Genomic DNA, 230686 nt, shown 5'->3' on the forward strand with positions numbered 1-230686 from the left:
ATACAAAGTCATGTTTCAATGATTACTTTTGTCACTAATCAGCAAGTTACTATTTATTGATGCGAGCGATCGCTTTTTGCAATAAAATCTCCTCTCTGGGAATCCGATTTGATTACTGAATTTATTTGCATAGCAAGGGTTGGGGGCGAGATAGGAAGCAGGATAGCGCAGCGTAAAGCCTTCTCTTTCAGAGACGCTAACGCCAACGCCATAGCTTCGCTTAGAGCGAGTCTACGAGCATCGGTAGAAGGTAAAAGCTACTCATTCGGTTGATTCACTGGTTGCCATTTGACATTTAATTATGTCCATCTATTTAGTATCTTCAGTGAGCTTGCGAGCATAATTCTTACTACTCAGGCAAAACATTAACTGAATGGTTACTAAAATTGTCTTCAAGATAGCGTGGATCGCTTACTCCTACGTGCAAAAGTAGTGCTGTAAGTAACGCACCTATCGCTGCCACCAAGAAGCTAGTTCTATAGTCAATATTCTCCACTATCCATCCACCTAATAGGGGAGCAAGGATGGTGGCAGGAGCGACAAGGGTATTACCAAGACCTATATAGGTTGGTCGTTGGTGCTGGTTTCCAAACTCTAAGGTCATTACCGCAGCAATATTTTGCAGAGCTATCATACCTATTCCTGCTCCTATAAACACCAAGTAAAACGAGCTTGTATTTGGTGCTAGCCAAGCTAAAAGCGAACTGAAAGTACAAGCAATACAACCAATTTGCAAGATTAACTTGTGACCGATGCGATCGCCTAGCCAACCCAAAATCAATCCAGCAATTGTTTGTGTGACCATCAATACACTAGTAATTAACCCAACAGATGCTTCTCCCATCCCATATTGATGTACGGCATAGAGTGTATAGAAGGGAAGTGGCATCAGTGCTAACTGTGAGAGCATACGTGCGATCACAAAGCAACGAAAATTCTTATCGTATCGGAGAATCACACTCAGATTTTTCCAAAATTCATGTCTAGTTTGAGTGCCAGATGATGATGTGCTGATTGGCTCCCGCGTCCTAGACATAAAAAACCAAGATAGAGCCATTGCAAAACTTGCACACAAAAAACACAGAGCAAAGTTAAATGGTTGGGCAATTTCCTTCAGTAGTAAACCAGCAATCACAGCACCACAAATGTTCATCAGATTAGAAGATGCTGCTAAGGCACCGTAAAAAATCCCAAGCTTTCTGGAGGGAACAATTTTCGCAACCATGCTTTGCCAAGCAGTAGCGCTAAATCCGCTACCTAGTCCTTGCCAAATTAGTATGGCAAATGTCAACTGTAAGATAGTTTGTCTATTGAGTTCTAACTGTAACAAAGCCACCACTGCTAATCCCAAAAAAGGAAGCTTCTGATGAATTGTCAACAACATTACAGTTGGTTTATAAGCCTGTAGACGAGCTACTTTATCAGCTGTTAATAGCTGAGGTAGTTGCCAGCCTAACCGAGGAATAGCTGGGATTAGACCGATGAGCAATGCAGAATCGGTAAGAGTGCTAACAAATAGAGGAAGAATGGTGATAAATGAAGCAAAACCACTCCCCAAACCAAAAAATCCACTTTCAATAACATTGACAGTAAAGTTATGGCGCAGGTCTTTTTGAATTTCGGAATTGAGCATTTTTATAAAAATTGCAAGTTTGGTGATTTATTCTGTCTTGGGCAAACTCAGGCTGCATTTTAAACAGGTTTATCTTCTTTTTTTAGGTACTTAGTGAGTAGTAAGTACCTACAAAAATCTGAGTTCCATAAATTGTTCCCAAATGCACTAGTTAAATCACTGTCAAAAAATCTTTTTGTAAAATATGTCAATTTCTACGTCTGGAATGTTTTTGATCTGCTCCATCAACAAAGCTTAAATACTGTAGACTCTGATTGGATCTTGGTAGCCAATAGGTATACTATTGACACGGAGAATACCGATCGCAATCAGAGTACAGCAGTTATGGAATGAGTTAAAGCCCTTTCTGTGTCAATAAATAGGTATATAATCCGACTATTTTTCAGATTATTGAGGATTAAATCCTTTTTTTGACATCATTCTATAGGAGAGACTCTGCTAAGGCGATCGCAATTAAGCTGTTACGCATTTAATTTCTACATTTACCTGATGACTGATGACTGAAAACCTGTCAACAGTTAACCGTCAACGACCATCAAGAGTGTTTATATACTTTAGATTTAGACGCGGATCAGCTTATTCGTTATTATGTAGCAAGCTGATGTTGTCAAAATACTTGCATTAGCTGATGAGACTAAACTTAAGAAAGTTGCGAGGACGCGGTTGTGACTGACAAAAATCGTTCTCAATGGGACTTAGGCAGGTTTATCGAAACCCTGACTTACTTTGAAGTAATTCCTTTCCTTAACTGGGTACAGCAATTAATCCAAGGTCGTCCTCAGGATATTCAAAATATACCCAATGGAGGCAGAAATATGGGTGTCATACTAGTGGCAGGTGCAACAGGTGGCGTCGGAAAACGAGTGTTACGACGATTGCAGGAACAGGGTCATAAAGTACGGGCGATGGTGCGAGATATCGACAAAGCACGTTCAATTATTGGTAATGATTTTGACTTAGTAGTTGCAGATATCACAAAACCAGAAACCTTAACTTCCATAGTTATGGCTGATATCCAAGCTGTAATTTGTTGCACAGCAGTGCGCGTTCAACCAGTAGAGGGAGACACAGCAGATAGAGCTAAATATTATCAAGGTGTTAAATTTTACCAACCTGAAATTGTAGGTGACATCCCTAAAAATGTAGAATATCAAGGTATTAAAAACTTAGTACAAGCAGCAAAAAAATATCTATCTCAAGCAAATGAAAAATTGATATTTGACTTCAAAAATCCATCAACAGAATTAAAAAATATTTGGGGTGCAGTGGATGATGTTGTAATGGGTGGTGTCAGTGAAAGTAATATTCAATTAGTGGAAAACACAGCTTTATTTGCTGGTAATGTCTCCACTGCTAATTCTGGAGGATTTGCTTCAGTAAGAACTAAAAACTTTGATCCCCCCTTCAATTTATCTAATTACGAAGGTGTGAAATTGCGCGTTAAAGGCGATGGTCAGCGTTATAAAATATTTCTACGAACAGAAGCAAAATGGGATGGCATTGGTTATGGCTATTCTTTTGATACCGTAGCAAATACTTGGATAGATGTTCATGTGCCTTTTGCAGACTTGATCCCTGTATTTCGAGCTAAAACTATCAAAGATGCTCTGCCAATTGACTTTAACAAAATTTGCTCATTTCAACTTATGTTGAGCAAATTTGAATATGATAATGCATTAAATCCTAAATTCACACCTGGTAAGTTTTCTTTACAATTAGAATCCATAAAAGCTTATGGTGGGAAAACTTTACCACAGTTTGTCCTTGTCAGTTCAGCAGGTGTGACTCGTCCTGGTCGTCCCGGGATTAATTTGGATGAAGAACCGCCAGCAGTGAGATTAAATGACCAATTGGGAGGAATTTTAACATGGAAATTAAAAGGAGAAGATAGTTTAAGAGAAAGTGGAATTCCTTATACAATTATTAGACCTTGTGCATTAACAGAAGAGCCTGGAGGCAAAGAATTAATATTCGAACAAGGCGATAATATTAGGGGCAAAATCAGCCGTGAGGATGTTGCAGAAATTTGTGTGCAAGCACTAAAACAAGCATTTGCTTGTAACGTCACACTTGAAGTTAAAGCAGGAGAAAATACTAAAAACTCCAGCGATTGGCAGAGGTTATTTTCTAATTTGCAACGGGATAAATAAATCAAATTTCTTCAGATTATTCAGTCTGGAGAAGTTTCTTCAAAGCTTGATGACTGATGAGTGATGACTGTTAACAGTAAATGGCCATCAAGAGTGTTTATATACTTTAGACGCGCATCAGATTATCAAGGTCGGTGGCAATACTTCTCGGTTAAGGGGAAAAGGGGAAAGGGAAAAGGGAAAAGGGAAAGAAAAAACCTTTAACCCTTACCCTTTACCCTTTTCCCCAAACCCGATTCCGAGTTAAAAATGCAAAACCCGAGAAGTATTGAGGTCGGTGGGAATAAGCAAAGTCAATCGATCGCAAAAATGGGGGACGCGGCGAAAGAGAAATAGTAATATCTTACCGTTTCTTTAGGTTGCCGCATGTTCCTTTTAACCTTGTCCCCAATGGGAGCAACGCGAAAAAGGGAGATCCTTGTGAAATAGGCAGGGGAGCAAGGGGAGTAAAGAAACAAATGAGAGTACTTTTTACCAGCGTTAGAGATTGCTTATAAACTTATTTCTTCCTCTGCCTCAAGAGCCTCCCCTCCCCTCCCCTCCTCTGCCTCCCCTTTACCCATCTCACTGTTAGAGCATTGCTCCAGTCCCCAATCCCCAATCGTTTTTACTTGAAGGTGAGGGTATTATTCTTGGACATCAATCCAGATACTGCCTTCTTCCACACGAATGGGAAAAACTGGCAGTGGTTTTTCTTGTGAAACTAATGATAGTGCCTTACCTAGAACAGGTGGCCAGGGACACCAATCTTTTACCTCACCACTACGCAGGTCAAAACTACTGCGATGGAAAGAACAAACAATTCCCCCATCTTCAGTAATTTTCCCACTTTTTAAAGGCAATTTTAAGTGAGGACAGGTGTTATCTACGGCATAAAGCTGATTTTCGTGATTCAAAAGCAGAATTTTCCGGTTGCCAACTTTTACCACTTCTCGCGCACCTGGCGAAAGTGCTTCGACTGCAAGAACTTTAGTCCAACTCATTAGGTTCTCCTTTCATTCTAATTCGATAAAGATTAAATAAACTCCCCTCTTAAAAAGAGTGGCTATTTTTAGTTGTTAGTATTCAGTATTCAGTATTAAGTGTCATTTTTCATAAAAAATCAGGGACTGAATTGACATAATTACCACAGCTTCAGGTTGGTGATTATGTCAAGTACACTTAATGCTTTTCTAGCTCGCTTCCGGTTTGATATATCACTGGGGATTCAAGATAGCGACGCGGTGTGTAAACCCAAATACTACCATCACTGCGCTTGATGGTTCGGGTTTTTGTGGAACCAACGAGAATAATTGTCCGCATATCCGCGGTATCTGGTGCTAACTGCTCAAGTGCGATCGCTTTTACGGTCTGTCCTGGTCTGCCGAGATTCCGTGCTAAGACTACTGGTGTATCTGGCGTTCGATATCGCAGCAAAATATTTCTGGCTTCTGCCAGTTGCCAAGTACGCTCTTTGGAAACAGGATTGTAAAAAGCAATGACGAAATCAGCCTCCGCCGCAGCGGCAATTCGTTGGGCGATCGCTGACCAAGGCTTCAAAATATCAGAAAGGGAAATTGCACAGAAGTCATGCCCCAGGGGCGCACCAATGGCGGCGGCGGCGGCTTGCATGGCGGAGATGCCTGGTGCTACATGAATGTCAATACTGTCCCATTCGGGTAGGGAAAAGCGATCGCACACCTCAAAAACCGCTGTTGCCATTGCATAGATCCCAGGGTCACCAGATGAAACGACAGCAACATATCGTCCAGATGCAGCTAAATCAAGCGCCATCTTGGCTCGTGCTTCTTCTTCGCGGTTGTCAGACTCATGCCGTTGTTTACCATCAGCCAGAGAACCGATTAAATCCAAATAAGTTTTGTAACCCACGAGGTCAGTTGCCGACTTGAGTATCTCTTTCACTTCCGGAGACATCCACTGCGACCCACCAGGGCCAGTGCCAATAATCGCTAAGCGTCCTCGTGGCTGACCGATGGTGTTGGGGTCAATTGGTTGGGGGGAAATAGCGATCGCTATGTCAGGGGAAGAGAAAGACGGGGATGTGCCTGTGGCGGCGATCGCTGCGGCTTGGGCGGGGCTATAACCTTGTGAAAGTAGGTTTTCTAGCTGATTTGAGGTGAAAAAGCGAGCAGGGACTTTCAAGGCGCTAGCTAGGGCGTGGATGGCGGGATCGGCAGCAGTAGTGATGGGTGCAAATATGCCGGCAACTGATGCGGGTGCAAGTGTGGCATCAGCTAGTAGTTGCTGTATTAAAGGTATTGCATCATCAATGATGTCACTAATGGCGATCGCGATCGTTGCCGGGTGGTAAACAAGGCAGTTGGCTGTAGGAGTTACCAAACGTTCCGTAACTTGAATGGTCAAATCTCCATTTGGATCTATAGGCAGTTTACTATTGCTCAACCAAGGTGCTACGCCTTCTAGTTTGACTTGCGCCCCAGCTAGTAAATCTGAGATAAATTTTTTCGCATCATCTGGGTTTGCTAAATGGTATCCGGGGGGAGGAGACAATAACGTTGTACCCAAACGTAAATCGCCTGTGGTGGTAATTGCAGGTTTGATATCAAGGGCTTCGGCAATGCGGCGCGCCAAATCATTTACCCCACCAAGTCCGCCTAAAAGAGGAACAACAGCGCTACCATCCTCAGCCACGGCTAACACTGGTGGTTCCTGTTGTTTGTCACAGAGCATCGGTGCTAGAGTTCTAATCAAAATACCTGCGGCACAAATGCCAATCAGCGGCGTTCCCTGAGCAAATAAATCGCGCAGCGTCTCGCCAAAATTGGTGAAGGTGACATCAACCCCAGACGTGCGATTCTCTAGACCGTATAGCGTTGCTCCTGGTAGGATGCTCATTATTTTGCGTGCGACTGGGACGCTATTTTGACCTAATATTACAATGGCGGGGGCAACATTCATCATCACTTAATTACAACTTATCTCGTAACTTAATAGATTAATTATGAACAAAACTTGGAAAAAGGCATGGCATGAATTTCGCTATATGATTTCTGAGATAGACAATCGAGACAATCCAATCATCATATTTCAACGTATTCGAGGTTGGTATCAAAAAAATAAAATATTTCTGTCGCCACATCTAATTGAGGAATATGGGTTAGAAGAGTTAATAAACATCGATATAAAAGCCTATCCACTTGATAAATCAGAATCCACACCACAAAGTATTAGACGTTTTCTCAATTTAGAACCTTCAAGTGAAGAATCTATGATTATGTTTTTACGAGATGAATTATGGGAACTTGTTGTTTTAACAGTAGATATTAAATGTCAGAGATGTGGAAAATTAGAAATGTCTGCATTGTTCGACACAGAAGCGAAAAAAGTTGTTTTAGAATGTACACAGTGCGGTTGGTCGCAAACAACTGACGGATATCCAGAGAAATCTGTAAAAACTCTAAAATTTCCACAAAATGATGATTTAAAAATCGCTGGATTAGTTTAGATAAATTCTCATAACTATCGCATTTAGGAGAGAATTCAGAGTGCGATCGTACTAATTACTTTAGCTGCTTAAAATCTTCTTCTGTATTCTTTATATTCTTCCTGAATCATTTCAAAAACATAAACAAGTTCAGCACGGGCTTCATCTGGCGTTTGTCCCCAAGCGTGACAGCCGGAAATTGCTGGTGTATGTGCGACAAACGTACCATTGTTATCAGGACGGATAACAGTGATGTAGTCTTGTAAGGACTTCATGGGGATAGCCGCAAGTTTGAGTTACAGTTTCAGTTTACAGCGATATCTGACAAAAAGTTGCTGTGTATCTAGGCATTGGAAGAATTAGAGGTGCGATCGCATTTTCTCAAAAAACGCGATCGCTTGTTAAATAGGAGACTGCAAACTAAGAAGTAAAAAGAAAAGATTCTTTTGCCTTCTTACTTTTTCATGCCCCATGCCCAACTCAATTAACTTTACGCTCTTTCAACACTTGATCTAGCAAGTTTCTAGCAGGTTGTGCTTTAGTCAACGCTGCTTGATGGTCGCTATAAGCACGAACGAGGCGAGAAAGACTGTTCACACCTGCCTTTAGTTGGTCAAGTTCTTCACCAGCAACCAGTTCTCCATCAAGCATTCTCCCAATCAATGGTTTGATATCACCCACTTCTTGGCGGACTTTTTGGAGTTTTTCTAGGGAACTCAGTAAGGTTTTTAATGAGTTCAAGATATCATCAATATCTTGACCTTCCTCTACTGATTCAAGCTCTTCTTCAATTGTTACCGTATCTTTGTCTGAAACTGTAGGTAATTCCTGTGCAGACGTTTCACTTTTAACCCCGTTTGCCCGTACCATCAACGTTTCCTCAAGGAATTTTTCTTAGTGTATCGCTAATCTCAAGTTATCAAAGATAGTATTGTTATAATTCGTTAAACAAGTACTTGTACAAATTAAAATGTACCTAAACTAATAAAGTATCTACCCTTAATATATAGCGCTACTAAATCATTAAAAAAAACTCTCTTGATTCTCCCCTCTCCTTAGTAAGGAGAGGGGCTAGGGGTGAGGTTTTTCTTTGTACTGTACTCTTATTGGTAACTGCTATATACATTATTTACAGTGTTCTTGGAGAAGAGATATAGCCAGCTTAAAATTATTAGGTTGAGTTTGTACTGCATAAGCTTCTCTTTCTAAATCTTGCCTGTGGACATCGGTATAGCGCATAAAAAATGGTCGAGCATAATTAATCGGCTGAATATTTAAACCTAAAGTTTGGATTTTTCCTTTTCCCGCACATACTTGTGCTGCATGAACAGCTTCATGAATTAGGGTTTGAGTACCGATATTTAGCTCAAAAACTACCGGGTTAATCCAAATTTTTTTGGTATTTGGTTGTAATAAACCATAGGCTCCTCGCTTTGGTGGTAGCTGAATTATTACCTGAAATCCAAATTGTTGTAATTTATTTCTTAAATCGGTAAATTGTTGTTCAGGCTTTGGTACTTGAGAAAGTAATAAGAAAGAATTTAAGAGAAAAGTTTCTATCATTACAAATTTTGTATTGGATTCCGTCTTCTTATAGGTAATCGTATTGTACCAAAGTCTCACTCGTGCTTACATGCCCATCCCTTTATTGATGGACATATAAGTACCAGGAATAAAAAGCCAGTTTTAAGATTATTATTTGTTCGTAAGTAAGTGGACATAATTAAACGTAAAATACAAACGAGTGAAATCATCCGACTGAGCAACTTTTATCTTTTGCCTCCTAACTTACTCCTAATCATGGAAAATATAAAGAAATATTATAAATAATAAATAGTATGGAAAAAAGTGTTATTAATGCCAGCCTTTCCACTGAGAACCTAACCTTTCGTCCAGGTGATACCCCTGGCTCCTTTGAGGTAACTGTCAATAATGATAGCGATCGCTTTGTCAATTTTCAGATAGAAATTACCGCCGCCGGAGAAACCCGCAATATCGGATATCGGTGGTATAGACTCGAACCAGAAGTAGCCGCAGCTAAACCACCGGGCAGTAGTACAATATTTCAAGTCTTCATATTCAATACGCCCATAGTGGGATTTGTCGGTACAGTCAACCTTATGGTGAAGATTTTTTCGCCACAGCTAGCACAACAATGCAGACTTGTGCTACGCCTGAAAATTGAGCGAGACAATAGACCAACACATTTAAGTTTAGAATTACCTGTGCGAGAGTTCCAAGTTTATCCCCGTAATTCTGTAGATATACCAGTACGGGTGCGAAACTTGAGTCAACAACCAACAAATGTGACGCTACGTTTTACAGGCGTCGATCCGTCTTGGCTAATTAGCAGTGCAGAACGGCGATTAGCTGTAGATTCCGGTGGTATAGCAGAAGCGACATTCCAATGTCAACCTCCTTCTGTAGTCCAAGCACCCAGTCAAAATTATCCTTTTGCCATTGAAGCTGTTAGCAATAATGGTTACCCAACTAGTATCGATGGCAATGTTGAAGTTTTACCTGTGGGTTTTATCGAATTTACCACTCCACAAAAACAGCTAAAAATTCCTAGTAAATCCGCATGGTTACCTAACTGGAAGTCTGATACAGCCTCTTTTGAATTACTATTTAAAAATGCGAGTAATTTAAATCAGCAACTTGATGTCCAAGTGCAGGGTAGAGACTGGCGAAAATGTAGTTTTAAGAAGATTCCCGAAGCCGCCAATTTGAATTTAGGAGAGACAACTAAAGTTATTCTTGATGTTAAAACCAAACGCCATTGGATTGGAATCGCTAAAACTTTATTACTGGAGGCCAAATCAGAATTATCCGACCAACGTTTAGGTAGTACAGACCCCGCTACGCAGACCTTAGAAGTGCAGGTTTTGCCAATTATACCTCTGTGGTTACAGTTGGCAGCGATCGCCTTATTAGCAGCACTCCTAGCAATCCTCCTGCAACCGAGAGATGTGATGCATACACGTTCTGTCAACTCAGTGCGTTTTAGTGGCATTGGTTTGTCTGTTGTCAGTGGTTCAGATGATTGCACATTGAGACTTTGGAACATTGGCGCTAATGGCTTAGACCCTGACGATCGAGTAACATATTCTGGGCAGCCGATTGCTTGTGATAAGCCTCAACAGCCTAAGGGTTTGATGGCGATTACTGATGATGCTGTAGAAGTCTTACGCTTCATGCCCTTACAAAACGATCGCGTTGCAGTTGGTTTAGATAATGGTGTCATTGAACTTCGGGATGTACCCTCAGGTGCGAAGATTAGCCAGCTTCAAGATCTTAAAGATCCCAGGGCTAAAGGCGATCGCGTTTTTGATTTAGCTTTCACCTCCAACTCACTTAATTTATTCAGTGGTTACGGCAGTGGTAAAGTGAGATTATGGTCAAGACCAGCACCTAACAGCAATTTCTTGCCAGAACCGGAAGCGATCGACATCCAAAGTACATTGAAACTATCAGGCTTCCAAGTCCGCGCCTTAACTCTCAGTCCAGATGCAACAACTCTCGTAATTGCTGGAAACTTTAAGCGTTTTATCTTGTGGCAATGGAATCCGACTAAATTGAATAACAAATTGCCAAGCTTATCAGTGCAAACCCTAGAAAAACTAGACCCATTAGTTGGGCTGGAAGACTATATTTGGGGATTGGCTTTTGTTCCTGACTCAACAGGAAAAATCCTTGCAACTTCTGATTCTGCCGGCTTCATTACGATTTGGAATTTAAATCAGTGTCAAACTATCAAAAATCCGAATCCCCAAATACAAATAAATGAACTAAATTGTCCACCCATAGACCGCTGGTCAGCGTCAAAAACATCTGTACGGACTCTAGCATTTAGTGATGATGGTAATCTGCTAGTCAGTGGTGGCGATGATGGACGAGTGGTAGTTTGGTATTTAACTCCCGAACATAAACTCGACAAAACAAAGGCAGCAGAAGGTCAAACAATTTTTCAAAGCTCTAAAAAAATTAATAGTATCGACTTGAAAACCAATCAAGGAACCATGATTGTGAGTGGTGGTGAAGATTTTCAGGTCAAACTACACCGCATCAAATAAGGGAGTCGATGATATGCAAGCTAAATTAAATCCACTGCAAGTTTTTATCAACCCACCTGACATTCAATTTGGGATGCCGGGAGATGCCATTGTTATCTATGTAGTTGTCAGCAACCAGGGAGATCAAAGTGCTGTTATTGACTTATATTTTGTATTTGACGAAGTATTTCAAAATCTAACAGGCTGGTCTAGTTCTCCCAGAGAAAGTTTAGCATTAGCTCCAGGGCAAAATAGCGACGAAGTAAGATTTGAATTTCCAATTGCTCCTGATGCTTTTGCCGGAACCTATGACTATACCCTAGTCGTAGATTCTCCTCTCCATTATCCTCAAAATACTCCCATAACCTTCCCAAATCAAATTAAAGTTCTGCTCAAAGAACAGACTGCAATTCGGGTGAATGACCCGACATTTTCCATTAGACCTAACACTAATCCAAACAAGCCGCTGATTTTCAATTTTACTGAGCCTTTACAAGTTGAGGTAATAGTTGATAATCGCTCTTATTTAGTAGATCGTTTCCGCTTGAGTTGCCCAGATTTAGATGACAATTGGTTTACAATCAATTATCCTGCAACTGGATTTGAGGGACAAGGCTTGATATCTGATGTCACTGCATTAGAACTTAATCCGGCTTCTCAAAGTAAAATATTACTGAAATTTCACCCACCTGGAGATACCCTCGCCGGTAGCTATTCTCCAACAATTCGCTTATATTCGGAGAACTCTCCAGACTTAGTACTACTAGATTTGGTCTATATCCAAATTCCCACAAATTATCGCTTAGATTTAGAACTTAATACCATCTTAGGAAAAGTTAGCCGTAGTCTTGGTAAGTATGAATTATCGGTGACTAACCGAGGTAATATTGTCCGCGAACTGATATTGAGCTTAAAAAGTCGAGACGAAGAACAACTATATACTTACACCTTTGATCCTACTGAAGTTAGATTATTACCTAATAGAAGCGCTATAGGCAATTTGACAGTCAAACCCAAACCTTGGTGGCGACGACCGTGGTTTGGTACAGGGCTAAGTGTTAACTTTCAAGTTGATATCAAAGACCAACAAAGTTTACCTTTACCTAACACATTACCTCAAGGAACTTTGCTGTGGAAACCCCGTCCTTGGTGGCAATTTATCCTTTTGCTTTTAGGAATTTTAGGTTTATTAGGAGGAATCGGATTTATAGTTTGGCAAATTTTAAATCCAGAACCTTTGAGATTGGAAAATTTTAGTGCAAACGATCCTCAAATAACTGAAGGTGATGAAGTCGCATTGAAATGGGAAATTCAACACTATAAACAGTTGCAAAAACTGGTTCTTAAGGTCAAAGGTTCCCAACCCATTCAGCCTATTATCTATGATTTTAGCAATGGGATTCCTGAATCACTCGGTAAAGGCAGCGCTAATGAAATACCTCCTTGTCAGGTGCAAGACAAAGAAGAATTGATTTGTAATAATGTGAAAACTGGAGTCAAAACCAAAGGAAATTACACTTTTGATTTACAAGCTTTTTATCGCAATGGTATACAAATATTTTCTCCAAATAACCAGGTAGCAAGCCAAACAACCCAAGTCGAAATAGCTGAAAAACAAATTGCTGAGATCCTTGATTTTCAACCAGATAAACCGCAGTATACAAAAGGTCAAAATATTCTTTTAAGTTGGGCGATCGCCCGTCCATTATTGCTCTCACAACTTCAAATTAATGCCAGTGCAGATGATGGTACATCCTACGGTGAACCAATTACTTATAGATTTAATCAAGGTAATATTACAGACCCAAAACTTCAAAAACTATGTACGCAACAAAATCAACAGCTACGATGTAAAAATATTCCTCTAGCAGCAACTAAAGCTGGTAAATTTGCCTTTGAAATTAAAGCTTTTGCGAATAATGGAAGTCAAAAAACTAGTTCTAAAAAGACCGAATCAAAAATTGAAATATTACCAAAACCATTTAAGATTGTTTCCTTTACAATCAATGGTAGCGACCAACCAAATCTGGTTCTCAAGGAAGGAGCATCAGCTACTCTCAGTTGGAAAGTAGAGGGAGAAAATATTCAGGTGAAACTTCAACCATACGGCAATGATGTTTCACCAGTTGGTTCAATGAAGCTTCCAGTCAATCTTGCCTTCCCACCTCAAATTGCACTGCAAGTTAATGATATATCTGGTAAGCAACAACCACAGCAGAAAGGATTTTCAATTACAGTCCTCAAAAAAGTCGAGCCTACTCCTATACCTACTATTCCTATTCCAATTCCACCGACTCTCCCACCTAGCAATAACCCATTTAAGACTCCTTTACCTCAGAGATAAGTTGTTAAATGATAGTACAATTCACTTAAAACAACTTGTAGTTTCTTTCTTTTCTTCGCCTTCTTTCCGTCTTTGCGGTTCGTTACAAAAAAAGATAATTTTCACAACTCAAATAGGACTGCTATATGCTTTTTTAGCAATGTAAAAAGCAGAGATATACGAAAGTTCTAGACTACCTCCAAAATCATCTTCTATCCAATGCCTCAATTCTGAAAATAAAGACTCTTTACTGTGTGGATCTAATTTTAGATATGGCGAGTAAGTATTCAAAAGTGTTAAATATTCATTGTTTGTTTTAGGTCTTTAATAATCGATTCAATTCCTGCAAAAAGATGATTCTGACTTATTTTTACGAACAGTTCAACGTCTGCGCTCATTTGAAAACAGAGGTTTTCGCAAGGGGACTACCTCGGCTTCGCTACTTTCGCGTGCTACCCGAATCAGCAATGCAGCAGCTATCAAGCTGGCAATCATCGAATTACCACCGTAACTAAACATCGGCAACGGCAAGCCTGTAGTTGGTAGAGAACCAGTAGCAACACCAATGTGCAGCAATGATTGTCCTACCATTAAAATTGTTACGCCGATCGCTACCAGTCGATGCACTATATTTTTAGCCTTCAGCGCCACGACTAATCCCAAAGTAGCGAATATAGCTAAAAGTCCCAACAGCGCCATACTGCCAACAAAACCAAACTCTTCGGCAAACACGGCAAAAATAAAATCGGTGTCCTGAATTGGTAAATAAAACAGCTTTTGTTGGGAAAGCCCAAATCCTGCTCCCCAAGTTCTACCAGAACCCACAGCTAGTAGACTTTGCACCAACTGGTAGCCATCTCCTGTAGCATCCGCCCAAGGATTCATAAATGACATCACCCGCTTACGCTGATACTCTTTGATGCTAATACTCAGTACTGCTAACATCACTCCGCCGATTGCTGTTCCTCCTAAGTACTTGTAAGGTAACCCAGATGCCAGAGCAATCAGCCAAATAGTCATTCCACAAAGTGCTGTTGTACTTAAATTAGGCTGGGCAAGAATTCCTAAAAGTACCAAACCGAAAACAACCAGCCAGGCCAAACGAACCCGCCAACTGATTCGTTCCCATTGACCAAAAAGCCGCGCACTTTGCAGCACTAAAAAAGGTTTAATCAATTCTGAAGGTTGAATCGGAATTGGCCCGATCGCTATCCAACGCGCTGCATCAAAGGCCTTCTTTCCCAATCCCGGGATCAGTGTGACAAAAATTAACACTAAAAACACCATCAAAAACCAATGGGATTGTCCCAAAATTTTCTGTAATGGCAAATTAACAATAATATTGAATCCAACTAAGCCAACTAAGACCCAAAGCAGTTGCCGCTTAAAGTAATACAAGCCATCGTTTTGACGGGCATCAGCGACGGGATAGGATGCTGAGAATAGCATGATCAACCCAACGAACAGCCAAATCAACGTTAACCAGCGCAACAACCGCGCTTCTAAAGCCCAGTTGGAGACGGAATTATCAAAAATTGGAATCAGGTGGCGTAGATTCACGATCGGTATAGGTAAAAAGTTAAGAATTAAAAGTTAGGAATAAAACTCATAAATCATAACTTATAACTCAGTAATCTGATGCACTCTTTGCACAATAACGTTAGTGTAAGTTGGCACAGATGCTGAATATTTGGTAACCAGTAACCCTTACAAGCTCTTTTTGTGGGCGATGTGCATAAAAAATCCAAGGAATAAAAATTAAATAATATACAATTTATGTCCCTAGCTTACCTCACCCTCAATCCCTCTCCTTTATAAAGGAGAAGGAAGCTAGAGACAGAATGAAGTTTTGCATCTTATTTAATCTACGTTCCCAAGTGGCATAAACAAATTATCTTCGATTTGCCAACATAACCGATGCAAATCACAGAGTTGTTGCGGAGAAAGTTGTTTTGGGTCAAAAAAATTAGTCAAATTAATGATACCAAGTCTTGCCCTATAGTACTGACACTTGGTACATCGGGTAGCAACAAAGATCGGTGTGGTGAAGTCCCATTGGAATAATTTTGTCTTTACCAAAATATCGACAAAAGTCTAATTAACTTTAGAAGGCTGATAAAGATACCCTAGATTTATCTGGATTTCGCCACCAGTCAAACACCTTCATGCTTATCTTCGTTCTTCAAACTTTAGCTGAAATTCTAGCTGGAGGAACCTCACTGACCAGTACAGAGCAGATTGACTTCAGCCATCCGAGTAATCGCAGGGAAGAGGGAGCCGGACCGACTCTCAATTTATACATTTATGATATTCGTGAGAGTAAACAGTTTCAACAAGCCGGAAGGCAAGTTGAACGTAGTATTGGCCGCCATCTGCAAGCCGGCATTGTCAATTGGGCACCTGTTTGGTTTGATGTTTCGCTGCTATTAACAGCTTGGGATAGAACGACTTTAGGGGAGCATCACTTCCTCAGTGAAGCATTAACTATACTTATGCGCCATCGAGCTTTGAAGGAAGAATTTTTAGTTCCAGAATTGCGGGGTCATGGTAGTTTACCGATGATGGTTGGACTACATCCGTCTATTGAGCCTGGTACTTTGTGGAGCGGTCTAGGTGTACCTTTACGTTCAGCTTTATACTTAACACTAACCGTACCTCTTAGTGCTGAACCTACTACAACACCTTTGGTTTGGGAACGAATTTTTGACCTCCGAAATCAAATGTATGGCAATGGTACCAATGAGATTATGACTAGGCGAGTGGTAATTGGAGGTGTTGTCAAGAGTGCGACAACAAATCTGCCATTGTTAGCGACAAAAGTGACTCTCCTGAAAACTCAAAAATTCATGGAAAGCAACAAAGAGGGACTGTTCTTTTTTGAAAACCTTCAGATAGGTAACTATGTTTTAAATCTAAATTGTCCCGGCTATTTATCCCAGAATGTTAATGCATTGGTAGATGAGCAAAGTTATACCTTCAAAGAGATATTTCTAACTCCTGAATAATTAAGTTTTTACTAACTTGGAGAGACTTTCATGGCTAGACTTGATTACTTTGCCCCTGGTGTCTATATTGAAGAATTTGACCGAGGGAGCCGACCGATTGAAGGTGTTAGCACAGCTGTTGCTGGGTTTGTCGGTTTTACAGAAGACGTTCGAGATGATGCTGAGCTATTTAAGCCGATGTTGGTCACGAATTGGACGCAATATCTCAACTATTTTGCTCGTCCTAATTCTGATGGTTTCACCGATTTCAACGCTTATTTACCTTTTGCCGTCTACGGCTATTTCATGAATGGTGGTGGTCGCTGCTGGATCACAAGCATCGGCACTCAATTACCAGGGGCACCCAAACCCGCAAACCCCGAACCTGCGACCATCCGAATCAACTCTCGTGGCAATCGTCCAGCCCTACGCTTGACTTTACGCCCCGAACAAGCAGCTGGCGGATTAGTCAATATCTTTATTATTGATGGTTCCCCTCGTGCCTTACCCGAAGGTACTGAAGGAGAAGCTCCTCCCAACACCGGCGAATACTTCACTATCCAAATTCGTCGCGGAGATGAGCTACTAGAGCAATACGAAAACTTGACCATGAACCGCGACCCTGCTGCTCAGATAGCAACTTATGCGTTGGCAGCTTTGAGAAATTCTATGTATGTCACTGTAGAAGACATTACTCAAAGCGGACAACCTTTAACTCGCCGTCCGGTTAATGGTCAGTACGAACTGGCGCCCCCCATTGTGGCTACGCCACCAGATAGATTTTCCCGCGATTTGGAAGGGGTACGTGACGATCGCACCGGGGTACGCGGTATCTTTGAAATTGATGAAATCACAATGCTGGCCTGCCCTGATTTACTTCGGGCTTATCAAGAGCAAGTGCTGAATTTGGATCAAGTCCACGGCATCATGGAATTGATGATTAGCATGTGTGAGGGTTCCGCCAGTGGCGATATTCCTAATCCACCCAATCGGATGGTTGTACTTGATGCACCACCAGACGCCGTTAAACCCCAACATGTAGTGGATTGGTTGAATAGATTTAACCGTCGTTCGATGTTTGCGGCCCTTTATTATCCTTGGATTAAAGTTCCTAATCCACGCGATCGCGGTAATCCAATTTTAGTACCTCCTTGTGGTCATATGATGGGTGTTTGGGCGCGCACCGATGAAACCAGAGGGGTTTACAAAGCACCTGCAAATGAAGTACCCAGAGGCGTGATTGGTTTGGGTTATGACACCAATTTCCGCGAACAGGAACTATTGAACCCCCTTGGTATCAACTGCATTCGTAGTTTTCCCAACCGAGGTATCCGCATTTGGGGAGCGCGAACTTTAGTTGAGCCAGATAAAACAGAGTGGCGTTATATCAGCGTGCGTCGGTTAATTAGTTATCTAGAAAAATCAATTGAACTAGGCACTCAATGGGTAGTTTTTGAACCGAACGATCAAGATTTATGGGCGCGGGTTAGACGTACTGTCAGTAACTTTTTAGAGCGGATTTGGCGTGAGGGTGCTTTATTTGGAGATTCACCAGAAAAGGCATTTTATGTTAAATGTGATGCGGAATTAAACCCACCAGAAAGTATAGTTTTGGGCCGTCTGTATGTCGAAATAGGTGTTTGCCCGGTTAGACCCGCAGAGTTTGTGATCTTCCGCATCAGTCAATGGAATGCACTTGATGAGCAATAGCTGATTTAGTTATTAGTTCTTTGTCATTTGTGTTTACAAAGTACTAATTGCAACTTTTCCACACTATTAATTTATTAGGAGATAAAACATGGCTGGGGAATATCTTGTTGCTTCTGTCTTTTACTTTGAAGCAGATGGTATCACTGATAAATTTGTTATATCAGTCGCAGGATTGGGAGCAAAAAATAATGCCACTAAAGGCGTTAGAGGATCGGGTAAAAGTGGAAAGGTAGTGCGTCAAAATCTTCCTGGACAGGCGGAGTATAATAATGTCACAATTACCATGAATTATGATGGTGACGAGAGCCTACACAATTGGTATAAAGCTTGTAGCAAAGATGGAGAACCTCGTCAATGGGACGACAATCGTAAAGCAGTCTCAGTTGTTGGTTATACCCAAGATAAATCAACTGAAGTCATCCGTTATAATTTGAAAAACTGCTTTCCCGAATCATACACAGGACCAGAATTTGATGTGACGAAAAATGATCCGACAACAGAGAAGGTTGAAGTCTCTATTGAGGGCTATGAAATCATATCAAAGAAAAATGATGTAGCAGGATAAAATTCAACTGTTAGGTTTTATCAAGTTATCAATTAGGTGTCTGTTTTTGTACGAAAACTTGAAATTGCCCTATTTCCCATAAGGAATGTAATTAGTCATTTGTGAACACAAATGACTAATTACATAGAGAGAGTTTTCAGTGTTGTCTTCAGGCGTTGTCGTTGGAAAAGCCTCTCATAGAAAAGAGAAAATCTCAGAAGAGTTATCTGTATATTTTTGGTAGTAGGTTTCTATATCTATAAATAGTAACCTTGCTTGTTAACTTAAATTAGATTTACATAACAAGTAAAATTTTCAAATAAATATATATTGTATATCCTCAAATAAAATGGCTAAAATACCAGAATTTATCACAAATTTTTTCACTTCAGAAATTCTCACAAATTATCGTTTCTTTTTAAGATTAGACATCATTGAAAATGATAGCGAATTATACTTTTTAGAATGTCAAGGTTTCAAAAGAACCCAGGATGTAATTGAAATTTGTGAAGTCACTTCTCAAAAGTGGGGAAATGCATCAAAAGGTAAGACGGTTATAACTAAACTTCCTGGCAATGCTAAGAGTAGCAATATTACTCTACGTAAAGGTTTAACCAAGTCCAGAGATATGTGGAAGTGGTTTGAAAAAGTTGAAGAAGGTAAGTGGGCTAAAAAACGTGAATTTATTTCTTTATCTATTTACGATCAAACAGCCACAGAACAAGCTAGATTTGAATTAGCTGGTGCTTGGCCTACTAGTTACAAAATTGCTGATTTTAACGCTAACAGTCATGAAATAGAAATTGAGGAGTTGGAGATCGCTTTTGAGGAATTTCAACGCGTAGAAGCATCAGGTAGTTGGCTAGACTTAGCTATGCAAGCAGGTAGGAAGGTATTTGATTGATTTAGCAAGAAAAGTAGAGGGTAGTTATGCTGAAGGCAGAAGCAAGAAAAGGTATAAACCTACCCCCGAAGTTTGGATTGGAGGAAGCCTCTGCTCCAACTTATCTTTATTGTGGGCAAAAAAATAAGAATATTCTTTTGGAAATGCACAGCATGAGAAAAGAAACGTCTTTGTACAAACAAACCTCTTCCCTTCATAGGAAAGATTTCCCATTCTGCCTTGCCCCCTTTGGTGGCTTGATACATTTGGTTGAGATTTGGTGGCGATTTTTTATTAAGCTTATGGATGGATTGAGATAGATGCTTACAACAATTGGCAGATTTTTGTTGCATCTGTTGAAAAATTCTCAGAGAATTTGGAAAAAATTATGTAATTCATTTTGTCTGATTACTTAGAATAATCAGGAGAAATAGGAGAAATATGTTTCCCACAGAGTTTGAATTTACATTGCCTAAAGGCTATCTAGATTCTGAAGGTAACCTTCACCGCAAAGGTGTAATGCGGTTATCAACAGCGATAGACGAGATTGCACCCTTGCGTGACCCAAGGGTAAAAGCCAATCCAGTCTATGCAACAATTATTATCTTGTCGCGTGTGATTACCCATTTGGGTGCTTTATCTGATGTCAGTCCTGCAATAGTCGAAAACTTTTTTGCCCAGGATTTAAATTACCTCCAAGATTTTTATCGTCGAATTAATGGCTTGGAAGGCGAAACTTATTCATCAGAAGATACAGTAAATTCTCCTGAAGTAGTGCTTCAGAATTGAATTGGGGGCTGGGGATTAGTGAGGATTGGGGACACTTCTCTGCGAGAGGCTGCGCCAACGACAAGCTCAGTGCATCGCTGGGGACGGGGGAATTAGGATTGAAAATACTATTTATTTTCCAATATCCAATATTCAATATCTAACAACAACCAATCCTTAATCCCCAATACTTCCGCTCCCTTCTCTACGAGAGGCTGCGCCAACGGCTTCGCTACCTCGGCTACTTCGGCTTTGCGGTAGTTGAATCTCGACTCACTTCGACGCCGCTCAGTGCAAGTTGCTCGATTTGAGCGTAGTCGAAACTCAGTACAAGTCCGCTCAGTACAAGTCCCCAATCCTTAATCCCCAATTCCCAGTCCCTATGCCCCGTAAGAAAGATAATCTCTGCACTGAATTTGCTTTCACTCTTCCTAGAGGGTTAAGTGATGCTCAAAACCGAGTACATCGTCATGGGGTGATGCGTTTAGCCACCGCCAAAGATGAAATTTTGGTGCAACAAGAGCGCAAAGTTCAAGAAAATCCAGCTTATAGCGTTTTGGTAATGCTTGCACGCGTCATCACTCGCTTGGGTAGTTTCAACTCTGTTACCTCTGATTTACTTGAAGGACTACTCCTATATGACATTGCCTATCTACGAGAATTTTACAATCGAATCAATCAGCAAGGTAATGTACACATTCCGACACAATGTCCCCACTGCAATAATCAATTTTCAGTGGAGCTAGAACTAGCGGGGGAGTCATAAGCTACCCCTCTGATACTTTATATGAGGAGGTAGCTTTTATTGCTTATCATTTTCATTGGTCACAAAATGATATTTTAAATTTAGAACATACTACCCGTCAGCGGTGGGTAGGGGAAATCAATAAAATTAACCAAAAATTAATATGAAAGTAAAAGTTAGTTATTCACCAACTGTAAGTGAAATCAATGAAGTCGATCTGACCATAGAGAGTACAACTAGAGGAGAATGGTTAGTAGGTCGCTCTCCTGATTCTGATTTAGTTTTGGACAGCCCTGATGTTAGTCGGCTACATGCTAAGTTCTTTGTTAAAAGTGGAAGTTACTACTTTCTTGACCTTGGCAGTAGAAATGGCTCTATATTTAACGGAAAACAGGCTGAAAAAGATCGACCGTATATTTTGAATGATGGAGACGTGATCCGAATTGCAGATTACGTTTTGATTCTCGAAGCAGTGGTTTCTGAGCAATTACCAGAGACGGTCTTTAGAATTATAGATCCTTCGCTGTTTTCTCGATCGCGATCGCCTGAAAATATCAGCACTTCTAATGTTGCTAATCCAGCTCCAGAGGTAGTCAGCGAAGTTATAACGCCAATTAGTAAGGAAGTCGAAACACCGGAAATTAATGCTGTTTCCCCAGAAATTAGCGAAATTTCCGAAGTTGCTTCTAATCAACCTGATGATGCCATCCCGGTTGCTGAACTAACCACCTCTGAAAACATAATTCAACCATCAGAAGCAGTCAGCGAAGTTCCACGCGACGCCCGTGATGAAATTGTGGATTTGCGTACTTTAGTCGAACAAGAAGAAATTAGCCCAGAAGTTACTGATATAGAAGTTCCTGAAGTCAGTGAAACTGAACCTGATGAGGCAGTAACCACGCCTGAAAATATCATCCCAACTCCTGAGGAAGAAACTACACCTCCGGCAGCTACTGACGATGAAGTTGCAGATTTTGCTACAGCACTGGCAACAGAATCGACCTTTGTGCAACGGCGTGATATTGAAAGTGCCATTCCCCAAGCTACCTCCGATGAAGATGCAGAGTTGGAAGCAGCATTGGAGGCAGAAGTCACCTACGTACAGCCGCGTGATATTATGCATGATAGTGTTCCTCCAGCTACTTACGACAGCGATGCAGAGTTGCAGGAAGCATTGGAGGCAGAAGTCACCTTTGTACAACCGCGTGACATATTCAATCAAGTATCTCAAGAGAGCGATGCTCCCGCAGTTACTGATTATGAAGCCGTAAATTTGGATACGCCAGTTGTAGAACAAGGCAGCGGACATGTTGACGGAGTTGTTAGTGATGTTACCCCAGAAACTAGCAAAATTCATCAAGAGGTAGACATTCAACATCAGGATATATCAACCGAAGTTCCACACGAAGTTAGTGATGAATTAGTTAATTTAGATACGCTAGTTACAACAGAAGACACCGCAGATGTTCACGAAGTAGAACCTAATGAAACAATCAGCGAAGTTCCACACGAAGTTAGTGATGAATTAGTTAATTTAGATACGCTAGTTACAACAGAAGACACCGCAGATGTTCGCGAAGTAGAATCTGATGAAACAATCAGCGAAGTTTCTGAAGCGTTGACTTCACCTGATGATGATAACATTCCAGAAGTTTCCAGTAATCAATACATTGATTTGATGGAGACAAGTACAGAAGAAGTTAGTGCAGATGTTGATGGTGTTTCGGCACAAGTAAGTGAACTCTCTGATTTAGATGATATTCAATCTTTGCAGCCAACAGAAACAGAAACTCCTGAAATCACCAGTCAAACTGTTGAAGAAGTTTCTGAAGTAGAAGCAACTGAATCTGATGAAATTTCATCTGAATTAGAAACAACTGAATCTGATGAAATTTCCGAAGAAATAAATTTAAGTGAGCCTCCAGAAATGATCGTTGACAGAAACATAGTAATTATTGCTCACGAAAGCAAAAAATCAGAACTTGCTGAATTTGTTGGTCAACATCAGGAATTTTTCTCACAGAGCTTTACAATTACCTGGCCATCTGTTAGTGAAATCTTACATCAACAGGTAGGTATAACTGTTAGTCAACAAACCCCCGCACCAACTTCAGGAGGATATCAAACAATTGCTTCATTGGTTGGGTCGGGAGAGATTTTAGCAGTTATTTTCCTGAGAGATCTGCTGCAACCTCAACCAGGTCAAGCCAATGAAGAAGCATTGCTGAGGTTATGCAATATTAATCAAGTGCTATTGGCAACTAATGTACCAACTGCAGAGGCGATCGTACATTATTTGAAACACATAGTAGATTAGCACTAAATGGGGAGTGGGCATGGGGTATTGGGCATTGGACATTGGTTATTAATTATTCTCCCCTGTTTCTCATCTCCCTAAATTACCGATGCCCAATGCCCTATTTTAAAATAAAACTTAATATAAAGAAATGTTTGCAAACTTTAAAAGTTTATTTAGACAGCCCATTATTTTTTCAAGTGCGATCGCCACAATTTTACTAGTAGGCATTCAAAAACTTGGAGTTTTTGAACCTCTAGAAATGAAAGTCTATGACCAAATGATGCAATTACGTGCCGATCCAGGTCCAGACTCTCGTTTGTTGATTGTTGCTTTAACTGATAAGGATATCGAAAAATGGAATTGGCCGCTGTCTAGTGAACTTTTAGATCGGCTATTGGGCAAACTTGAGGAATATGAACCGCGAGCCATTGGTCTAGATATTTTTCGTGACATACCAGTACAGCCTGGTCATGACAAACTACTGCAACGCTTACAACAAAGCGATATCATTATTCCCATCTGCAAACATTCTGGTTCTAAAAATCCGGGAACAGCACCCCCAAAAGGGATTGAACCAGAGCGAGTAGGATTTAGTGATGTTGTAGAAGATACTGATTCGACAATTCGTCGCAATTTATTATTGGCAAGTGCAGATGAATCTGACCCTTGTCAAGGTACATATTCTTTTAGTTTGCAGCTAGCACTAAAATATTTAGAAGTTGGTGGTATCCAACCAGAATTTACTCCAAATAAAGAATTAAAGTTACGAAATATTATATTTAAACCTCTGCAAAGTAATGCAGGTGGTTATGAAAAAGCCGATACAAATGGTTACCAAATTTTGCTTAACTATCGTTCTGGTCATCAAATTGCCCAGCAGGTAACTATTACAGAAGTACTTGCAAATCAAGTCAAACCAGATTTTGTCAAAGGTCGTATCGTCTTAATTGGTTCAACAGCAAATACTTTAAATGACATTTTTAATACGCCATTTGCTAGTGGTAAATCAGATAATTCTGGCAAGATGGCAGGAATAGAAATTCATGCTCATAGCGTTAGTCAAATTCTCAGTGTTGTTCTTAATCAACAGCCTCTATTTTGGTTTATCCCTGAGTGGGGTAAAGTCCTTTGGATATGGGGATGGACTGTAATTGGTGGTTTATTGGTATGGCGAATTCAGTATCCATTAGCTTTAGGATTGGCAGGAGCAACAGCTCTAGCAGTGTTATTTGGGGCTAATTTTCTCATTTTTACTCAAGCTGGATGGTTACCAGTAATACCTCCGATGTTGGGGTTAGTATTTACCGCCGGTAGTGTCCTTGCTTACACCTCTTATCAAAGCAAGCAAGAGCAAAAAGAAATTACCCAACGGGTTCAAGAACACCAACAATTAATTATCGAATTGCAAGCCCTTTTACGCCAGCGTGGTGACGCCTCCAATGAAGCGCCAACAGTAATTGCTGATTCCATTGGGCAAGAAATTGCACTAGGTACGCTACTCAACAACCGTTATCAAATTACTGATCGCTTGGGTTCTGGAGGATTTAGTAATACTTATTTGGCTGAAGATATCAAGCGCCCTGGTAACCCTGAGTGCGTAGTTAAACAATTGCGACCTCCCCGCCAAGATCCAGAATATTTAAATGTTGTCAGACGGTTATTCGATGCTGAAGCAGAAATTTTAGAAACTTTAGGTAAGCACCCACAAATTCCCCAACTGTTAGCTTTTTTTGAAGAAAATCACCAATTTTCTCTAGTGCAAGAATTTGTTAGAGGTCACGCTATGGATAAAGAGCTAACCTCTGGTAAGCGATTAAAACAAACTGAAGTTGTGGAGATCCTCAAAGAAGTTTTAAATGTGCTTGTTTTTGTTCACAGCTATGGTGTAATTCATCGAGATATTAAACCTAGTAACTTGATTAGACGAGAATCAGATCGGCACATTGTTTTAATTGACTTTGGTGCTGTGAAACAAATTCATCCCCAACAACAAGAACATCAGACTATTTCAATTGGTACTCCTAGCTATGCACCTTCTGAGCAAATGAGTGGATTACCAAAGCTAAATAGCGATATTTATGCATTGGGAATTATGGGAATACAAGCTTTAACTGGAGTAGATCCAAGAGTATTTCGCAGAGATACAAATGCTGGTGAAGTAATTATCCCAACTGAACCTGATGGCAATCAACAGATTTGGCACAGTTGGCGCGAAGTAGCTGAGACTACAAACGATTTAGTTGTTATCTTAAATAAAATGGTACATTTTGACTTCACTCAACGATATCAGTCAGCAGCAGAAGTGCTAAAAATTATCGAAAGTCTCTAAGCTAATGTGCCTTTAAGTGCCCTTTGTCATTTGTTCTTCGTCTTTTGCAAATCAGAAACGATCGCTATCGTAAACTAGGCAATTTTCAGGCGATCGCCTAAGAGGAATTTTTAAACATCCTCTAACTACTTATTTTATTAGACCGAGAGAGTCTGTCTCTATTTACTTACTGTTGCTAGGACTAAATCTCTAGTTGTTGCAGCAGTCTCAAATATGGTACTTTTATTATACGGTAAATTGATCGGATTACAGTATAATCTTGTCAGATGCGATCGCTTTCTTTGATTACCCTTGACAGCAACCAAAGGAAGCGGACTTTGCGAAAACTACCCTATAGACCAAACTTTGGAGAATTTACATGAGCAACAAGCACATTGAAGTTAAACAGGTAGCTGGTTTCATCGGTGCCGAAATTAGCGGTGTGGATCTTTCGCGTCCTTTGCACGATGATGCAATCAAAGAAATTCGTCAAGCACTATTGAAGTGGAAAGTTGTCTTCTTTCGCGGTCAGAACATCGACCATGCCGCACAGATTGCGTTCACAGCTCGTTTCGGCGAAGTGACTTACGCACATCCGCACGAGGATGAGCCGATTGAAGGTTTCTCAGAAATCCTGCCGATTGACCGCAGTCGCTATGAGCGGCGCAATGGTCTGCGCCGTTCTAGCTATGAGAGCCGCTGGCACACTGATGTGACAGCCGTTGTCAACCCCCCTGCGGCGTCGATTTTGCGTGCGGTTAATGTCCCCAGCTTTGGTGGTGACACACAGTGGACTAATCTGGTCGCAGCTTATGAGGGTCTGTCAGCACCTCTGCGCGCACTGGCTGACACATTAAAAGCCGAACATCGCTTTAATGCGCGTTTGAATCTGCCCAGCAACAGCAAGATTGCCCAGCGCATCGCAGCCAATCCCTTAGTCTCAATCCACCCAGTAGTAAGGGTTCATCCTGAGACTGGTGAACGTGCTTTGTATGTGAACCCCGGCTTCACCTCGCACATTCTTGACGTATCACGACAAGAAAGCGACCTACTGCTTGAGTTGTTCTTCAACCAGATTACCAAGCCCGCCTACACTACACGCTTCCGTTGGAACAATGGTGACATCGCATTCTGGGACAACCGCGCCACCTCGCATTTAGCCCCTCAGGATCTAGATCATCTAGAAGTAGAGCGTGTGCTATATCGCACTACCATCACGGGCGATGTTCCTGTTGGGGTCGATGGTTTCCGCTCGCAAGTGGTTGAAGGTGAGGCGTTCAGTAAGGAATTACCAACAATCTTTAGGAACAAAGCCGAGAAATTGAAAGGAGAACCAGTGCTTTCATAAGCTACAAAGTCGGTAAACCGGATTGTAGAATATACAGTGGATTTTTTTATTTGAGCCAAGTCTCTAATTCTGTCAATGGTTTTCATTAAAAAGCGCCCTCCTTTCGGAGAGCGCTTTTTATCTTATTTTATTTGACCTTGAGTTGAGTTAGCTGGCTATTAACCGTTGATAGCAGGAGCAGTCAGAGCTACAGGAGCAGCTTGTGCAGACGCTAAATCTAGGGGGAAGTTGTGAGCATTACGCTCGTGCATTACTTCCATACCCAAGTTAGCCCGGTTGATGATATCAGCCCAAGTGTTGATGACGCGACCTTGAGAATCAATCACTGATTGGTTGAAGTTGAAACCGTTCAAGTTGAACGCCATTGTGCTTACACCCAAGGCGGTGAACCAGATGCCGATTACAGGCCATGCTGCGAGGAAGAAGTGCAGTGAACGGCTGTTGTTGAAGGAAGCGTATTGGAAAATTAAGCGACCGAAGTAGCCGTGTGCCGCAACGATGTTGTAGGTTTCTTCTTCTTGACCGAATTTGTATCCGTAGTTCTGTGATTCGTTTTCGGTGGTTTCACGAACCAAAGAAGATGTTACCAAAGAACCGTGCATTGCGGAGAACAAAGAACCGCCGAATACACCAGCCACACCCAACATGTGGAAGGGGTGCATCAAGATGTTGTGTTCTGCTTGGAACACAATCATGAAGTTGAAGGTTCCGGAGATACCCAAAGGCATACCGTCGCTAAATGATCCTTGTCCGATGGGGTAGATCAAGAAGACTGCGGTTGCGGCAGCTACTGGTGCTGAGAATGCTAGGCAGATCCAAGGACGCATACCCAAGCGGTAAGATAATTCCCATTCCCGACCTAAGTAGCAGAATACGCCGATTAGGAAGTGGAATATTACCAATTGGTAAGGACCACCGTTGTAAAGCCACTCATCTAAGGATGCTGCTTCCCAAATTGGGTAGAAGTGTAAACCAATGGCGTTAGAAGAAGGAACAACTGCACCGGAGATGATGTTGTTTCCGTACATCAAGGAACCTGCTACTGGTTCGCGGATACCATCGATGTCTACTGGTGGTGCGGCGATGAAGGCAATTACGAAGCAAGCTGTTGCGGCTAGCAGGGTTGGAATCATCAATACTCCGAACCAGCCGATGTATAAGCGGTTGTTGGTGCTGGTGATCCAGCTACAAAACCGCTCCCATACGTTGGCGCTTTCGCGGCGTTGAATGGTTGCTGTCATTGTTTTATAAATGCGGTAGTTAAATGAATCAGACATGTTTGTTTTGCCTGTAAAAATACTTTAACACTGATTTACATAATTTAATCAAGTTTTATTAATTTAGTAAAACTAATGTAAATCATTAGCTTTACTTATTTAAAGCGTAAGAAGGTGCGATCGCACTTTAGACTGGTGGTAAGCGATCGCTGACTTTTCACGGCATCTGGAAAGGGGGAATTGGTTCGGGAATATGATTCCCGAACCAAGTGCTATTACTTTTTTGTATTTAGACTACTGAAGCTATTGGTCGCAGCAAAGGCGGATTGAGTACCAAGATTCATACTGTGGTGGATGCTTTGGGCAACCCACTGACTTTTCACCTGACACTAGGGCAACCCTTCGGATAAGCAGGGGAGGCAGGGGATGCAGAGGAGGCAAGGGGGGGAATCAATAAATTAAGTGTATTTTCCCATATTTTAGTAGTAAAAATTACTCAATATTCTCTTTACTCCTCCTACCTCCCCTGCTCCCCCTGCTCATTGGACGATGATCTCACTTTTTCGCGTTGGCGGAGCCTCTCTAAGAGTTGCGTTCCTGCAGGATAGCCCTTAATACAAAGTAAAAGTTTGAATTTTTTGTGACACTTCATTCAAAGGGACTTCCAGAAAATAAATTATCCCATTTTCATAGTGGCAGATTGATTCTCCTCTGCCTCCTCTGCATACACAACGATGGAATATTTTTTTTACTTGGAAATCCCTAATTTGTAATCGGAATTAAAATTACAAATTCTGTTTGGTTGTGTGGTAGGGAATTAACAGTGATATTGCCACCATGTTTTTTAATAATAGAATAGCTGACGAATAATCCTAACCCTGTACCGCGCCCTACAGGTTTAGTAGTAAAAAATGGTTCAAATATCCGTTCTTGAATATGAACTGGAATAAAACTACCAGTATTAGCGATCGCAATACGTATTTGCTGATTATCGATCGCTTCAGTACGAATCCGTATTTGTGGCTGTTTGGTATTTCTACCATATTCTCGAATTGCATCAATGGCATTATTCAAAATATGTAAAAATACTTGATTAAGCTGGGCGGGATAGCAAGTGATAGTTGGGAGATTACCATATTCTTTAATTACTTGTATCTCCGGCTGATGTTCGCCAGATTGTAAGCAATTTTGCAAAATTAATAGTGTACTTTCAATCCCACTGTGTAAATCTACAGCTTTAATCGGTGCTTCATCTAACCGAGAAAAATTACGTAAACTCAAGACAATTTTGCTAATGCGATCGCTTCCTGTTTTGATTGATTCTAAAATATTAATTGCATCCTGACAGACAAAATCAACCTCTATTTCTTCACGTTTGGCTTGAATTTTAGAACTAGGTTGAGTATATTCCTCTTGATAAAGTGCCAGTAAACTCATCAAATCGACGATGTAATTTTCTAGATGATTGAGATTACCATTAATAAAACTAATGGGATTGTTAATTTCATGAGCAATTCCTGCCACCAGTTGACCAAGGGATGACATTTTTTCGGTATGAATTAATTGTGACTGGGTTTTTTGCAGATGTTGCAAGGCTTGTTCTAAATCTTGGGCTTTTTGGTTGAGTGCCTGAGTTTTTTGCTCTACTTCTGCTTCTAGGTTTTGAGAATAGTTGGCGACTTGCTGATACAATCTAGCATTTTCCAAAGAAATGGCGGCTTGGGTGCAAAGGAAGTCGAGAATGAGAATGCGATCGCTAGTAAACACCCCACTGGTAGAGCGATTCTGCAAATACAAAATTCCAATCAAATTTCCTTGATGGAGAATCGGTAAGCATAAAAGACTTTGAGGTAGCTGCTGGGTTAAATATTCATCGATCACCGGCAGATCCGTTTTGAGACGATCAATCATCACCATTTCTTGGGTGTTTTTGACATATTGAATTAGCTTCACTGGTATACTGAGATTCCCCTCCAGTGGTTCTGAGTAAAGTTGAGTTGTTTCTGATGTGGCAATGGCTTGCAGATACCACTTGCCATTGCTATTAGGGAGGATTAAAGCACAACGATCGCCACCAGAGTTTTGCAGAATAATTTGAGTTAGTTGGCGCAGCAGTTCGTCAAGATGAATCGTACTGGAAAGATTTTGGGAGGCTTTGAGGACGGCGGCAAAATCTAGAGTTGTATTCAGACTCTTACTAACAACATAGGTGGCTTTTGTAGACGCAGGAAGTGAGATATTAGAAGTGGTAAGAGTTGCCAATGTTTCTAGTGGACTCCAGTTTGGCGTGACTTGCTCTAAAATTGGGTGCAGTAAATCGGGGTAGCGGTGTTCTAAATCATCGGTTTTGGTTTTAGCGCCCCAACGAGCGTAACAATAATAAGCTGACTGCATATAACTGGCAGCAATTTTTTGTTTACCCCAATTCAGGTAGAATTTAGCGGTCAGCTCATTGCTGAGTGCTTCTTCTTGGAGGTAGCCATTATCTTTTGCTACGGCTATGGCGCGATCGTATAGGTCAATGGCAGTACAGAAGTCATATTGCAGACGGTAAATCTCAGCCTCGACCAGCAAAAATCGATGCAAAAAGTTGTCTGGACAATAGTTTGCCAAATTCTTCATTTTCTGCCGATTACTCTGCAATTTTTTGAGATATTCACTTTGCTCTGATGGAGAAGACTGAGAATATAAAGCTGTTAGAGATAGTGAATAATATAAATTATGCGCTGAGACAAAAAATTTGCCGGTGCTAGCTCCTAAATGTGGTTCTGTAGCCAAGGCATGAGAGAGAGAACATTCATAGTCACCCAACAAATAAGCCAGCATTGCCTGAGCTGTATGAGCATAGTTGATGGTGTTAAAGTTTTTGTCCTGATATAGTTGGGGCAACTTGACCGCAATATCAAAATATTCACCTTGGAGGAAAGCTGGATTTTCCGCAGATTCAGTCAGGTTATGAACCACCTGCATCCAAATATGCAATTGGTGAATCACTTGTTCTTGTTTCAATCCCATCACCGACTGAATGTATTTCTCATATTCGGTCTGAATATCTTTGAGATTCTGTCCCGATAAAATTGCACAAAAGTAGGCATTGATCAGGCAGTAAGCGCAATTTTCAGCATCTCCATTTTGAGCAAAGCTTTGATAACCTGAAATTAGAGGTTGGAGAGCATCGCGCACAGGTTTGTAAAAATGGCGTGATAAACCGTAGATGACATTATATGTCATGGCTCGGTATTCTAAGTCGGGCTGCTGCTGTTCTAGAGCGATCGCTAATTCCCCAAATTGTTTACCCTGCTCAATATCCCCGACAACTGCGTTAATTAATACACTAAAAATCCCAAAGGCAAAGGGAGTTAAAGGCGAATGACCATATTTCAATGTCACATCCACCAGTCGGCACACCAGCAACCCTAACATTTCTGGTACAGCAAAATAGGCAGGAAAGCAAGAGCAGCGGAGAATTTTCATCGCCGCTAGTTTCTCAGCATTTTGCATAGGCGGGAGTTCAGCCAAATTTTCAAAGCCCACCTGCTGAATCAACTCGGTAGTTGTCTGAAGTGCATCTAGAAAATCTTGAGTATTAGGATCGGCTGGAAATTTTTCACCTAGATGGTTTAAGGTTTGCACCGCTAACGTTACTGCTTCGTAAAACTGAGATTGATTGTGATAGTAAAAAATCAGGAGTTCGTAAATCTTCACTCGATCCTGAATATTGGTGACAACTGTCAGAATGTGGTCACACAAAGCTTTCATCCTCTCAAAATCAGTTTTCAGACAAGCCGACTCCGCCGCACCCACATATAAATCTAGGGCGAGGGTGTATTGACTCTGCCAACAATCTGAACTCAACAGATGAATTCCCCGATCGAAGTAAGTATATGCAGACTCATAAGCTGTAGCCAGTTTCGCTCGCTTACCTGCCACTAAATTTAACTCAGCCAGTTCTTGGCGTTTGCTGGGCTGGGTAATTAGTTCCACACCGTAATTCAATTGGTTGACAATATCAAAGATTTTTTCTTCTAGCTCTACTTTGGTAGTGTAGCCCAGTAGCAATTCGCCAATTGTGCGATGAATCTGGCGCTTCTGTTCTGCTGGAATTAAAAAGTAGGCAGCTTGTTGGACGCGATCGTGCAGAAAGCGATAAGTGACATTCTCGATGTTGTTACTATTTGTCTGTCCTTGCTCATGGCTCAGATAAAATTTATACATCTGACCTTGGGGCAGAATCAGTCCTGACTGCAAAGCTTGCCATAAAGCTGTTGCCGCCTCTGCTGGTGATTGTTCGGAAACAATAGCCAAAGTATCCAAATCAAAATGGTTGCCGATGCAAGCAGCTAACTTGAGGACATTTTGCGTTTCTCTAGGCAATTTCTGCAACTGTTGGGCGATAAACTCTACAACATCATCGCTAAGAGATTGGGTGTTGATTTGAGCAAGATCGCATTCCCAATAACCGCGATCGCGAAACGTAATTTGGCCATCTTCGTGTAATGCTTTGAGAAATTGAGTGATAAAAAAGGGATTGCCTTGTGTCTTACGAAAGATTAATTCTGTCAAAGACTGTGCTGACTCATTGCCACAATGTAATGTATCAGCAATCAACTGATTGGTATCATTCAAGGAAAGGGGAGCAAGGGTAATTGTATTGACAGTCTTGCCAACTTTTTTCAGTTCCTCCACCATCAATATAAAAGGGTGTACAGGCGACACTTCATTATCTCGATAAGCCCCCAACAACAGCAGATAGCTGTTATCCTCCATCAGCAGTTTAATCAACTGGAGGGAAGCCAAATCTGCCCACTGTAAGTCATCCAAAAATATTACCAGTGGATGTTCTGATTTAGTAAAGACGGCAATAAACTTTTGGAACAATAAGTTAAACCGATTTTGGGACGCGGTTGCTGACAGTTTTGGCGCAAGAGGTTGTTTGCCAATTAACCGTTCTAGTTCAGGAATGACTTCAATGAGAACTTGTCCATTATCCCCCACAACTTCAAGAATCCGGCTTCGCCACTGTGCCAATTGTGCGTCCGATTTTGACAACAATTGCCCCATTAAATTGCACAAAGCTTGCACAAAAGCTGAGAAGGGAACATTGCGATTGAACTGGTCAAACTTACCTTTGATAAAGTATCCTTGCTGACGGATAATCGGCTTGTGGAGTTGATTCACAACAGCTGTTTTGCCAATTCCCGAAAATCCTGCCACCAGCATCATTTCCGATGTACCATTGACGACGCGCTCAAAAGCTTGCAACAAGGTAGCAACTTCTGATTCTCGTCCATAGAGTTTTTCAGGAATTAAAAAGCGATCGCAAATATCTCGCTGACCAATTTCAAAATTTTCAACTCTACCAATTTCTTGGAACTGGGCAAGACATTTTTCTAAATCTGATTGTAATCCCAAGGCACTTTGATATCGATCTTCAGCGTTTTTCGCCATCAACTTGATGATAATATCTGCAACTACCTGCGGAATTTTTTTTCTGTTGTCTAATGCCATAGGCATCTTCGCCAGATGACAATGCACCAACTCCATCGGATCGCTACTGTCAAATGGTAATTCTCCTGTTAATAATTCATAAAATGTGACCCCAAGGGAATAAAAATCGCTGCGGTAGTCTATTCCTCGATTCATCCTGCCAGTTTGTTCTGGGGAGATATAAGCCAGAGTTCCTTCCAAAACATTTGGACTTTTAATTTCTTCGTTTTCTTTAGGCAGTAATGAAGCGATACTAAAATCAATCAGTTGAATTTGTTTTGTTTGTGGGTTAATCAGAATATTTGCAGGTTTGATATCTTTATGAATTACCCGATTTTGGTGCAAATCATGGAGAACCTTGGTTAATTGAATGGCGATTGATAAAAACTCAACTAGAGAAAGGGTATTACTTTGAATATATTCGTTTAAGGAAATTCCCCCAATATCTTCCATCACTAGAATATAACTATTACCATAGGCTTCTAATGATAAAGCATGAACAATCCCAGCAATCTTGAGATGTTTGCTAATAGTATATTGATTACGAAATTGTAGTAACTCGTGGAAACTGGGATACTCTGAAATCAGAAATTTGATGACCACAGGGAGTTTATCTTGCTTTCTTATAGCTCGATATACTTTGGTTCTGGAACCTGTATACAGTTGAGAATTAATTTGATATCCAGGAATGATTAAGTGAGAAGTTTGAGTAGCCATTTATATATGTATTATTGATGCAAATTGATTTATTATGTTTGCAAAGCTGTGCAGAATGGGTCTACACTTTGTAAGTCTTGTCATTAGCTAAATGTTAACTAATGTCGCAATATCTCAAAAGAGATAAGCTATCTAGCAGGACAAATGTTTGATAAACCCTTATATGTATATGGCCTAATAAACTGCCTTGTTTCCTAAATCAAGCCAGAATCGGTAAGGTAATGACAAATTCACTTCCCTTACCTGGGGTAGAATTCACATCTAAACTGCCGTGATGTTTTTCTACCACAATAGACTTAGCGATCGCTAATCCTAAACCAGTTCCTTTACCCACCTCTTTAGTAGTAAATAAATGATCGAAAATCTTTTGTTTGACTGCTTCACTAATTCCTTGACCATTATCAGCAATGCATATTTTTACGTATTTATCTGACTGTAATGTTGTAATTTTAATCCAGTTCGGATTAGCTTGAATTTCTGCATAACTCCGCCCAGCATTTGATTCTTCAAAGGCATCAATTGCATTAGCTATAAGATTCATAAATACCTGATTTAATTGTCCTGGAAAACAATTAATCAAGGGTAAATTACCATAGCTAGTAATTACTTCAATTACGGGATGTTCTTCATTGGCTTTTAAGCGATGTTTGAGGATTAACACTGTACTGTCAATTCCTTCGTGAATATTAAATGGTACTTTGCAATCTTTATCAGCACGGGAGAAAGTGCGGAGACTAGTACTGATATTTTTCAACCTATCGCAAGCCATCACCATTGCATCTATCATTTTTGGTAAGTCTTCTAAGGTATAAGCTAAGTCAATTTCTTCGGCGTGATTTTGGATTTTATCACTCTTGTTAGTCAGGGTTTCTTGATATAAATTCAAGTGTTCAACAATATCATTCAGCGTCGGTTTAGCTTGTTCGAGAGTCGCAGAAATAAAACCTAAAGGATTATTCATTTCATGGGCTACTCCAGCAACTAAATTACCCAGCGCAGACATTTTCTCACTTTGGATAATTTGCAGTTGTGCTTGTTGTAAATCTTGTAATGCTTGCCCAGCTTGTTGATATAGTCGAGCATTTTCTAGGGATATTGCTGCTTGACAAGATAATAAGTGAATGATGCTGATACGATCGTTAGTAAATACCCCTTGATTCAGTTGATTTTCTAGGTAGAGAATTCCCACTAAATGCCCTTGATTAATAATCGGAGTACAAAATACACTTTGGGGTTGATGTTGCAATATATATTCCCCAATTAAACCAGGTATATTTGTTTTACAATTATCAATCACAACTGTTTCTTGGGTATTTTTGACATAATAAATAATATTTACAGGAATGTTTTGACAATTGTCTAGTGATTGTTTTTCGAGGATAGTTTGTATTTCTTGATGTTCGATAAAGGTAATTGCTCGAACTTGCCAAATCTCTTCTTGAGGAAGCAGCAGTACAGCTTTTTTTGCACCAGAGTTTTCTAGGATAATGCGAGTCAGGTGGGCAATGAGTTGATCTAATTCTAGAGAGCTGGAAATAGCTTGAGCGGCTTTAAGGACAGAGGTTAAATCTAGAGGATCGGAAACACTGGTACCACCTGTGGTAGAAGTGCGAGTAGAAGAGGAAGTCGCACGAAAGCTAATACTTTCTAGAGGGTTGAGGGTGAGTAGTTGCTGTTCTAGAATGGGTTTGAGAAGTTGGGGATAGCATTTTTCTAAGTCCGAGATTTTGGCTTTTGCGCCCCAACGGCTATAGCAATAGTAAGCTTCATGTAGATAATCTGAGGCGACTTTTTCTTTCCCCCAATTAAGGAAAAATTTAGCTGCAAGTTCGTTGGACAGGGCTTGTTCGTAACCATAACCTTGATGTTTAGCTTGAGCGATGGCTTGTTCGTAAAAATCAAGTGCCTCTACTTTTTGTCCCTTTAGTCGTGCTTTTTCTGCTTGTATTAGCAGACACTTGTGGAGAATATTTTCTGGACAGGCTTTCGCCCAATTATTTAAGCGTTCTTCTAGGGGAATCAAGGCTTCGCAATGAAACTGATGCTCTTGTTCGTCGCTAGCAATTTCGGCTAGAGATAGGTGCATTAATGCTACATAAAACACGCTAGAAGGAACTTTAGCATGACTGGAAATTGTGTTTTCAATTATGCTCAGTTGGGGAATTAAATCTGGGTATGCGGCTTTGTGATCAAATAAATAAGCATGACGAATTTTGACCGAATATAACCAAGCCAGATGATAAGGAGTATTGGCATATTTTTGTAAATACTCAGCTTCACTGAAACTATCGTCATCAAAGCTAAAGAGAGTTTTTGTTAAACCAAGAAGATTGCGAATTGGTTGAATAACTCCGGCCATTAAAGCATCTAAGTTCTCTAAACTTTTGATGTGACGGAGAAAATCTGCATGAGCTTGGGCGATCGCATATAGTTCATCTAGATTTTTACCATAAGTGAGGCGATCGGAACCACTTTGCATGATCGCAAAGCCAACGGTCAGCCAGTTTCCTGCTTCCATGCCATACTTATAGGCGTTGTCATAATATTTATCTGCTTCTCTAATTGGATGACTCCAGCTATGGACATCCGCCGCAAAGAGAAAATTAGTCATTCCCCGAACATCTGCATTGTCAAACTGTTCGCAAAGCTGCACCGCCATTTCTCCGAACTGATAAGCTGTTCTCAAGTCCTTGAGAATGGCATTGGCAATTAAGGCATAGCCGGCATAGCTAAAGGGGGACATATCGCTGTTACCATACTGCAAAGATAACGTTGTCATCTTGGCGAGTACCAGCAACCCTAAAGTCGGTTGACCATCAAGCCATGCAGCATAGAAGAGAATTTGTAAAATTCGCAACATTTCTGCAATACTTGCATCTGACATTTTGGGAAGATTGAGAATCGATTCAACAGTCTGCTGTTCTAAAAATCTGTTAACTATGGCAATTTCTCTGTCCAGACTTTCTTGAATCAACTCTTGTTCTTTTGGTAGTTCCCAGTCAAGTAGTTGTAAACTTTGGCGTTGCATAGCGATCGCTTCTGCATTGCGTCCTTGAAGCTGATATTGAGTCATCTGCACGCGATAAATCACCGCTTTGTCCAGGGGAGTTTGAGCATAGCTCAGTCCTTCCCCATAAAGGACTTCGGCTCGATCAAAATCACCACACAGATAAGCTGCTTCTGAACCCTCGCGGTGCAAATTGTACATTAATTCATAGTCAGTCTGCCAAGCGGTTGCAGGTAATAAATCAATCCCAGTAGTACAATAACTCAGGGATGCTTGATAAGCTGCCGATAGTTTTGCCTTTTGTCCTGCTTGTAGGTTTAAGTGAGCTTGTTGTTTTTTCTGTTCATGGATGGTGATACTCGAAAGGGAAACATCTTCAGCGATCGCACCAAGTCCTAAATTCAATTGGTTTACTAGGTCAAAAATCCGTTCTTGTTGTTCTTGTTCGGATAACCCTTGCAACAACAATTGACCAATCATGAAATGTGTTTTTTGCTTTTGCTCTGAGGGAATCAAGGAATAAGCTGCTTGTTGGATGCGATCGTGGAGAAATTTATATCCAATAATTTCGGAATTTTCTGAAGTAACAGTTTGATTTTCTGACCCTACAAAAAACTTATAAACCTCACTTTGAGGTAAAATCAAACCTTCCTGTAAAGCATTCCACAAACAAACAGCCGTTTCTATTTTTGATTGTTTACAAACAATTGCTAATGTTTCTAAATCAAACTGATTTCCGATACACGCAGCTAATTTTAAAATTTCTTGAGTTGATTCTGGCAACTTTTGTAATTGCAATGCCATAAATTCAACGATATCATTTGTGAGCGATCGCTGATTTATGTGGGTGATATCACATTGCCAACACCCTGACTCGAAGTTAAATTCAATTAATCCATCTTGATGTAATGCTTTGAGGAACTGTGTAGCAAAAAATGGATTACCTTGAGTTTTCTGAAATACCAAGCGAGAAAGAGTCCATGCCAAATTTTCTGAGCATTTCAGTGTGTCAGCAACTAATTGATTTACCTGCTCTTCACTCAGTGGTGCTAAAGTAATCGTATTAATCGTGGCTGCTGTTTTTTGGATATCATTCAAAGTCAACATTAACGGGTGTGCCGGTTTGACTTCGTTATCACGATAAGCGCCAATTAATAAAAAATGCTTTGTATCAGCCATTAATAGCTGCATTAACATCAGTGATGCCGAATCAGCCCATTGCAAATCATCTAAAAACATCACTAATGGATGTTTGTCACTGGTAAAGACTTGGGTGAATTTCTGGAATAATAGATTAAATCGATTTTGTGCCGCAGTTCCTGATAATTCTGTAGCAGGTGTTTGTTGACCAATGATTTTTTCTAATTCAGGGATAACTTCAATAATTACCTGTCCATTGTCACCAACAGCTGATAATATCTTAGTTTTCCATTCCTGAATTTTAGGGTCACTTTCTGTTAACAATTGTGCCATTAAATCTCGGAAAGCTTGCACAAAAGCACTGAAGGGAATATTCCGATTAAATTGGTCATATTTGCCTTTAATAAAGTAACCGCGTTGACGAACAATCGGTTTATGAACTTCGTTAACAACCGCAGTTTTACCAATACCGGAAAACCCTGCTACCAGCATCATTTCAGTTGCACCTTGGCTAACCCTTTCAAATGCTTGGAGTAGGGTTTCTACTTCTGTCTCTCTTCCATAGAGTTTATCAGGAATAATGAAGCGATCGCACACATCTCGTTGAGCAATTGGAAAACTCTCAATTCTGCCAATTTCTTTTAGCTGAGCTAAACAAATTTCTAAATCAAATTTCAGCCCTAATGCACTCTGATAACGGTCTTCGGCATTTTTTGCCATTAATTTGGTCACAATGTCACAGAGAACTTGCGGAATCTGTTCCCTATTCCCTAAAAGTGGAGGTTGTTTAGCAATATGACAATGGACTAACTCCATCACATCATTTGATTGAAAGGGTAACTTTCCTGTAAGTAATTCATAAAAAGTAATACCTAAAGAATAAAAGTCAGTCCGGTAGTCAATCCCCCGATTCATTCTTCCTGTTTGTTCTGGGGAAATATAAGCCAGCGTCCCTTCTAATACATTAGGGCTAATGAGCGTTTGAGTTTCTCGTGGTAACAAAGAGGCAATACTAAAGTCAATTAGCTTTACTTCGTCGGTTTCAGGATTAATTAATATATTGGCGGGTTTTATATCTTTATGAATAATTTGATAACGGGAGAGTATATCTAAGGTGTCACACAGAGATATTGCAATTTTTAATAATTTATCTAGAGAAGCGACATTATTATTTTTGGCGAAATAATCCTTAAGAGAAACTCCTCCAAAATCTTCCATTACTAATATATAACCATTCTGATATGCTTCCAGGGTATAAGTTTGAATGATTCCGGGATAGTTGAGATTTTTGGTAATGGTGTACTGATTACGAAATTGTACGAGTTCGCTAAAGCTAGGATAAGGATTTTTCAGTAGTTTAATCACCACTGGTAAGGAGTCACTTTCCCGATATCCCCGATAAACTATAGTCCGAGAACCGTTGTAAAGTTCTTCGTTAACTTCATAACTGCGAATACTAATTTTGGTGCTAAACATACTATATTTCTCCTTTTACATTCTTCATATTTCTCTAATATCAATTATTTTAACTCCGATTGCATTGGTGGAATTAATGATACTTTTATCAAGAGATAATGAAGAGTTATGTGGACTTTTAACTAGCACTAAAAGGTCAAGTAGATGAACAAATACCAAGTTCAGCTATTTTATTAAATGAATTATTAAGCACATATCAAATAAGTCTATAATTATTTGATTTATAATTTTTATTCTGCTCTACTCCTGCGTACAAGCAACTACGCGTAGCCTCCCATAAATCAGGGCTTAGAAAAGATTTTTGAAAATAATTGAAGTTGTATAAGTTACATAATGAAACATTAATTTGTCAATATTTTATAAGATTAACCTTGAATACAAAAAAACCACATTAGGAAAATCCTTAATTTATTTAAGGATTTTCCTGATTGTCCTGACCTCTTAAAGTCTAAGCCTTACCAAAAAATGGATAAAGTCGATCTGAAATATTAATAAATCTCTTTGTGATTGATAAGCTTTATTTTCTGTTTGTCCTATTTCTCTATCGCTCCAACTTTCTGGGACTCGTAGCATATGGCCGAAAGAGCAAAAAATCACTTCGGGGAGTGAAGCGATCGCTCGATAATTCCACAGGAGCAACACAAACAGGGCAACCAGGACCATGAATCAGGCTAATTTCTGGCCCAACCATCAGCCGACTCAGCTATTGGTGAAGAAGGAGTAATGGGATAAATCGCAATGACTTCATTGAGTCGATAGACGACTTGGGCAACAGCCTCATTGCCGTCTATAGTTGCAAAGCTTCTCTTGTTCATTTTCTTGCACCTGTGTCTCTAAGGGCTAGCAATGACTAAGCTGGATCTACTTTTGACATTAGGTTAAGAAGTTGAGAAACTTGTGAAGACTTCAGAGGTTTCTTATTTAAAGGAGCTGAGGTCTGGGAAATTTTCACAAAATTTGGCAAGGGTCAGAGCAAATTTCAAAATAGACCTCTTACATAAATAAGTTTTTATCTCACGCAGAAACACATTCGGCGAAGCCGTTCCCGAAGGGTAGGCGTAAAGAACAAGGTAATAATAAGACTTTTGCAAGGAGTCTAATTTTTACGAGTGAAAACTCAGTCCCCAATCCCTAGTCCCCAGTCCCTTTTACCTCTTAACATTGATGTTCTTAATCCTAAAATGCTGTCGGCTGAAATTTGGCGTTCTTCGTCTGTAACCTGTAATCCTTGGGGAGAGAATACTCGCACAGGTCTTGTCTCTCCTTCAAGCCGGGCGATCTCATGACATTTAACGCGACTGGTCAAAATTAAGCAACTTTGATGGGTGGTTTCTCCCACTCTCCGAAACAACTCGCAGTATTCGCCGTTGGTTGTCTGGTGGAGCCAGATGCAGTCTCGACAATTGATCTCTAGAGCAGCACATTCTTGGAGAATTCTGTCAGCACCATCTAAAACCAGTAAGCAACGATGACGTTGCAAATAATGAATCAGCCGTGAGATTCTGTGATTTAATGATTCTGGCAGATCGGTTTCTTTACCATCGGATAGAACGGCGATCAAATCTGCCAGAAGATCTTTAACTGGAGGAGCAGGGAGGAGCGATCGCCAAATCACGAATTCAAACCGATCCTGAAGTTGTTGTGCAAGCTTCACGGATAACCAGGTTTTGCCCATACCACCCATACTCAATAAGGTAATCAGACGGCAGGGAATTGCCTGATTTTCACCAGATGTAGCTAAAATCCAGTGCTTGAGAATTGCCAGTTCTTCTGTGCGTCCGTAAAAAAGGGATACGTCTGGTGCTTCTCCCCAATCAATTCGATTGGGAATTTTTGTGTCGTTTTGCTGTGGATTTATATCGGGATTGGCCAACTGATAGTCATTAGGTTCTAGTTGTAGTTTAAATGCTTGGAAACAGTATTTCAAAGTTTGTCGATCTACCCCCATTTCACAGGCAAATACCTTTGCTACCGTATCTGGATCTAATGCCATACGAAAGCCTAAGGCTTCACGAGTATAACGTTTACCGAAATTTTCATAATTTTCCGATTCAGATTTTGCATCTTGGAGTTTCTGCAATCCTTGAGATGTTAGGATTACACCACGTCTACGGCTGTTTGGCTGGGATTTCATTGGGAATTTTGCAGATTTTAAATGTATTTTTGATAGATAAACATGGCTATCTGTGGTGCATCGTTAAAATGCACCAACAAACAGAAAATGACTCATACAAGACAGCATTAAATAACTTCAGCTGCCAAAACTATAAAGTTATTTACAACTCAATCAAGTCGGTTCTTCAGCACTTGTTATGCTAAATTGTTAGCCAAAAAGCTTAATAAATAAAAATAATCGTATCAGCTATTGAGAAAAAACTTTGACCTAATTGACTTATAAAGCATATTTGTTGTTAGCTGTAATTACAAGAGAAATATTTTTTTGTGTATTTACAGTCATGAATAGGAAACAAAATATTAAAATCCTAACAGCGCTTCTTGATTTAAAAGATGTGAAAGTTATATCTCATCGGATTCATGAGGGGATAGGAATGATTTTACAAACTGAATCAACAAAATCATACAGTAATTGTCCTCGCTGTGGTACAAAAAGCCATAGATTACATCAAAATCATCGATACGTTGTTAAAGACTTACCTTTTGGAGAAAAGCCAGTATTTTTAGAAATAAATAGGAGACAATTCAAATGTGAAAAATGTGAAAAACCGTTTAGTGAAAAGCTAGATTTTGTAAGTAAGAAAAGAACTTATACAAAACGGCTAGCAGACAAGATAATACAAGATGTTGTAGAAAATGATATCCATAGTGTAGCAAATAAAGGGATAGTGACAACAGAAGAAATAGAAAGAATGTTAAAAGATGCCTCAGAAAAATTATCTGATAACAAACCTGATTTTATAAAAAGGCTTGGAATTGATGAAATAGCTCTAGTTAAAGGCAAGGGTAATTACTGTGCAGTATTAATAGATTTAGATACATCTAAATTAATAACTTTGTTAAGTGGGCGCACACAAGAGGTAGTAAAGAAAACCCTTATAGAGTGGGGAACTGAGGTTTTAGCACGAATTGAGGAAGTGAGTATAGATTTGTGGGTAGGTTACAAAAATGTAGTAACAGAATTAATGCCCAATGCTCAAGTAGTAGCAGATAGATTTCATGTGATGACACAAATCAATAAAGAACTAGATACACAAAGAAAACAAGAGAAGCGGAATCTAGAAGAATTAGTTAAAAAAGCGCAATCATTATCAAAAAAATCTAAGTACGAAAAAGTATTGTCGGGACTAAAAAATAGTAAATACGTTTTATTGAAAAATGAGTCAGACTTAAATGAAGAGCAGATAAACAAACTTTATGAAGTGAAAAATTTATCTCCTATTCTCAAAGAAATGCATGAATTAAAAGAAAAAATTAGAAAGATTTTCAATAAGACAGATAACTGGTATCCGGGAGTTTTTAAACTCGGGATGTGGTTAGCAAAAGCTAAAAAATATTTTCCCAAGAGTAACAATACTATTATCCGTTGGTTTGATGAGATTATTGCTTACTTTGATAATGGGACAACTAGTGGTGTTGTGGAAGGCATTAATAACAAACTTAAGCTAATTAAACGTTCCGGCTATGGATTTAGAAACTTTGATAATTTCCGAGTTAGATGCTTGTTAAATTGGCATTTAACCTATTAGTTAAGCATATTATGTACTGAAGAACCATCAAGTCTTGTTAGTTATAACTACACCTCTTCAAAGGACTTTTTCAAAAATTATCTTAAGGAACACAAATTTAAAACATTTTTTCAGGCTGAATGAAGTGAACTAATTCAGCTAATTTTATGTTACTTGCTTTATTGTAGTATCAACGTTAAGTAATTTTACCGTTGAGCGTTAAGTCCGCGATCGCCAATTCCTGATTTTTCCGACGGTTACAGGGTTGAGACTGGTTGAAACAAGAGTGATATGAGGTAGTGTAAAATTTATCGCGGTGATCGCCTCTATCTGCCGTTGTATTTTCCGAATTTAACGTTAACTTCGGTAAAGACGATGGAATAGGTGGCGAGGGTCACAGGTTTGGATGTAGCGGCGATCGCACCATTGATCCTAAAGTCTGAGTTGTGAGAAAAAGGTCACGATTGTGGGTATCTTTGTTCAACCACCGACGATCGCCGAGATCGAAAGATTTACTGCGGCGATTGATTTTGAGGCGTTTCGACATAAGCCAGAGAAGGTTTTAGCCCAAATGCCGAAGTTAGGCTTATTTACCGATCTTCAAGAACAGAAACGGGGAATTGGGTTGAGTTTGGCAATGTCTGGAATAGTTGTGTTATCTGGTTTGGGACATTTATGACAGGCATTTTTGAAGTTTGTTCTTAAATTCATTAACTTCGGTTGATATTAAGTGAGCTAATTGACGATAGTTGATTCAGTTCTCCAAGTTAACTAAAAAATCAGACAAAGGACAAAAATCATGTCAAATTACACGCTTACAATCAATAGTAGTGCAGCGGCTAGAGAAGCCCTAGCTGATGCAGGATACAACCTTGTTTTTGCAAAAGGAGTATCATCAGGTGGCGATGTGGACTACAATGCGGCATGGATCACTCTAAAACCAAGTGAAATAACTCATTCTATAAAAATCTCTTGGGATGTTGACTACTATGCTAACTTCACAACATCACAAGTGAAGGACAAAGCAATAATCACAGGAATAGGCAAAGATATCAAAATGGATGCTGGGGGACAGTACGTTGTTAATGCAACAGGTTCTTTAATTGTCGATGAAAACCATGAAACTCAAGGGAGTTCTTTTCATTTTCGTAACGATCAGGGATATAAATTAAAATACGTTCCTATATTAGAATCGTTGGACAATAATGGAAATAGGGTGCCTATCTGGGCAGCATCAACAGGCGTTACAAAGAATGGTTTAATTGCCGCTACACCAATTGAGGTAGTAAGAGTATGGGCGGGGAAATACGAGCAAGGACAGGCATTTTTGGCAGAATATGCAACTCAAGTAATACAATTCGATCTCACTACGCTCCGCAAAGGAAACGCAACCATTAACGATGATCTCTCAGGATGGAATAACTTTTCCCAAAATGCACACACTGTTGATCCAAATCTAAATACCAATTTTGTGTTAGAAGTCACTGATACTAAACTCAGCGATGCTCTCAACAACTTGTCAGAAGAAATAGGTGTTACGTTGCTAGTAACATTTACTACAGCATTAACGATAGCAGCAGTGACCTACTTGACAAAACAATTAATGAATAAATTTTCTGATAAGCTACGACCTTCTGATATTACAGTGTCAGCCCCTGGAGGATACAAGTTAGAAGTGAAATTCCAGAACACAGCAAAGGTTCTGGCAATATTGGGGATGGATATTTATGAAACGGAAGTCAATCGCGTCTTAAAGTTGGTGGAATCAGATTCCGATTCAGGACTCGCTGGTGAAACTTGGACAATAGCAGAGAAACAGTTGGCAGTCCATCGATAAAGTCTCTTCTTTTTTTGGGGTAATAGAGAGGGCTCAGATAGAAAAAATACTTACTAGTACCCTCTCTATTACCCCATAATCTTTATTTCGCACTATTAGAAATAAATGGAACAAAGAATCTTGGCTTGTATTGTATCTAGGGGTCATGTTCAACGTGGACAAGAACATCGCTCTAGTGGTAATTTCAGTATGGAAAGCGCTATTAATGCGGTGTATTTGGAATGGGAGGTTTCACAAAGCCCAACGCCACACGCTGTTACCTTTGAAGTTTGGGTAGATATATCTTGGGGAATAGATCAACCACTTTTTCATGCTCAAAGACTAAAAAGTGGTGACAATACTCCAACAACAGATGAAAACATAGGCACACGAAGTCTTTACATTGCAAATCCACAAGGTACAGATAGCGACTTTTTAGTTACAGTTTATGGCTATTTTAATTAGTGTGATCGCCCCTCAACCCTTTCGTACAATCCAGAAGAGAAAACCCAAGGTAAATCTTCCAACACCACTTGTAAGCGAGAATTAGGTGTGATCGCCTCTATCGACAGTAAAAATCGTCCTGATCGCCCCTTCACACCCATATTTTGAATTAGGGCGATCGCTATCAACCGCATGATTTATCGTACTGCGCGATCGCTATATTCATTTGAAGCAAGGCGATCGCTAAAGACTTGTGTTCTGAACCAACGGGCTTGTGTTCTGAACCAACGGGCTTGTGTTCTGAACTAACGGGCTTGTGTTCTGAACCAACGGACTTGTTTTGGTAAAGCGTAGGGGGCGATAATTCTCAATCACAATGAGTTCGTAGGCGTAGCCCATCCTAGAAATTGCCTCTTCATGAACTATGCCCAAGACTTAGTAGCTGGAAGAGTCAGCAGTTGAGAGGGATTTTTTGACTTCAATTTCGGCTTTGACTACACTAGGATCATCTGTGCGTTCGATATCAAAACCCAGTTTCTCACAAACTTTTTGCATACCATAATTATTAACCAAGATACCAGTTTCTCACAAACTTTTTGCATACCATAATTATCAACCAAGATATCAGCAGTAATTTTATTTAGTTGCTCATCTCGACTAACTTGCAGTAACCTTTGTAGTAACTCGGTTCCTATACTTTGGCACTGATAGCGATCGCACACCACAATAGCAAATTCTGCCTCATTCGTACCATGTATTTTACTTAACCGCCCGACTGCTAAGATGTCCTGTGTCTGCGTTTCGGGGTTTTGATATTATACAACTAGGGCTATTTCGCGATCGTAATCAACCACCGGAATAACAATAAGCAGCTAAAATCTGCTTTAAAACCAGCATCAAGGGGATTCGCTTTCTTAGTTTGCAAAATATCATAGGCGTGTTGCCTTTGGCGAGCGTAACGATCGCTGGATGATTGGATAGGCTTTTGCATAAGTTGCTGCTACTTGTGGTGGAAATGTGCCTGTTCAAGGAAAATTTTAAATCAGTGAGCTGAAATTTTCGTCTATAATTTGGGCAATTTTTTGTAAAGCGATCGCCACTCCAATTTCAGCAAATGGTGATAAGTTGTAGCCTAATTCAAAATTGACTCCTGGTACTTTTATCCAGCAAGCTTGTGGACAACGATTATAAAGTGCTTGAGTGAGAGCTAAGAGCGATCGCGGATCGGCTATATGTCCAGCGATAATATTGAAAGATTCAGATGAAAGCGATTGTACTTGCACCTGGGAACTTTCAGAGGTGAAACAAGCATCAATAAAGATTGCCAAATCAGTATGGGCTAAAGCTTCAACAAGTTCAGGGGTGAGTTGATGGACAGCCAGAGATTTTACGTTTGATAGCTGCAAGGCCTTAGCTACTCGTTGACCAATGCCATCATCACTACGCAATTCATTACCGTAACCAATTGCGATCGCCTCCGGTGGAGCGTAGCCCATCACATTACAATTCATACTTTTCAATTGTCTAACACTACTTTCAAGTTATGTAAAAAACTTGAAGAACTTGTGAAGAACTATTGAATCAAGAAATTTTCTGGTTTTTTATTTAACTGTCAGAATATCCAAATTGATACATCAACTTGCAATACTTGTCGGGTTTTAGGGAAAAAGGGAAGGTGGGGTCCCCTCTAGGGATCAGGGGCGGGGGAAAGGGGAAAGAAAAAACCTTTAACCTTTTCCCAAAATCAAATTCCGAGTTGAAAATGCAAAACCCAAGCAGTAATGCACTTTAAAATGGCATGAAGAGCATGGGCGTAAGCATAACCCCTTAATTAGTAATTACTCTCGCCAAACTTCATTAAAAATACTTCCATCTGTCCCAACTAATTGAATATGCAAAGGCATTTGTCCCACCGCATGAGTTGAACAACTCAAACAAGGGTCAAAAGCTCGAATTCCCGCCTCAATTCGGTTTAACATCCCTTCGGTAATTTCTGAACCGTGAATAAAATGTCGGGCAATTTGAGCTACTGTGCGATTCATTGCTAAATTATTCTGACCTGTAGCAATTATTAAATTTACTTTCTGAAGTAATCCATTTTCATCAACTTGATAATGGTGAAATAATGTACCCCGTGGTGCTTCACTACAACCAACTACTTCTAATTGGTTAATGCCAGCATCAGCCCGCAATTTAGTAGACATTAAATCTGGGTCATCTATGATAATTTCTATGCGTTCAATGCTAGCCAGAATTTCAATTAATCGGGCATAATGATAGAAAAATGATGATGTAACAGTTCCTTTACCTCTGTCTCTAAATTCTCTTAATTCCAAATCAGCTAAAGGCGTACCAATTTGACTACAAATATTCAGACGTGCTAGCGGTCCTACTCGATAAATACCACTATCTAAACGACAGCGATCGCTCTGATCGGGATAACCTAAAGGACGATAGTAAGGAGACTTTAAATAAGAATCTGGTTGAACTACTTCACCAATAAATTCTTGATAATTAGTTGGATCGAGTTTATCGGCAATAATATTCCCGGCGCTATCTACAAAGCGAATATGTCCATCGTAGTGTTCCCACAACCCATCAGAAGTGACTAAACCCATAAATAAGCTAGGAAAATTCCCAAAGGTTTGTACTTCTTTTTCATAATCATGAAGTAAGTTTTTAAATTTACCCAGTGCATCTAAGATTATTGTCCGTGCTTCTGGAATACGATTCTGAATATGGGTGTGTCCTTCTTGAGATAATGATTCGCGGACACCACCAGGAACCGCCCATGATGAATGTATTTTACGTCCTCCCAATTGTTCAATAATCTCTTGTCCAAATTGACGCAAGCGGATTCCCCCACGCGCTAATTGTGGTTCTGCTGCAATTAAGCCAAATACATTGCGTTTTTGAGGATCGCTATCCATTCCTAACAATAAATCTGGGGCGCTGAGATGGAAGAAACTCAGGGCGTGGGATTGAATAATTTGTCCCAAATTCATTAAGCGGCGCAGTTTTTCGGCAGCTTTGGGAATTGTCACCGCAAGAATGCGATCGCCAGCTTTGGCAGAAGCTAACAAATGACTCACCGGACAAATCCCACAAATTCGCGCCGTAATTCCTGGCATTTCCCAAAGCGGACGACCTTCACAAAACTTTTCAAACCCACGAAATTCTGTGACATGAAAGCGAGCATCGCTAACTTGTCCACTATCATCCAAGTAAATACTGATTTTGGCGTGTCCTTCAATTCGCGTAACTGGGTCAATAATTACTTTTTTCATGACTATCTGTGCTGCCTAAGTAGATAATTTCATAAGTTTGTAGTGAAAAAAAGTCCTAGTACCGCTTTGTCTAATTCGTAATTCCTAATTCCCGTTGCGTAATACCAATTTAACGTGAAGTTGCACATATCTTGATCCCCCTAAATACCCCTTAAAAAGTGGGACTTTAATAGAGGTTTTCCTGGTTCCCCCTTCTTAAGGGGGGCTAGGGGGGATCGAATTATATGCAGCTTCACGTTAAATTGGTATAAGGGTTTTAGACATTTGAAATGGTATGTTTATTTTTGCCGTGCTGTACTAGTTTATTGCGCGATTACAAAGCTAATAATTATTTGTTGTGGTTGCTGCTTAAATTCATTCGTTATTGACTGCTTTGTTAACTCATAAATTTGTTTTAAAGACTTATCTTTTGGAATGCTTGTAAACGTAACTGTCAGATCCGTTAGCGATCCATTAGTCCAATTAAAACTTATCAAGGGTTTTTGTCCAATGGATTTCTCTAAGTCAAGCTCAACAGCTTGCGAATGCTCAAAACCGTTCCTCAATGTATCTATAGCAACACAATTAGATAGAAATAGTGACAGAAGTAGAAAAAATATAAATTTATTCATGGTGCCTCCGTGAATTTGGATGAGTCTACGCCAATATGAGCTAGTACCGCAAGGCAAAATTCAAAATGACGCTCTCTACGAGACGCTAAAAGCGTAGCTTGCAACTCTTACAGAGTACGCGGACTCGCTCTAAGCGTTGGTGCAACCTCTCGTTCGCGCTAGCGTCTCCCCTTGGGAGAAGAGAAGGCTTTACGCTGCGCTAACAAAATTCAAAATTAATACAGCAGAAAGTGTGGTTATGGGGGTTTCCCCCAAGAACAACTTTATAAGAGAGCGTAAGCGTTTCATTTGGATAATTAACAGCTAAAAATGCGAACTTTCTAAATTGTGTTGTGATTGATTAGCCCTATTGTGCAGCCGCATCCATTGAAAAGCAGTAGTGTTTAATAATAAACCCACAAAGAATAATAAGACCATTAAGGCTATCTGATACCAGAGAACTGGCTGGACAAATAAATCTAAAACTAGATGTAGTAAGTTCATGATGCTGTAAAAGACAGTTAAACCAAAATGAATGATTCGATAACGTTTTGAATTGGCAAAAGCAGTAACAATAATTGCTAGCATTGGTAGCACGAAAAAGCCCAACATCAACCACATAATTCCAGAAATATCATTGATGTTTGTAGCTTTTTGAGATTCGATAACAGGTAAACCGTGAAAAAGCGGTATTAAATTTAGTTGTGTATGAAACAGTATTCCTAGTAGAAATACTGCCCAAAGAGTAATGATTCTTTCCCGATAATTAACTGTCATAACCATAATTGCTCCGAAAATTCTTTTGTAATTGCCTCACTTCAACTTAGATAAAGAATCTGAGTAACTTGTGAAGTTAACCAAACTTGATAAATTTACGTCCTTCTAGCTGCGGTTTTTCTCCACATAACAGTGGCTCTAACACTGCTTTAATCCGAGTTGCATCAGGTGGGCAACCTGGTAAGTAGATATCAACTGGTACTACTTTATGCACTGGTATCACCCGGTCTAATAAGGTTGGTACAATACCAGGCTCATGGGGAATTGTGCCGTGAATATCTGCGGCTTCGATGTAACAACGTTGAAGAACAGGTTCAGCACTACCCAAAGGATTGCGTAAGGCAGTGACATTGCCAGTAACAGCACAATCACCAAAAGACACAAGAATTTGCGATCGCTCTCTGACTGTCTGAATCATTTGCAGGTGATCTTCATTGGCGATTGCACCTTCAACTAACACGATATCCACACCTTTGGGATATTCTTTGGTATCAACAAAGGGACTAAAAACTAAATCTACTTGTGCAGCTAAATCAATCAACCATTCGTCCAAATCAAGAAAAGACATGTGACAGCCAGAACAGCCACCTAGCCAAACTGTTGCTAATTTTAAACAAGCCATTGCTTTTTCTCTCGTGCTGTAACGATAAAATCTAGTTTGGCGCGATCGCGTTTCATTTCACCAACGCTCGAACCTTGGGAAAAAATAGCACCTGTAGGACAAGCATTAACGCATTTGCCGCAAGAAGTACAAGTGTCTGAAGTTCCCCAAGGCTGATTTAAATCAGTGATTACATGAGAATTTGTCCCCCTACCCGCCATATCCCAAGTGTGCGCTCCTTCGATTTCGTCGCAAACACGGACGCAACGAGTACAAAGAACACAACGGTTATGGTCAACGCCAAAGCGCTCGTGAGAAATATCGACTTTGCGATAGGGGAAATGGTAATCCAAACGCACATGATCCATACCCATTTCAATGGCTAAGTCTTGTAATTCGCAATTACCATTAGCTACACAAACTGAACAAATATGATTGCCTTCAGCAAATAACATTTCGATAATTGTGCGACGATATTTTTGTAGGCGATCGCTATTTGTCTGCACTTCCATCCCTTCAGTAACTTTCGTCACACAAGCAGGTTGAAGTTTATTACTACCAACAATCTCTACTAAACAAAGCCGACAAGCCCCAACATCTGTAACCCCTTGCAGGTGACACAAAGTCGGAATATGAATTTTTGCATCTTGTGCTGCTTGGAGAATGGTTTCTTCTTCGCGGGCGCTGATTAATTGCTCATTAATTGTTAGCGTTTTTACTACCATTGTTGTTGCTATAACTGGTAATTTTCATATATGAGTAAAAATCTCACTTGCTGGCTTGGTTGCAAGCGATCGCTTGCAATCCACCTCTGTTTTGAATATTCTCCAATTTGAAGTGTTTTTGTTAACTTGTAGTTAAACCACCATAACGAGTAATGACAATACGCTTGTAACATCTACTGTATCTTTCGTATTTTTAAGAAGATATGGCGGTTTCTTGAATCAAAGCCAAATACTCATCCCGGAAATACCTCAGCGTACTAAATACCGGATTCGGTGCTGACTGTCCCAAACCGCACAAACTGGTATGTTTCACCATATCGCACAGTTCCTCTAACAATTCCAAGTCAGCAAAGGATGCTTGACCTTCACTAATCTTTGTCAATAATTTATACAACTGTACTGTACCAACTCGACAGGGAATGCACTTACCGCAAGACTCTTCCATGCAGAATTCCATAAAAAAGCGGGCGACATCTACCATGTTGGTGCTTTCGTCCATAACAATCATGCCACCGGAACCCATCATGGAACCTAGTTGACTTAGAGATTCGTAATCTACTGGGGTATCAAACGCGGAGGCGGGAATACACCCACCAGAGGGGCCGCCTGTTTGCACGGCTTTGGCTGTACCGCCATCTGGTACACCATCACCCATTTCTTCAACGATTTGCCGCAGAGTTGTTCCCATTGGCACTTCTATAATGCCTGTATTTTGAATTTTTCCAGCTAGGGCAAAAACCTTCGTACCTTTGCTTTTTTCTGTACCAATGCTGGCGAATACATCTGCACCTTTGCGAATAATCCAAGGCACATTAGCGTATGTTTCGACGTTATTAATTAAAGTTGGAAATCCCCATAAACCACTCTCTGCTGGGTAAGGCGGACGAGGACTAGGTGTACCGCGTTTGCCTTCAATTGATGCCATTAAAGCGGTTTCTTCACCACAAACATAAGCTCCTGCACCAATGCGAATATCAATTTTAAAGTCAAAAGGTGAGTCAAAAATATTACTTCCTAATAAACCGAGGCGTTGAGCTTGGCGAATGGCAATTTGCAGACGGTTGATAGCAATGGGGTATTCAGCACGAATATAAATGTAACCTTGACTTGCACCTACAGCATAAGCTGCGATCGCCATTCCTTCTAACACTCGATGAGGATCGCTCTCTAAAACACTCCGATCCATAAATGCGCCGGGATCGCCTTCGTCTGCATTGCAGATGACAAATTTGCGTTCTCCCTTGGCTTTGGCAACAGTTGCCCATTTTAAACCCGTGGGATAACCAGCGCCACCTCTTCCCCGTAACCCGCTGCGGGTAATATCATCGACAACTTTAGCAGGTGTCATCTCTCTAAGTACTTGATAAAGTGCTTGATAGCCATCAGCAGCAATGTAAGATTCAATCCGTTCCGGGTCAATTTTGCCGCTATTCTCTAAAACAATGGGTAATTGCTTAGTAAAAAATGGCTGGTTCAAATCTCCTTTTTGTAGTTTTATGTCATCACCTTGCAATTCAGCGACAATTAAAGCGGCAATTTCAGAGGTTACTTTTTCGTATAGTAGAGGTGTAAAGTCTTGCACTTCTAAACCATCAACTTGCACCAAAGGGGCTTGGCAACACAAACCCATACAACCCACACTGCGAACTTCTATTTGATTTGTTAATGCTGCTGCGGTGATAGATTTTTCCAAACTTTCTTTAACAGCGACAGCACCAGATGACAGACAACCAGCCGCCATACAGCAACGAATACGAGTTGGCCCAGAGTTGGCGCGTTCTTTCTGAGCTATTTTTTGTAGTTCAGTTAGATCCATGTTTAAGCCATCCTTTTATTTGCTCAGTAACTAATTCTGGCGTTTGGTGTCCGCAAACAGTACCATCAAAGACAACCGCAGGTGCAATACCACAAGCACCCAAGCATCTTGCAGTTAACAGTGAGAGTTGACTATTGGGGGTTGTTTCACCAGCGTGAATTTTGGTGCATTTTTCTACGGTTGCTAGTAAGTTTTCTGCACCTTTGACGTAACAAGCTGTACCTGTACACACGACGCAAGTATGTGCGCCTTTTGGTGCGAGAGAGAAGAGGTGATAAAAAGTTGCTACGCCATAAACACGACTGGGTGGAAGTTTCAAACCTTGGGCGATGTAATGTAGCAGGTCATTTTCTAAATAACCGAAAAGTTCTTGGGCTTTATGCAATACTTCAATCAGTGCATCTTGCTGATATTGATGGCGCTTCATGGTTGCATCAAGTATCTTAAAACGTTTATCACCGCTCGGATGCTCTTTTAGGGGATTTTTTTTATTGACTGTTTGAGAGTCCATGCTGGTATTCTAAATGTTGTTATACCAATTTAATGTGAAGTTGCAGATATCTCGATCCCCCTAAATCCCCCTTAAAAAGGGGGACTTTGATAGATGTTTTTCCGGTTCCCCCCTTAATAAGGGGGGCTAGGGGGGATCGAATTCTATGCAGCTTCATAAAGAATTGGTATTAGGATTTATGTGGTATAAATTATGTCGTAAAATGCTTGCTAAAGTTTTACCTGGGCTTATATCTTTATAAGTCAACAATTTGAGGAAGTTGTGAGGTTATATTATTTCTGATAATGTAATGCTAGGGTTTTGCGATCGCAAGTAAGAAGAGGTGATAAATCGCATATCTACAAGGGGCGATGAAAAAAAACGATTGCATTCCCATTTTGTTCAAATCATCATTTTTACAATAATCAGTCTTTTGTAGAGACGGCGATTTATCGCCTCTCTCAAGGTGTATCGCAAAATTTAAATATGAGTTTTATATGTTATACCAATTTAACGTGAAGTTGCACATATCTTGATCCCCCTAAATCCCCCTTAAAAAGGGGGACTTTAATAGATGTTTTTCTGGTTCCCCCCTTCTTAAGGGGGGCTAGGGGGGATCGAATTATATGCAGCTTCATAAAAAATTGGTATTAGTTTACAAAACAAGTCCGTTTGTTGAAAACACAAGTCCGTTCGTTGAAAACACAAGTCCGTTCGTTGAAAACACAAGTCCGTTCGTTGAAAACACAAGTCCGTTTGTTGAAAACACAAGTCCGTTTGTTGAAAACACAAGTCCGTTTGTTGAAAACACAAGTCCGTTTGTTGAAAACACAAGTCCGTTTGTTGAAAACACAAGTCCGTTTGTTGAAAACACAAGTCTGTTCTCAACGATTTGTTCTCTATCGTCGTATAATTACTGATTATATGGCAATTTTCATTATAATAAATAGTTTAGACATAGCCCTTGTTCCAACGAAGCGAGTTATCAAAGCAGATAAAATACTCATTTGTCCATGCTCCAATCTTTTAGATAATTGGAAATTTCCCAGTTTTCCATCTGCCTTGGATCAAATTTAAAGTCAATACAATTGTGGAGTAATTTTCAATGAGTACATTGTATGACAAACTTGGTGGCGCAGCAGCAGTTGATCTAGCTGTAAAAAAGTTTTATGAAAAGGTTTTAGCGCATGAGCGAGTTCATGACTTTTTTGCTCATACAGATATGCAGCAACAAAAGCAGCATCAAAAAGACTTTATGATTTATGCTTTCGGTGGTGCCCAGCACTGGAATAGTCGTAGTATGAGAGAAGCGCATAAAGAATTAGTGGCTGAAAAGGGCTTAAGCGATAGCCATTTTGATGCGATCGCAGAAGATTTAGTTGCAACACTAGTTAAAATGGAAGTTCCCCAAACCTTAATTGACGAGGTAGTGCAAATTGTCGGCTCCATTGCTCATCGGAACGACGTTTTAAATCGGTAAGCCAAAGTGTCGAAACTGGGACTCTCAACCCTAACATCATCTTTTTAGCTTTAAATGTTGATCGTGCCCTACTTACAGCAACCTCTTGAGTAACTAAGTTCTTAGACCTTGACATTGGTAGCGATCGCATTTGTAAAGCTACCATCACCCGGTTAAAATCGACCGCAGACTTAAAAGCGGCTTCTACACAGATGGCGTAACAAGCAACAAGTAGGCATCATTTACGGTGATGATGCCCACTGCTTAGTGACCGCACTTTTGAGCAGATGCGATCGCATCAATGTTTCAATTTCTGCGCTTCTCATATTTTTAGAATGGCGCTGGTCATGAAAAAAAAATATAGCATCTAATCCAGTAAATATAAGTTTTTTCTGTTTGCTAACAATAGTGCTGAAGACGGATAACGTCTTGTAGTTGTTTGAGCAGCTTTTTTGGACGCTGTTGCATAAAGTGTGATACAGAAAATTTTTGTAGATTATGGCAGAAAGGAGTTGTAATGCTCTAGAAGTTTTTGAATATAAAGATATGGGTACAACCTTACTGCTTTCTGAATTTTTAGTAACTGGCTTAATTGCCCTCCTTTCAATCTTTTTTATTGTCCTTTCATTCTTCAATACTTATGATGTTTCTACCTGGTTTCAGAGTAATAATCTTGACAAATCGATTCCCCTCTTAATATTCATTATTCTCCCTTTATCTTATATTTTGGGAGCATGTTTGTATCGTTTTATGTCTCCAGATACTTGGAGTGTTTTTATAAAATTTTTCAAGAAAAATCATAAGGTGGATAGAAAAGAAGATGAGAAGTTAATCTTTGTATATCAAAGTGGCTCAAACAACTTAGTCAAAAGAGTTGAGTACATACAAAACTTAAAGAGATTATTCAGAAATTCGTTGATTATTACTCCATTGTTCGGAATAAGTTTTACGTGCTGGATAACCAAAGGCTGGATAAACAATTGGAAAGCTGGAGTTTTTTCAGTGATGATTTGCTTTGTAGTCTTTTGTCTGTCTACTATTAACTGGTTAGGAGCTAAACGTGAATTCAGTTACACGTTAGATAGAGCAACAAGTCTTTTAATGGAGGAAATGAAGTCAAATAGTCAAAATAAAATTTAGGTTTATGCCAGTCGTGACTAACAATATGCTTGAAGCAGACTGCCGAAGATGCTTGGTGCTGAGTTTAAAATAATTTGCAGCCGCTCAAGCGAACCGTTAGAAGCCGACGAGAAACGCGAGCGATCGCTTGCAACGCCAACAAAATTTGTTATGCTTCACGTTAAGTTATAATCTCTGCTCTCACCACTGAAGCCTCAGCAGTGGGATAAATACGAAAGCCCAACTTTTCGCAGACTTTTCGCATTCCAGAATTTTCAGCTAGGATTTCGGCACTAATTAGCGTTAAATGTTCATTACGCCCTACTTGTAGCAACCTTTTGAGTAACTCAGTTCCCAAACCTTGACATTGGTAGCGATCGCTAACTAATATTGCAAACTCAGCTTCATTTGTACCGTGCAACTTACTTAATCTACCAATGGCTAAAAGTTCATTTTCTTGAGTTGTTAGATTTTGATATTCTACTACCAGCGCCATTTCCCGGTCATAATCAATAAAACACAGCCGTGTGAGTCGTTCGTGGGCAATGCGTTGACTGAGTTTAATCAAGTGGAAGTAGCGGAAATAAACGCTTTCTTCAGATAATGTTTTATGTAACTTAATCATTAAAGGTTCGTCTTCTGGGCGAATGGGACGAATTGTTACTTCGATGCCATTCCGTGTTGTCAAAGAGGAAACGTACTGTGTCGGATAAGGACGAATTGCTAGTTTTGGTAATTGTGCTTCAGTGATATCTAAGTCATGGAGAACAATCCGCGCATCAAGTGCAACTAAGGAGTTTTGGCTGATTTCCTGCGCCTTTACCAAAAGCGGATTAATATCAATTTCTTTAATTAGGCGTTGCTCAACTACAAGCTGGCTAAAGCGTACCAAAAGCTGTTCTAAAGCTTCTAAATTAACTGCTTTTCTACCTCTGACTCCCTGTAGTGCTTTATAAATCCGGGTTTGTTCCATCATCCGCCGCGCCAAGGTAGTATTTAATGGCGGAAGTCCCAAGGCTTTATCTTGAAACACTTCTACTAACTGTCCACCTGTGCCAAATAGTAAAACTGGGCCAAATTGAGCGTCAATGCTACTACCGAGAATCAATTCATAGCTGTTTCTCAAATCTATCATTGGCTGGACGGTGACACCAGCAAAAGAATTTGCTCCAACTTTGGCAGTTACAGATGATGCGATCGCATTATAAGCTTCACGCACGGCATCAGCATTGTGTAAATTTAAATGCACCCCATTCACATCAGTTTTATGGGTGATGGTTTGAGAAAATACTTTCAAAACTACCGGATAACTAATTTCCTCTGCTAGCCGAACTGCCTCCTCTGCATTCGTTGCTACCTGCGTTGCTACTGTCGGAATACCGTAAGCAGCCAAAACTTGCTTTGATTCCACTTCAGTCAATAAAGTTCTGCCAGCTTGACGTGCTTGTTGAATAATTGTCTCTGCAATAGTGCGTTCGTCTTTGACGTTGCCGTAGGCATCGCAAGTATCCCCATGATCAGCAAGGACAGGGGTTTCATACAACGCACGCAAGTTATAACTATAACGCCACATATAGTAAAATACATTGGCTGCCGTATCTGGAAAGGCGAATGTCGGAATTAAAGCTTGGTTGAGAATTTCTGCACCTGCTTCCACATCTGCATTGCCCATCCAACTCGCAAGTACAGGTTTACCAATTTGAGCAAATGGTTTTAGTTGATGCGCTGTTTGTGTAGGGTCAGTCATTGCTTGCGGTGTAAGAATTGCTAATAATCCATCGCTATTTGGGTCTTGAGCAATAACTTCTAACGCTTTAGCATAACGTGTAGGGTCAGCATCTCCAAGTAAGTCAATTGGGTTGTTGTGACTCCATTGTGACGGCAATAGCTGGTTTAGTGCCTGATATGTTTCTTTTGATAATTCTGCAAGTTCACCTCCATCGGTAATTAAAGCATCAGCCGCCAAGACTCCGGGCCCGCCTGCATTGGTAATAATTGTCAGTCTTGGCCCTTTAGGACGTGGTTGCTTTGCCAGCACCTCTGCCATGTCGAACAAGTCAGCAATACTCTTAACCCGTAAAACCCCACTCCGGCGAAATGCGGCATCAAATACGGCATCACTACCTGTCAATGCACCTGTGTGTGAGGCTGCGGCTTTGGCTGCTGCTGCTGTCCTGCCAGCTTTAATGACAATAATTGGTTTTGTTAGCGCTACCTCCCGTGCCGCTGAGAGAAACGATCGCGCATTTCCAATTGACTCCATGTAAATAACAATGCTTTCAGTATGCGGGTCATCACTGAGATAATCAATCAAATCGCCCCAACCTACATCCAGCATTGAACCAATGGAAATAAAGGCACTAAAGCCGACATTCTCGTGAAAACTCCAGTCTAAAATTGCTGTACACAACGCCCCACTTTGGCTGATAAAGCCAACCTTACCAGGCAAAGCCATACTCATACTATTGGCAAAGGTGGCATTTAACCCAGTATGGGGATTCATTACACCTAAGCAGTTAGGGCCAATCAACCGCATTTTGCCCCGGCGCACTTGCTGGAGTACTTGCTGTTCTAATTCTGCCCCGACAGTGCCAATTTCCTTAAACCCAGCAGAAAGAACGATCGCTCCCTTCACTCCCGCATCGACACATTCGCCTATTACACTAGGAACTGTCAGCGCAGGGGTGGCTATAATTGCTAAATCTACTGGTTCTGGCACAGCCGCAATATTTGGATAAGCTTTGATACCAAGAACGCTATGACGTTTGGGATTAACTGGAAATACCGTGCCGCCAAATGGATGGCTGATGAGATTCCAGAGGACAGTTCTACCAACACTACCTTCACGTTCGCTAGCACCAATTACGGCAATGCTTTTAGGCGCAAATATAGCATCTAAAGGTTGATGCTGGGTACGTAAAATATCATAGGCGCGATCGCTTCCCCATTGCATAATTTTTTACTCCCGTTGCTTCCTTACTGACGTTGGATATTTTGGATAGGATGGTCAAATACAACCGTCGGTGTCTGTCGCACAATCCGCTTACGTAATTCATCTGCCATCAAAATCAACGGTGGACAAATCAGCAACAGCAACAACTGAGAAGGCTGTAAAGCCGCGGTTGCAAAGATTTTCTGCAACGTTGGAGAGTAAATAATCGCCAAAATCAACGCCCACTCAACCGCAATTCCCAACCAAATTAACCGATTTGTCAAGAAACCCAATCGAAAAATTGAAACTCTTTCGGAACGACAAGCAAAAACGTTGCCATCTTGACAGGCGACAATTACCGCTAAAGTTACAGTTGTTGCTTGATGGTAAATTGCCATTGTGGTAGCGCTTGCTGATTGCGAAAGAATACTCGAACTCACCGCTTGCAATTGGCTAATTCCATAACCATTTGCCCACCAAACTAAGAAAAAGCCTGTCATCCCAGCTAAACCTTCGAGTAATCCTAAGAAACAATAGGCACGCAGCATCAGAGGTACATCAAGTAAGGTTTGAGACTTTTTGCGCGGTGGTTGTGTCATTATGCCTTTTTCTGGACGTTCTGCACCTAATGCCAGCGCTGGCAACATATCGGTTCCTAAGTCTATCGCCAAGATTTGCAGAATTACTAAAGCTGGAGGTACTTTTAAAAATACCATTGCCAGAAATGGCAGAAACTCTGCCATGTTTGATGCCAGAATATAAGTAATAAACTTGCGGATATTTTGATAAACTGCCCTTCCTTGCTCAATGGCAGTGACGATAGTTGCAAAGTTGTCATCTACTAAAACAATATCTGCGGCTTCACGGGCAACATCTGTACCGTTTTTGCCCATTGCAATACCAATATTAGCAGCACGTAACGCCGGGGCATCATTCACGCCATCACCAGTAACGGCAACCACATGACCTAAATTTTTATACGCTTGTACAAGTCTTAATTTTTGTTCCGGCATTACCCGTGCAAATACTAATCCATGTTGATATTTGTGTAATATTTGTCGGAGTTGAGCATCAGACAGATGCCCTAATTTTTCGCCTGTAATAACTCTGGGTTTACCGTTGGAAATCAAACCAATTTTTTCAGCGATCGCAACTGCCGTCAACCCATAATCGCCTGTAATCATTGTGACTTGAATACCTGCGCGATGACAAAGAGCGATCGCATCTGCAACTTCTGGACGAGGTGGATCTATCATGGCTACAAGTCCGATAAATATCAGGTTTTGTTCTAAGGCAGCATTTTCTTGTTCCCGTAATTCTGTACCACCTTGTCTTGTCGCCACACCCAAAACCCGATAGCCAAGGCTAGCAAGTTGATCGTTTGCCGCCTCCACCTCTGCGCGTTCTGCTGCTGTTAGTTCCTGCTGCTGTCCATCGCGTAAAATAAACTGAGAATGTTGCAACACATCTAAAGGTGCGCCTTTGGTAAATATCTGTAGTGTATTTTCAGTCTTTTGTGTCGGTTGAGCAAATTCTAGACTATTTGCAAGTAACACTGTCATCATCCGGCGGTGAGAATCAAACGGGACTTCTCGCAATCGTGGTGCTTGGTGCTGCAAATCCTCCAATTTAAAACCAGCTTTAATTGCCACAACCAACAAAGCTGCTTCAGTGGGATCTCCTAATACTTGCCACTGACTCGAACCTGGGGGATGGTTTAACCGTGCATTTGAGCAAAGTGCTGCACCTGCTAATAGTAATCTAACTTGGGGTTCACACTCAAAATTTGTAATTTCGACTTCACCTTTTGGTTCGTAACCCACACCTGTAACATTAATCTTTGCACCAGGAATCCACAACTTGCGGACGGTCATTTCGTTTTTAGTTAAAGTTCCTGTTTTGTCAGTGCAAATAACTGTAGTCGCACTTAAAGTTTCCACTGCTGAAAGACGGCGTACCAATGCGTTTTCTTTGGCCATTCGCTTCACGCCAATTGCCAAAGCAAGGCTGACTGTTGGTAACAATCCTTCCGGTACAAAAGCCACAATAATCCCAATGCCAAAAATGAAGCTTTCTTTGATTCCCATACCCACCAAAAAATTAGTGAGTAAAAACACAACTACGCCCATGCTGATGGCGATAATTGTAATGATGTGAACCACCCTAGAAATTTGCACTTCTAAGGTGCTGGCTTCACGTTTGACATTAGCAGTTAGATGTGCGACTTGACCAAATTCTGTATGCGTACCCGTAGCATCAACCACAGCCAATCCCCGACCTGCGGCAACAGTAGAACCTGCGAATACTAAGTTAGTCGCATCCAAAGCACGGAGATTTTCTGTAGCAACGGGTTCAGAAGACCGAGGAACGGGTAGGGATTCCCCAGTTAAAATAGAAACATCAACATACAACGATTGGCTTTCCACCAGTCGCGCATCAGCAGAGATTTTATCTCCTTCCTCTAACTGAATTACATCACCTGGAACTAACTCGCGTGCAGGTATAGTACACAGCGTACTGTCACGATAAGCTTTTACTTGGTTAGGTAATACTTGCTTTAATGCAGATAATGCCTTTTCTGCTTGAAATTCTTGCCAGAAACTAAAAATAGCATTAATCCAAATTACTGCCCAGATAGCCCAACCTAATTCCGGGGTTTGAGAAATAAAAGCTAAAATACCTGCTACCCATAATAAAAGCGCCATGAAATGAGTTAGTTGGTCAATAAAGCGTAATATTAAAGGGCGTGTTTGCGGTTCGGATAGTTCATTATAACCATATTGTTTGAGGCGTAAATTAGCTTCAGATTCGCTCAGTCCTTGGGGCGTTGTGATTAAGTTTTGGTAGACTTGTTGAGAGGTAAGTGACCAAATTTGATGATTTGTATTCATGTTGTTAGCCTAATAGCAGTTAAAATAATTCGTAATTAAATAATTCGTAATTAAGTAGATGATTGGTATTTCAAGACGCGATTTATCGCGTCTCTACATGAGAATTTTTGCTGATGTGAACTTATTACAAAATACCTTTTTCTGCTGCTGCGATTTCTAACAACGTTTTCAGCACTGAATCAGGATTAAGACTAATCGAATCAATACCTTGTTCTACCAAAAATCGAGCAAATTCTGGGTAGTCACTTGGTGCTTGACCGCAAATACCAATTTTGCGATTACACTGTTTCACTGTAGATATTGCTTTGGCGATCATCCCTTTGACAGCATCATCGCGTTCATCAAATAAATGCGCTACTAACTCTGAATCTCTATCAAGCCCTAATGTTAATTGGGTTAAGTCATTAGAACCAATTGAGAATCCGTCAAACACTTCACAAAATTGCTCTGCAAGTTGTACGTTACTCGGTAACTCGCACATCACATACACTTGTAAACCGTTTTCTCCCTTCACCAAACCATGCTTCGCCATCTCTGCAAGTACGCGCCTACCTTCAGCCGGAGTGCGGCAAAATGGCACCATCAAAATCACGTTGCTTAAACCCATTTCCTCGCGGACTTTTTTCATGGCGCGACATTCTAAAGCAAATCCTTCGCGGTAACGTTCATCATAATAACGCGATGCACCTCGCCAACCAATCATCGGGTTTTCTTCATGAGGTTCAAATTGTTTTCCACCTAAAAGATTGGCATATTCGTTAGTTTTGAAATCACTCAAGCGGACAATTACAGGTTTGGGATAGAATGCTGCTGCGATCGCACCGATACCTTGGGCGAGTCGATCCACAAAGAATTGCGCTTTATCTTCATATTGCGCGGTTATTTCAGCAATTTTGTATTTAGCTAGTTCATCTTCCAATTTATTAAAATGAATTAATGCTAAAGGATGCACCTTAATGTGGTTAGCAATAATAAATTCCATCCGTGCCAAACCCACTCCATCATTAGGAATAGCACTATAGCCAAATGCTTCTTCTGGGTTGCCCACATTCATCATGATTTTAGTGCGAGTGTGGGGTAATTTTTCTAATGGTATTTCTTGAACTTCGTAGGGTAACAAACCTGCGTAGACTTTTCCGGTTTCACCTTCAGCACAAGAAACTGTAATTTCTTGCCCAGTTTTAATTACCGTTGTGGCATTACCGCAACCCACAATCGCCGGAATTCCCATTTCTCTAGCAATAATTGCCGCATGGCAAGTACGCCCGCCGGAATTGGTGACAATAGCACTGGCTTTTTTCACGATCGGTTCCCAATCGGGATCGGTGCGATTAGTTACCAGCACCTCACCAAGCTGAAATTGTTCCAAGTGATGCACATCGAGAATTACTCGTGCTTTGCCTTGTCCGATCGCCTCACCCACACTCCGCCCTGTAATCAATATTTCTGCTTTTTCTTGGAGATGATAACTACGCAGCACATTTTTAGTCTTCTGCGATTGCACTGTTTCGGGACGTGCTTGGACTATAAATAATTCGTTGATGATGCCATCTTTTGCCCATTCGATATCCATTGGTGTGTAAACACCACGCACTTTTGAGTAGTGTTCTTCAATTAAAGATGCCCAGTGTGCTAGTTGGAGAATTTCGTCATCATTGAGGGCAAAAGTGGTGCGATCGCTCGCTGCAACGGGAATATTTTTAGTCATTTTCGAGCCGCCCAAGTCATACACCATCTTGATTTCTTTTGTCCCCAGACGTTTTTTCAAAATTGGGCGGTATCCTTGTTTCAGAGTTGGTTTAAATACTAAATATTCATCAGGATTTACCGCACCCTGAACGACGTTTTCACCCAAACCGTAGGCAGCGGTAATCAATGCTGTATCTTTAAATCCTGTCTCAGTATCAATAGAAAACATCACACCAGATGCAGCTAAATCGGAACGCACCATTTTTTGAACGCCGACAGAAAGGGCAATACTGAAATGGTCGAAGCCTTTGATTTGACGGTAGGAAATGGCGCGATCGGTAAAAATGGACGCAAAGCATTTATGGCAAGCTTGTAATACACCTTGCAGTCCGTGGACATTTAAGTAAGTTTCTTGCTGTCCAGCAAAGCTAGCATCGGGTAAATCTTCGGCTGTAGCACTGGAGCGAACTGCTACATCTGTATCAGCACCATACTTTTGACACAGGTTTTGGTATGCTTGAGCGATCGCTTGTTCTAATTCTTCAGAAAACGGGGTTTGTAGCATTAAAGACCGCGCCTGTTTACCTCGTTGCCGCAAATTATTCACATCTTCAACATCTAAGTCTGCAAAAATCTGTCTTAGCTGTGGCTCTATTCCTGCTACTTGTATAAAATAGCGATACGCGTAAGCCGTAGTAGCAAATCCTGTAGGAACTTTCACACCTTTGGGTTTCAGCTGCTGAATCATTTCTCCCAAAGAAGCGTTTTTACCTCCAACTGTAGGGATGTCTGCAATTCCTACTTTCTCCAAAGGCAACACAAGAGCTTGTGATAAAACTTGATGTTCAGTGTTTTGATTGGAAAGTATTTTTAGCACCATAGTAAAGCTTCCTTAATATAAGTGGAAAGGGTTCAAAGGCTGCTTTGAGTTAATGAGCATTTCATCTGCCACTTATATTTATAGGAAGATACTTTGAGGAACTTGTGAGGATGTCAGATTGTGACTATCATTCAATTTTAGATTTTGGATTGATTTCACAGATAAATCTTGCCAATTGTACCTTTGTAGAAATTAGCTCTCACCTAATTCTTCCTCAACCAACACTGTTAAATTTTTAGCTTTCCGCTTTTGTTTCAATCTTCAATCCAGTCTTCACGACCCAACAGATCGATAATTTTGTCTCTGAGTAAAAAGTCGTTTTCTTCTAGTTCAAGCTCCACACAAACCCAATCACGACCAGGAATGTACTGACACAAAGCATAAATCGGCTGGTTACGTCTTACAAGTCCTTTTTGAATAAGTTGGCGCGCTTCTTCTTTAATAACTTCTAGGTCATATTTGACAGCAGTATTCATAACTTTTCCCTCAGCTATTAAGTTCTGCAAAGCTAGAAAAATTCCTGCTTTGGCTCTACTTTAAACTTACCAAAAGAATCTGAAAAAATTGTGAAGAAGACAATAATGATACATAAGTTTATTACTAGATAATCTTATTTTTGTAAGTATAATTTTTTACTATAAATATTGCTTTTCTTAGACTTATGAAACAGAAGAGATAATATTGGATTTCTTCACAGGTTCCTCAAACTTTTTACGTAATTTTATCTATGTCCATACAGGACATAAGTATAGCTGACTTTTCACGGTATCTGGAAAACCTCACTTCTATTTCTCTCTCCTAAAAGGAGAGACTTTGAATATTCCCCCTTCCCGCACTTCGTGCCGCTGTTAGAGGGTTAGGTTTTTCGTGGCTTTTCCGCATAACGTGAAAAGTCAGATAGGTATAAGAGGGTAATTAACGTGGAATCTAGAAAATACACTAAATTAATTAACTTTTTACTAGAGGAGTTAGCACGCTCTTTGGGCATTTATGTAGGCAATGATTTTCAGTTTTCACAATAATCAAAGCCAAGTTGCTTGGAAAATGACAATGCTTTTCTCACGAATTCACTCACTAATAAAGAAACTCTGGGACTTCCAGAAAATAAATTATCCCATTTTCATATCTCCTCTGCCTCCTCTGCATACACAACGATGGAATATTTTTTTAGTTGGAAATCCCTCTTTGACGCAGTGTGCAAAAAAGGGATAGAAAATAGGGGCAAGACGAAAGGGCATCCCATATTTTATATTCCTTGCATAGAACTCCGCGTTTTGGGCAAACTATGCTTGCAATACAAAATCAGATGCTGTGAGAGTTGCCGCACCAGTTAGAGTTGCAAATAGACCGCCACTGCCAAAACCAGCGGCGCTGCCATTTTGGTTGTAAAATAAATGTCCACTCACAGCGTCATAAACAATTTTCGCCGTACTAGTCCCCGCTGAAGAAGTGATTTTAAAATCACTGGCGTTACTAAAACCTATTCCCGCAGTAGAAGCGATCGCAGTGAAGGTAGTTTTATCTAAGATAATCTTGTCACCTTGAGAGTGTTTGAAGTCAGTTATGGTATCTACACCAACAGCAAAATTAACAAATGCAGCATCAGTGTTGTAAACGAAAGAGTCTGCACCCGAACTACCCGTAAGCAGATCATTGCCAGCACTACCTGTAAGAATATCATTACCAGCACCGCCAACAAGAGTATCATTGCCAGAACCGCCTCGTAACAAATCATTACCACTCTTACCGTAGATGATGTCATTACCGCCTTGACCATTAATTACATCGTTGGAATTTTCAAAACCAGTGATGCTATTATTTCGATCATTAAGGAACGTTACCGTATTTTTGTTAAACAGGCTAGTCTGAGTAGAGTTAGCATCGAAGACATCAAAACTATCGTTAATAGTCGTTTGTCCATCAAACAAAATATTGCCGATAGCTGGTTGTGAAGAACTTGCTGGCAGGTTATCCAGGTTTTCTAATTTGAAATTTTGCAGAGTGACTTTGGTGTTAGCGACATTTTCAAACGAGACTTCTAAGTTGTTCCCATTTTGAGTGAGTTGCAAATTTCGGGCAGTTAAGCCATTACCTGTAAATTGCAGTGTATCAACATTGGCAATCACCGTTGCTGATGGATTTGAGCCTTTACCGATACCACCAAAATCAGTGATGGTGTCATTGCCGTCGCCTCGACAAATCACAAACTTATCTTTACCACCATTGCCTGTGAGGGTATCATTACCAGCTTTGCCGTCGATCATATTGTTGCTGGCGGTGCCTACAAGAATATTTGCGCCGGGAGTTCCCGTGAGGTTAATGGTGCTGCCTATATTCTTCCCCCCAAACAGCACGTAGCTCTGCCCTGAGTTGTTGCCGTTGGGGTCGGCAACAGGTGCGCCGATAATCAGGTCAGCGAAGCCATCACCGTTGATGTCTCCCGCACTGCTCACAGACTGCCCTGAGTCGTCACCTGGATTAATGCCGTTGATGACAAAGCCATTAGTGCCGTTGAGGGTGGAGAGATTAAGTCGGGCACTAAAACCGCTCTTACTGCCAAACACCACATAGCTCTGCCCAGAAAATTGACCGTTGGGGGAGGCATTTGATGTGCCGATAATCAGGTCGTCAAGACCGTCACCGTTGATATCTCCTGCATTGCTCACAGAATGACCTGAGAAGTCGTATTTATTGATGCCGTTGATGGCAAAGCCATTAGTACCGTTGAGGGTAGAGAGGTTGAATTGGGCATCAAAATCCCCCTTGCTACCAAACACCACGTAACTCTGACCTGACTTCTCGCTGTTGGAGTCGGCACCGAATGCCCCGATAATTAGGTCAGAGATGCCGTCACCGTTGATGTCTCCGGCACTGCTCACAGAGACGCCTGATTCATCATATCTATTGATGCCGTTGATGGTAAAGCCGTTAGTGCCGTTAAGGGTGGAAAGCTCAAACCTAGCACCAAAGCTGCCCTTTCTACCAAATATCACGTAGCTCTGTCCTGAGTTTTTACCATTGGGGGAGGCCAAAAATGCCCCAATAATCAGGTCGTCAAGACCGTCGCCGTTGATGTCTCCTGCACTGCTGACAGAATAACCCGAGAAGTCAGCTGAATTAATGCCGTTGATGGCAAAGCCATTAGTACCGTTGAGGGTGGAGAGGTTGAGTTGGGGACTAAAACCACTTTTGCTACCAAACACCACATAACTCTGCCCTGATTCGGCACTGTTGGGATCGGCATTTGGCGCCCCAATAATTAGGTCGTCAAGACCGTCGCCGTTAATATCTCCCGCACTGCTGACAGAGTTACCCGAGAAGTCAGCTGGATTAATACCGTTGATAGCAAAGCCGTTAGTGCCGTTGAGGGCGGAAAGGTTGAGTTGGGCACTAAAGCCGCTTTTGCTGCCAAAAACGACGTAACTGTGTCCAGAGTAAGAGCCGTTGGGGTCGGCATCTTGTGCCCCGATAATCAGGTCGTCAAGACCGTCGCCGTTGATGTCTCCGGCACTGCTGACAGAGATGCCTGATTTGTCATTTGCATTGATGCCGTTGATGGCAAAACCGTTGATGCCATTGAGGGTAGAGAGGTTGAATTGAGTACCAAAACCGCTTTTGCTGCCAAATACCACGTAGCTCTGTCCTGATTCATTACCATTGGGATCAGCATTTGGTGCCCCAATAATCAAGTCGTCAAGACCGTCGCCGTTGATGTCTCCGGCACTGCTGACAGAGGCACCTGAGTAGTCACCTACATTGATACCGTTGATGGCAAAGCCGTTAGTACCGTTGAGATCCGAAAGGTTAAAAGTTGAATTTGCCATTATTTCTCTAATGTTACTTTTGATCGGTTATGGTTCTTTAGTCATTAGACATCTCCAGAAATTAGGTTTTCATCTAGATAGGATAAGGGTTTGAGATTTTTTTGGGAGATGTCTATTAGCAAAAATACTAGTGCCGTAGTCAATTCAAAATTTAAACAGATATACAGCAGAAGCATTTTATTGATTTGGAATAGGTGATTTATTACGCCGTGCTGTACACTGATAGTCAGTACTAAACTGTTCACTTACAATTTAAAAAAAGTCTGAAAAGTTTCAGATTAAAGTAGATTTCAAGTTCTTGAGGTACAAGAATACCCACACCCACATTGTCGTGTACCCTCACCAAGGCATCGGACAGGATTGGTGAGGGTGTACCTCATTTACTAGCAAAGTGGTGGAAGTGATTTTAATGAGGCAATTTACTTGAATATTTAACGAATCATGACAACCTAAATAAAAGCCTATTCCTGATCTCTGCATTCAGTAACACTCCTCACCGCTCATTTTTTTTGACAGTGAAAATTATTCCTTTTCAACTAATGCAGTTGAAAAAGACTCAACAATCTTTTTATTTCTTAAAATTTACTATCTCCGTGCTTTTTGTTATCAGTAATATCTCCTGTAAAGGGCTGAATTCCTGTTCCTGGATATTGGTCATCGGTAGGAGAAAAAATTCTGATAACCGCCTGTGCTATATATTTAATGACTCGTTGTAAAGCTATATAAAGATGACGAAGCTGATGTTGGATAATTTTGAAAGTAGTCATGAATTTTGCTCCTGATTGTTCAATCACTTGAAACTATTTAGTAGCTTAAAGAACTTTGAATTCTTGTTTTTACCAGCATTCTCATAACTCAACAATGTGGTTGGATCTATGAAAAATTTGGCTCCACTCTTAAAATTAGGAAAAGAACTTGAGGAACTTGTGAGGAATCCCTAGATTTGCGTCCACGGATTAAGGCTTGGTCAACCCATACTGACAAGAGAGACAAGTAATCTGATTGATTTTTCGGCGTTGCTGAATCCAAGTATGAATCAGGCGATCGCTGCAATCAAACAAGTACCTCAGATATTGAGTGGCACTGAACCATACTTAAGACAATATATACTGAATATCTCATCATTTATTCGGACTTAGAGTAACAAAAAGTTTTACGATGTAGCCGAGCCAAGTAATGCGTAACAGAAAGTACAAGGCAGGGAAAATCCAAAGCAATTCGAGATGCGATAAAGATGAGTTACTATGAGACGACTTGGTATTTGCCCAGCCGACTGCCTGGTTAATTTTCGTCAATGGATTCCCTATGGATGCGTGTTACAGTGTCTATGAGATTGAAGAAGAGGCATTCGGTAGAAGTTTAATTCCCTATTTACCACCGATAAATGATTCCGAGGAGTGATTACCTCTGAATCGGCAAGTCCTGCTTGAGAATGAACAACCCGCTTTCAGCTAGAATTTTCTTTGCAGAGATAAAACTGCTGTAGCCCAAAGACCCTGAAAAAATGCGGGTATACAAAATTATGACCAAGCAACTCTTATCTCTTGCCTATCTGTTATTATCAGTTCTGTTCAAGTCAGACAGAAATTATTCTAGGTGATAAACAATGGGCAAAAAATATGATGTTTATGGTGTAGGTAATGCCTTAGTAGATATAGAATACGAAGTATCTCCAGAGTTATTACAAGAGTTAAAGATTGATAAAGGTGTAATGACACTCCTAGATGAAGATAGTCAAAATCATATTTTGGAAAATCTCAAAAATCTTCATTGCCATAAGAGTTGTGGAGGGTCAGCCGCTAACACAATGGTGGCAATTAGTCAACTAGGAGGAAAAGCTTTTTATTCCTGTAAAGTGGCTAATGATGAATTTGGAGACTTTTACATCGAAGATTTACTCAACTCTCAGGTAGATACCAACTTAAAAAATGGCGATCGCCAATCAGGAATTACAGGTAAATGTTTGGTGTTAGTAACTCCCGATGCAGATCGCACCATGAATACATTTTTGGGAATCACTGAAAAATTTTCTACACAAGAATTAGTATCATCAGCGATCGCTGATTCAGAATATGTATATATCGAAGGATATTTAGTGACTTCTCCCACAGCAAAAGAAGCAGCTATAAAGGCTAGAGAAATAGCTGAAAAAGCGGGAGTAAAAACCACCATGTCCCTATCTGATTACAACATGGTGAAATTTTTTAAAGATGGTTTGTTAGATATCATTGGACCTGGTTTAGAGTTGATTTTTGCTAATGAAAGTGAAGCATTAGAACTAGCAGATACACAGGATTTTCAAGTAGCTGTAGACAAACTAAAAATCCTGAGTAATAAATTTGTGATTACTCGCGGTGCCAAGGGTTCAGTAGTATTTGACGGTCAGAAATTAATCGAAATCGCTGCACCTCAAGTAAAAGCCGTAGATACAGTGGGAGCAGGAGATATGTATGCAGGAGCTTTCCTCTATGGAATTACCCAAGGTATGAGCTATGAAGAAGCCGGAAAATTAGCATCGGCCGCAGCTTCTAAGATTGTTACATCCTATGGACCAAGATTAAAAACTGAAGAATTAAGGGCATTAATTACCACTTAGAATGTGTTTGAAAAGTTTTGAGGGAGTAAATTTTATGCCAGCAGTATAAGCCTTCGTAACCACCTATCCTATATTGTTGCTCTCACCGGATCTAAAGCTTGGGTAAGATTGAGTGGGATAGGTGAATACCCAATGTCGGTTATAAAAATTCAGTAGATCCAAAAGTTGTGCGATCGCGCGAAGCGACCGCCAGAAAATTTAACCTAAACTCCGTCCGAATAGATTAATCATAATAAAAGACCGCAATGTAGGCAGGATTTCTGTTGTCGTCAGAAATGCAACTTAACTGCGATCGCCTCACATAGGCGACTAGTTAAATATTCGCCAATAAAAAGTTATGTCCTGTATGGCGCGATCGCTCTGATACTCTTACCCATCTAGAAGAACGAAAAGTATTCTAAGGGAATTCCAATAAATAAAAACAACCCCTTAAAGTTACTGAGTGTTGAGTGTTGACTGTGAACAGTGGGATATTTTTTTATCTGTCAGCCCCTAAGTACACTGCACGCTGCATAAATTAATAACCCCAAACCTATTGATTGAGTGAAGGGATTCAATCCTCAAAAAGCTACTCACATCAAAGGAAAAACTATTATGAAAAAGCAAATATTCTTGAGCTTCGCCTGTTCTATCTCTGTGCTGGGTTCCATCATCCTCCCAGCTAGCGCACAACCAGTAGCAACTCAGCCAACTCAAGCAACTCAAGCAGTCTCTCAAGAAATTAACATTCCTCAGGATACAGCGATTATTGTCTCATTTCCAGCGTCTGTTGCCGTAGATGTTGGTCAAAAAAAGGATTATCCTTTGACACTTCCTTTAGCTAGCGCTATTCAAGATAGCCAAGGTAATATTGTCGCAGCAGAAAATACTCCTGTAACTGTTATCCTCAAACCCACTGATGGCGGCGCTAAAATTGTCGCACAATCATTAGTTGTCAAGGGTAGAATTGTCTCAATTAAAGCATCGAGTCAGATGATTCCTGGTACTACCATTACCCATATGCGAGCTAATGACAAAGCTGTTGAGAATGGTTCTGTTTGGGGCAGGATTGGCGGAAGCATATCGGGCTATTTGAGCCAAGGCGATCCCGATCAATTTGACCGGGGAGCAATGCTGGGAAGCGCTGTTGGATTAATTTCAGGCTTGCGTTCTGCCGAAAATACTCGGATTGTTCAGATTGCCCAAAGCAGTGTTTATGTTTTATCCTTAGAGGCTCCTATTCAAGTCCCTGCTCGTTAATCCAATCCTTGCCGAACAAAAACTAACTTTTAACTAATTACTCCTGAAAGCGGGTGCAGTATTGTTAAATGAAAGCTATGTCTAGTTTCAGTTTTCAGATACCTTTCTTGTAAAGGTTGCCACTGCTGCCACGACTGATAACGATTTTCAGTTAATAAACTAGCAAGGGTAGGTAGCTTAGTTGCAATTTCTGACTTGAAGATATCTCCTAACCACTCAGCTAAAACCATACTATCCTGGATCGTACCCAAAATTTCTTGGATATTTTTTACTTCTGTAATGTAAGCCGCATAAGACTCTCCATATAAGTCACTAAATAACTCCATCTGGTAGCGTATACGTTTAGCTTCTTTTCGCAAACTATGAAGAATTTCGCCTTCGGTTGTCAATTCTTGTTCTATCTTTTCTGGTTCCCACTTTTTCTGGACTCTGACTTCTGATTCCACAAGTTCGGTGCCAATTAACCAACCCGGATGCAGTAAGAAATTACTCAGTTCCGGTAAAAGTAAATCTGGTAGCACTTGCTCAATACTCACATCTGCCAAAGGTTGATAACTAGGTTTATCCAACCACTTATCTAATGACTCTTTTAGAGATTTGTAAGTTTCGTCTTTTAAGGTTTTCTGCACTCTTGACAGGACATTTTCACGTTGTTTAGCTAAAGCGGTGAAAGCTGTTTGTAAAGATTCCTGCTCTTTGCGGGGTAAATTTGGTTTGTAATTGTTTTCCAAACTTTCTTTGAGTACGTCTAAATCTCGGAGACTACCAAGACGACGAGCTATTTTACCAATATTTTTATCGCTGACTGGTTTGGATATATCTACCGCTATCCCAAACCTATTTACAGCCGTGCGTAAGCGACGCATTCCCACTCTCATTTGGTGCAGCGCTTCTGGATCTTCATCTTTCTTCACTGATTTTTCCCACTTCAAAGTTTTCTTAAAGTGTTTTTCAATCGCTTGGTAAGCGTAGTCACCTAGAGTTTTTACCGTGGGTTGGGTGGCTAATTTCATAATTGATCTTAATGACATACCTAATGCGGTTATTGCATAATAACATTAGTTAAAAAAATGGATCTAGTTTTGATATTTTTTTATTAAATTATGATTGTAAAGTATTCTTATGCTCGTGAGATACTTGTATTGTTATCAACATATCTAATATATATCAAAGGCCTTAGAAGCAGATTTATCCTAAGGATTATATTAAGACCTTGGGCGTAATTAATTAGATAAAGGGAAACAGGAACCAATAAATAGGTCGATGCAGCTCAAGCTAAATCTTGAAGGCTGTTCTTTATAATCAGTCAAGATTTTGGTCATATTTACGTTTCGTAAGATAAGGGACTTCCAGAAAATAAATTATCCCATTTTTATATTTCTCCTCTGCTTCCTCTGCCTCATCTGCATACACAACGATGGAATATTTTTTTACTTGGAAATCCCTAATTTGGTTTATTCCCATCTACTTACTTAATTACAAAGTTAAACTTTTATGTTATGGCCACAAGCAAGGCTTTAACTTTCTCTTCCGCTGAAGGAGTTACACTTTTTCAGGATGTAACTGGCATATCTTCGCTATTAGTAGTTTATGATTCTCCAGCACAAACTAGGCTGGTGGGTGATGGTGATGTAATGGCAGATGTGTTTAAGCTGGGCTAATATCAGTCTTTGATTTTGGATTTTGGTTAAAGATTGGTAGATATTGCCTGTACTGGACAGCTGGGGATACACTGCTCGCAGACAATACAACGCGATCGCGTGAATGTTAGCTTATATGTCTCTGGATGCAAAGTGAGGGCTTCTGTAGGACAAACCCCAGTACACAAGCCACAGTGGACACACACATCTGGATCGATCGCAATTTCGCCTAAAGTATGAGAAACATTAACATGCCGCGATCGCATCCACTCGATCGCCGCATCCAATTGATCGATGTCTCCCGATAGTTCCAATACCAATTTGCCAATTTGATTTGGGGCTACTTGGGCGCGGATAATATTAGCAGCGACATTGAATTCTTTAGCCAGTACATAAGTCACTGGCATTTGTACGGCGCGTTTTGGGAAGGTGAGGGTTACTCGTTTTTTCACAGATTTAGCAGAGGGTTTTTTCTGTTGTAGCGTATTACAGCAGGTTTATTTTGCATAAAGTACAAATTTATACCAAGTTGAAAAAAGAATAGGACAAATAGACCACTTGTAGAGACAGGATTCATCACGTCACGTCTTTACCCAAGGATCGGTTGCAATCATTAATTGAAATGGTGTTATCGGTTTGGAGGCAGGGGCAAGAGTTAAAAACTGTTGATGATAATTTTGACTTTTCCATTTAGTACCTCACTTACTTGTAAACTGGTGTAAGATTTTTATGGCTTCAAATATCGTTAATCAGTCTGAGGATAAAGATAAAATCAAATATAGTCTTTTTTCTATGTCATCTATTGTAGGATATATAGTTTATAGTATTTTCAAAAATCTTTGTAATACATAAATTAAATATTCATATTTATTAATGAGTATTAACGTGTAGATCAACTTTTGGAAAGATGTTCTAAAATTCAGTATTGATATTTATCATTTTGCTATTTAAATTTTTTGCTTGTTATTTGTTCTATATATTTCCATCTGGAAAGCTTTTAAAATGAAAATTTTAGTCGTAGAAGATGATGAGTTAAATGCCTATGCACTCACCGCTGTTCTAACTAACCAAAATTATGCTGTTGAAGTTGCCAGTGATGGGGATGCTGCTTGGGATTTAATCCAAACTTACGATTATGATTTAATACTTCTAGATGTGATATTACCCAAGCTAGATGGGATTAGTCTTTGTCGGCAAATTCGGTGTAGTGGTCTCCAAGTGCCAATATTATTATTGACAGGGCGCGATAGTAGTCATGAAAAAGCGATCGGATTAGATGCAGGGGCAGATGACTATGTAGTTAAACCATTTGACCCAGAGGAATTAGTTGCTCGTGTCAGGGCGCTGTTGCGTCGTGGAGGAAGAACCTCGCAACCTGTGCTAGAGCGTGGTAATTTGCGGCTAGACCCTAGTACCTGTGAAGTTAACTATGCAGGGAATTTGCTGGCACTCACCCGAAAAGAGTATGCTCTGTTGGAACTATTCTTACGAAATAGTCGCCGATTGTTTAGCTGTGGGATGATTTTAGAACATCTTTGGTCTTATGAAGATACTCCACAAGAAGAAGCTGTTCGCACTCATATTAAAGGATTACGGCACAAGCTCAAAGCTGTAGGAGCGCCCAGTGATTTCATTGAGACAGTTTATGGTATCGGTTATCGTTTGAAATCACTCGAAGAGGAGCAGGGGGGAAAAGGGGCAGAGGAAAATATCAACGCCCAATCACAGGAGCAGCAAACACTAATAGCGGTTGGGAAAGTTTGGCAACGATTTCAAGGGCGGGTGGACGAGCAGATGAGGGTGCTGGAGCAAGCGATCGCCTCTTTAAAGCAAAATACCTTAGATCCCGAATTGCGATCGCTTGCAGCCCAAGAAGCCCATAATTTAGCAGGATCTTTAGGTACTTTTGGCTTGAGTCTTGGCTCAAAATTGGCACGCAATATCGAACTGCTGCTGATTTCTAATCAAACTTTCAGTAAATCTGAAATCACCAACCTCGAAAGTTGGGTAAATTTATTGCGTCGGCAAATTGAGGCAAAAAATGCCGCAGCAATATCTGTACTGCCAACAGCGGAAGTTTTAGAAACGGTGACGCCATCGCAAAATGCGTCTGATGCAGAAACTAAAATCTTGGTTGTAGACGACGATCCGCAAATTCAGACATTGTTGGAAACCTTACTTAGCCCTTGGGGACTGAAAGCGATCGCTCTTGAAGATCCACGTCAATTATGGGAAACCTTGGAAGCCATCGCCCCAGACCTGCTGATTCTAGATGTAGAATTACCTTTTACAAATGGTATTGAACTTTGCCAAATGGTACGCAATCATCCTCAATGGACTGAGTTACCCATCCTATTCCTCACAGTCCATAGCGATGCCGAAATGGTAAATCAAGTCTTTAGCGTTGGTGCTGATGACTTTGTTAGCAAGCCCATTGTCGGACCAGAAATAGTAACCCGGATTATCAATCGTTTAGAACGGTTAAAATTGCGGCGACGGGTGGTGCAGGGGAGGAGGGGGGACACCGAGAGAAGTTCGAGCAAAGAAAGCTTTGGATCTGAACTTCAGGAGAGTCATTTTTTCAACTCTCCCAATTTCCAAGCTATCAACGAACTGGAATTGAGAATAGCAGAGCGCACTGCTGAATTAATTAGCGTGAATCGACGGTTGCAATCACAACTTGATGAACGCCAGCGTACACAGGAAGAACTACACTTCTCTCAAGCCCGATTTGCACGAATTTTAGATATTGCTGATGATGCAATTATTTCCATCAACGGGTTCCAAGATATTACTTTGTTTAATCAGGGAGCAGAGAAAATTTTCGGTTACTCTGCTCAGGAAGTAATTGGACAAGGCCTTGATTTGCTTTTGCCCCAGCGCTTTTATCAGATGCATCGTCAGCATGTAGTTGACTTTGGTAAATCTCCTAATCTTGCTCGGCGGATGGGAGAACGACGGGAAATATATGGTCGCCGCAAAGATGGCACTGAATTTCCAGCGGAGGCTTCCATCTCTAAAATAGACATGGGAAATGAAATATTTTATACAGTTATATTGCGAGATATCACAGAACGGAAGCAAGTCGAACGGATGAAAGATGAATTTGTCTCTGTTGTTAGTCATGAACTCCGCACACCTTTAACTTCGATTCACGGGTCTTTAGGAATGCTCGCTAGTGGTTTGCTACCGACAGACTCAAAACAAGGAAAACGTCTGTTGCAAATTGCCACCGATAGCACCGAACGCCTAGTACGCTTAATCAATGACATTCTAGACATTGAGCGCATCGAGTCAGGTAAGGGAAAGATGGAACCAGAAATTTGTGAAATCAGCGATCTGATCGCTCAAGCAGTAAATGTCATCAACCCTCTGGCTGATAAAGCAGAAGTGGCGCTATCTATTTCTGGCGTATCCGGTCAAGTATGGGCAGATGGCGATCGCATTGTCCAAACCTTAACTAACCTATTGAGTAACGCCATTAAATTTTCGTCTGCGGGGTCTACGGTTTCATTAGGAGCGCAACAACAAGGAAATGAAGTTTTATTAACAGTCAAAGACACCGGACGCGGTATTCCCACAGACAAACTTGAGAGTATCTTTGAGCGGTTTCAACAAGTTGACTCTTCTGATTCACGCAATCACGATGGTACTGGTTTGGGTTTGGCAATTTGTAAGAGCATTATGCAACAGCACGGTGGACGAATCTGGGCTGAAAGTGTATTGGGTGAGGGCAGCACTTTTTACGTCACTCTGCCATTAATCGGCACTTTACACAATAATGATTTAGATCGAGACGAACAGGAACGACTGAAATTAGGATATACAAAATTTTTGAACAAAGAACCCGTGACTAGTCAGGGATTTGAACAACAGGTGATGGAGTTACTTCAGAAAATTACTCACAACCAACAAGAGGATAGCCGTGACGACAACAAAGCGAATTCTGGTGGTTGATAACGAGCAATATATTCAAGAAGTTGCAAAGATTTGTTTAGAAACAGTCGCAGGTTGGGAAGTAGAGACAGCGAGTTCTGGTGAAGAGGGCATAATTAAAGCCGAGACTTACCAACCAGATGCGATTTTACTCGATGTGATGATGCCAGATATGGATGGCATTACGACCTTTGAAAAATTACAAGCAAATCCATTAACCAAAGGAATTCCGGTAATTTTATTAACAGCCAAAATCCAGGCTAGCGATCGCCGTCGCTATGCTCAGATGGGAACAATAAGTGCGATCGCTAAACCCTTCAATTCCCTACAACTAGCTGCTCAAGTCGCAGTAGCCCTCGGCTGGAACTTGGAAAAGTAACTTTCTTTGGGCATTGGACATACCCAATGTCCTATACCCAATGCCCCAATCCTTAAAACATGCCAAGTAAATATGCCTTAGCCGACTGAGACTGTCACGATCATAGAGTAAAGAGTAAAAGGCAATCTATTTTGACTTTTAACTTTCTCCTTTTGTTCAACTTTCCACAACGGGAGGTTTAATCTTGACTAAATTGAAAGTTGGTATCAACGGCTTCGGTCGGATCGGGCGGCTTGTGCTTCGCGCTGGCATCGACAACCCCAACATCGAGTTTGTGGGCATTAACGACCTCGTACCACCAGATAACCTTGCTTATCTATTAAAGTATGACTCGACCCACGGTAGATTAAAGTTCAAGGTTGAAGCCAAAGAAGATGGCATCCTCATTGATGGGCACTTTATTCCTTGCGTATCTGTGAGGAATCCAGCAGAATTGCCTTGGGGACAACTAGGTGCAGATTATGTCGTGGAATCTACGGGACTCTTCACTGGCTATGAAGGGGCAGCAAACCACCTGAAGGCAGGTGCAAAGCGAGTGATAATTTCCGCTCCCACCAAAGATCCAGATACAGTTCCTACTTTGCTAATGGGTGTAAATCATCACCTGTTTGACCCTAGCAAAGATATAATTGTCTCCAATGCTAGCTGCACCACAAACTGTCTAGCTCCCATAGCTAAAGTCATCAATGACAACTTTGGCTTGACCGAAGGATTGATGACCACAGTTCATGCCATGACTGCCACCCAGCCAACCGTAGACGGCCCGAGCAAAAAAGACTGGCGGGGCGGTCGAGGTGCAGCCCAAAATATTATTCCCTCCTCCACAGGCGCAGCTAAAGCTGTAGCCCTGGTTTTACCAGAATTGAAGGGCAGATTGACTGGTATGGCATTTAGAGTTCCGACTCCCGATGTCTCTGTAGTTGATTTAACTTTCAAAACTGCCAAAGCCACCAGTTACAAGGAAATTTGTGCTGCCATGAAAGAGGCTGCCGCAGGTTCTCTAGCGGGTATTTTGGGCTACACAGATGAAGAAGTAGTTTCCACAGATTTTCAAGGCGATACTCATTCTAGCATTTTCGACGCAGGTGCTGGTATTGAATTGAATTCCAACTTCTTCAAAGTAGTTGCCTGGTATGACAACGAGTGGGGCTACTCAAATCGCGTTATTGACCTAATGTTGTCTATGTCACAGAAGGAAAAACTCGTACCGACAGCTGCTGTGGTTTGATTTGGATTGGGTATTGGGTATTAGGTACTGGGTATTGGGTATTAGGTACTGGGTATTGGGTATTAGGAAAACTATTCCCCAGTCCCTATTCCCCAATTCGGGATTTGGGTCAAATGGGAAATACCTGAAAACAAGACTTAATTTAGTATCTTTACTTAGCAAACCAGTGATATGAAGCACGTGTGACTTTGGATGCCTCATGCAATGTCTACAACAGTCTACGCCTGGACAGCGCATAATACCAATTCTGCAAAAGAAGACTAAAGGTTTAAACGGGGATACCCAAATAAAATCTCAAGTCTCTGAATTACGAATTACGAACTTGTACTGTCCTCCGACTACGCTCAGAAACCGCGTAGCCGTTGGCGCAGCCTCTCGTAGAGAAGTATTACGAATTACGAATTACGAATTACGAATTGGTCTGATGCATCCAAATTTGCAGGTTATCCCTCAACCCCTAATCCCTATGCGTCGAACCAAAATTATTTGTACTGTTGGACCTGCTACATCTGCACCGGAAAAGCTCCAAGCGTTGGTAGAAGCTGGAATGAATGTAGCACGCTTGAATTTTTCCCACGGTGCCTATGAATTCCATGCCCAAACTGCTCAGTATCTCAGACAGATTAGCGCTGAGCAGCAAAAGCCTATCGCTATTATGCAAGATCTGTGTGGTCCGAAGATTCGTTTAGGTATTTTACCACCAGAAGGGTTAAATCTGGAAGCTGGCACTGAAGTTACTTTTGTTTTACAAGAGAAGGGTGAGAGTATTGAGGAAATACCTCTACCATTGCCGACTTTATTTGCCATGATGCGACCAGGCGAACCGATTTTAATTAATGATGGTCGCGTTAAGTTGATTGTTACCGCTCGTGATGCCGATCGCATTCGGGCACATGTGAAAATTGGTGGGTTAATTTCCACCCACAAGGGAGTAAACTTACCACAAACGCCTTTACCTGTCAGTTCTATCACCGAAAAAGACTTGCTGGATTTGCGTTTTGGGATTCAGTTGGGTGTAGACTTGGTAGCGGTGTCCTTTGTGCGATCGCCACAAGACTTAGAACCCGCCCGCAGGATGATTGAAGCCGCTGGCGCTTCTATTCTCTTAATTGCCAAAATTGAAAGAGCAGAAGCAGTAGAGGAGTTTGACTCCATCCTCAAGGTTGCTGACGGCATTATGATTGCTCGTGGCGATTTGGGCGTAGAAATGCCAATTCATGAAGTTCCTCTGATTCAAAAAGATATAACTCGCCGTTGTAATCAGGCTGGTAAACCCGTGATTACAGCCACGCAAATGCTAGAGTCGATGATTAGCGCTCCCGATCCTACCCGTGCCGAGGCCACAGATGTTGCTAACTCCATTTTGGATGGTACAGACGCCGTAATGCTTTCTGGGGAAACAGCCGTAGGACAATATCCCATCGCCGCAGTCGAAATGATGCATAACATCGCTGTGCGGACAGAACAAGCCTTAGATGAGGGTAGTAGACATTCCTGGTGTCATGAAGCAGGTAGTCTTAGCGTCACCGAATCCGTAGCAGAATCAGTGTGTCGCATCGCCTATGAAACAGGCTCACGAGCAATTCTCTGTAATACTTCCTCAGGGAGTACGGCGAGAATGGTGTCTAAATATCGGCCAACTTCTCCGATTATTGCCTTAACTCCTGACATTACTGTTTATCGCCAGTTAGCGCTTTCCTGGGGAGTGGAACCTTTGCTGATTCCACCAGTCCACAATGCTGAAGAGATGTTTACCAATGTGGTGAACAGAGTTGTAGACATGGGTTTAGCAAACAAGGGAGATAAAGTGGTGATCACCTCTGGCGTCCCAATTGGTAAATCGGGAACAACTAGTTTAATCAAAGTGCATTCCATTGGACAGCCAATTTCCGCATAAGGCATCTAGAATAGGGCTGTGGCTCTAGATAGTAAGCAAAATTAGGCAATGATTCCGAAAAATTGTCAGAATCAGAATTGAAGGGACTAGGGGCTGGGTACTGGGGGCTGGGGACTAGGGACTAGGGACTGGGGAAGGTGCAGTCCCCTCTGGGGATAAGGGGTAATGAGGACTGGGAACTAGGGACTAAGGAGAAGAATAATAACTCCTAACTCCTAACTCAGCATGGGCTAAACGCCCCGCTATCCATGTACAGAACTCAGCACTTAGCACGGGCTAAACGCCCCGCTACCGCTAACAGCACTCAGCACTCTTCACTCACTGGGGAATTAAGTAAATCCTAAACAAACATCACGGAGTATTTTATGTCTAAGAATTTACTGGAACAATTGCGGGAAATGACTGTTGTCGTCGCAGATACAGGCGATATTCAGGCAATTGAAAAGTTCAAACCCCAAGACGCCACCACTAATCCTTCTTTGATTACTGCTGCGGCGCAGATGCCAGAATATCAGGAAATTGTCGATCAGACTTTACTCCAGGCCAAAAAAGATGCCGGAGTTGGAGCCACCAAAGCACAGATAGTTTCTCTGGCTTTTGACCGTCTAGCAGTTGCTTTTGGATTAAAGATTTTACAAATTATTCCCGGTCGTGTATCTACCGAAGTGGACGCTCGTTTGTCCTACGATACAGAAGCTACCTTGACTAAAGCACGGGAATTAATTGCTCAGTATAAAGCCGCTGGAGTTGGCCGCGATCGCGTGTTAATTAAAATTGCCACCACCTGGGAAGGCATTCGCGCTGCGGAAATTCTTGAGAAAGAAGGTATTCATTGTAACCTTACCTTATTGTTTGGTCTTCACCAAGCGATCGCCTGTGCAGAAGCTGGTGTCACCTTAATTTCTCCCTTCGTCGGCCGGATTCTCGACTGGTACAAAAAAGATACCGGACGCGATAGCTACCCAGCAGCCGAAGATCCAGGAGTTTTGTCAGTCACCAAAATCTACAACTACTACAAGAAATTCGGCTATAAAACCGAAGTTATGGGAGCTAGCTTCCGCAACATTGGTGAAATTACTGAGCTAGCCGGTAGTGATTTGTTAACAATTTCGCCATCTCTTTTGGCTGAATTACAAGCCACCATTGGAGAACTACCACGCAAACTTGACCCTGCTAAGGTAGCCAACTTGGAAATTGAAAAGATATCCATTGACAAAGCTACTTTTGACAAAATGCATACTGCTGACCGTATGGCATTTGACAAACTAGACGAGGGCATCAAAGGCTTCACCAAAGCCCTAGAGGATCTAGAAAAACTTTTGGCAGACCGCCTGGTTCGCCTCGAAGGAGAAGTAGTAGCCAGTCATTAAAGAATTCGATTCATAATTCCTTTATGGGTGGGGGTTTAAACCCACCCATAACGGTACGACCTACAGAGGTCGCTTTTTCTGACCTCAAAACTCAGGGATGATCGATCGCAATCAAAAATAAAGAAGTTTATTAATGTTCGCACTTATTTTAATTTTCTTGATTTTCTCCTACACCATGCGCTAACGAGGTTTCACGTTTTCTTAGTGCGATTCGGTTCTTAGCCCTAATTATCTCATTATTCAGCAACGCCGGATTTTTCACTGCCTGCTACTCATTTCCCAATCAAAACGATAGCCTAAGAGAATCCAGCAACTCACACACTGCATCATGTTACCTCAACCGAAAAAGCACTGGACACCCCAGCATTGGGCAAGTTGGAAGCCTTTCGGCATTGGCGAACAGTACCCCAATAACTATTGGGAGGTATTTCGGGCAATTTGGCACTCTCGTGACAAACTACCTTACGCGTGGAATATTCTCGATAAAGGTGTTTGCGATGGTTGCGCCCTCGGAACAACCGGGATGAAAGATTGGACAATAGAAGGCATTCATCTTTGCAATGTCCGGTTGCGGCTGTTGCGGATGAATACTATGCCAGCTTTTGACCCTGTGCTATTGGAGGATGTTTCGCAGTTACAAAAGCAAAAAAGTGCCCAATTACGGGACTTGGGAAGACTCCCATACCCAATGATTCGTCAACAAGGGGAAAAAGGCTTTCGTCGTGTGAGTTGGGATGAAGCTTTAGGAGTAATTAGCGATCGCATCCGCACTACCACACCAGACCGCCTCAGTTTCTATGTTACCAGTCGCGGTACTGTCAACGAAACTTACTACGCCACCCAAAAAGCTGTGCGGGCAATGGGAACCAATAATATTGATAATGCTGCCCGTATTTGTCATTCTCCCAGCACAGCAGGTTTAAAAGCAGCCCTCGGTGCAGGAGCTACTACTTGTTCTTATAAAGACTGGATTGGTACTGATTTATTAGTCTTCATTGGCTCCAATGTTGCCAATAATCAGCCTGTTACCGTTAAATATCTCCACTATGCGAAGAAAGCTGGCACGAAGATTGTAGTGATTAACACTTACCGCGAACCAGGAATGGAACGTTATTGGGTGCCTTCAATTGTGGAAAGTGCCGTTTTCGGCACCAAGTTTGCCGAAGATTTCTTCTTAATCAACATGGGCGGGGATATAGCATTTTTAAATGGCACAATTAAACATATAATTGCCAATAATTGGGTAGACGAATCATTTATTGACCGCTATACTGCTGGCTTTGCAGAACTTAAGATATCTCTCGAAAGCCAATCTTGGGAAGAATTAGAGCGGCTTTCTGGTACATCCCGTGAGTCAATGTACGCCTTTGCCAAAATGGTCGGGGAAGCCAACAAAGCCGTATTTGTTTGGAGTATGGGCATTACTCAGCATGAGTGCGGCGAAGATAATGTCCGAAGTATCATCAATTTAGCTCTCACTAAAGGTTTTGTGGGTCGGGAAGGCTGTGGTTTAATGCCAATTCGCGGGCACTCTGGGGTGCAAGGTGGTGCAGAGATGGGGTGTTACGCCACAGTACTTCCTGGCGGGAAACCCATCACTCCAGAAAATGCTGCCCAATTAAGTCATCATTGGGGCTTTGCAGTGCCGACAAGTAAAGGTTTAATTGCACCAGAAATGATTAGTGCCGCACATCAGGGGGATTTAGATGTGTTGTTTTCCGTAGGCGGGAATTTTTTAGAAGTGCTGCCAGAACCGGATTATGTAGAAGCGGCGCTGAAGCAAATACCCCTGCGGGTACATATCGATATTGTTCTCTCTAGCCAAATGTTGGTAGAACCGGCTGATACTGTGGTGCTGTTACCTGCTACTACTCGCTACGAAATACCAGGGGGAGTGACAGAAACTAACACCGAACGTCGGGTAATTTTCAGCCCAGAAATTCCAGGGACCCGGATTGGCGAAGCACGTCCAGAGTGGGAAGTGTTTTTAGAATTGGCAAGGCGGGTAAAGCCAGATTTGGCAGATAAGCTGACTTTTGCCGATACAGATGCTATCCGTCAAGAAATTGCTCAAGTCGTCCCCCAGTATGCTGGTATTCAACATTTACAGCAAGCTGGCGATCAGTTTCAATATGGTGGCTCACATTTGTGTTTTGGCTGGAATTTCCCGACGGCGGATGGTAAAGCACACTTTGGCGTATTATTACCACGCCAAAGAGACTTACCAGAAGGTTATTTTTTATTAGCAACGCGCCGAGGCAAACAATTTAATAGTATGGTACAGGAACCCAAGGATGCCATTACTGGGGCAGTGCGAGAGGCAGTGCTAATGAATGCTGATGATGCGGCAAAATTGGGTTTAAAAGATGGAGATAAGGTAATTCTGAAAAATAAATTAGGCGAATTGTTCTGTCAAGTCTACATCGCACCAATTCAGTTAGGCAACTTGCAAGTACATTGGCCGGAAGGGAATGTGTTATTAGATAAAAGTAAGCGATCGCTCGAAGGCGTGCCTGATTATAATGCAATAGTACGCTTAGAAAAGCAAACCTAATATTAACGCTTTCCCACTGCTACGCTAAACTTAATATCACTCCAAAACTTGCAGCCATGTCTGTCGCCAAAGATTTTGAAACCCCAGAAGATGTTATATTTCCACCTGGGGATTTAGAAAGTAACGAACCACCATTGGAAACATACCTACATTTGCAGCAAATGCTGCTATTAATAAAATGCCTTGATTGGTTGTGGCGAGACCACGACAACTTTTTTGCTGCCGGCAATCTTAGCATTCATTACAGTCCACGCCAGCGTAAATCCCAAGACTTTCGGGGACCAGATTTCTTTGTCGTGCTGGATACCGAACGCAAACCCCGTGATAGTTGGGTTGTTTGGGAAGAAGACGGCAAATATCCAAATTTGATTATAGAACTGCTTTCAAAGTCAACCGCAGTGATTGACAAGGGCTTAAAAAAACAAATTTATCAAGATATCTTTCGCACCCCGGAATATTTCTGGTTTGACCCCAGAAATCTAGAATTTGCTGGGTTTATTTTGTTGGGTGGTACTTATCAACCTATAGAACCCAACCCACAAGGATTGTTGTGGAGTCAGCAGCTAAGTTTCTATTTGGGTGTTCATGAAAATCAATTACGCTATTTCAATGCTGAAGGACAGATAATGCCTACACCTGAAGAAATTGCCCAGTGCGAAGCGGAATACGCTCAACAAGAAAGACAACGCGCCGAACAAGAACGACAACGCGCCGAACAAGAACGACAACGTGCTGAACGCCTAGCAGCTAAATTACGAGAACTCAATATTGACCCAGAAAGTTTATCAGGATAGTAGGATGAAATGATAATTACAAATTAAGAAACTGACAAATAAAAAATATCCCACTTTTCACAATCAACAGTCAACACTCAACAACTTCAAGCGGTTGTTTTTACTTCTTGGAGTTCCCTAATATCAATGATTTTCGACAACCTCTAAACCTGTTTTAGCGACTGATTTAATATCAACATTCTGATTGTTTAGCAGCACTATTATGGTGGTATTTTGATTGGGTAAATATGCAAGCAATGTTGTGAAGCCATAAGCTATACCACTATGCCCAATTGCTTTTGCTAAAGGAGATGAAAACCTTTCTACACCCAATCCATAACTATAACCTTCGCCATTATCTTTAAATTTCAGCATTTCTTTCATCATCTTCGACGAAAGTAAGGTTTTTTTGACAAATAACGCTTTGGCGAACTTGGCTAAATCCTCTGCTGTTGAAACCAATCCGCCATCTCCCAAACCATTACCATCATTTACTTCGGCGTAGCTATCTAGCTTACCATCCTTATTGCGATCGCCATAACCTGTAGCTACTTCTCCAATTGTCGGCTCACGCAATTCTGTGAAGGTATGTTTTAATCCCAATGGTTTTAAAATCTGGTTGCGGATTGCTTGTGCAAGAGTTCCTTTAGTGATGTTTTCAACAATCAGTTCCAAAAGAATGTAGTTCCCATCAGTATAAATAAATTTTTCTCCCGGATTTGCACGCGGTTCTTCTTGATACATATACTGAATAGCTTCTCTGGCTGTCCAGGGCTGTGAACGGCTTCTTTTCGCAGTAGCTTCAATAAACTCTTTTGTTTCTAAGTATTCAGCAATACCACTGGTGTGGTTGAGGAGTTGCCGAACTGTAATTTTATCGCTGTTGATAATATGAGGACTGATGTCTCTTGGTAAGTAGGTTGCGATCGCCCGATCTAATTCTATCTTCCCTTGTTCCACTAATTTCAGCACAACCACCGCCATAAAAGTTTTACTCATACTGGCAATAGAAAAGCCATCTGTGGGTTTCATCCGCGTTTTAGTTGACAAGTCACTGACACCAGATACTCCCAACCAAGAACCTTTAGGTGTAGAAATATACATTACTCCACCAGGTATTTGCTGTTCTACAATTATTTCATTTAAAAGTTTTTGTAGTTGAGAACTTTTTCCTACAGTGGAGGTAGACATGACTTGTTTACCGAAAGATTTTCCAATTATTGTCTGAGTAATGTTATCACCCACTAAGTGTCCTGCAAAACCAAGGGAAATCACAAAGACTATTGCAAATGAAATTTTGCTGAAAGTCAACAGTTTTAGATTCATTTTATTCTTCATATTATGTAGTTTACTCCTCTGCTCCCTGCCTCCTGCCCTCTGCCTTTCTTCGGTAATCTGATGTAATTTCAAGAATCAAATCGGATTGTCATATACAAATAGCATTACTTCGTTTCCAGATTAGTATGAAAATTTAAATTTACCAACTCTTAGAAATATGACAATGCCAATTAAAAGCAAGACTAAAGCCACTGTTTGGGTAGTGGAAAATGGTAAAATGCGATCGCGTTTAGATCATCTCACCACCGAAGAACCCTTAGAAATTCGCCTCGCCCCTTTTCAGAAGACTGTAGCTGTAACTATGCGGACACCTGGCGCAGATTTTGAACTTGCTGCTGGTTTCCTCTACACTGAAGGAGTCGTTAGACACAAAGAAGATATCCAACGTATCAGTTACTGCGTAGATGAGTCAGTAGATGGTGAACAGCGTTACAACATCGTCAATGTAGAACTGCGGGATGGGTTAATTCCCGACTTACAGCCTTTGGAACGCCATTTCTACACTAATAGCGCTTGTGGGGTATGTGGTAAAGCTAGTCTTGAAGCTTTGCGTCTACGAGGATGTCCAGTTATTCCGAGTGGGCTAACGGTAACGCCGGAAATTATTTATAGCTTACCAGATCAACTCCGAGCTGCTCAAGGCATCTTCACCGCTACAGGGGGTTTACACGCTGCGGCTACCTTCGATGCTCAAGGACAGTTGTTAAATCTGCGCGAGGACATTGGGCGTCATAATGCTTTGGATAAATTGATTGGTTCGGCATTACTCAGTGACGAGTTACCTTTGAATAATCATATTATTCTAGTCAGTGGACGCTCTAGTTTTGAGATTTTGCAAAAGTCTACAATTGCTGGAGTTCCCATCGTCTGTTCTGTTTCTGCTCCTAGCAGTCTAGCGGTATCTGTCGCCAAAGAATTTGGAATTACTTTAATTGGCTTCCTGCGTGGAGAAAGGTTTAATATTTACAGTGGGATGCAAAGAATAAATGCTAATTAACTTTTGCCTGATTCTATGATTGCTTATACAAACCAAATCTATATACTTTATCTCGATCTCTAGTTTCTAATTTTTCTCCTTTGGGAAATTTATCTCTCACAGTGCTTACTAATTTATAAACTTACGTATTAGAGCAATATGGTTTTCCCCTGCGTTGATGCATTTGTGACAATAGCATCGGTTAATTGTGAAAATTTAGTGAATTTCTATACTAAATTGCTGGAGCAAAAGCCAGTTACTTTGATACCGAATGTCTATGCTGAGTTTCGTTTAACTAATATGCGATTAGGTATTTTTAAACCAAAGAACACAAATGAATCGGAATTTGAAGTGATATCTAACGATAAGCTGTGTAGCGTCTACGCCAAAAGTAAGATAAGTTTATGTTTAGAGGTGAGTAAGTTGGAAGATGCGATCGCCCACATAACCGCTTTGGGCTATCCCCCACCAGGAAAGATTTCCATTGCTTCCCACGGCAGAGAAATTTATGCTTACGATCCGGATGGCAATCGTTTGATTCTGCATCAAGCTGCTACAGGGAGTCATTAGTCATTTGTCATTGGTCATTTGCAAAGGACAAATAACAAAGGATCAAAGAACAAAGGACAAATAACAAAGGACAAAGAAAAAATGGCTATAACTCAAAACTATAGATTAAACCTAATTCAATGGTATCCAGGGCACATTGCTAAAGCTGAAAAGAAGCTTAAAGAACAGCTCAAGCGCGTAGATGTAGTATTTGAGGTACGAGATGCCCGAATTCCTCTAGCGACTCACCATCCCCAAATAGGTGAGTGGGTGGAGGGTAAGACACGGGTGTTGATATTGAACCGAGTAGATATGATTACGCCCCAAATGCGATCGCTATGGATAGATTGGTTTAAACGTCAAGGAGAAGTCCCTTATTTTACCAACGCTCAGCATGGTAAAGGGATCGCCGAAGTGGCACGGGCAGCCCAAGCGGCTGGTGTAGAACTGAATCAAAGAAGAAGCGATCGCGGGATGTTACCCCGTCCAGTCCGAGCAGTGGTGATTGGTTTTCCTAATGTTGGTAAATCCGCTTTAATTAACCGTCTCTTAGGACGGCGAGTAGTAGAAAGTGCAGCCCGCCCTGGGGTAACTCGCCAACTGCGCTGGGTGCGAATTTCTGAACATTTGGAATTGCTAGATGCTCCTGGCGTCATCCCAGTAAGATTAGAAGACCAAGACGCAGCATTGAAATTAGCAATTTGTGATGATATTGGTGAAGCATCTTATGATAATCAGCTAGTAGCAGCAGCATTAGTGGATTTACTGAACTATTTGGAAGCTCTAGCTACAGATTTGTTACCGAAAAACCCATTACAGTCCCGCTACCAACTCGATTCCATATCTGACACCGGAGATATATATTTGCACGCCTTGGCGGAGCATCGTTACAAAGGTGATGTAGAGCGCGCTGCAAGGCAACTTTTAACAGATTTTCGCAAAGGTTTATTGGGTGAAATAAGTTTAGAATTGCCTCCTAACTAAAGTACAACCATTTCAGCCTGTTTTTGAGTAGCAGGTAAAACATAAATCTTGGAATCCTAGCGCGGCTGTTGACCCGATGAAAAGTTGCGTCAAAGCCAAGTTTTGTTATATCTGCGGTACACCGATTTCACTTAACCGCGTTAATTCTGCTGAGTTAGTGTTGTCTTTGAGACACCTATCTTGTGCAAGTTGTGGCTGTCCTTATCAAACATCCGTCAAAACCCCTAAAACTTTGGGAACACTCATTTTCCTAAAACCCTTTATTGATAAGACTTTCAGCTTATATTCTTTTTGGTGACAGTTTAGCCAGATCTAGGCCTAATAGTAAGCTGTTACGCATTTAATTTGTATATTTACCTGATGACTGATGACTGAAAACCCGTCAACAGTTAACAGTTAACAGTCAACGACCATCAAGATTTAGACGCGCATCAGCTTATTAAAACTGGCGATCGCTAATTTGTATTTTTCACTTTATCTAGTTCCTTTTTTATCAGGACTTGCCTTTACACATCGTTTGTGAAATACTACCTATAAAATACGGTAAATCGGTAAAGATTTAGTAGTTTTGATGAAGCCTATCATAAAATATCCCAATCTCACAGTAATTGTGGACTAATCTCTAACCATGACAAACACAGAAATTCGTACTACTCAAGTTAAAGTCCCCAACGGTAATTTACAAATTGATGCTTACTTAGCTGAACCGGTGAAAAAGGGAACCTTCCCAGCCGTGATTGTGATTCAGGAAATTTTTGGGGTAAACATACATATTCGGGAAGTCGCCGAGAAGTTTGCGAATGTTGGGTATGTGGCAATCGCCCCGACTTTATTTCAACGTACTGCTCCTGGTTTCGAAGCTGGATACAATCCTGAAGATATCCAAAAAGGAAGACAGTATAAGGAGCAGACCACAGCAGAAGAAATATTGAGTGATATTAAGGCGGCGATCGCTTATTTGAAAACTCTACCAAATGTACAAGGAGATGCGATCGGCTCTATTGGTTTCTGCTTTGGTGGTCACGTTGTTTACCTAGCTGCGACTTTACCAGATATTAAAGTTACAGCTTCCTTCTATGGTGGTGGTATTCCTAACTCAACTCCCGGTGGTGGAGAACCCACTATCACACACACTCCCGATATTAAAGGCCCCGTTTATGCGTTCTTTGGTCTTGAAGATCGAGGAATCCCCTTAGAACACACAGAACAAATCGAAGCTGAACTAAAGAAATATCAGATTCCCCATGCTATTTTCCGCTATCCCGGAGCAGGACATGGCTTTTTCTGCAACCATCGCGCTAGTTACAATCCCGAAGCTGCTGCTGATGCTTGGAAAAACGTTCTAGAACTTTTCCAAAAGAATCTTCAGCTTCAAAAAGTCTAAATCTTTGGGTTAGGAACAATATGCTGTAGGGGAGCTGTGCATACGTGTCAACTTAAGCCCTAGCGGTTTATAATCGACCATTTTAAGTTTACACCAATGCATAGATGCGATCCCCTACTAAGGAACTTCCAAATTAAAAATATCCCACTGTTGACAGTCAACAGGAGCTACTGCGGTCTTGGGTTTTCCCAAGTGGAGCAAGTGGCGTTCAACAGTCAGCAACTTCAAGCAGGATAATTTATTTTTTGGAGTTCCCTAATGAAAATAAGCAACTAAAAATCAAGTATCACATCTATGATTACTTCTCTCAAACAGCCACGAGTTAAGATTTTTCAACATTTTTCACTACTCTTATTACCTGGATTATTAACAATCTCAACAACTTTAATCAGTTGCTCAGTTGGAACCCCAAAATCAGAAAATAAAACTATTGGTTTTAAAACCAAAGTTGTGCGGATGGGATATCAAAGTTCTGGAGATATTGTCCGACTGAAAGGACTAATAGAAAAACGTCTAAAACCTTTAGGTGTTTCCGTTGAATGGGCACAATTTGCCGCAGGACCACAACTAATGGAAGCGATGAATGTGGGTAGGGTTGATATTGGTTCTGTAGGTGAAACTCCCCCAATATTTGCTCAGGCTGCTGGCACATCTTTAGTTTATATTGCTAGTAATAAACCCAGCACTGGTAAAGGAAGCGCCATTATAGTCCAGAAGGATTCACCGATTCGCACTTTAGCCGACCTCAAAGGTAAAAAAGTAGTTTTTCAAAAGGGTTCTGCTTCCCATTATTTATTAATAAAAGCTTTGGAAGAAGCTGGTTTGAAATATAGTGATATTCAAGCCATTAGCCTCCCTCCTTCGGAAGCGCGTGATGCTTTTATTCAAGGAAAAATTGATGCTTGGGTAACTTGGGACCCTTATCTAGCTGTAGCACAAAAAAATGTCAATGCGCGTGTTTTGAGAGATGCTAGTGGCATTTCTACTCAAGGTGGATATTATATGGCTGCGCGAAAGTTTGCCACAGAAAATCCAAAATTAGTGCGATTAGTTCTTCAGGAGATAAATAACACAGGTCAATGGGGTGAGCAAAACCGAGCAGAAGTTGTAAAACTGACTATTCCTCATCTCAAAATTGATGAAGATATCTTAAAAACAATGGTTGAAAGGCGAACTTATGGCTTAAGACCAATTACTCCACAAATCATGGAAAATCAACAGAAAATTGCAGATTTGTTTGCTAAAGAAAAAGTGATTCCTAAACCTATTAATATTAAGGAAGCGATGCTGACTAGCGAACAATATGCAGCTATCACACCAGAAACCATTAGTCAGAAATAGCGACGGTAGATACAGAAATAGCGACGGTAGATAGAAACTTGAACCTATCCCACTAATGCCAGATTGTAGTAATCTATTTTTTGGCAAGAGGTTGGGTGTATTAGTGATGGCTGGACGTTTTGAGGGATTGAGCGACCTAGAATGGAAGCTATTTAAGGATATATTTCCTAAGCAAGTATCCAAGCGTGGTATAAGGAATGCCTCATGTACCGTATCGTTATGTATTAAATAGTCTATTATACATTCTGGTAACTGGATGTCGATGGTGTGACCTTCCACGAGGGGATATATGGGCATCGAAAAGCTCATCCCACCGATGGTTAAAGCGATGGCGTTCTGATGGAACATTTGAATATATACAAGGACGTGTATTAGCGATGCCTGCGGCGGGCTACGCCTACGCTAATGAGAGGGTGCTTATAAACTGGGACTTTGGGGCTGTTGACGGCTCTTTTTCCCCCTGGAAAGGAAGGAGGTGAAGAAGTTGCGTATGGAGGCAAGAGAAAAGGTGTTCTTATTCACACGCTTACGGAAGGTGGTGGAATGCCCTTGGCTAATTGCACTACCCCAGCTAACGGTAACGAGAGGGAGCAAATAATACCTCTACTTGATAAAGTTAAACTTAAAACATTAAAGCGTGGTAGACCACGTAAGCGAATCAAAGTATTGGCTGCTGATAAAGGGTACGACTCGAAACAAAAACGAGTTGACCTACGTAAACGAGGTATTCGTCCTCAAATCCCAAAACGAGTTTGGAAAACCAAGAAAAACAGAGGGAGACCAATCAAAATCTCTGTTCCTAGATTTCAGCAAGAGCGCTGTTTTGCTTGGTATCAGAGAAAATACCGCCCTCTCGTTGTCAGATGGGAACACCAAAAAGTTTACTTTGACGCATTCCTTGACCTTGCTACAATCCACATCTGTATTATTAGTGGGATAGGTTCCAAAGTATAGACGTAGGCGATCGCTCCAGAAAGTTCAGGTTTGCTTGATTCAGTTCATGTCTCTTTTTATGTCTCAAAATGCAATTCTCTCAAAGTTTAAAGAATAATGAGACGTTATCTTAGAAAATCTGCCGCTTCTCAGTCAGAAAAATCCTAATCCTCCTTTTCGAGCGTTTGTACAAAAACCCCACTATGGAAAATCAAGATATAGCAACGTATGTTTTACCTGGTGAAAACATTAAAAGTCTCCAGTCATTCTATGAAGTTTTTGGTGAGATGGTTAATGGTCGAGGTGGGTATTTTGGAAAAAACTTAGTTGCATTTGAGGATTGCTTACTAGGTGGTTTCGGTTTGGAATTACCTTGTAAAATAATTTTTAAAAACTCTAATATTGCTCGCAAAACTTTAGACCACCGTTGTCTTGCTGATTGGTGCAAGTTTGAACTTGAAAATGATGAAGACCTCTACTGCGAAGGTTTCGAGTCAGGTTTAAAGTGGTTTAAAGACACCTATGATAAAGCATCACAGGGGTTAGGAGAAACAATGTTTGATATTCTTGTTGAGATAATCAGACGTGTTGGGAGAAGAGACTTATTTTCTAATTTGGGAAAAGAAATATGCCTCATTATAGAATAATTTTGGCTTGGGCGTAACGGACTTCCAGAAAATAAACTATTCCATTAACAATAATGATAATTATTTTAAAGGGGGGGATGAAGGGGCTGCCCTCGGCGATTATAATCCGAAAACAACTGTAACTCCCTATTTTAATAACAGCATTTCTTTAGCTACAAAACATACTAATTTTACACTGTTTAACTTCAAAGCAGACGACAAGTGTATAGATTATTTATGCATAGATGAGTGGAGAAAAGGGGTTGCCCTCGGCAACCCCTTTTCTCCACCCTAAAAATGATTATTATTCTTGAAAAATCCTGTCTCTTGTTTTTTTTGTAATGATTTATTCTTTGGAAGTCCCTTTTTTCTCACAACTCCTTCACTTGCTGAAATGCATTGTGTTTTAATCCGCGATCGCCCCGTGGCCGATTACAATTTATTTCAGTATTATCATTAAATAAATACACTATCACCTGTAACATCCTGAAGGGAAATATGCGTGTACGTCAACCTTGTGCTGACCATGAGTTAGAACTGCAACTTATCCATGAAAGTCCTTTAGAGTTAACTTTTCAGAAGGGAAATATTCCTCAATTAATTGCAATTAAAACTGCTAGGAAAAATTTGCTAGTTAATACTATTAAGATAGGTGCGGTTATCTTGTTTCTCTTTGGTGGTTTTATTTACCAGAGTATTTTGCATGGTATTAAACAGTTGTTGCCTATTTCTAATCTACAATTTTTTGCCTTAATAGCGGTATTACTTCTGATTTCTCTGATTTATGTAATGTTTTCTCCATGTTTTCTCCTTTGGATATTTGATCAAACTAATAAACAGCTAGTAGAAATTAAAACTAACTTATTAGCAAAACAGCAAAAACGCACATTTAAGTTTAGTGAAATTGAAGCTATCAATGTTCAAGAAGACTACGATGATTCTTTTCAATGTACTGAACTGTATTTGGTGCTGAAATCTGGTAAGGAATTTACTTTGAGTCAAAGTTCTTATAGTTTAAAAACACGAAATAAAGCGATCGCTCTCAAATACCATCGAGAAATTGCGGAAAAAATGCGTTCTTTCCTGGGATGGGATAATGAAGCCATTCCCATAAATGAAAGAGCAGAAGCTGTTTATATTCCTACGGAGGAAGAAATTAAACAAGATATAGAATCAAATCTTAAAATGGTTAAAGAAACTTTAGGTACATTATTTTCTAGCAAAGCCAAGAAACAAGAAAAAATACAAGAATTACACTCACAAATAAATCAAGATCCTAGTAATCCAGAAACTTGGGAAAGTTTAGCTATGATACTAGGACTACAGCGAAATACATTACAAGAATGTATTGATGCTTTTGTTCAGGCTGAAAGTCTCTATCGTCAACGTGGAGATATAGATAAAGCCAATAAAATGGAAGAATTAATTAAACGTGCTAAGAATTAATTGATACATTGATGGTAAATTATCAAGTTTAATGTAAAGTTTTATAACAAGAGTATTGATATTACTCTGCACCAATTAACTGAGGGTAAACAGCCACTCACGGATGTTTAGAAAAGCAAGCGGCTAAGATGCTTTCTGGGCAACGCTTTTAGCCTTAGCGTACAATTTTCCCGTTTTGGCACGCTGATGCCCATCATGTCCGGTTAAATAGTTATCATTTAGACTGACGTGGAGGATTTTTTTAATCAGTGATTGTACAGGACACAAGTACATTTAGTGAATAAGGACACTGGGAGTTAGGTATTGCTAGTTTTTGGAATATTAAACAAGTTTCTCAGCAAAAAGGCTCAAGCATTTTGCTTGAGCCACAACTAAATTCAATTTATAGACTAGCTTCAACAGCTAGATGTTTGAATCTTAGTAACGATTACGGAAGTTAGTGTTTCCACGGTTACCACCACCAAAGGAACCTCTATCTTCTCTGGGTTTAGCCTTATTAACTTTCAGGTCACGCCCCATCCACTCAGCACCATCGAGAGCATCAATGGCTGCTGTTTCTTCAGCATCTGTACCCATTTCTACAAAACCAAAGCCACGCAAACGACCTGTTTCACGGTCGGTAGGTAGTTGAACACGCTTTACAGAACCATATTCTGCAAACACAGCATTCAATGTTTCTTCTGTAACTTCGTAAGAAAGATTACCTACATAAACTGACATAATTTGTCTCCTAAATCATAAATTTGTGGAGATTTAGATTTCGGAGAAAAGTCTGTGAATACCAAAAGGAAAAAGCCTGTCAATAATAAAAACAAACGCGGTCCGCCGAATTAACTCTCACTTCTTATTATTACATAGCAACTAAATATTTAGGGGAAGTTGATAAAAATGTTATAAAAAGTAATCTAAACAATTGCGTACCGAGCAAGTAAATATACTTACAAAGTAAAAGATTAATTATTGCTGTCTTCGTGTTCCGCTTTCCCAGAGACCCTTTTTGGGTTAAAAATTCATCATACAAACTCAACATACTCAATAATTGTTCCATCAGGATGCATGGCTCGCATATTGACTCCAGTGGGCACTTTGTTGGGTTCGGCGAGAATAACTGCACCTTGTTGAATAAGGGCTTCTCTAAAATCATTGAGTGAATCAACGAGGAATGTTGCATGTGTCGTTTTGAATGGAGAGAGTGCTTCAGCCGAACCAGCAATTAAAAGAATAGAACCCACACCTGCGAGTTCCAGCCCAGTCTCAGAATATTGAAACCACAACCAGCATTTTTCTGTAAAGAGGTTTTCATAGAAAGCGATCGCCTCATCTAAGTCTATCGGACTAAGATAGACTCTAGTTAGTACTTTAAGAATTTGCATTGCAAACTGTCTATATAGGCAGCTATTATATTTTATTATGCTTGCTTGGCGATCGTAGTTTACTAAGATTAAGCGAGAAATAGCCTATCTTCAATTTGAAAAAGGTTTTTCACTCTCTATTCACCTAGCTCAAGATAACGTTGTTCGCTGTCAATCAAAATACATTTCATTTCTACTCCTTTCGGCCTAGATAAGTCATCTGTATAGCTATCACCAATATATATACACGCTCGAACATCAGTACTTAATCCAAATTCCAAATTAAAAAAGACTGATTTAATCTAGTTTTCTCGGTTTATATCTGTCGTATTTTTTTAATTGGTGTAATTTAAGGATTTTGTCAGAGAAAACAGCCTGATGAGGTTTTATTTAAGTGGTTGGATTTTATTGACTAATGCTCAATAAATGCTGCATCCTTGACAAGGAATTTTCCTATAAACATCATAACGCGATGTTTGACATAAATTATCCGTCTGCCTGTAGTTAGGGATTTCCAACTAAAAAAATATTCCATTGTTGTGTATGCAGAGGAGGTAGAGGACGCAGAGGAAACAGAGGAGAAAGAATCTGCGACTATGAAAATGGGATAATTTATTTTCTGGAAGTCCCTTATTCACCACCTGCTTTGAAATTTATTTTCTTTCATAAAACTTAAAATAGGTTTATTATCATTTAAAATCTTTTGCAGAGATTTAGGTAAGATATATGGCTGATATTGTTGATATTGCAGTTAACGCTGAGTCTTTCAAAACACTAGTAGCAGCGGTACAGGCTGCTGGCTTAGTAGAAACATTAAAAAGTCCTGGACCCTTTACTGTCTTTGCACCAAATGACGATGCTTTTGCCAAGTTACCAGCCGGAACCATTCAAACTCTATTACAAAATATTCCTCAGCTAACACGGATTTTAAAATATCATGTTGTTGCGGGAAAGTTGTCGCAGACTGATTTGGCAGAACTTGGTACGGTCAATTCTGTGGAAGGTTCACCCATTAGAATTGGTTCTTCTAATGGTTTTGAAGTTAAAAATGCCACAGTTTTGACAGCAAATATCGAAGCTGATAATGGTGTAATTCACGTTATCGATACGGTGATTTTGCCAGGTTAATTCAGCTAGGGTGGGTATTTTCCACCCTACTTATGCAGAATTTTTAGGATTCATTAGCATTCACTATTAATACTATCAATACTTCGTTGATTTATTAAAGTTATGTTAAAATAGCAAATTTATTACTCCTGGTTTATGCTAAGGTAAATTTCGTTATTTAGAAATAAGTTACATTAAATTATAAGTTGCTAACATTATCCCCAAAAAATTGATGTTCGATTTAAACACCTTAGCAGAGTTCTCTCGCGCCAACTGCGTAACTATTTGTACATTTCTTGTGCCAGCAAATTTACTAGTCACTATTTTGACAATGGTTCTGACAGCACTACGTCGTCCATCACATCAAATCTGGCAATCTGCTGCAATTGCGAGCTTTTTTGCTTCCGTGATGATATTGCATGTATACACTTGGTTTATGATTGGCGTGGTAATGGCTCCTACTTATATCTTGATGTCGCTAGCGATTAGCTGTTTGGTGACTAATTTGATAGCAATTCTTTTTCACAGACGCTACGCTAACAGTCCTAGTTTTTCCAACAATGCTTAAAATTTATAAAACTGTCCTTTGTCCTTTGCTAAAAACCAATGACAAATGACACTTTAAAATTTGATGAGTCAACCGATTATTTGGGTACATGGAGACTGTCTCAGTCCATATAATCCCGTACTGCAAGAACATCCTGAGGCTCAGGCTATTTGGGTTTGGGACGAGGCTTTGATACAGGAATGGCAACTGAGTCTCAAACGACTGACATTTATTTACGAATGCTTGCTAGAATTACCTGTTGTAATCCGCCGTGGTAATGTAGTAGAAGAAGTTTTAGCTTTTGCTAGAGAACAGAAATCAGACTTAGTGGTGACAGCAAATAGTCCTAGTCCCCGATTTGATGATATCTGCAATCAAATTGAGGGCTCGATAAAATTGGAAGTACTAGAGTTGGAAGCATTTTTTGATTATGACGGTTATATTGACTTGAAGCGGTTCTCGCGCTATTGGAAAGTAGCTCAAAATCATGTTTTTGAGTAGGTAAATTGTAAAAGTTGGGAATTTTTTTGTTTAGTGACAATGCGATCGCAAACCATCAGGATCTTCCGGATGACTGAGAAAATAATCTTGGAGCCATTGACATCCTTGTGCTAGTAAATCATCTAACTGCAAACTCCATAAAATTACCTTACCATCCTTACTAGCAGAAGCAAGAGTTTTGCGATCGGGACTAAAACTGACACTAGTTACTGCATCTTTATGTCCAATTAATGTAGTGATAGGAACTCCATCTTTTTTCCAAAGTTTGATAGTTTGATCTTCACTACTAGAAGCAATGATTTCCCCATCAGGGCTGAAACTGACGCTTGTTACTGAACCTTTATGTCCAATCAATGTAGTAATTAAAGTTCCATCTAACTGCCAAAGTTTGATAGTTTGATCTGTACTTCCTGAAGCAATAATTTTGTCGTCAGGGCTAAAACTGATACTATTAATACCCTTTCTATGTCTAGTCAGAGTTGTAATTAAAGTCCCATCTGAGTGCCAAAGTTTGATGCTTCCATCATCCTCATCATCTCCACCAGAAGCAATAATTTTACCATCATGGCTAAAATTAATACTTGTAACCCAATTTTTATGTTCACCGAAGGTTTTAATTAAAGTTCCATCTGATTTCAACAGTTTAATAGTTCCTTTGTCAGTACCAAAAGCAATCACTTCTTGATTAGGACTGTAACTAACACTTGCTACCCCTTTGTATTCAGTCAGAGGATGGATTAGAGTACCATCCTGCTGCCAAATTTTAGCAATTACTTGATCTGTACCAACAGCAATAGTTTTACTATTGGGGCTAAAACTGATGCTATTTACCCAACCTTGATGTCCTGTGAGGTTAGCAATTAAAGTTCCATTTTGCTGCCATAGTTTCACAGTACCATCCTCACCGCCAGAACCAATTATTTTACCATTGCGGCTGAAATTTAAGCTGGTTATCCCACCCTTATGCCCAGTTAACGTAGTCATCATATCTGCGTTCAGCTTCCAGAGTTTCCCAATTCCGTCTTCACTACCAGAAGCAATAATTTTGTCATCTTGGTTCCAACTGACGCTAGCGACTGAATCGCTATGTCCAACTAGAGTATGAATTACAGTACCATCTAGTTGCCAAATTTTTACAGTTTTATCACTACTACCAGAGGCAATCATTTTACCATCATGGCTAAAACTAACAGTATTTATCCTACCTGTATGTCCCTTGAAAGTTCTAATTAGAGTACCATCTTTTTTCCAAAGTTTAATAGTTTTGTCATCGCTACCAGTAGTAATATTTTCTCCATCAGGGCTAAAACTAATGCTTGTCACCCAACCTTCATGTCCAACAAATTTATTGATGAAAGTGCCATCAATTTTGTATAGTTCAATATTTCCCTCTTCATTCCCAACAGCAATAACTTGACCATTAGGGCTGATATTGGCGCTAGTGATTGCATTACTTTTGAGTGAGATGCTTTTAATAAGAGTAGCGTGTAGCTGCCAGAATTTTATAGTACCATCTTTGCTGATAGAAAGAAGAGTATTGTCAGAAATTAAAATAGCACTGACTAACCAAATTTTATCCTCAGATAAAGTTTTAATCAAAGTACCATCTCTGTTCCAGAGTTGAATAGTTCCGTCTTGGCTAGCTGAAACAATAATTTTGCTATCGGCACTAAAACTGATACTTTTTACCTTATCTTTATGTCCAGATAGGGTAGCGATCGCAGTTCCATTTTGATGCCATAATTTAATAGTTCCGTCATCACTACCAGAAGCAATAATTTTGCCATCGTGACTGAAAGATAGATTATTGAGTTTTGTTTGTCTACTATCAAATTGATTATATTCATGAATATTGAGAAGAATATTTAGTAAAGCAGACAAAGGAGCAATTGTTTGATATTCTGCCAATGAAGACTGGTTTTTCAGAAGATATTTTAAATCTTGTCCAGCCTTCATAGCTAAAAGTAAAGCTTCAAGTTGTTTAGATTGAAATTGTTGTGTGGCGTTATAGCTAACCTGTGTAAGTATTGTAGCTTCATTAGCGATGTGTAATTGATTTTGTCCCACAATTATACTTAATAGTATCAGGATACTTGCAATACTTCCCCCAATCCAAACTATGTATTTTGCTTTTTTATTCGCCTTGGCTAATTTTTGTTTAGCGATTTGGTTAGCTTGAGTTAACTTTTGACTAGCTTCAGCTAATTTTTGATTTACCTCAATTTGTAATTCTGTAGCGACTTTTTGACTTTCTTGTAAAAACTCATAATCTAAATTACTTAAACTTTTGCCAACAGCCCAAGCGAGTGCCTCATCTAAAGCTTTTCCTCGCAATAGCCAAGATTGCTCTTTGTGAGAATTATACCAGTTATTAATTACTTCACTATAAGGACGGAGTTTATCTAATTCTTGCCTGAGCCATTGTTGATTAAAAACTGCCTGATAGATAGAATTATATACTTTTAGATAGCCGTCTTTTTTGACTACTAAACCTGATAATCTTAATTCTGTTTGATCCTGACTACCATCTATAATAACTCCCTTGCTTGAGTATAAAACTTGCTGATATAAGCCGAGTAATCTGCCAGCTTTTTGTTCATTTAGCAAAAGGCGATCGCGTATTGTTCGTAAATGTTCTGGTTCGTCTTGTGATTCCCAATTTTGGATGATGTAATTATAAACTAAATCATTAACACTTCCATAGCTATTTTCACTTTCTTGCACAATCAAACTACATAATTTTTGAGTCAAAAATGGTTGTCCACCAGTCCAATTTAATACATCTTGTAATACTACTTCGGGATGTTCTACCTTACTTTGTAAGCCTGGAATTAATGCATATTTTGCTTCTGTAAAGCTAAATCCAGTTAATTCTATTGAAGTACCAATATTAAACGGTGTACGTTCTCTTTCTTGAATTAAATCTCCTGGTGTAGCCACTCCAAGCAAACAGAAAATTAGACGCTCATACTTAGGAGATTCAGATCGAAGATTATAACAAGCGCGAATTAAAGCAAAAAAATCATCTTTAAATTTACTTCGGATTAAACTATCAATTTCATCGATAAAGATAATGACTCTAGAGCTAAATTTTTCTAACAACAATGAATTGAAAAGTAAGTTTAATCTTTGTACTTCTGTCCAAGATTCATGCTGTAACCACCAGCTATTAAAATCTATATCGTCTACTTCAAAACTAGATAATAACTGATTAGCAAAGCCTTTATACCATTTTTCTGGACTAGTATGACTCCCAAGGAGAGTTAAATCAATAGAAGCACATTTGATTCCTATCGCTTTGAGTTTTTTGATTGTTTGGACTCGCAAACTAGATTTACCCATCTGACGCGAGTTAAATACAAAACAATACTCTCCAGCTTTCAGAAGTTCAAAAATTTGTGCATCGGCTTTTCTAACAACATAAGTGCGATGATTAGCATTTAAACTACCACCAACCTTATAATAATTATTAAACTCCATTTCTCCTCTTTGCCCCTCTGCGCCTCCGCGTGAGATTTTTTTCCAATTAAAACTAGTTACAAGCCATGCCAAAATATTCATGATATAATCTACAGCGTGGCATCACAAAATTATTGCTAAACTTAATCACCCCCATGCTATCTAATTGATAAATTTGCCGATTTTTACGCTCTACTTTAATTCCTTCAGCATTACTCACTATCTCTTTAAATACCATTCCTAACTCTGTATTTTCTTCAAAAGTCTCTAAATGTCGGCGTAAATGTTCAGTATAAATTCCTGTATCCGTAGTAGCCTCTTCAATTAATTCCCCAATAGTGACATCCTGACAGACTAAATAGTAAAGTGCTAACCGCACCAAATAAGGATGTCCCCCCACTAGAGACATAATCGGAAGAATATTTTTACTATCTAACCCATGTCGAATAGCTAAACTTTTCACTTGTTCTTCAGTAAATTCTTCCAATTTAATTGGTAATCCTACATTAAAAGGAGATTGATTAATATCTAAACGTCCATAATCTTCGGTAGAATGTGCTACTAATAGCCGCAACTTTTCCCATATCTCTGATTCATTAGCATTCTCATTCCAATTACGCAGCATCGGAAAAAAGTTTTCATAAATTTCTGGATATTCAAATAATTTATCTACCTCATCTAGAGCTAAAACTAAAACACTATCCAATTGTTTCAGCAAACTTTGAAATGTCAGAGTGCAATTCACCATACTAGGAGTGTCTGTATCCCATACTGTTAACGGAGGTGCTGAAAGTAATTGATTAATCACATAAGCATAAAAACTGCGAAGAAAATCATTAGCGTTAGTAAATTTATTTTTTTCTATTAAACTAAAATTTAAATAAACCGTACTATAACTAATTTTCTTTGCTTCAGCCATAATTCTCTTCAGCAGCGAAGTTTTTCCCATCTGCTTAGGTGCTTTAATCCGAATTAGTGCGCCTGGTTCTTTAATAGCAGTATAACAACGAGATTCAATAGGAGAACGTTCTTGATAAAAAGCAGAATTTAGTGGTTCCGGCCCTTCTGGAAAGCGGATATTCTGGATAATATGCCCACATTTTTCTAAAGCTTTAACACTAACTAACTCAGGCTTATATTTAGCAAATATCTCAATCAGATTGCAACGATAATCTGGTTCTGTCTCAGGGGGAAAGCCAAATCTCGTAGATATATTTCTCAGTTGATGACTAGCTGTAGAACGATGGGTAGCACCAAGTTCTCTAGCTATCTGTTCATCTGTTTGTCCAGCTAAAAATAAAGGCAATACTTTCTTTTGTTTCGGCGTCAATTCATCCTGATATATCTTTTCAAATTTTTCTTCATTTATCAGCATTTTTCTAGTTTTATTCCATCTATTTTTAACTAAAATAATCTATACCAAGTACAACATTCATTAATCCGTAGCGAATTCTCTGCGTACCTTTGTGCTTACCTCTACACTCCTCTGCGTTTAAATTTCCATCCTCAATTCGCTACGATTTTACGCAAAGCTCTACTAACTAAATATGGCATATTACGGCTTTAACCTAACCCATCATGTGATCTTGCAATATGCTGTATATCATATTTTTGATTACAAATCATATTCCCAATTCAGTAACATATCTACAAATATTTAAACCGAACTAGTTAGATATCATAAAAAAAATTAATATTTCATTCCTGAATTACGTTGTAACTTGTAGCTTATCAAGTTTTTGCTACACGCTAAAAATGGTGAAGAAAACTTCACCTCAATGGCTGTGTGACTGAAATAGATGAATTTTTGCTCAAATATTGAGTTGTATGTAAATCTCATTTTAAGATGAATCTCAACAATCAAATTAGATTTTCTCTATACCAAATTGTGCTGGTTTAGAAACAATATCTGATTGGCAATTATTCCAAAAATCCTGTTTTTTAGAATTGAATGACAAAAATTATGCAACTCAAACCAATCATTCCTCTATTAACTGGCTGTGCTTTGACTGCTGTTTGTATCACTTCTATAGCTAGTCAAGCAAAAGCTGATGATGAAGTTCGTTTTATCTGCGCTTCAGGTTACGATCAGGTAACTAATCTGCGCTTTCCCACTACTTACGCTTGGACATCACGAGGAAAAATTGCAATTATTCGTTGGAAATATGGCTGGTTTAATAGTAAGACCGTTACCCCAGAACAGCGGTGTGAACAAGTATCGTCTCGATTCCAGACTGCTTACAACAATCAAAGTCTGGGTTATATCGCCAACGGTACAGTCAATAATCAACCAGTAATTTGCACAGCCAAAAAAGAAGACGCTGCTTGCGATACCACACTGCTAACTCTACGACCTGAAGACGATCCTCTACAGATTCTCGATGACCTCAAAGACATTCTTAGAGGACGTGCTACTAAACCAATAGAGCATAGCACTAAACAAGAACCAGTTTACTACAAAATTGATATTAAGAAGTTTCTGCAAACAGCCCCCGTTGAGAAGGAATAATATCAATTTCGGCTAAATACAGCTTTGCAAAACTCTGCGTACCTTCTGGGCTGACATTTGCCTTCCTCTGCATTTCAAAATCAACCCTCAATGAAAGCCTTGCAGATTGAAGGTATGAAAAACTCATACAGAGGCGCAGAGGCGCAAATAAAAATTTATATTCATATTCAGGAATGCCGGAATTTTATCTAATACAAAAATGAAGCAATTTAATTCGTTGATTATCGCTATCTTCAGTACTTGCTTTTTACTACCAATCACCGAAGCTGCAATATCCCAGCAAGTAACTAATCAACCTACTTCTGTATTGGCAAATAACTCTCTATCTCCAGAACAAATTCGTCAACTGGCTCAAGCCGTCACCGTCAAAGTATTGAGTACTAATAAAGGCGGAAGTGGAGTATTAATTAGTAAACAAGGGCAAACTTACACCGTTCTCACCAACGCCCATGTTATCAGCAATAAGGGAAGTTATAGAATTCAAACACCTGATGACAAAATATATACAGCTACGGTTATTAATCAAGGTGATTCTTTAAAAGGTAATGATTTAGCCATCTTGCAGTTTCAATCTCAAGAAAATTATCAAATCGTAGCTTTAGCTAGCACCTCAAATGTATCAGAAAATCAACAAGTATTTGCTGCTGGGTTTCCTGATGATAGCAAAGAATTAGTCATCAGCAGTGGCAAAATTTCTCTGTTATCTACTCACCCATTAGTTGGGGGTTATCAGATTGGTTACACCAACGAAATTAAACAAGGGATGAGTGGTGGAGCCTTATTAAATCAGTCCGGGCAATTAATTGGGATAAACGGATTAACTAGCAACGCAATTTTAATTGATGCTTATGCCTATCAAGATGGAACTCGTCCTAGTGCAGAACAACTTCAGCAATTGAGACAATTGAGTTTTGCAGTTCCTATTCAAACCTTAGCGAAAGTTGCACCCAACTTAGCAATTATTCCTCCAGCATGGCGCAATCAGCAACAAATAATAAGATCAGGAGCTAATACATTTGTTGATAAAGTTGATAACATTGCCCAACAGATTACCGTGCAGATTGACTCCAAAAATAACGGAAATGGTTCAGGAGTAATTATTGCAAAACAAGGACAAATTTACTATATAGCGACTGCACGTCATGTAGTCAAGAATCCCGACAATTACGAAATTATTACCCCTGATGGTAAGCATTATTCAGTGCAGCAAGAGAATATATTTAAACCAGAGGGAATAGATGCAGCTTTGGTTAAATTTACTAGTAATCAAACTTATTCTGTCGCCACAATTTCTAAATATAATCTTTCCTTTGGAGAGGCACTTTCTAAATATAACGGCTCTAATTTTGGCAATATAGAAACATCTTGGGTATTTATATCTGGATTTCCAGGAGAGGATAAAGGTAAGCGAAAACTATCTCCTGGATTCCTTTCAGTTGGAGAAAGATTAGTTGTTAATGCAGAAAGCAATCCTTTGTCTCAGGCATTCGTAGAGGGAGGATATAGACTAGTATATTCCAATTTGTCACTACCTGGAATGAGTGGTGGCCCAGTGCTAGATGTTAGTGGACAAGTGATTGGGATTAATGCAGGTATTGAAAATAGAAAAATCAGCGAAACTGAAATAGGTTCTGGATATGGAGTACCCAGTAGTAGCATTTTGAGTTTAGCTACACAAGCAGGACTGAAGAAGGAATCATTAAAAATTGTTAGTACGAAGCCACCAAGTATCAAGGATTCAGAAATTGCTTTGTTGGCGAATAATCCATTATTTGCTATGAAAAAACCATCAGCCAATGCTAGTGAAAATGATTGGTTTCAATATGCTAATCAAATGTGGCGCATTAAAAGATTTTCAGAAACAATATCTGTTTTACAAGATACTATTAAACGTAAACCAGATTTTTATCAAGCTTATTTTGTCCTTGGTGCAGCACTACGTCAAACTGAAATTAAAGATCCTGAAAAAGCTTTAGTTGCTCTTGATAAAGCAACTATGCTCAAACCTGATTATTATGAAGCTTGGAAGGAAAAAAGTAGTCTATTATCAGACTTAAAAAAATATCCCTTGGCTTTAGCAGCCATTGACAAGGCTATTGAATATAATGACGACGATGGGAGCCTTTATTTATTTCGTAGTTCGATATTGTCTAACTTAAAACGCTATCCAGATGCACTAGCAACAATTGATAAGGCCATTCAGATTCAGCCGTTTTATTTGAACTACCTTGTACGGGGTTCTATCCACTTGAATTTGCAAGATTATCAGGGTGTGCTAGCTGATATGAATGAAGTGATTAAACTCCAGCCTGACCTTAGTTGGGCTTATGCTATTCGGGCTGCGATACGCGTTCAGTTGAAAGATTCTCAAGGTGGACTGGCTGATATAAATCAAGCGATACAATTCGCACCTGATAATCTATTAGTCTATGACGTGCGGGGCGATATTCGTAGGCAGTTGAACGATGCTCAAGGAGCGCTAGCTGATTACACTAAAGTCATTGCGATTAATCCTCAGTTTGCTGAGGCTTACGTGGGTCGGGGGGTTATTTACGCTGAGCAGAAAAAATGGGATTTAGCGCTAGCTGATTACACTAAAGTCATTGCGATTAATCCTCAGTTTGCTGAGGCTTACGTGGGTCGAGGGGTTATTTACACTGAGCAGAAAAAATGGGATTTAGCACTAGCTGACTACACCAAAGCCATTGCGGTTAATCCTCAGTATGCCCAAGCTTACAACATTCGGGGGGATCTTTACACTGAGCAGAAAAAATGGGATTTAGCACTAGCTGATTATACCAAAGCCATTGCTATTAATCCTCAGGATGCCCAAGCTTACAACAATCGGGGGTACCTTTACACTAAGCAGAAAAAATGGGATTTAGCACTAGCTGATTATACCAAAGCCATTGCGATTAATCCTCAGGATGCCCAAGCTTACAAAAATCGGGGGGATCTTTACTATGATGAGCAGAAAAAATGGGATTTAGCTCTTGCTGATTACACCAAAGTCATTGTGATTAATCCTCAGGATGCCCAAGCTTACAAAAATCGGGGGGATGTTTACTATCAGCAGAAAAAATGGGATTTAGCTCTTGCTGATTATAGTCAAGCGATTAAACTTCAGCCTGATAATGCTAACGCCTATTTTGGACGGGGTGATATTTACAACTTTCAGTTGAAGAATTACCAAGCAGCACTAGCAGATTACAATCAAGGTATTAAACTCCAACCGGATAATGCACAAGCATACTTTGCACAGGGGAATGTCCGTTTTCAGTTGAAAGATTATCAAGGAGCATTAGCTGATTATAGTCAAGCGATTAAACTTCAGCCTGATAATCCCAACACCTATTTTTCACGGGGTGTCATCTACCAAAAACAAGGAAATGATAACGCTGCACTCTCAGATTACAACCAAGCCCTTGCTAAAGATGGAAAATTAGCACCAGCTATCATCAATATTGGCTACATCAAATACGAAAATGGAGATGTAGATGGGGCAATACAGCAGTGGGAAAAAGCTGTTCAGATTAATAGCAGTTTAGCAGAACCACAAATGGCATTAGCTGTTTCTTTATACGCCAAAGGTGAGCAACAAAAGGCTCTCAATATGGCACAAGCCGCCTTGCGTTTAGATAAAAGCTGGGCTGATGTTGAGGTTCTTAAAGAAAATCTTTGGGGGACGCACTTAATTTATGAGGCGCGAAAATTATTGGCAAATCCCAGTACTCAGACTTTTATCAAGCAGTAAATTAGATTTAATACTAATTCCAAATTTATTACAGATTAAATATCCACCTGCAATTATGAATCATCATCAAAAAGTTTTCATAGCTCTTTTAAGTAGTCTGTTCATACTCCCTAACGCCTACGTTGCGACATCTCAGCAAGTAGCTAATCAAGCTACTTCTGTATTGGCAAATAACTCTCTATCTCCAGAACAAATTCGTCAACTTGCTCAAGCTATCACCGTCAAAGTTTTGAGTACTAATAAAGGTGGAAGTGGAGTATTAATTAGTAAACAAGGCCATACTTACACCGTCCTCACCAACGCCCATGTTATCACCAATAAGGGAAGTTATAGAATTCAAACACATGATGACAAAATATATACAGCTACGGTTATTAATCAAGGTGATTCTTTAAAAGGTAATGATTTAGCCGTCTTGCAGTTTCAGTCCCAAGAAAACTATCAAATCGTAGCTTTAGCTAGCACCTCAAATGTATCAGAAAATCAACAAGTATTTGCTGCTGGGTTTCCTGATGATAGCAAAGAATTAGTCATCAGCAGTGGCAAAATTTCTCTGTTATCTACTCACCCATTAGTAGGAGGTTATCAGATTGGTTACACCAACGAAATTAAACAAGGGATGAGTGGTGGAGCCTTATTAAATGAGTCCGGGCAATTAATTGGGATAAACGGATTAACTAGCAACGCAATTTTAATTGATGCTTATGCCTATCAAGATGGAACAAAACCTAGTGCAGAACAACTTCAGCAATTGAGATATCTGAGTTTTGCAGTTCCTATTCAAACCTTAGCGAAAGTTGCACCCAACTTAGCAATTATTCCTCCAGAGTGGCGAAGTCAACAACAAGCGATAAAACCAGCAGGTAATACATTTGTAGATAAAATTAATAACATTGCCGAACAAATTAGCGTGCGAATTGACTTGAAATATAAAGATAAAAAAAATCATCAAGAACAGAATGGAAATGGTTCAGGAGTAATAATTGCTAAACAAGGAAACACTTATTATGTAGTTACTGCACGTCATGTGGTAGAGGATTCATATCAACATCAAATTATTACCCCTGATGGTAAGCGTTATGCAGTGCAGCAAGAGAATATATTTAAACCAGAGGGAATAGATGCAGCGCTAGTTAAATTCACGAGCAATCAAACTTACTCAGTTGCCACAATTGCTAAATATAACCTATACTCTTCAAACAAAAATAGGTGGATATTCTTATCTGGTTTTCCGGGAAAAGATGGCGGAAAACGGAAGTTTACAGCCGGGGTGCTTAGGGATAAAGAAACAATATCTATTCGTGCAGTCAGCCTGGATTATTTAAATTTTGTGGTTGATGCAGGTTACGAGTTGAGTTACACAAATCTGACACAACCCGGAATGAGTGGAGGAGCAATACTAGATGTAATGGGACAAGTAGTTGGCATTAATACAGCTAGTGAAGGCAAAACAACTGCTCAAATTGAACTAGGATTAGGGTTAGGAGTACCAAGTAGTAGCATTTTGAGTCTAGTGACAAAATCTGGGTTGAAACCAGAACTATTAAAACTAGTAACTAAAGCACCCCCTAAACCCACAGAAGCAGAAATTAATGGACTGATAAATCATCCTTTATTTGTTGCCAAAAAGCCGTCACAAAATGCTAATGAATATGAATGGCTCAATTATGGTAATCAATTATGGCGATTACAAAAAAATACAGAATCAGTGGCAGCTTTCCAACAAGCAATTAAGCTCAAACCAGATTTTTATGAAGCTTATTTCGCCCTTAGCAGTCGACTATATAGACAGAAAAAATATCCAGAAGCTTTAGCATTTTTGGAAAAAGCAATCAAAATTAAACCAGACAGTGATGAAGCTTGGTCTATCAAATCTGATATGCTGTCTGAGTTAAAAAAATATCCAGAAGCACTAGCAGCAGTTGATAAGGCAATTGAATACAACAGTGAAGAAGTTTCCCTTTATGTAAGACGCGGCTTTCTATTGAGGTATTTAAACCGCTACCCAGAGGCTTTAGCATCGATAACCAAAGCAATTGAGATGAAGCCATTATCTAACTACTACATAGAACGGGGTATTATTCGTACATCATCTAAAGATAATCAGGGGGCTTTAGCAGATTACAATCAAGCTATTAAACTCGATCCAGACTCTGCAAACAATTATTTAATACGGGGTAATATCCGCAGGTTAGCGAAAGATAAACAGGGGGCTTTCGCGGATTATAATCAAGCGATTAAACTAGAACCTGACTCTACTGATGGCTACATAGGTAGGGGTAATACTCGCATTCAATTGGGTGATTTTCAGAATGCTTTAGCTGATTGTAATCAAGCTATTAAAATTGAACCTGATAATGCTGGAGGATACGATTGTAGAAGTAGAGTCCGTTATACTCTGTTGCTAGATTATCAAGGAGCGCTCTCTGATATTAATGAAGCAATCAAACTCGAACGTGAAAATTATTCCTACTACTTTGATAGAACTATTATTCACTACGAGTTGGAAGATTATCAGGGGGCATTAGCAGATTTAGATCAAGCAATTAAACTCTTATCGAATTCTGAGGCATTGGAGAGTGGGTCATTCCAGAATCAGATTCTGGCTATACAATACGGAATGAAGGCTCGTGTCCGCTACGATTTGAAAGATTATCAAGGAGGGTTAGCGGATATTAATCAAGCGATTAAATTTGATCCTAACAATGCTAGCGGCTATCAAATTAGGAGTAATTTCCGTAAAGAATTAAAAGATTATCAAGGTGCGCTAGCTGATATTAATCAAGCAATTAAACTTGAGCCTGATGATGCAAATTACTATTACCGTCGGGGTCGTATTCGTAAGAACTTGAATGATCCTCAAGGAGCGCAGACTGATTACACTAAAGCCATTGAACTTTATTCGCAACAAATTCAACGTCAACCAAATGTTTTCTTCACCTATCCAGACCGAGGTGAAGTACGCGAAAATTTGAATGATCTTCAAGGAGCGTTGGCTGATTATACTAAAGCCATTGAACTGCAACCTAAATACGCTTTAGCCTACTCCTCACGGGCTGGTATCTACGTTCAGTTAAAAGATTACCAAGCTGCACTGGCAGACTATAATCAAGCCATTAAACTTGAGCCTGATAATATAAGAGCTTACTCACACCGACATGAAGTGTACTATCGATTGAAAGATTATCAGAGAGCGATCGCAGATTTAGATCAATTTATTAAACTCTTGCCTGATAAAGCTGAAGCCTATTTTCTACGGGGTAATGATTACGTTCAATTGAAAAATTATCAAGCAGCGATCGCTGATTTCAGTCAAGCGATTAAACTTCAGCCAGATAATGTCAATACCTACTCCATTCGGGGTCTTCTTCGCTCTCAGTTAAAGGATTATCAAGGGGCACTTTCTGATTATAGTCAAGTGCTAAAAATTCAGCCAAATAATGCAGAGGCTTATTTACTGAGAGGTGAGATTTACGTTCAATTAAAAGATTATCAGACTGCGCTTTCCAATTTTAATCAAGTGATAAACCTCCAGCCAAATAATCCACAAGCTCACTTTGGACGGGGTGTTATCTATCAAAAAAAAGGAAATGATAATGCCGCACTATCAGAATACAATCAAGCGCTTGCTAAAGATGCAAAATTAGCACCAGCTATCATCAATATTGGCTATATAAAATATGAAACCGGTGATGTAGAAGGGGCAATTGATCAGTGGCAAAATGCAGTTAAAATTAATAGCAGTTTAGCAGAACCGCAAATGGCATTAGCCGTTGCTTTATATGCCAAAGGTGAGCAACAAAAAGCTCTCAGTATGGCACAAGCTGCCTTGCATTTAGATAAAAGCTGGGCTGATGTTGAGGTTCTCAAGCAAAATCTTTGGGGAACGCACCTAATTGATGAGGCACGAAAATTATTGGCAAATCCCAGTATTCAGACTTTTATCAAGCAGTAGGAGATGATAAAAACTTCACATGAATGGTGCTTTCTCTGAGGTTGGAGAATTTATTCTCAAATTGTGAGTTGGTTTGGTGAATCAGAATAATATACTTATTAGTTGAATATTTTATGTCTCACGCAGAGAGGCAGAGACGCAGAGAAGATTAGTAAAAAACAATTTTTGAAAGCGTCTCCTGAGCAAGGTTATTTCATTTATTAAGGATGGATGTAAAATGAACAGCAAATTTTTAACAATAGGAACCTCGGCAATTTTAACAACTGTGATGGGAGGAATTTGTGTTGGTAGTTTATTCGGTTGTCAATTACCTGCTATTGCTAATAACTATCATAAATCTCAGCAGAATTTGCTAGGCGAAAAGACTGAAAAAATCAACTCAAGTATTCTGATTGCAGAAAACTCTGAAGAACAAAACCGGATTCAGCTATATGCAAAAGCTAGCCCATCTGTAGTGGCGATCGCTACTGGTTTTGGACATGGTAGTGGTTTTATTGTCAGTGCAGATGGTCTAGTTTTAACTAATGCTCATGTTGTTCAAGATAGTTCTAAAACTGTTGCTGTAGTATTGGCTGATGGTACACAAGTTTTAGCTGATGTGGTTGGTTTTGGATCTGGAGGTTTAGATTTAGCTGCACTGAAGATTCGCAATCAAAAAAATCTACCCTACCTGCGTTTAGCTACACCCGGTTCAGCACAAGTAGGTCAATCTGTCTATGCTATTGGTACTCCCCTAAGTCTGGAATTACAAAATACTTTGACCTATGGTGTTATCAGTCGTATTGATAAAAAATTAGGCTTAATCCAACACGATGCTGCTGTAAATCCTGGCAATTCTGGAGGACCATTACTCAATTCTAATGGGCAAGTAATTGGTGTTAATAGTGCAATTTTTAATGATACAGAAATTAAAAGATTTATTGGTATTAGTTTTGCAATCCCTACAGAATTAATTCAGCCTTTTTTGGTAGCTGTCGAACAGGGTAATGCTAAGTTAGCAAGTGAGCGTCAACAACCCAGTAATAGTGAAGACATAGATTTACCCCTTAATGGTCAAGTTTTACAAGCAAGTTTAAAAAATGGCGATCGCACTTTACCGAACAACAGCTATTTTCACACTTATGTCTTTGAAGGTAAAGCAGGTCAACAGATAACTATTGAGATGGATAGTCAGCAAATAGACCCTCATTTGTATCTACTACTTCCCGCTAAAGAACAATTAGTAGCAGAAAACGACGACATTTCCCCCAAAGATTTTAATGCTCGATTAACTGTGACTTTACCAGAAAATGGTGTCTATTACCTCTTGGCGAACACTTTTGAAGCTGGAGAATCTGGTAGTTACAGCTTACGAGCAGCGATATCTCAGAGGTAAACCAGCTTTTGAACTCGTAAACCAGCTTTTGTGACTCGTAAACCAGCTTTTGCAACTCGTAAAGTAGCTTTTGTGACTCGTAAAGTAGCTTTTGTGACTTGAAAAGCAGCTTTTGTGACTCGTAAACCAACTTTTGTGACTCGTAAACCAGCTTTTGTGACTCGTAAACCAACTTTTGCAACTCGTAAACCAGCTTTTGCAACTCCTATAGGACTTACGCAAACAATAGCCGAAAAGAGTGATTTTCTGGTAGAGGCAATTTATGAATTGCCCCCTACCGCATGTATTTTTGCGTAAGTCCTATCCTATTTGATTGGGTGAAAAAACTCACCGTCATCTTAAAAGGCTGATTCCCTACTCCCTACTTCCTGCTTATACCAATTCTGTATGAAGATGCGCCAAACTATATAAGGAACGAACCGCAAAGGGCGCAAAGAACACAAAAAAAGAAGGAAGCCAAGAGAATTTGGCGCAGCCTCACAAAGAAATGGTATTAGGGACTGACAAATAAAAAAATATCCCACTGTTCACAGTCAACAGTCAACAGTAATTTATTTCTTGGAGTTCCCTTACGCAAATCAGGTTGATGCAAAATATGAAGTCTTCAACTTACCGATCGCCTTCTCATGCTAAATTACTAAAGCTTGGGGTTGGGAAACTCCGGTGAAATTCCGGGACTGTGCCGCAGCTGTGATGGGATTGCCCAAGTCAGAATGCCAACTCTCAGAATGTCTCACTGTCTACTCCCTGCGTCGCACGGGGAAGGAGTTTCAAGTTTGGTTTCTGGATTTGCCACTTGTCCTGGCTTGTTTTATGCTACACCCGCTGAAGATGGTATACTATCTCGCGTCAGAATTCCCGGTGGGGTTCTTAATAGCGAACAGTGCCGCGCGATCGCAGATTTAGCAGATCGTTATGGTGGCGGCTATGTTGATGTGACTAATCGAGCGAACCTGCAAATCCGCGAAATTCACACGGGGATAAATTCTCAAGTTCTCAAGCAGCTACAAGATATCGGACTCGGTTCTCGTAACGCTGTTGTAGACCATATCCGGAACATTATGACCAGCCCCACTGCTGGTATTGACCCACAGGAATTAATCGACACTCGTCCTTTTGTTCAAGGTTGGGATAACTATATTGCTGCAAATCCGACGTTATCGGGACTGTCGGCAAAATTTAGCGTTTGCTTTGATGGTGGTGGCATAGTTAGAGTGAGCGATCGCCTAAATGATATCCTATTTGCCGCTGTTTTAGTTCACGGCGATGTTTACTTCCGTCTCCATCTCAGTGTAGGCGCCAAGGGACAACCGCCCAGCGATATGGGAATTTTGTTACCACCAGATGATTGTTTGCTTGTATTGGCAGCTTTGGCGGATATCTATTTAGCTCATACTGATATTACTAGTAACCGTCGGCTACGTCTAAGAGAGTTATTAAATACTTTGGGTTGTGAAAATTATCTCCAAGAGGTTGAGCAGCGTCTACCTTTTCTTTTTTTCCGTAGTGAAATAAGAAAAGACCTAACCCCCCAACCCCCTTCCCTACCAGGGAAGGGGGAGCGATCGAAGTATCAATATATTGGCATCCATCCCCAACTCCAGAAAGGATTATTTTACATTGGTGTTGTCTTACCCTTGGGACGAGTGGAGAGTAAGCAAATGCGGGGTTTAGCAGATTTAGCCACAAAATACGGCAGTGGAACTCTCAGGCTAACTCCTTGGCAGAATTTGCTCCTCACAGATATTCCTCAACAAAGACTTACCGATGTCGAAAATGAAATTGCTTTTTTCGGACTAGATTCTTCAGGAACCAACATCAAGAGCGCATTAGTTGCCTGTTCTGGAAACAAAGGTTGTGCAGCTTCTGCCACAGACACCAAAACTCATGCGTTGGCATTGGCAGAATATCTGAAAAATCGGATTGCTCTGGAACATCCAATTAATATCCACTTCAGTGGGTGCGAAAAATCCTGCGCCCAACATAGCAAAAGTGACATTACCCTACTCGGCGTCAACTTTGAGGCAGACGATGAAACAGTCGAAAGCTATCATGTTTATCTTGGTGACAGCAACAACCATAAATTTGGTCGAGAAGTATACCAATATGTAACTTTTTCCGAACTACCTGCATTGATAGTTAAAATTCTCCATACTTATAAAAATAACCGTCTAAATATTAATGAATCCTTTCGAGAATTTGCTAATCGATATCCATTAATGCAACCCAACCCCATATAAATTTTTAACTCTCTCTGCGTCTGTGGGTGAGAAATAAATATTTATCCAGAAATATTTTCACAAATTCCAACCCTCCCAATTAATTCCAAATCTAAAATCCAAAATTGAATGTCCGACTACATCCGAGATGCCAGCGAAATTTACCGTAACTCCTTTGCCATCATCAGGTCAGAAGCAAACCTAGATGTGCTGCCACCAGATGTAGCAAAAGTTGCTGTACGTCTTATACATGCCTGTGGAATGACCGATATCGTCACTGAGTTGGGATATTCACCAACAGCGGTACAATCCGCAAGGGCTGCACTAGCCGCAGGAGCGCCAATTCTCTGCGATTGTCGGATGGTTGCTGATGGCGTCACCAGGCGGCGGTTGTCTGCAAATAATCAAGTTATCTGTACTCTTAATCAGCCGGAAGTGCCAGAAATTGCCCAGCGTCTCGGTACTACAAGGTCGGCCGCTGCTTTAGAATTATGGCGATCGCACCTAGAAGGATCGGTGATTGCAATTGGCAATGCACCCACAGCACTTTTCCGCCTCTTAGAAATCCTCGATCAAGGAGCGCCAAAACCTGCTGTAATCTTAGGCTTTCCAGTGGGGTTTGTCGGTGCAGCCGAATCGAAAGCCGCATTGGCAGCAGACAGCAAAAATGTACCATTTTTGACTTTACACGGTCGGCGCGGTGGAAGTGCGATCGCCGCAGCAGCAGTTAACGCCCTGGCAACGGAGGAAGAATAATGATAAATACCAAAGGTCGTCTCTATGGAATTGGTGTCGGCCCCGGCGATCCAGAACTATTGACTTTAAAGGCGCTGCGGTTATTACGTGCGGCTCCTGTGGTAGCTTATCAATCAGCCACAGATAAAGAAAGTATTGCTAGAGCGATCGTGGCGCAGTATCTCATGGGGAATCAAATTGAGGTCTTATTTCACCTTCCCCGCGCTTTGGAACCAGAAAAAGCCAAGTCAATTTACGACAAAGAAGTTGAACCAATCGCCGCTCATTTAGCAGCCGGTCGAGATGTTGTAGTCCTATGTGAAGGTGACCCCTTTTTCTATGGCTCCTTCATGTACTTATTCACCCGATTATGTGACGAGTACCAAATAGAAGTTGTCCCTGGAGTTTCCTCACTGATGGCTTGTCCAGTAGCCTTGGGTGTACCTTTCACTTACTACAATGATATTCTCACTGTTCTACCTGCCCCACTCCCAGCAGAAGAACTGACTACACATCTGCTGATGACCGATGCAGCTGCAATCATGAAATTAGGTCGTCACTTTACCAAAGTGCGGGACATTCTACATAAATTAGGGCTAGCATCACGAGCAAGATATATTGAGCGGGCAACAACAACACAGCAACGCATTTTACCCTTAGATGAAGTCGATCCCGCAGAAGTACCATATTTCGCAATGATTGTGATCCCAACCAAAAATCGACTATAAACCTTTAAGCTAATTATGAGACAAGGTGTGAGGTGGTTCTATGTCTGAAACAAATTCTCAAGAGATCGTTAATAGTGCCGTAACACTCTTAGAGAAGTATGCAGAGGGGAAACGCAATTTTAGTGGTACAAACTTGGGTAATGCCGACTTGCAAGGTGTCGATCTGAAAGGATCTGACTTCAGCTACGCTGACTTGAGTGAAGCTAATCTAAATGGTGCTAATCTCAGAGGCTGTGACTTCAGCTTTACAAATCTCAGTCAAGCTAAATTGCAAGATGCCGATCTTCGGGGAGCCTTGTTGTTTTCTGCCGATCTCCGTCAAGCTGAACTCAAGGGAGCGAAACTGGAAAAAGCAGATTGCGATCGCAACACTCATTTTCCCCCAGATTTCGATCCAGTGCAAGTGGGATTGCAGATTAAAGAGGGGTAAAAGCACGGTCATAAGCTGTTACGCATTTAATTTCTACATTTACCTGATGACTGATGACTGTTAACTGATGACTGTCAACGACCATCAAGAGTGTTTATATACTTTAGACGCCCATCAGCTTACAATCCCTTTAAATGTGAAACCCTATTTTGGCTTAGTCTGCCTAGGCGGACGAGAGTTTGTGTAGCCGCGATTTCTAATGGCTTGGATTATTCTCTCTTCAGAGTCATACAAGAGCGATAGAAAAGCCTCCCTTATGGGAGGCTGAAAATTTAGCGGAGACAACTTGTAAACTTATCTACTTAACTACAGCGAGCGCTCCTCCTAATGCTGAGAAAATGGCGGAGACTACTGCTGTGGCAAATAGCCACCAAGCTGCTGTAGCTGCGGCTTTGCGGGTTTCTTCTGCTTGGCGCTGTGCTTGATGTTTCACTTCTTCGAGGCGGCGTTGGGCTTCGTGCTGTAGGCGTTCTGCACGTTGCAATACTGTGTTGCGTGCCCGTTCAATTTGGTCAATGATCCGGTTGGCATCCTCCTGAGAAATGTCCTCACGAGAACTCATAATTGCTACTAGGGTATCACGATCGAAAGAAGATAGGCGATCGCGCAAGGCATCAAATCCCGCTTGGGGATCTTCAAAAAATGTGCGGACATCCTGCTTGATGCTGTCATAGTTGAGTTCCGGGCGATCCAAGGAGTTAAGATAGTTGCGAATCCGAGCAAAAACCCCATCAATTGCATCTTGAATGCCGCGTTGGATGTGCCGCACTTGTTCTACAAATTGATCCCTGACAGATATCATGTTATCAGCAATTTGGGCTGCTTCTTCATCGGTAATATCTTCACGAATTTTCAACAGAGCGATGATGGTAGAACGGTCAAAATGAGCGATGCGATCGCTAAAACTTTCTACTCCCACTCGCGGATCGTGCAAGAGTAGTTGCAAGTCGCGTTTGATACCTTCTGGATTGAGTTCTTCTTTACCAGTTTGCCGCAGATATTCTTCCAGATAGGCTTGGAATGTTTCCATTCTTTGCTGTGTCCTGGTAGCTAGCCGACGGGGCGCACGTACAAAGTTGCGAATTGAAGTTTGTGTGGAATCAATGATTTCATTGACTTGTTCTTCACTCAAGTCTTGGCGTTGACTGAGTAACTTCACCAGTGTATCCCGGTCTACCTGGGATAAGCGACGGCGCAGTGCTACAGCTCCCTCTTTGGGGTTTTCAAACAATCTAGTTAAATCTCGTTGAATACCTTCTGGATTAAGTTCTTGTTTACCAGTATTCCGCAGATAATCGGCGATGGTGGTGGTCACAGAGTCGTATTGCTCTTTAGCTTTATCTGCTAAAGCTTGAGGTGCGTGGCGGATACTATGCCACGACTCTTCAACCGCATTGATGGTTTGATTAACTTGATCTTCACTCAAGTCTTCTCGCTGACTCAATAATTGCACCAAAGTATCGCGGTCAAAGCGAGACAAGCGCGCCCGAATTGAGGTAATTCCGGCTTGGGGATCTTCTAGTAGCTTTTTCAGGTCGGCGCGGATAGCATCAGGATTTAGTTCTGATTTGCCAGTATTACGCAGATATGATTCGACATTCAACCAGAGGGTTTCTGCTTGATATTGTGCCTGTTCTGCTAGTCCTTTGGATTCGATTAAAACGCGATCGCGTTGTTTTTCTAAATCGTCCAAAATGCTTTCTACTTCATACAGTTGTACATCACTGCGTTGCAGCAATATCTCCCGCATTTCGGCACGTTCAACGTGCGCTAACCGTAATATCAGGGTTTCATAATCGGCTTCTGGGTCTTGCAACAGCGGTCTAAAATTTTGCTCAATGCCTTCGGGTGTCAAATCTGCTTTTGGGGTAACGAGCAAATAACTTTCTACTGCACGTTGCAAGTCTTGGACTATTTCTCTTTCTTCTTCAGCAGTCACCGTCACTAGTACTTCTTGGCGAACAGTATCTAGCCGAGCTGCAATGCGCTGAATTTGGCTTTGGGTAAGTAGTCCTCGCTCCTGGAGGATTCTAATGAAATCGTTGCGGGATAGTCGGTCTAGTTCTCTGCGGACTGTACCAGGATCGGCTGCTGGATCATAGATTACACCGCGAAATTCTTCGGCAATTCTTTCGTGGCTCAGTTGCCAAGCATAGGTGTTAAGCAAATAATTTTCCACATCAGCCCGAATTGGACTATAAGGTTGCGATGGTGTGGGCAAACCTAGCTTATCTGCCTGTTCGGTAACTTTGTCTTTGGCGCTAGTCAGGCTACGCAATATTTTTTCCACATCCAAATCAGATAAATCTGTCCGTCCCAAGACAATGCCGGTCAAGGCGGATAGTCCTTGCTGGAGTGTACTCTGAATTGGCCCAGATGGAGTTTTTTGCTGGGATTTTTTGTCACCACGCATTTCTGCCACTAACCGATCCAGCTTGGTATTCAGTTCATCTGTCTTAGTTTGTCCTGGTTGTACAGATTTGAAATAGTCGATTAATTCGCCCAAACGATCTTGGGTGGGTGGATGCTGAGCTACTACTTGCTGCCAAACTTTATACAACGTATCAGCAATCCGGTTAACGTCTTTTTTGGAAAGATCGGTGCGACTGCTGACTAATTCAATAAACTTTTGGCGATCGATATTGCCCAGGTCTGGACTACCAGCGATCGCTTTTACTTGAGGATCGTTGAGTAAATTTTCAAAATCACTGCGAATCTTCGATAAATCGAGTTCTGGGGGACGTAGCTTTTCTAAGTAATCTTCTACGTTTTCCCGAATACTTACCGGATCGATGGCGCTTCCTAGTTCCCGACGCACAGCAGCAGCAGCGGCTTCAGCTGTGGCTACAACTTGGCTATTGACAGCTTTTGCGCCTAGTGCGGCGGTGGCTGTGCCCATAATTGCTTGAAATCCGGAGGTTGCTGTATTGACCACTGAGCCAACTAAGGAACCCACGGTGGTGGAACTTACCCAAACCAGGAGTAAAAAGTAAGCACCCCAAATCACCAAGCCGAGAATTGCTCCTAGCTTTGGATCTAAAATCACAAGGCTCAATTTGACTGCCAAGAAACAGGCGATTAATAAGGCGATCGTTACAGTAACTAATGTCCAAATCCCTACTGCTGTACCAATTTTGCGAATAGTACCGCCCAAACTTCCGACTTCCCCACCATCTGAATCTGAGTCGGATGAACGCCCCAGGTAGGAAATACCGGCTGCAACGGAGAGATTAGTTAGAACTAATTGAAAAGCAAAGGCTAAGATCACGCCAGAGATTAAAGCCACGAAAAACCGCGGTCCGGAAGGCGTGATAATTGAAGGATCTACTGGAATCTGTGCCAGCCATAATAGTGGCTTGTAGAGTCCCAGCATGATTTCCGTACTTTGAAACATCGTATTTCCTTTTTTAGTGTTTTAATTTGGGCGGATTAAGAATTTCCTCAAAAGTAACTCTTAGTATTTATCTCTGTATCTATGGCAATACCTAACTCTTTGCTCAGAATCGTAGAATTTAGGTGTTTTAAGCATCTCTCCAAAGGTTGAAAAGCTTATACAGCGGAAGATATAACTTTTAGTATCTACTGGTAAAAGTATTAAATTGCCACGCTAGAATTACATATAATATATCGGTTAATTTTAATTTTTAATTGTTGATTTATAGCGTTTTATTTGAGTAGATCATATCCCTCTTCTCTGACTTTACGAGAGGGCGATCGCTAGAACGCTCATCAGGCAATTAATACAAGCTATTCTCTTAGAAAAAAATGCTCTTGTATTCGTCATCATTAAAAATCGATTCTAAGATTTCAGGCGTTAATTCTCACTCTTGTGCTTCAAAGCTCACTTTATCCATCGGGTTTTTTAAACGTGCAATGGACTCAAGTCTAGGAGTCGTAAATTGAGATTGCATAATTGCCACAATTTTAAGTTGCAATTGTTCCCGTTCTTCTTCAGTGGCATTGCGGTATGCCTCTGCTACCAAGGAGAGAACTTTGATGCTAATTTCTTCTTTAGTAATCATGGCCTGTTTGCTTCCATAATTTTTCATCTTTAATTATACTTAGCTAAAATATAATTTTAATTTAACTTCTTTCGTAAAACATATCTTTTAGGACTTATTATCAATTTACCTAAGTTAAGATATGCCATCCAACAACCAGAAACAATCTAATATTTTTTCCACACCCGAATTAGACGCTAAATCATCAGCAGCAATAGATACGAATGCAAAAGTAATTAACACTAACGAAGAGCTTGATACAGTTGGCAGTTTTGATAATGGAAATCAAGTAATTACAAAACAAAAGAGCTTGTTTAAAGTCTCTGACATAATCCCTGATATTCTTTCTTTCAAAAAAGAATTAGAACAAACTAAACTGCTTAAACATCTACAAAATGAAACAAATCTTAACACACCTGAACTAGATTTTGCTCCTTATTTTGCTTATTTCGCTAACTCATTTTCTGATTTAAACAAGTATATATTGCCTTACAATGCTACAGAACTAGAAAATGATGAACTCGGACTGAAGAAAAAACTTAATCAACATATGGAAGAAGATGAATGTCACAATGGTTTATTTAATGATGATATGCAATTAGTCCAATCCAAATTTAATAGCTTTACTTTTTCTGATTATTTAAATTTCTTGTGGAATGACAACATTAAAAATAGTCGTGTTCTAGGATTTGAAATTGCAAAACTAACGCAAATAGCTTCAGATCCTCGCCTAAGATATTGTTTAATTCGTACTATAGAAGAATTAGGTAATACTTTTTTTTCAATTTCGTATAAGTGTACTATAAATAGACAAGAGAGTAAATATTTCGGCTCTATTCATTTAGGATATGAACCAGGAGGTTTACATCTTGAAGATAATAATGAATCAGAATTTTTGAATCAGAATTTAACCTTAGAGGAATACAATTTAGCCAAAGGTATTACTCGAGAATGTTATACATTGTTCTTTAATTTCTTAGAAGAAATTTATGAAGTGAAGAATTGTATTCAAGTGTAACTTCTGTCAGATTAAGGTTTGTTTCACAAATCAAATAGGATTGCTATACCAGTTTTCTACACTCTGCCTCCCGAAGTTTATTTAATCATATAAAAGTCACCTAGTTGTAGGTGACTTTTATATGATTAAAATTTGATAAAAATTACTGAAATTTCAAACAGTGATTATTCCTCAATACAGCTAGGAATACCCAAAACGGCACAGGGGAAATTAGAACCTAGTGCCTTAATCATCGGATGATTTGCAGATTTACAACCAACAAACAGTATATCCGCAGCTTCTGATTCAACAACTTTCTTAATTTCTGTGGAAATAGAACCAAAGCGTAAATGAGATTTAAAAGAACCCTGCCATTCTTCAGCCAAACTTCGTGCTTGCCAAAGAATTTTATCTGCTTCTTGCAGGGGAGTTATTACTGTCTGCAATTTTGGTTGAGTTAATAAAAGTGTGGCAGACTTTGAGACTTCACCAATCTGACATTCTAATGGAGGGTGTTGTATGGGAAAGTTCAAGATATTTGGATACTGGTTGTTTTCATTGTCTTCCAACACATACACAGCTTGAACTGTGACTTCTATATTGGTGGCTAAACGTGTTTGGTGAGCAATCCAAAAGCCAATATCCAATGCCGTATGACTGTTAGGAGAAGCATCATAGGCAACAATTAAGTTAACAGAACTTGGTGTTTGAGATGTTTGAGAAAAAAGTTCTTTTGGTTCTGGCAATAGTACCATTTGCTCAATTAAGTCATCTCGACCTATGGCACTTTGCAGCCGTGCTAACATTGGCTTAATTTTCACAGTTTTACTTCTCCCAATGAAATGAATTAGTAATTGAGAAGCAGGGCACCAAATTTCGGATTTTAGATTTTGGATTTTAGATTTATCTGCAAAAACCCTAATCTAAAATTTAAAGTTCGTAGAGGAAACCCCAATAACAACTGTATTACAGCCAAAATCTTGGGGGTTCCTTCCATTGCCTACGGAGTTAGCTGACGGGCTAAGACTGGAAGGTGTCTCTCTCTTCGGAGTGTTGAGTACTGAGTTAATATTAATAATTGCTAACTCTTGTACAGATGCGATTAATCGCGTCTCTAATACTCACTTTTTATGAGATTAGCCCCACAATATGGTTCCTCCGCTTCAAATCTAGCTTTGATGAATTTGAATTAGGCTACCCGCTAAAAAAATGATAATCTAATTTACTCGTCTTGTGTGAAATATCGATCCAGGAAATTCAGGGCGTGGTTGCGGAGTTCAAAATATTCTTTTGAGTTTCTCATGGCGGCGCGATCGCGTGGATGCTCAAAAGGAACTTCTAATATCTCTCCGATGTTGGCAGCTGGACTATTGGTCATTAATACGATGCGATCGGACATATAAATTGCTTCATCTACATCGTGGGTAATCATCATCACCGCTTGTCGATTGTTTTCCCAAATATCTAATACTTGTCGCTGCAATTTACCACGTGTTAGGGCATCTAATGCCCCAAAAGGTTCATCCATCAGCAACATTTTGGGACGAATTGCTAAAGCTCTGGCTATGCCTACACGTTGTTTCATACCTCCAGAAATTTCCTCAGGATATTTGTCAGCCGCCGCCGTCAAGTTTACCATTGCCAAGTGTTGATTTACAATACTGATTTTTTCAGATCGACTGGCATTTTTTAGTACTTCATCCACAGCTAAACGGATATTTTCGCGCACTGTTAACCAAGGTAACAGTGCATAATTTTGAAACACCATCATCCTGTCTGCTCCTGGCTTGCGGATTTCTTTTCCATCTAAGCGTACTGAGCCAGAAGTTGCTTTTTCTAAACCACCGATAATCTTCAGTAGTGTTGATTTCCCGCAACCAGAGTGACCAATTACAGAAATATATTCATCTTCACCAATGCTAAGGTTAACTTTATCTAGAACGACAAAATTATCTTTATCAGGTGTCGGATAAGACTTGACTAAATTTTCAATTTCTAAAAATCCAGGACGGGGTAGAACTGTATTTTGGGTATCAATAGGTAATGAGGTATATTCCATCATTAAATGCTCCGGAAATAATTTAGTCGTCAGTCAACAATTTGAAGTTGGTATTTAAGACATGAAAAAACGAGTGGGAGCATTAGCCCTGATCGCAAAACTATTCAGATAGCCGACTGGATTACTAGGGTCGAAACCTTTCTTATCTATAAATACTTCTGGTGGTTCGACTTTGTAATCATCCTTGGGACATTTAATGCCCATTTCCGAAGCTATCTCCCGATATAAATCGGTTCTCCAACCTTGTTCAGCTACTTTCTCAGCATTTTTGGGAAATTTTTTAATTTGTCCCCACCGCGCTGCTTGTGTCATTAACCAGATACTTCTCGATCTCCATAAAAATGTCGAGTGTTCTCCTGACTGTTTAGGAATGTTGTCAGGAATATCGAAGAAAATCGTGGTATCGGCGGCTTGAATGGTGCGGTCTTTACCGTCAAAGCCGCCATAGTTGTAGTTACCGAGAATTCCCGGACTTGTAAATTTCGTGATTGGGGCATTTTTATTTTTGGGTTTTGCACCTGTAAAGGAACGGTCTGTAAGCAGTTCAGCAACTTCTTGGCGGTTTTCTGGTTTGCTGCAATACTGGCAAGCTTCAATCATTGCTTTGACAAGGGAACGATAGGTTTTAGGATATTTTTCGATAAAAGATTCCATTACGCCCAAAAGTCTGTCTGGGTGTCCCAACCAAACTTCTTTGCCTTGTGTAAAGGTAAAGCCGATATTTTCGTTACCTGCGATCGCTCTGGTGTTCCAAGGTTCTGCAACCATGTAAGCTTGCATGGCACCAATCCGCACGTTTGTCACCATTTGCGGGGGGGGGACGATGATGACACGAAATTCTTTCAGAGGGTCGACACCAGCGGCGGCGGATATGTAGCGGACAAAGTATTCGTAAATGGCAGAACTTAATACTACTGCCCAAACTTTGCGTTCTGGTGGTTGCCGATCAAAATAGCCCCGAAAATCTTTACCAAAGGCTTCCAATGCACCATCACCATATTTTTCTTGATACTCATACCAGGGACGCAGCCCAAAATCCCACATGGCTCTGTTCATGGTCATGGCGTTACCGTGGCGGTGGATAGTCATGGCTGCACACAGGGGAGCATGGCGCGCGCCTTCGGCACCAATTCTGGCGTTGGTAACGGCACCAGATACTACGGGGGAAGCGTCTAAGCGACCAAAAATTAAACCGTCGCGGGAGGTAGCCCAACTGGCTTCGCGGTTGAGTGTGACGTTTAAGCCATATTTGCGAAAGAAGCCTTTTTTCCAGGCGATCGCAAATGGCGCACAATCATTAACGGGAACATAGCCAATGGTAAGATCGGATTTTTCTAGGTCTTGGGATCTAACCAGTGGTTGCACAGCTAAGGCTTCTTCTGTTAATCCTTTGGCTGATTTATCTCCAGAAATCGCACAGGAGGACAGCGATATTCCGGCTGTCGTTGCTCCTATTCCTTTAATAAAGTCTCGTCGAGTGTAGTTACGATCGCCCATTTTTGTGACTCCGTTGGTGACTCAATTTTGGATTTTAGATTTGTTCGGGAGTAGAAATTTCGGGGTGAATCTACTACAGTCTGCGCGAACAGACCTGATGAAATTTGGGATTTTGAATTATTCCAAAATCTAAAATTGAAAATCTAAAATTCAGTTGAATTAGTTGGAAGTTGTAGGGCGGCGAGTGACTAATTCTTGGATTTTACCTACGGCGTAATCAAGAATTAGACCGGTTAAGCCAATTACTAATACGGCTAAAAAGACTGAACTCAGGTTCAACCGACTCCATTCGTCCCAGACAAAAAAGCCAATGCCAATACCGCCTGTGAGCATTTCTACGGCGACGATTACTAGCCAAGCTATGCCTAAACTAATTCGCAAACCTGTAAAAATGTAGGGCAAACTAGCAGGCCAAATGATTTTTGTAATCCGCCGCCATCGTGGCATTTCTAGTACTTTTGCCACATCTAAGTAATCTTTAGGAACGCTAGAAACTCCTAAGGCAGTATTAATTATTGTCGGCCATAGAGAAGTAATAAAAATCACAAAAATGGCTGAAGGATCTGCTAAGTTAAAAATGGCTAAGGCTATGGGTAACCAAGCAAGGGGCGATACGGGTTTAAAAATTTGAATGATGGGATTGAGTGCTAGCATTGCCTCTCTGGACATACCAATTAAAAACCCTAGAGGTATGGCGACTACTGCACCTAACAAAAAGCCCAGTAATACCCTTCGCAGACTTGCTATCAATAACCAACCAATGCCTAAGTTGCCCGGTCCTCTTTCGTAGAAGGGATTTAAGATGTAATCTAAATTAGCAGATAATGCTTCTGGTGGGGTGGGCATTAATTCATGGTTGGCAAGCGCAACAATCCACCACAGCACGATGATTCCCAAGAAACCCAAGATAGGTAGAAAGAAGACATCTCTAAAGATGACAGGTTTGGTCTTTTTCCAAACAGCTTGTCCAGCGATCGCCGCGATCGCAGCTAAATTGAGTTGAAGGATCATTTACAACCTCAACAGAGTTTAAGTGCAGGTACAAAAATTCGAGCAGTACCAGCCTTGGACACCGATGAGATCGGAACATTATAAAAATGCCGTCTCTTCAGTCTCCTCTCAATGCCTACGAAGTTAGCTGACGGGCTAGGGCTGAGAGATGCCCCTCTTTTTAAAGTGCTGAGTGCTGAGTGCTGAGTTCTGAGTTGCATTTTAGAAACTCTTAACTTTTGACTCTTAAACTCTTCGCTCTCTTGAAGATACGCCCCACAATTTGGTTCCTCCGCTCCAGCGTTATGCACTGTGATGGGCTGGATTAGGCTGACTTACTCTAATAGATACGAAATTATGCACAATATAATATCTATGAGAAGAGTATAACATTAATGCTCAGTAAAGTCATCTATCTTCTCTGGGATCTTGTTTCTTTAAATACCAAAATCAGCTATTCCTCCTAGTTTTTTCGTAATTGATATATTTTATAATTTTTCATCAATTTAGTTTTGTTATGAGTAGACTCTCTGCCCAGAGGGCTAAATAAGAATAATTGAGTCAATGATCAAGATGGTTAACTGCTGAATTAAGATTTTTTAAGAAAATATAAATTATACTTCTAAAAAAATCTCTGGAGATTTAATCCATTAGCTGCGATAACAGACAAAATCTCTTACTTTTGATAGTCGAATTAGATTACTAATTTTGGTAAAACAGCACTTCAGTCGCTAAACTAATTTCATATGGAACTTTACTCATCTCTCTCTTAGCTGAATTTAACATAATGGATTTTAGTCAATTCCTGGCTGAAAAAAGTGATATGATCGTAGATAAGTGGGTGACAGCAGTTCGCAGAGATAAGCGGATTGAAAGTGCTGATGACCTATCTTATACAGCAATTAAAAATCATATTCCCAGTGTTTTGAAAGCAATGGTAACGGTGCTTTCAAAATCTGAAGAGAATGATATTGAGTCGATAGTTGTTGCCAGTTTTGAGCATGGAGCGATTCGAGCGGAACAAGGCTTTGACACAACAGAAATTGCTAGAGAATATCATTTGTTAAGAACAGCAATATTTGATACCATTCAGACAGATTTACTGAATGGAACACCGTCAGAGATAATTCGTTCTATGCGTTTAATTGATGCGATTGTAGATGAAGCGATCGCTCGGTGTTTCAAGAGTTATGTTGAAGAACGCTTCCGGGAATTCAGACACTTACAAGCGTCACTAACACTGCATAATCAAGAACTGACGCGGTTAACTAGTGCTAATCAAGAGTATCTTTCCCAACTAGCCCACGAATTGAAACATCCCCTAACTTCTATTATTGGTTACTCGGATTTATTTTTACGCCAACAACGAAAAAACACTCAGCTAAAAGACAACTATTCTAATTTAGAACATATTGAGCGGGTGCTACGCAACGGTAGACAATTACTACACCTGATTAATGATGTACTAGAACTTTCGCGCTATGACGCGGGACAGATAAAACTCCAACTAGCACCCACCAATGTGGCTGAACTAATTAATAATGTCTGTGAAATGTTGGAACCTTTAGCTGCTGAGAAAAATTTACAAATCGTAGTGGATTGCGATCGCGCTCCCCAAGAATCATTTACGGATTCTTTTCAATTACAACAGATTGTCACAAATCTTATTAGTAATGCGATTCGTTATACAAAATCGGGGACTATTATTATTATGTGTCAGGTGTTGGAGAAACAGAGATGGGCGATCGCAGTTTCTGACACTGGAATTGGCATTGCACCAGAAGACCAAGCCCACATATTTGAACCCTACTTTCGCGTCAGTGCTAGCGATCGTCCCTACCTTCCCGATAGTACAGGGTTAGGATTGGCGATCGTTTCCCGCTTAGTAAAACTACTGCAAGGTCAAATTCATTTAGTGTCTGAAGTAGGCGTTGGTTCCACTTTCACCGTAATTTTCCCCTCACAATTAGAGATAGAAAAGAATTAACTTCGCGTCAAAATATCAAAATACAGCATTTTTCTTTTGCATGAAGTACTATGCATTATTTGAATAATCAAGCTTTTCCTAAAAATCTAGTAATGATTAATAATAAAGGGGAAATTGTTGTCAAAAACTAGAAATAAAAGCTTATTGCTCGTAGTAAGCGTTTTAGCGCTAAAGCGCTTACTACAAACATTTACGCAGGTGTAGATTTAAGCAGCCACAGGAGTAGGTGCAGCGAATTTAGCATATCGCTCGATGTAAAATTCTTTAGAGTTAGCGATCGCTTTCACAGAATTACGCTCCTTCAGGGCGTGCTTCCATTGCTTCACACGGGTGAATTCAGTCGGGAGAGCAAAGCCACGATACTCTTTAAGTGCAGCCCAGCGCTCAAACCAGGGGAAAAAAGTTAAATCTACCAAACTGACAGATTCACCAAACCAGTAGGGACCTTCTCCAGATAGTTTTGCTAAACCTTCGTTTTCAATAAATTCCAAGTGTTTGTATAGTTCCTGCTTAGCTTCTTCTTGTTTTTGGATATCTGAACTTCGCAGAAGGTTAGAAAAAGCCGAAACAAACCTGGTATTAGCAAAATCAATCCAGATGCGAGCCTGTGCCCTAGCAATAGGATTGCTGGGTAACAGAGGTGGATTAGGAAATACCTCATCTAGATACTCGTTAATTACTGCTGACTCCCAAACTCGCTCATTATTATGAGTAATTGCTGGGACTTTACCATAAGGGGAAATCTTCCTAAAACCCTCCGGTGGATTCTGCAAATCAATCTCAATCAAATCGAAGTCAATGCCCTTCTCTTGTAGTACCAACCGGGTACGGTGAGCATAAGGACAAACAACTGCACTGTATAGTTTGATTTCAGCCATTTTAAGTACCTTTGTAAATCGGACTTATTGAGAATTGAATTTTCATCCAAATTCTCAAATCTTAAATGGGCATGGGGGATTGGGAGTGCTGTACATGGATAGCGGGGCGTTTAGCCCGTGCTGAGTTAGGAATTTTTTAATCTCCTTGTCCCCTTATGTCCCTTGTCCCCCTTGTCTCCCTTACCCCCTTACCCCTCCCCTCCGCCTTCTCCTAAAGCCAGGGTATCTCTTCCGGTGCATAACGGAAGGCGCGGAAAACTGAATTTTGCTCCCCACGGGTTACCGGCGATTTCTCACCTGGAATATTCCGAGCTGCAAAGTGGGGGTTGATGTATTCCCAAACAATTTCTCCTGTAACTGTCACCTCGAATATCCGACCATAGGCACCTTCTGTAATTAAGGTATTGCCATTCCCTAAACGTTGCGCTCCTGATATGTAGGAACTAAAGAAATTTTGGGGCGGGCTATCGGTGTATTCCCAAACTATCTCTTTAGTTTGGCGATTGACCTCAATCACACGAGAGAAATTGAGAGCGATGTGACGCCGATGTGCGCCATTATCGAAAATCAGGATATTACCGTTAGCTAATTCGTTCGGGAAATGTTGCTGTGCTAGTATGTCATCACCCAAGGTCCAGATAATTTCTCCAGTTTGGCGATCGATAATCACCACTGTCGATATATTCCGAAAACTGACAATAATATTGCCATTAGCGAGTTCCCCGACTGTATTTCCATGAGTCCATTCGTGTCGATGATCTTGAGGAGTAATCGTAAATATATCCGGATCGAGGTGTTCGTGGGCGTGCCAAGTCCAAACAATTTCACCTGCTGGAGTCACTTCATAAAGCACATCAGCATAGATATTACCATCTGGTTCTGTACCTGCTATGTCACCTTTAATCAGAGGAACCAAAGACTGAGGTATTTTTTCAATCGCTAGTAAAATCGTGTTTCCATTAGCTAGCCTACGTCCATCGTGATGATGATCTGGATGCTTATACTCCCAGATAATATTCCCTTTAGGATCTGCTTCTAAAACAACCCCACTTTTAAATGCAGCCCACAAAGCAAAACGTAGTGGCTCTTCTGGTGGAGTCTTACCGTTATAAAAGAGGTTACCATTAGGCAAGAGATAACCATATAACCCTGGTGGATATGGCAGATTCCACTGGTGTACTACTTCTCCTTCTAGATTCAACAGGTAGACTTCACCTTGACCTGTCAGAGGTGTAAAAAGCGTGTATCCTTTGAAGACTTTTTCCGGATTGTAAGCTTTTAAACCAGTACCCCGACGACGAATAGTATTTTGGTCAACCAATGTTGGTGTAAAAGTCATATCCTACCTAGTAAATATCTAGTTTTTGATCATTCGAGCTATCTTTGCAAATTGGGCATTGGTTATTCCCCCATTTCCCACTCCCTACTCCCCACTCCCTACTCAGCACTCTTACGGTGCTGGATTCGGAGACTGAGCATGAGCTATATCCAACTCTTCCAAAATATCTTTGTCGAGAACTACATTCACGCTTTCGAGATTTTCTTTGAGTTGTTCTAGTGTCGTGGCACCAATAATTGTGCTAGCGACAAACCAACGACTCCGCACGAAAGCCAAAGCTAGATGTGCTGGACTTAATTGATGGCGCTTGGCAATTTCTACATAAGTTTTCACTGCTTCGCTTACTTTTGGTTTGAGATATCGCTGACCAAAATTTTCAAACAAACTAACTCTTGTTTTCTCTGGTTTCCCATTTAAATATTTGCCAGTTAAGAAGCCAAACGCCAAAGGACTATAAGCTAGTAACCCAATTTCTTCGTGATAAACTGCTTCTGCTAAGTGTCCGTCAAATACTTGATTGAGTAAGTTGTAGGCATTTTGAATCGAAAGAACTTTGGGCAATCCTAACTGTTTAGCAATGTTACTAAACTGAGTGACTCCCCAAGGTGTCTCATTACTCAAACCGATATAGCGAATTTTCCCTGCTTTAATGACATCGCCAAAAACTTCTAGCTGTTCAGCTATGGGTACTGTCTCTCCTACTTGAGTTGGATCGAACACCGTTTGTCCAAACCGTGGCACATAGCGATCCGGCCAATGAATTTGATATAGATCGATATAGTCTGTTTGTAATCTTTTGAGACTATCATCTATCGCTTCTTTGATATTATCGCGATCAAGTGCCTCGGCTCCACCACGTAACCATTTAAAGCCTCTACCAGGACCGGCAATTTTAGTAGCGATAATAACTTTATCTCTTTGTTGGTGTTTTAACCATTCTCCAATGTAAGTTTCAGTTAATCCATAAGTTTCAGCACTTGGAGGTACTGGATACATCTCAGCTGCATCAATAAAGTTGACTCCTTGGGCAATAGAATAGTCTAGCTGTTGGTGTGCTTCTTCGATGGTGTTTTGCCGTCCATAAGTCATAGTGCCCAGACAAATTTCTGAAATTCTTAAGTCACTGTTGCCAAGTTGGTTATATTTCATATTCTTGTATTGGTCTTAAGTTAAATAAGTTGGAGCAATAAAAAATCCCAAAATGTAAGATACAATACTTGCTTTTATTGATTTTTTGTGCAATGGATTTTTTGAGCCTCAGCAAATACTACGGTAGATCAGTCTACTTGCAGTAGTATATCAGAAAGTTTTAAGATTCTTCTAGAATTAAGTCTTAATAAATATTCATAAGTGCTATTAAGGGTAATTTATGAATTGCCTTTATCTGAAAATCAGGGTTTTGGCTATTGTTTGCGTCAGTCCTATTATTTGAAAAAAAGCGATCGCCTGCTTTTTCTGCTGGAATCTTGTGACTAAATTTTATTTTTATTAATTTTGCTACCAGTAAAAACGTTTTTCAGCGAAGTGATATAAAATATACTAAGAATAAATACAGAGAAAAGCACAGTAATTCTCTGTAAGGACTTATTTGTTCATATAAAGGAGTGCATTATGGAATATCTTGCTTATTCGCACATGTTTATTGCTCAAGAAGAGGCATCTACAAACACTGAATATAATCTACCAAAATCCCAATTTTTGCAAAAACCTCTTAAATCTTCTTCCATAGTTATTACTAAAAAAAAGGCATCTACAAACAGCAAATCTAATCTACTAAAATCTCAACTCAATTGGAAAAAACTTCTTAAATCTTCGGCTTGGTTAACTTTAGCTGGTGTTGGTGTATTACTTATTGCTGTCAGCCAAATTGAAATGACTTTGGCAGCATATGTAAGAACTAACGGCAGTTGTCTACGTATTCGTACAGGACCAAGCGTTAGCTACTCGTATACAGACTGTGTAAAAAATGGCTCTCCACTTCCAGCAATTGAACGATATGAAAACGGTTTTGCTAGGCTTTCTACAGGTAGATATGTTTTTGCCAGATGGATTGGCGATAAACCGGACAGTCCTACTATGACTAGACCTGGTGGGGTTGGTGGTTCATTTACCCTTAGCCCTGGTTCTAGAGGTCAGCTTGTTAAAGACGTTCAAACAGCTTTAGGTAATATCACAGTTGATGGAGTTTACGGTCCAGAAACTGTTCGTCAAGTCCGAAGTTTTCAAGCAAGTAAAGGTTTACTTGTAGATGGTATCGTTGGTCCTGAAACTCGAGTAGCTCTGGGTATTTAACAATGACTAATTTAGGGGCAATTCAAGAATTGCCCTTACTTGGAAATATCTGATACGGCGTTGTATGTTTCGGAGATCAATTGACATTTTTTACCAAAATACAAGGTAGATTCTTTCGTCTTTTGCCTGAGACAAAATTCATCGCATCAATCATCAATATCAGGAAGGTGGATTTAATAAAATCTAACTCTCGTATAGCGCGTTATAAAGGTATAACGTACTATACGAGAGTCATTTCATTGCATTATGCTGTAAAAAAATACACCCTAATAAACAGCTTTTGGATTTTGTTTAATCTAGATTTCTAAGTTGATGTTGGAAATTAAAGACCCAAGTAATTTTGTACAATTTCCAAAATGCGCTCTGCTGCATGACCATCCCCAAAAGGATTAATAGCATTTGCCATTGCTTCATAAGCATCTGGGTAACTGAGTAACTCACTAGCGGCTGCAAAAATGTTCTCACTTGTAGTTCCCACAAGTTTTGCTGTACCAGCTGTAACAGCCTCTGGTCTTTCTGTGGTGTCTCTCAAAACTAATACTGGTTTTCCCAAGCTGGGGGCTTCTTCCTGTAATCCACCAGAGTCAGTAAGCAAAAGATGCGATCGCCTAATTGCTGCCACTAGTTCACCATAATCTAGAGGTTCCGTCAAGAAAATTCGGGGATGATTTCCTAAAAATTGCTGTAATGGGACTCGCACTGTGGGATTTCGGTGCAATGGTAAAAGCAAAGCTGTATCCGGAAAGTTGTCTAAGATTTGTAAAAACCCCTGAGCGATCGCTTTGAGAGGTTGTCCCCAATTTTCCCGACGATGTACTGTTGCTAACATAACACGATATGAATCCCAATCTAAATTCGGTACATCGCAATCTATTTGCATTGCAGCCACATTCAACAATGCGTCAATTACTGTGTTACCTGTCAAGTGAATTTCACCTAAAACACCAGAACGGTGCAAATTTTCTACAGCCCAAGGAGTTGGCGCAAAATGCAACTGAGTAATTTGAGAAATCAATCGCCGATTAGCTTCTTCTGGATAAGGATTGAATATATCATCAGTTCTTAACCCTGCTTCGACATGACCCACAGGAATTTTTTGATAAAAGGCTGCCAAAGCTGCGGCAAAAGCTGTGGTAGTATCTCCCTGCACTATCACTAAATCTGGCTTTTTTTGCTGGAATAACGCTTCTAACCCTTGTAAACTCCGACAGGTAATATCATTTAAAGATTGCTGAGCTTGCATAATTTCCAAGTTATAATCTGACTTGATATTAAACAGTTGCATCACTTGCTCAACCATCTCCCGATGCTGTCCAGTTAAAATTACTTGCAACTCAAAATCTGAACACTTTTGGAACACTTGAATCACCGGAGCTAGTTTAATCGCTTCCGGACGAGTACCCAGAATAATGCAAACCTGCTTTTTATTAGTCATTAGTCATCTGTAATTTGTCAAAGGCTATAGTCAATGGTCTATAGCCTAATAGTCAATAGTTAATGCTCAATCATCACAGAAAACATAAATATCAAACAATAAATCATACAAAACATGAAAAAACCCGACTGAAGCGGGTATACCTAAGGACTATATTTTAATCTCACAACTAAAATCATATAAAAAATGAAAAAACCCGGTTTAACCGGGCAGACGCACTGTTTGTCGAATTAAATTGTAAGGATTAGATTTTAATCTCACAAGTTAAAGGGCAAGCAGCGTAAACAGTAGTCTGCATTTGGTCTGCCTCTCCATGCAACCAACTTAACCATTTGACTTCGCTAGGATGAACTCCTTTCAGAGTTAGCACACCCGCAGCAAATACAACTGCCATTACATTAAACATGATTAAACCGCCTGCTACCAATAAAACAGCACTAACAGGCATCACAGATTGCAAAATGATTGACAGCAGACATCCCACCGTAGCCATCAAAACAACAAGTGGAAAACCCACAACTAGCAAGCATACTGCTAATGTGAAAGTCCATATTAAAAAGCTTTTAATCATCATCAAGGAGTAGGTCTTTCCTAGATTAGAGCTCTGAGCCGAAACCATGACTTTTCCTCCCAAAAATACACAGCAAGTTTTAATTCTCAGTTTGTTCTCGCTATTTTGCGAGTAAACTGAATCATTTATTGAACTTCAGTATATAAAAACTAATCAGGAAAATGAGCATTTTTTTACTAAACTTTACAGTTAATTTTTCGTAATTATGAATGTAAAGTCAAGTTGCCTTTCATTTAAAAAGCTTGTTATCTGCATCTGTCTTCAGGCATAGAAGCTAAAAGGCATAAGCTTTTAACCTCGATCCCCAAGACCTTATCCCCTTTCAACTTAACATTTCTTATAATAATTCCCAAGTCTTCTCATAATTTTAAATACTGGCTGAATTCATGAACTGCTAGTGTTTGTGTTGTTAATTGCTAGCAATTAATCTACATACTTGCGGTAATTTTCTCATTTAATATAGTTAGAATATTTACGTTATAGCTATGGTGCTTAAAAGCTCTTTAGATTCACAGTGTATTTTCTGAGGTGATTTGAGTCCTTACGTGTGTTAAACCAGGTTATAGAAGCTAAAAAATTTTTATAAAAATTCTGATTAGTAAATTCAACGAAAAAAAGATACAAGGTGAGGTGGATGAAATGGATTGACTGTGGCTGTAGAGTTTCAATCGCCTTGCATTACCCCCAGGGCTTGCACATCAGCCTACTTCAGAACTTATCTAAAGTAAGTGGCTTGACTTCTCGCTAATTCAACTTTTTGACTGCCAAATGTGAAGATATATGACAGAATCACAGTCTCCATTAAATTCTAACTCTGCTGCCGGTCGTAACTTGCCACCAATGCCACCGCCTCCGCCAATGGCAACGTTTAGTACACAGCGACAGATGACACAAACATTGGATATGTCAGCTGATAGGAGTAGCAACTCTCCTGTTGTTAACTCTGCACCTGTTGCATCTCATCGTCCGGGTACACCACCACCAATACCTACTTCAGCTCAGCCTCAAAATAGCAGTCCGAAGCTCACTTTAGAGAAATTAATTAGGGAAGCTTACGATCAAGGATATTCTGACTTGCACTTGGGTATAGGTGAAGTCCCCCGCTTCCGTAGCCGAGGAGAAATTCAATCAACGGATTATCCAGAAACGGATAAAGAGGCTTTCATGAGTTGGTTGGCTGAGGTGATGACTGAGGCAGAAATTCAGCGCTTTGAAGAATACTTAGAATTTGACGGAGCAACTCAGTACGACTTCGCTCGCGTGCGGATTAACGTCTTTGGCTCTCTCAAAGGAGCTGCAATGGTATTGCGGTTGATTCCGCTGAAAATCTTAACTATGGAACAGTTGAGATTACCTCCGGTTTTTCGGGATATCTGTCATCACCACAAAGGTTTAATTTTGGTGACTGGACCGACTGGTTCTGGTAAGTCCACAACAATGGCGGCGATGGTTGACTACATCAATAAAGAGATGGCTAAGCATATCATCACCATTGAAGACCCGATAGAATTTATCCATCAAAGCCGTAAATCCTTGGTCAAACAGCGGGAAGTGGGAATGCATACCCGAAAATTTGACAACGCTTTAAAGGCAGCTTTGCGGGAAGATCCAGATTTGATTCTGGTGGGAGAAATGCGGGATAAAGAAACAGTCAACACCGCCCTAAAAGCCGCTCAGACTGGTCACTTGGTAATGGGAACCTTGCACACCAACAGCGCTGTTAAAACCATCGAGCGGATACTTAACTTGTACTCTGGTGATGAACAGGATGCAATGCGGGTAGCAATTTCTGAGTCTTTAGTGGCAGTAATTGCTCAAGGTTTGTGCCGCACAACAGACGGTAAGCGGGCTGCTTTCCACGATGTGCTGATCAACACTGAGGCTATTAAAGAATGGATCAAAGATGGTAAGTATGATGAAATTGGCGAATTGATGAAACAAGCCAGTTTTGACGGTATGATCACTATGAATCAGTCGTTGCTCAATCTCTATCAAGACGGTCGCATTACTGAAGAAACGGCTTTGGAAATGTCACCAACTCCTAACGAAATGGCGCAATTTCTCCGAGGTCGAGTTTAGGATTGGGGACTGGGGACTGGGGACTGGGGACTGGGGACCTGGATTTCTCACAAGTGAGAAATCCAAGGGGTGTGCGAGGTGTGGGAGGATGGGGAAGAAGTCTTACCCCCCACACTCCCCACACTCCTCTTCCCTCTCTGCCTACACTATGCGTGAGAAATCCGGGGGGACTGGGGACTGGTCAATATTTAGTAGTCAGTAATTATATCTCCCTCATCTCCTATCCCAAATATCTTTGTGTTCCTGGTTGTGGTTATAGCTAAGGTAAAAGGTAACAGAGAGAAATTTTCCTTTTTAGTTCCTTAGCCTCCGTGAATAACTTGACAACAAACAAACTATCTACACCCCAGTTGTTCAAAGGCATTGCGCTATTTACACCTGGAGGAGATTTAATTTATTGCATCGACCCTAGCAAACAAGGTCGATGGCATTTACATTTGTGTTCTGCTTTGCAAGAAATCTTAGATTTACCAGAGCCACCACACTTTTTAGTACCTTGTTATACTGCGACTATTGACCACTGGTTAGATCCGCGCAGTCAAAAAGTGCGAACTTTTGCTGAGGCATATCCAGCTGTAATTAGACATCAACCTTTACTAAATGCGATTTTTGCCACAGGAGACTTAGTATGGCAAGCTGCTCCTTGGCAGGAAGGGTTATGCGATCGCATGGTGTTAACAAGTTATCGTTCTTCATTCCCGCAACTTTGGGACGATCACGATTTAATTGTCCGTTTAGACCTTTCTGAGCCTGTGCCAAAATATCACCAACCAGTGATAGTACAAAAAGAGCAAGTTACAACTCAAGGCTATGTTCTGCGCTTGTTTGTTGCCGGACATAGCGGAACTACCGAACGTATCCTTCACAATTTACACGAATTGTTAGAGCGATCGCTCGGACACCCTTATACTCTAAAAGTGATTGATGTTTTAACTCATCCAGAACAAGCAGAAGTTAATCAGGTTTCTGCTACTCCTACCCTGGTCAAGGTTTGGCCTCACCCAATTCGGCGAATTGTTGGAGAATTGGATCATGTGGACAAAATTTTACAGATGTTGGGTGCTAAGGAAAAATTTTAAATTTTATTAAAAACGTTAATTTCCTAGATGGGAGTGTATAGGCCTAGCCCAACTGAGAAGTGAGCTTAGCTAATTGATAGTTACCAGCTAATTCGACTAATTTCTTTGCCGAGTGCGCGGATGGGTAGGTGTTTATGAGGGAGTGACCATAAAAATCGCTGAATTGCCTTGTATGTAAGCATTTGACGGCAGTGACATCTGGAAACCATCCGCGCACCTTATCTAGTCTAGCTTTCAGGGATTTGCATCTAGTAAAATCCCAAGTCCTTATGTTATGATTTTATCATCCGCGCAACTGAACCTTGAAAATCAAATATCACAAGACTTTCAGAAGCAAGCAATTGCAATTAATCAAAATCCCTATTAGGGATTGAAACTTTGTACTGGGTAGTGAAAAATCATTTATCAATTTTATTGCAATTAATCAAAATCCCTATTAGGGATTGAAACTGGGGATTTCTTGCCGCTGCGAGAGAACACTTTTGCATTGCAATTAATCAAAATCCCTATTAGGGATTGAAACGTTTGCTTTACTCTTTTTGCTATTTCGCCGGCCGTTATTGCAATTAATCAAAATCCCTATTAGGGATTGAAACATGCCGATTATTTGAGCAAATCGCTCGATCTCATTGCAATTAATCAAAATCCCTATTAGGGATTGAAACCACAGTTTGACCCCATGCTCATCGCTGACAACATATTGCAATTAATCAAAATCCCTATTAGGGATTGAAACTTGAAAATTTTGCACACTCAGCAATTCTTGTTAGATTGCAATTAATCAAAATCCCTATTAGGGATTGAAACATTAACTGCAAATCAATTGGAACTTGATTTGCTTGATTGCAATTAATCAAAATCCCTATTAGGGATTGAAACGGTATTTAGCAACCATTTACCATATCTACTCGCTATTGCAATTAATCAAAATCCCTATTAGGGATTGAAACGAGCAGTCTGAGACTTGTGGTAGCTATGAGCGCAGATTGCAATTAATCAAAATCCCTATTAGGGATTGAAACTTTCATTAGAAACCTATTCATCTTTAGAAATGACAGATTGCAATTAATCAAAATCCCTATTAGGGATTGAAACCCTTTGGGTAGCTCCTTACTCGATGGCAGTACGCATTGCAATTAATCAAAATCCCTATTAGGGATTGAAACACCATCGTAAACCCATTTACCGCCACTTTTGACAAATTGCAATTAATCAAAATCCCTATTAGGGATTGAAACCCTTTGGAATATGGCTAAACGTTATCGGTGCAAGTTATTGCAATTAATCAAAATCCCTATTAGGGATTGAAACGAATAAGTTCTTCTTTTCCGCCTATCACAAGTTTCATTGCAATTAATCAAAATCCCTATTAGGGATTGAAACAAAAATCCTATACTGAAGTTAGGGTACTAGATAAATTGCAATTAATCAAAATCCCTATTAGGGATTGAAACCCGGAATCTGCTGATATGCAGGAAGTTGAGGAGCAACAAATTGCAATTAATCAAAATCCCTATTAGGGATTGAAACTGAGCTTCTGTTGCCGTGCCTTGTGCGATATTAGATTGCAATTAATCAAAATCCCTATTAGGGATTGAAACACGCTTCTAGAGTGTGGTGCGATATTCGGTTCAGAGTAGGATTGCAATTAATCAAAATCCCTATTAGGGATTGAAACCGAAGAAGTCGATCTTCCAGCTTATGTCACCAAATTGCAATTAATCAAAATCCCTATTAGGGATTGAAACAGAAAGCATCTCTGTTGTCATACCTGGTGGCAGAGATTGCAATTAATCAAAATCCCTATTAGGGATTGAAACTAACGATTACATCTATTTTCAAATGACAGTCAAGCTTGCTGATTGCAATTAATCAAAATCCCTATTAGGGATTGAAACCAATGCTGGTCTAAAGAAGTCTGTTCATATGCAGTGTTACTAGTATTGCAATTAATCAAAATCCCTATTAGGGATTGAAACCAATGCTGGTGGAGCTTGGAGATTCTGACACTGCGATTGCAATTAATCAAAATCCCTATTAGGGATTGAAACTGGCAATGGAGCGATCGTTGACACTAATTAAAAAAATCTCTCAGAATTTGCACAAATGCCAAAGTCTTTTCAAAGTGAATATTATGTCCAGCTTCAACAATTATTTTTAGCTGGGAACATTTACATACTTGCGCCATTTTCGTATTAATAAATACAAATTTTTCATCATATTTACCCGCTAATAAAAGGAGAGGAGTTGTATTTTCTGGTAGCTTTATCCACAAATTAGGTTGACACCCAGTACCCATGAAGCGTAGTGATTTATCTAATTCTTGGGGATTGTTATGCAAGCGATTTTCTAGCATTTTTTCATATTGCAGATTATTTTTTATAAAACCAAAAATTGGTTGATTATACCAGTTGGAGAGAAAAGCAGCAAAATCAATTTTGGCAGTAATTCTTGCTAATTTTCTACCGATCTGCATATCACGTTTAATTCGTTCTAATCGTTCTACTTCTGTTTCTAAACCTGGAGAAGCTGATTCTAGTATAACTTTGAAGAAACGTTCCGGAAAATGTAGAGCTAGGTATAAAGCTAATCTTCCACCCATAGAATAACCAACTAAAAAGCATTTGGCAATTTTTAACCGATCCAATAAGTTAATTATCGCATCGGCAGTATTTGGCATTGTGTAGTATTCATCGCCACTTAAAACTTGAGTTTTGCCATGTCCTGGCAAGTCAACTGTTAAATAAGAAAATTCTTCAGATAGTAATTCTATGGCTTCATTAAATTCATCAATATTACCCATAAAACCGTGTAAAAAAACAATTAATGGTTTATCTATTTTGTGAATAAAACAATAGTTAAATTGATAATTTTTTAAACTCATATTTTTTTGTTTGATACAACAATATATAGCAAGTTCTCTACGAGAGGCTAGGGGAACGAGAGGTACTACTAAATTTATGGGTAAGCAATTTAGTGCTTACTACAAACCCTAAAAACTAACTTAACAAAGTACTACCTGAAAAATGCTGCAAATACTTTGTGAATCAATGATGGTAATAGTAGAAATTATCCACCAACCGACAACGTAGGTTTTTTGTATCGACGTGTAATCTTAATGCCAATACTTCAGGGTTTTTTGGAAAAAAGGGAAAGAAAAAACCTTTAATCCTTAGACTTTACCCTTTTCTCAAAACCCGATTTGGAATTAAAAAAGCAAAACCTGATAAGTATTGATCTTAATGCATTGTGACATGATTAAAATAAGTAATGTTTCTCTATTGTCATATGAAGATATTGGTGCTAAATGCTGGTTCGAGCAGCCAAAAGAGTTGTCTCTATGAAATTGCAGATAAGACTCTCCCTTCCCAAGCACCTGAACCTGTTTGGGAAGGGAAAGTCAACTGGACTCAAAACCAGGATGTAGCAGAAATTGACGTAACAACTAATACAGGTAAAAAACTGCAAGAATCAATTTCCATTGACTCTCCAGAAGCACACCTTATTTATATACTTAATACACTGATTGGTGGTGCTACCAAAGTAATTGATCGGTTGTCAGAAATAGATGTGGTAGGGCATCGTGTAGTACATGGTGGACGAGATTATCAAAATAGTGTGGTAATTACGGAGGATGTGAAAAAAGCGATCGCTAATTTATCTAACATCGCTCCAGAACATAATCCAGCCGCGTTGGCGGGCATAGAAGCAATTGAAAAAATCTTAGGAGAAGTCACCCAAATAGCAGTATTTGATACTGCATTTCATGCTACTCTCCCCGATGCAGCAGCAATTTATCCGGGACTCTATGAGTGGGTAGAGCAGGGCATTCGACGCTATGGCTTTCATGGCATCAGTCATGAATACTGTTCTGCTCGTGCTGCCCAAATTCTCGGTCAAGATTTAGCATCCCTACGTTTAATTACTTGTCATCTAGGCAATGGTTGTTCTTTGGCTGCCATTAAAAATGGTCACAGTATTGATACTACTATGGGATTCACACCTTTGGAAGGATTGATGATGGGTAGTCGTTCTGGCTCAATCGATCCAGGGATTTTAATTCACTTGTTGCGGTACTGCAATTACTCCGTCGAACAGTTGGATCGCATATTAAATAAAACTTCTGGTTTGCGAGGTATTTCGGGTATATCTAGTGATTTACGTGAAGTGACAAAAGCGATCGCCCAAGGTAACCCCCGCGCGAAACTAGCATGGGATATTTACGTGCATCGCTTGCGGTCTGGTATTGGTGCAATGCTTACCAGTTTGGGAGGATTAGACGTTTTAGTTTTTACCGCAGGTGTGGGTGAAAACTCTCCAGCAATTCGCCAAGCCGCTTGTGAAGCCTTAGGATTTTTGGGATTGAAAATAGACTTTGAGAAAAATCAACAACAACCTGTTGATGTTGATATTGCTACATCTGACTCAACAGTGCGAATATTAGTGATACACACTCAAGAAGATTGGGCGATCGCTCAACATTGTTGGCAAATATTAAAAGGCATTGCTCAATGATGGGATGATTGCAGCTGACACGGAGACACGGTGATTATATATAGCTCTTAATTCTCAAATCATTCCGCAATTATGCAACGCCTATTAAAAAAGTAGCATTGATGAATCAGATTTTCTTTCTCTGCTTGAGACTAAATAAGTAGGTGGGGATAAACAAAAGTATATTACAAAAAGTAAACGCACCTGAAACCCTTACTAATAAAAAGCAAAAGATGACAAATGACATTCTCGACAGATTAGCTTTATTTGTACCAATTTATTTTATAGACAAAATTAGATGAGCGATAAAATTATAAGTAAAATCAAGCTATTATAAGGAAATTAAAATTTTTGATGTTTTAGTTTGTTTAGTATATTAAAAAAATGCTCAATATGTAATTATTAATATGTTTAAACTTTGGCATAAATAGAGGTTTGCTTAATGGCTAAGTCTCAACTAATGGGATCTTTGCAACGGGCTTATAAAATTGCAAGAGCATCACTGAAAACTGGCGTTCCCACAGATGAAATAGTTGATATTTTAAAACAAAAAACCACTCGTCGCCGCTTACTGTATGGGGGTTTGGGCTTGGCAAGCGCATTAGCTACAGCTACTTGGGGTAATGGACGTGATTCTGCGGCTTTTGCCACAATTCCCAAAGTGCTGGTAGTGGGTGCGGGAATTGCTGGCTTGACTGCTGCCTACCGCTTACGTCAAGCTGGGGTTCCTGTAGACATTATTGAGGCGAGAAACCGTGTTGGTGGTAGAATGCGGAGTTTAGCCAATGCTGCGGGTACTGGCGTGACTGTGGAATTAGGCGGAGAATTTATTGATACAGATCATACTAGCTTGCGATCGCTTGCTCAAGAACTGGGTTTAACAATCGTCGATTTCCTCGCCACAGATAAGGGATTAGTGCCAGAAATATGGTATTTTAAGGGACGCAAAATTCCCGAATTAGAAATTATTAATTACTTTATCCCTTTAGCAAAGAAGATTGACGATGATTTAGTTGCAATTGGCGATGGAGATGTAACTTATCGCTCTTATAATCAGGCGGCTTTGGCTTTAGATAATACCTCCATTGCCGACTATTTAGAGCAAGCACAAATCAATCCCATTCTGCAAGAAATGCTGAAGGTTTCTTATACTACTGAATATGGTCGAGAAGCCGCAGAACAATCTTGTTTAAATCTGCTGTTTTTAATTGGGACTAACACCGATACATTCTCACTTTACGGTGAAAGCGATGAACGTTATACCATTCGTGGTGGTAACGACCAAGTACCCCGCCTGTTAGCGAATTCCTTAGCAAATGTTATAGAAACGGAGACAGAATTAGAAGCTATCTGTATTCGTCCTGATGGACGCTATCGAGTTAGCTTACGGTCTGGTTATAAAAAATTCGATCGCACTTATGAAAGAATCTTGCTGACATTGCCCTTTAGCACCTTGCGTTTAGTCAAGTTGGATGTGAATTTACCAGCATTTAAACGAAAAGCGATCGCCGAATTAGGATATGGTACGAATGCGAAAATAATTACAGCCTATCAACAAAGATTGTGGCGCACTCAATATAACTCAACAGGAGCAACATTTACTGATACAGGCTTTCAAAACACCTGGGAAGCCAGCCGCTACCAAAAAGGCGTCAAAGGTCTAATTACTGACTTTACTGGTGGTGAACATGGTTTATCTTTGGGTAAAGGTTCAGCAGAATCTCAAGCCCAAATACTCTTGCCACAATTAAATCAAATTTTCCCCGGAATCAAAAACCTCCGCCAAGGTGAAGCTATTCGCGCCTATTGGCCTGGAGAAAAATACACACGAGCTTCCTATGCTTGCTATTTAGTCGGACAATGGACGAGCATCGCTGGAGCTGAACAAAAACGTGTAGGCAATCTATTTTTTGCTGGCGAACATTGTTCTTTATCCTATCAAGGATATATGGAAGGTGGTTGTGCAACAGGTGAAGTTGCAGCCCGAAGAATCCTTAAAGATTTAGGTTTCCGAGATAACGCTGCTCGACAGCAACAGTTAATTCCTACCAATCAACTACATCGTTATCGCAAAATTCCCAGGGCGCAACGTTTTTCTGATGATTTCACCGAATAGTCATTTAAACTTGTGGCAGTATGACAAGTACTTTAGACCTCTTGTCTCACGCAGAGGAGCCAGTACGTTGGGCGGCTCTGCCGACTTGTTCGCGTAGCGTCTCCGACAGGAGAAGCAACTGGCGTCACGCAGAGGCGCAGAGAAGAGAATGCAGAGAAGGACTTTTGTAATTGGGGATTGGGGAAGAATTTAATCCCTAGTCCCCACTCCCTAGTTTAAAACAAATCCAAATCCGTCACCGCACCAAGACTACTAGAAGATACTAACTTGGCATATTTAGCCAACACGCCTTTAGTGTAACGTGGTGCTGGAGGTTGCCAATTAGCACGACGACGGGCTAATTCGGACTCCGAGATATTCAACTGCAATGAGCGAGCGGGTGCATCAATGGTAATGCTATCACCTTCTTCTACAAGAGCGATCACTCCTCCAACTGCGGCTTCTGGTGCAACGTGACCAACCACCATCCCATAAGTACCGCCAGAAAAGCGCCCATCGGTAATTAATCCCACTGCATCACCCAACCCAGCGCCGATAATTGCGGAGGTGGGAGCCAACATTTCGCGCATCCCCGGACCGCCCTTCGGCCCTTCATAGCGGATGACCAAAATATCCCCAGCTTGAATCTTACCCGCCAGAATGGCATCCAAAGAAGCTTCTTCTGATTCAAATACCCGTGCAGGCCCGGTAATGACTGGCTTTTTCACCCCGGTAATTTTCGCCACAGCTCCTTCTGTTGCCAAATTGCCTCTAAGAATCGCTAAGTGACCTTGGGCATACATCGGGTTATTCCAAGGACGAATCACATCTTGATTAGGTGAAGGTTCTTCGGGAATATCTGCTAATATCTCTGCAATGGTTTGACCAGAGATCGTAATGCTATCACCATGTATTAAATCATGGGCTAGTAGCATTTTCATCACTTGGGGAATGCCACCAGCTTTGTGCAAGTCTGTTGCTACATATTTACCGCTTGGTTTTAAATCGCACAAAACGGGGACACGGGCGCGGATAGTCTCAAAGTCGTCCAAAGTTAACTCTACATCTGCGGCACGAGCGATCGCCAAAAAGTGCAACACCGCATTTGTGGAACCACCCACTGCCATAATTACAGAAATGGCATTCTCGATCGATTTACGAGTAATAACTTGCCGAGGTAAGATTTGTTTGCGGATGGCTTCCACTAAAACAAATGCCGATTTTTCTGTACTGTCGGCTTTTTCGGCATCTTCCGCCGCCATCGTCGAAGAATAAGGCAAACTCATTCCCAACGCCTCGAAAGCCGAAGACATGGTGTTAGCCGTGAACATTCCCCCACAGGAACCCGCACCAGGACAAGCGCGACTTTCAACTTCTAATAATTCCTTGTCGTCAATTTTGCCGGCACTGTATTGACCAACAGCCTCAAACGAACTGACAACAGTTAAATCGCGTCCGTTGTAGTGACCGGGTTTAATAGTACCACCGTAAACAAAGATAGCCGGAATATTCATCCGGGCGATCGCCAGCATTGCCCCTGGCATATTTTTATCACAACCGCCAATTGCTAATACACCATCCATACTTTGTCCGGTACACGCGGTTTCAATGGAATCAGCAATCACTTCCCGCGACACCAAGGAGTATTTCATACCCTCAGTTCCCATCGAAATCCCATCACTAATAGTAATGGTACCGAACACTTGCGGCATCGCCCCAGCGGCTTTTACACCAACTTCTGCTCTTTCTGCCAGTTGATTGATTCCCATATTGCAGGGAGTGATTGTACTATAACCATTGGCAATGCCCACAATGGCTTTATTGAAATCTTCATCTTTAAAACCAACTGCACGCAGCATAGCTCGATTAGGCGATCGCTGCACCCCTTGGGTGACAATTCGGCTTCTCAAATTCTCCGACATTTTTTTTCCTTCCGTACCATCATCGCAACAGCTGCGATTGTATTACCTGATTTTCTCATGCCTGGGCAGTGCGATCGAGTTTGGGTAATTCTCCATGTTTCATCGTGTCTTTTCCTCAGCCATAGTTTTTTAGGACTTACGCCCAAAAGCTGATTATTTTGCTCGTTTCTTGCTAATTCACAAAATTACCAACCTTAAACTTACCAACTTTAAACTTGAATTAACATTGGTTGGTATTTAAATGGCTACCTACCAGTATTTACGTAAATAAGGTAATTTAGACTATAAAAGTTCGTAATTCAATAGTTTCAAGCTCTACAAAGCTCTACAAATATATAAATAAGAGTTTTTATTGGCGCAATTTATGTGACGAAACTACAAACTTATACTTCAATTGTCATGGTTTGTCTACCAATTAATTTGGTAATTACCTATTTTACTGGTAGAATTTCATAATTCTATCCCTTTTACTCTCTGTTTAAGTAATCGTACTGGGAAATCATCAATTTCCATCATCAGAATTGCTAAAAGCCTTTCTGATTGGTTTTTTGTGTCCAGGTATGGATTATGTGAGTGATGGGAGTTCATCTAAAACTATGACTTTCATGAACAGAAGAAGATTTATTACTTGGATGGCTACAGCAGTTGCTAGCATGATGCTGGTAATAGGCTTACAGTTTGTCAATTTATCACCAGCAAACTCCACAACCACACTTAACGTATTTGCGGCTGTCAGCTTAACAAACGCGCTCAATGACATTAAGACTCAGTACCAAAGTGCTAACCCAAGTGTCAATATTGTCTATACGTTTGGTGCTTCTGGTACTTTACTTAGCCAAATACAAGCAGGAGCAACAGCAGATATTTTCATTTCTGCTGCTACCGACCAAATGGATGTTTTGCAGAATGCAACCCCAAGTAAATTGGTTTCAGGTAGCCGTAAAAACATTGTCAAAAACCGTCTAGTTTTGATCGCACCTACGACACCACCTGTTAGTGCTGGAAGCGCTGCTCTGACTAGCTTCAATGGTTTGACCAACGCGAACATTACTGGTATTGCCATAGGTGATTACACAGGTACTCCCCCACTTGTGCCGGCGGGAAATTATGCCAAACAAGTTCTTACTAGCCGAGGTATTTTCACTACTGTTAGTCCTAAAACATACCTCGCTAGCAATGTGCGTAATGTCTTAACTGCTGTTGAAAATAAAACACTTGTAGTTGGAGGCGTAAATAAAACTATTGATGCAGGTGCCGTTTACAAAACTGATGCTGCCATTTCTAGCAAGGTAAGAGTGGTAGAAACGGCCTTAACAACAGAGAGCGATCCGATTGTCTATCCACTGGGTATACTCGCCAACACTACAGTTTTATCGACAGCACAGAGTTTTTCTACCTACTTAAGTGGTACTACTGCCCAGAATATCTTCAAAAATACTTACGGGTTCATCTTACCTTAAGCACCACAAAGTAAATCAATCAAGTACTCGCTGTCGCGAATTTTAAACTATTTGGAGTTATGTCTCGTGAAGTTCACTAAAAAACTCTCAATTATTTTTTGTAGTTTGACCACTGCTCTCGTTCATACTGCTGTGATTACCAATACTTATAAATCAGCAGCACAAGCAGAAGGACCAGAACTGATTACTAACGGGGGATTTGAAAACGACGCACTCGTAGATCCTAATAATCCCAACGCTACAAATCCTAATATTACAGGATGGATTAAAACTGGCGATCCGATAGATACATCAGGTACTAGGATTGACAATTTTGCTAACACTGGTAACCAAGGTTTATCGCTTGGTGGATTTACAAACTTGAGCTACATATCACAGACTATCCCTACAGTTGTCGAGCAATACTACCGACTTACTTTCTATTTTGCATCCACAGAGGAAGCACCTGATCTTGATAATCAATTTCAGGCTTTTATACGTGAAAAGCCAGTTTGTACGAAAAAAAATACTTCTCACCAACCTTACACACAATACACGTTTTATTTTAAAGCCAAAGAAACATCCACGGAGATCAAGTTTGCTTCCAGAGCCAAGTATGCATTTTTATACTTGGATGATGTGAGTGTCAAATCCACAGATCAACAAGGGGAAAACTCTGTATGTGACAATCCTGAGAATGAATAAACCATAGCTCGGAAGCTAACTTTCATTCTCTTAAACTCTCAATCAATATCTGGCTCTATAGTGTTGAGAATGCCACTTAAATTCATCTGATTTTAAAATTCTCATAATCGGTTTATGCAGAGATTATCTATGCTGAATAGCTAACTCTTATAAATCTGGATAAAGTGTTTATTTTATTGACACTAATTAGAGCCAGCATAGATGTAACTCTCAGCTTTTTTGAATTGTCGTAATTTGTAATTATTTGGAGTCAATTTTCATGAAGTTAACTAAAAAAATCTCAGTTATTGCGTTTAGTATTACTACTACCTTAATTACTACTGCTGTGATTAATAATACTTGTAATACAGCAGCCCAAGCGGTAGAACTTGTTAAAAACGGAAGCTTTGAACTTGACCCCCTCGTAGATCCTAGCAATCCCAACGTGACAAATCCTAATGTTACAGACTGGATTAAATCTGGCGATCCGATAGATACATCAGGCATTAGAATTAACAATTTTCCTCAACATGATAGTGGGAATCAAGGTTTATCGATTGGTTCATTTGTAAATCCTGCTTACATATCCCAGAATTTGGCTACAAATATCGGTAGTAATTATAATCTCAGTTTCTTTTTAGGAACAGACGAAGACAGCAGTCAAGTTAATAACATATTTCAGGCATTTGTCGATGGAAATAAAGTTTTTGATAAAATAAATACTATAAATGTTGCTGGATCTCCCTTCACACAATATAACTTGGATTTTTTGGCAACAAAATCATCTACAGAATTAAAGTTGGGTGGTAAAGCTAGCTATGGTTTTTTATATCTGGATAATGTGAGTGTAAAACCTCTATCTGTGCCTGAGTCATCCACTAATGGAGGAATAGCAATTACAGGATTATTAGGAATTTGGCTGAATAAAAAGCGGTTAGCTAGTAATATTAAGCTAAACAAATAGGACTGCAATTTGACTGGTAAAAAAGTAGAGAGGTAGTACTGCTACATCTCTACTAGATAACGTATATTTAGTTTCTGGAGATGTCTATTAGAGTAACCTAGATTCTCTAAACTACGCGATAACAAGTAATTTCTCTGAACTGGTGGTCAGAGTCTCAATAATCAGACATTGCTAGTAAAGATGAAACAATTAAGGTTTAAGATTTAAACATAGGACAATATTTGAAAACACTCCAAAGCGATCGCCCCTATCAACGCATGAATAATATTAAAGTGACAGAATTGACACGATAGCAGAAGATTACACTGAAATATGTAGCGCAGTTGAGCAATTAAGTTTTTATCCCTATTTGCAAGTTAGAAAAACTAATTGCAAGTAGGGCTAGCGTTAAGCAAATTTCTATGCTATTGTTGTAAATGACTAAAAACAACATGGCTCAGTAGCTCAGTTGGTTAGAGCACGGGACTCATAAGCCTGGGGTCGTTGGTTCAACTCCGACCTGAGCCACTTCAAAAAATAAGACTACATAAAGGTTTCAGCTTCTAGTCATCTGTAGTACTAGGGAGCTGAATTGCTATATAAGGCTCTTTTGACTATGAAATGACTATGGTACTCCCCTAAAAAATAGTCATTTCATAGTCAATGGAAGTAGGAGTTGAAAACTTACAAGGTCGCCTGAGATTAAGATTTACTAGAGTTTTATTCAATGGTAATCAGAAATACTTATCTCTCCATCTGGAGGATACTCCTGAGAATAGAGTGGTTGCTGAAGTCAAGGCTCGTCAAGCTAAGTTAGATATTCTCTCCAATAACTTTGATTTCACTCTAACTAAATATAAAATTCAAGTCAGCACAGCCCCCATAGTCAGCAAAGAGAGAAGATACACCCTAACAGAGCTATGGGAGAGGTATGTTGAGTTCAAAACTGACCAAGTAGAACAATCAACTATCCTGCGCGACTATTCACTAATAACCAAGCGTATTGAGACATTACCAACTACTGAGATAACTGAAGCAATCATTATACGTGATTACCTACTAAGTATTTATTCTGCTGAAACAGCCAAACGTACTTTAAAACAATTTAGTGCTTGCTGTAAGTGGGCGGTTCTATCCAGACTAATAAAAGTTAATTCTTTTCATGATTTAGCTAAAGGTATTAAAACCAAAAGAAAAGATAGTACTATACTCACTTTTAACAGAGAGGAGATAAACATTATTATTAATGCTTTTGATAGTAACAAGTATTGTCCCAAATATTCGCCAGTATCTCATTACTATTATGCTAATTATGTTAGGCTTCTATTTCTTACTGGCGGTAGACCTGAAGAAGTTGTGGCATTGAAGTGGAAACATATCACTGCTACACACATTACTTTTGCAGAAGCTGTACCTTCTGATGTCAGAATTAGGAAAGATACAAAAACTCATCAAATTAGATTATTCCCTATCAATAATCAATTGAGAGAGATTTTGAATAATATTGGGTATGGGTAAGCTGATAAATTACTATTTTGTAACCGCAATGGTAGAGAGTTAAATACTCATAATTTTCTAAATAGAGTGTGGAAACCTATACTAACTAAACTAGTAAATGATGCGCTGATCAGGTATTACTTGCCTCAATATAATTGCCGCCATACTTTTATTACCTTATCTCTGGAAGCAGGTATTAGTGTTAAGCAAATAGCCTCATGGGTGGGCAATTCTCCTGAAGTAATATACAAACATTATTCAGGGATAATCAAACAGCTTGAAGTACCAGAAATCTTTTAAATATAAACCAAACAAAAGGAGTCATTATGGAAGTGGATCTTCATAAATTAAAAGAATACTTGGAACTATTATGTGAACTAGAAGAAGGAGATGAGATTCATTTTGGGGAAAGGATTGTGAGAAGAATGGATGGCAGAATTTGGGAAAGCATATTTATTGTTGAGGAAGAAGAGTATATTAATGAAGAAGATGAAGATGAAGTTTAAAATAGTAGTGGCACAAACTTCAGATTATTTATACTTACTGAAACTATATTTGCAGCGATCGCTTATGAAAAATCTGAAGTTTGTGATGTTGTATCAGTTACCTTTCTTAGGTTTATCTAATAGATACTGCTGAACCTTCTCAATTTTCTGAGCTATTTCATCTAACATAGATGTGTATTCTGCTGGATTTTTGATTACACTACCAATTGCTGTCTCCATTTTATACAGTGATTCTCCCTCTATATGGGTAGTTGATGCCTCCATAATTAAGCTGTGAGCTTGAGATAACTTTTCACAAATCTCTTCTTTAACTGGGCTTAATCCATTCTGCTCTGACATATACTTAGTTATGAAACTACAAGTACATAGTATGAGCTATTTACTCTCATGATGTGATTTAAATCACAATTCACTACTTAACGCTGAGAATCCTAAAACATTCCTCAGCTTAGAAAAAAGTTGTAAAGAAAATTATAGCCTGTAATCTTTGCTGGGTAGGGGTTGTAGTGATATTAGTTAGGGTAATAATTTATTAATTGATTAAGTGATCTATTGATTGATTATTTACTTTATTATCTGATTTATTTACTTGATTCTGACTTCATTGTTTATTATCTGATTTAGTAATCTATGCTGTAGAAAAGGCAAAAAAAAGTGGCGGGTAAGTTTTCACTGTAGTAGCAAGCATTAAATAAGGGCGGCGAAGCTAAGTTCTACCACCCTCTCTGATGACCCGTAGGGTCTGCTAAGAAAACTTTCAGGTATTTAGTAGACTTCAAACTCTAGAAGTGATTCTGGAAATTCTTGAGCTAACCAGCTTGTTAATCTAGCCTGTACTTCAGTTACCTTGGCTGGCTCCACTTCCAGACTCAAGCCATCATAGCTGTAAGTCAGAATATTTTCTTCTATCTGTTCACCAATCATTCTTTGAATAATCAGTTGTTCAGCACCCTGAGCTATATGAGATAGAAGTCTGCCACCTATTTTAAAGCTATCAACTTTCTTACCATTAAGTTCTTCCTTGTACTGAGCTAGCTCTTTATTCAAACTGAATTTGAGATCTAAAGCATTTGTATAAATAACTTGATCAACTTTACCAGCTTCAATTTTCTCAACACTGAAGTTAGCCAACCATTCATCTCGTAGGATCACAAGAGGCTTTAGGATACCACTAAAGCAATTAGCAACTATTTCCTTGGTTACAGAAACTTTGTAGCCTAATTCTTTTGTAGCCTTCTTAGAAGCAATATAAGGAAGTTCATGCATGTTGGCTCCAAAACAGAAACCATAAATTATTACTTTTTTAACCTGTTTGTGCAGGGTAGCTGGGCCTATATGCTTCCAAATACTTCCATCTCTAATAATGCTCACTATCTGCTGTTTAGTATCCTCTGCCCCTAGAATGTCAAAAAGGATAAGAAGTTGGGCACACTTCAAATCAAGTTCCAAAACTTTGTTTGACTTATTAGTAGGTTTTACATAGTGCCTTCTAATTTCTCTAAGCAAAGCCATAGCGCCACCTGATGTATGAAATCTACCTGGGCCTTGAATATAGAATTTACCATGATATTGAGGGGCATTTGATTCTCTTATGTCATCTAGAGCAGACGATAAAGCTATATATTGGTCATCATTTAGGTTCAGATTTCTATTAAAAGTTTTACCCTCTCTTGAATCATATAACTTCCAATCAAATACAAACTTAGCAGCAATTCTCATTTTGAAAACAAAAGGATATAAAATCGTCTTATTTACCTAGAAAACTTCTGTCTAATTATGATTTATTTGAAAAATAATCATGATAATTGGCTGAAGAGAAATAATTTTAAAAATCTGCCCATGAAAAATAGATTTCAACTTATAAATATAGCTGAAACTCAGACCTACTTTGTAAATTCTCTCAATTAATAATCTTTACCTCCTGTCAAAAATTTGACATTTTTAACTAGAATTTGCTTTTGTGATCGGGACATATTCGGTAAGAATAAATAAGAAAACCTCCGACCAACTTTTAAACCAGATAAATTTTATTAAGGTACGAATATCATTAAAGAAATTAGTCCGAGTTACTAATAATTCACGAATTTTTTGATAGGTAGAATTGACTAAATCTAAAACAGTATGAAATAAAAAAGCTAGTAAATTTAAAGACAATAAGAACTCGCACAAATGATTTTGACCATGACCAAAGTTATGCTCTAAATTATAACCGTGATTTTTTAGAACGTTATTACCTTCATTCTCAACTTTCCATCTACTGCGTCCAGCTTTGACAATCTCTTCAACATTGTTTTCGGCGATCTTATGATTAGTTATCCAATTATTTCTGTAGATAATTTTCTGTGTTTTCTCATTAATAACAGTCACTTCGCACCAATTAGCTTCGAGACTTGAGTCTCCATTTCGTAAAGGAACTCTAGAAGCATAACGATAACGATAAATTAGATTTTTTCGGCCATCCCATTGTTTCTTTTCAACAGTTGTAACTTCTCCACTTTTTTCTAAAAATTCTAGCCATTCATATAAAGTTTTATGTGACGTTTCCAGACAAACAAAAATAAAATTATAACCTTGTTGTAGCACCAAGGTACAAACAGGTTGGCGAGAATACAAGTCATCCCCTAAAAGGGTTACAGGATAACCATATTTATTTTGATGATTCTTATTCAACCATCTTTTAACAGCCGCATTTTCACAATCTTCTTTTTGATGCCCATCTTGTTTTTTAATAAATTCTGGTTCTAAATTAATCACTTGTTTTTGATTAGGAGAAACCACAATAGGTGTGACACAGCCATGAAAATAAGTTGTAGTTCCGTTTCGATGATTACGGCAATTACAATAAGGACAATTAATTTTTTTAGATGAAAAATATTCTGTAACTTCTATTGCTATTAAAATTTCTCCATCCAAGTAGAGAAACTTTTTCAAAACTCCATTTCTATTTAACCATTCATAGACTTTTTGAAAAGACTTAAATATCGTAGCAGATGGAACTGGGTCTAGCAAATTCCTTATTTGACTATCACCCGGAATTGTCTCAATTGAAAATAAACTTTCAGCATTATCTTTCCCCTTATTGCTTTTCATCAAACGTTGATGATCTAAAAACGAGGGTGATTGAGTAAAAAAGACTGAAAAGGCAGCCATCACTGCATCTTCTACCTGATATCTGGTATTATTTCCGGGCTTTCTCTCATCGGGTATGTCATGTAATGATGACCGTAAAAATTGCATTAATTCAGGAATCTCTAGAGTTGCCACCTTTGGAATCATCTTAGAGTAGTTTGATTAATTAATATTTTTCAATTCACTAATTTTACCAAAGCTCGACAACTATTATAAATTGTTATTTTAATTGAGTTCTATATTCTAAAAACAGAACTATTTTCCTGGATTTACCCTTCGGTTTCAGGCAATTTCCATAATACATGAGTATTTATACTTAATTAATGAAGCCAATTTTTTAAGTGATGTCTGCGGCGATCTGTTCGGTGTCGCCTTTCCCTGAAAAACTAATTATTTTATGCTACGTTTTCAATTTCAAAATGGCGATTAATACCCTATTTATTTCAAAATGAGAATTGCTGCATTTAGTGAAGCACTTAGGATTGGTTGTACAGTTGAAACGGATGAAGGTAATCCGCGATTAAAAGCTGGATTACAGCGTTTTGAAGTACTAAAACAGTTTTCGCCACGTTCTCATAATTACAATGCCAGCCGAGAGTATGACGTACTAATTTGTACTGATGCAGATGGTGTAGGTGTTAATTTACAAGATGCCGATACTGTTGTGAATTACGATCCACCTGAAGGAGCGGATGAGCGATTTCAAAGGGCAGGTAGAGTGTTGAGGATAACCGCAAATTCTGAACGAGTGGTTCAGTTCTATACACTTGTACCGTTAATCATAGATCAAACAGACAGCCTCTCCCGCGTACAAAACGATATCTGTAAGAGATTTACTCGCATTACTCATCGTCATAATAAATCGAAACGCATTTTGGGATCTGGTGTCATATCAGAAGAAGAACACTCGGAAATAACGCTTGATAGCGATTTAGATGTGGAGCAACTTACACGAGATAGTCAATTTTTAAAAGATATTGGTGGACTTGGTGCTGAATCTATGATGTCTCATGTAGCAGTGCTTGAACAATACCGGAGTCGTGCAGAAGAACTGCCAGAATATTTATTAGTTCTAACAATTTATCTCAGTCCGATCATCGTTCTTGTAAGGTGGAGTGAAGATCAACGAAATATATATCTAAAATTCAAGCCTATGTAAATATTTTTCATACAAACAGGACTTACGCTTATGTAGACCGCAGCGATCGCCAATGCACTAGCAGAACTAGTCAAAGCAGCGTACCAGGATAGTTCTCAACAAAATGACAACTAACAGCCGGATTAAAAAGAATTATGACACTAACAGAGAAATTACCAACTGAGTTTAGGCAAAGGTGTGAAGGGATTGGCACCGAGCAACGTCACTGGAGTAGACATCAGATAAAAGCTTAATTGGCAAACATTTCAAGCTATTGATATAAGTTTTTTGATAGGAAAGTTCGGTTTTCAATGCTGCACCATAGCCGTTTTACCAAAAAGCTACGGAGAGCGGGAGACTTTGTAACAAAATCTGTAACAGCAATACTATTTGAGGTAGTACTCGTCTAAATTGATGAGAAATCTACGGGGAATCCCTGAATAAAAGGGTAATGTTTCTTAAAGATATACGAGATTATCAAATTCTTTTTCTGGCGTTGTTCCTAGTGGTGGGAATCGGTACACGAGATTGGACGCTGCGTCCAGAATTGATTGCAGTAGCGATCGCCACTACTTTAACAACCCAATCGATATTGTCATTAGTCATTGGTCGTTGGTCATTAGGGAATGACAAGGGACAAAGCCTAAATATTCGCAGTGCCCTAATTACCTCTTTGGGACTCAGCTTGCTGTTACGGGCTGACCATTGGACGACAATGGCAATAGCCGCAGCAAGTGCGATCGCCAGCAAATTTATCTTCCGAGTCGGCGATAAGCATTTCTTTAATCCTGGTAATTTTGGTATCATTTCCGCCTTAATTCTCACCCGTGATGCTTGGGTTTCACCGGGACAATGGGGTGAAGAATGGTGGTATGGGCTATTATTTGCTGGGACTGGCGGCATGATTTTGCAGCGAATCGGTCGTTGGGACACCACAGCAGCTTTTCTGGGTACATATTCCTTGCTGGAGGCGATTCGTAATGTCTGGCTGGGTTGGACTTGGGATGTTTACTGGCACCGATTGATGAGCGGGTCTTTGATGCTGTTTGCCCTATTTATGATCACCGATCCGCGATCGATTCCCAATTCCCGAATTGGGCGTGTAATTTGGGCAATGTGCATCGCCGGATTAACATTTATCCTACGAAATTATTTCTTTATTTCCACCGCAGTTTTCTGGGCACTATTTATCCTTGCACCATTGAGCATCCTAATAGATTTCCTTTGGTTAGCCCCGAAGTTTTCTTGGCAAAAGGGAGATGAGGGGAATGGGGAGAATTCTGGTAACTCCTCACTGTTGACTCTTAACTCAGCACTCAGCATTAAAAAATGAGGTATAAAATGAAAATTTTTCGACTTTTGACGCCATTATTGTTAGCAATTGTAGTTGTTTTTTGCTTTGCACCAACAGCTTGGGCATTTTGTGGATTTTATGTAGCCAAAGCTGATACAAAGCTGTATAACAAAGCCTCTCAGGTAGTATTAGCGCGGGATGGCGATCGCACCGTGCTAACTATGGCAAACGACTTTCAAGGCGACGTGAAAGATTTTGCGATCGTTATACCCGTGCCAACAGTGCTGCAAAAAGAGCAAGTTCATGTGGCTGAACCGAAGATTATCGAACGTTTGGATGCTTTTAGCGCGCCGCGATTGGTAGAGTATTTCGACTCAGATCCTTGTGCCCAACGTTACGAAGATAACTTACCATCAGCCGCACCTAGACCGGCAGCAAGCCTTGAATCAGGCAATGCGAGAGGCCGTGATGCTAGTTTAGGTGTGACCGTGGAAGCACGTTTCAATGTCGGCGAATATGACATTGTGATTCTCAGTGCGAAAGAATCTGGTGGACTGGAAACTTGGCTGAACCGCAACGGCTACAAAATTCCCAGAGGAGCGAAACAGTTACTTAAACCGTATATTCGCTCCTCAATGAAATTCTTTGTTGCTAAAGTCAACTTAGAGAAATTCGAGAAATCCGGCTACCAATTCCTGCGTCCGCTACAAATTTCCTACCAGTCACCGAAATTTATCCTGCCAATTCGTTTGGGCATGATCAACGCTACCACAGAGCAGGATTTGATTGTCTACATTCTCTCCCCCGAAGGACAGGTAGAAATCACTAACTATCGCACAGTGAAAATCCCCTCCGACGCGAACATTCCTTTGTTTGTCAAAGATGAATTTGGTGAATTCTACAAATCCATGTTCCAAACTGGCTACATCAAAGAAGATAAGAAAGTTGGTTTTTTAGAATACGCTTGGGACATGAGTAGTTGCGATCCCTGTTCTGCCGAACCTCTAAGTTCAGAGGAACTCAAACAAGCAGGTGTATTTTGGCTAGATGGTAATTCTCCAAGTGATGTGCCAGTCTCCCCTAGCTTTCGTCGTCCCTCTCCGAGAAGTAATGTTTTCATCTCGCGTCTGCATGTCCGCTACACCCGCAATAAATTCCCCGAAGACCTGATATTCCAACAAACTGGCAACCGTGAATCCTTCCAAGGACGTTATGTTTTGCAACATACCTTCCAAGGAGAACTCAATTGTCAGGCGGGTAGAGAATATAAGCGTTCTTTACCCAAGCGTTTTGAACAAGAGGCGCAAACTCTAGCTAAACTAACTAACTGGAATATCCAAGACATTCGCAACAAAATGAAGTTGAGTGTAGGTAATTTGAGCTTTTCTTGGTGGGAAAACTTGATGTCTTGGCTGGGATTATATTGAGGGGATTGGGGATTGGGAAAAAGGAGTTCTTTAATTTTGAATTTTGTTAGCGCAGCGTAAAGCCTTCGGCATGGCTTCGCTTAGAGCGGGTCTTCTCCCAAGGGGAGACGCTAAGAGCGAACGAGCGTCATTTTGAATTTTGAATTGATTTGTCTGCCCCATCCCCAACATCTTGATGAAAGGTAATTCTTTAGGGTGTTGTTATACGCAATACTAGGATATTCTTGCTTTTTTCATTGTCATGGTTCAATTCGATGAACAGCTACGCCGGTTAGTTACCGAAGCCTGTGGATATCCACCTGGAAGCCCTCAGCGTCAGAAGCTGCTCACACAAATTATTCGTTTGACAGCAAGTAGACTCTGGAGGGAAAGTACCCCCTACTATCAAGATGCACTACAACAAACTTGGTTGTATTTTTGTCGTAATGTTTGTGAAGGCTTGACAGGTCAAACATATGACTCGACTTATGGTAGTGTTATCACCTGGCTAAATGCTTACTTAAAACGGAGACTACAAGACTTTTACCTTAACCAAAATCGGGAAAAAGCCACAACAGTTCCTCTGAGGATTCGTCAGTCTACATCTGGTGGAACAGGTGAAACTATTGATCCTGTCGATAACCTTCCGGCTAACCCTCAGCCACCTCCGATTTTGGAAGAGTTGGAGGTATGGGTGAAGACTGACTCTGATGGAGATCTGGGCGGTACTTGTATCAAAGGACATCCACATGTGAATTGTCAGGTGTTAATTCTCAAACGCCTACCCCCGGAAGTTAGCTGGAGAGAGTTATCTGAGGAATTTGGCTTGTCAATTCCGACATTAAGTAGTTTTTATCAGCGTCAGTGTGTACCGCGTTTGCGTAAATTCGCAGAATCGGAAGGGTTGTTATAAGTAGAAAGGGAGGTCATAGGGGGAGGAGGGAAAGGGTTTTAGCTAATGCGCGTCTAAAGTAAATAAACACTCTTGATGGTCGTTGACTGTTGACTGCTGACGGGTTTTCAGTCATCAGTCATCAGGTAAATGTACAAATTGAATGCGTAACAGCTTAGTTTATCTTTATTCACATCGTTTGGTTTGATTGTGCCAACTTACTTAGGGGTTGCTGAAAAAGTATGAAAAAGCAATTCTTTTGGGTTGACTAGTTATTCAAGCAAAATGAAAGATAAGCTTTTGTTGTCTCTAATTCAGAAAATAATAACTTTCAGTTATAGGAAACTGCAAAAAAGGTGCAGTTTTCAAAAATAGACATAAAAAAGCATAAAACACGCGCGACAGGTGAGTAGAAAGATTCATCACTAAAAAAGTAATAGCAATTGCAGTTTCAGAAGTATGGGAAAGTTTCGCCATCACTCGATTGAGGCTAAACCTTCTTTTAGCTTGCCCAAATTTTCCTTCAATACAATTACGAATTTTCTCAGATTCTAAATCTTGTTTCTTTTTTTCTTTACTAAGATTAGCAGGTGGTCTTCCCAAAGGAGGGCCACTGATGATAATACCTCTTTCTTTGCACCAAGCTCTATTCTCTCTTGTGCGATAAATTTTATCTACATGAACCGATTCTGGATAATAGCCAGTATAATTTTTATATGCTTCTACTTGTGCTTTTAAGTCTCCTGATTCATTAAAATTATCCCAACTAATATGGTCTAAAAATACATATCCATCAAAATAACTAGCTGATAATTTTGCCCCAAATTCCACGGCTTTCCCAGCTTTTCCACGGACAATTGGACGGATATGTGGTTGGCTTAAACTAACGATTCGGTCATCAATACTCTGTTTTTTATTTTCATACAACCATAGTTGTTGACGATAAACTTCTACAACTACAAGCAACATTTTATATTGTCTAGTACTTAGTTTTTCTAGAGTTGCTCCTGTTCTGATTAGCTGGTCAATATGAGATAAGTTTCTTTTGATATATTGAAGCTGCTTTTTAATCGCTTTTTTCCTATCTTTTTGGGATACACGACGCTTTTTAGCGACTTCTAAGTAGTCAATTCTTGCTATTTCCCGATAAGTCCTTGGTTTTTTCTCTAATGTACCTTTTATCTGTTCATAAAGAAGGTCTATTATTTGTTCTGTCTGTTTTCTTGCTTGGTTCAATAGCTCGAAATCTGTTGGATAGCTGATGTCTGCTGGCGCACAAGTCGCATCTAATATTAATTCTCCCCGATTTTTTGGCGTGTTATCTTCTTTTTCTAATTCTTCTTTTTTTTTTTGAGTTGATTCAGTTGATTCAATTGATTCAGTTGCTAAAGTCGAAGATGTTGTCTCTAGTATCCTCTTAACAGTTTCTTGATTTACTTTGTTTACTAATTCTGCACTAATTCTTTCACGAAAATGGACTAGCATCGATGCATTAAATGGAGCTTCATTAATATAGGATGACATCCCTATGAAGTACTGTAGATAAGGGTTTTCCTTGATTTGTTCTACTGTCTCTCTATCACTTATTCCTAGTTTTTCTTTGATTATTAATGCCCCTAATGCCATCCGAAATGACTTTGCTGGCGCTCCCATCTCTACAGAGAACCCGGATGAATATTCCTCTTCAAATTCTGCCCAGGGTATTAAATTCGCCAGAATAATCCAACGATTATCTGATGACAACTTGCCTGAAAACGGAAATTCAAAGTTCTCTGGTGAGATTGGATTTTGCCCCTGTTTTCGGTACATGGTTACAAACAGCACACTTGTGTACTGCTGGTCGCGGTTATGCAAGGATTTTGGGCTATTTTACCCTCAAGTCTTGCACCTGAATATACTTCTTTGGTCAGATAATCTATATCCTGTGAGCTTCTCTTTCTTTTTCAGCAACCCCTACTTAATTACTTAAAGGTTGATTTTTATCGTTTCTATGATTTTGAGCTTGTGCCCCTACTCTGAGATATTTTTTACTATAAAGTTTGCCGATCGAATTTCACAGCGATCGCCTAATTACAAAACAGAAAATTAGAGGAAAATACAGACCTCATCCCCAAGCCCAGATAAGGGACTCCCAAATAAAAGAATCAATCGCTTTGGCAAGCTGTTCTTGAGCAGAGGAGGAAGAATACAATTAGGGTCTTCGCTCTGAAAAATCGATAATTTAATTTTTGGATGTCCCTAAATAAGATTATGGAAGCTCATGAGATGAGTGATAGATGCGAATGGTAACATAATCCTGCTAGTCCAAGCACTCACATTTCATCCTGCATGTTGCTGGTTATCACTTACCTATTGTCATGCTCATGACTAAAAAAACTAGGATTTTTTGCGTAAATTTTCTAAAATTTAAAAGGCAAAAAAGAAAAAACAAGACTTTTCACTTTTTACATTTGCCTTTGTACTTCTTAATGACTTTGGTGTGCATTCTCGGTTCACCGGTGCTGGCAAATGTTCCTGACTTCATCAATTCCTCAGTTCAAACGCCAATTACAAATCTGACATCGGTAGTAGATGCTGACGCAGCTTCACTAGTAAAACAGGGCAAAGTTTTATATGATGCTGGAAATTTTGCTAAGGCCGTAGAAGTATTACAAGAAGCTGTCCAGGCATATAGACAGCAGGGTAAAAGCCTGATACTTGCAGCAACCTTAAGTAATCTTTCCCTAGCTTACCAACAACTCGGTGCATGGAATCAGGCACAGCAAGCAATTACTGAGAGCTTAAATTTGCTCAAAGAACAAGATAAAACCGACAATTTGCAAATATTAGCCCAATCACTAGATATTCAAGGCCGTCTGCAACTGTCAATGGGAGAAGCTGAAGCGGCTTTAGCAACTTGGCAGCAGACAGAAAAAATTTATAAACAAGCAGATAATAAAAATGGTGTGGTGCGATCGCTAATTAATCAAGCACAGGCTTGGCAAACCCAAGGATTTTATCCTCGTGCGATCAAAACACTGGAAAAAGTGAGTGAGACGTTAAAATCCCAACCAGATTCTCTAGAAAAAACAGTGAGTTTGCGATCGCTTGGTGATGCCCTTTTGGTAGTAGGCGATTTGCCAAAGTCACGCCAAGTACTTGAAGAAAGTCTAAAGATCGCTCAAAACCTGCAATCAACAGCTAACATCGGCGCAAGTTTTTTTAGTCTGGGTAATAATGCCCGTAAACAACACCACAAGGAACAAGCGATCGCCTATTATCAAAAAACGCTAGAAACATCTCCCTCACCCCTGATAAAAGTCCAAGCGCAACTAAATCAGCTGGGCTTACTCATTGAAAATCAAGAATGGTCACAAGTTCAAAGTCTCCTACCGTTGATTGAGTCCCAACTCGACCAACTCCCCCTCAGCCGTGCGAGTATTTACGCTCGCATTAATTATTCAGAAAATCTAACAAAAGTCAAAAGTGGTGTATTACACGCATCAAGTCAGAATTATTACTCAGTTTTGAGTAAAAAGGACTCAGCAGTATTACTCGCCAAGGCTATCGAGCAATCCCAAAGTTTAGGAGACAAGCGGACAGAGGCCTATGCCCTGAAGAGTTTAGGTGGCTTGTACGAAGAAACCAAGCAGTGGCCAGAGGCGCAAGCCCTAACTCTGCAAGGATTAGCTTTGGCGCAGAGCAACAATGCACCAGAAATTACCTACACCTTAGAATGGCAGTTAGGTAGATTACTTTGGAAACAAAAAGACATTAATGGTGCGATCGCGGCATATGATGCTGCTGTAGACACCCTCCAGTCCCTCCGCAAAGATTTAGTAGTAAATAAAGATATAGTTAATCAGGATGTGCAATTCAACTTTCGGGACAGTGTAGAACCAGTTTACCGAGAGTCAGTAGAATTATTGCTCCAATCCCAACCAGGAAAACCCCCTGATGAAAAAATATTGGAGAAAGCACGCCAGCGGATCGAAGCACTCCAACTAGCAGAATTGGACGACTTTTTCCGAGAAGCTTGTCTGCAAGGTCAGAAAGTAACCCTTGACCGAGTGGTAGACCAAGATAACCCCACCGCAGCCATACTATATCCGATTATTCTTCCTGATGAACTCCAGGTAATTGTCAAAATTCCCAAACAACCTCTACAAAACTACAGTACCAAGATTTCCCAAGCAGAAGTAGAGAAACTCTTAGTAGAACTGCGAAGAAATCTTGTCAATCCTACTGCTACCAAGATTATTGAAACCCAATCCCAAGAAGTTTACAACTGGCTGCTCAAACCAATTGAGTCAAAATTAGAAAAAAGTGGGGTAAATACCCTAGTGTTCGTCTTAGATGGCGCGTTACGCAATTTACCAATGGCGGCACTCTACGATGGCAAGCAATACTTGGTAGAGAAATATGCAATTGCTCTCAGTGTAGGTCTGCAACTCCTAGACCCAAAACCATTAGTCGAACAGCGGTTAGTAGCTCTTACTGCTGGACTAACTCAGCCCCCACTAGGATTTTCCAAGTTTGGGCCATTGCTGGAGATCAAATCGGAATTCGACGGCATTGCCAAAGCAGGAGTCTCTACAACTAGTCTTCTAGATGGAGATTTTAAGAAAAAGAATTTAGAGAGTGAAATTGCTGGTGCTTCGTTCAACATAGTGCATTTGGCAACCCACGGTCAGTTTAGTTCTCGCCTTGAGGACACTTTTATTTTAGATTTCGATGGTCAGATTAATGTCAAAGATTTTGATACTCTCTTTCGCAGTCAGAATAAAACCGTAGTAGAATTATTAGTCTTGAGTGCTTGCCAAACAGCAACAGGAGATAGCCGTGCAGCACTTGGTCTAGCAGGAGCAGCAGTACGAGCGGGGGCACGCAGTACCATCGCCTCACTCTGGCAAATTGATGATAAATCGACAGCAATGTTTGTTAGTGCCTTTTATCGAGAACTCAAGAGTGGCAAAATCACCAAAGCCGAAGCAGTCCACCGTGCCCAGCTAAAATTACTGAGACATCCTAACTATAAAGCACCAAGCTTTTGGTCTTCTTATGTATTAATTGGTAATTGGTTGTAATTTGGGGACTGAGAACTAGAACCACCCATCTTTAACCATCCAAAAACTTGATTGACAGTTTGTTATTTTATATAGAGCTAGTTCTCGCCAATGAGACTAATTTCCTTGGCAAATGCGCGGATGGGTAGGTGTAGAAAATTAGTAGGAACAAAAAAAGCTGTAAGCTCCATCTATACAACAGTTTGAAGGCGATCGCACTTCTAAACCATCCGCGCACCTTATGCAGACTGGTTTTCAGCGATTTGCATCTTGTGCTATGACTATTGCTTATGTTATCATCGACCCATTCGCGCAACTGCACCTTGAAAACCAAATATACCAAGCCTTTCAGACCCCAGCCATTGCAATTAACCTAAATCCCTATTAGGGATTGAAACCTGTCGATCGAGCCGGGGATATAGATTATCAAGTTGATTGCAATTAACCTAAATCCCTATTAGGGATTGAAACTCACCTTTACTGTCTTGTTCTGTGGCAACGGCTATTGCAATTAACCTAAATCCCTATTAGGGATTGAAACCGTTAGGAAAAGAAACTCCTTCACCAGGAGTGACAGGAGATTGCAATTAACCTAAATCCCTATTAGGGATTGAAACTGTTCTGATGTAATGCAAGAAAAAAACACTGGTACATTGCAATTAACCTAAATCCCTATTAGGGATTGAAACCTCGCACATATCCTGCTCCTGGTTGCGTGTGGGCAATTGCAATTAACCTAAATCCCTATTAGGGATTGAAACAAGAACCAATGCGCTTGAGTATCAGCTTTAGCAATACAATTGCAATTAACCTAAATCCCTATTAGGGATTGAAACCACGCCAATGAGTTCCGTCACCTTGCGATAATAGGGGGCAAATTGCAATTAACCTAAATCCCTATTAGGGATTGAAACCCAATTCCGTCCGCCGTACAAGGATAGGAAAGAGTGATAGTATTGCAATTAACCTAAATCCCTATTAGGGATTGAAACAAATATTCAAAAAAGGATACGGCACGCTCCCAGAGATTGCAATTAACCTAAATCCCTATTAGGGATTGAAACTTAGTAACACTTTTTAGGAAGGGGTATACCCTACATTGCAATTAACCTAAATCCCTATTAGGGATTGAAACTCAAAGATGCTGATATAGATAAACTTGTTGGTGCTGTTTGCCCAAGGAATTGCAATTAACCTAAATCCCTATTAGGGATTGAAACAGCGAGAAGCTCCTTAGAAGTTTTAGCAAATTCACGAGAATTGCAATTAACCTAAATCCCTATTAGGGATTGAAACATAGAAGACTTTCTCGTATCCATCGGGCGATAGCATTTCGAATTGCAATTAACCTAAATCCCTATTAGGGATTGAAACCTATTGCAGTAATTGGCTGTGGCTTACTAGCTTTATTGCAATTAACCTAAATCCCTATTAGGGATTGAAACCATCTATATCAGGTAGTAGATTAGCGCTTAATGGCAGTAGCTCACTTACTATTGCAATTAACCTAAATCCCTATTAGGGATTGAAACGTGTATATGCAAGGTGAAGCGGGAATGCCATTTCCATTGCAATTAACCTAAATCCCTATTAGGGATTGAAACACCATCGTCATCACCGACGAACTAGAAGAAGACATTGCAATTAACCTAAATCCCTATTAGGGATTGAAACAATGCAAGCGTTATCCTCACTTACTGACCAAGTAAATGAATTGCAATTAACCTAAATCCCTATTAGGGATTGAAACATTCCCGAACCTGCACCATTGCTTATTGGCTCAAATAGTGAAATTGCAATTAACCTAAATCCCTATTAGGGATTGAAACTCGCTTACAACATCTTGTCAATGATGGCGGGTGAATTGCAATTAACCTAAATCCCTATTAGGGATTGAAACAAAATTAACGATGGACGCGCTATCTGCCTGGACATTGCAATTAACCTAAATCCCTATTAGGGATTGAAACCACTATCTCTTTCGCCGACTCTTGGGAGACTGAGCGAATATTGCAATTAACCTAAATCCCTATTAGGGATTGAAACTTCTATTAATTGCTTAAAAGCTTCTTCTCCTTTGGAATTGCAATTAACCTAAATCCCTATTAGGGATTGAAACGCACTACTGGCAATGAAAATGGTTTGTTTTGAATTGCAATTAACCTAAATCCCTATTAGGGATTGAAACGTATCTGAGAGATGTGAATATTAAGGTGTGGGAAATTGCAATTAACCTAAATCCCTATTAGGGATTGAAACTGTGGCAAGGACAAGCATTCCTAAGACTCTAGTATTCTGACATTGCAATTAACCTAAATCCCTATTAGGGATTGAAACGGGGGAATTTGTATACAATCCTTACACCAATACAGATTGCAATTAACCTAAATCCCTTCTCTGTAGAGACAGCGATTTATCGCATCTCTCCAACATCGGAGTTTTTTAGACGCGATGAATCGCGTCTCTACATAAGCGCTTTCTGGCTGATCCCAAACGTATTGGGGTAAAACTGGTGACTTGTGTATACACAGTAGGTTCTAGGGACTGGGAAAACTCATCGATTATTTTAAAGCCTCGAACATGATTTTTAGCCTTGATTACCCAATCCCCAATCCCCAGTCCCTTTTACAAATTATTTATGCACCACTACTAAAGTACCCGTTGAAGTCCAGTTGTAAAGATTGCGAGCTTGCTTAACAGGTAAATTCACGCAACCGTGGCTAACTGGAGTTCCAAAACGGTTATGCCAGTAAGCACCGTGGATGGCATAGCCTCTATAGAAATACATTGTGTAGGGAACGTCAGGAATATCGTAGCCCCTGCCTCGCATCCGGTCAGTGCGATACTTAGAATTAATCCGAAATCGACCTATAGGTGTAGGAGTCGATCGCTTACCGCCAGAAATTCGGTATGAATGAACCAGTTTTTTACCTTCCCATGCACGTAAGCGTTGCTCTGACAAGTCTATTTCAATCCAGCGAGATTCGGTTATTTGGCTGCTACTAGATACATTGATGCTGTTATCATCGACTGATGTAGCTATTGCTGTAGTCGAGTTTGATGTACCCGTTAACGGTGATGACCAAGAGAATAAAGTCACCATCATCAGTGCCACGCCTGTACAAAAAGTTCCTGGAGAACGAATTCCAGTACTGCGAATCCAGGATTGCATTATGTCTCACCTTCTAAACTACGCAAAAATAATGAAGTGAGTAATTTTATGGAAAACTGCAAATTTCCAGAGTCACTACTAACTTTCTGTGGAGGATTTACGCAGTTCATCTTTTATTTGTCATTTGTCCTTGGTTAAAGAATGACTAATGACAACCTTTACAAAAAAATCTGTCATTTCAATATCTAAATGCAAACTTTCCCCAAATTCATCTTTGCATTTGTAATTTCACACAGGAATTGTCAAGATTTACGCTTATTTATTTGGGCAAATTGTTCAATGCCATTTTATATATTTTATTTCAAGTTCAGTAATTTCGACTCCGAAGATTCCCAGCATAAAATCTTGCTGGGAATCACTGAATTGTCTTGATTTTTTGTTATTTATGATTTTACCTAAATTGCCTTACCGCTATTTCCCCTACTATTTTTGGATAACTATTGGTGTCCCTACTGATGCCCACTCGAATAGCCATTTTGCATGTTTTGGTGAGACGTTCACACAGCCGTGGCTCACTGGAGTGCCAAATCTCTTATGCCAGTAAGCTCCGTGAATAGCGTAATTACCTTGGTAAAACATCGCATAAGGAACGTTGGGGACATCGTAGTTTTCTCCCTGCATCCGCGTAGTTTTGAACTTGGATTGAATTTTAAAAGTACCAACAAGTGTGGGAGTGGATTTTTTGCCGGAGGAAATAGCACTTCCATAAACCACTTTGTCACCTTCCCAAGCTATTAATCGTTGCTTTGAAAGATTAATTTGAATCCACCGCTGATCGGATTGTTGTAATGTCTGGATTGTTTGTGCAATAACTTGATCTTTGGAATTCGCCCAAACTTCACTCGTTCCAGTAGTAGTAAAAACACTTAAGGATAGTGCTGTGCCAGTGAGAATTATTTGTAAGCGGCGCACCCAGTCAGGATAAATTAGTCTTTTCATTTTAGATACACTCACACTCAAATCATGGGGTCTTGAGAAACCGATCGGTTTTCATCTTTATTTCCATATCTATTACTTTAATAGACGTGAATTTTTGATGATTTGATTCTAAGTTAACCTAACTGTTGCATCAGCTTTTTTGCCCCAGATGCGATCGCCTCCCAATTTCCCTCTATCACAAGCTTTTTCGGAAATAATTCACTGCTCAAACCCACAGCGATCGCTCCCGCTTGTAAAAATTCTTTGGCATTTTCCACAGTGACGCCGCCTGTAGGAATTAAAGGAATTTCGCCTAGGGGTGCTTCTAAACTTTTAATATAATCAGCACCTCCCAACGCTTGCACGGGGAACACTTTTACACAACTTGCACCCTGATTCCAAGCAGTAACAATTTCTGTAGGAGTCAGCGCTCCTGGAATGATGGGTACATGTTTTTCTTGTGCTGCTTGAATCATTTTCGAGTCAACATGGGGTGTAAAGAGAAATTGCGCTCCAGATGCGATCGCTTCTTGTAGTTGCTGCACGTTAAACAGCGTACCAGTACCAATAATACAGCCTGGTAATTCCGAACGTAGTTGACTGATTAATTCCCCGGCGCGATCGCTATTCCAGGTAATCTCAATTAGCTGCATTCCCCCAGATGCCACAGCCAGAGCCATTTTCTGTCCCAATTCGATCTTAGGAGCGCGGATAACTGCGATCGCTCGATGTTCTTGTAACTGTGATAACCAAATTTGATTAGGCATGGGGCATTAGAGGCTAGGAATTTTGGACTGGGAACTAGTTTACTAATACCTAATTTTCAATCCTAATACCCAATCCCATACTTGCTTCTGATATCAACCTATGAGATATTATATAAACATCGTTAAGTCGATAGACTTGCCGTAATTTAAATTAAGTACTTAAAGATTTACACTTAAAGGAGTAACTAAAATGACAATTGCACGACAAAACACATCATCATCCTTACCAATCAGCATTCACGATTCCAATAGTCTTAATCTAAGCGCCTTATGGAAAATCGTAAAATTATATACACTAAAACTTAACTTATTCTCATCGTATATTCACGCGTATACGACGATTTTTGGTGTTATGCTGTTGACTTTGATGGGTCTGATTTATCTGGGAATCCATCACTCTTTAGTTAAGTTGCTATCTTTTCTGATGCATCGAGATCAATGGAATATTAGCAGTAGTAAGTGATAAGTCGTCTTCATCAGTCATTGGGAATTTGTTATAACTCATCATTTAACCAAGGATAAATGACACTTCTAGTAGAGGAAACAGATAATTGAAAATGCATATACTGCATTTACCAAGCAATAGTTTGATAAGCTTCTAGTGAAAGACCTACTAGGAGCTTTTTTTTTGATTGACGATCTACCTAAATAGGAAGATAGCTCGAATAACTTAGTACTAATTTAACTATTCCTCATGGATATAAATAATTAATGCCGATGACAGATGTAATTAAAAGATAACAATAGTTAATCTATATACATCACTAAAAAACCTTTACCCAATTAAAAACAATGAATATTCTTGCTTGGATTGTTTTAGGTCTAATTGCTGGTGCCATTGCCAAGGCTATCTACCCCGGTCATCAAGGTGGCGGAATTCTCGGAACAATTTTGTTAGGAATTATTGGTGCTTTTGTTGGTGGTAGTTTAGGTATCTTCTTCAGTACAGGAACATTAACTCTAGCGGCTCCTACTCTTAGTATTCCAGGTATTGCAGTGGCAGTTCTTGGTGCAATTGTTGCGGTTTTCCTATGGAACTTATTTACCCGTAGCAGTGCTGTATAAAAACAAAGTCGCAATCAATCGACGAAGAAAATTTAGGAAACTCTTTTAACTATTTTATCTGTGAATTAAATCAAAATAATTGCGCCACCTCATGAGAGGTAGGCGCTATTTATTTTTTAGCAATCGTCTTTCTTATTCGTAGTACAGCACGGCGTAAATAAACCACCATTCCAAATCAACGAAACCCTTACAGTCCAAAAAGGAACTTTAAGCTACTCCTCTCATCGCTACAATAGTTGGATTTTTACTTTATAAATTATCTCTTCAGTAGTTATCGTTACAGATAAACTTCATTTTGATTAACTCCTTTAATGGCAAGAATTGATTGAAAATTCCATCTCATAAACATAATATTTTGGCAAGTGAATAAATAAATTGATAATTCGCCAATCAATTCATTAGAAGTATGTTATTGTTTTAATAGGAATCAAAAAAGTCAAAGTACAAAAAACTTCCAAAGGCATTGAGGCAAGCTCAATAAAGTTGTTTTGTTCTGGTAAATCTCTTTCACGATCTACAGCTTTTTCTAGCGAAGAGATAAAGCCAGATGCATTAAAATAGCGTTCATCGTAACAACTTGTAGTCAATCAAAACTTGCCTGAGTATTAGCCAGTCAGAGTTGGCTAACATAACTAGTATTATGTACCAGATGCGATTAGCTTTGGAGTCTGGGAAGAAAGACTCTTAGTACAGTCTGGTAAACCGATAGCAATCAGAAAAGTTAGTAATTTAAGCGAAAGCGGAAGCAACTATTTTCATCTCTGAACTATGTTTCAGTCGTTGCTTGCTTACTCTTGGAATGGAAACTTTAACAAGAGCAAGTACCGTTCAACATTGCTAAAAATTATTAAGATGCTCCCACGTTATAGCATTAGGATTTGCTGATGTATGCATCGCAGGTTTTGTGTAGCTGCTACCTTTAAGCTGAGATTTCTTCTTACGGAATAATCACAGTGTAATTTAGTAATTCTCAAAAAAACTTGCAAGAGTTACGAATACAGAAGTTAATCAGTAGTTTAGGAAATCAGTAAGTTCGTCCGCAATTAGAAGTTATTGGCGGCTTGATATAAGTAAAATCAAGAAAGTTGTAACGACCATTTAGAGTGGATTGCACTTTTGGTTGGTTGGTGGTTTAGGGAAAAACTCTGCGTGAGTTTGGAATTCCTACTCTAAGAACTCTTAAGGTTTGAGCAACCTATAGGATTCTCTTACAACAATCGGCAATGCTTTTGTCAGGTCTTAAAGGCTTCTTGATTGAGAAACGCAGATTTCCTCTACATAAACTTCAAGTCGCTATACTCTCCGAGATTTCACTGAGACTATCTTACTGTCTGTCTGGTAGTAGTTGCAATATTCCTTAAGTGATATATCACGGTTTGCCGACCTGTGTCTGCGCTTCGCCCATCCTATTGCCTCAGCAAGTCAGACCTTACATCAACCTTACAGATCCATAAACAAAACAATTCTAGGAAACACGAATCATGACTGACGAAAAAATTAGACAGATAGCTTTCTATGGTAAGGGCGGTATTGGTAAGTCTACCACCTCTCAAAATACCCTTGCAGCGATGGCAGAAATGGGTCAACGCATCTTAATTGTCGGTTGTGACCCCAAAGCTGACTCTACTCGTTTGATGTTGCACAGTAAAGCCCAAACAAGCGTTCTTCAATTAGCTGCTGAACGAGGCGCTGTAGAAGACATTGAACTCGAAGAAGTTATGCTTACTGGTTTTCGAGATGTGCGTTGTGTAGAGTCTGGTGGACCAGAACCCGGTGTAGGTTGCGCCGGTCGTGGTATCATCACCGCTATTAACTTCTTAGAAGAAAACGGTGCATATAAAGACGTTGACTTTGTGAGCTACGATGTATTGGGTGACGTTGTGTGTGGTGGTTTCGCTATGCCTATCCGTGAAGGCAAAGCCCAAGAAATCTACATCGTTACCTCCGGTGAAATGATGGCGATGTATGCAGCTAACAACATCGCTCGTGGTGTTCTGAAATATGCTCACACTGGCGGCGTGCGCTTAGGTGGTCTGATTTGTAACAGCCGTAACGTTGACCGGGAAATCGAATTAATCGAAACCTTGGCAAAACGCTTGAACACCCAGATGATTCACTACGTACCCCGCGACAACATCGTTCAACACGCTGAGTTGCGCCGGATGACGGTGAACGAGTACGCACCTGACAGTAATCAAGGTCAAGAATATCGCGCATTAGCTACCAAGATCATTAACAACAAGAATCTCACCATTCCTACACCTATTGAAATGGAAGAGTTAGAAGAGTTGTTGATTGAATTCGGTGTCCTCGAAAGCGAGGAAAATGCTGCAATGTTGATTGGTAAGTCATCTGCTGAAGCATCAGTATAAACTAGTAGCAATTAAGTAATGCTCTAGGGTAGGTAGCAACCTATCCTAGAGTATTCATTCATGTGAATTTTTAATTTATGTCTATATATAGATTGACAAATCTACTGTAAGTTTAAATGTAATTGGCAATTTAAATTGTCAAATATTTATTTAGTGCTATCACTGTATATATCCTACATAAGGCGGATGATATAACTGTATTTATTCAGTAATTGTGAGTAGTAATTGTGAGTAGTTACAAAAATCATTGTTACCGTTTTTTCTCTGGTGTCAATTATTTGTGTGTATAACTACTATAGAACAATCCAAAATAACGAATATCTATCACTGTTTTTGCAGTTTTGTATTCTGTATAACAAATTAGCAATTCTAGTAATATCACCTTATCAAAGGCGTTGGCGGATGTTATACTTATAAAGTATTGGATAAATAACTTTTGCTAATTAATCTTTAAGCAGCGAAAAAATGTAATTTATAATGCTTATGACATAGACAGTGTTTATCTAAACTAGATGGACGATATAGGTAAAAATTTGAGAACATTAACTATCAAATTAAACAAGAGATTTTACCTCGTAACTTTGTATTAAGGATGTGATGTATAAAAAGTCGCTCATTCCAGTTATCAAACGGGTTGAGCTAGTTAAATGCTACACATCTTAAGACTTGAAAAATAGCTAACATAGCATCAAAACTCTCTTAGAGAGTAGACCTACACAGTGATCCGAATAACTTCAATTTTGTATGAATTCAAATAGCCAGTCTGCCAATTCTGCCGACACATATTCCAACCGTTTGGCAGATATTGTGGGAACTGCGATCGCTCTCTTAACTCTGACCCTACCAGTCTTTGTCATCGCCCACTATTCTTCAAGCGATGTTCAAAATAACCAGCAACCGACGATCCAAAATCTACAAGGAAATAAAGATTGACCAAATAAGGCAAAACTAAAAAGTTGAAAGGCACTCGTTAAAGAAAAATAAAAAGGGTGAGGGATATCCGTACTATCCTCTTGGAAAAAGCGTTGCGTAGTTTTCTCGCAACGCTTTTTCCATTGTTTGGATAATTCAAGTGAGTGAGGGGTTGGATGAGGGTGATGAGGGAGCAGAGGGGCAAAGAGAGGGGCAAAGGAGATAATACTAACTCTTAACTCAGCACTCCTAATGCCCAATCTCTTGGGAAGAGATCCATATTGCCCTAAAATTCTACACGGGGAGCGAAGCTGAGTGCCCCCATAATTCACTGTTATCAGAGGAGTTTTTTGTGGACTTATCTCGTATTCCTGCCCAACCAAAACCCGGTCTAATCAACGTTCTGATTGAAATTACAGGCGGGAGTAAAAATAAATACGAATACGACAAGGAACTAGAAGCTTTTGCTCTAGACCGAGTACTTTATTCGTCGGTCAAATATCCCTATGACTATGGCTTTGTACCAAATACTTTGGCTGATGATGGCGATCCCCTAGATGGCATGGTCATAATTGATGAGCCAACCTTTCCAGGCTGTATTATTGCTGCGCGGCCTATTGGCTTTTTGGAGATGATTGACGGGGGCGATCGCGATGAAAAAATTCTTTGTGTTCCAGACAAAGATCCACGCTACGCCCAAGTAAGATCCCTGAAAGACTTAGCACCACACCGTTTAGATGAAATCGCTGAATTTTTCCGTAGTTATAAAAATTTGGAAAAAAAGGTGACTGAAATTCTCGGTTGGCAAGATGTAGACAAGGTTGCAGCTTTAGTAGAAAAATCTGTCAAAGCTTATAGAGGATAATAGAAGGTAAGGAGTTAGAAGTTAAGAGTTATGAATTTTTATTCCTAACTCCTTTACAGACGCGATTAATCGCGTCTCTACTCCTAGCTTTGATAACTTTCCCTTGTTAAGGCTCCAAAAACTGCCACCAACCCCAAACCAAAATGCAGCGTACTATCCTTTTGGCAAAAATTCACAACTGCACCCTCACTGGGGCTAATATCAACTATGTGGGTAGTATCAGCATCGATCGAGTCCTTCTAGAAAAAGCTGGCATTTTACCCTATGAGCAAGTGCAAGTAGTGAATAATGCCAATGGCGAACGCTTTATTACCTATGCAATCCCGGCTCCAGCTAATTCAGGAATAATTGAGCTAAATGGGGCTGCGGCACGTCTAGGCATTATTGGCGATCGCTTGATTATAATGACTTACGGGCAGTTCACTCCAGAAGAGTTAAAAAGTTACTCTCCTACAGTAGTCATTGTGGACGAAAAAAACAGGCTCTTAGAAGTACGGCGTTACGATGACCTGCTCAGTGAGGTCTAATTTCAAGAAAAATGTCAAATTTTGAGTTGTCGGGTTCCCAGAGCGATCTACCTGAAAAATTAACTACCCTGCTAAATAGTCCCGCAGGTGAGTTTCTAGTGCAATTTTGGGGTGTACGGGGTTTAATTCCCACTCCCAGCAGTAACACCAGTCGTTATGGTGGCAATACCGCCTGTGTAGAAATGCATGTAGGTGGGAAACACTTGATTTTTGATGGCGGTACCGGCTTACGTATACTGGGTAAAACTTGGCAAGAAGTGCAAAAAGCACTAGAAGCCCACTTATTTTTTACCAATTCTCAAGCAAACCGGATTCAAGGGTTTCCCTTTTTTGCTCCTGCATTTATTGGCGAAAATTGCTTCCATATTTACGGTTCAGCGGCCTCAAATGGAGCCTCAATTAAACAATGTCTGTACGATCAGATGCTCCAGCCACATTTTCCTTACCCTTTACAGGTAATGCAGTCGGAATTACAGTTTTACAATCTGACTCCAGACAGTGAGGTGAAGCTAGATGATGTTACCGTTACAACTGCATTAATTAATCAAACTCAACGGTCAGCTGGTTACCGAGTCAGTTGGCAAAAATATAGTGTTGCCTACGTCACGGATTTGCAGCAAAATGCAGAGCAAGCAGAGCGAGAGAGGATTTCAGAGTTCGTTCAAGGTGTTGACTTATTGATTGCCAATGCCACCTACACTCCTCCGACATCTCACAACCATGACTCTGCTGATTTACTTTGGCAAGCTGCGGTAAATGTGGCTCTGAGTGCTGGCGTCAAACGGTTAGTCATCTGTCATCATCACCCAGATGACCACGATGATTTTCTTGACCAAGTTCAAGTTGATATTAAATCTGCTTTTCCTGAAGCATTACTAGCTCATGAAGGTCTTGTATTGGTCATTAATCATTAGTATTTACAAATGACTAATGACACAATTAAATTCGGCTATATTGCCCTTACGAAGCATTTTGCAATTGAGCTGTACGTACAGAAAGCAGCTGTGTTTGATTACCTCGTTGGACTTTTACCTTTAATATTTGACCAAGGCGACTCTCTTCCACAAAATTCTGCAATTGTTCAGCGCTGGTAATTGGTTGACCATCAACTTGAACAATTACATCACCGCGTCGGATACCCGCAGATGCAGCTGGAGAATTGGGAACAACTTGGATTACAACAACACCATTAACTTCTGGTATCTGAATAGGAGAGTTGGGATCGGTGTTATTTTGCTTGGCAAGATCGGGTGTCAAAGTTAGCATTTGCACACCTAAATACGGGTGAACAACTTTGCCATCACGTTGGAGGACAGAGGCGATCGCTTTGGCTTTATCAATGGGAATGGCAAAGCCAATACCCATCGCATCAGGGCGAATGGCTGTGTTGATGCCAATTACTTCACCACGACCATTTAACAGTGGTCCACCGGAGTTACCGGGGTTAATCGCGGCGTCTGTTTGAATGAAGTCCAAACGTTTGTCACTAATGCCAACTTGGGCGCTGGAACGTTTTAAAGTACTAACAATTCCTAATGTAACGGTGTTATCAAATCCCAAAGGATTACCAACTGCGATCGCCCAGTCTCCTACCTGTACATTATTGGAAGAACCTAAGGTGGCTACTGGTAAATTGTCACCAGCGTTAATTTTGACTACTGCTAAATCTGTAACTTCATCAATACCTTGAACTTTGCCTTCAAAGGTGCGGCCATCTTTGAGCCGGACTGTTACCTTATCAGCTTTATCAACTACATGGGCATTAGTCAGAACTAACCCAGTTTTGTCAATAATGAAACCTGAGCCTAAACCCCGCAACTGCTCTTGGGAAGGCATTTGTTGGGGCAGATTCTCCCCAAAAAAGCGACGGAAAAATGGGTCTTGTTCAAAAAATGGATCGATGCGACGAGTAATTGTCCGCTCAGTATCAATTCGGACAACTGCTGCGCCGACACGATTTACTGCTGCGGTGACAAAGCTAGTACTACCAATGGCAGCGGCGGCTGGTGATTGTCCTTGGGCGATCGCTTGGGAAGTATCCCCAGCAGTGAGAGTGAGCGCTGGTTCGGCTTGGGAGGGTAACACCTGTACTGTGTTGACTGTTAGTAGAACTCCTAGAGCGATCGCTAATACATGAGTAGTGAGTTGACGTATAGTCCTGGGCAGTTTGGGAAATCGCATAATCACAACCTAATTTAGAAGATTAATTGTTACTTAGCCCTGACAAATCTATTTACAGTTATTTCTAGTTGGTGTTTCGCTTGCTTTTCCGAGTATTGGGGTTAGGCATTTTACGAACTATCTATAATCAAGTTAATGGAAAATTCAACTCAAAAGCTATTATGGGGATTTGCCCTTTACAAGTTCGGGTTTTACCCATAAATCTTGGAGGTTACTAATAAAACTACATTTTTGGCAGGTAGTAATAGGTTACAGAAATGCTTAATTTTTGACTCAATGCTTGATGAAATAATGACTCTGGAGAATAAACTAACCTTTGAACAAGATTTCATTGCGGCTGGCTGCGCCTAATTCCGGTAAAGAGTTGATGGCTGAGTGGGGAGTAAGGGCAGTAGGAACGGTTGCAGGTAATTGTAATTGTTGGACAACACGTTGCAAAAGTTGGTCTTGTCCAGTACGTAAACCCCAGACATTTGTCCCGCGGTTAATGATTGCAAACCAAACCAAACCGCGATCGCGGGTAGGCATAACTCCAGCTAATGCGCTAACATCCCGGAGAGTGCCAGTTTTAATTACCGTCGCCGGGGGAATATGTCTGGTGTGTACTGTTCCTCGGCGATCAAATCCAGACATAGGAAACAAGTCAGCCAAATTCAGTTGATGGACATTTGCTTCTCCTTGAATAGCCATCAACATAGCACACACAGCTCTAGGGGAAATCCGATTTTCTGGTCCCAATCCAGAACCATTGATTAACTGAATTTCCGATTGGGGTACCCTCGCCAGGTAAGCAGCCGTTGATTGGACTACAGCAGCTCCGCCCACTGAGTCTGCTAACATCTCTGCCATATCGTTATTACTGTAAACGTTCATTTCCTTCATTAGTTGCTTCAAAGGCAATGAACGATGGCGGAGTAACAAAGTTTGTTGAGAGTTTGGTTGTGGTTCAAATTTAACACCACCTGCAATCACAAGTTTTGGTTTGGGTGTTCCCTTGGGCATGATTGAGTATGTGTAAATAGCAGGCCGACCCCAAGTGCTAGAATTTAGTGTTTGCTTGAGCATCAGACCCGCCAGCAAGGGCAAACGTTGGAAATTCATGGCAAAATTGCCAGTAATAACCAAATTACCTTTTACCTGGTTGATACCCATCTTATTCAGAGTATTGCCAAGGGCGATCGCTTCTTCCCAAACAAACATGGGATCGCCACCACCAGCAATTACCAAATCCCCTTGCACTACTCCATTTACCACTGGTCCTGTGATACTCACCAAAGTATCAAATTGGTGGTCTGGCCCCCAAGTTTTCAAAGCAACTAATGAAGTAGCAATTTTGGTTAAAGAAGCAGCTGGTAAAGGCGTTGTACCTTGGTGATTTGCCATCAGCATTGGTCCCGACTGCATCCAAATGCCCTGACTCTCAGCCAGATTTTGCCCCACTACCTTTGATGTTATTAACTGCTTTAAGTATGCCTCCACCGTAGTCGCCCCAGTTGGATTTGGATCGGGGGCTAGAACTAAGCCTGGGGTACTTTGCCAAGTCAATGCTTCTATTGCATCTAGAGGTGTGATTTGTACCCCAGCCATTTCCAGCCAAAGTGACACCAAACCAGAACCGAGTATTTCGAGCATGTTTTATTCCTCTATCTCCGTTTAGGATGTTCTATATTATTTCCTGTGCTAATATACACGCTTTTTTATCCCGATCAGCACTGGGCGATCGTAACTGGTGCATTTTACATCTGAAAGTCAGTTCAATCACATTGTTTTCGTTATACCTTTTACAAAAAAAGGCAGATTCTTAGAGCTACGTGTCTGGAAAGTCAGTATAAAGGAGGCAAGGTGAATTTACTCGCCACATTTAATCATTTTTTCTGAAAAATTTGACAATACTTTATATACACTAATTGACTCTTCAAAGCCTCTTTTAAAATCTTATTAATTAGATAGGCAAACGGTGCAATAGAGAAATGAATAGCGGTAAACTTAGCGATATTTCTGCCAAAAAGTTTTTTCAGCAAATTCGTGCGTCTTTGCCATGAAAAATGTGATATTTCATCCCTTAGCAGAGTAGGAATTAATTAGACTTCTTGCAGAAGTCGGGAAAAGGGGAAGGTGGGGTCCCAAGAAGGGGATAAGGGGCGGGGGAAAGGGGAAAAGGTTTTGTATTTTCCCCTTCCCCTTTTCCCACCTCTTGCAAAAAGCACTTTTGCAAGAGGTCTATTGATGCTGTAGCCTATTATCAATGCCCAAGAGACGCGATTAATCGCGTCTCCACAACTTTAACTTTTTTAATTCGCTTGCAATGGCGCATTTAAGACTTTCTCAATGCGATCGCGTGTTTCTAATAAGTGGGCTTTGGTGTATTCATCCTCAGAATTAACCTCCTTGAGTTTGTCGTCTAGTTGTTTGAGTTTATACCATGCCAAAGTCCGAGCATCTTCTGGAACATATTCTTTCCGTAAAACCATAGCTGTCAAAATATCCAGGTATTCGCGTTGCAAACCCCGCCGCAAACTGGTAATTTTCATTGGTTTAGCTTTTGGTTTGATGACTTCCGTCCAAATATCTGACTGCAAAGTGTCAAATAGTTCTGGTAGAGTCAGCGCTTGTCCCTCGTGAGTTTTGAGTTCAATATCCTTGAGACGGGAAAGGCGATCGCCTGAGAGTAAATCTCGCAATACTGAACTCTGCATCAATAGCACCAAATCATGAATTGGAAAATCCAAACGGCCAACTTGGGGATAACTACCCCAATGTCGCCAACGAGAGGGGGCTAATTTATTTAATAGATCTGGTGAAAAACTCAAGGCATCTTCTGCAAATACATATTTTTGCAGCGTTTTTAAGGCTTGTCGTTGTTCTTCAACAGGTACTGATTCAAATGGTAATCGGTGTTGGGTAACTCCAGAAGGTATCTCGCTGGGATGAATACGATAGAAAGACTGTCCCCCAATGTATTTTGTGGTGAAATATATCTGCTGGAAATAGTTACCCAATACTGTGCTAAAACGTTCGCTGACATCGCTGTAACTATCGCCAGCCATCGGGAAACGTTTATCGAGACGTTCCCACATTACCCGCGAATTATTCAATTGCCACTGAGAATAAAGCAGCACATTGCCGCTGTTATCCCAAGCATTAGCAGTGGGGTCAAGGTCATATATATCTTCATCTGTGGAATAACTCAACTCTGGCTTGTAGGATTGGGCAGCAATTTCTGACAAAATTGGCTTTTCGGCTATGGGAGTTGATGTCTGAATTGGGATGTAGCCGTACTTAATCGCCCATTCATCATAAGGCCCCACCATACTGGGAAAATAATCTCCCTGCTTTGTCCCTTGAGGGGCAATATTTGGGGGAATATAGTCCATTACGGAAGTTGTCAGACCTTTTGTTTTGGTAATTTCCGTATTATTCATCTCATCTGGTGGTAGCAACGTACTACCCCGGAAATTATGACGTAAACCAAGTGTATGTCCAACTTCGTGAGCGATGATTAAACGTAAATATTGATTGATATATTCCTTTACTTGGTCTTCATTGGGTATGGTATCTGGCAGCAGCGTCATTGCCAGGGAACCCAAGGCAAACTGATTAGCAGCTTCCATGCCATAGCATAAATCGTACTCGCTTGCCATTTTCGATAAACGATTTAACAACTCCTGTTGTGTTTGCGTTTTCTGAGTCGTACCATTATCTTTGGCATTTAAACCATTGGCGCAAACTAGACGATTTTGCATCAATGCCGATAAAGTAGTGCGATTTTCTGTTTGGCTGGGTTGGACGATTTTACGATATTCACTCTTCAATGCCCTGACAAAGCTGGCATCGACGAGAATATCTGCATCCAAGATTTCTCCAGTTAAGGGGTTAACGCGGGATGGCCCCATTGCAAAGTATCCATCGACTGTATTAATCCAGCGAATCGTGTTGTAACGAATATCTGCTGGGTCCCATGTGGCGTCATCTGGCATTTGGCGGACTTCAATTGCATCCTTGAATCCGGCTTTGAGAAAGGCTTTGTTCCACATCAGGACGCCTTCTTTCATGGCATCGCGGTACTCTAAAGGTACAGCGTTATCAATCCAAAAGACAATAGGTTTTTTGGGACGAGAAATTGCTGCTTTCGGGTCTTCTTTTTCCAAATCCCACCGATTGATGTAACGGACAAAAGAATCGCCGCGATCGTCTTTGGATAAATCTTGATAGGCAGTAATGAAATAGCCAACGCGATCGTCGGCAATACGGGGGCGATAATTTTTCTCAGGTAATTGAGAAAGACTGTAGTGAAGGCGTAACGTAAAGCCACGATTGTCAGCTAGCGAAGCAAAGCTTGGCACTTCACTGTCTTTACCAGCGCCACCAGAGAAATTTAAAACTGATTCCACTTCTATGTTCTGGGGAAAAGCTTTAGAAGTACCAAAATATGACTGATCTGTAGCTCCTGGAATTCCTAAACTTACAGATAATCCAGCCAAGTCTGTGAGTAATAAATCACTCAGGTCAATGAGAATGGTTTTGCGTTGCGGATGAATGCTTTTAATGGAAATATTATAGAGAACAGAGTCACTAAAAGAACGGGCAAGCGATCGCACTTGCGGATCTCCATCACGAGTTCGAAAATTCACATTACGAATCACAAAGTGTAAATTATTATCCACTCGTTGGAAATAAAACAAAAAATCTTGCAGAGGCATACCGCTGTAAATACCTCGTTCGCCAATGCCTGATTCCAACGTGGCCGCAGCTAGGTAATTTTTATTTAGTTGCTCTGGTTTAATTTCTAAATAAATTTTATTCTTTTCTTTATTACGATAAAGAGTAAACAATCCTGTCTGTTTAACAGTGTCTTTCACTACTTCATCAAATGACTCTAAATCATCCTTGGTTTCTGGTTTAGCACCAGGCTTAGGCTTAGTATTTGGTTTTTCTGGGGGTTTTGCAACTTCCAAAAATGGTTGCTGTCCTGCTTTTTTAGGATCTTTTACTAACCAAATAAAACTTTGAGGCTGTGCAGGTTTATTGTGATTAACCACCCAAACATGACCTGCGGTTAGCCTCTGTTGATTAGGGATATTAATATTGTCTGATGATAAAGCTGAGATTTTGGTTGGGACTAAGACTGTCTGATGGTTGGTAGAGACTTCTAGATTAACTCCATTCGCAGAAACCGACTTGGCGCTAGCCGTTGCTATTCCTAAAAACAAACCCTGTAACAAAATTATATAAAAGCTGAATCTGTTCATCCCATCTATCCCCGATAATTATCCCTAGTTAATTTTTAAGTTTTGCTAAGAAAACCAATCTTCCTCTGCCGATTTATCAAAAAAAGAAAACAGAAACAGTTTTTCCTATTTGCTGTTCTTTATCCAGGAGTCAGAGACCCTCAGGAATAAGCTAAGAATCATTCCAATTGCATCCCCTCGTCACCCATTCTCCGCATAAGAGCGTCTTTCTGAGGCCAAGGATTATGCAACTTCAAGGCGATTAGCTTACCAGTGTACGTTTTGGTTAGGGATTTAGACCCGAACCAAAACCCCCTGTTGCCTGTTGCGCGTTCAGAGTTAGCTCTTTAAATACCCGTTTTATATCAAGCAGCAAACTTTGACTTCAATTTTGGTTGCCATTTTTCCGCGTTCTTGCATTGTTTTACAGTAGGATTTTTCCTAACAATTGCGTCTCTCACTAAGAGTAAGTATTATTTTTACATCAGAGTAGTAAATATCTTGGAAAAAAAATATAACATATTCGCCAAAGCTTCAGAATTATGTCATTTTAGAAATAATTTTTCAGATGACACTTTATTTACATCACTAGAAGTAGTTTGGGGCTGAAGCCGCCTTCTAGTAAAGACCTTGAGCAAAGCCATTACTAAACGTATCAGGACAATGAGTATTTCTTTATACTGAATGTTTAAGCATGAAAAGCAAACTAACAGAAAAAAATTTTTGAGTTCGCGATTATCAAAACAATTACTTTAAATGTATCAACAGGCACAGAAATGTCAACCTATTTATCTCAAGTCTGGAAGCTGCTGATAAATTATGTGAGGGGTACAAGGTTACAAGAGATGCCAAAGAAGACATCTATAGAAACCCAAACAGTTTTGCCTCGAAGAAAAATTATTCAAGAAACAGATCAAAACGTTAAATTTGCTCAAGATAATTTACAGGAATATTTATCATCGGAAAAACTGCAAACAAGCTTAGAAAAATGGACAAGGCTGAGTAAAAGTTTGACTTCTAAGATAGATGAGAAGATATTGGGTACACAATCTTCTGGGTTTTGTTTTGGAGTATGCGATCGCCAGATGCATGAAGAGCTTTATGATTTACTGGGTAACGGTGCGCTCAAACCAGAAATAGTCCAAGAACTCATGGAATTAGTAGTTACAGGTCAAAAAATTCGCCTAGAACTACTTTTCTCGCGACTAGAAGATTTTTATCGTCGTTGGTGTCAGGGAGAATTTATCGATGCCAGACCAGAAGATAACCTGCCTCAGAAAAAAATGTTACGGATGGCAGAAAAAAATATGGCGATCGCCCTCAGAGAAATAGATATATATACAGGGCTAAATGTACTGATTTTACTATTAGAGTTACATCGTCATACCCAACAACAAGATCAACTCAAAGAAAAAATTACCTTCTATCCATCTGCCAAACCAGACACAGACAATTTTTTCACATCTAAACTACTGCGAATCATTAATTATAGCGATGCCCTAGACATTGGCAACTTTAGCAGTATCGTTGGGCAATTCCTCAAAGGTGGCAACTTTACCGGTGCTTACCTGGGCGATGCTAACCTAACTGGAGCAGACTTTAGCGGTGCTAACCTCAGCCACGCTTACTTGGGTGATGCCAACCTAACTGGCGTCAACTTCACCTGTGCGAATCTCAGTGATGCCAACCTTGGTGACGCCAACTTTAGCGGTGCGAATCTCAGCGGTGCCAACCTCAGCGGTGCTGACCTCAGTAGCGCCAATCTCAGCGGTGCTAACTTTAGCTGTGCTAACCTCAGCGGAGCCAATCTCAGCCGCGCCGACCTTAGTAGCGCCAACCTCAGCCGCGCCGACCTCAGCCGCGCCGACCTCAGCCGCGCTGACCTCAGCAGCACCGACCTTAACTGTGCCGACCTCAGCAACGCCATCCTTTTCGGCGCAAATTTAAGTGACGCCAACCTCAGAAATACCAATTTCAGCCATGCTGACCTTTGCCGTGGTGACCTCAGCGGAGCTGATTTGAGTCACGCCATCCTCAACGGTACTAACCTCAGTGACACAATTCTTTTCAGTACCAACCTTAGTAGCGCCATCCTCCTCGCCGCCGATCTCAGTTACGCCAAACTCAATGGCGCCAAGCTGAACGACGCGAGACTTAACGGTGCTATGTTCTTAGGTGCAGACCTCAGTGGTGTAGACCTGAGTCGGGTGATTTTGAACGAAGCCGACCTCAGCGGTGTGATTCTCAACGACGCCGACTTGAGTGGTGCCGACCTCACCGACGCTATCCTGTTTGGCACAGACCTCAGCTATGCCAACCTTAATAGTGCTAACCTCAGTGGCAGTAACCTTAGCGGTGCTATCCTCAATGGTGCAGATCTTAGACATAGTAATCTCAGCTACGCCATTCTGGGAGGTGCTGACCTCAGCGACGCCAATATGGAAGAAATGACCTGGGGTCAAAAGCAGCAGTGGGAAGGTGTACGGGGGTTAGAGACAGCAGTTAATGTGCCGGAGGCATTGAAAGAAGAATTGGGGCTGAAGTAAGGGAGAAGGATCGGGGAAATAAGGAGGATGAGAGTTAAGAGACCCTCACGAATAAGCTAATACCAATTTGAAAAAAGAATGCCACAAATAGACCATCCTTACCCAAGGATGTGTTGCAATCATTAATTGAATTGGTATAAGAATCATTCCAATTGTATCCCTGCATCTTTCTGAGGCTAAGGATTATGCAACTTAAAGGCGGATTAGCTGATACTAAGCTGATGCGCGTCTTAAAGTATATAAACACTCTTGATGGTCGTTGACTGTTAACTATTGAGGGTTAACGGTTAACAGTCATCAGTCATCAGGTAAATGTACAAATTAAATGCGTAACAGCTTATCTCAAAGCCACTCCTGAGAATGCCAACTGGACATCAGAGGGGTATATCCCGCTTGCTAGAGTGTAAGTTGTTCACGTAAAATATAGTGCCATTGTTCCGGCAGTTCTCATGACCTCATCTGCGTCGTTTGACACATTAGAGTCTTTACAGGCGGATATCGCTGAATTGATCGTTCGTCTACCCACATTAAAAAATCAGCAACTTATTCAACAAGCACTTGCTACGATTGTTCGGCTTGCTGATACCGAAATTGAGCGTCTCGATTGGAAAATCTTGTCAGCTGCGTTAGCAGATATGGAGCGAGGTTTCCAGCTTTTTTATGATTATCGACACATTCGCAAAGTCACTATTTTTGGTTCTGCTCGTCTAGCAGCAGATACACCAGAATACCAAATGGCGGTTGAGTTTGCTCGTACTATTTCTCAATTAGGATTTATGGTGATGACCGGTGGTGGTGGTGGAATCATGCAAGCAGGTCACGAAGGTGCCGGGCGAGAAAATTCCTTTGGATTAAACATTCAGTTACCCTTTGAGCAGGAAGCGAACCCTTTTATAGAAGGCGATCGCAAGCTAATTAACTTCAAATATTTCTTTACCCGCAAGCTGTTTCTCCTCAAAGAAAGTGATGCTGTCGCCTTATTTCCTGGCGGATTTGGCACTCAAGATGAAGCTTTTGAATGTATGACATTAAGCCAAACTGGTAAATTTGGCCCTGTACCTCTAGTTTTAATTGACCACCCTGGTGGTGATTACTGGCGCTCTTGGAGCGAATATATTGATAAGCAATTAGTACAAAATGGTCTTGTCAGTCCTGAAGATCCCAGCCTTTACACGGTCACAGATAACCTAGATGTGGCTTGCGATGCCATTACTCGTTTTTACCAGGTTTATCACTCGTGTCGATATGTAGGGAATCAGTTAGTCATCCGCCTCAAGACAAATATATCAGATATTCTTGTAGAGCAACTCAATGCTAATTTTAGCGATATCCTTGTTCAAGGACGAATTCAAAAAAGTCAGGCATTACCACAAGAAGCCCAAGATGAAACTGTTGAACTACCCCGGCTGATTTTGTACTTCAATCAGCGCGACTTGGGGCGCTTGTATCAGATGATTGCCACAATTAATCAGATGGGTACTCCTTCACCAGAAGATGCAGCACATCCAGAAAGAAAATAGGGATCATCAACTGCGTAGATAAATAAGGGATGAAATAGAGAATAGGGAATGAACTTCTTGATACTTGGTTTTTTTAGTCAGCTACTCACGGCAAAAACCCACAACTAAGCATGAAAATTTGTACTCCCTAGCCACTATTTTCAAGCTAGCATTTGTGGGTGGAAAAATCCATCCACACCCCAATATTTTATTTTTGACAGATCCAGCCTAATACCCAAGCTAAAATCCCAAGAGTGAAAATGATTTACCGCTATATTTTTAGTCGTTAATTGTTCCATCAGGCATGACCGCACCACGCAAATTTGCACCTGTCAAATTTGTACTACTCATTTCTGCTCTGATCAGATTTGCTTTACTTAAATTAGCACCAGTCAAGTCTGCCCTAGCAAGATAGGCATCAACCAAGTCTATTTCAGTAAGATTAGCCTGACGCAGGTTAGCTCGACTTAAATCAACTCTATTTAGCCTTGCAAAACTTAGGTTTACTTCACTCATCTGGCATCTAGTCAGTTTAGCATCTGCCATAATCGCACCATACAAGTTAACATCTGTAAGTACGGCATCAATGAGATTTGACCGTTCCAATCTGGCGTTCATCAGGTTAGCACTTTTTAAATTAGCACCTGCGATGTTAGTATCTGACAAAGATGCATTATGCAAAATCGCTTCACTCAAGTTGGCATCACTCAAATCGGCATAACGTAGCGTTGCTTCACTTAAGTTAGCACCACTCAAATCAACTTTAGATAAGTCTACACCAGTTAAATCAGCACCCCGCAGGTCAGCCTTATGGAGGTTAGCACCCCGTAGACTAGCAGAGTACATTCTCTTTTCTTCTCGCAGATTAGCGCCACATAAGCACGCACCAGTTAAATTTGCCCCACTCAAATCTGCACCACGCAAATCGGCATTCATCAAGTTAGTATCTAGCATATATGCCAAAGTTAAATTTGCATAACGCAAATCAGCACCCTGCAAAGTTGCACCATGTAAATTAGCATCATGCAAGTTGGCACTGATTAAACTTGCCTGATTGAGGTTAGCACCACTTAGCTTTGTACAAACTAGATTTGCCTTATTCAGGATTCCCCGATTTAGATAGCTAAAAATTAAGATAGCATTACCTAAATCTGCTTTATTTAAAGATATACCGATTAAATCTGCACCAAACAAATTTACGCCATTTAAGTTGGCTTCAATAAATTTTGTTTCACCATTTTCATATCGCTTAATAAGCTCATTAGCATCCATGTTTTTCCCTTATAAATTACCATAAATATTCCAGATTTCTCAATATCAACAAAGTGTCATTCTTATTTGGTATTTGTACTATAAATTAACAATTTTTGACTCAAATTTCCAAAGAAGAGTTAACTAGTTTTTTCATCTCTGGATATGTATTTATCTTAAATTATTGATATCTGTTGGCACTGGATTATTGCCATATAAACCTCGCATAGATTGTAAAATTGCACTAGCTGCTTGAATATTTTCATCCGGCTTACCTAGAGATATAACAGCATTATTTAGTTTAGATTCAAGCGCTCTGATAGTTGGACAAGTATTAAATAATCTCAGCAATAAATCATCAAGTTTTTCAGCTTTCAGTTTCAACCAGTCTTCTTCATGGAAACTAAATTTTTTCTCAAGTGCAGAAAATAGAACTATTTTAGCCCTAAGTGGGTTAGTATACTTCATAATATTTTGCCGTAAATCAAACTGATTATATTGATATTTGATTTGGCTCTTTGGAGATTGATCTATAGAATTTAATGATATTTGCCCAGAATTATAAAATATTTGTTCTTCTTTTTGAGGTTGATTTAATAATATTCCTGTTGATGCTTCTTGATGAGGCTGATTTAATATGCCTGTTGATTCTTCAGACGTTACATATAGCTCCTGCATTTCATGAAAAATAACACTAGCTATTAAGGTATATTCGGTCTGTTTATTAAGAGTTTTTACAACTTTAGATAAAGTATAATCTAAGTTGTTGATAGTTGGATTTAGTCTGTATAATTCTTGAATTAATTCTTGTAATTTAAACCGATCTAACGTCTCTTGATCGTTCTCCCAAATATTTTTACAAGCCGAGTATATTAATTTTTTAATCCGTTTTGAGTTTTCATGCTGTTCTAAATGTTTAGTGACTGTATCGAGGCTAGATATAGTTTTCATCGGCAAATCTCCGGCACAACAAGTATAAAATAATAACAAATGATAAAATTAGCCCTTTCAACGTGACTCGTAAAATCTCTTTTCTCCGAGAATTATCTGCGTGTAAAGTGGTTTATAAGTTATTTATTTAACTGCATAAGCACAGCAGGAAGTCTGAGGACAGGCATGAGGTTTTCTCAGATAGAGAAGAGGTTTAGAGAGGAATTTACTTTCGAGAATTTCTACTAACTTTGAAAGTGCTGGTCTTATGTTATACCTTTTTATCTACCTTGTGTAGTCATATCGAAAGACTTTGCCTACAGTAGGCACAATGTAGAAATACCTACAGTTTCAAAGCAATCCCAAATATTACTACATCACAGACGGCATCCGCATTTACACTTTGGCTTTATGACAAATTTAGACTACTTGCTTTTTGTATTGAAACTTTTGGCGGCACTCGGCTGTGGGTTGATTGCTGGAGTTTTCTTCGCTTTCTCGACTTTTGTCATGAGTGCCCTTGCCCGACTCCAGCCGGCGCAGGGTATTACTGCTATGCAATCCATCAATATTACGGCGATCAATCCCTTATTTATGATAGTGCTATTTGGAACAGCCGCGGCTTGCATTCTTCTAGCAATCTTCTCATTGTTAAGGTGGTATCAACCTGGAGCTGCCTACTTGCTCCTCGGCAGCCTACTCTATATCGTCGGCACTTTAGGCGTGACTATTGTGTTCAATGTGCCACTCAACGATGCGCTGGCGAAGGTTGAGCCAAATAGCACCATCGGGCTAAATTTATGGTCTAGTTACCTTACCAACTGGACAATCTGGAATCACATTCGGGCAGCGTCAGCGCTTGTGGCAGCGGCATCCTTCAGCATTGCACTGTGTTATCGAGGTGTACAATCATAAAGCAAAAAACGACAGGTAAACTAATACACAACCAGCAAATTCCTCTAAATTGGGCTTGCCAATATTTGCCAAATTAAAGTCATATTGATAATGTGTAGTTTCGGCATCGATCTCGCGCTGATTGTTGCCCAAGTTCACATAGTGAAGAATATTCAGCCCATCTGGATACATACTTTTGTTTAACGAACTTATTTATGCAAAGCTGTAAAAGAAAAATGCTTTGTTAAACATTATCTATGAACATCCATAAAATCTCTACTACTCCCTTAAGCGGACAAAAGCCTGGTACTTCTGGACTGCGGAAAGCAGTTAAGGCTTTTCAGGAACCCCACTACTTGGAAAATTTTGTCCAATCCATCTTCGATTCTGTGGGGGACTTGCGGGGGCAAACTCTAGTCCTGGGTGGTGATGGTCGTTATTACAATCGCCAAGCCATTCAAATTATTTTAAAAATGGCTGCGGCTAATGGCATTGGGCGGATTAAAGTTGGTCAAAGAGGGATTTTATCTACTCCTGCAACTTCCGCAATTATTCGCAAGTATCAGGCTATTGGTGGCATCATCTTATCTGCTAGTCATAATCCGGGCGGGCCAAATGGTGACTTTGGTGTTAAATATAACATTAGCAACGGTGGACCAGCGCCGGAAAAGGTGACAGAGGCGATCTACGATCGCAGTAAAGTGATTGATAGCTACCAAATTCTGGAAGCACCAGATGTAGATTTAGAAACCTTGGGTGAGTCACATTTGGGAGAGATGGTAGTTGAGGTGATTGACTCCGTACAAGATTATCAAGAGTTAATGGAGTCCCTGTTTGATTTTGAACGGATTCACCAACTTTTGACCTCTGGTAATTTTCGCATCAGCATTGATGCCTTACACGCGGTAGCTGGTCCTTATGCCCATGCCATTTTCGAGGAGCGTTTGGGCGCACCACTGGGAACTGTGCGAAATGGTACACCCCTAGAAGACTTTGGCGGCGGACACCCTGACCCAAATTTAGTTTACGCTCATGAGTTGGTGGATATTTTGTACGGCGACAATGCGCCCGACTTTGGGGCGGCTTTTGATGGAGATGGCGATCGCAATATGATCTTAGGGCATAAGTTCTTTGTTACGCCTAGCGATAGCCTCGCAGTGTTAGCCGCCAACGCCAAGCTAGTGCCTGGTTATAGTTCGGGTTTAGCTGGCGTAGCGCGATCGATGCCTACTAGCCAAGCAGTGGATCGAGTTGCAGCTCAAATTGGCATTGAATCCTATGAAACACCCACTGGCTGGAAGTTTTTCGGCAATCTCTTAGACGCGGGCAAAGCTACCCTCTGCGGTGAAGAAAGTTTTGGTACCGGCTCTAACCATATCCGTGAAAAAGATGGGCTATGGGCTGTGCTGTTTTGGCTAAATATCCTAGCAGTCCGACAACAATCTGTTGAGCAGATTGTTCGGGAACACTGGCAAACCTATGGACGCAATTATTACTCCCGCCATGACTATGAAGAAATAGAGACAGTGCCAGCTAACACCTTAATAGAAAGACTGCGTTCCTTATTGCCAAACCTTAAAGGCAAGCAGTTCGGTAACTATCAAGTTGAATACAGTGATGACTTTAGTTATACCGACCCTGTTGATGGCAGCATTAGCGAGAACCAAGGTGTTCGCATTGGCTTTACTGATGGTTCTCGCATTGTGGTGCGACTTTCTGGTACTGGAACTCAAGGTGCAACCCTCAGAGTCTATCTAGAAAGCTACGAGTCAGATCCCGCCAAACACGATCTCGATCCACAGGAAGCACTTGCTTCTTTAATTACTATTACTCAGGAGATAGCCCAGATCCGCGAACTTACAGGACGGGAACAGCCAACTGTGATCACTTAGTACTTTGTTAAGCTAGTTTTAAGGTTTGTAGTAAGTATTTTAGTGCTTAGAAAATAAAGACTAAAGTTATTACTACAAACTTGCTTACTATTGCCATTAGTTGATGAAAATTAACCTATATAAATTAAGTTATGCAAAGGAATCGATCAATAATTCTTATGTTGCCCATCCACAAAACACCACAGCCATTCTTCTCCTAATTCTGCTGAACTAATAATCGGATGTCCAGTCTCTTCATAATGACGGCGTGCATGTTGATTTTTGGAAGAGTCGCAGCACAGCATCCTACCACAAGTCTGGCAAATACGCAGATGTACCCAGCGATCGTTGAGCCGAATACACTCCTGACATTCAAACACAGGATAGTTGGCTTTGTGAATTAGGTTTTCCAGAGTCAGTTGATTGAGATGTTGACAAGACATAGAGTTTTGCTGTTAGTAGAGTTTATCTTTCTTTACATAACTTGGGTTTCAATACTTGTCGGTTAAGGGGAAAAGGGGAAAGGGAAAGGGGAAAGAAAAAACCTTTAACCTTTACCCTTTAACCTTTTCCCCAAACCCAATTCCGAGTTAAAAATGCTTTACCCGAGCAGTATTGACTTGGGTTTTATTTGTTCCCCTTCAGCTTCATATTGACAGATAAACGAGTAAAAGCTTTACAATTATCTCTTTGCGGTGTGGATCGTCTGGAATATCTAATGCCGAATGGGAATTTCAATGATAAACTCTGTTCCCTGTCCTGGTTTTGAGAAACACTTCAATTTGCCAGTATGTTTTTCAGTAATAATTTGATAACTAATAGACATTCCCATACCTGTTCCCTTACCGACAGGTTTGGTGGTAAAAAATGGATTAAAAACCTGTTTTTGAACTTTTTCTAGCATTCCTAAACCATTATCAGCGATCGCAATTTTTACCCAATCAGAATCAATTAACGTAGTATTTATGGTAATTGTCGGTATAAAAAGTTCATTATCTGTTTTTTGTTCTAAGGCATCAATAGCATTTGCCAGAATATTCATAAACACCTGATTAAGTTGTCCGGCGTAGCATTCTACTAAAGGTAAGCTGCTGTAGTTTTTAATCACATGAATTTCAGCAAAATTTGGCTTTTCTTTGAGGCGATATTGCAAAATCATTAAAGTACTGTCTATACTTTCATGAATGTCCACTGCTTTAAAATCGGCTTCATCCATGCGGGAGAAGGTACGCAGCGACAGGACAATTTGACGGATACGTTGAGTACCGACTTTCATTGAATTCAAGATTTTTGGTAAATCCTCCTGGATGTACTCTAAATCGATTTCCTCACATAAAGAAGCCAGTGCATTGGGCATTTCTGCTGACTTGTTTGCTCTTGTTGCTTCAGGGTAGCAACTGCCGTTTTGCAATTCAGGAACGTTACTAGATTGATATAAGTGAACTAGTCGTAATAAATCTTCGGTATGTTCTTCAAGATGGCTGAGATTACCGTGGATAAAATTAACGGGGTTGTTGATTTCATGGGCAACTCCAGCAACCAGTTGACCAAGACTGGACATTTTTTCTGCCTGAATCATCTGGGCTTGGGTGCGTTGGAGTTCTTCAAGAGTTTGGGCTAAATTTTCTGCCTGTTGTCGAAGTTGGGCTTCAATTTGTTGGCGATCGCGGATGTCACGCGCTATGGTTGAAAAGAATTCTACTTCGCCCTGTTCATTTTTATGGGCAATCAACACCTGGGAAACTGGAAACTCTTCACCATTGCGACAGCGAAATATAGATTCTCCACACCAAATCCCTTCTCGAAGTACGGTAGGTACGATCTCATTCTGGAATTTTTCTAATATCGATAGTCCTGTAACCTCGTTAATATGAAACTTGTTGGTTTCTGAGGCTGGAATATGTAAAATCTTTTGCCCTGCTTTGTTTAGGTAGCAACTATTTCCAGCGGCATCAGCCATACCCACAATGTCAGTTGTGGCTTCTAAAATAGTTAGCAGTCTTCTTTGTTCTTGTTCTGCTTGTTTACGCTCGCTAATATCTCGCACTATGGAAATTGCATGAGGTTTGCCATTGTAGTTCAATAGTTTGGCTGTAACTTCTATGTCAAGATAAGTGCCATCTTTGTGAATATCTACAGCATAACCGTGAAACTTCTCTCCCATCTTAATTGTGTTGATAAATTCCCCAAATATATGAAAAGAATCGGGATGGATGAAATCTTGAGGATTTAATTCCGAAAATTCTGCTTGAGAATAACCATGCATTTCACAAAAAGCCGGATTAACAGCGACGAATTTACCAGTATCTAAATCAACAACATTGATGCCATCATTGACAGTCTCAAAAATGCTGCGATAGTGAGCTTCTTGTTGACTTAGGGCTTCCTCAGCCGCTTTGCGTTGCGTAGCTTGCCGATAGGCATCGCTAATATCTCTGGCTATACAAACAACAGTGTCCTCGCTCATTGGCGCAATACTAGACTCAAACCAAACTTCTCGATCGCCAATGGGCAAGCTATATTCAATTTTGACAGCTTTCTTAGTTTTTAGTGCCTGTTGAATACAGTTGAGAAAAGAGTCTGCAAAAGCAGAAGGTAAAACTTCGTGTATGGTTTTCCCTATTAGTTCCGCAGGTGGTTGGTACAGTAAAGGCGCACTGCTAGGAGCTATTTTGAGATAGCGTCCTTCGGCATCGAGAATGAGAATTACATCTTGTATAGCGTTAAACAATGCCAGCAATTCTGCTTGAGAAGCTTTGAGGGCTAATTCTGTTTGGCGATCGCTTTGTAATAGTTGTTCTGATTCTTTGAGCTTTTGTTCTAGTTGAGCGATTCTTGCACTGAATTCACTGGTGCATTTTGCTAACTGTTGCTGTAACTGGGCATTTTCCTGGCGAAGAAAGAGTATTTCATGTTCTAGTTCTTCAGTATACATGACTTGTTTCTCCCGCTTACTGTCGAACTGGAATTAAGATTGTATATAGATTTTTCAGCAGTTCGATCGCTACAGGCAATGAGTCAGTTTCTGGATACCCCCGATCAACTATGCTTCTCGAAGCATTGTCGATTTCTTCCATGATGTAGTATCCAGAAATACTAATATGAGTGCTAAACATACTGCTAAATCCCAGTGATTTCTAAATTTATTATTCCCAAATTAGTAACAGCAGTTTGATGCATATTGTCATTGATGCTAATTCCTCTTTTCCCATGTTCACGTTTTTTCCTTTTACCCCCTCATGTTCTCAAAAATGCATAAAGTCGAACTCAGACCCCAAGCATTACACTTAGTAAAAAATATCTTTAATTTTGAATTGTTAACTCTGCTACTACATGCTTACCCAATTTAGACAAACCCTTAAGAAACAGTGGTCTTTTAGATATAGCCGTTTCGTTAAGAATCGCCTTACCTCACTTACCCACAAAACACTAATGAATATGGCACTGGGAGTAACAGGGGTGGTACTCGTGTCTGCTGGGGTAAGCTATAGACCTCTTGCAAAAAGCACTTTTGCAAGAGGTGGGTTTGGGGAAAAGGTTAAAGGGGAAGGGGAAAATACAAAACCTTTCCCCCGCCCCTTATCCCCAGAGGGAACTCCACCTTCCCCTTTTCCCTACTTCTGCAAGAAGTCTAATATCCATGTGATGGCAAGATTGGAAGCCCAGATGCGGCAATTTTACCTGTCTATCAGGGCGATCGCTTCTTGGGCCTTGTGGGACATGATGTAGTCTTAACCGATCTAATAGAGCATACGATCCTGGAGCAATTACCAGGGTCGTTGACGGTTGACTGTTGATGGGTTTTCAGTCATCAGTCAACCGTCATCAGGTAAATGTACAAATTAAATGCGTAACAGCTTATCTGAAAAGCAAATCATGATTTCCATCGCCGATAATGCTCTTGGAATTTCCGAAACAACTCTAATAAAGTTATTCGATCCCTTCTTCACGACTAAAGACGTGGGTAAAGGATCTGGATTGGGTTTATCTATCAGCTATCAAATTGTCACTGAACGACATCAAGGTAAACTTGATTGTAATTTTACATTAGGAAAGGGCACATAATTTGTCGTCACCCTACCAATATAAATAAGCTAACTTCATCCCTAGGAATAATTATGAATTCTGTTTTATGGAGATGTCTATTATATTAAAATAGGAGCCGAAATTCTTTTAACAATGTTTCAATACTAGCATTGCTATCGAGAAAAGAAAATAAATGCCAATACCGGAGTTTACCTTGTTTATCTAATATAAACTGTCCTGGTAAAGGCGCTCCTAGAGCTTGCCCTACTTGATAATTACGAAATACACGACAAGTAGGATCGCTCAATAAGGGCATTTTTAAGCCTAAATCTCTGACGACGATTTGACTTTGGCGTTCGTCAGTACTAGTAATCATCAAAACTTCTATACCCTGATTTTTAAATTGTTCGTAATTCTCATTCAAAGCTTTGATATGAGGAAAACAAAAAGGGCAATATTGCTTTTCGGTAAATATCCGAGTCAAGGCAAGTAATACTGGTTGCTTACCTCTATAATCAGACAATTTTACTAAAGTTCCATTAGTAATATCTGGGAGTTGAAAGTCTGGTGTTCCCACTCCTAGCCTAAGTTGATTTGTTGCTGGAACTGGTAAAAAGTTACGGAAGAAACGCTCATTGAATAAGCCACTAAAATCAGTTGAAGTTAACATATTTATAACCTAAATCTCCCACTAATTTTTCTTACACCCTTCTTTCTGACTTCTGTATTCTTTTTGAAAAAAAGCCACAGATATATACCGAGGTTGACACTGTTTAATGTGTATCTCTGTTTATCCGTGGCGATCTTAATTCCAATAAGCTTGACTAGAGTTTAGTAGCTAGGGAAATTTAGACAGCAGAGAAGTAGACTTTGGACTTCACTGGATCTGGATTCATTGTTTTGTCACCAGGTTGCCAACCAGCTGGGCAAACTTCGTCGGGGTGAGACTGAACATACTGAATTGCTTGTAATGTCCGCAGGGTTTCATCAACGCTGCGGCCAAAAGCTAAGTTGTTAATTGTGGCGTGCTGTATGATACCATCTTTGTCGATGATGAACAGACCACGCAAGGCAATACCTGCTGCTGGGTCGAGAACGTTGTAAGCGGCGCTAATCTCTTTCTTAATGTCGGAGACTAGAGGGTAATTCAGGTCACCCACGCCACCAGACTTACGATCTGTTTGAATCCAAGCGAGGTGCGAGAATTCACTATCTACAGAAGCCCCAAGGATTTCCGTATTAATTTTCTTGAATTCTTCGTAGCGATCGCTAAATGCTGTGATTTCAGTGGGACAAACAAAGGTAAAGTCTAGGGGGTAGAAAAACAGGACGACATATTTACCGCGATAATCGGAAAGTTTGATTGTCTTAAATTCCTGGTCTACCACAGCCGTTGCTGTGAAATCGGGAGCTTGTTGACCAACGCGGAGGCTTCCTTCTGTTCCGTAAGTCAGGGACATTAACTTAATTCTCCTTTATCGGTTTAGTAGCGTTGGAATTTGGGTCAGCTAAAACTCACCCATCCACGCTCTCACAGTTTAATTACGATCTGTTACGACTATATCATACTCATAACGATTTTGAGTAGCCAATGCAAGATTTAGATACAAGAGAATGGTTGCTTACCAATGGTCTAGGAAGTTTTGCCAGTGGTACAGTTTCTGATGCTCGTACACGCACTTATCACGGTTGGTTGTTTGCCGCGACAAATCCACCTTCTGGGCGGACTCTGCTGTTATCACACCTAGAAGCTAGCTTGGAAGTATTAGGAAGTGTTGTTGCACTGGGGACAAATATTTGGGTTAACGGTCAGATTGAGCGGACGGGTTACGAGCGGCTGCGCTCTTTTGATATTAACCCAGTTCCTAAATGGATGTGGGGTCAAGATAACTGGCAGTTAACCAGACAATTGGTGATGCCCTATGGCTTGGTGGGAATTGGGGAACAAAGGGGCAAAGGGGCGGAAGAAGAATTGTTGACTAATTCCAATGCCCCTACCCAATTTTGCCATCGAATTTTAATCCACTATCGCTATGAGGGAAGTGATAAAGCGATTTTACGGCTGCGACTGCTGATAGCAGAACGTGACTTTCACCACCAACAGAGAGAGAAAACTAGCCCAGAATTACAGTTTTCACAATTACTTGGGCAACATCAAGTCTGTCTGCAAGCTAGAAAAGCTGAGAATTTTGGTATACCTTGGCACTTGCGCTGGACACAAGGAAATTATCAACCAGATGCAGTTTGGTATTGGGATTATCGATTTCCTGAGGAGACGAAACGCGGATTGGGGGATAAGGAAGACCTCTACAGTCCTGGTTATTTGACAGTTACACTCAAACCAGGAGATACGGTGACTCTGGAAGCACGAGTAGGTTTTCCTGACCCAGCGCTCAGTGTTCTTACCTCTGAAATCTTTGCAGAAGCCGTGGAGGCGGAGCAAGAAAGGCTGTCTCAGATTTTTGGATGGAGTGGGGGAGGTGGAGGGGCAGAGGGGCAGAGGGGCAAGGGAATAATAAGCAATGCCCGATGCCCGATGCCCCATACCCAATCGAAAATTTGGCAACAACTACTTAAAGCAAGCGATCGCTTTATCGTCTATCGAGCCTCAATACCAGGACCAACGGTGATTGCAGGTTATCACTGGTTTAATGACTGGGGGCGCGATACATTAATTGCTCTACCTGGGTTGATGTTAGTTCCCCAACGCTTTGATCTGGCAAAAGAATTATTGCGAGCTTTTGGGCATTACTGTCGCCAAGGTTTAATTCCTAATGCTTTTCCTGATGTTGATAGCGAACCGTTTTATAACACTATTGATGTACCGCTTTGGTGGATTGAAACTTTAGGACTTTATTTGGAAGCTACACAAGACTGGCAGTTTTTAGCAGAGCAGTTTCCGTTAGTGCAGCAAATTCATAAAGCCTTTGTCGGTGGCACACGCTACAATATTCAAGCGGATGCTACTGATGGACTAATTGGTTGGGATGCTCGTGGTGTAGCGCTCACTTGGATGGATGTGGTAATTGGGGCAAACCCTGTGACTCCTCGTCTTGGTAAGCCAGTGGAAATTAATGCCCTGTGGTATTCCGCTTTATGTTGGCTGAGTCAGTGGGCAGAAAGATTGAGTGACCTTGAGTTTGGTGAGCCAGCGCGTCTGAGTAAACAAGCTTATCGTTATGCTCAGCAAGCAGAACAGGTGAAAAATTCTCTGCAACAGTTTTGGAATCCTCAGCTAGGTTATCTCTACGATACGATTGAGCCGGACGATCGCCGAAATTTTCAAATTCGTCCTAATGCTGTTTTGGCACTGTCTTTCCACCATTGTGGGTTTTCTGAACAGCAAGGTTGTCAGATACTAGATTTGGCAGCTAGTAGCTTGCTTACTCCCTATGGTCTTCGCAGTCTCGATCCAGGAGATCTCGAATACAAAGGTAAATATGAGGGTAACCAAGAAGAACGCGATCGCGCTTATCATCAAGGCAGTGTTTGGGTTTGGCTAATTGGGCCATTTATTCGGGCTTGGCAACGTTTTTATCCCCAACAATCCCTGCCTTTTGATTGGCAACCGCTGCTAGATCACTTTTTATCTGATGCTTGTATTGGTTCTATTTCGGAAATTTTCGATGGCGATCCACCTCATTTACCCAGAGGAGCGATCGCTCAAGCTTGGTCGGTCGCCGAAGTTATTAGACACATTAAATAATTCGTAATTCGTAATATCATGTTCGGATAAATAGTTGTCGAGTGCGATCGCCTAAAAGTTATTGATGAAAAGCGATCGCCTCTGGAATTATAAAAGTCTATTTAACAGGGGGAAGCTTTAGAGGATGTTTGAAAAGTAGTTAGCTGTGATTTTAGTCACTTGTCGATCCCCCCTAACCCCCCTTAAAAAGGGGGGAACTGGAATCAAAGTCCCCCTTTTTAAGGGGGATTTAGGGGGATCTAGAACGTTTTGCTATTGAGAATAGGACTTTTCAAACAACCTCTTAGTTCTATGCCTAACTTGCTCCCTATTTGCAGAACATTTAAGTTGAATTTAGTCAATGTTTAAATAGATTCTATTTTATTGCCTTTTCGACTTCTTCGCAAATTTTCACCCAAGCTTGGTTACGTTCTGCCTTATTTAGAGTGTCGAGGGGTTTACTTGGAGGGTGAGCAGCTTGGTATTTTTCGATGTCGGTTTTTCTGTATGAGCTTGCACTAATTGGAATCCAGAAAATGGTTAATCCCTCTTCTTCAGCTGCGTTGAGTAAGGGAGGGAGTTCATGTCTGTCGATGAAATCAGAGCCTATAAAGTCAGGGCTGACTAGCAGGATAGCAACCTTAGCCGTGGCTAATGCTTTTTCAATTTCGGCTTTCCATTTTGCGCCAGGTTTGATTTTGGTGTCATCCCAAACGATTAAACCTTCTGCACGAATATAGGGTTTTAGTTGTTTTTGCAGTTCTGTTAACCATTCTGCATCTTGATGACTGTAGCTAACAAATATTTGGTTTCTGATACTTTCTGACATAATTGGTTCCTTAATGGGGAATGATTCAATAATTTCTTTTTTTAATTGTTGTCTTTGTCGAGTTCTTATATCTTCATACCCATCAAGTAGTTGACGCAAATCGAGTTTTAATTTTAGTTTACCGATGGTGATTGTGCTTTCACCCATTGATTCGAGTCCGAGGAGTTCTTGGTAGTCGAGGGGCGGATGGTTGGGATGGTTGGGGACGGGAACCCATTCGGTGATTTCGAGATTGGGGAGACTTTTGTGGATTTTTTGGAAGACATCGCGGAGAATGCCGAGAAATAAGCGGCGGGTTTCTTGTCGTCCGCTAATGGTGATGAAGATTTTTTTGTCTTCGGGATCGGCTTTGATGCGAGCGATGTTGTAGATTTCGTTGTTTTCTTGATATTGCAGCATTACGCCACTGCGCCAATAGATTTGCTTATGGATTTTTTCGTGGGTGTTGACGATGAAGCGGGAAATGATGCTTTCGGGGAGAACTTTGTAATGGTATTGAAATTCCAGGGTTTCGCCTTGGAGTTCTGTTTTGTGTGGTTGGTCTTTGGGCAGAAGTCCCGCAATCAGAAATTGTGGTGGGTAACATTCTAGTGCAAAGCAAAGCTCAAATTCTTTCATCAGTCCGATCAGATAGCGGTGACGCTCGCTGGGGTATCGCTCTGGATTAAGGATGCGGGTGAGATCGGCGGGGGTGAAAATGCCTTTGGTTTGAGTTTTGAGGTTTTCATCGCTCAGGAGCGCGTAAATACCTTCTGTCACCCAGTTGGGTTTGAGGACGTTGGTATCTTTGAGGATGGGATGATCGCGGAAGTTGAGAACTAAGCCAAGTCGATGGAGGAGATCGATCAGTTGATCTTGGTTTTGTTCTTCAGGAATCTTGTTTTCGTGGCAGATGCCGATGTAGCGGTTGTAGCTGATGAAGTCTTCAGTCATGGATTCCAGTTGTTGTTTAACCTTAAACCATGTCAGAGGTAAAAGATCGTAGACTTCTTTGAGGTTGGCGATTTGCTGCAAAATTGCGGTGCGAAGATCATCAATGCCGATATTGTCTTGGCAGGAGGTTTCGATAATCGCTTGGATGTTAGGATATTTTTCGCGTAATGCCTTGCGGTTGATGTCGAGGGGTTGTTCGTCTTTTTTGTTGCCAACGATAATTACAGGAGATTGTCCGCCAAAGCTTTCGATTAGTTTCAGCCAATATTCGATGCGGTTTTCTTCTTCGCTGGTGCGACAATTACAAACTAGGAGATAGAGGCTGCGCTTAGTCAGAAAAAATTGATGGGTAGCATGATAAATTTCCTGTCCGCCAAAGTCCCAAACATTGAGGCGGATGTCTTTACTATTGACCTGCACGTTCCAAGTTTCCACATTGAGTCCGTCGGTTTGGGGTTGATTTCTATCATATTTATTGTGGATTAGTCGCTCAATGAGGGATGTTTTGCCAACGCTGCCTTGTCCGATAAGTAATAGTTTGGCTTCATTGAGTGGACGTACTTCACCGCTACGGAGTAATCGCAAGTAATTGAAAATGTCTTCAACTGAACCAACATCATCAGAAGATCCTAAAATCTCTGGTGAAATAGGAAGCGGATTTCCCTGTAAATCTAGTTTTTTCAATTTCGGCAAACTTTCGATCGCCTTTGGAATCTGGGTTATTTGGTTGTAACTGAGGTCAAGCTGCGTCAGATTGGTTAATTTAGCGATCGCCTCTGGAATCTGGTTAATGTGGTTGGAACTGAGGACAAGCTGCGTCAGATTGGTTAATTTAGCGATTGCTTCTGGAATCTGGTTAATGTGGTTGGAGAAGAGGTAAAGCCTAGTCAGATTGTTTAATTTAGTGATCGCCTCTGAAATCTGGTCAATTTGATTTTTATAGAGGAAAAGCGTAGTCAGATTGGTTAATTTAGCGATCCCCTCTGGAATCTCGGTAATTTGGTTGTCACTGAGGTCAAGCGTAATTAGATCGGTTAAATTAGCAATCGCCTCTGGAATCTCGGTAATTTTGTTGAAACGGAGGAAAAGCCCCTTCATATCAGTTAAATTAGCAATCGCCTCTGGAATCTCGGTAATTTTGTTGTCACTGAGGCCTAGCTGCGTCAGATTGGTTAAATTAGCAATCGCTTCTGGAATCTGGGTAATTTGGTTGTCACTTAGGTCAAGCTCCCTCAGATCGGTTAAAAAATTAGCAATCGCCTCTGGAATCTGGGTAATTTTGTTGTCACTTAGGTCAAGCTGCGTCAGATTGGTTAAATTCGCAATCGCCTCTGAAATCTGGGTAATTTGGTTGTTACGGAGGTAAAGCTGCGTCAGATTGGTTAAATTCGCGATCGCCTCTGGAATCTGGGTTATTTGGTTGCGACTGAGGTTAAGCCTAGTCAGATTGGTTAAATTCGCGATCGCCTCTGGAATCTGGGTTATTTGGTTGTCACTGAGGTCAAAGTTTGTCAGATTGGTTAAATTCGCGATCGCCTCTGGAATCTGCGTAATTTGGTTGTTATAGAGAAAAAGCAAATTCAGATTGGTTAATTTAGCGATCGCCTCTGGAATCTGGGTTATTTGGTTGACACTGAGGTGAAGCTGCGTCAGATTGGTTAATTTAGCGATCACATCAGGTATCTCAGTTAGCTCTACTCGAATTAAGATAAGTTCCTCTAAATGTAGTACTTGCGTTACCACATCGGGAATGCTCTCTAAAGGATTGCCACTAATATCCAACTTACGCAAATTAGGCAAACCCAATAGTTCGAGTGGAAGCGTTTTTAAATTGTTGCCTGAAACCTTTTGGAGATAGCGACCTCCTACGTATTCATAACCTTCAACCTGCTTTCCCAAAATCAAAGACTCAAGCTGCTGCAACTTACCAATTTCCACAGGTAACTCAGTCAACTCTTGCCCCGACAAGTCTAACTCTCGCCAACCCTCAGCCACAGCGCGATCTATCAGTTGCAATAACTCTTCATGCGTCATAATTCCAAGGAGAAGGGTAAAAGGAAAGAAGACTGATGAAGATGATTTTAACTGATTAGGGAAAAATGATCGGAAAAGGCGATCGCTATTTGGCATATTGTGGATTTAGGCGTAGGCGTAGCCCGTCGTAGACATCGGGCTGAGATGATGGAAAAAAGCGATCGCTGTTTGGGATATTGTGGATTTAGGCGTAGGCGTAGCCCGTCGTAGACATCGGACTAAGATGATGGGAAAAGGCGATCGCTGTTTGGGATATTGTGGATTTAGGTGATCGGACTAAAATGATGGGAAAAGGCGATCGCTGTTTGGGATATTGTGGATTTAGGTGATCGGACTAAAATGATGGGAAAAGGCGATCGCTGTTTGGGATATTGTGGATTTAGGCGATCGGACTAAAATGATGGGAAAAGGCGATCTCAAAACATAATAACCATCATTACCAATGCTCTATAACCAACTGTACATTCACAAATTAGATGTCGTAATTTAATAAATTAATGTCGTTAGCTATATCCTGTAAAAACCTTGTATAGCAAGGGTTTTATTAATTTATATGATTATTCAAAAGTGACTAGAGATTTTCAATGTTTTCACAAATTGAGGTCGCAAAACCAAAAATTTCACATTTTAATGGTCGTTTATTTTCTTCTCTGAAAAAGTCTGCTTTTAAGACTTCACAAATTAGATGTCGCATTCTTGATAGCGGCAATGTGTTTATTTATGCAAGGGGTAAAACCTCAGTAATAGTGGTATAGACTGCATCAGTGTTGGAAAATTAACTACGCTAGTCTGTTTCAGTGTATAACTAAAAAAATTAGCTATTAATCTTACATAATGAGGTTTCAGTTGTGACGTTTGAACCTGACGACATTCTGGAGGCTGGCCGTTCGATTCGTCCTTTTCTTCCAGAACTTTTAGGAAATGATGCGGTTCAAGTAGACAAACAATTGACTGAACTATTAGCACAAGCTAAAGCTGGACAGGAAGTCGATAAGCAGATTTTAGAAATCTTGAAAAGTCAGCCAGACACTCGCAATTGGATAGCGGAGTTTCTTAGTGAGAAGCAGGTCTCAAAAGGTTTTGAGCCACTTCCAGGTAAAGGTCAAGCAATATCTGCTCAAAAATATATATGTCCTCAAGGAGACTACGTTTGGTATCGCCGCATTGTTGGAGCGACAATACCAATCTGTCCTACTCATAATGTCGTGCTAATACCTGCTGCTCAGTAATAAATATATGCCAACCAAATTTTTAGAAAGTCTGGGTGGAAAACTTGCAGAAAACTGGGCTGCAAACATACTGACACCAGCTTTTGTCTTTTGGATGGGGGGACTATTAGCTTGGGTCTTGCGTTTTGGTCGAAAACCTTTGGAAGATTGGCTCAAACAGCAACCAGAATCTTTGCTAATTGCTGTTATGGTAACAGGTTTGCTCATGATTGCTGTCTCAGCTTTTGTGGTTCAAAAGTTCGATTTATCTGTTTTAAGATTTTTAGAAGGCTATTGGTCTCGCTGGTTACAACCTTTACGACGCTGGATGATACAGCAACAAGAGCATGACTTTAAACGAAAAGATAAGCGTTGGCAAACTCTGGCTGATAAAAAAGATAAACAAGTTATAACTAACGAAGAATTAGAGGAATATGTGACGCTAGATGGACAACTTATGGAGTTTCCATCTCAATTTAATAGGTTAATGCCTAGGGTGTTGACTTTGTGGGAAATTAAGCCAAAATTTTTCATGCAATTTCCGTGTCGTTATTTGAGGCAGTAAACACGGTTCTTCTCTTTGAAAGCATAGATTGACCGAAAACTTGAGCGGACCAGGCTTCAAGATCAATATACCGAACTGTTTCTAAGGCAATTTTTACAACAGATCCTGTCAACTTCATAGTAGATAAAGAAATGCTCAAAATCATCTGACCTATCTGTTTAAAAGGACATCGAGAAGAAAACTGTTTATATTTGCCAAAAAGCGATTCAATCACATCAGAAGTAGCAAGGATTGTCTGTTCTGAATGAATTTTAGAACTTTCAATTGTCAAATAATCTATAATTTTTAGTTGGAAATTAACTAGAGAATTGGCTCCTATAGTTAATTGCTGTAACTTCAAGACGCTGCTTAATTTTTGATTCAGCCCACAAGTTTTAAGGTGAGTCTCTACAGTTCGAGTCATTTGAACCATTTGGCTCCAAATACTAAGCGGCTCTTGATAATTGATTAACCATCCTAATTTGGATTTTAATTTTTGCCTCAAAATGGCAGGTTCAATATTTGGTACCAGTTCTACCCTGTATGTCTATTGGAGAATCTAAAAGTTTAATAGCCCAATTAATTAGCCTTTCGATATTGAAATAACGACATTGAGAACGTTGAGATGGTGGAGATAAAAAAGATAGCTCTGTTTGTTGTAGTTGTTGTCGGCATCGTGTACATTGCTCGATGAAAGACTGATATTTTTCATCGGCTACTAGCTCATGCTTGAGCAGTAAAGCCATTGCATGAGTCACATCATACGTGTAAATCACTTCTGGATAATTCTCTTGGTACAGCTTGATACCTTTTTGGATATCACTGCCGCGATCAGCTATTATTTGTAATGGACGACCAACTTTTGAAGTTAGCTCAGAGAGCTTCTGCGATATGTATTCTCCCTTAGTGGAGTACATAATTTCCAATGCAAGAAGTTCTATATCTTGATGTCCTAATCCTCGTTTTAAAGGAAAAATTTCTGATTCAAGTAGTTGTTGTGGAACCCCCAAAATTACCAGAGCTTTTTCTGCCCCTAGTTCTACAGTCAAATCTACAATAAAGATCCAATCACTTCGATATTCTTTTTCTCTATTGAGTTCGTACAGACCAATTCGCCCTAACCATTTTCTAATACTACTAAAGCTTGGAGTACCCTGGTTACAAAAATCAGCGTACAATTCAAAAGTCTTTTCGACTCCTCGCAAACTACTACCGCACTTGATAACTTGTTCTAATGATATTTGAATTGTTTCGACTGAATAATGATGTCCCTTCGCTACCTTGTTAAGAGCCTGTCCACTTGTTTGCAACTTAGTTAGAGTGTTTGAAATTAACTCAACTCTTTTTTTTCCCTCGCTCGTCTCGATGTTCTGTTTGAGTAGCTTTGATTCAGCAATTTTTGCTCTGCTTTTCCAATAGTCTCGTGAGGTTGATAAATCTCTGACTTTTATTTCTAATGCTCTGAGTTTTTTCTATTTTTCCAAAGCTCTCTCTTTCCAATTGTCTCGACCATTGCGAAACAATCTTGCTAATCGGCTGGTTGGGCTTTTAAACTCTTGCATTAACTTCTATGCAGCTACGTACTTCTTGCATGAAAATTTACCACTTTAAAACCCTCAGAGTCAACACCCTAGTTAATGCCTACAAAGTTAGGCAATATCCTTAGAGCAGCTGAAAGCCGCCCTTATGATAAGTATGGCTTGGATGCTGTAATTTGCTGGTCTCGCCTCTGGCTAGTATTACCAGATGGAGTGAAGAAAGAATTACAGGAAGCACGGTCAAGCCTGAACACAGCACCGCGTTTTTGGCTCTGGAGTTTGCTGTTTATCGTATGGACTGTTTGGGCTTGGTGGGCTGTTCCTGCTGGGTTACTGGGGTTAATATTTGCTTACTACTGGACAGTTGATGCGGCAGGTGTCTACTGTAGCTTGTTGGAATCTGCTTTTGATTTGTATCGCTTAGAACTTTATAAATCCCTTCGCTGGCCAATACCGATCAATCCTAAGCAAGAACAAGAGTCCGGTAAGCAATTGACAATCTATTTGTTGCGAGGGTCTGATCAGGACAGACCAATATTTACACCATTAAAGGACAAGTGACTGTCACAAGGGGGAAAATTTAGTAAAAAAATTTACTTGGTTATTGTCTTGGAAAAGATGAGTAGAATTAAACGCTAGCTAAGATATTGATGAATTTTCCAGAATTTCTATAAAAAGTCGCATATTAATGAGTAGAGATGCTTTAGTAGTTGGCATTAATAAGTATAATTTTTCAGGATTGTCAGCGTTACGATCGCCTGCTAACGATGCAGAAGCGATCGCCAAGCGACTCAGTGAAGCTGGAAATTTTCATGTCCAGCGATTGCCGCAATTCCTAAATCCGTTTGAAGATGATGTACCACAGATATCACCAAACCAGGAAATCAAGCTGGCAGATTTAGAGAAGGCTTTAGAAAAACTATTTTATCCTGAAGGCAGAAGCATTCCAGATACAGCCCTCTTCTATTTTTCAGGGCATGGTCTTCGTAAAGATGGACGCATCAAAGAAGGATTTCTGGCAACCAGTGATACCGATCCTGAATTAGGGAACTGGGGACTGCGATTAAAGTGGCTGCGGGAATTGTTAGAGGAAAGTCCAGTACGCCAGCAAATTATTTGGTTGGACTGTTGTTACAGTGGGGAACTACTCAATTTTACAGAAGCTGATCCAGGCGATCGCGGAAATACACGCGATCGCTGTTTTATTGCCGCTTGCAGAGAATTTGAGCTAGCCCATGAAAACGTTCGTACAGCCAGCAGCGTACTCACTAGCGCGATTTTGCGCGGATTTGACTTGGCTGATCTATCTAACCAATGGGTCACGAACGAAACACTAGTAACATTCTTGCGGCAGGAATTAGAAACAGCACCCCAAAAATTCATCTCTAACAATTTGGGGTGTATTAATCTCTTTTTTAGGAAAGAAACAACAAATAAACAACCTGTTCAATCTACTGTACAAACTCCGAGTCAACCAAATCAAACAGCTAAATTAGCAGAGCAATTGCGAGCTTGGTTCACTGCTTTACGCTATGACTTTGAAAAAGATGAAATTAACAATGAAAATTATTTTGAGTGGATTATTACTGGAGTTTAGACTAAGCCATACAAAATTACCCAGCAGGGCTGAGTTAATCAGAGACTTAGCAAAAGTATGAATAATACGAAGTTGCCAAAGATAGTATTGTTACATTTGGTTATATTGAACACAACCAGGAAAATCCGACTTTTCCTTTCACAGTGGTGGGATTATTCATCAACCATTGACAGCGTTCAATCAAGACGGTCTCTAAAGAATCGAGAGTATGAAATACTTGATTGGCTAATCGTTCTCTCAGTAATGGCCAGATACACTCAGTTGGGTTAAGTTGAGTCCTGGTATGGAGGAAGAGAGTACATGATGATGTCTTTTGGGACAGTGAGATGACGAGTGGTATGCCAACCGGCTTGGTCAACAAGTAAAATAATTAACTTGTCACCAGTAGAGTTAACTTGAGCCGCAAAGGCATTAAGTGCAATTTGCATTACAGTCGTATTCACTCTGGGCAAAATAAATAAACAGCTATTGCCAGTTTGAGGGTGGACAAAACCGTAGGTGTATAACCACTTGTAGCGCGGATAACGATCAGCATTTGGACGTTGACCAATGAGCGCCCAAGTTCGACGGACAACTGGTTTGAGTCCTAAACGTGCCTCGTCCTGTGCCCATACTTCTACACGCTTATGAGGGCATAACCAAGGCATTAATCGGACGAAGGACTGGAGTTGGGCTTTAAAAAATGCCCTTTGCTCTGGGGTGGCGCTACGCTCGTGTAAAGGTCTCGGCGCTTGTAAACTAAAACCTAAGTGTTTGAGATACTTCCATGCTGTTGCCCGATGTATACTAATGCCAAACTGTTGTTTAATCAATTCTCCAACTTTTGGTCCACTCCACAAACCACCATCTTCTGGAGGTAACTTTAATTTTTTAAAAAGTTCCTCAAGTTGTTCTGTTGTTAAGGCTTTGTGTTTGCCTCCGGGGCTTTTTTGATGTCCGTCTACAATCCCCTCTGGTCCAGTAGTGTTGTAACGACGAGCAATTTTCCGCACCCAATCAGCACTTAAGCCTGTAATCGACGCTACTTGCTCAACTTTCATCGGATTACCAGGTCGGCTCAATAGGCGAATCACCAACCATCGAGTCCGTTCTTTGACATCTCGACAACGACGATAGCGTTGGTTTAACTCTGCATAATCCAGGTGAGGAATGATATCGATCCGAGTCCGAGGCATCACTGCACACTGATTTTACTTCCTCTAAATAATACTATCTATCGCAACTTGGTATTACCCTCTTCTGTCACTCTCCGAGATAAGCAAGTAGTAACAAAGTGAAATTATCCAGAAGCATAACAGGTTTTAAATTGATTCATTGCACTAATTAATTGATTGAATCCCAGCAATAATTTAGAATTTGGGAAAATATGTATCCAGGGATAAATTAACCAAAATAGTAAGAGTGGTTGGGCAATGAGACGCAGATTATTTAGAGTATTTTTCCATCCGCATTCATGGTTCCATTGTTGATGATTAGAAAAATCAACATCACTATTTTTTTGAACCTCAGCTTCAATTTGACGAGATTTATTTAAGCTTAAGAAGGCTGGAGAATTTAAACTAATCATTGTGTACACACAAAAAATAATTTCCCACCACCTTTCTATATGTTGAAAATTTGTGAACCGATAATCTGTCCAGCCGAGTTCCTGTTTACACTGTCGAAATCCATATTCTACCCAGGTTCTTAATCCATATAAATCGCCTAAAGTTTTTTTGAGTTTTCCTTGAAGATTTGTCATCACAAATGTTGTAGAATTTTCTGGCATGGTTTCTGGGTCAGTAGTTATTTCCCAGTAAGTTATGGCTCTTTTTTTACCATAAATTATTTCCCTAATGTATCGGGTTTCTGATTTTTGATTGCTAAATGTTCTTTCAAATTTACACCACTTATTAGCCCTAACGCTTTGTCCTGCTGGCAACCAGACTCCATGATTACTTCTTATTGCTACGACATAATCTAATTTATATTCAGCTACTTTTCTAATAAATTGGCTACTTTCACCATATAAACTATCTGCCAGTACCAGTTTAATGTTAAAACCTGATTCAATTAATTCTGTAATGATGTCTGACGCTAACTCTATTTTAGTTTTATATTTATCCTCCTCTTTTAACGTTCCTTTGGGTTTGAATACTTTTACAGTTAATGGAAACGTTATATTAGAATAAACTCCATAGGCATTGACTGAAACTATTCCATTATCGACTTTTCCTACACTTCCTAGATATTGCCTGGCTACATAATCAGTCTTTTTACCTTTTTTTCTATCTCCGGTTTCATCTATTACTACTGTAATCGCATTTCCATTTAGTGCTTTTTTAAGTTTATTTAATCTTAGTTGTTTTAATTTATCTACTGACCAGTCTGAATTGGCTAAAAAATGATGTAATGACTGTGCGGAGTTTATACTTACGACTTTCGCTATCTCTGGTAATGATTTTCTTTTAATTTGTGACATTATTCCCAGATGTAAATATTTGAAGCATTCATAATTTCTTACTTCTTTAAACAGGTCTTTATACTCTGCACAATATTCATCTATGGTCGCAACTGTTGGGTGAGCATCTCTTGCCAAATGTTTCAAAATTTGTAATTCTACATCCATTGCCCTACTTACCTTTCAGGGTTTTCTTTTTTTATTCTTTTATTTAGAATAACCGGAAAGTGACAGAAGAGGGATTATTCATCCTCCAATACTATTAAATTTCATCTTCAATGAGGGTAGATTTTATTGGTTATAATGCTGGTAATCAGGAGAGCATAAGCAAAATGTCACCAAAAACTTTTGATATTGCTGACTTATCTCAGAATTTAGCTGATTTATTGTCAGATATCCAAAATCATGTTGAAGTTACGCTAACTCATCAGGGTGTCCCTTTGGCAAAAGTTTTGCCTTTGACTCAACCTGAGCCTACAGTTACTAAAGCTGATTTAAATGATGCCTTCAAGCCAAGAGTTGCGGGTTTTTGGCAGGGAAAAGTTAAGATTGCTGATGATTTTGATGAGACTCCAGAAGAAGTAATTGCAGCATTTTATGGGGATGAGTAGTGAGTTTTTTGTTAGATACTCATATTTTGTTGTGGTTTTTAGAAAATGATTCTAAATTGTCAGATCGGATACGAGAGGTAATTACTAATCCTGAAAACTTAATTTTCGTCAGTGCGATTAGTGCTTGGGAGATTTCAATTAAACAGTCTTTAGGAAAGTTAATTGCTCCTGGTAATTTGGAAGAGGCTTTGCACTTCAGTCGATTTCAGGTTTTGTCTATGACATTGGCACATGGAATAAAGGTTGCTGATTTGCCTCTACACCATAAAGATCCTTTTGATAGGATGTTAATTGCTCAAGCTTTGGTGGAAGGTTTAACAATAATTACAGTAGACCAAAAGTTTGAATTTTATAATGTGCCATTATTCTCTGATGATTTTGGGTAGCTCAAATATGCCAAAATTCCAGAAATCTAGCTTTCTCTAGAATAACTGTTACAGGTTTACTTCATTTTGCTGATTGTTTTTTGGTGCGATCGCATCTGTAAACGGATGCTTCAGATAAAGGCAATTCCGTAATTACGCTAAGGACATAAAGTTAATAAAAAGACTATAACTGCCAGATGAAGCTTTGTAATCTAGTTAACCAAGTAGTGATTGATAAACGCTAATTAGCCCATCAAAACACGATACGGATATACCGTAATTTCACGTAAGCGGAATATTTTATCTTGTTTAATCATTGCAAGCTTTGGTTTCATCTGCCTGGCATAAACGATGACCTACCGCAAGAAGCTAATAGAAGTCGCGTTACCATTGGAAGCGATTAATCAAGAATCTGCTAGAGAAAAATCAATTAGGCATGGACACCCTTCTACGCTACATTTGTGGTGGGCGCGGCGACCTTTGGCAGCTTGTCGAGCAGTTTTGTTTGCATCTTTGGTAGATGATCCCTCAAGTCATCCTGACAAATTTCCCACTGAAGAAGAACAAGAAAAAGAACGCCAACGATTACATGACTTAATTGGGCGAATTGAAAATGTTGAAACAAGGGGAAAATCAACCCAAACTGTTCGCGGCTTGGTATCTTGGTCTGACATAACGAATACCAGTGTAGTTGAGGAAGCACAAAGAGAAATTGCTCGTTGCCTTGCTTGGGAAAAAGGTGACGAACCACCAACTAAACCGGAAGAAGTAACAGAGTATTTAAGCAAACACGCACCACCTATTTATGATCCCTTTTGTGGTGGGGGTAGTATACCTTTGGAAGCCCAAAGATTGGGGTTAGAGGCACATGGTAGTGATATTAATCCTGTAGCGGTTTTGATTACTAAAGCTTTAATTGAAATTCCGCCGAAGTTTGCAAATTTCCCTCCTGTTAATCCTGATTCTCGTAAAAATTCTCTAAAAACTAAGACATGGTATGGGGCGCAGGGTTTAGCTGAAGATGTGCGCTATTACGGGCAATGGATGCGGGAACAAGCTTTTAAGCAAATTGGGCATTTGTATCCCAAGGTAAATTTATCGCAGGAGTCTGGGGACGCTAAAGCAACGGTGATTGCTTGGTTGTGGGCTAGGACTGTGAAATGTCCTAACCCAGCTTGTGGTTGTCAAATGCCTTTGGTACGTTCTTTTGAGCTTTCAACTAAGAAAGAGAAGGAAGCTTGGGTAGAACCAACTATCAATCGTAACCAGCAACCGCCTGTGGTAAGTTTTCAAGTGAAGTCTGGCAAGGGTAAAGCACCAGAACCACCAAAGACTGGACGCGGTGCCAAGTTTGACTGTTTGGCTTGTAAACAGCCTGTTGATGATAAACATATTAAGGCTGAAGGTGTAGCTGGACGTATGAACGCACAACTTTTAGCAATAGTTGCTGAAGGTAAAAACGGCAGGGTCTATCTTCAACCGATACAAAAACATGAAGATATTGCACACAGCGCACAACCATCTTGGTATCCCACTGCTCAGATTCCTGATGACCGTCGATCAATGTTTACCCCGCTTTATGGTTTGACTCATTTTTATCATCTCTTTACCCCACGTCAGCTTGTAGCACTAAACACTTTTTGCGAATTAGTGAGCGAAGCACGGGAAAAAATACTTTCTGATGCTCTAGCTTCTGAAATACCAGATGACAATTTACCTCTTTGTGAAGGTGGTAAGAGTGCGACTGCTTACGCGGATGCAGTGGCGACTTATTTAGCGATCACAGTGGATCGAATGAGCGATTATAATTCAAGCATTTGTAGCTGGCATTCAGGAAGAGACACTATTAGAAATACTTTTGCCCGTCAAGCAATTCCTATGACTTGGGATTTTGCAGAAGTAAATCCATTAAGTGAGTCAACTGGTAACTTTATCGGTGCAGTTGATTGGATAGCCAAAGTAATTGAAATTTCTCCTTGTCGCACTCAAGGATTTGTCCAACGCATAGATGCTACTAAATCAGATATTTATGCAAAATCAATAGTTGTTTCTACAGACCCACCCTACTACGATAATATTGGCTACGCTGACCTCTCAGAGTTTTTTTATGTTTGGCTACGACGTTCTTTAAGTTTGATCTATCCCGACCTTTTCTGTACCATACTTATTCCTGATAAAGAACGAGAATTAGTAGCTACACCTTATCGCTTTGGTGGTAGTAAACAAAAGGCAAAAGAATTTTTTGAGACAGGATTAAGTGAAACTTTTAAACGGATGCGTGAGATGGCGCATGACGGATATCCTTTGACTGTTTATTATGCGTTCAAGCAAACAGAAACGGATGATGAAGTTTCTCTCACTGAAGGAAAGGGAAACAGTGAGACTAGAGCCTCAACCGGATGGGAAACTATGCTTGAAGGACTTATAAAAGCTGGTTTTAGCATTACTGGCACTTGGCCAATGCGAACAGAATTAAGTAACCGCACGATTGCTAGTGGCACTAATGCCCTCGCCTCATCCATTGCTCTCGTCTGCCGCCCTCGCCCAGAAACCGCTCCATCTTCAACCCGCCGCCAATTTGTCAACATTCTCAAACGCGAACTTCCAGATGCACTGCAAAAACTCCAACAAGGCAACATCGCCCCAGTAGACTTGGCACAAGCCAGCATTGGCCCAGGTATGGAAATATACTCTCGCTACAGCAAAGTCCTCGAATCAGACGGCGAACGAATGCCTGTGCGTATTGCACTACAACTGATTAACCAAACTTTAGACGAATTCCTCGCTGAACAAGAAGGAGAATTTGATTCTGAAACCTGCTTTGCTTTGATTTGGTTTGAACAGCATACCTTTAATGAAGGTTTATTTGGTGATGCTGAAACCCTATCCAAAGCAAAGAATACAGCAGTACAAGGCTTGGTAAACGCTGGCATCCTCACTGCCAAGGCGGGTAAAGTGCGACTATTGCGCCGCGACGAATTAGCCAAAAATTGGAATCCCCAAACCGATAACCGGCTCACAGTCTGGGAAGCCACACAGCACATGATTCGGGAATTGCAAGACGGTGCTGGAAATCAAGGTGCTGCAAATTTGCTATCTCAACTGGGAACCATAGGAGAAGCAGCAAGGGAATTAGCTTATCGGCTGTATAACATTTGCGACAAAAAAGGCTGGGCTGCTGAAGGTGTCGCTTACAACAGCTTAGTGATTTCCTGGCCAGAAATTTCTCGCCTCGCTGCTGAAACCGAAGAATCGACTCCCTTACAAATGGCTTTACTTTAATTACTTTCGACTCTCGTTATTAGCCTCAGCCTATTAATACATTCTGGGTGGCTCTAACGCCCAGAGTAGATGTAGCTATCGTGAGGCAGCAGCCCTGAGTTAAAAGAAAAACTAGTATAAAAAATCTATGTCCGTAAGTAACCGCGAACGAGTTGGCAGGGTGCTAGACCTTTTGAGAGATGGCTTATATCCTTTTGTGGAAAGGGAAATGCGTTCCATTTATGGTGATAAGTGGGTAGTTGCCGCTACACCTTTTGTTCCAGAAGACCACAGCCTAAGACGTAATGTCCAGCAAATTCTCAAGCAGGACGAATCAGCACTGCTGAAACTCATGTCTAATCAGTGGCGTGAAGTGTTCAAAAAGACTCTGGGCAATGCTGAAAGAAGCTTGGTTGGGGAATTAATTGACACCCGCAACTCTTGGGCGCACAACAAGCCACTCTCTACAGATGATGCCTATCGCGCTCTTGATAGCGTATCGCGGTTACTTTCTGCTTTTTCTGCACCAGAAGCAGATGAAGTTGATAAACAAAAACAAGAACTTTTGCGGGTACGCTTTACAGAACAAGCCCGTCGTGAAACTCGTCGTGCTACTCTCCAACCTCTAGAAGGCAATCCTGTAGGCGGTTTAAAACCCTGGCGAGAAATTGTTACACCTCACCCAGATGTTGCCTCTGGTAGCTACCAACAAGCAGAATTTGCTGCCGACCTATGGCAAGTTTATTTAGATGAAGGTTCCGACGAATACCGCATACCTACAGAGTTTTTTAGCCGCACTTTTCTCACCGAAGGGCTAAAGCAACTGCTCACAAATGCCTTACTACGTCTTTCTAGCAATAAAGGGGACCCCGTTATCGAACTGCAAACCAACTTTGGTGGCGGCAAAACCCACGCGATGCTGGCACTATACCACCTGTTTATGGGAGTTCCCGCATCCGAGTTACCAGGATTGGAACCAGTGCTGGAAGCGGCAAATGTTTTACCTCCGCCAAAAGTTAACACAGCAGTGCTGGTAGGAAATAAAATTTCTCCCGGTCAGCCTCAACATAAAAAAGATGGCACAGTTGTCCGAACACTCTGGGGCCAATTAGCTTGGCAACTGGGCGGTAGGGAAGCCTACGAAATGATTCGAGAAGCAGATGAAACTTCAACGAACCCTGGCGATACCCTCCGGCTGCTGTTTAACCGCTATGCACCCTGCCTGATTTTAATTGATGAATGGGTGGCTTATGCCCGACAGCTTCACGAAATAAACGACCTTCCGGGGGGCAGCTTTGACACTCACTTTACCTTTGCCCAGACTTTGAGTGAGTCGGCAAAAAACGCTAACCAAACTCTTTTGGTCGTGAGTATTCCGGCATCCGATAATGAGATTGGAGGCGATCGCGGTAAAGCAGCCTTAAGTAGACTCAAAAATGCTATTGGCAGAGTCGAATCTCCTTGGCGACCAGCAACTGCCGATGAAAGCTTTGAAATTGTGCGGCGGCGGCTGTTTCAACCCATCACCGAAGAAAGTGGCTTTATTGCCCGTGATGCCATCATCCGTGCCTTTGCAGAAATGTACCAAAACCAATCTCAGGAGTTTCCTAGCGAGTGCCGAGAAGGTAGTTACAAACGACGGCTAGAAAATGCCTATCCTATCCATCCAGAACTGTTTGACCGACTTTATAATGACTGGTCAACTCTCGACAAATTCCAACGCACGCGGGGTGTGCTGCGACTGATGGCAAAGGTGATTCATTCACTTTGGGAAGGACAGGACAAGAGTTTGTTAATCATGCCTGCCAGCGTGCCAATGGATGACGGACAGGTACAAACAGAATTGACTCGCTACCTCGAAGATAACTGGGTGCCAGTGATTGAAAAAGATGTAGATGGATATAATTCTCTACCATTAGCGTGCGATCGCCAAAATCCCAACTTAGGACGTTACTCTGCCTGTCGGCGTGTTGCTCGGACAATTTACCTTGGTTCTGCTCCTACTCTAAGAGCAGCCAATCGCGGTGTAGAAGATCATCGGATCAAGTTGGGGTGTGTTCAACCAGGAGAAAGTGCAGCAACTTTTGGTGATGCTTTGCGCCGACTTACCGACCAGTCCACACATCTTTATGTCGATAACACTCGTTACTGGTTCTCAACTCAGCCTAGCGTCACCAGACTTGCCCAAGACAGAGCCGAGCAAATCCAACAGGATCAGGATAAAGTTTGGGATGAAATTATTCTCCGATTAAAGGCTGATAAGCAGCGTGGCGAGTTTGCTGGAGTACATATTGCACCCGACTCCTCGGCAGATGTTCCTGATGAAATGGCCGTAAGGCTGGTTGTCATGGGGCCACAACATCCCCATAAAAATAAGGAAAGCGAAACCCAAGCCCGCACCAGAGCCGAAGAAATACTAAACCAAAAGGGAGCCAGTCCTCGGTACTGCAAAAATATGTTGTTGTTCCTAGCACCAGACAAGGCAAAACTGGAGCTATTAGAACAATCTGTTTGCCAGTACCTAGCTTGGAATTCGATTATTCGGGATAAAGAAGCCTTAAACTTAGATGTTTTTCAAAGTAATCAGGCGACGACTAAACAACAGCAAACCGACAAAGATGTAAAAAATTTAATTCAAGAAGCTTACATCTGGCTGTTAGTGCCGATGCAACCCGATCCCCAAGGAGAGATTGAATGGCAAGAAATTCGATTGCAAAAGCAAGACTCTCCTATTCTGCAAGCAAGTCGCAAAGCAGTTCACGAAGAACATTTGATTGCCAACTATGCCGCCAGCCGCCTGCGCCTAGAAGCTCTCGACCCTTATCTCTGGCGCGATGTAAACCACCTCGACCTTAAGAAGTTATGGGAGTACTTAGCGTACTACCTTTACCTGCCACGCATCAAAAATCAACAAGTGCTATTACAAGCGATCGCAGAAGGAGTTGCAGCGTTATTGTGGAATGAAAACTTTGCTTATGCCACAGGCTGGGATGAATCCAAAGGACGTTATCTTGGTTTGAAAGCAGCTGAACACATTACCGTAACCCTTAGCAGTCAAAATCTGATAGTTAAGCCAGAAGTAGCGCAACGCCAGTTTGAGGCAGATGCTGCTGCTAAAGCTGTAACTCCACCAGTAGTTAAAGAAAAAACAGGAAGCTATAAGACTGAAAAAGAAAAAACTATTGACACTGTAATAACAGAAAATGGCTCCTCTGATAGCCAAGTAACTGTCATAGTTCCACCAAAACGTTTCTATGGTTCAATCAAATTGGACGCATTGCGGCTAAGACGTGACATAGGACAGATAGCAGACGAGGTTATTCAACACCTCAGTAGTTTAGTAGATGCTGAAGTAGAAATCACCTTAGAACTTCAGGTCACTGTCCCTGAAGGAGTGCCAGAGAACGTCATTCGCACAGTCAGCGAGAATTGTCGGGTTCTCAAATTTAGTAATCAGGGATTTGAACAAGAATAAAGTTGAGGTAGATAAACTTGTTAGATAGTAATGAGGTAAAGCATTAAGTCACACCCAACGAAGTAAGGGAAAGTTTTGTGGGTTAACGGATTTGAGTGCGATCGCAGTCTTAATTATAGTTACTACTTATTTATTACCAGTAGTAACTGCATTATCTTCCCATAGTTAATCTCCTTAACAAAACTAAACCCGTCAGGTGTCTGACGGGTTTTTTGGGTTCTTAGGAGCAGAACTGACAATTTTATCTATCCATAGCCTGAGAGAATCGTTCTCTTCTCTCAGGCTGCTAATTTTCCCAAGTATTCATTTTGGAGTGCAGCAACTTGTTGTTTTAGATTCTCCAAGTCTGCTTGCATTTTGGCTAAGTCTGGAGTTTTTTGAAGTTCTTCAGTCATGTAGGAACGAATCCATCCCATGATCAATTCTGAGGCTGTCTTGCCTTCAGCATTAGCTTTATTCATAAAAGCTTCCTTAGTCTCATCGTCCATTCTAACAATGATCTGATTGCTCAATTTTGTTGTCTGCCGCTTTGCCATACTACTTTCTGCTGAAAACTTTCAATCTGTAATAACTCTATTTACCTTAATTGTGGCGAATTTTGAAAATTTTGTAGTAACGCTATTGCTTTAGTAATAACAAGTAATTACAATATAGTAACAAGACAAAGGCGATCGCCCTCCGGGAAGAGACTGCGATCGCCTTTTGTAAAACCCCATCAATGAGGTTAGTTAAATGATTACACAAGAAGAGTTTGACAACAAAGCCTCCGTAGAATCTGAGTTTGAGGTTGACGAATTAGCTGACGCACTAGCGCCAGAAATTGAAATTGACTCAGTGCCAGATGATTTGGGAGAACTGTATCGAGTTTGGAATGGTTCGCATCTGCTTGGAACTTTTTATCAGAATCTTGAGGGTAAATGGGTAACACAACCCTGCAATAGCGATAAAAGACATTGCTGTGACACCTCTGCTTCAGCGCAACTTTTGATTATTGCTGTCAACGGCTTACTGGTCGCGGATGTAGCCGCTTAATGATTTTTCTCCTATCACCTAAAGACGTGGCTAACCTCACGTCTCTTTCTTAATTTTTGACGTGTTTGTATTTTTTGTAGTACTGAAAGGACAAATTTATGTCAGTGTGTACTAAAACGCTAGAAACTAACACTCAGTATCTTTTTCTGATTTATGCTCTGCCTCAATACTGTAGTTGGTAAAAAGAGTAGAAATCGAGATGTTCAGTGCTTTTGCAAGCTTTTCAATATTTTTGAGAGAAGGATTACGGGTTCCCGTCTCAATACTTGAGATGTAATTACGGTGAAGTCCAGCTTTTTCAGCCAGTTCTTCTTGAGAATAATCTAGCTCTCGCCTTCTTCGTCTTATCGCCTTTCCAAAACGATATTCAATGTTGATGTTATTTTCCCTCACAGCCTAATAGTGAGGTACTATCAATCATAAATCTACACATAATAAATGTAATATTGCACACTATGAATGTTATTCTGAGAATACTGGTGTATTTTATAAAGTTTAGAGAACAGAAACTGCTATGAGCCTGATCACTATTCAATGTCGATTAGTAGCCAGCGAAGATACCCGCCGCCATCTGTGGCAATTGATGGCGGAGAAGAATACACCTTTGATTAATGAACTACTTGAACAGGTAAGAATACATCCTGATATGGAACAGTGGTTGAAAAAGGGCAAATTACCAAATGGAGTAATCAAACCACTGTGTGACTCACTCAGTACTCAAGAACGCTTTGTTAACCAACCCAAGCGTTTTTACAAATCAGCTATTGAAGTAGTCGAGTATATCTACAAGTCTTGGTTGGCATTACAGAAAGAACGACAACAAAAAATCGATAAAAAAGAGCATTGGCTCAATATGCTCAAAAGTGATGTAGAACTGGAACAAGAAAGTAACTTTACTTTAAACATTATTCGCGCTAAAGCTATTAAAATTTTGCCGCAGTATATTACTAAGGCTGAAGAAATTCATAAGCAAAATATTACAAATAAAAATGTAAATAAGCGTCAAAAACACAAAAATAAAAACAATAATTACACACTATTTGACATTTTATTTAAGGCTTACGATCGAGCAAAGATTCCTCTTAATCGGTGTGCTATAGCAATCCTATTTGATACGTGAGAAAACACTGACGAAATGTTAAAGTATTAATTGTAACAGTATTTTGGGTTGTAGCGATGTGGATGCAATCATTAGATGATTTTATCAAACAAAGCTTGGATCAACGTGAAATTACACGAGCAATGGCAGTTAAAATGCTGCTGTGTGGATATAAACATAAAGAAATAATGCCAATATTGGGGGTTTCATCAGGCTTTATAAGTACGTGGAAAAAAGCATTTTTTCAAAACGGAGTTGAGGGTTTAAAGTTAGCACATAAGGGTAGTAAGGGATTTTTGGATGCACAGCAACATCGGTCTGTCATTGAATGGTTGCAAACCAAGGAGCAATGGACTCTCAATGAGTTGGAGTATCAACTGGCATCTAAGTATGGAGTGATATTTGAGTCCAAACAAAGCTACTATGATTTGTTTAAATAAGCACGTATTAGTTGGAAAAAAGCTCAAGCTAATAATCCAAAGCATAATCCTGAATTAGTTACCTTAAAAAAAAAGAAATTAGTGAATTGTTGGAGAGGCGACGAGCCGAAATTGAGTCGGGAGAACTAGTTGTATTCATGGTTGATGAATGCCATTTACTCTGGGGAGACATCATAGGATATATCTGGGGTAAAATGAGTGAGCGCATTTCAATTCCAGTTGTCAATGCTCGTGATAAACAAACATACTTTGGTGCATTAGACTATAAAACAAAGGAATTTCTCACCTATTCTGCCAAGACAGGTAACTCGGAAAACACAATTAATTTTTTGGAGTATCTCCGCTCACAACGTCCAGATGCACAACTTTTAATTATTTGGGATGGTGCTAGTTATCATCGCTCTCAAAAAATCAAAGATTATTTAGATTCTTTGAATGCCAACTTAGAAAAAGAACAATGGTTGATATCTTGTGAAAGATTTGCCCCAAATGCACCTCAACAAAACCCAGTAGAAGATATTTGGTTACAAGGAAAAAGACTGATTCGAGAGTTTTATTTTTTCTGTCATTCCTTCTCTGTTGTCAAAGCTTTATTTGAGTTGTCGCTTAACTGTCAAATTTTTGACTTCCCTAAGCTCCATGAATCTGGTGTTTTCTCATGAATCATTTAGGATTGCTATATCGCTTACGTATTGAAAAATACTTGTCAGGTTAGCGAAGAAGAGGAAGACCCTAATAGGTATGCTCTACGTCGTAGTAAGAAATTGAAAGAGATTGAACGTCTTAAAGAACAACTGAAATCCAGTATACCTAGTGGTCGTGATTTAACAGCGCAAGAGTGGCTACAAAGCCTTTTAGTAGCAACTACCAATGTTCCTGAAAGCGAAAATCAATTTAAAATGTGGCAGAAGCATCTCTTAGAAAATCCTAGTTCGATACCATTTCCAGTTCAATTCACAAGCAACGAAGACCTTATTTGGTCAAAAAATGAAAAAGGTCGTATTTGTGTTAGCTTCTCAGGGAAAGAATTCAATAATCATATCTTTGAAATTTACTGCGATAATAAACAAATTCATTGGTTTCAAAGATTTTTACAAGATCAGAGCATTAAGCGCAACAACAAAGACCAATATTCATCTTCTCTGTTTACTTTACGTTCAGGACGCATAGCATGGCAACACAATAAAGGCAATGATTTACCCTGGAAGATTCATCGTTTAACCCTTTATTGCAGCGTTGATACTCGCCTGTGGACGATTGAAGGGACTCAGGAGTTTAGGGAAGAAAAAGTAGACGAAATTACTCAAAAACTGGCAGACATCGAAAAAAAAGAAAGCTTAAATAAAAATCAGCAAATCTATGTTAAACGCCTTAACTCAACACTCACTAAAATCGACACCGCCTACCCCCGTCCTAATCAAAACTTATATGAGGGTAAAACATCAATTCTCATTGGCGTGAGTTTGGGTCTAGAAAAGCCTGCAACAATAGCTATTGTTGACTGTCCCACAAATAAGGTTCTTGCATATCGTAGTGTTAAACAGCTACTTGGTGATAATTACAAGCTACTGAACCGCCAGCGACAGCAGCAGCAACGTAATTCTCATGAACGCCACAAAGCTCAAAAAAGCAACACACAAATTAAGTTGTCAGAATCGGAGTTAGGAAAGCACATTGATAACTTACTAGCACAAGCAATTATCACGTTAGCTAAAACTTACCAAGCTGGCAGCATTGTTCTACCCACAATGAAAAATGTACGTGAGGGCATCCAAAGTGAAATAGAAGCTAGGGCAGTGAAAAGATGCCCTAATTACAAAGAAGGCCAGCAACAGTATGCTAAACAGTACCGCCAGAGTATTCATCGTTGGAGCTACAACAGACTGATACCAAGTTGCGATAGATAGTATTATTTAGAGGAAGTAAAATCAGTGTGCAGTGATGCCTCGGACTCGGATCGATATCATTCCTCACCTGGATTATGCAGAGTTAAACCAACGCTATCGTCGTTGTCGAGATGTCAAAGAACGGACTCGATGGTTGGTGATTCGCCTATTGAGCCGACCTGGTAATCCGATGAAAGTTGAGCAAGTAGCGTCGATTACAGGCTTAAGTGCTGATTGGGTGCGGAAAATTGCTCGTCGTTACAACACTACTGGACCAGAGGGGATTGTAGACGGACATCAAAAAAGCCCCGGAGGCAAACACAAAGCCTTAACAACAGAACAACTTGAGGAACTTTTTAAAAAATTAAAGTTACCTCCAGAAGATGGTGGTTTGTGGAGTGGACCAAAAGTTGGAGAATTGATTAAACAACAGTTTGGCATTAGTATACATCGGGCAACAGCATGGAAGTATCTCAAACACTTAGGTTTTAGTTTACAAGCGCCGAGACCTTTACACGAGCGTAGCGCCACCCCAGAGCAAAGGGCATTTTTTAAAGCCCAACTCCAGTCCTTCGTCCGATTAATGCCTTGGTTATGCCCTCATAAGCGTGTAGAAGTATGGGCACAGGACGAGGCACGTTTAGGACTCAAACCAGTTGTCCGTCGAACTTGGGCGCTCATTGGTCAACGTCCAAATGCTGATCGTTATCCGCGCTACAAGTGGTTATACACCTACGGTTTTGTCCACCCTCAAACTGGCAATAGCTGTTTATTTATTTTGCCCAGAGTGAATACGACTGTAATGCAAATTGCACTTAATGCCTTTGCGGCTCAAGTTAACTCTACTGGTGACAAGTTAATTATTTTACTTGTTGACCAAGCCGGTTGGCATACCACTCGTCATCTCACTGTCCCAAAAGACATCATCATGTACTCTCTTCCTCCATACCAGGACTCAACTTAACCCAACTGAGTGTATCTGGCCATTACTGAGAGAACGATTAGCCAATCAAGTATTTCATACTCTCGATTCTTTAGAGACCGTCTTGATTGAACGCTGTCAATGGTTGATGAATAATCCCACCACTGTGAAAGGAAAAGTCGGATTTTCCTGGTTGTGTTCAATATAACCAAATGTAACAATACTATCTTTGGCAACTTCGTATAAGGAATTTGCTAGACCCAGTTCCATCTGCTACGATATTTAAGTCTTTTCAAAAAGTCTATGAATGGTTAAATAGAAATGGAGTTTTGAAAAAGTTTCTCTACTTGGATGGAGAAATTTTAATAGCAATAGAAGTTACAGAATATTTTTCATCTAAAAAAATTAATTGTCCTTATTGTAATTGCCGTAATCATCGAAACGGAACTACAACTTATTTTCATGGCTGTGTCACACCTATTGTGGTTTCTCCTAATCAAAAACAAGTGATTAATTTAGAACCAGAATTTATTAAAAAACAAGATGGGCATCAAAAAGAAGATTGTGAAAATGCGGCTGTTAAAAGATGGTTGAATAAGAATCATCAAAATAAATATGGTTATCCTGTAACCCTTTTAGGGGATGACTTGTATTCTCGCCAACCTGTTTGTACCTTGGTGCTACAACAAGGTTATAATTTTATTTTTGTTTGTCTGGAAACGTCACATAAAACTTTATATGAATGGCTAGAATTTTTAGAAAAAAGTGGAGAAGTTACAACTGTTGAAAAGAAACAATGGGATGGCCGAAAAAATCTAATTTATCGTTATCGTTATGCTTCTAGAGTTCCTTTACGAAATGGAGACTCAAGTCTCGAAGCTAATTGGTGCGAAGTGACTGTTATTAATGAGAAAACACAGAAAATTATCTACAGAAATAATTGGATAACTAATCATAAGATCGCCGAAAACAATGTTGAAGAGATTGTCAAAGCTGGACGCAGTAGATGGAAAGTTGAGAATGAAGGTAATAACGTTCTAAAAAATCACGGTTATAATTTAGAGCATAACTTTGGTCATGGTCAAAATCATTTGTGCGAGTTCTTATTGTCTTTAAATTTACTAGCTTTTTTATTTCATACTGTTTTAGATTTAGTCAATTCTACCTATCAAAAAATTCGTGAATTATTAGTAACTCGGACTAATTTCTTTAATGATATTCGTACCTTAATAAAATTTATCTGGTTTAAAAGTTGGTCGGAGGTTTTCTTATTTATTCTTACCGAATATGTCCCGATCACAAAAGCAAATTCTAGTTAAAAATGTCAAATTTTTGACAGGAGGTAAAGATTATTAATTGAGAGAATTTACAAAGTAGGTCTGAGTTTCAGCTATATTTATAAGTTGAAATCTATTTTTCATGGGCAGATTTTTAAAATTATTTCTCTTCAGCCAATTATCATGATTATTTTTCAAATAAATCATAATTAGACAGAAGTTTTCTAGGTAAATAAGACGATTTTATATCCTTTTGTTTTCAAAATGAGAATTGCTGATTTACCTCCATTCGTCCAAAGTCGGTAAAAAATTCGTGCCAGCTTATGAGCAGTAGCAGTGATAGCTTTGGGCGTACCAAGACGAGAACGTAAGCGACGATAAAAAGCACGACTCGGCAGAATTGCTTTTGCCAGCTGTTTGTGCCGCCATTCGGAAAGCATTAGCAGCAGGGTTAACTACCAAGCGAGTTCGAGAACTTTTAACTTTACCACCAGTGATGCGATTGCAAGGGCAAAGACCAAGCCAGGAAGTAAAGTGTTTAACAGTTGGGAATCGGGTAGGATCTAAACCAACCTCAGAAATCAATGGTCTGTACGGTAAGGATACCAAGACCATCAATGGCAGTGAAATCTACGCCACTAATTCGGTAAAGATGGGTACGTAAATCAAAAGCGGGTTCATTGCCTTGAGGTTTATTGCGAGGATGTTTTGATTGCGGAAGTGGAAATTCATCAAGATTAACTTTGTTATTAAATTGAGCCAAGCACTCCTGTATTTGGCGGTCGCAAGCGGCTATCTGAACTTGATAGACATCATAAAGTTGTAGTTCCTGTTGAAGTACAAAAATATGCTCATTCCGGTAATCACCATTTAAAGCCGCAGCAATTTCTGTTTCAGAGCGTTTAGTACGGTGATGTCTTTTCGCTGCCAAAATTTGTGGGTCTCTTTCTCCAGCAACAATCGCTCGAATAATTGCCATCCCAGTAGTACCAGTGATATCGCTAACAACTTTATGCAGTTGCACGTTCATCTGGGTTAAAGCTTTTTGCATCCGTTGAATGTGAACACAAGCACTTTTGATAAGACTATCTCGGTGGCGGACATAACTCCGTAATACACAAATTTGATCTTCTGGGCGAAAAGAACCAGACAACAATCCGTAACTATGTAACTGTTGCAACCATTGACAGTCTAAAATATCAGTTTTACGTCCAGGCAATGTTTTAACGTGATGGGCGTTGACAAGTTTAACTTCAAAGCCCCTTGTCTCCAAGATTTGAAACAACGCAATCCAATATACCCCCGTTGATTCCATTGCTACAGTTTTCACTCTACAAACAGCCAACCAATCAGCTAGAGCATACAAGTCAGCAGTGTAACAGCCAAAACGTCTGACACTCTCGGAGGCTCTATCTTTTGGAACACTTACCCAGTGAAATTCTGAACCGATATCAATACCTGCTGCATTTGGATTGATTGGTCTTAAGTCAGAAGTTTCATTTGTTCTTGGTTGATGGAAACGGGATTTGGACTTTGGTGTTTTCATCATCAAAGGCTTCCTCACGAATGCGAAGTCATACTAGCAATTGGAGGTGTGCCCTGACCTGGGTTGACGGATGAATACAGTCTCCTAAACGGGATAATGGCAGAAACCATTTCACCAATGTCATAACCGTCTCAACCCAGAACCAAGCTTCTGTACGGGCGACAAAGCACCATTGGGGGATCGGTCTTAACTGTCAGGACACAATAAAAGTGTAATTTTTTTTGGTGCATCTTATTTTGTTTCTTCCATCCATAACGGAAGCCAGCGCGTCCGTAAACAGCTTCTGTCACTCTCCGGCATTAGCAAGTAGTAACTAAGTGAAATTATCCAGAAGCATAACAAGGTTTAAATTGATTCATTTCACTAATTAATTGATTGAATCCCAGCAATAAATTAGAATTGGGGGAAATATGTATCCAGGGATAAATCAATCAAAATAGTAAGAGTGGTTGGGCAATGAGACGCAGATTATTTAAAGTATTCTTCCATCCGCATTCATGGTTCCATTGTTGATGATTAGAAAAATCAACATCACTATTTTCTTTTACCTCAGTTTCAATTTGACGAGATTTATTTAAGCCTAACAAGGCTGGAGAATTTAAACTAATCCGCAGTGTAAACACAAAAAATAATTTCCCACCCTTCGGGTTCGCCAGTCGCTCATGGGGGAAACCCCCAAGACCGCGCTGGCTCACCATCTCTCGATATGTTGAAAATTGGTGAAACGATAATCTGTCCAACCTAGTTCCTGTTTATACTGTCGGAAACCATATTCTACCCAGGTTCTTAATCCATATAAATTCAATAAAATTTTCTTGAGATTACCTTGAAGATTTGTCATCACAAAAGAAGTAGAATTCTCTGGCATGGTTTCTGGATCAGTAGTTATTTCCCAGTAAGTTATGGCTCTTTTTTTACCATAAATTATTTCCCTAATGTATCTAGTTTCTGATTTTTCATTGCTAAATGTTCTGTTAAATTTACACCACTTATTCGCCCTAACCTTCTGCCCTGCTGGAAGCCAGACTCCATGATTACTTCTTATTGCTACGACATAATCTAATTTATATTCAGCTAGTTTTCTAATAAACTGGCTACTTTCACCATATAAACTATCTGCTAGGACTAATTTAATATTAAAGCCTGATTCAATTAATTCAGTAATAATTTCTGATGCCAACTCTATTTTAGTTTTATATTTATCCTCTTCTTTTAGTGTCCCTTTCGGTTTGAATACTTTTACGGTTAAAGGAAATGTTATATTCGAGTAAACTCCATAGGCATTGACTGAAACTATCCCATTATCTACTTTCCCCACACTTCCTAGATATTGTCTTGCTACATAATCAGTCTTTTTACCTTTTTTTCTATCTCCTGTTTCATCTATTACTACTGTAATCGCATTTCCATCTAGTACTTTTTTTAGTTTATTTAATCTTCGTTGTTTTAATTCATCTAATGACCAATCTGAATTGGCTAGAAAATGATGTAATGATTGTGCAGAGTTTATACTTACAACTTTCGCTATCTCTGGCAATGATTTTCTTTTAATTTGTGATATTATTCCCAGATGTAAATATTTGAAGCATTCATAATTTCTTACTTCTTTAAACAGGTCTTTATACTCTGCACAATATTCATCTATGGTAGCAACTGTTGGGTGAGCATCTCTTGCCAAATGTTTCAAGATTTGTAATTCTACATCCATTGCCCTACTTACTTTTCAGGGTTTTATTTTTTTATTCTTTTATTCAGAATACCCGGAAAGTGACAGAAGAGGGATAAGTTAAGATATAAACGTAAAAATAGTCTAGTTGCAGATGTTCCGCCGCTCCAAACTGTTCCTTGAAGATCAGTCCCAAGTAAATATTTTTTCGGTGTTTGGAGTAAACTAAATTTACCATTTTAGTACTTAAGCAATTATTATAAGTGTGGGAAAAAAGACTGACTGTTGTCGAGATAAAATAGCGATCGCACGCCCAGTAAACTCAAATTGTTAATTCAGCTTTGCACTTGGGATCTAATAACCACTAAATCTTGGAGTAAATATTTCCAAAGCCTTACAGATAAACCTATTATAAAATATTATAAATTTTTTATTTATTTTTGGATGGTAGTATTATCAAATAATAC

165 protein-coding genes, 1 tRNA gene, 12 pseudogenes, 2 CRISPR repeat arrays and 3 riboswitches are annotated in these 230686 nt (G+C 40.2%); of the genes and pseudogenes, 98 read left to right on the forward strand and 80 right to left on the reverse strand.

The genetic code is table 11. The annotated features are described in order from the left end of the window. Positions 1–349: 349 nt before the first annotated feature. Positions 350–1633: an MFS transporter gene (locus ACFG4S_RS04095; RefSeq protein WP_392533593.1), complete on the reverse strand. Its 1284-nt coding sequence runs from the start codon at positions 1631–1633 to the stop codon at positions 350–352. 665 nt (positions 1634–2298) lie between these two features. On the opposite strand from ACFG4S_RS04095, the gene ACFG4S_RS04100 reads away from it, so the two are divergent. Then, complete coding sequence (locus ACFG4S_RS04100; protein ID WP_392533594.1) at positions 2299–3783, forward strand: CIA30 family protein; 1485 nt, start codon at positions 2299–2301, stop codon at positions 3781–3783. Between the two features lie 626 nt (positions 3784–4409). On the opposite strand, the gene ACFG4S_RS04105 is transcribed toward ACFG4S_RS04100, so the two are convergent. Continuing rightward, on the reverse strand, positions 4410–4766 hold the full coding sequence (locus ACFG4S_RS04105) for a Rieske (2Fe-2S) protein (RefSeq protein ID WP_392533595.1): 357 nt from the start codon (positions 4764–4766) through the stop codon (positions 4410–4412). A gap of 178 nt (positions 4767–4944) precedes the next feature. Next, positions 4945–6705, reverse strand: coding sequence for a precorrin-3B C(17)-methyltransferase (cobJ, locus tag ACFG4S_RS04110; protein WP_392533596.1), 1761 nt, complete (start codon positions 6703–6705; stop codon positions 4945–4947). A gap of 40 nt (positions 6706–6745) precedes the next feature. Here cobJ and ACFG4S_RS04115 point away from each other — a divergent pair, with 40 nt between their 5' ends. Then, positions 6746–7249: a hypothetical protein gene (locus ACFG4S_RS04115; protein WP_392533597.1), complete on the forward strand. Its 504-nt coding sequence runs from the start codon at positions 6746–6748 to the stop codon at positions 7247–7249. 68 nt (positions 7250–7317) lie between these two features. Here ACFG4S_RS04115 and ACFG4S_RS04120 read toward each other — a convergent pair whose 3' ends face one another. From ACFG4S_RS04120 to ACFG4S_RS04130, 3 genes are all read right to left on the reverse strand, one after another. Then, positions 7318–7503 carry a type II toxin-antitoxin system HicB family antitoxin gene (locus ACFG4S_RS04120; protein WP_392533598.1) on the reverse strand — a complete coding sequence of 62 codons (186 nt, stop codon included), beginning with the start codon at positions 7501–7503 and terminating at the stop codon, positions 7318–7320. 205 nt (positions 7504–7708) lie between these two features. After that, positions 7709–8098 carry a hypothetical protein gene (locus ACFG4S_RS04125; RefSeq protein ID WP_392533599.1) on the reverse strand — a complete coding sequence of 130 codons (390 nt, stop codon included), beginning with the start codon at positions 8096–8098 and terminating at the stop codon, positions 7709–7711. A gap of 255 nt (positions 8099–8353) precedes the next feature. Next, positions 8354–8791 carry a hypothetical protein gene (locus tag ACFG4S_RS04130; protein ID WP_392533600.1) on the reverse strand — a complete coding sequence of 146 codons (438 nt, stop codon included), beginning with the start codon at positions 8789–8791 and terminating at the stop codon, positions 8354–8356. Positions 8792–9066: 275 nt separating this feature from the next. On the opposite strand from ACFG4S_RS04130, the gene ACFG4S_RS04135 reads away from it, so the two are divergent. Both ACFG4S_RS04135 and ACFG4S_RS04140 read left to right on the forward strand, forming a co-directional pair. Continuing rightward, entirely contained in the window at positions 9067–11301 is a 2235-nt protein-coding gene (locus ACFG4S_RS04135) for a hypothetical protein (protein ID WP_392533601.1), read from the forward strand. Between the two features lie 13 nt (positions 11302–11314). Next, on the forward strand, positions 11315–13624 hold the full coding sequence (locus tag ACFG4S_RS04140; RefSeq protein ID WP_392533602.1) for a hypothetical protein: 2310 nt from the start codon (positions 11315–11317) through the stop codon (positions 13622–13624). Between the two features lie 360 nt (positions 13625–13984). On the opposite strand, the gene ACFG4S_RS04145 is transcribed toward ACFG4S_RS04140, so the two are convergent. Continuing rightward, positions 13985–15163: an FtsW/RodA/SpoVE family cell cycle protein gene (locus tag ACFG4S_RS04145; protein ID WP_392533603.1), complete on the reverse strand. Its 1179-nt coding sequence runs from the start codon at positions 15161–15163 to the stop codon at positions 13985–13987. Positions 15164–15768: 605 nt separating this feature from the next. On the opposite strand from ACFG4S_RS04145, the gene ACFG4S_RS04150 reads away from it, so the two are divergent. From ACFG4S_RS04150 to ACFG4S_RS04175, 6 genes are all read left to right on the forward strand, one after another. Continuing rightward, the gene (locus tag ACFG4S_RS04150) at positions 15769–16608 is read left to right on the forward strand and encodes a Pvc16 family protein (protein ID WP_392533604.1); all 840 of its coding nucleotides are present in this window, start codon (positions 15769–15771) and stop codon (positions 16606–16608) included. 30 nt (positions 16609–16638) lie between these two features. Next, positions 16639–18297: a phage tail sheath family protein gene (locus ACFG4S_RS04155; RefSeq protein WP_392533605.1), complete on the forward strand. Its 1659-nt coding sequence runs from the start codon at positions 16639–16641 to the stop codon at positions 18295–18297. A gap of 88 nt (positions 18298–18385) precedes the next feature. Continuing rightward, on the forward strand, positions 18386–18862 hold the full coding sequence (locus ACFG4S_RS04160; protein ID WP_392533606.1) for a phage tail protein: 477 nt from the start codon (positions 18386–18388) through the stop codon (positions 18860–18862). Positions 18863–19190: 328 nt separating this feature from the next. Next, positions 19191–19745 (forward strand): phage tail protein, encoded by a 555-nt coding sequence (locus ACFG4S_RS04165; RefSeq protein ID WP_392533607.1) that lies wholly within the window; start codon positions 19191–19193, stop codon positions 19743–19745. Between the two features lie 26 nt (positions 19746–19771). Beyond that, positions 19772–20044: a hypothetical protein gene (locus tag ACFG4S_RS04170; RefSeq protein WP_392533608.1), complete on the forward strand. Its 273-nt coding sequence runs from the start codon at positions 19772–19774 to the stop codon at positions 20042–20044. Between the two features lie 121 nt (positions 20045–20165). Continuing rightward, positions 20166–20513, forward strand: coding sequence for a hypothetical protein (locus ACFG4S_RS04175; protein WP_392533609.1), 348 nt, complete (start codon positions 20166–20168; stop codon positions 20511–20513). A 107-nt stretch (positions 20514–20620) separates the two neighbouring features. Here the strand turns inward: ACFG4S_RS04175 and ACFG4S_RS04180 are convergent, their stop codons facing one another. Then, positions 20621–20848: a hypothetical protein gene (locus ACFG4S_RS04180; RefSeq protein WP_392533610.1), complete on the reverse strand. Its 228-nt coding sequence runs from the start codon at positions 20846–20848 to the stop codon at positions 20621–20623. A 26-nt stretch (positions 20849–20874) separates the two neighbouring features. Here ACFG4S_RS04180 and ACFG4S_RS04185 point away from each other — a divergent pair, with 26 nt between their 5' ends. The 5 genes from ACFG4S_RS04185 to ACFG4S_RS04205 all read left to right on the forward strand — a co-directional run bounded on the left by ACFG4S_RS04185 (position 20875) and on the right by ACFG4S_RS04205 (position 27192). Beyond that, positions 20875–21258 (forward strand): phage tail assembly protein, encoded by a 384-nt coding sequence (locus tag ACFG4S_RS04185; RefSeq protein ID WP_392533611.1) that lies wholly within the window; start codon positions 20875–20877, stop codon positions 21256–21258. Positions 21259–21296: 38 nt separating this feature from the next. Further along, positions 21297–21404 carry a DUF6760 family protein gene (locus ACFG4S_RS04190; RefSeq protein WP_392535904.1) on the forward strand — a complete coding sequence of 36 codons (108 nt, stop codon included), beginning with the start codon at positions 21297–21299 and terminating at the stop codon, positions 21402–21404. Next, a complete protein-coding gene (locus ACFG4S_RS04195; protein ID WP_392533612.1) occupies positions 21401–23554 on the forward strand; it encodes an FHA domain-containing protein in 2154 nt (717 codons plus the stop codon). Before ACFG4S_RS04190 ends, ACFG4S_RS04195 begins: the two co-directional genes overlap by 4 nt. 130 nt (positions 23555–23684) lie before the next feature. Next, positions 23685–25865 carry a CHASE2 domain-containing protein gene (locus ACFG4S_RS04200; RefSeq protein ID WP_392533613.1) on the forward strand — a complete coding sequence of 727 codons (2181 nt, stop codon included), beginning with the start codon at positions 23685–23687 and terminating at the stop codon, positions 25863–25865. 358 nt (positions 25866–26223) lie between these two features. Continuing rightward, entirely contained in the window at positions 26224–27192 is a 969-nt protein-coding gene (locus tag ACFG4S_RS04205) for a TauD/TfdA dioxygenase family protein (protein ID WP_392533614.1), read from the forward strand. Positions 27193–27350: 158 nt separating this feature from the next. Here the strand turns inward: ACFG4S_RS04205 and psbA are convergent, their stop codons facing one another. Further along, complete coding sequence (psbA, locus tag ACFG4S_RS04210) at positions 27351–28433, reverse strand: photosystem II q(b) protein (protein ID WP_392531032.1); 1083 nt, start codon at positions 28431–28433, stop codon at positions 27351–27353. 275 nt (positions 28434–28708) lie between these two features. Between psbA and ACFG4S_RS04215 the strand changes: the two are divergent. Next, positions 28709–28807, forward strand: a pseudogene (locus ACFG4S_RS04215) (IS5/IS1182 family transposase); the annotation flags it as partial. A gap of 364 nt (positions 28808–29171) precedes the next feature. Here the strand turns inward: ACFG4S_RS04215 and ACFG4S_RS04220 are convergent. The 5 genes and pseudogenes from ACFG4S_RS04220 to ACFG4S_RS04240 all read right to left on the reverse strand — a co-directional run bounded on the left by ACFG4S_RS04220 (position 29172) and on the right by ACFG4S_RS04240 (position 42370). Next, on the reverse strand, positions 29172–34613 hold the full coding sequence (locus ACFG4S_RS04220) for an AAA family ATPase (RefSeq protein WP_392533615.1): 5442 nt from the start codon (positions 34611–34613) through the stop codon (positions 29172–29174). A 199-nt stretch (positions 34614–34812) separates the two neighbouring features. Continuing rightward, entirely contained in the window at positions 34813–40236 is a 5424-nt protein-coding gene (locus tag ACFG4S_RS04225; protein ID WP_392533616.1) for an AAA family ATPase, read from the reverse strand. A gap of 541 nt (positions 40237–40777) precedes the next feature. Further along, positions 40778–40927 carry a hypothetical protein gene (locus ACFG4S_RS04230; RefSeq protein WP_392533617.1) on the reverse strand — a complete coding sequence of 50 codons (150 nt, stop codon included), beginning with the start codon at positions 40925–40927 and terminating at the stop codon, positions 40778–40780. After that, positions 40917–41051: pseudogene (locus tag ACFG4S_RS04235) on the reverse strand (pyruvate synthase); the annotation flags it as partial. The pseudogene ACFG4S_RS04235 and the gene ACFG4S_RS04230, both read right to left, overlap by 11 nt. 302 nt (positions 41052–41353) lie before the next feature. Then, positions 41354–42370: an NB-ARC domain-containing protein gene (locus tag ACFG4S_RS04240; RefSeq protein ID WP_392533618.1), complete on the reverse strand. Its 1017-nt coding sequence runs from the start codon at positions 42368–42370 to the stop codon at positions 41354–41356. 322 nt (positions 42371–42692) lie between these two features. Here ACFG4S_RS04240 and ACFG4S_RS04245 point away from each other — a divergent pair, with 322 nt between their 5' ends. From ACFG4S_RS04245 to ACFG4S_RS04260, 4 genes are all read left to right on the forward strand, one after another. Then, on the forward strand, positions 42693–43940 hold the full coding sequence (locus tag ACFG4S_RS04245) for an ISL3 family transposase (RefSeq protein WP_392531164.1): 1248 nt from the start codon (positions 42693–42695) through the stop codon (positions 43938–43940). Positions 43941–44385: 445 nt separating this feature from the next. After that, positions 44386–44598: a hypothetical protein gene (locus ACFG4S_RS04250; RefSeq protein WP_392533619.1), complete on the forward strand. Its 213-nt coding sequence runs from the start codon at positions 44386–44388 to the stop codon at positions 44596–44598. A gap of 120 nt (positions 44599–44718) precedes the next feature. Then, the gene (locus ACFG4S_RS04255) at positions 44719–45756 is read left to right on the forward strand and encodes a hypothetical protein (protein WP_392533620.1); all 1038 of its coding nucleotides are present in this window, start codon (positions 44719–44721) and stop codon (positions 45754–45756) included. Between the two features lie 105 nt (positions 45757–45861). Continuing rightward, the gene (locus tag ACFG4S_RS04260) at positions 45862–46200 is read left to right on the forward strand and encodes a hypothetical protein (RefSeq protein WP_392533621.1); all 339 of its coding nucleotides are present in this window, start codon (positions 45862–45864) and stop codon (positions 46198–46200) included. Here the strand turns inward: ACFG4S_RS04260 and ACFG4S_RS04265 are convergent. From ACFG4S_RS04265 to hoxE, 11 genes and pseudogenes are all read right to left on the reverse strand, one after another. After that, complete coding sequence (locus tag ACFG4S_RS04265) at positions 46197–46373, reverse strand: hypothetical protein (RefSeq protein ID WP_392533622.1); 177 nt, start codon at positions 46371–46373, stop codon at positions 46197–46199. The genes ACFG4S_RS04260 and ACFG4S_RS04265 overlap by 4 nt on opposite strands. Positions 46374–46757: 384 nt before the next feature. After that, positions 46758–47030, reverse strand: a pseudogene (locus ACFG4S_RS04270) (GNAT family N-acetyltransferase); the annotation flags it as partial. Next, positions 47009–47170 carry a hypothetical protein gene (locus ACFG4S_RS04275; protein WP_392533623.1) on the reverse strand — a complete coding sequence of 54 codons (162 nt, stop codon included), beginning with the start codon at positions 47168–47170 and terminating at the stop codon, positions 47009–47011. The pseudogene ACFG4S_RS04270 and the gene ACFG4S_RS04275, both read right to left, overlap by 22 nt. Before the next feature lie 46 nt (positions 47171–47216). Continuing rightward, positions 47217–47690, reverse strand: a complete 474-nt coding sequence (locus ACFG4S_RS04280; RefSeq protein ID WP_392533624.1) for a hydrogenase maturation protease — start codon at positions 47688–47690, stop codon at positions 47217–47219. A 327-nt stretch (positions 47691–48017) separates the two neighbouring features. Continuing rightward, a complete protein-coding gene (locus ACFG4S_RS04285) occupies positions 48018–49466 on the reverse strand; it encodes a Ni/Fe hydrogenase subunit alpha (protein ID WP_392533625.1) in 1449 nt (482 codons plus the stop codon). A gap of 302 nt (positions 49467–49768) precedes the next feature. Then, positions 49769–50077, reverse strand: a complete 309-nt coding sequence (locus ACFG4S_RS04290; RefSeq protein ID WP_392533626.1) for a hypothetical protein — start codon at positions 50075–50077, stop codon at positions 49769–49771. 303 nt (positions 50078–50380) lie between these two features. Further along, the gene (locus tag ACFG4S_RS04295) at positions 50381–50833 is read right to left on the reverse strand and encodes a hypothetical protein (protein WP_392533627.1); all 453 of its coding nucleotides are present in this window, start codon (positions 50831–50833) and stop codon (positions 50381–50383) included. Between the two features lie 76 nt (positions 50834–50909). Beyond that, positions 50910–51455: an oxidoreductase gene (locus ACFG4S_RS04300; RefSeq protein WP_392533628.1), complete on the reverse strand. Its 546-nt coding sequence runs from the start codon at positions 51453–51455 to the stop codon at positions 50910–50912. Continuing rightward, positions 51443–52159, reverse strand: a complete 717-nt coding sequence (gene hoxU, locus ACFG4S_RS04305; protein WP_392533629.1) for a bidirectional hydrogenase complex protein HoxU — start codon at positions 52157–52159, stop codon at positions 51443–51445. Before hoxU ends, ACFG4S_RS04300 begins: the two co-directional genes overlap by 13 nt. A 193-nt stretch (positions 52160–52352) precedes the next feature. Further along, a complete protein-coding gene (locus ACFG4S_RS04310) occupies positions 52353–53975 on the reverse strand; it encodes a NuoF family protein (RefSeq protein WP_392533630.1) in 1623 nt (540 codons plus the stop codon). Next, entirely contained in the window at positions 53962–54486 is a 525-nt protein-coding gene (gene hoxE / locus ACFG4S_RS04315; protein ID WP_392533631.1) for a bidirectional hydrogenase complex protein HoxE, read from the reverse strand. Before hoxE ends, ACFG4S_RS04310 begins: the two co-directional genes overlap by 14 nt. 1084 nt (positions 54487–55570) lie before the next feature. On the opposite strand from hoxE, the gene ACFG4S_RS04320 reads away from it, so the two are divergent. Together ACFG4S_RS04320 and ACFG4S_RS04325 are read left to right on the forward strand one after the other, a co-directional pair. Then, positions 55571–55945 (forward strand): group 1 truncated hemoglobin, encoded by a 375-nt coding sequence (locus tag ACFG4S_RS04320; RefSeq protein WP_392533632.1) that lies wholly within the window; start codon positions 55571–55573, stop codon positions 55943–55945. A 477-nt stretch (positions 55946–56422) separates the two neighbouring features. Beyond that, positions 56423–57064 carry a hypothetical protein gene (locus ACFG4S_RS04325; protein ID WP_392533633.1) on the forward strand — a complete coding sequence of 214 codons (642 nt, stop codon included), beginning with the start codon at positions 56423–56425 and terminating at the stop codon, positions 57062–57064. Positions 57065–57224: 160 nt separating this feature from the next. Here ACFG4S_RS04325 and ACFG4S_RS04330 read toward each other — a convergent pair whose 3' ends face one another. The 6 genes from ACFG4S_RS04330 to ACFG4S_RS04355 form a co-directional block, all read right to left on the reverse strand. Then, positions 57225–59996, reverse strand: coding sequence for a bifunctional acetate--CoA ligase family protein/GNAT family N-acetyltransferase (locus tag ACFG4S_RS04330; RefSeq protein ID WP_392533634.1), 2772 nt, complete (start codon positions 59994–59996; stop codon positions 57225–57227). Between the two features lie 23 nt (positions 59997–60019). After that, on the reverse strand, positions 60020–62866 hold the full coding sequence (locus ACFG4S_RS04335; RefSeq protein ID WP_392533635.1) for a cation-translocating P-type ATPase: 2847 nt from the start codon (positions 62864–62866) through the stop codon (positions 60020–60022). 124 nt (positions 62867–62990) lie between these two features. Further along, on the reverse strand, positions 62991–65435 hold the full coding sequence (gene ppsA / locus ACFG4S_RS04340) for a phosphoenolpyruvate synthase (RefSeq protein WP_392533636.1): 2445 nt from the start codon (positions 65433–65435) through the stop codon (positions 62991–62993). 254 nt (positions 65436–65689) lie between these two features. Further along, positions 65690–65911 (reverse strand): DUF4327 family protein, encoded by a 222-nt coding sequence (locus ACFG4S_RS04345; protein ID WP_392533637.1) that lies wholly within the window; start codon positions 65909–65911, stop codon positions 65690–65692. An 807-nt stretch (positions 65912–66718) separates the two neighbouring features. Further along, entirely contained in the window at positions 66719–69259 is a 2541-nt protein-coding gene (locus tag ACFG4S_RS04350) for a beta strand repeat-containing protein (protein WP_392533638.1), read from the reverse strand. Between the two features lie 575 nt (positions 69260–69834). Beyond that, positions 69835–70026, reverse strand: a complete 192-nt coding sequence (locus ACFG4S_RS04355; RefSeq protein WP_392533639.1) for a hypothetical protein — start codon at positions 70024–70026, stop codon at positions 69835–69837. An 839-nt stretch (positions 70027–70865) separates the two neighbouring features. Between ACFG4S_RS04355 and ACFG4S_RS04360 the strand changes: the two genes are divergently transcribed. Together ACFG4S_RS04360 and ACFG4S_RS04365 are read left to right on the forward strand one after the other, a co-directional pair. Beyond that, a complete protein-coding gene (locus tag ACFG4S_RS04360; protein WP_392533640.1) occupies positions 70866–71855 on the forward strand; it encodes an adenosine kinase in 990 nt (329 codons plus the stop codon). Between the two features lie 594 nt (positions 71856–72449). Then, a complete protein-coding gene (locus ACFG4S_RS04365) occupies positions 72450–73094 on the forward strand; it encodes a hypothetical protein (RefSeq protein WP_392533641.1) in 645 nt (214 codons plus the stop codon). 29 nt (positions 73095–73123) lie between these two features. Here the strand turns inward: ACFG4S_RS04365 and ACFG4S_RS04370 are convergent, their stop codons facing one another. Next, positions 73124–74107, reverse strand: a complete 984-nt coding sequence (locus tag ACFG4S_RS04370; protein ID WP_392533642.1) for a CHAD domain-containing protein — start codon at positions 74105–74107, stop codon at positions 73124–73126. Between the two features lie 519 nt (positions 74108–74626). Between ACFG4S_RS04370 and ACFG4S_RS04375 the strand changes: the two are divergent. Then, positions 74627–74755 (forward strand): annotated as a pseudogene (locus ACFG4S_RS04375) (DUF3616 domain-containing protein); the annotation flags it as partial. A 26-nt stretch (positions 74756–74781) separates the two neighbouring features. Here ACFG4S_RS04375 and ACFG4S_RS04380 read toward each other — a convergent pair. Further along, positions 74782–75186, reverse strand: coding sequence for an NIL domain-containing protein (locus ACFG4S_RS04380; protein ID WP_392533643.1), 405 nt, complete (start codon positions 75184–75186; stop codon positions 74782–74784). A 550-nt stretch (positions 75187–75736) separates the two neighbouring features. On the opposite strand from ACFG4S_RS04380, the gene ACFG4S_RS04385 reads away from it, so the two are divergent. From ACFG4S_RS04385 to ACFG4S_RS04415, 7 genes are all read left to right on the forward strand, one after another. After that, a complete protein-coding gene (locus ACFG4S_RS04385; RefSeq protein WP_392533644.1) occupies positions 75737–78691 on the forward strand; it encodes a response regulator in 2955 nt (984 codons plus the stop codon). Beyond that, complete coding sequence (locus ACFG4S_RS04390) at positions 78660–79049, forward strand: response regulator (protein WP_392533645.1); 390 nt, start codon at positions 78660–78662, stop codon at positions 79047–79049. Before ACFG4S_RS04385 ends, ACFG4S_RS04390 begins: the two co-directional genes overlap by 32 nt. Positions 79050–79233: 184 nt before the next feature. Continuing rightward, entirely contained in the window at positions 79234–80277 is a 1044-nt protein-coding gene (gene gap / locus ACFG4S_RS04395) for a type I glyceraldehyde-3-phosphate dehydrogenase (protein ID WP_392533646.1), read from the forward strand. A 466-nt stretch (positions 80278–80743) separates the two neighbouring features. Beyond that, positions 80744–82174 (forward strand): pyruvate kinase, encoded by a 1431-nt coding sequence (gene pyk / locus ACFG4S_RS04400; protein ID WP_392535905.1) that lies wholly within the window; start codon positions 80744–80746, stop codon positions 82172–82174. Positions 82175–82539: 365 nt separating this feature from the next. After that, positions 82540–83544 (forward strand): transaldolase, encoded by a 1005-nt coding sequence (locus ACFG4S_RS04405; RefSeq protein ID WP_392533647.1) that lies wholly within the window; start codon positions 82540–82542, stop codon positions 83542–83544. A 328-nt stretch (positions 83545–83872) separates the two neighbouring features. After that, on the forward strand, positions 83873–86098 hold the full coding sequence (locus ACFG4S_RS04410; RefSeq protein WP_392533648.1) for an FdhF/YdeP family oxidoreductase: 2226 nt from the start codon (positions 83873–83875) through the stop codon (positions 86096–86098). Positions 86099–86154: 56 nt separating this feature from the next. Beyond that, positions 86155–86892 (forward strand): Uma2 family endonuclease, encoded by a 738-nt coding sequence (locus ACFG4S_RS04415; protein ID WP_392533649.1) that lies wholly within the window; start codon positions 86155–86157, stop codon positions 86890–86892. A gap of 123 nt (positions 86893–87015) precedes the next feature. Here ACFG4S_RS04415 and ACFG4S_RS04420 read toward each other — a convergent pair whose 3' ends face one another. Continuing rightward, positions 87016–88197: a serine hydrolase domain-containing protein gene (locus tag ACFG4S_RS04420; RefSeq protein ID WP_392533650.1), complete on the reverse strand. Its 1182-nt coding sequence runs from the start codon at positions 88195–88197 to the stop codon at positions 87016–87018. A gap of 169 nt (positions 88198–88366) precedes the next feature. On the opposite strand from ACFG4S_RS04420, the gene fdhD reads away from it, so the two are divergent. The 9 genes from fdhD (at position 88367) to ACFG4S_RS04465 (ending at position 96448) form a co-directional block, all read left to right on the forward strand. Further along, positions 88367–89206 carry a formate dehydrogenase accessory sulfurtransferase FdhD gene (fdhD, locus tag ACFG4S_RS04425; RefSeq protein WP_392533651.1) on the forward strand — a complete coding sequence of 280 codons (840 nt, stop codon included), beginning with the start codon at positions 88367–88369 and terminating at the stop codon, positions 89204–89206. A 138-nt stretch (positions 89207–89344) separates the two neighbouring features. Continuing rightward, positions 89345–89755 (forward strand): VOC family protein, encoded by a 411-nt coding sequence (locus ACFG4S_RS04430; RefSeq protein WP_392533652.1) that lies wholly within the window; start codon positions 89345–89347, stop codon positions 89753–89755. An 81-nt stretch (positions 89756–89836) separates the two neighbouring features. Further along, entirely contained in the window at positions 89837–90718 is an 882-nt protein-coding gene (gene ylqF / locus ACFG4S_RS04435) for a ribosome biogenesis GTPase YlqF (protein ID WP_392533653.1), read from the forward strand. A gap of 628 nt (positions 90719–91346) precedes the next feature. Then, positions 91347–92102, forward strand: coding sequence for a dienelactone hydrolase family protein (locus ACFG4S_RS04440; RefSeq protein WP_392533654.1), 756 nt, complete (start codon positions 91347–91349; stop codon positions 92100–92102). Positions 92103–92396: 294 nt separating this feature from the next. After that, positions 92397–93443: a sulfonate ABC transporter substrate-binding protein gene (locus ACFG4S_RS04445; protein ID WP_392533655.1), complete on the forward strand. Its 1047-nt coding sequence runs from the start codon at positions 92397–92399 to the stop codon at positions 93441–93443. A 197-nt stretch (positions 93444–93640) separates the two neighbouring features. Beyond that, positions 93641–93922: a transposase gene (locus ACFG4S_RS04450; RefSeq protein WP_392533656.1), complete on the forward strand. Its 282-nt coding sequence runs from the start codon at positions 93641–93643 to the stop codon at positions 93920–93922. Positions 93923–93986: 64 nt separating this feature from the next. Then, positions 93987–94397: a transposase gene (locus ACFG4S_RS04455; protein ID WP_392533657.1), complete on the forward strand. Its 411-nt coding sequence runs from the start codon at positions 93987–93989 to the stop codon at positions 94395–94397. Positions 94398–94579: 182 nt separating this feature from the next. Further along, a complete protein-coding gene (locus tag ACFG4S_RS04460; RefSeq protein WP_392533658.1) occupies positions 94580–95023 on the forward strand; it encodes a hypothetical protein in 444 nt (147 codons plus the stop codon). Positions 95024–95500: 477 nt separating this feature from the next. Next, entirely contained in the window at positions 95501–96448 is a 948-nt protein-coding gene (locus tag ACFG4S_RS04465; RefSeq protein WP_392533659.1) for a hypothetical protein, read from the forward strand. A gap of 417 nt (positions 96449–96865) precedes the next feature. Here ACFG4S_RS04465 and ACFG4S_RS04470 read toward each other — a convergent pair whose 3' ends face one another. Both ACFG4S_RS04470 and ACFG4S_RS04475 read right to left on the reverse strand, forming a co-directional pair. Then, positions 96866–97168: an RNA recognition motif domain-containing protein gene (locus ACFG4S_RS04470; protein ID WP_392533660.1), complete on the reverse strand. Its 303-nt coding sequence runs from the start codon at positions 97166–97168 to the stop codon at positions 96866–96868. A 293-nt stretch (positions 97169–97461) separates the two neighbouring features. Then, complete coding sequence (locus ACFG4S_RS04475) at positions 97462–97821, reverse strand: VOC family protein (RefSeq protein ID WP_392533661.1); 360 nt, start codon at positions 97819–97821, stop codon at positions 97462–97464. Between the two features lie 705 nt (positions 97822–98526). On the opposite strand from ACFG4S_RS04475, the gene ACFG4S_RS04480 reads away from it, so the two are divergent. From ACFG4S_RS04480 to ACFG4S_RS04490, 3 genes are all read left to right on the forward strand, one after another. Next, positions 98527–98928, forward strand: a complete 402-nt coding sequence (locus tag ACFG4S_RS04480) for a fasciclin domain-containing protein (protein WP_392533662.1) — start codon at positions 98527–98529, stop codon at positions 98926–98928. A gap of 211 nt (positions 98929–99139) precedes the next feature. Then, positions 99140–99475 carry a hypothetical protein gene (locus ACFG4S_RS04485; RefSeq protein ID WP_392533663.1) on the forward strand — a complete coding sequence of 112 codons (336 nt, stop codon included), beginning with the start codon at positions 99140–99142 and terminating at the stop codon, positions 99473–99475. A gap of 63 nt (positions 99476–99538) precedes the next feature. Continuing rightward, positions 99539–99955 (forward strand): hypothetical protein, encoded by a 417-nt coding sequence (locus ACFG4S_RS04490; RefSeq protein ID WP_392533664.1) that lies wholly within the window; start codon positions 99539–99541, stop codon positions 99953–99955. Between the two features lie 30 nt (positions 99956–99985). On the opposite strand, the gene ACFG4S_RS04495 is transcribed toward ACFG4S_RS04490, so the two are convergent. Both ACFG4S_RS04495 and ACFG4S_RS04500 read right to left on the reverse strand, forming a co-directional pair. After that, positions 99986–103516, reverse strand: a complete 3531-nt coding sequence (locus ACFG4S_RS04495; protein WP_392533665.1) for an AAA-like domain-containing protein — start codon at positions 103514–103516, stop codon at positions 99986–99988. Continuing rightward, positions 103488–104789, reverse strand: coding sequence for an AAA-like domain-containing protein (locus tag ACFG4S_RS04500; protein WP_392533666.1), 1302 nt, complete (start codon positions 104787–104789; stop codon positions 103488–103490). Before ACFG4S_RS04500 ends, ACFG4S_RS04495 begins: the two co-directional genes overlap by 29 nt. A gap of 588 nt (positions 104790–105377) precedes the next feature. Between ACFG4S_RS04500 and ACFG4S_RS04505 the strand changes: the two genes are divergently transcribed. The 9 genes from ACFG4S_RS04505 (at position 105378) to ACFG4S_RS04545 (ending at position 119119) form a co-directional block, all read left to right on the forward strand. Further along, the gene (locus tag ACFG4S_RS04505; RefSeq protein ID WP_392533667.1) at positions 105378–105923 is read left to right on the forward strand and encodes a COP23 domain-containing protein; all 546 of its coding nucleotides are present in this window, start codon (positions 105378–105380) and stop codon (positions 105921–105923) included. A 199-nt stretch (positions 105924–106122) separates the two neighbouring features. Continuing rightward, positions 106123–109677: a tetratricopeptide repeat protein gene (locus ACFG4S_RS04510; RefSeq protein WP_392533668.1), complete on the forward strand. Its 3555-nt coding sequence runs from the start codon at positions 106123–106125 to the stop codon at positions 109675–109677. Further along, positions 109622–113632, forward strand: a complete 4011-nt coding sequence (locus tag ACFG4S_RS04515) for a tetratricopeptide repeat protein (protein WP_392533669.1) — start codon at positions 109622–109624, stop codon at positions 113630–113632. The genes ACFG4S_RS04510 and ACFG4S_RS04515 overlap by 56 nt, the downstream gene beginning before the upstream one ends. A 217-nt stretch (positions 113633–113849) precedes the next feature. After that, positions 113850–115007 carry a trypsin-like peptidase domain-containing protein gene (locus ACFG4S_RS04520; RefSeq protein WP_392533670.1) on the forward strand — a complete coding sequence of 386 codons (1158 nt, stop codon included), beginning with the start codon at positions 113850–113852 and terminating at the stop codon, positions 115005–115007. A gap of 114 nt (positions 115008–115121) precedes the next feature. Continuing rightward, on the forward strand, positions 115122–115304 hold the full coding sequence (locus tag ACFG4S_RS04525; protein ID WP_392533671.1) for a hypothetical protein: 183 nt from the start codon (positions 115122–115124) through the stop codon (positions 115302–115304). 354 nt (positions 115305–115658) lie between these two features. After that, positions 115659–115726, forward strand: a riboswitch (cobalamin riboswitch). After that, the gene (gene cobG / locus ACFG4S_RS04530; RefSeq protein WP_392533672.1) at positions 115721–117247 is read left to right on the forward strand and encodes a precorrin-3B synthase; all 1527 of its coding nucleotides are present in this window, start codon (positions 115721–115723) and stop codon (positions 117245–117247) included. (Overlaps the previous riboswitch by 6 nt.) Positions 117248–117355: 108 nt before the next feature. Continuing rightward, a complete protein-coding gene (locus ACFG4S_RS04535; protein WP_392533673.1) occupies positions 117356–117982 on the forward strand; it encodes a precorrin-8X methylmutase in 627 nt (208 codons plus the stop codon). Between the two features lie 2 nt (positions 117983–117984). Further along, entirely contained in the window at positions 117985–118689 is a 705-nt protein-coding gene (locus ACFG4S_RS04540) for a precorrin-2 C(20)-methyltransferase (RefSeq protein ID WP_392535906.1), read from the forward strand. Positions 118690–118729: 40 nt separating this feature from the next. Further along, the gene (locus ACFG4S_RS04545) at positions 118730–119119 is read left to right on the forward strand and encodes a pentapeptide repeat-containing protein (protein ID WP_392533674.1); all 390 of its coding nucleotides are present in this window, start codon (positions 118730–118732) and stop codon (positions 119117–119119) included. 298 nt (positions 119120–119417) lie between these two features. Here ACFG4S_RS04545 and ACFG4S_RS04550 read toward each other — a convergent pair whose 3' ends face one another. After that, positions 119418–122513 carry an MFS transporter gene (locus tag ACFG4S_RS04550; RefSeq protein ID WP_392533675.1) on the reverse strand — a complete coding sequence of 1032 codons (3096 nt, stop codon included), beginning with the start codon at positions 122511–122513 and terminating at the stop codon, positions 119418–119420. A 427-nt stretch (positions 122514–122940) separates the two neighbouring features. After that, positions 122941–123141 (reverse strand): hypothetical protein, encoded by a 201-nt coding sequence (locus tag ACFG4S_RS04555; RefSeq protein ID WP_392533676.1) that lies wholly within the window; start codon positions 123139–123141, stop codon positions 122941–122943. A gap of 121 nt (positions 123142–123262) precedes the next feature. On the opposite strand from ACFG4S_RS04555, the gene ACFG4S_RS04560 reads away from it, so the two are divergent. Beyond that, positions 123263–124138 (forward strand): hypothetical protein, encoded by an 876-nt coding sequence (locus ACFG4S_RS04560; protein ID WP_392533677.1) that lies wholly within the window; start codon positions 123263–123265, stop codon positions 124136–124138. Between the two features lie 164 nt (positions 124139–124302). Here ACFG4S_RS04560 and ACFG4S_RS04565 read toward each other — a convergent pair whose 3' ends face one another. The 4 genes from ACFG4S_RS04565 to ntrB form a co-directional block, all read right to left on the reverse strand. Continuing rightward, positions 124303–124923 (reverse strand): universal stress protein, encoded by a 621-nt coding sequence (locus ACFG4S_RS04565; RefSeq protein WP_392535907.1) that lies wholly within the window; start codon positions 124921–124923, stop codon positions 124303–124305. A gap of 179 nt (positions 124924–125102) precedes the next feature. Continuing rightward, positions 125103–125302, reverse strand: a riboswitch (cyclic di-AMP (ydaO/yuaA leader). A gap of 37 nt (positions 125303–125339) precedes the next feature. Next, positions 125340–126176 carry an ABC transporter ATP-binding protein gene (locus tag ACFG4S_RS04570; protein WP_392535908.1) on the reverse strand — a complete coding sequence of 279 codons (837 nt, stop codon included), beginning with the start codon at positions 126174–126176 and terminating at the stop codon, positions 125340–125342. A 54-nt stretch (positions 126177–126230) separates the two neighbouring features. Further along, positions 126231–127673, reverse strand: a complete 1443-nt coding sequence (locus ACFG4S_RS04575) for an ABC transporter substrate-binding protein (protein ID WP_392533678.1) — start codon at positions 127671–127673, stop codon at positions 126231–126233. Between the two features lie 159 nt (positions 127674–127832). After that, complete coding sequence (gene ntrB, locus ACFG4S_RS04580; protein ID WP_392533679.1) at positions 127833–128684, reverse strand: nitrate ABC transporter permease; 852 nt, start codon at positions 128682–128684, stop codon at positions 127833–127835. A gap of 97 nt (positions 128685–128781) precedes the next feature. Beyond that, positions 128782–129005: riboswitch (cyclic di-AMP (ydaO/yuaA leader) on the reverse strand. Positions 129006–129450: 445 nt separating this feature from the next. Between ntrB and ACFG4S_RS04585 the strand changes: the two genes are divergently transcribed. Further along, positions 129451–130650 (forward strand): sensor histidine kinase, encoded by a 1200-nt coding sequence (locus ACFG4S_RS04585; protein ID WP_392533680.1) that lies wholly within the window; start codon positions 129451–129453, stop codon positions 130648–130650. 206 nt (positions 130651–130856) lie between these two features. Here ACFG4S_RS04585 and ACFG4S_RS04590 read toward each other — a convergent pair whose 3' ends face one another. The 3 genes from ACFG4S_RS04590 to ACFG4S_RS04600 form a co-directional block, all read right to left on the reverse strand. Beyond that, positions 130857–131528, reverse strand: coding sequence for a glutathione S-transferase family protein (locus ACFG4S_RS04590; protein WP_392533681.1), 672 nt, complete (start codon positions 131526–131528; stop codon positions 130857–130859). 211 nt (positions 131529–131739) lie between these two features. After that, complete coding sequence (locus ACFG4S_RS04595; RefSeq protein ID WP_392533682.1) at positions 131740–132867, reverse strand: aryl-sulfate sulfotransferase; 1128 nt, start codon at positions 132865–132867, stop codon at positions 131740–131742. A gap of 111 nt (positions 132868–132978) precedes the next feature. Beyond that, a complete protein-coding gene (locus ACFG4S_RS04600) occupies positions 132979–134016 on the reverse strand; it encodes an NADP(H)-dependent aldo-keto reductase (RefSeq protein WP_392533683.1) in 1038 nt (345 codons plus the stop codon). A 462-nt stretch (positions 134017–134478) separates the two neighbouring features. On the opposite strand from ACFG4S_RS04600, the gene ACFG4S_RS04605 reads away from it, so the two are divergent. Next, the gene (locus ACFG4S_RS04605; RefSeq protein ID WP_392533684.1) at positions 134479–135159 is read left to right on the forward strand and encodes a peptidoglycan-binding protein; all 681 of its coding nucleotides are present in this window, start codon (positions 134479–134481) and stop codon (positions 135157–135159) included. Positions 135160–135481: 322 nt separating this feature from the next. Here the strand turns inward: ACFG4S_RS04605 and wecB are convergent, their stop codons facing one another. Together wecB and ACFG4S_RS04615 are read right to left on the reverse strand one after the other, a co-directional pair. Further along, entirely contained in the window at positions 135482–136594 is a 1113-nt protein-coding gene (gene wecB / locus ACFG4S_RS04610; RefSeq protein WP_392533685.1) for a non-hydrolyzing UDP-N-acetylglucosamine 2-epimerase, read from the reverse strand. Between the two features lie 244 nt (positions 136595–136838). Continuing rightward, positions 136839–137213, reverse strand: coding sequence for a hypothetical protein (locus ACFG4S_RS04615; RefSeq protein ID WP_392533686.1), 375 nt, complete (start codon positions 137211–137213; stop codon positions 136839–136841). Between the two features lie 732 nt (positions 137214–137945). Between ACFG4S_RS04615 and ACFG4S_RS04620 the strand changes: the two genes are divergently transcribed. Both ACFG4S_RS04620 and ACFG4S_RS04625 read left to right on the forward strand, forming a co-directional pair. Next, complete coding sequence (locus ACFG4S_RS04620; RefSeq protein ID WP_392533687.1) at positions 137946–139244, forward strand: type IV pilus twitching motility protein PilT; 1299 nt, start codon at positions 137946–137948, stop codon at positions 139242–139244. 311 nt (positions 139245–139555) lie between these two features. Continuing rightward, positions 139556–140323, forward strand: a complete 768-nt coding sequence (locus ACFG4S_RS04625) for a circadian clock KaiB family protein (RefSeq protein WP_392533688.1) — start codon at positions 139556–139558, stop codon at positions 140321–140323. A gap of 340 nt (positions 140324–140663) precedes the next feature. After that, a CRISPR array of direct repeats spans positions 140664–142374; the repeat unit is 37 nt; unit sequence ATTGCAATTAATCAAAATCCCTATTAGGGATTGAAAC. Positions 142375–142397: 23 nt separating this feature from the next. Here ACFG4S_RS04625 and menH read toward each other — a convergent pair. Further along, the gene (gene menH, locus ACFG4S_RS04630) at positions 142398–143207 is read right to left on the reverse strand and encodes a 2-succinyl-6-hydroxy-2,4-cyclohexadiene-1-carboxylate synthase (RefSeq protein WP_392533689.1); all 810 of its coding nucleotides are present in this window, start codon (positions 143205–143207) and stop codon (positions 142398–142400) included. Between the two features lie 404 nt (positions 143208–143611). Here menH and ACFG4S_RS04635 point away from each other — a divergent pair, with 404 nt between their 5' ends. Then, positions 143612–144838 carry an acetate kinase gene (locus tag ACFG4S_RS04635; RefSeq protein WP_392535909.1) on the forward strand — a complete coding sequence of 409 codons (1227 nt, stop codon included), beginning with the start codon at positions 143612–143614 and terminating at the stop codon, positions 144836–144838. Between the two features lie 421 nt (positions 144839–145259). Next, the gene (locus tag ACFG4S_RS04640) at positions 145260–146933 is read left to right on the forward strand and encodes a flavin monoamine oxidase family protein (RefSeq protein ID WP_392533690.1); all 1674 of its coding nucleotides are present in this window, start codon (positions 145260–145262) and stop codon (positions 146931–146933) included. A gap of 215 nt (positions 146934–147148) precedes the next feature. Here the strand turns inward: ACFG4S_RS04640 and ilvD are convergent, their stop codons facing one another. Beyond that, positions 147149–148834: a dihydroxy-acid dehydratase gene (gene ilvD, locus ACFG4S_RS04645; RefSeq protein WP_392533691.1), complete on the reverse strand. Its 1686-nt coding sequence runs from the start codon at positions 148832–148834 to the stop codon at positions 147149–147151. Positions 148835–149439: 605 nt separating this feature from the next. On the opposite strand from ilvD, the gene modA reads away from it, so the two are divergent. The 6 genes from modA (at position 149440) to ACFG4S_RS04675 (ending at position 153903) form a co-directional block, all read left to right on the forward strand. Further along, a complete protein-coding gene (gene modA / locus ACFG4S_RS04650; RefSeq protein WP_392533692.1) occupies positions 149440–150294 on the forward strand; it encodes a molybdate ABC transporter substrate-binding protein in 855 nt (284 codons plus the stop codon). Positions 150295–150360: 66 nt separating this feature from the next. Continuing rightward, positions 150361–150978, forward strand: coding sequence for a DUF642 domain-containing protein (locus ACFG4S_RS04655; RefSeq protein WP_392533693.1), 618 nt, complete (start codon positions 150361–150363; stop codon positions 150976–150978). A 259-nt stretch (positions 150979–151237) separates the two neighbouring features. Continuing rightward, complete coding sequence (locus ACFG4S_RS04660) at positions 151238–151921, forward strand: hypothetical protein (RefSeq protein ID WP_392533694.1); 684 nt, start codon at positions 151238–151240, stop codon at positions 151919–151921. A 433-nt stretch (positions 151922–152354) separates the two neighbouring features. Next, positions 152355–152428: transfer RNA gene (locus ACFG4S_RS04665), tRNA-Met, on the forward strand. Positions 152429–152563: 135 nt separating this feature from the next. Continuing rightward, on the forward strand, positions 152564–153418 hold the full coding sequence (locus tag ACFG4S_RS04670; protein ID WP_392533695.1) for an Arm DNA-binding domain-containing protein: 855 nt from the start codon (positions 152564–152566) through the stop codon (positions 153416–153418). Positions 153419–153723: 305 nt separating this feature from the next. Beyond that, positions 153724–153903 carry a hypothetical protein gene (locus tag ACFG4S_RS04675; RefSeq protein ID WP_392533696.1) on the forward strand — a complete coding sequence of 60 codons (180 nt, stop codon included), beginning with the start codon at positions 153724–153726 and terminating at the stop codon, positions 153901–153903. Between the two features lie 93 nt (positions 153904–153996). Here ACFG4S_RS04675 and ACFG4S_RS04680 read toward each other — a convergent pair whose 3' ends face one another. From ACFG4S_RS04680 to ACFG4S_RS04690, 3 genes and pseudogenes are all read right to left on the reverse strand, one after another. After that, the gene (locus ACFG4S_RS04680) at positions 153997–154242 is read right to left on the reverse strand and encodes a hypothetical protein (protein ID WP_392533697.1); all 246 of its coding nucleotides are present in this window, start codon (positions 154240–154242) and stop codon (positions 153997–153999) included. A 426-nt stretch (positions 154243–154668) separates the two neighbouring features. Next, a complete protein-coding gene (locus tag ACFG4S_RS04685) occupies positions 154669–155622 on the reverse strand; it encodes a hypothetical protein (RefSeq protein WP_392533698.1) in 954 nt (317 codons plus the stop codon). 311 nt (positions 155623–155933) lie between these two features. Then, positions 155934–157179 (reverse strand): annotated as a pseudogene (locus ACFG4S_RS04690) (ISNCY family transposase). Between the two features lie 301 nt (positions 157180–157480). Between ACFG4S_RS04690 and ACFG4S_RS04695 the strand changes: the two are divergent. The 4 genes from ACFG4S_RS04695 (at position 157481) to ACFG4S_RS04710 (ending at position 161783) form a co-directional block, all read left to right on the forward strand. Further along, positions 157481–158191, forward strand: coding sequence for a C-terminal helicase domain-containing protein (locus tag ACFG4S_RS04695; protein WP_392533699.1), 711 nt, complete (start codon positions 157481–157483; stop codon positions 158189–158191). 430 nt (positions 158192–158621) lie between these two features. Next, entirely contained in the window at positions 158622–159503 is an 882-nt protein-coding gene (locus ACFG4S_RS04700; RefSeq protein ID WP_392533700.1) for an RnfABCDGE type electron transport complex subunit D, read from the forward strand. Between the two features lie 8 nt (positions 159504–159511). Then, positions 159512–160891, forward strand: a complete 1380-nt coding sequence (locus ACFG4S_RS04705) for a DUF2330 domain-containing protein (protein WP_392533701.1) — start codon at positions 159512–159514, stop codon at positions 160889–160891. A gap of 241 nt (positions 160892–161132) precedes the next feature. Next, positions 161133–161783, forward strand: a complete 651-nt coding sequence (locus tag ACFG4S_RS04710) for a sigma-70 family RNA polymerase sigma factor (protein ID WP_392533702.1) — start codon at positions 161133–161135, stop codon at positions 161781–161783. Positions 161784–162071: 288 nt separating this feature from the next. On the opposite strand, the gene ACFG4S_RS04715 is transcribed toward ACFG4S_RS04710, so the two are convergent. After that, a complete protein-coding gene (locus ACFG4S_RS04715) occupies positions 162072–163571 on the reverse strand; it encodes an IS5 family transposase (protein ID WP_392530881.1) in 1500 nt (499 codons plus the stop codon). Positions 163572–164125: 554 nt separating this feature from the next. On the opposite strand from ACFG4S_RS04715, the gene ACFG4S_RS04720 reads away from it, so the two are divergent. Next, entirely contained in the window at positions 164126–166828 is a 2703-nt protein-coding gene (locus tag ACFG4S_RS04720) for a CHAT domain-containing protein (protein WP_392533703.1), read from the forward strand. Between the two features lie 340 nt (positions 166829–167168). Next, a CRISPR array of direct repeats spans positions 167169–169216; the repeat unit is 37 nt; unit sequence ATTGCAATTAACCTAAATCCCTATTAGGGATTGAAAC. Between the two features lie 223 nt (positions 169217–169439). Here the strand turns inward: ACFG4S_RS04720 and ACFG4S_RS04725 are convergent. The 3 genes from ACFG4S_RS04725 to ACFG4S_RS04735 form a co-directional block, all read right to left on the reverse strand. Then, positions 169440–169979, reverse strand: a complete 540-nt coding sequence (locus ACFG4S_RS04725) for a L,D-transpeptidase (RefSeq protein ID WP_392533704.1) — start codon at positions 169977–169979, stop codon at positions 169440–169442. Between the two features lie 423 nt (positions 169980–170402). Beyond that, a complete protein-coding gene (locus ACFG4S_RS04730; RefSeq protein WP_392533705.1) occupies positions 170403–170918 on the reverse strand; it encodes a L,D-transpeptidase in 516 nt (171 codons plus the stop codon). Positions 170919–171031: 113 nt separating this feature from the next. Continuing rightward, entirely contained in the window at positions 171032–171664 is a 633-nt protein-coding gene (locus ACFG4S_RS04735; RefSeq protein WP_392533706.1) for a bifunctional 4-hydroxy-2-oxoglutarate aldolase/2-dehydro-3-deoxy-phosphogluconate aldolase, read from the reverse strand. Positions 171665–172456: 792 nt separating this feature from the next. Between ACFG4S_RS04735 and ACFG4S_RS04740 the strand changes: the two genes are divergently transcribed. The 6 genes from ACFG4S_RS04740 (at position 172457) to ACFG4S_RS04765 (ending at position 178319) form a co-directional block, all read left to right on the forward strand. Beyond that, entirely contained in the window at positions 172457–172729 is a 273-nt protein-coding gene (locus ACFG4S_RS04740) for a GlsB/YeaQ/YmgE family stress response membrane protein (RefSeq protein WP_392533707.1), read from the forward strand. 1481 nt (positions 172730–174210) lie between these two features. Next, positions 174211–175101: a nitrogenase iron protein gene (nifH, locus tag ACFG4S_RS04745; RefSeq protein ID WP_392533708.1), complete on the forward strand. Its 891-nt coding sequence runs from the start codon at positions 174211–174213 to the stop codon at positions 175099–175101. 744 nt (positions 175102–175845) lie between these two features. Continuing rightward, positions 175846–176034 carry a hypothetical protein gene (locus ACFG4S_RS04750; RefSeq protein ID WP_392533709.1) on the forward strand — a complete coding sequence of 63 codons (189 nt, stop codon included), beginning with the start codon at positions 175846–175848 and terminating at the stop codon, positions 176032–176034. Positions 176035–176365: 331 nt separating this feature from the next. Further along, entirely contained in the window at positions 176366–176878 is a 513-nt protein-coding gene (locus tag ACFG4S_RS04755; protein ID WP_392533710.1) for an inorganic diphosphatase, read from the forward strand. A 143-nt stretch (positions 176879–177021) separates the two neighbouring features. Further along, positions 177022–177405: an aspartate 1-decarboxylase gene (gene panD, locus ACFG4S_RS04760; protein WP_392533711.1), complete on the forward strand. Its 384-nt coding sequence runs from the start codon at positions 177022–177024 to the stop codon at positions 177403–177405. 11 nt (positions 177406–177416) lie between these two features. After that, entirely contained in the window at positions 177417–178319 is a 903-nt protein-coding gene (locus tag ACFG4S_RS04765) for an MBL fold metallo-hydrolase (protein WP_392533712.1), read from the forward strand. 46 nt (positions 178320–178365) lie between these two features. Here ACFG4S_RS04765 and ACFG4S_RS04770 read toward each other — a convergent pair whose 3' ends face one another. The 3 genes from ACFG4S_RS04770 to ACFG4S_RS04780 form a co-directional block, all read right to left on the reverse strand. Then, the gene (locus ACFG4S_RS04770; protein WP_392533713.1) at positions 178366–179586 is read right to left on the reverse strand and encodes an HhoA/HhoB/HtrA family serine endopeptidase; all 1221 of its coding nucleotides are present in this window, start codon (positions 179584–179586) and stop codon (positions 178366–178368) included. Positions 179587–179895: 309 nt separating this feature from the next. Further along, complete coding sequence (locus ACFG4S_RS04775; RefSeq protein WP_392533714.1) at positions 179896–181218, reverse strand: D-alanyl-D-alanine carboxypeptidase; 1323 nt, start codon at positions 181216–181218, stop codon at positions 179896–179898. 659 nt (positions 181219–181877) lie between these two features. Next, the gene (locus tag ACFG4S_RS04780; RefSeq protein WP_392533715.1) at positions 181878–184835 is read right to left on the reverse strand and encodes a zinc-dependent metalloprotease; all 2958 of its coding nucleotides are present in this window, start codon (positions 184833–184835) and stop codon (positions 181878–181880) included. A 755-nt stretch (positions 184836–185590) separates the two neighbouring features. Here ACFG4S_RS04780 and ACFG4S_RS04785 point away from each other — a divergent pair. Both ACFG4S_RS04785 and ACFG4S_RS04790 read left to right on the forward strand, forming a co-directional pair. After that, complete coding sequence (locus tag ACFG4S_RS04785) at positions 185591–187360, forward strand: pentapeptide repeat-containing protein (protein ID WP_392533716.1); 1770 nt, start codon at positions 185591–185593, stop codon at positions 187358–187360. A gap of 449 nt (positions 187361–187809) precedes the next feature. Then, positions 187810–188880 (forward strand): LOG family protein, encoded by a 1071-nt coding sequence (locus tag ACFG4S_RS04790; RefSeq protein ID WP_392533717.1) that lies wholly within the window; start codon positions 187810–187812, stop codon positions 188878–188880. Positions 188881–189138: 258 nt separating this feature from the next. Here ACFG4S_RS04790 and ACFG4S_RS04795 read toward each other — a convergent pair whose 3' ends face one another. After that, complete coding sequence (locus ACFG4S_RS04795; RefSeq protein ID WP_392533718.1) at positions 189139–190131, reverse strand: pentapeptide repeat-containing protein; 993 nt, start codon at positions 190129–190131, stop codon at positions 189139–189141. A 150-nt stretch (positions 190132–190281) separates the two neighbouring features. Beyond that, positions 190282–191061 carry a hypothetical protein gene (locus ACFG4S_RS04800; protein ID WP_392533719.1) on the reverse strand — a complete coding sequence of 260 codons (780 nt, stop codon included), beginning with the start codon at positions 191059–191061 and terminating at the stop codon, positions 190282–190284. A 573-nt stretch (positions 191062–191634) separates the two neighbouring features. Between ACFG4S_RS04800 and ACFG4S_RS04805 the strand changes: the two genes are divergently transcribed. Further along, on the forward strand, positions 191635–191955 hold the full coding sequence (locus tag ACFG4S_RS04805) for a DUF1772 domain-containing protein (protein ID WP_392533720.1): 321 nt from the start codon (positions 191635–191637) through the stop codon (positions 191953–191955). On the opposite strand, the gene ACFG4S_RS04810 is transcribed toward ACFG4S_RS04805, so the two are convergent. Next, positions 191950–192126: a hypothetical protein gene (locus tag ACFG4S_RS04810; protein WP_392533721.1), complete on the reverse strand. Its 177-nt coding sequence runs from the start codon at positions 192124–192126 to the stop codon at positions 191950–191952. The two genes, ACFG4S_RS04805 and ACFG4S_RS04810, sit on opposite strands and share 6 nt — an antisense overlap. A 65-nt stretch (positions 192127–192191) precedes the next feature. Here ACFG4S_RS04810 and ACFG4S_RS04815 point away from each other — a divergent pair, with 65 nt between their 5' ends. Beyond that, positions 192192–193826: an alpha-D-glucose phosphate-specific phosphoglucomutase gene (locus tag ACFG4S_RS04815; protein WP_392533722.1), complete on the forward strand. Its 1635-nt coding sequence runs from the start codon at positions 192192–192194 to the stop codon at positions 193824–193826. A 146-nt stretch (positions 193827–193972) separates the two neighbouring features. Here ACFG4S_RS04815 and ACFG4S_RS04820 read toward each other — a convergent pair whose 3' ends face one another. The 3 genes from ACFG4S_RS04820 to ACFG4S_RS04830 form a co-directional block, all read right to left on the reverse strand. Then, entirely contained in the window at positions 193973–194248 is a 276-nt protein-coding gene (locus ACFG4S_RS04820; protein WP_392533723.1) for a UBP-type zinc finger domain-containing protein, read from the reverse strand. 272 nt (positions 194249–194520) lie between these two features. Continuing rightward, positions 194521–196740: a PAS domain S-box protein gene (locus ACFG4S_RS04825; RefSeq protein ID WP_392533724.1), complete on the reverse strand. Its 2220-nt coding sequence runs from the start codon at positions 196738–196740 to the stop codon at positions 194521–194523. A gap of 16 nt (positions 196741–196756) precedes the next feature. Further along, the gene (locus tag ACFG4S_RS04830) at positions 196757–196921 is read right to left on the reverse strand and encodes a hypothetical protein (protein WP_392533725.1); all 165 of its coding nucleotides are present in this window, start codon (positions 196919–196921) and stop codon (positions 196757–196759) included. A gap of 316 nt (positions 196922–197237) precedes the next feature. Between ACFG4S_RS04830 and ACFG4S_RS04835 the strand changes: the two genes are divergently transcribed. Both ACFG4S_RS04835 and ACFG4S_RS04840 read left to right on the forward strand, forming a co-directional pair. Then, positions 197238–197534 carry a hypothetical protein gene (locus ACFG4S_RS04835; protein ID WP_392533726.1) on the forward strand — a complete coding sequence of 99 codons (297 nt, stop codon included), beginning with the start codon at positions 197238–197240 and terminating at the stop codon, positions 197532–197534. Between the two features lie 144 nt (positions 197535–197678). Continuing rightward, positions 197679–197870 (forward strand): annotated as a pseudogene (locus tag ACFG4S_RS04840) (ATP-binding protein); the annotation flags it as partial. Positions 197871–197955: 85 nt separating this feature from the next. Here the strand turns inward: ACFG4S_RS04840 and ACFG4S_RS04845 are convergent. Together ACFG4S_RS04845 and ACFG4S_RS04850 are read right to left on the reverse strand one after the other, a co-directional pair. Beyond that, entirely contained in the window at positions 197956–198501 is a 546-nt protein-coding gene (locus tag ACFG4S_RS04845; protein ID WP_392533727.1) for a peroxiredoxin family protein, read from the reverse strand. 178 nt (positions 198502–198679) lie between these two features. Next, positions 198680–199291: a peroxiredoxin gene (locus ACFG4S_RS04850; protein ID WP_073644091.1), complete on the reverse strand. Its 612-nt coding sequence runs from the start codon at positions 199289–199291 to the stop codon at positions 198680–198682. 131 nt (positions 199292–199422) lie between these two features. On the opposite strand from ACFG4S_RS04850, the gene ACFG4S_RS04855 reads away from it, so the two are divergent. Then, on the forward strand, positions 199423–201537 hold the full coding sequence (locus tag ACFG4S_RS04855) for an amylo-alpha-1,6-glucosidase (protein WP_392533728.1): 2115 nt from the start codon (positions 199423–199425) through the stop codon (positions 201535–201537). A 355-nt stretch (positions 201538–201892) separates the two neighbouring features. Here ACFG4S_RS04855 and ACFG4S_RS04860 read toward each other — a convergent pair whose 3' ends face one another. Next, positions 201893–205312, reverse strand: coding sequence for a leucine-rich repeat protein (locus tag ACFG4S_RS04860; protein ID WP_392533729.1), 3420 nt, complete (start codon positions 205310–205312; stop codon positions 201893–201895). An 848-nt stretch (positions 205313–206160) separates the two neighbouring features. Here ACFG4S_RS04860 and ACFG4S_RS04865 point away from each other — a divergent pair. Then, on the forward strand, positions 206161–206541 hold the full coding sequence (locus ACFG4S_RS04865; RefSeq protein ID WP_392533730.1) for a hypothetical protein: 381 nt from the start codon (positions 206161–206163) through the stop codon (positions 206539–206541). A 7-nt stretch (positions 206542–206548) separates the two neighbouring features. Then, entirely contained in the window at positions 206549–207085 is a 537-nt protein-coding gene (locus ACFG4S_RS04870; protein ID WP_392533731.1) for a hypothetical protein, read from the forward strand. Here ACFG4S_RS04870 and ACFG4S_RS04875 read toward each other — a convergent pair. After that, positions 207051–207497 carry a hypothetical protein gene (locus tag ACFG4S_RS04875; protein ID WP_392531484.1) on the reverse strand — a complete coding sequence of 149 codons (447 nt, stop codon included), beginning with the start codon at positions 207495–207497 and terminating at the stop codon, positions 207051–207053. The two genes, ACFG4S_RS04870 and ACFG4S_RS04875, sit on opposite strands and share 35 nt — an antisense overlap. Positions 207498–207579: 82 nt before the next feature. Further along, on the reverse strand, positions 207580–208374 hold the full coding sequence (locus tag ACFG4S_RS04880) for a hypothetical protein (RefSeq protein ID WP_392532903.1): 795 nt from the start codon (positions 208372–208374) through the stop codon (positions 207580–207582). Positions 208375–208701: 327 nt separating this feature from the next. Between ACFG4S_RS04880 and ACFG4S_RS04885 the strand changes: the two genes are divergently transcribed. After that, entirely contained in the window at positions 208702–209163 is a 462-nt protein-coding gene (locus tag ACFG4S_RS04885) for a hypothetical protein (protein WP_392533732.1), read from the forward strand. 127 nt (positions 209164–209290) lie between these two features. Next, positions 209291–210199 (forward strand): caspase domain-containing protein, encoded by a 909-nt coding sequence (locus ACFG4S_RS04890; RefSeq protein ID WP_392533733.1) that lies wholly within the window; start codon positions 209291–209293, stop codon positions 210197–210199. A gap of 100 nt (positions 210200–210299) precedes the next feature. Here ACFG4S_RS04890 and ACFG4S_RS04895 read toward each other — a convergent pair. Both ACFG4S_RS04895 and ACFG4S_RS04900 read right to left on the reverse strand, forming a co-directional pair. Continuing rightward, a pseudogene (locus ACFG4S_RS04895) lies at positions 210300–211374 on the reverse strand (IS630 family transposase). A gap of 104 nt (positions 211375–211478) precedes the next feature. Further along, on the reverse strand, positions 211479–212807 hold the full coding sequence (locus tag ACFG4S_RS04900) for an IS701 family transposase (protein WP_392530294.1): 1329 nt from the start codon (positions 212805–212807) through the stop codon (positions 211479–211481). A 164-nt stretch (positions 212808–212971) separates the two neighbouring features. Here ACFG4S_RS04900 and ACFG4S_RS04905 point away from each other — a divergent pair, with 164 nt between their 5' ends. The 4 genes from ACFG4S_RS04905 (at position 212972) to ACFG4S_RS04920 (ending at position 220351) form a co-directional block, all read left to right on the forward strand. Then, positions 212972–213250, forward strand: coding sequence for a hypothetical protein (locus tag ACFG4S_RS04905; RefSeq protein WP_392533734.1), 279 nt, complete (start codon positions 212972–212974; stop codon positions 213248–213250). Next, positions 213250–213636: a type II toxin-antitoxin system VapC family toxin gene (locus ACFG4S_RS04910; protein WP_392533735.1), complete on the forward strand. Its 387-nt coding sequence runs from the start codon at positions 213250–213252 to the stop codon at positions 213634–213636. The genes ACFG4S_RS04905 and ACFG4S_RS04910 overlap by 1 nt, the downstream gene beginning before the upstream one ends. A 330-nt stretch (positions 213637–213966) precedes the next feature. Beyond that, positions 213967–216897 carry a DUF1156 domain-containing protein gene (locus ACFG4S_RS04915; protein WP_392533736.1) on the forward strand — a complete coding sequence of 977 codons (2931 nt, stop codon included), beginning with the start codon at positions 213967–213969 and terminating at the stop codon, positions 216895–216897. A 127-nt stretch (positions 216898–217024) separates the two neighbouring features. After that, a complete protein-coding gene (locus tag ACFG4S_RS04920) occupies positions 217025–220351 on the forward strand; it encodes a Swt1 family HEPN domain-containing protein (RefSeq protein WP_392533737.1) in 3327 nt (1108 codons plus the stop codon). A 278-nt stretch (positions 220352–220629) separates the two neighbouring features. On the opposite strand, the gene ACFG4S_RS04925 is transcribed toward ACFG4S_RS04920, so the two are convergent. Next, positions 220630–220887 carry a hypothetical protein gene (locus tag ACFG4S_RS04925; RefSeq protein ID WP_152590043.1) on the reverse strand — a complete coding sequence of 86 codons (258 nt, stop codon included), beginning with the start codon at positions 220885–220887 and terminating at the stop codon, positions 220630–220632. A 196-nt stretch (positions 220888–221083) separates the two neighbouring features. On the opposite strand from ACFG4S_RS04925, the gene ACFG4S_RS04930 reads away from it, so the two are divergent. Continuing rightward, positions 221084–221383, forward strand: a complete 300-nt coding sequence (locus tag ACFG4S_RS04930) for a hypothetical protein (protein ID WP_392533738.1) — start codon at positions 221084–221086, stop codon at positions 221381–221383. Between the two features lie 126 nt (positions 221384–221509). Here the strand turns inward: ACFG4S_RS04930 and ACFG4S_RS04935 are convergent, their stop codons facing one another. After that, positions 221510–221776 (reverse strand): helix-turn-helix domain-containing protein, encoded by a 267-nt coding sequence (locus ACFG4S_RS04935; RefSeq protein ID WP_392533739.1) that lies wholly within the window; start codon positions 221774–221776, stop codon positions 221510–221512. A 121-nt stretch (positions 221777–221897) separates the two neighbouring features. Between ACFG4S_RS04935 and cas12k (ACFG4S_RS04940) the strand changes: the two genes are divergently transcribed. The 5 genes and pseudogenes from cas12k (ACFG4S_RS04940) to ACFG4S_RS04960 all read left to right on the forward strand — a co-directional run. Continuing rightward, positions 221898–222503, forward strand: a complete 606-nt coding sequence (gene cas12k / locus ACFG4S_RS04940) for a type V CRISPR-associated protein Cas12k (RefSeq protein WP_392533740.1) — start codon at positions 221898–221900, stop codon at positions 222501–222503. Positions 222504–222565: 62 nt separating this feature from the next. Beyond that, positions 222566–223584: pseudogene (locus tag ACFG4S_RS04945) on the forward strand (IS630 family transposase). Positions 223585–223614: 30 nt separating this feature from the next. Further along, positions 223615–224829, forward strand: a complete 1215-nt coding sequence (gene cas12k, locus ACFG4S_RS04950) for a type V CRISPR-associated protein Cas12k (protein ID WP_392533741.1) — start codon at positions 223615–223617, stop codon at positions 224827–224829. Between the two features lie 34 nt (positions 224830–224863). Continuing rightward, a pseudogene (locus ACFG4S_RS04955) lies at positions 224864–225938 on the forward strand (IS630 family transposase). A gap of 31 nt (positions 225939–225969) precedes the next feature. After that, a pseudogene (locus tag ACFG4S_RS04960) lies at positions 225970–226960 on the forward strand (ISNCY family transposase); the annotation flags it as partial. 271 nt (positions 226961–227231) lie between these two features. Here ACFG4S_RS04960 and ACFG4S_RS04965 read toward each other — a convergent pair. The 4 genes and pseudogenes from ACFG4S_RS04965 to ACFG4S_RS04980 all read right to left on the reverse strand — a co-directional run bounded on the left by ACFG4S_RS04965 (position 227232) and on the right by ACFG4S_RS04980 (position 230261). Beyond that, positions 227232–227447 carry a hypothetical protein gene (locus ACFG4S_RS04965; protein ID WP_392536157.1) on the reverse strand — a complete coding sequence of 72 codons (216 nt, stop codon included), beginning with the start codon at positions 227445–227447 and terminating at the stop codon, positions 227232–227234. Positions 227448–227475: 28 nt separating this feature from the next. Then, positions 227476–227622, reverse strand: a pseudogene (locus ACFG4S_RS04970) (transposase); the annotation flags it as partial. Next, positions 227582–228556, reverse strand: a complete 975-nt coding sequence (locus tag ACFG4S_RS04975) for an IS110 family transposase (RefSeq protein WP_392533742.1) — start codon at positions 228554–228556, stop codon at positions 227582–227584. The pseudogene ACFG4S_RS04970 and the gene ACFG4S_RS04975, both read right to left, overlap by 41 nt. A gap of 320 nt (positions 228557–228876) precedes the next feature. Beyond that, positions 228877–230261, reverse strand: a pseudogene (locus ACFG4S_RS04980) (IS701 family transposase). Positions 230262–230686 lie beyond the last annotated feature (425 nt).

This window comes from Nostoc sp. C117, from assembly GCF_043099735.1.
Taxonomy (GTDB): Bacteria; Cyanobacteriota; Cyanobacteriia; order Cyanobacteriales; family Nostocaceae; genus Nostoc.

What these genes read in the sequence shown, in the direction of transcription:
- ACFG4S_RS04095 (WP_392533593.1), bottom strand. Translation starts at nt 1,633, where the DNA reads ATGCTCAATTCCGAAATTCAAAAAGACCTGCGCCATAACTTTACTGTC.
- ACFG4S_RS04105 (WP_392533595.1), bottom strand. Translation starts at nt 4,766, where the DNA reads ATGAGTTGGACTAAAGTTCTTGCAGTCGAAGCACTTTCGCCAGGTGCG.
- cobJ (WP_392533596.1), bottom strand. Translation starts at nt 6,705, where the DNA reads ATGATGAATGTTGCCCCCGCCATTGTAATATTAGGTCAAAATAGCGTC.
- ACFG4S_RS04115 (WP_392533597.1), top strand. Translation starts at nt 6,746, where the DNA reads ATGAACAAAACTTGGAAAAAGGCATGGCATGAATTTCGCTATATGATT.
- ACFG4S_RS04120 (WP_392533598.1), bottom strand. Translation starts at nt 7,503, where the DNA reads ATGAAGTCCTTACAAGACTACATCACTGTTATCCGTCCTGATAACAAT.
- ACFG4S_RS04125 (WP_392533599.1), bottom strand. Translation starts at nt 8,098, where the DNA reads ATGGTACGGGCAAACGGGGTTAAAAGTGAAACGTCTGCACAGGAATTA.
- ACFG4S_RS04130 (WP_392533600.1), bottom strand. Translation starts at nt 8,791, where the DNA reads ATGATAGAAACTTTTCTCTTAAATTCTTTCTTATTACTTTCTCAAGTA.
- ACFG4S_RS04135 (WP_392533601.1), top strand. Translation starts at nt 9,067, where the DNA reads ATGGAAAAAAGTGTTATTAATGCCAGCCTTTCCACTGAGAACCTAACC.
- ACFG4S_RS04140 (WP_392533602.1), top strand. Translation starts at nt 11,315, where the DNA reads ATGCAAGCTAAATTAAATCCACTGCAAGTTTTTATCAACCCACCTGAC.
- ACFG4S_RS04150 (WP_392533604.1), top strand. Translation starts at nt 15,769, where the DNA reads ATGCTTATCTTCGTTCTTCAAACTTTAGCTGAAATTCTAGCTGGAGGA.
- ACFG4S_RS04155 (WP_392533605.1), top strand. Translation starts at nt 16,639, where the DNA reads ATGGCTAGACTTGATTACTTTGCCCCTGGTGTCTATATTGAAGAATTT.
- ACFG4S_RS04160 (WP_392533606.1), top strand. Translation starts at nt 18,386, where the DNA reads ATGGCTGGGGAATATCTTGTTGCTTCTGTCTTTTACTTTGAAGCAGAT.
- ACFG4S_RS04165 (WP_392533607.1), top strand. Translation starts at nt 19,191, where the DNA reads ATGGCTAAAATACCAGAATTTATCACAAATTTTTTCACTTCAGAAATT.
- ACFG4S_RS04170 (WP_392533608.1), top strand. Translation starts at nt 19,772, where the DNA reads ATGCTGAAGGCAGAAGCAAGAAAAGGTATAAACCTACCCCCGAAGTTT.
- ACFG4S_RS04175 (WP_392533609.1), top strand. Translation starts at nt 20,166, where the DNA reads ATGTTTCCCACAGAGTTTGAATTTACATTGCCTAAAGGCTATCTAGAT.
- ACFG4S_RS04185 (WP_392533611.1), top strand. Translation starts at nt 20,875, where the DNA reads ATGCCCCGTAAGAAAGATAATCTCTGCACTGAATTTGCTTTCACTCTT.
- ACFG4S_RS04195 (WP_392533612.1), top strand. Translation starts at nt 21,401, where the DNA reads ATGAAAGTAAAAGTTAGTTATTCACCAACTGTAAGTGAAATCAATGAA.
- ACFG4S_RS04200 (WP_392533613.1), top strand. Translation starts at nt 23,685, where the DNA reads ATGTTTGCAAACTTTAAAAGTTTATTTAGACAGCCCATTATTTTTTCA.
- ACFG4S_RS04205 (WP_392533614.1), top strand. Translation starts at nt 26,224, where the DNA reads ATGAGCAACAAGCACATTGAAGTTAAACAGGTAGCTGGTTTCATCGGT.
- psbA (WP_392531032.1), bottom strand. Translation starts at nt 28,433, where the DNA reads ATGACAGCAACCATTCAACGCCGCGAAAGCGCCAACGTATGGGAGCGG.
- ACFG4S_RS04220 (WP_392533615.1), bottom strand. Translation starts at nt 34,613, where the DNA reads ATGGCTACTCAAACTTCTCACTTAATCATTCCTGGATATCAAATTAAT.
- ACFG4S_RS04225 (WP_392533616.1), bottom strand. Translation starts at nt 40,236, where the DNA reads ATGTTTAGCACCAAAATTAGTATTCGCAGTTATGAAGTTAACGAAGAA.
- ACFG4S_RS04230 (WP_392533617.1), bottom strand. Translation starts at nt 40,927, where the DNA reads ATGGTTGGGCCAGAAATTAGCCTGATTCATGGTCCTGGTTGCCCTGTT.
- ACFG4S_RS04240 (WP_392533618.1), bottom strand. Translation starts at nt 42,370, where the DNA reads ATGAAATCCCAGCCAAACAGCCGTAGACGTGGTGTAATCCTAACATCT.
- ACFG4S_RS04245 (WP_392531164.1), top strand. Translation starts at nt 42,693, where the DNA reads ATGAATAGGAAACAAAATATTAAAATCCTAACAGCGCTTCTTGATTTA.
- ACFG4S_RS04255 (WP_392533620.1), top strand. Translation starts at nt 44,719, where the DNA reads ATGTCAAATTACACGCTTACAATCAATAGTAGTGCAGCGGCTAGAGAA.
- ACFG4S_RS04260 (WP_392533621.1), top strand. Translation starts at nt 45,862, where the DNA reads ATGGAACAAAGAATCTTGGCTTGTATTGTATCTAGGGGTCATGTTCAA.
- ACFG4S_RS04265 (WP_392533622.1), bottom strand. Translation starts at nt 46,373, where the DNA reads ATGCGGTTGATAGCGATCGCCCTAATTCAAAATATGGGTGTGAAGGGG.
- ACFG4S_RS04275 (WP_392533623.1), bottom strand. Translation starts at nt 47,170, where the DNA reads ATGCAAAAGCCTATCCAATCATCCAGCGATCGTTACGCTCGCCAAAGG.
- ACFG4S_RS04280 (WP_392533624.1), bottom strand. Translation starts at nt 47,690, where the DNA reads ATGAATTGTAATGTGATGGGCTACGCTCCACCGGAGGCGATCGCAATT.
- ACFG4S_RS04285 (WP_392533625.1), bottom strand. Translation starts at nt 49,466, where the DNA reads ATGAAAAAAGTAATTATTGACCCAGTTACGCGAATTGAAGGACACGCC.
- ACFG4S_RS04290 (WP_392533626.1), bottom strand. Translation starts at nt 50,077, where the DNA reads ATGAATAAATTTATATTTTTTCTACTTCTGTCACTATTTCTATCTAAT.
- ACFG4S_RS04295 (WP_392533627.1), bottom strand. Translation starts at nt 50,833, where the DNA reads ATGACAGTTAATTATCGGGAAAGAATCATTACTCTTTGGGCAGTATTT.
- ACFG4S_RS04300 (WP_392533628.1), bottom strand. Translation starts at nt 51,455, where the DNA reads ATGGCTTGTTTAAAATTAGCAACAGTTTGGCTAGGTGGCTGTTCTGGC.
- hoxU (WP_392533629.1), bottom strand. Translation starts at nt 52,159, where the DNA reads ATGGTAGTAAAAACGCTAACAATTAATGAGCAATTAATCAGCGCCCGC.
- ACFG4S_RS04310 (WP_392533630.1), bottom strand. Translation starts at nt 53,975, where the DNA reads ATGGATCTAACTGAACTACAAAAAATAGCTCAGAAAGAACGCGCCAAC.
- hoxE (WP_392533631.1), bottom strand. Translation starts at nt 54,486, where the DNA reads ATGGACTCTCAAACAGTCAATAAAAAAAATCCCCTAAAAGAGCATCCG.
- ACFG4S_RS04320 (WP_392533632.1), top strand. Translation starts at nt 55,571, where the DNA reads ATGAGTACATTGTATGACAAACTTGGTGGCGCAGCAGCAGTTGATCTA.
- ACFG4S_RS04325 (WP_392533633.1), top strand. Translation starts at nt 56,423, where the DNA reads ATGGCAGAAAGGAGTTGTAATGCTCTAGAAGTTTTTGAATATAAAGAT.
- ACFG4S_RS04330 (WP_392533634.1), bottom strand. Translation starts at nt 59,996, where the DNA reads ATGCAATGGGGAAGCGATCGCGCCTATGATATTTTACGTACCCAGCAT.
- ACFG4S_RS04335 (WP_392533635.1), bottom strand. Translation starts at nt 62,866, where the DNA reads ATGAATACAAATCATCAAATTTGGTCACTTACCTCTCAACAAGTCTAC.
- ppsA (WP_392533636.1), bottom strand. Translation starts at nt 65,435, where the DNA reads ATGGTGCTAAAAATACTTTCCAATCAAAACACTGAACATCAAGTTTTA.
- ACFG4S_RS04345 (WP_392533637.1), bottom strand. Translation starts at nt 65,911, where the DNA reads ATGAATACTGCTGTCAAATATGACCTAGAAGTTATTAAAGAAGAAGCG.
- ACFG4S_RS04350 (WP_392533638.1), bottom strand. Translation starts at nt 69,259, where the DNA reads ATGGCAAATTCAACTTTTAACCTTTCGGATCTCAACGGTACTAACGGC.
- ACFG4S_RS04355 (WP_392533639.1), bottom strand. Translation starts at nt 70,026, where the DNA reads ATGACTACTTTCAAAATTATCCAACATCAGCTTCGTCATCTTTATATA.
- ACFG4S_RS04360 (WP_392533640.1), top strand. Translation starts at nt 70,866, where the DNA reads ATGGGCAAAAAATATGATGTTTATGGTGTAGGTAATGCCTTAGTAGAT.
- ACFG4S_RS04365 (WP_392533641.1), top strand. Translation starts at nt 72,450, where the DNA reads ATGAAAAAGCAAATATTCTTGAGCTTCGCCTGTTCTATCTCTGTGCTG.
- ACFG4S_RS04370 (WP_392533642.1), bottom strand. Translation starts at nt 74,107, where the DNA reads ATGAAATTAGCCACCCAACCCACGGTAAAAACTCTAGGTGACTACGCT.
- ACFG4S_RS04385 (WP_392533644.1), top strand. Translation starts at nt 75,737, where the DNA reads ATGAAAATTTTAGTCGTAGAAGATGATGAGTTAAATGCCTATGCACTC.
- pyk (WP_392535905.1), top strand. Translation starts at nt 80,744, where the DNA reads ATGCGTCGAACCAAAATTATTTGTACTGTTGGACCTGCTACATCTGCA.
- ACFG4S_RS04405 (WP_392533647.1), top strand. Translation starts at nt 82,540, where the DNA reads ATGTCTAAGAATTTACTGGAACAATTGCGGGAAATGACTGTTGTCGTC.
- ACFG4S_RS04410 (WP_392533648.1), top strand. Translation starts at nt 83,873, where the DNA reads ATGTTACCTCAACCGAAAAAGCACTGGACACCCCAGCATTGGGCAAGT.
- ACFG4S_RS04415 (WP_392533649.1), top strand. Translation starts at nt 86,155, where the DNA reads ATGTCTGTCGCCAAAGATTTTGAAACCCCAGAAGATGTTATATTTCCA.
- ACFG4S_RS04420 (WP_392533650.1), bottom strand. Translation starts at nt 88,197, where the DNA reads ATGAATCTAAAACTGTTGACTTTCAGCAAAATTTCATTTGCAATAGTC.
- fdhD (WP_392533651.1), top strand. Translation starts at nt 88,367, where the DNA reads ATGACAATGCCAATTAAAAGCAAGACTAAAGCCACTGTTTGGGTAGTG.
- ACFG4S_RS04430 (WP_392533652.1), top strand. Translation starts at nt 89,345, where the DNA reads ATGGTTTTCCCCTGCGTTGATGCATTTGTGACAATAGCATCGGTTAAT.
- ylqF (WP_392533653.1), top strand. Translation starts at nt 89,837, where the DNA reads ATGGCTATAACTCAAAACTATAGATTAAACCTAATTCAATGGTATCCA.
- ACFG4S_RS04440 (WP_392533654.1), top strand. Translation starts at nt 91,347, where the DNA reads ATGACAAACACAGAAATTCGTACTACTCAAGTTAAAGTCCCCAACGGT.
- ACFG4S_RS04445 (WP_392533655.1), top strand. Translation starts at nt 92,397, where the DNA reads ATGATTACTTCTCTCAAACAGCCACGAGTTAAGATTTTTCAACATTTT.
- ACFG4S_RS04450 (WP_392533656.1), top strand. Translation starts at nt 93,641, where the DNA reads ATGCCTCATGTACCGTATCGTTATGTATTAAATAGTCTATTATACATT.
- ACFG4S_RS04455 (WP_392533657.1), top strand. Translation starts at nt 93,987, where the DNA reads ATGCCCTTGGCTAATTGCACTACCCCAGCTAACGGTAACGAGAGGGAG.
- ACFG4S_RS04460 (WP_392533658.1), top strand. Translation starts at nt 94,580, where the DNA reads ATGGAAAATCAAGATATAGCAACGTATGTTTTACCTGGTGAAAACATT.
- ACFG4S_RS04465 (WP_392533659.1), top strand. Translation starts at nt 95,501, where the DNA reads ATGCGTGTACGTCAACCTTGTGCTGACCATGAGTTAGAACTGCAACTT.
- ACFG4S_RS04470 (WP_392533660.1), bottom strand. Translation starts at nt 97,168, where the DNA reads ATGTCAGTTTATGTAGGTAATCTTTCTTACGAAGTTACAGAAGAAACA.
- ACFG4S_RS04475 (WP_392533661.1), bottom strand. Translation starts at nt 97,821, where the DNA reads ATGCAAATTCTTAAAGTACTAACTAGAGTCTATCTTAGTCCGATAGAC.
- ACFG4S_RS04480 (WP_392533662.1), top strand. Translation starts at nt 98,527, where the DNA reads ATGGCTGATATTGTTGATATTGCAGTTAACGCTGAGTCTTTCAAAACA.
- ACFG4S_RS04485 (WP_392533663.1), top strand. Translation starts at nt 99,140, where the DNA reads ATGTTCGATTTAAACACCTTAGCAGAGTTCTCTCGCGCCAACTGCGTA.
- ACFG4S_RS04490 (WP_392533664.1), top strand. Translation starts at nt 99,539, where the DNA reads ATGAGTCAACCGATTATTTGGGTACATGGAGACTGTCTCAGTCCATAT.
- ACFG4S_RS04495 (WP_392533665.1), bottom strand. Translation starts at nt 103,516, where the DNA reads ATGAATATTTTGGCATGGCTTGTAACTAGTTTTAATTGGAAAAAAATC.
- ACFG4S_RS04500 (WP_392533666.1), bottom strand. Translation starts at nt 104,789, where the DNA reads ATGCTGATAAATGAAGAAAAATTTGAAAAGATATATCAGGATGAATTG.
- ACFG4S_RS04505 (WP_392533667.1), top strand. Translation starts at nt 105,378, where the DNA reads ATGCAACTCAAACCAATCATTCCTCTATTAACTGGCTGTGCTTTGACT.
- ACFG4S_RS04510 (WP_392533668.1), top strand. Translation starts at nt 106,123, where the DNA reads ATGAAGCAATTTAATTCGTTGATTATCGCTATCTTCAGTACTTGCTTT.
- ACFG4S_RS04515 (WP_392533669.1), top strand. Translation starts at nt 109,622, where the DNA reads ATGAGGCGCGAAAATTATTGGCAAATCCCAGTACTCAGACTTTTATCA.
- ACFG4S_RS04520 (WP_392533670.1), top strand. Translation starts at nt 113,850, where the DNA reads ATGAACAGCAAATTTTTAACAATAGGAACCTCGGCAATTTTAACAACT.
- cobG (WP_392533672.1), top strand. Translation starts at nt 115,721, where the DNA reads ATGCCAACTCTCAGAATGTCTCACTGTCTACTCCCTGCGTCGCACGGG.
- ACFG4S_RS04535 (WP_392533673.1), top strand. Translation starts at nt 117,356, where the DNA reads ATGTCCGACTACATCCGAGATGCCAGCGAAATTTACCGTAACTCCTTT.
- ACFG4S_RS04545 (WP_392533674.1), top strand. Translation starts at nt 118,730, where the DNA reads ATGTCTGAAACAAATTCTCAAGAGATCGTTAATAGTGCCGTAACACTC.
- ACFG4S_RS04550 (WP_392533675.1), bottom strand. Translation starts at nt 122,513, where the DNA reads ATGTTTCAAAGTACGGAAATCATGCTGGGACTCTACAAGCCACTATTA.
- ACFG4S_RS04555 (WP_392533676.1), bottom strand. Translation starts at nt 123,141, where the DNA reads ATGATTACTAAAGAAGAAATTAGCATCAAAGTTCTCTCCTTGGTAGCA.
- ACFG4S_RS04560 (WP_392533677.1), top strand. Translation starts at nt 123,263, where the DNA reads ATGCCATCCAACAACCAGAAACAATCTAATATTTTTTCCACACCCGAA.
- ACFG4S_RS04565 (WP_392535907.1), bottom strand. Translation starts at nt 124,923, where the DNA reads ATGTTAGCACGGCTGCAAAGTGCCATAGGTCGAGATGACTTAATTGAG.
- ACFG4S_RS04570 (WP_392535908.1), bottom strand. Translation starts at nt 126,176, where the DNA reads ATGGAATATACCTCATTACCTATTGATACCCAAAATACAGTTCTACCC.
- ACFG4S_RS04575 (WP_392533678.1), bottom strand. Translation starts at nt 127,673, where the DNA reads ATGGGCGATCGTAACTACACTCGACGAGACTTTATTAAAGGAATAGGA.
- ntrB (WP_392533679.1), bottom strand. Translation starts at nt 128,684, where the DNA reads ATGATCCTTCAACTCAATTTAGCTGCGATCGCGGCGATCGCTGGACAA.
- ACFG4S_RS04585 (WP_392533680.1), top strand. Translation starts at nt 129,451, where the DNA reads ATGGATTTTAGTCAATTCCTGGCTGAAAAAAGTGATATGATCGTAGAT.
- ACFG4S_RS04590 (WP_392533681.1), bottom strand. Translation starts at nt 131,528, where the DNA reads ATGGCTGAAATCAAACTATACAGTGCAGTTGTTTGTCCTTATGCTCAC.
- ACFG4S_RS04595 (WP_392533682.1), bottom strand. Translation starts at nt 132,867, where the DNA reads ATGACTTTTACACCAACATTGGTTGACCAAAATACTATTCGTCGTCGG.
- ACFG4S_RS04600 (WP_392533683.1), bottom strand. Translation starts at nt 134,016, where the DNA reads ATGAAATATAACCAACTTGGCAACAGTGACTTAAGAATTTCAGAAATT.
- ACFG4S_RS04605 (WP_392533684.1), top strand. Translation starts at nt 134,479, where the DNA reads ATGGAATATCTTGCTTATTCGCACATGTTTATTGCTCAAGAAGAGGCA.
- wecB (WP_392533685.1), bottom strand. Translation starts at nt 136,594, where the DNA reads ATGACTAATAAAAAGCAGGTTTGCATTATTCTGGGTACTCGTCCGGAA.
- ACFG4S_RS04615 (WP_392533686.1), bottom strand. Translation starts at nt 137,213, where the DNA reads ATGGTTTCGGCTCAGAGCTCTAATCTAGGAAAGACCTACTCCTTGATG.
- ACFG4S_RS04620 (WP_392533687.1), top strand. Translation starts at nt 137,946, where the DNA reads ATGACAGAATCACAGTCTCCATTAAATTCTAACTCTGCTGCCGGTCGT.
- menH (WP_392533689.1), bottom strand. Translation starts at nt 143,207, where the DNA reads ATGAGTTTAAAAAATTATCAATTTAACTATTGTTTTATTCACAAAATA.
- ACFG4S_RS04635 (WP_392535909.1), top strand. Translation starts at nt 143,612, where the DNA reads ATGAAGATATTGGTGCTAAATGCTGGTTCGAGCAGCCAAAAGAGTTGT.
- ACFG4S_RS04640 (WP_392533690.1), top strand. Translation starts at nt 145,260, where the DNA reads ATGGCTAAGTCTCAACTAATGGGATCTTTGCAACGGGCTTATAAAATT.
- ilvD (WP_392533691.1), bottom strand. Translation starts at nt 148,834, where the DNA reads ATGTCGGAGAATTTGAGAAGCCGAATTGTCACCCAAGGGGTGCAGCGA.
- modA (WP_392533692.1), top strand. Translation starts at nt 149,440, where the DNA reads ATGAACAGAAGAAGATTTATTACTTGGATGGCTACAGCAGTTGCTAGC.
- ACFG4S_RS04660 (WP_392533694.1), top strand. Translation starts at nt 151,238, where the DNA reads ATGAAGTTAACTAAAAAAATCTCAGTTATTGCGTTTAGTATTACTACT.
- ACFG4S_RS04670 (WP_392533695.1), top strand. Translation starts at nt 152,564, where the DNA reads ATGGAAGTAGGAGTTGAAAACTTACAAGGTCGCCTGAGATTAAGATTT.
- ACFG4S_RS04675 (WP_392533696.1), top strand. Translation starts at nt 153,724, where the DNA reads ATGGAAGTGGATCTTCATAAATTAAAAGAATACTTGGAACTATTATGT.
- ACFG4S_RS04680 (WP_392533697.1), bottom strand. Translation starts at nt 154,242, where the DNA reads ATGTCAGAGCAGAATGGATTAAGCCCAGTTAAAGAAGAGATTTGTGAA.
- ACFG4S_RS04685 (WP_392533698.1), bottom strand. Translation starts at nt 155,622, where the DNA reads ATGAGAATTGCTGCTAAGTTTGTATTTGATTGGAAGTTATATGATTCA.
- ACFG4S_RS04695 (WP_392533699.1), top strand. Translation starts at nt 157,481, where the DNA reads ATGAGAATTGCTGCATTTAGTGAAGCACTTAGGATTGGTTGTACAGTT.
- ACFG4S_RS04700 (WP_392533700.1), top strand. Translation starts at nt 158,622, where the DNA reads ATGTTTCTTAAAGATATACGAGATTATCAAATTCTTTTTCTGGCGTTG.
- ACFG4S_RS04705 (WP_392533701.1), top strand. Translation starts at nt 159,512, where the DNA reads ATGAAAATTTTTCGACTTTTGACGCCATTATTGTTAGCAATTGTAGTT.
- ACFG4S_RS04710 (WP_392533702.1), top strand. Translation starts at nt 161,133, where the DNA reads ATGGTTCAATTCGATGAACAGCTACGCCGGTTAGTTACCGAAGCCTGT.
- ACFG4S_RS04715 (WP_392530881.1), bottom strand. Translation starts at nt 163,571, where the DNA reads ATGTACCGAAAACAGGGGCAAAATCCAATCTCACCAGAGAACTTTGAA.
- ACFG4S_RS04720 (WP_392533703.1), top strand. Translation starts at nt 164,126, where the DNA reads ATGACTAAAAAAACTAGGATTTTTTGCGTAAATTTTCTAAAATTTAAA.
- ACFG4S_RS04725 (WP_392533704.1), bottom strand. Translation starts at nt 169,979, where the DNA reads ATGCAATCCTGGATTCGCAGTACTGGAATTCGTTCTCCAGGAACTTTT.
- ACFG4S_RS04730 (WP_392533705.1), bottom strand. Translation starts at nt 170,918, where the DNA reads ATGAAAAGACTAATTTATCCTGACTGGGTGCGCCGCTTACAAATAATT.
- ACFG4S_RS04735 (WP_392533706.1), bottom strand. Translation starts at nt 171,664, where the DNA reads ATGCCTAATCAAATTTGGTTATCACAGTTACAAGAACATCGAGCGATC.
- ACFG4S_RS04740 (WP_392533707.1), top strand. Translation starts at nt 172,457, where the DNA reads ATGAATATTCTTGCTTGGATTGTTTTAGGTCTAATTGCTGGTGCCATT.
- nifH (WP_392533708.1), top strand. Translation starts at nt 174,211, where the DNA reads ATGACTGACGAAAAAATTAGACAGATAGCTTTCTATGGTAAGGGCGGT.
- ACFG4S_RS04750 (WP_392533709.1), top strand. Translation starts at nt 175,846, where the DNA reads ATGAATTCAAATAGCCAGTCTGCCAATTCTGCCGACACATATTCCAAC.
- panD (WP_392533711.1), top strand. Translation starts at nt 177,022, where the DNA reads ATGCAGCGTACTATCCTTTTGGCAAAAATTCACAACTGCACCCTCACT.
- ACFG4S_RS04765 (WP_392533712.1), top strand. Translation starts at nt 177,417, where the DNA reads ATGTCAAATTTTGAGTTGTCGGGTTCCCAGAGCGATCTACCTGAAAAA.
- ACFG4S_RS04770 (WP_392533713.1), bottom strand. Translation starts at nt 179,586, where the DNA reads ATGCGATTTCCCAAACTGCCCAGGACTATACGTCAACTCACTACTCAT.
- ACFG4S_RS04775 (WP_392533714.1), bottom strand. Translation starts at nt 181,218, where the DNA reads ATGCTCGAAATACTCGGTTCTGGTTTGGTGTCACTTTGGCTGGAAATG.
- ACFG4S_RS04780 (WP_392533715.1), bottom strand. Translation starts at nt 184,835, where the DNA reads ATGAACAGATTCAGCTTTTATATAATTTTGTTACAGGGTTTGTTTTTA.
- ACFG4S_RS04785 (WP_392533716.1), top strand. Translation starts at nt 185,591, where the DNA reads ATGTCAACCTATTTATCTCAAGTCTGGAAGCTGCTGATAAATTATGTG.
- ACFG4S_RS04790 (WP_392533717.1), top strand. Translation starts at nt 187,810, where the DNA reads ATGACCTCATCTGCGTCGTTTGACACATTAGAGTCTTTACAGGCGGAT.
- ACFG4S_RS04795 (WP_392533718.1), bottom strand. Translation starts at nt 190,131, where the DNA reads ATGGATGCTAATGAGCTTATTAAGCGATATGAAAATGGTGAAACAAAA.
- ACFG4S_RS04800 (WP_392533719.1), bottom strand. Translation starts at nt 191,061, where the DNA reads ATGAAAACTATATCTAGCCTCGATACAGTCACTAAACATTTAGAACAG.
- ACFG4S_RS04805 (WP_392533720.1), top strand. Translation starts at nt 191,635, where the DNA reads ATGATAGTGCTATTTGGAACAGCCGCGGCTTGCATTCTTCTAGCAATC.
- ACFG4S_RS04810 (WP_392533721.1), bottom strand. Translation starts at nt 192,126, where the DNA reads ATGTATCCAGATGGGCTGAATATTCTTCACTATGTGAACTTGGGCAAC.
- ACFG4S_RS04815 (WP_392533722.1), top strand. Translation starts at nt 192,192, where the DNA reads ATGAACATCCATAAAATCTCTACTACTCCCTTAAGCGGACAAAAGCCT.
- ACFG4S_RS04820 (WP_392533723.1), bottom strand. Translation starts at nt 194,248, where the DNA reads ATGTCTTGTCAACATCTCAATCAACTGACTCTGGAAAACCTAATTCAC.
- ACFG4S_RS04825 (WP_392533724.1), bottom strand. Translation starts at nt 196,740, where the DNA reads ATGTATACTGAAGAACTAGAACATGAAATACTCTTTCTTCGCCAGGAA.
- ACFG4S_RS04830 (WP_392533725.1), bottom strand. Translation starts at nt 196,921, where the DNA reads ATGTTTAGCACTCATATTAGTATTTCTGGATACTACATCATGGAAGAA.
- ACFG4S_RS04835 (WP_392533726.1), top strand. Translation starts at nt 197,238, where the DNA reads ATGAATATGGCACTGGGAGTAACAGGGGTGGTACTCGTGTCTGCTGGG.
- ACFG4S_RS04845 (WP_392533727.1), bottom strand. Translation starts at nt 198,501, where the DNA reads ATGTTAACTTCAACTGATTTTAGTGGCTTATTCAATGAGCGTTTCTTC.
- ACFG4S_RS04850 (WP_073644091.1), bottom strand. Translation starts at nt 199,291, where the DNA reads ATGTCCCTGACTTACGGAACAGAAGGAAGCCTCCGCGTTGGTCAACAA.
- ACFG4S_RS04855 (WP_392533728.1), top strand. Translation starts at nt 199,423, where the DNA reads ATGCAAGATTTAGATACAAGAGAATGGTTGCTTACCAATGGTCTAGGA.
- ACFG4S_RS04860 (WP_392533729.1), bottom strand. Translation starts at nt 205,312, where the DNA reads ATGACGCATGAAGAGTTATTGCAACTGATAGATCGCGCTGTGGCTGAG.
- ACFG4S_RS04870 (WP_392533731.1), top strand. Translation starts at nt 206,549, where the DNA reads ATGCCAACCAAATTTTTAGAAAGTCTGGGTGGAAAACTTGCAGAAAAC.
- ACFG4S_RS04875 (WP_392531484.1), bottom strand. Translation starts at nt 207,497, where the DNA reads ATGGTTCAAATGACTCGAACTGTAGAGACTCACCTTAAAACTTGTGGG.
- ACFG4S_RS04885 (WP_392533732.1), top strand. Translation starts at nt 208,702, where the DNA reads ATGCCTACAAAGTTAGGCAATATCCTTAGAGCAGCTGAAAGCCGCCCT.
- ACFG4S_RS04890 (WP_392533733.1), top strand. Translation starts at nt 209,291, where the DNA reads ATGAGTAGAGATGCTTTAGTAGTTGGCATTAATAAGTATAATTTTTCA.
- ACFG4S_RS04900 (WP_392530294.1), bottom strand. Translation starts at nt 212,807, where the DNA reads ATGGATGTAGAATTACAAATTTTGAAACATTTGGCAAGAGATGCTCAC.
- ACFG4S_RS04905 (WP_392533734.1), top strand. Translation starts at nt 212,972, where the DNA reads ATGTCACCAAAAACTTTTGATATTGCTGACTTATCTCAGAATTTAGCT.
- ACFG4S_RS04915 (WP_392533736.1), top strand. Translation starts at nt 213,967, where the DNA reads ATGACCTACCGCAAGAAGCTAATAGAAGTCGCGTTACCATTGGAAGCG.
- ACFG4S_RS04920 (WP_392533737.1), top strand. Translation starts at nt 217,025, where the DNA reads ATGTCCGTAAGTAACCGCGAACGAGTTGGCAGGGTGCTAGACCTTTTG.
- ACFG4S_RS04925 (WP_152590043.1), bottom strand. Translation starts at nt 220,887, where the DNA reads ATGGCAAAGCGGCAGACAACAAAATTGAGCAATCAGATCATTGTTAGA.
- ACFG4S_RS04930 (WP_392533738.1), top strand. Translation starts at nt 221,084, where the DNA reads ATGATTACACAAGAAGAGTTTGACAACAAAGCCTCCGTAGAATCTGAG.
- cas12k (WP_392533740.1), top strand. Translation starts at nt 221,898, where the DNA reads ATGAGCCTGATCACTATTCAATGTCGATTAGTAGCCAGCGAAGATACC.
- ACFG4S_RS04965 (WP_392536157.1), bottom strand. Translation starts at nt 227,447, where the DNA reads ATGCTTTCCGAATGGCGGCACAAACAGCTGGCAAAAGCAATTCTGCCG.
- ACFG4S_RS04975 (WP_392533742.1), bottom strand. Translation starts at nt 228,556, where the DNA reads ATGATGAAAACACCAAAGTCCAAATCCCGTTTCCATCAACCAAGAACA.